Origin of the sequence: Marinoscillum furvescens DSM 4134, assembly GCF_003386095.1 — a bacterium.
GTDB lineage: Bacteria > Bacteroidota > Bacteroidia > Cytophagales > Cyclobacteriaceae > Marinoscillum > Marinoscillum furvescens.
The window spans coordinates 57,672-288,357 of record NZ_QREG01000003.1 but is presented as its reverse complement, the minus strand read 5'-3'; the positions used below and the strand labels follow the sequence as shown (position 1 = coordinate 288,357).

Sequence of the window (230,686 nt, the reverse complement as noted above, 5' to 3'; positions counted from 1 at the left end):
CTTTCTAGCGATGTGGGGGATTTGACCAATCTGTCAACCATCAGTTTTACGGCGGTATTCGATGAGGAAGTTGAAGGTTTAGTCCCGGAAGATATAGAAGTGTCCAATGGTACCGTCACTGATCTGCAGACCTCAGATAATATGACTTTTACCTTTGATGTGGATGCCAACGGAGACGGCAATATCTCTTTGAAAATACCTGCTGGAGCCGCTCAAGATGATGCAGGAAACCAGAGTGAGGCGTCCAGCACCATTTCTTATTTCTATGATGGCACAAGGCCTTCAGCTACATTGTCTGTATCAAAAAGTGAAATAGGAGTAGATCCTTCGGTGAGCGTGTTTATTGAGTTTTCTGAGCCGGTGTCTGGTCTTGAGGGCTCTGATTTTGAGCTCAGCTCTGGAGTAGTTACTTCACTAACCGGCCAGATGGCGAATTATGAGCTGGAAGTTACGGGTATGAGTGAAGGAACGACGGTAATTACTTTGGCAGAAAATACGGCATTTGATGCCGCTACTAACGGCAATACTGCTGCCAGTGTGAGTACTTCTGTTGACCTTTCAGGCCCGGAGGATTTTTTGGTTGCTTTTACCAATAAGGCTATCAACACATTGAATCAAACCAGGGTTGCATTTGCTATTGACAATGCGGAAGATGGAGCTTCCTATACTTACGAGATTACGGATGAAGGATCAGGTAGCCAAACTGGATCTGGAAGTGTTTCTGGTACTTCCATTACTATTTCAGATCTCAACCTGAGTACGCTGATGGATGGGGTGATCACTGTGAGCGTGACCATGACGGATGCGCTGGGCAATGTGGGGGCAACCAGGACAGATGAGGTGGTCAAAAACACCAAAGAGGAAATACCCCAGGGTATAAGTCCAGACGGGGATGGGGCCAATGAAGTCTGGGAAATACCGGGAATCGAAAACTTCCCGAACAATAAGGTGACCATATTCAACCGCTGGGGTGCAGTGGTATACGAGGTGGAAAGCTATGACAATGGTTCCAATGCATTCACCGGGCTTTCCAACAATAGTTTCAAGCTCGGGAGCTCACTTCCAGATGGTACATACTACTACGTGATCGAGCTCGATGGCGAAACAGTAAAAAAAGGATATCTAATCATTAAAAAATAAAGGGAGCGATCATGAAATCATTTCAATCAATCATATTAGTTCTGGTAGTATTGGTGTTTACAGGTCATGTTTCGCTTGCACAGCAGCAGCCCCAGTATACACAGTTTATGTACGGTCGCCTTTTATACAACCCTGCATTTGCAGGTGTGTCGGGCGGACTCAATGCTCGCGCTTTGGGTAGGTGGCAGTGGGTGGGATTCGAAGGTGCCCCGAACACACAGAGTTTTGCTGTTGATTCGGATATTCCAGGCAGAAATATTGGTTTGGGGCTTTCTTTTAGTAGAGACGAGATCGCTATCACATCGGCGACCAATCTCACCCTCAACTACAGCTATCACATACAAGCATGGGGAGGCAAACTGGCAATGGGTGTTTCCGGGAGTCTTAACCGTTTGGTAGTGGCTTATAATGATGCCTATGTGGTGGATGACGATCGCAACTTTGCTCAGCGCACAAGTAGTTCTAATCCAAACTTCGGAGTAGGAGTCTTTTTTGACCGACCAAATTTCTGGGTAGGGTTCTCAGCGCCGGGAGTGTTGGCTTCAGAGTTTACCTCAAATGGAGAAACTTTTTATGATGAAACCCGCCATTATTTCTTGACAGGTGGGTACCGCTATCAGGTAAATCCTACACTTCGGCTAGAGCCAAATGTTTTACTCAAGCTAGTGGAAGATGGGGCTATTTCTACAGATTTTAATGTGGTGGCATGGATGAATGACCGGGTAGGTGCAGGCCTTGGCTTCCGACCTACAGAATCTGTAAACATGCTCTTGCAGTTTAAGGCTACTGAGAGTTTAGGCATTGGTTATGCGTTTGATTACATCGTGGATCCAGAATTGGCCAATGTGGCTAATGCTTCACATGAGGTGTTGCTTTCTTATAGAATGCCATGGGCAGAGCGGGATCGTGATGGTGATGGAGTTCCTGACAAAAAGGATGATTGCCCAGGGGAGTTTGGGCTGGCTGCCAATGGTGGTTGTCCTGTGATGGATGCGGATGGAGATGGTGTTCCAGATGTGGAAGACAGTTGTCCAAATCAGGCGGGTTCGCCGGCCTTACAAGGATGTCCGGATCAAGATGGTGATGGAATAAAAGACAGTGAGGATCGCTGCCCAACGCTAGCGGGAGCCAAAGCCAACAAAGGCTGCCCTGACAGTGATGGGGATGGTGTGGTAGATATAGACGATGAGTGTCCTGAGGTGCCAGGAGTAGAGAAAGGATGCCCTAAACCCAAAGAAGAGAAGCCGGAAATAGTGCAACCTGAGCAAACGCAATCCGAGGAGCCGAAGCAAAGCGCAGAGGAGGCCAAGCAGGAGCTGGAAGCCATCAAGGAAGTTCGGTTTGAGCTGGCTACAGATAATTTCACACCAGAATCAATTGAAGTTTTAAAACAAGTAGAAACGATACTTAAGGCCCAAAGCAATTATGATGTTGTGATTATCGGTCATACGGATAGTTCGGGTAGTGAAGCGTTCAATGATCAGTTGTCTTTGGATAGAGCAGAACGTGTAAAAACTCACCTCGTATCTAAAGGGATCAATGCAGGACGCATACGCGTAGAGGGTAAAGGTGAGTCTCAGCCACTCGTAAACAATGATACAGAAGTGAATCGTGCTAAAAACCGAAGGGTAGAATTTCAACTACTCATAGGCGAGTAGCGAAAGGCTATGCAATGACGGAAGCCCTTTTTAAGATGCATTAATAGGTATCTTGAAAAGGGCTTTTTTATGTCTCTATGACGCTGCTGCGACATATAGTCCTGCCAGCGCATCCGAACACTATGCAATTGGCGTATGTTACTTAAAGAAAGTATTTCAGTATGAGATTATTCGGATTTTTAATCGTTTTCGTTACCCTCTTTGCGTGTGCAGCACCTACTCCGCATATGCAGGACGGTAAGCCCGTGTCACATGAGCAGTTCACCAGGCTTTTACAAGAATATGTAACAGATGAAGGCAAAGTAGACTACCAAAGGCTGAAGAAAAACCGGGCACAACTTACTGAATACCTGGACCTGCTGAGAAGTACAGCTCCTAATGATAGCTGGAGCAAGGAGGAGGAAATTGCCTACTGGATCAACGTGTACAATGCTTTCACCATAGATCTTATATTGGAACACTACCCTGTGAAAAGCATCAAAGACATTGGGAGCACCATTCAGATTCCATTTGTGAATACTCCGTGGGACATCAAGTTTATCAAGATCGGAGGAGAGGAATATGACCTCAACAACGTAGAACATGGTATTCTCAGGAAGAAATGGAAAGAGCCGGGAATCCATTTTGCAGTGAACTGCGCTTCCAAATCGTGTCCTAAACTAAGGCGTGAAGCCTACACGGCGGACAAGCTTTATGAGCAGTTTGACGAGCAAGCCCGGATTTTTATCAATAGCGATTTTCACAATGATATCACGCCCCGAAAGGCTCGCCTTTCCAAGTACTTTGACTGGTACGCGGGAGATTTTAAAGACGTGATGCCCATTCGTGAGTACATCAACCAGTATGCGGATGTGAAACTCACCGAGGATACTGATATCAGCTATAAAGACTACAACTGGGAGCTCAACGAGCAGTAAGCTTTTGTATTTCTTTGATGGTGGGTTGTTTGAGGTCTTTGGCAGAAATGGTAGGCTCACCCGCAAGTTCCCAGTCGATCCCCAGCTCCGGATCATTATACAGCACACCTCGCTCAGATTCTGGGTGATAAAAATTATCTACCGCATAGTAAAAAACTGTTTCTGGTGCCAGCGTGTAGTATCCGTGTGCAAAGCCTCTTGGTACCAGGAGAAAAATATCCTGGCTGTCTATTTTCAGTTTATAATGCTGCAAATAGCTTGGTGAGTCTTCACGCAGGTCAACTACTACGTCCAGCACTGCACCATTGATGACTCCTACCAGCTTGGTTTGAGCGTGTGGGTCTAGCTGATAGTGAAGGCCCCGGAGTACATTTTGCTGTGATTTGGCAAAGTTGATCTGTCGAACATCAAAGGAAATGCCAGCAGCTGCTAATTCTTTTTGATTGAAAGACTCCAGAAAGAAACCTCGTTCATCACCAAATTTTTGAGCTTTGATGATCCTACAATCTTTGAGCGGTGTGTCTATTACTTCCATTTAGGGACATTCATTAAGTACTCACCATACCCACTTTTCACCAAGGGTTTTGCGAGTTTTTCCAGCTGCTGCTGGTCTATAAAGTTCATTTTATAAGCTACCTCTTCGATGCAACCTACTTTGAGGCCCTGGCGCGCTTCTATGGCATGCACAAATTCGCCCGCCTGCATCAGCGACTGAAAGGTGCCCGTATCTAGCCAGGCGGTACCCCGGTCCAGCTTTTCCACGCGTAGTTTGCCTTGCTGCAGGTATTGGTTGTTTACTTCAGTGATTTCCAACTCACCACGTGCACTCGGCTGGATGTTTTTAGCGATTTCTATTACGTTGTTGTCATAAAAATAGAGGCCAGGCACCGCATAGTGTGACTTGGGTTCGGCTGGCTTCTCTTCGATGGACAGCACCTTGCCCGTTTCGTCAAAATCCACCACACCATAGCGCTCAGGGTCATTTACCCGGTAGGCAAATACCAGCCCGCCATCAGGGTCCACACACGATTGTAGCTTTTTAGAAAAACCAGACGCATAGAAGATATTGTCTCCCAGGATGAGCGATACCGAGTCATTGCCGATAAACTGTTCTCCTATCAGAAATGCCTGAGCCAGTCCTTCGGGTTTTTCTTGAACCTCGTACGTAAACTCACACCCAAGCTGGCGACCATCACCCAGCAGTTCTTTGAATACCGGAAGGTCACGAGGTGTGGAAATGATCAATATCTCGCGAATGCCCGAAAGCATCAGCACAGACAGTGGGTAATAGATCATGGGCTTGTCGTACACCGGCAGAATTTGCTTGCTCACCGCATAGGTGAGCGGATGTAATCTGGTGCCACTGCCGCCGGCTAGTATGATTCCTTTCATGTTATCCTTTGTAATGCTCCTGATAATAATTTTGATATTCACCCGAAGTGACATCATCGAGCCATTGCTGATTTTCTAAATACCAATCTACGGTTTTTCGCAGACCTTCCTCAAATTGAAGGGAGGGCTCCCAGCCCAGTTCATCTTTGATTTTGGATGCATCGATGGCGTAGCGCAGGTCATGTCCCGCACGGTCAGTCACAAATGTGATGAGCTCCTGGGAAGTGCCCACTGGCTTACCTAGCTTCTCATCCATGATGTCACACAGCATGCGCACCAGGTCGATGTTTTTCCATTCGTTGAACCCACCAATGTTGTAGGTCTCATTGTCTTTACCTTCATGGTAAATGACATCTATTGCCCGTGCATGGTCGATTACGTACAGCCAGTCGCGGATGTTTTCTCCCTTTCCGTAAACAGGAAGCTGTTTTTCGTTGCGAATGTTGTGAATCACCAGTGGGATCAGTTTTTCAGGAAACTGGTAAGGCCCATAGTTGTTGGAGCAGTTGGAAATGACCACCGGCAGGCCGTAGGTGTTGGCATATGCTCGCACAAAGTGATCGGAGCTGGCTTTGGAGGCGGAGTAGGGCGACTTGGGATCGTAGGGCGTGGTTTCTAGAAAGAACCCGGTATCACCGAGCGATCCATACACCTCATCGGTACTGATGTGGTAGAAGCGCTTACCCGTAAAATCCTCCCAATGCTTTTTGGCAGCATTGAGTAGGTTTACTGTACCAAACACATTGGTGCGGATAAATGCCATAGGGTCTTTGATAGAGCGGTCTACGTGTGATTCGGCTGCCAGGTGAATGACTCCATCAAACTGGTGCTCGGCGAAAAGTGCGTCGATAAAAGCTTCATCGCAAATGTCTCCCTTTACAAAATGGTAGTTGGGGCTGGATTCGATATCGCGAAGGTTTTCCAGATTTCCCGCATAGGTGAGTGTATCCAGATTGTAAATCTCATAGTCCGAATAGCGCTGCACAAAAAGCCTCACCACGTGGGAGCCGATGAAGCCTGCTCCTCCGGTAATTAATATTTTTTGAGTACTCATAGTTTATAATAATCTCTAAACCAGCTAATGAAGTTTTTAATGCCTGTTTCCACGGATGTGGAGGGTTTATAACCAACAGCTTCTTCTAGTGCACTTACGTCCGATATACTTTGGGGGACATCACCAGTTTGTAGGGGCATGAAGTTGATGTCGGCTTTGATGCCAAGCTCCTTTTCGATGGCATGCACAAAGTCCATGAGTTTTACGGGACTACTGTTGCCGATGTTGTAGATTCGGAATGGCCAGGTACTTCGTGACGGGTTTGGGTTGTTGCTGTCCCAGTTTGCGTCTGGTTCGGCAGGCTGCTGGAGCAAGCGATAGACCCCTTCTACTATGTCATCTATGTAGGTAAAGTCTCTCAGCATCTCGCCGTTGTTGTAGACATCTATGGTTTCCCCGGCGAGCATACGTTTTGCAAAAATGAACAGCGCCATGTCAGGTCGCCCCCAGGGGCCATAAACGGAGAAAAAGCGCAGGCCAGTAGAGCAGACACCATAATTCTGGGCATAAGAATGAGCCATCATTTCGTTGGCTTTTTTAGAGGCCGCATATAGCGAAACAGGGTGGTCTACCCCGCGGCTTTCAGAAAATGGGAAATTCGTATTGGCTCCGTATACCGAACTTGATGAAGCATAGACCAGATGTTTGATGCCTTTGTGGCGACATGCTTCCAGAATGTTGAGAAATCCGGTGATGTTGTAGTCCACATAGTCTTGTGGATGTGTGAGCGAGTGGCGCACTCCAGCCTGGGCTGCCAGGTTTACGGCATAGTCAAATTGGTGTTTGTCAAAGACTTCAAAGAGTTGTTCCTTGTCCATCAGATTGAAGCGGTAGAAGGTATAGCCTTCGTATGCTTCGAGGACTTTAAGTCTTGCTTCCTTGAGGTTTACATCATAATAGTCGTTGACCATGTCGATGCCTACTACCTGATATCCTTCGCGCAGCAGACGCTGAGCCAGATGAAAGCCAATAAACCCGGCGGTGCCGGTGACGAGAATAGGGTTTTTTGTATCCAATTTGCTTGCGGTTTTATGCAATGCTAAAATCATTTGTGCCTTTTTACAACAATAGGTGCGTATAGTGTAGTGGCCACACCTTAATTTTGTGCCATGATTGAGCAGTTGCGGTGGCTGGTATATAAGGATTGGCAGATAGATTGGCGTACGCGCTATCCATTGGCAGGCATTGTACTGTACATAGCATCACTCATTATCACCAGTTTTTTGTCTTTTTCAGGCTTTATCAGTCCGGAGGTTTGGAATGCCCTCTTTTGGGTGATTCTTCTGTTTGTTTCTATCAATGCCGTGGCAAAGAGTTTTTCGCAAGAGGATGACCGCACCTTATATTATTTCTATGCAATAAAGCCGGAGCGTATCATTGTTGCCAAATTCATTTATTACTGCATCTATCAGCTAATTCTGGTGGCCATAGCCATGCTGTTTTATGCGTTGTTTCTTGGTTTTCCGGTACGCACTATAGGTGCCTTTTTGGTCAATCTGGCTGTAGGTTCTATAGGGCTGTCGGCAGCATTTACTATGGTGTCGTCTATCTCTAGCAAAACCAACAACAATGCCGTGATGATGGCCATTCTTGGTTTTCCGGTGATCATCCCTATTTTGATTTTAGCCATCTCCAATTCTCAAATATTGGTGCTGGGTGGTGCCTGGAGCGACATTACCGGCAACCTGATAACCCTCCTGAGTGTGAATGTTATTATTATTGCGCTCGCTTACATATTGTTTCCTTACACCTGGAAATCATAGCATATGAATGTCCACATAGAAAACGATATCGACTACAAGGAAGACGTAAAATATAGGGTCGGTGTACCCATGGTGCAGCAGGGCATTCCGTGTGACCAATAAAAGACAATTAAACACATGAAGTATTTACTGAGGACGGACTGGTGGAAATGGCTAACGATAGCACTACTGATCTATGTAGTGATAGGAGGATTTATGTTTACCGTACCTCGTTTACCCATTCTCAATGAAACTATCCGGGTACTACACTTTCATGTGCCCATGTGGTTTGGTATGTTGTTTCTCTTTTTAGGATCAGTCATACAGTCGGTGCGGTATCTTGCCAATGGCCGTATGGAAAATGACATCATGAGCAGCCAGCTGGCAGAAGTAGGCATTGTTTTTGGTGTGTTGGGCATGATTACCGGTATGTTTTGGGCCACATTTACCTGGGGCGAGCCCTGGAGTAGCGATCCTAAGCAAAATGCTTCGGCCATTGGCTTGTTGATCTATTTTGCTTATTTCATACTTAGAGGGAGTATTCAGGATGAGCAGCAGCGGGCCAAGATCGCGTCTGTTTATAATATTTTTGCGTTTGCAGCACTCATTCCTCTGCTTTTTATATTACCTCGAATGACCGATAGCCTCCATCCGGGTAATGGAGGAAACCCTGGGTTTAATGCATATGATCTGGATAGCAATCTTCGCCTGGTGTTTTATCCGGCAGTGATCGGATGGACATTGCTGGGCTTTTGGGTGGCTACCATCAAAATCAGATATAGAAAATTAAAAGAACAACTCGATGATTGAGCTACGGACTATTTTATCGAACTTATTGATACAACCTGCCGTTTTTGTGAACAATGTACTAGTACAAATCCCCATGGCCGATAGCTTTCGCAGCGAGGGTAAAATTTACGTGGTGGTTGGAATTGTGCTCATTCTGCTGGTAGGCTTTTTCTATTACCTCCTACGTGTAGACCGAAAAGTGAAAAAACTGGAAGACGAAATAAACGATCGAGCAAAATGAAAAAAAGTCACATACTTGGGATACTCATCATAGCTATGGCCATAGTGGTGATTATGTCTACTGCAGGAGATGCCAGTGCATATGTCACTTTTGAGGATGCCAAAGAAATGGCGTCTAGTGGCAATGCCAACAAAATCCACGTGGTAGGGAAGCTTCGCAAAGACGAGAATGGCAATGTAATAGGAATTCACCCTAGCCCAAACATGCTGTCATTTAAGTTTGAGATGGTGGATGAAAACAATGAAATACAGACCGTATACCATGCAAACCCTATGCCCACAGATTTTCTCCGATCTGAGCAGGTAGTGGTAGTAGGGGCTTACCAAAACGATCGCTTCGTAGCTGAAAAAATATTACTAAAATGTCCTTCTAAATATCAGGAAGAAGGCGTGAATGTCTAAAGAATGATCCACTATTTTGTAGGAAATCTGGGGCACTTTTTAGTGATCCTGGCGTTTGTGTCGGCTGTAGTAGCCACATATGCATTTGCCAAAAACATACATAACACTGATACCTCATGGGCTCGCTTTGCAAAGGGAGCCTTTTATGTGCACGCACTGGCCATTTTTGCGATAGCAGGTACGCTTTTCGCAATGATTTCAGGTCATATGTTTGAGTATCACTACGTGTACAACTACACCTCAAAGATTCTTCCGGTATATTATCAGATTTCGAGCTTTTGGAACGGTCAGGAAGGATCTTTCCTGCTCTGGATGTTTTGGAATGCTGTCTTAGGCCTGGTATTAATTCATACCAATAAGTCATGGAGAGCCTCTATGATGGCGGTTTTTTCCTTCACACAAATCTTTTTGGTATCTATGATTATGGGAGTGGTGATCTTTGATGTGAAGATCGGAAGCTCTCCGTTTTTGCTCCTGAGAGATGTAGTAAATGACCCCATTTTTGGCATCCAGCCGGACTATATTCCAGAAGATGGACGCGGCCTCAATCCACTACTACAGAACTACTGGATGGTGATTCATCCGCCTACGTTGTTTTTGGGGTTTGCTACTACGGTCATTCCATTTGCCTATGCTGTAGCGGGCTTGATCACAGGAAGGTTCAAAGAATGGATTCGTCCCGCTTTGCCCTGGGCGCAGTTTTCAGCGTGCGTGCTGGGCGTGGGTATTCTTATGGGTGCCTACTGGGCGTATGAAACGCTCAACTTTGGTGGGTACTGGAACTGGGACCCCGTAGAAAATGCAGTATATGTGCCTTGGTTGGTGCTGGTTGCAGGCATCCATACTATGATAGCCTTCAAAAAGAGCCCATCTGCGCTGAAGGCATCCGTTATATTGATATTGAGCAGTTACATACTTATAGTCTATAGCACATTTCTCACCCGTAGTGGCGTGCTGGGCAATTCGTCAGTTCACTCGTTTACCGACCTGGGATTATCAGGACAGCTGCTGATCTACTTATTTGTTTTTATACTGCTGGCTGTTCTGCTGTGTGTACGGGCCTGGCGCAAAATGCCATCATCAGAAGAAGAAACATCGGCATATTCCCGTGAGTTTTGGATTTTCATGGGTGCTACCGTGCTGTGTCTCATGGCATTTCAGGTAATCATACCTACATCCATTCCTGTATGGAACGAAATCGTTGAGCTATTTGGCGGCAGTAGCAACATGGCCCCACCGGCCGATCAGGTGGAGTTTTATACCAAATTCCAATTGTATTTTGCCATCTTACTCGCACTCCTGTCGGGTACCGGGCAGTTTTTCTGGTGGAATAAAATGGACAAGCAAAAGCTCAAGCAGGCGCTTACAGTACCGGTGATGATTTCACTTTTGATTACAGCTGTGATTTTCATAGTGGCCAAGGTACAAGACATCTGGTACCTGCTGCTGCTGACCACATCGGTGTACTCGGTAGTAGCCAATGCCAAAATATTCCTTTCGGTAGCCAAATCAAACATCAAACTTAGTGGAGGGGCGATAGCACATATTGGAGTCGCTTTGATGCTGATCGGTGTGCTTTTTAGTTCTGGATACTCCAAGATATTGTCCAAGAACAACACGGGGATGCTCTGGAGTAAGGAGTTTCCGGATGAAGTAAACCAAAACAACCTGCTCCTCTTTTTGAACGAGCCTCGCCAAATGGAAGACTATTTCATGACCTACAAAGGCATGCGTAAGCTTACCACTGACTATGGCTATGTGGACGTGAATGACATAGAAACTGCAGCGGGTCCATTGGAGCTGATTATTGGAAACGAAACCGTGAGTAGTGATGGCACCAGGCTGAGCCCGGGAGATACAGTGGAGATCATCAATGCGGAGAATAGCTACTTCGAAGTGGTGTATACACAGCCAGGTAAAGGGGACTTTACGCTATATCCGCGGGTTCAGATAAATGAGACCATGGACATGATCGTTTATTCTCCTGACATAAACCGAACGCTTACTGCCGACTTATACACCCACGTGAGGACATTTCCAGATCCAGAACAGGAAATTGAATGGAGCGAAGTGGAAGAAATAGCAGTAGCACCAGGGGATCAGTTTTTCATCAATGATTATGTGGCGCGTTTTGTGGAAATGGTGCCTGTGCAGCAGCTACCAGGAGTGACGCTTGGCCCTGGAGATGTGGCAGTGAAAGCGATCATAGAAATTGAGGGTGAAAACAAAACGTACACAGCTGAACCCATCTATGTGATAAAAGATAAAATGGCCGGACGCATACCCGATGTAGTGAATGATCTCGCGTCCAGGCTCACAATCCAAACGATAGAGCCGGAGCAAAATCGTTTTGTGTTTGGCTTAAGCACTACTCAAAAAGACTGGATCATCATAGAGGCTGTGAAGAAACCCTGGATAAATATCCTGTGGTTAGGCACCTTTTTGCTGGTTGTTGGATTTACCGTAGCGATTGTTCGCCGCTATGGGGAGTTTCAGAAAATGCGTGACAAAGGCATGGAATAACCTGCTATGCAGCCAAAGATAGCTATATACGGAACTGGAAATTTAGCTTTTCATTTGGCAAAGCGACTGGCAGTTGTAGGGCGTTCCCCGGACTATATTGTTTCCAGGTCAAGGGTTTCCGGTGAGAGTTTTATCGATGCATTGCAGCTGTCTTCGGATGTGTGTCTTACTGCAGAAATGGCAGGTATATCAGCTGATTTTATCTTACTTGCTGTTCCTGATGCCGTTTTGCAGACGGTCTTGATGGAGGTGGCTTTTCCGAAAAACAGTATCTTACTACATACTTCAGGAGCCCAGCCTATGAAAGTACTTGCTACACATGAGCGATATGGAGTGCTTTATCCATTGCAAACTTTTACAAAATCCAAGCCTGTAGACTGGAGTCAAATCCCTGTGTTTGTAGAAGGAAACAATGCTCAGGTACAAGAACAGATAGCAGATCTGGCGAAAATTTTATCTCCCAAAGTGAAGTTGCTCACGTCCGATGTGCGCTTGCGTGTACATCTTGCAGCTGTTTTAGCAAATAATTTTACCAATCACCTATTTGTGCTGGCGGATGAGCTTTTGGCCTCATCACCAGTAGCACTTAATGACCTGCAGCACCTTATTCAGGAGACGGTGGACAAGGCCATGCGAATGCCTCCTGCGCAAGCTCAAACTGGTCCGGCAGTGAGGGGTGATCATAATACCATGGACAAACATTTGGGGCTGTTGGAGCATAACCCGGAAGTAGCGCGGCTGTACGAGCTGATAAGTAAACAAATTGCCGATCGAGGTAAGTTATGATCCGATTGCTCCGATATGATTTTGTGGGTTTTCTTCGGGCTAGCCGGATCCCCAACTTGCTGATTATCGGAGCTACGCAGTACTTATCTGCCATATTTCTGGTGGGGGATTACGCACATAAGTATGAGCAAATTGCCAGCATGGGTTTTTTTCTGATGGTAGCCAGCACAGTAATGATAGCAGCCGGAGGATATATCATCAATGACTACTATGATCAAAAGATCGATATGATCAATCGGCCGGAGCGCGTGGTGGTGGGCACTTTGTTTCGGCGAAGACTGGCGATGTTGGCGCATTTTGTGTTGAGTGTCAGCGGTATCGCTCTGGGTTTTTTCTTAGACGTTCGCGTGGGCGCTATCCATGTCTTATCCGTTTTTTCATTGTGGTACTATTCCAATTTTTTACGCCGTTTGCCGCTGCTGGGAAATCTGATCATTGCCTTTCTCACAGGCCTTACGCTCCTGGTAGTGGCAGTATACTTAAAAAACAATGCCATACTGATTTATGTCTACGCCGCTTTTGCGATGGCTATCGTACTGATCAGAGAGGTGATCAAAGACATAGAAGATGTAAAAGGCGATGCGGCTTTCGGATGTCAGAGTATTCCAGTGATATTTGGGGTTAGGGGAGCAAAGTTCTTCATCTACCTGGTATGCCTGGGGAGTGCTGGCTTGTTGGTTTCATATTTGGTGGCAGTGCAAAACTGGTGGGTAAGATACTTTTTTATCGCACTAGGCCCGGTATTTTTGTGGTTTATTTACCGGCTGATCAAAGCCGATCGTCAGCGTGACTATGCCTGGTTAATTCGCTTTACGAACGTGATTATTTTTTCGGGCCTGGTAAGCATGATCTTAACAAAACTATGAGTGATAGAAATATTGTTGTTTTTGCTTCTGGTAGCGGCTCTAATGCAGAGCAATTAATCAAGCATTTTGAGGCTGTGGAAGATATAAGCGTAAGTGCAGTGTTTTGCAATAAGCCCAACGCGTATGTGCTGGAACGAGCCAAAAAACTGGGCGTACCTTCAGAAGTGTTTGACCGTAGCTCGTTTCACGACGAGCAATTCTTGAATCGACTACAAAAATTTGAAGCAGATTTTATCGTGCTTGCGGGCTTTTTATGGAAGGTGCCAGAATATTTGATTGGGGCTTTTCCGGACAAAATCATCAACATCCACCCGGCGCTACTGCCCAGCTACGGAGGCAAAGGAATGTATGGACAGCACGTGCATGAAGCCGTAATTGCTAATAAAGAACCCTTTAGCGGAATCACGATCCACCTGGTAAATGAAAACTATGACGAAGGTCGTACCTTGTTTCAGGCCAAAGTGGCTGTGGGGGCAGAGGATACGCCAGATTCGTTGGCTCAAAAGATTCACCAGCTGGAACACCAACATTTTCCTGTAGTGGTGGAGGATTACATTCGTGGATTGCGTTAGAAAAAAGGATTAATCTTTAGCTTTGCAGCTTATTTTTCAGGCACATGAGCAAAGTAAAGATCCAATCAGCACTAATTTCAGTATTCTATAAGGACGGACTCGATCCGATTGTCAGCAAACTCAACGAACTGGGGGTGAAAATCTACTCTACTGGCGGTACACAAAAATTTATCGAAGAGATGAATGTACCGGTTACTCCGGTGGAAGATGTGACCCAGTATCCTTCCATCTTTGGTGGGCGTGTGAAGACGCTTCACCCAAAAGTCTTTGGAGGCATCCTGCACCGCAGAGATCATGAAGGAGACCAAAAGGAAAAGGAGCAATATGAAATTCCTCCGATAGACCTGGTGATCGTAGACTTATACCCGTTTGAGGAAACCGTAGCCAGTGGTGCTAGTGAGGCAGACATCATCGAAAAAATAGATATTGGGGGCATTGCGCTAATTCGTGGTGCGGCCAAAAATTTCAAAGATGTCGTGATCGTAAGCTCCAGAGATTACTACGCAGACCTGCTGGATCTGCTCAATGAAAAAGAAGGCGCTACCGACCTGGAAGACCGTAAGCTTTTTGCTACACGTGCTTTTGATACTTCGTCGCACTACGACTCGGCTATTTTTAATTATATGAATGGTGGAGGTGACGTACCTTCATACAAAGTAAGCGCAGGCAAAGGTCGGGTACTTCGCTATGGCGAAAACCCACACCAAAAAGGCGTTTTTTATCAGGAGACCAAGCCTTACTTTGAGCAGATTCACGGTAAAGAGATTTCTTATAACAATCTGGTAGACATTGAAGCGGCTATTCAGCTCATTGGTGAATTCAAAGAAGAAACGGCCTTTGCTATCCTCAAGCACAACAATGCCTGCGGTGTAGCCACAGCTTCTGACGTAAAAACAGCCTATCAGCGAGCATTCGCGGCAGATACCACATCTGCCTTTGGTGGAGTGCTTATTACCAACAAAGAAGTAGACAAAGCGGCTGCAGACGAAATGCATAGCCTGTTTTTTGAAATACTCGTGGCGCCATCTTTTACCGAAGAGGCGTTGGAAGTACTCAAACAAAAGAAAAACCGAATTTTGCTGGTGCAAAAGAAAACATGGGATCGAAAGACCGTGCACAAGAGCATGCTAAATGGCACGCTCGTGCAAGACTTTGATGGTGTGACCGATAGCGCTGATGATCTGAAAGTAGTTACCAAAAAGGCCCCTACCCAGGAGGATATTGATAACTTGATCTTTGCATCCAAGGTGTGTAAACACTCCAAGTCCAATACCATCGTATTGGCCAAAGATGGTCAGCTGTTTGCCAGTGGAGTAGGGCAGACTTCTCGTGTGGATGCGTTGGAGCAGGCCATTGAGAAGGCTAAAAAGTTTGGTTTTGATCTCAACGGAACGGTAATGGCTTCAGATGCGTTCTTCCCATTTCCAGATTGTGTAGAGATTGCGCACAAGGCGGGGATCACTGCAGTGATCCAACCGGGAGGCTCTGTAAAGGACCAATTGTCCATCGACTACTGTGATGAAAACGGGCTGGCAATGGTCTTCACAGGCACCCGCCATTTTAAACATTAGTAAAACAGTATTATACGTATTAAATTCGTAGCTTTCCGACGAAAATACAGCGAGTAGAACATGGGTTTTTTTGATTTCTTCAATAGTGATATAGCCATCGACCTTGGTACGGCCAACACGCTGATCATCAGCAAGGACAAGATCGTGGTAGATGAGCCTTCGATCATTGCCATCGATAAGAATAATAACAAGGTACTGGCGATAGGACGTGAGGCCATGCAAATGCATGAAAAAACCCACGAAAACATCAAAACCATTCGTCCGCTAAAGGATGGTGTGATCGCCGACTTCCATGCCGCAGAGCATATGATCCGTGGCATGATCAAGATGATCGACAATGGCAACAAGAAATGGATGCCATCTTCGCATCGCATGGTGATCTGTATTCCGTCGGGCATTACTGAGGTGGAAAAACGTGCTGTACGTGACTCGGCAGAACACGCTGGAGCCAAGGAAGTATACATGATCCACGAGCCTATAGCAGCGGCCATAGGTATTGGTATCAATATAGAGCAGCCTGTAGGCTCCATGATCGTGGATATAGGAGGCGGTACTACGGAGATCGCTGTGATAGCGCTGAGTGGTATTGTCTGCGACCAGTCTATCCGCGTGGCAGGGGATTCGTTTAACAAAGACATACTGGACTACATGCGTCGGCAGCACAACTTGCTCATTGGTGAGCGTACCGCTGAGCGCGTAAAAATAGAAGTAGGCTCGGCCCTCACCGAGTTGGACGATGGTCCGGAGGATTATGAAATCCGTGGACGAGACCTGATGACGGGTATCCCTAAGGTGATCAAAATCTCCTATTCGGAAATAGCATTTGCGATAGATAAATCGGTATCTAAAATAGAAGAAGCTGTACTGAAAGCCCTGGAGATTTCTCCACCGGAACTTTCGGCAGATATTTATGACAATGGTATCTACCTGACTGGTGGTGGTGCCTTGCTGCGCGGATTAGACAAAAGACTGTCTATGAAGACCAAGCTACCGATCCACATCGCTGAAGATCCATTGAGAGCAGTAGTGCGCGGTACCGGCTTGGCACTGAAAAACCTCAATCAGTTTAAGCCCGTACTAATGACGTAATTGCTGAATGCAGAACTTACTTAACTTCCTTTATCGGTTCAGAACCTTCGGGTTGTTTCTGTTTTTAGAGGGAGTTTGTGCCTGGCTCATAATATCCTATAACAATAAGCAAAACGCGGCTTTTCTCAACTCGTCTAACAGCCTGGTGGCAAGCATCAATTCGTTCACCAACAATACAACAGACTATTTTCAGCTCCGAAAAATTAACGAACGGCTGGTAGCTGAAAACCTACTACTGCGCAAAGAGCTGGCCAATGCCACTATGGGCCAAGTGGTGCTGGACACTACCAGTTCTGATCGATATGACCTCATCAAAGCCAAGGTGATCAACAACTCCTTCAGAAGGTCTATGAACTACATGACCCTGGATGCGGGACTAAATGATGGCGTACGCCCTGAGATGGGCGTGATCGCCGGTGATGGCCTGGTGGGGCAGGTGAAGTCAGTTTCTGCAAATTACGCTACGGTCACCTCACTGCTCCATAGGAAACTGCTGGTGAGCAGCAGTATCAGCCGCACACGTACGCTGTGCACAGTACAGTGGGATGGAGACTCCCCGCTGGAAGCCGAGCTGAAATACGTGCCGCGCCATATTCAGATACAGCAAGGAGATACAGTAGTAACGTCAGGGTACAATGCTATTTTTCCGGAAGGAGTGATGGTAGGCACCATCAGTTCATTTGAGTTGGAAGACAATGATGTGTTCTATCAGGCAAAAATCAAATTGGCGGTAGATTTTAGCTCTATGGACTATGTGTACCTGATCAAAAACAAAATGATCGTAGAGCAAGACAGCCTGGAAGCTGAAGTAATGGAACAGTAAGATGGTAAGAATCAACTACGTACAGCAAGCGCTTCATTTGGTGATATTTCTATTGCTACAGATACCTTTTTTGTACAAACTGATCCTGTTTGACGTAGCTTTCGGCTTTTTTTACATCGGCTTTGTATTGTTTTTGCCGTATGGCCTCAACCGCAGCCTGGCCATGCTCATCGCTTTTGCTGGTGGACTTATAGTGGATGTTTTTTCTAACACCCCAGGCATGCATGCATCCGCCAGTATTTTGGTGGCATTTGCCAAAGACAGCTGGTTTGGACTTACTGTAGGCTCCTCGGATGATGACGTTTACCTGGACTGGAATGAGCTGGGTGTTTGGGGCTCAGTGAAGTACTTGTTGCCACTTATTTTTGTGCATCATTTCATCATTTTCACAGTAGAAAACGGTGGATTTAATTCGTTCGGATTTTTGTTGGCTAAAATAAGCTACAGTGCGTTGTACAGTTTTACCATCGTATTTGGGCTTAGCTTTCTCATGGCTCCAAAAGTTCGCAGAATATGATCAACAGAAGCTTTATCATTCAGATTGTCATCGTTTTGGTGGGGCTGATCTTTTCGATCAGACTATTTTCCATTCAGGTGGTGAATGATGAATACAAGCTTGCCGCAGAAAACAACATCGTTCAAAAGATTGTCGATTACCCATACCGGGGGCTGGTATACGACCGTGATGGTGAACTGCTGGTTTACAATACGCCCGTGTACGACCTGATGATCGTACCCAAGGAGGCAGACCTTGCCGACTCCAGCGAACTCATTCAACTACTGGAAATAGAACACGCAGAGTTTGAGGCCAGGTACAACAAAGCGCGCAGGTACTCAGGTATCCTGGCATCCAAGTTTATGGAGCAAATCCCCAACGATATGTTTGCTCGCATCCAGGACAAACTCATTTCTTTCGAAGGTTTCTACGTGCTGCCCCGAACAGTTCGCGGGTACACGCACAACATACTGGCCAACACCATGGGATATGTCGGGGAGATCAATCGCAGGCAGCTCAATAGAGACACTTCAGGTTATTACCGCTCCGGTGACTACATAGGTATTACGGGTGTAGAAAAAGAGTATGAAGAAAAACTACGTGGTAAGCGTGGAATGCGCTTCGAGATAGTGAATGTACAGGGAGTGGTGAAAGGTAAGTTTCACGATGGGGAATATGACACTGCCTCCGTGCCGGGTCAAAACATTCAGCTCACCATAGATACTGAACTTCAGCGCTATGCCGAGAAACTTATGGAAGGCAAAGTAGGAAGTCTGGTAGCCATAGAGCCAAGTACGGGAGAGATATTGGCTATTGTATCGGCACCAACTTACGATCCGCATTTGCTGAGAGGTAGAGATGCCGGTAAAAATTTTACGGAAATCTATCAGGATTCGCTAAAACCTTTGTTTAACCGCCCTCTTCAAGCCATGTATCCTCCTGGTTCGATGTTTAAAACCGTGCAGTCGCTTATAGCCATGCAGGAGCAGGCAGTATACCCTAAAGAGCGCATCTACTGTGAGGGTGATCTGATCGGTGATCTGGCGCCGGTGGGCAGCTATGATGTGATCAAGGCTATTACTTATTCATCAAACAATTATTTCTACAAGGTTTTTAAACGAGTGATCGAGCAGGGAGCGCATGAAAGTCGCTACATCGACTCGCGTATAGGGCTGGAAAAATGGAACGAATATATTGATCGGTTTGGGCTGGGGCGTAGGCTAGGCGTAGACATCCCCAATGAAAAATCTGGATATGTACCGGATATTCAGTTTTATGATCGGGTATATGGCACCAATCGCTGGGCATTTAGTAATATTTACTCGCTGAGCATTGGGCAGGGAGAGCTGCTGGTTACTCCACTGCAGATGGCTAACCTTGGAGCCATATTGGCAAACAAAGGACACTACATCACTCCTCATATAGTCAAAAGCGTAGCAGGCGAACCTGCGCTCGAAAACACGGTGAATGAATTAAATATCGACCCGGAGTATTTTGATGTGGTCATTGATGGCATGCAGAAGGTGATCGAAGAAGGGTCTGGCCGCCGGGCATTTATCAGAGACCTTGCCATTTGTGGCAAAACCAGTACGGTACAAAATCCTCATGGCATGGACCACTCCGGTTTTATGGGTTTTGCACCAAAGGAAGATCCTAAAATTGCTATTGCCGTGTATGTGGAAAATGCTGGGTGGGGAGGAAGAGCCGCAGGTAGTACCGCAAGCCTGGTGATAGAGAAATATGTGAAGGGCGAGATTACCAGACCCTGGGTAGAGGATTTTGTCTTAAAAGGAGATTTTCTGGATGCCAGACAAAAGAAGGAGTTGGAAGAAATGAAAAAAGCACGTCAGCAGAGCCTATGAGAAACGATAGCCTGATAAATAAGATCGATTGGGTAGTGGTGTTGCTCTATACGGTGCTGGTATTTAGTGGCTGGCTCAACATTTATGCTGCAGACTTTGATCCGGATGAGAGCCATGGCATCCTCAACTTTAGCATGAGCTCGGGTAAGCAGCTGATCTGGATTGGCACCTCCGTGGTGATCATCCTGCTGATTATGCTCCTCGACTTTAGGTTTTACGATTCGTTTGCGTACATCATCTATGGGGTGCTGATATTTTTTCTAATTGCGGTATTGATCTTTGGTCAGGAGGTGGCTGGCTCTAAATCCTGGTTTCAGCTCGGCGCTTTTAAGTTTCAGCCTTCGGAGTTTACCAAGTTTGCAGCAGCACTGGGGCTTGCCAAATACCTAAGTAAAAGCACGCGTAAGTCTTCTGAGCTCAAGTCGCAGGCTACAGGATTTCTTATCTTTTTTGTGCCACTGGCACTTATCATCCTTCAGGGTGACCTGGGTACCGCTATGGTTTTTGGTAGCCTTACCCTGGTGATGTTTAGAGAAGGTTTGCACCCATTGTTTTTGATCATTGGGCTTGGTGTAGTGGTTTTGTTTCTCTTGACCCTGCTAGTAAGCCAGACGGTACTGCTCATAGGTGTAGTGGTCATTACGATTTTGGTGTTGGGCTTTGTGGCTAAATCTCCGGTAAAAATAGGCGTAGTACTTGTGTCAGGAGTACTAGTTGCTGGCTTTATTCGTAGTGTGGATTTTATCCTGACGGATGTACTAAAGCCTCACCAGCAAAAACGAGTGATGTCCCTGATCAACCCCAATGCAGATCCTTTGGGTGTAGGGTGGAATGTGACCCAAAGCAAGATCGCTATTGGGTCTGGTGGCCTTACTGGCAAAGGTTATTTGGAAGGTACGCAGACGAAGTTTGATTTTGTGCCTGAGCAGACTACCGACTTTATCTTTTGCACTATAGGTGAGGAGCAGGGATGGATTGGTAGCTTTTTACTGATCGTGATGTTTTGTGCCCTATTTGTACGGCTGGTTCAGTTGGCAGAGCGCCAAAAATCATCCTTTGCCCGCATATATGGCTATGGCGTAGTTTCTATTCTGTTCTTTCACTTTGCGGTGAATATCGCCATGACCATCGGTTTGTTTCCGGTGATCGGAATCCCATTGCCTTTCTTTAGTTATGGAGGCTCTTCCCTCTGGGGCTTCACGATTCTTTTGTTTTCATTTCTGAAATTAGACGCTCACCGAATGCAAGTACTGCAGCGGCTGTAGCCATTATCTAAATTTTCTGAAAACCACTTTGAGCAGTTCTTTTACTTCATCACTGTTCATGTCCCAGTCTCTGGGCTTGGCATAGTTCTGCACAAGCATTTCTACAGCATCATCGAAGCTGTCGCATGCTTCCAGTTCATCTACTGTATTCGTAAAGGCATCACGGTCCCCATCGAACAATTCTTTGGTGAACATGTATCTGTGATTGACAGAAATGGCTTCCATGATGGAGTTGACTTTGCGCTTTTCCATTTTGTCAGCCAGGGTGTTATTCTCTTCAGAAAAGCGATCGTTGATGGTGGCCTGAGGTGCTTCGTAGTTTTCATTGACTGAGGCGTCATCAGCCTCTTCCGAAGTAGGTTCTTGTTGGGCTACTGTTTCTTCTTCCTGAATGTTTTCTTCCTGAGAGTCTTCATCCGATTCAGGTTCATCCGTCTCCTCCTGCTCATAGGTATCTTCTTCTTGAGGAATTTCTTCTTCTACAGGTTCGCTTGTCGGCTGAAATTCCGTCTCTTCATGTTCCTGTAGTTCCTCTTCTTCGTGGTTTGCTGCCTCTGCTGCCTCTTCATCTGGCTCCGGATCAGGCTCCACCGTACGTGCTATAGCCAGGCCTTTAGTGGCTCGCGAAGACTTAGGAGGTTCGTAGCTTTCTTCCTCATAGGTGTCCTCTGTGTCTTGCTGCTCTGCGTGAGCTTCCTCTTCGTCTTCAAATGCCTCCGGTTCTTCTGTCTCAGGCTCTGGTGCTATGGGCGCCACAGTTTCTTCTTCCTCTATCAGGTCTTCTGCAAATCCCGGGAATTCTTCGTCATCATCTTCATCTAAAGGGTTTACGAAGTTTTCGGTTATAAAAATATCCTCTTCACTGATAGGGACAATTTCAGACAGCCGCTGCAACTCTTCATCAACAGCATCCTGTACCTGTACATCCTCAAAATATTCTGGAATGGCATCCAGGAAGTCATCTATATTCAGTCGATTGTTTCGCTCAAAAAAGGCCGAAATAGTGTCTTTGTGCAAGCGAAGGTATTTGAGTATCGGTTTGGTGATTTTCTCATTTACTTGCGGCACGTCCAGCTCATCAAACTCCAGCATTAGATAACTGGCAGGGTCGGTAGCAAGTAGCAGACTATTGGCTACGGCTTCTTCCAGCATGAGCTTGTAATGGTCCGGCCCCACTTCTATGTGCTGAGACAGAGTGTTCATAAACTGGACCATAGCTTTCCTTACTTCCGGAGCCTTGTAGTTAAAAAAAGGGCTTTCGAGCTGTTTCATTTCTTCCTGCCATTTACGGAAGAGAATTTTCAGCACAAAAAAATTCACTTGCTTAGAAGGGGTTGCTGTCAGGATGTCTTTGCCGGAGATTTTATCAGTATTTTCAAAAAAGCTCGATGTGATTTTCTCAGAAAACTCCTCGCTATATTCCCTTATAAACTCATCATTTAGTTTCCTTTGCATAAGATTGGAAGATTGAAATGCCTTTAGTCACAGTAAAAAACCTCCATAGTAAAACTATTCATTGCAAATCTAAAACGGAAAAACTTCTCAGTATATTACTGGAGGAGGTAGATTGGATGCACGCATGTGGAGGCAAAGGTAGGTGCACTACCTGCACAGCCGAAATAGTGAGTGGAGAGGCTTCTTTAGGTGAGATTACCGAAGCAGAGAAGAGATTTATTAACTTGGGCAAATTAAAATCAGGTGCACGTCTGGCATGCCAGGCAGTAGTAACAGGTGATGTGACTGTACAGGTGCCGGAATCATACAAATTACCCCATCAAGATTATTCAAAATAAATGTTTGTAGAGCCAAATATTGGAACCCCCACTACAGGAAAAGCAGGGTGGATAGAGGTGATCTGTGGATCCATGTTTTCTGGTAAAACCGAAGAGCTCATTCGCCGCCTCAATAGGGCCCTGATAGCCCAACAAAAAGTGGAGATCTATAAGCCCAGGGTAGACAAGCGCTACTCCAAAGAAAAAGTAGTATCGCACAACCAAAATGCTATTGAGTCCATTCCTGTCAACTTTGCCAATGACATCTTGCTGCGAGCTGGTCACTGTGACGTAGTGGGTGTTGATGAAGCACAGTTTTTCGACCCGGAAATTATCCACGTGTGCAATCAGCTGGCCATCCAAGGGAAGCGTGTGATAGTGGCTGGTCTCGATATGGATTTTATGGGTGTGCCTTTTGAGCCGATGGACAAGCTCATGGCCACTGCCGAGTACATTACCAAGGTACATGCCATCTGTATGGACTGTGGCAACATCGCTTCTTACTCTTACAGACGTACCAAATCTAAAAAAACTGTCGTTTTGGGTGAAAAAGACATCTATGAAGCCCTATGTAGAAAATGCTTTTATGAAAAAATGCATCGCAATAAGTAGCTGGTGTCTACTCTTTACATATTTTTTGAGTGCACAAAATCTGCCGATAGGCCATTGGCGTGAGCATTTTAGTTTTAGAAGTGTAAACAAAGTATTGGCTGGAGGGGATCACATTTTCTGCGCTGCGGAGCATGGCTTTTTCACGATAAATCGCACTACGAAAGAACTCTCCAAATTGGGTAAAACTAAAAGGCTGGGAGATGTAGGTGTCACGGCCATGGCTTTTTCGAAGGAGCACAACCTACTGGTACTGGGCTATGAATCTGGTATAGTGGATGTAGTCTCATCAGATGGCGTTGCTTCTATACGCGGCATAGCCAGCTCTAGTTTGGTGGGCACCAAAAAAATCAATGACATAGCGATCGGCACTGATCGAATCTATCTCGGAACAGCTTTTGGAGTGATAGTGGCCCAGCTGGAGGGGCTGGAGCTAATTGAAAACTACCGCTCTATTGGGTCAGGCGGCGCTGATGTATCTGTGCAAGAGCTTGCCATAAATAGCAATCAGCTCTATGCCATTACCAGCGAGGGGCTTCAATATGGATCGATAGACCAAAACCTTCTCGATTTCACGCGGTGGACGCTGCTGGATACTGTGCGCTCTTACCATTCGCTAAAAATTGGCGCATGTGGACTGATCGCGGTGGCCGCAGACACTTCTGTGGTTCAAATTTCCGATACGGTAGTCAATATTTGGTCTTCTAAAGCGCCTATCAAGGCTGTGGATTGTAGCGAACAAGCGATCATCGCATTGCAAGAAAACTACCTCGTTTCATACAGCAATGGTGCTTTTGACTCCACATCTATTGAGGATGTGGAAGTGCAGGATTTTGCTTTGGTAGATGGAGAAGTTTGGCTGGCTACTTCTGCCAATGGCGTAGTTACGCCCAGCAATGAACAGCTCTATCCTAATGGCCCTTTTACGGATCAAATAACCTCAATCAGCTTTGCCAACAATATAGCCTATGCCTTTTATGATGCGGTTTCTAGCCAATACTCCTGGTTTGATAAATCCTCATGGAGCCATGAAGAACTTGATGGATTAACGGGGCTGTCAGCTGCCACACATTACCGTGGAGCGGTTTATTTGGCAGCAGCCTATGGGGGAGTCTATGATTTGACGAACAAAGAACTAGTGGATGGTGCACCCCAGCAAGTGAATGATTTGAAAGTGGTAGGAGGAGCACTTTTGGGTATTTCATCCACAGATGAAAATGCCACACTTTTCTCTATTGATCGAGAACAAGATGTTACCACTTACACGGCTGCAGCAATTGGCTCAGAATTTCCGGTTAGTATTTCTGCTAGTGCCAATGGTGTGATTTGGCTTACGGTATCGCCAGCAGCAGGTGGTGGAGTGCTAGCACTAGACCTTGGAGGCGAGCAGGTAAGGCGAATTACTTCCTCCGACAATCTGGCGTCCAATACTGTCAACAGTCTGGTGATAGATCATAGCGACGATGCCTGGATCGCGACACCAAGGGGATTGAGCCTCATGGTTGACGCAAGTTTTGTGTTCAATGATTCAGAGGCATTTAGCCCTATATATGAGAATGGTGCCTTGTTTGATGAAGAACCTGTGCATGCCTTGATGGTGGATGGAGGCAACAGGATATGGATGGCTACTGATGAAGGAGTGTGGGTCTTTGACAACAACCTAACTCGACTGGATGAACATTTTACCACTAGCAATTCACCACTGCCCTCACATCTCGTATATCAAATGGAATACGATCCTGGCTCAGGGGAAGTTTATATCCTCACGGACAAAGGGTTGGTGTCTTATCGCAGTGAGTCATCTCAGGGCGGGGCTGTGCATACTTCCACTGCCGTATTTCCTAACCCCGTACTGCCTGGCTACAGCGGGATGGTGGGAATTACTGGTCTGGTAAACAATGCAAGTGTAAAAATTACTACTCCCGGAGGGAAGCTCGTCCGAAGTGTACAGGCACACGGAGGTACAGCAGCGTGGGATTTGAAAGATTACAATCAGCATAGAGTAGCACCTGGTGTTTATGTCATTTGGAGTGCTTCAGATGACGGGGAGCAAACCTACGTTGGGAAATTAGCCGTTGTTGACTGATGCTGGTAAAGACTCGTGGCATAGTGATCAAGTATGTGAAGTACCAGGAGGCGAGCATCATCGTGCAGGTGTTTACAGAAGAACTTGGACTATCATCATTTATAGTGAATGGTATTCGAAGCCCCAGGTCAAAACGGAGTATTGGATACTTTCAGCCGTTTTCTCTACTGGACATGGTAGCATATGTAAAGCCCAACCGGGATATACAGCGGCTGTCTGAGTATAAATATTTCGCTCCTGTACATAGAATTCAACAAGATATCCGCAAAAGCACGATTGTCTTGTTTCTTTCAGAAATACTAGGAAAGCTCCTGGTACATGAAAAGGGCGATGCGCAAGAGCTTCTATTCGATTTTCTAACCCAGTCTATATTGACTTTTGATGCCATGGATAGTGAGATCGAAAATTTTCATTTACACTTTTTGCTAAAGATACTGCCCATCATGGGGCTTGGTGTAGCTGATGGAGACAGCCTGATCCGTAGCATGGAGCTCGAAATGATCGAAGAGGATCAACGGTTGATTGGTTTTGTGTCTGACGTCATTCGTAGTGACTATACAGATTCGGTGGCTGGGTCTGGTGAGTTGCGCTTCAAGGCACTGGAGTTAATCCTCAAATATTACGAACATCACACCGATCAGCTGGGAGAAATTAAGTCATTGAAGGTCTTACATCAGGTTTTCAAGTAATTTTGCGAAAAGCAACTATTTTTGAGCACCATTACCCCATAAACTTATGAGTGACAAACTATACGCAGAAGTACCATCCCTGGACCTGGCGGACTTTACCTCAGGTGACGCAGAGCGAAAAGCGGCATTTGTAAAAGCACTTGGAGATGCCTATCAAAACATTGGATTTGTAGCGGTGAAGAACCATGGCCTGTCTGAAGACCTCACAAAAAGTCTTTACACCGCCGTGGAGAAGTTTTTTTCTTTGCCCGACGAGGTAAAACTAAAGTATGAGAAAACGGAACTTGCTGGGCAGCGTGGCTACATCAGCAAAGGCCGTGAAAAAGCTAAAGGCAGAAATACTGGCGACTTAAAGGAATTTTATCATGTAGGCCAGCCTACAGAAAACAAGCTTGAGGAGTATCCAGAAAACATTTGGCCAGACGAGGTGCCAGAGTTTCAGAAGTATACACAGGAAGCTTACAAAACACTAGAGCAAGCAGGTATATCTATGCTACAGGCCATCGCATTGCACCTGGGGCTAGATGAGCACTACTTTGATGATAAGGTGAAGAAAGGCAATAGCATCATACGCCAGATTCATTATTTCCCTATAGAAAACCCTGATGAGATTCCCGCTGATGCAGTAAGAGCTGCAGAGCATGGCGATATTAACCTGATTACGCTACTGATGGGAGCTAGTGCCGATGGGCTACAGGTACTCCGCAGGGATGGAGAGTGGATTCCTATTACTGCATTACCTGATCAGATTGTGGTGAATGTAGGTGACATGCTGGACCGCCTCACCAATCATAAATTGAAGTCTACCATACATCGGGTAGTGAATCCCCCACGCGAACTGATGGGTACTTCCAGGTTTTCTATTCCGTTTTTTATGCATCCGGTTTCCGAAATGGACCTTACTTGCCTGGACAGCTGTGTAGATGCCGACAACCCTAAGCGGTATGAAGATATGACAGCCGGTGAGTTTCTGGATCAGCGTCTCAGAGAAATCGGATTGAAGTCCTAATGTCGGTTCGTAGAGTTAGATATCTCATTTTTCTAAGGGATGTTCTAATTCTATCCGTTACGTCATTTGGTGGGCCCACGGCCCACCTTGCTTTGTTTTTAGACATGATGGTAGAGAAGAGAGGCTACATCACGGAGAAAGACCTGATAGAGCTTCATGCTTTGTGCCAAATATTACCTGGCCCTACTTCCACACAGACCATCACTGCCATCGGTTTTAAGATAGGAGGGCCCGGCCTTGCTTACCTCACCTTGCTGTTTTGGGCGTTGCCTGCGCTAACGATCATGATATCTCTGGCGCTAATGATCAACTTCTTTCAGGAGATGGACGTGAGCCTTTCATTTTTGAAGTTTATTCAGCCTATAGCTGTAGGCATAGTAGCCTACTCCGCATACAAGATATCCAGTAGTGTGGTGTCTACCCGTACCGGATTTTTTCTGATGATCATTTCCACCATGGCAGCATATATTTTTCGTACGCCATGGGCATTTCCATTTATGTTGCTAATCGGTGGGTTTGTTACAGCGTTTAAATTTAAAAAGCAGCCTGTAGAGGAAAAGTCACGCATCAAAATCAACTGGTCAAACTTCATTTTATGGATATCAGTGCTGGTTTTTGCGGCAGTACTCGGTGGGGTCACTAAGTACCTGCCTATACGCTTATTCGAAAACTTTTACCGGAATGGCAGCCTGATATTTGGTGGAGGCCAGGTGCTGGTGCCGCTACTTTATACAGAGTTTGTTGAGTTCAAAAATTACCTGACTTCCGAAGAGTTTCTGTCCGGATACGGTTTTGTGCAGGCACTTCCCGGTCCGGTATTTTCTTTTAGTGCTTATGTGGGTACTTTGAGCATGAAAAACACCGACTTGTTCCAGCAGATTCTTGGGGGTATAATGGCTGCTGCTGGGGTATTCTTACCTGGCACTTTTTTCATCTTTTTTGTTAGCCGATTTTGGGAAGACCTCAAAAAATACCGTGTGGTGAAGGCCTCGCTAGAAGGCATCAATGCTGTGAGCTCGGGGATGGTGATAGCAGCTGCTTTCTTTCTCTTTGAGCCGGTAGATCCCACCACCGTCAATTACGTGCTCATGCTAGGCACCATGTGCCTGATGTTTTTTACACGTATTCCGACACCAGTAATCATTATAGTGGGGCTTGTTACGGGTATTATCTTGAAATAATACCATTACAGACAAAAAAAGCCCGAACCAAATGGTTCAGGCTTTTGAATGTTTTGAGTAAAGGATGCTTACTCTCCGGCAGAAGCAGCAGGAGGAGTGATACCCAATTTTTTCAAGATGAGGTTTGACACATCGTCTTGCTCACGAGCATATAGCAATACATCAAAACCCGGAGTTCCTGCGCTAAAGATATGAGTGTAGTTGTTTTCTTTAGCTACAGCTTCTATTGCGTTACCAATTTTTTCGTATACAGGCTTTAAGAGTTGGTTTCTCTTGTTCGCCATTGAGTTTTCTGCTTTCACAGAAAATTCTTGTACACTTTGTTGCAATGCCTGAATCTCCTGCTCTTTGTCTGAGCGGATAAGATCGTCCCATGATGCAGCATTGTTTTGGTAATCAGTCATTTTGGTTTGCAGGTCGCTGTATTTAGCCTGGATTTGGTTTTGAAGCTGCTTCTCGTATGCTTTCAGTTCAGCATCGATCTGCTTGGCCTCAGGGAGTAGGCTGAGTACATAATCTGCATTGGTGTAACCTATCTTGAGGTTGTCCTGAGCCGACACACTCAATGTGCAGGCGATCAGTATTACAAGTACGCTTAAAAATTTAGTTTTCATAATCAATTGTTGTTTCTTCCTGTGTTACTTTCTCCATTGTTTTCTCCCAGGCCAAGTTCTTCCAGCACATAGTCTGTATAGTCATGGATGGGATCGGTATAAATCATGACCAAGTCACCCGACTTGTCAAAAACGATTTGCAATCTATTATTTTTTGCAACTCTTTCCACTGCATCGAAAACCTGATCTTGCACAGGTTTTATTAATTCTTTCTTTTTCAGGAAATAAAGTCCATCAAAACCGAAAATTTGTTTTTGGTGCTCTTTGACTTCTTTCCATTCCCGATCGATTTCCTGTCTGCGCTCTTCTTTCATTTCGGCAGTTAGCAGGACTTCTTCTGCCTTTAGCGCCGCTTCCATCTCTTCAGCCTGTTTATACATTTCTTGTATTTCGGCTTCCCAGCCCTTGGCCAATTTCTCTATTTCCGCCTGGGCCTCTTTGTACTCTGGCATCCTGCTCAGCACATATTGTGTATCTACATATCCAAATTTCTGGCCAAAAACTGAAATGGCGGAAAAAAGCAGGAATAGAATGGTGAGGAGCGGAAATTTTTTCATAGCATTATCTGATTTGCTGACCAATAGAGAAGTGGAACTGTGGCCCACTTACTTCTAGTGCACCAGGCGCTGGATCCAGACCATATCCCCAGTCTAGCCCTAGTAGACCAAATGCAGGCATAAAGATTCTTACACCAACTCCTGTAGATCTGTAGAGGTTGTATGGGTTGAATTCATCAAAATCGTTCCAGTTATTTCCTCCTTCGAAGAAGGTAAGGAAATAGATCGTGGCAGATGGATTGAGCGAAACTGGGTAGCGCAGTTCCATTACAAACTTGGTAAATACAGTACCATTATCTACTCCGTTTTCAATATCTGCGCGGATAGACCGGTTTTCATATCCTCGGAGTCCTATTACATCTGTACCCAACAGGAAGTTTTGACCTGTGAGCCCATCACCTCCAAGTGAGAAACGCTCAAATGGACCAACACCTACTTTATCACTATAGGAGCCAAGGAAACCAAAGTGAGCTCTTGGTGCTAGTACAAGGTTACCTACGAGCTTGAGGTAATATTTGAAATCAAGATTCCATTTGTGGTATTCCAAAAACTTGAATTGATCTTCTGCATCTACATTGTCGTAGTTCTTGTTGTTTAGCAAGGAGTAAGGAGGTGTAAATGATGCGCTAATGGATAGCGAAGACCCTCCTCGTGGATACATTGGATTATCTACAGAGTTTCTCGCTATGGTATTGTTAAAGGTGAAACTATGTGAGTCTCCCTGGAAGCCATAAGCACGTTCGTAGGTGTCACCAGTGATGTTGTATTTCTGCAGTGACAGTGAATTGCTGACAGTGAAGAAATCATCCGGCCATGTGACTCTTCTTCCGAGTGACACGGTGATGCCTGATAGCTGCAATTGAGATAAAACAGTGTTGTCGAAAGTAATATAGCGCTGTGAGGAGTGGTTGAAGCTCACACCAAAGTTGTTCGGTTTTCTTCCGCCTAGCCATGGTTCGTTAAAGCTCAGCGAATAGCTTTGGTAGCGTCTTCCGTTGGCTTGCATTCTCACAGATAGTTTTTGTCCATCACCCATAGGGAGTGGTCTCCATTTGTCAAAATGCGGTATGTTTTTCAGAGAAAAGTTGTTGAAGCTAAGGCCAAGTGTGCCTACAAAACCGAAGCGACCTCCCCAGCCACCGGATAGCTCTACCTGGTCGTTAGGTCGCTCTACAAGCTGCCATTCGATATCTACAGTTTCATCCACAGGGTTTGGCTGAGGTACAGGGTTGACTTGCTCCGGGTCAAAGTAGCCCAGCTGAGAAAGTTCACGCTGTGTTCTGATTAGCTCTGACCGATTAAACTTTTGACCTGGGAGGGTCCTAATCTCTCTTAAAATTACATGATCATTGGTTTTTTCATTGCCACTGATGGTTACCTCGTTGATGGTAGCTTGTGGTCCTTCATATATGCGCATTTCCACGTCTATACTATCCTCCGTGGTACCAACTTCTACAGGGTTTACCCGGAAAAAGAGATAGCCATCATCCATGTATAGCGAGCTAATGTCTGTTCCGGTTGGATTGTAGTTAAGTTTCTTGTTGACCAGCTCCAGGTCATACACATCACCTGTTTCTATACCCAATACACGGTTGAGGAATTCGTCCTCATAGATGTAATTACCGGTCCACTCGATGCTCCGGAAGAAGTATTTATTTCCCGGGTTTACGTGCAGGTCAATGTTTAAGTATTTGCGGTCTATACTATAGACAGAGTCTTGAACGATCTCTGCATCGCGATAACCTTTGGAGTTGTAGAAGGCTATGAGTGTTTCTTTGTCTTCTTCAAAGTCAGTTCGTACAAACTTGGCAGATTTGAACACGTTTACGTTGACCTGCTCTGCCAGGTATTCCTTCAATTCCAAATCTGTCACTTCCTTGCGGTGCGTGAGGAAGTAAAATAAATTTTTAGGGTTAAGCACCATCAAAGTTTTTTCTATGAGGTCCTTAGGAAGATTCAGCCTTGGTTTTTCGCCGGTATTTTTAAGTTTGCTTCTGAGTTTTGCCTGACTGAAGTTATCATCTCCGTAAAAGTTGATGTTTTTGACTTTTACCTTTTGGTTTTTTTCTACGTTGATGATAATGTTGACGCTATTGGCCAGGATGGTGTCTCGTTCCTGTCGAATGTTTACTTCGGCATTGAGGAAGCCTTTCCCTTCAAAGTATTTCTTAACACTCAGCTCAGTGTTTTTGATGACCACATCTGTGAGTATTTTACCTCTTACCAGGTCAATCTTGTCTTTCAGCTCTGCTTTTTGACTTTTGTTGACACCTTCAAACTCATATTTGGTAAGTCTGGGCCTTTCGGTTAGCCTTATGGTTAGCCAAATCTGTTCACCTTCGATTTTATTGGCATAGATTTCTACATTGCCAATGATGCCTTGTCTCCAAAGTTTTTTTATGGCACTGGAAATTCCTTCTCCCGGTATTTTGATTTTGTCTCCTACTCTCAGGCCGGATAGCGAAATCAGGGCGTTGTTGTCTAGAAATTGCACTCCCTCTACCGAAATATCAGCAATTTCATATTCTTTGGGGCTCGAGTAGTTGATAGAGAGGCCGCTGTTTGCTGACTTATCTCTTCCAAATACGATTTGAGCCTGAGCCTGATATCCTAAAAGGAGGATTAAACTTATTGCAAGGTATTTATGCATTAACCTGTTCGCTTATTTTTCCAAATCTTCTTTCGCGCTGCTGGTAGGACGAGATGCCTTCATGCAGGTGTTCTTTTCTGAAATCTGGCCAGAGTACAGGTGTGAAAAACAGTTCTGTATAGGCCAGTTGCCAGAGTAGAAAGTTGCTTATTCGCATTTCGCCACTTGTCCTTATGAGAAGCTCGGGATCTGGCATCCCTGCCGTGGATAAGTTTTTTTCAATTAATTCGGGGGTGATTTCATCATGGGTATCACCGGCTCTTAGCTGTGTTGCAATTTTGTTCATCGCCTGGGTGAGGTCCCATTTCCCACTATAGTTTAGCGCCAAATTCAATGTCAACCCCGTATTGTCTGCTGTTTTAGAGATCGCTTCTGCGAGCTTTTTCTGAGCAGCATTCGGAAGTTTGGAAGTATCTCCTATCGATTTTAGACGGATATTATTCTTCATGAGTGTGGGCACTTCATCATTTATCGTTGCCACCAGTAGTGTCATGAGGCCTTGTACCTCTTGTTTTGGGCGCGACCAGTTTTCCGTACTAAAGGCATATAATGTAAGATATCCTATACCTAGCTCTGCACATCCCTCTGTAACATCCCTCACTGCTTTGATGGCGTTTCGGTGCCCGAAGATTCTGGCTGCCCCTTGTTTTTTTGCCCAACGGCCGTTCCCATCCATGATAACGGCAATATGCTGAGGTAAATTGCCTTGTTTGATTTGCTCCTTCATCCCCTGCTTTAGGCTAAAATGCGAAAGACCACAAAGTTGTGGTTTTTTTTACTAATGGAGAATTATTAAACATTTTTTAACGCCCTAGTACGATCTGATTCTGTTGAGGATGGACCTATTGGGTACATATGGAAAAGGACAGGGTATTTTATATAAGACATATGTGAGACTCACGCCGGTATAGAAGTACCAGTCTTTGTCATTTGGATTGCCATATCGAAAATTCTTGATTCGCTGGTCTCCATCGGAGACGCCATCCAGGTAATCAAAAAATGTTTTTCGTGCTCCCATTTCTCCAGTGAGTGTAAGCCTCTTGGTGAGTTCATATTTTACTCCTCCACCCATGGGAATTACAGGTTGTATTTTACTGTAATCCTCATACGTTGGGCTGGTGTTGCCTATTTGGGTCAGGCCAAATCCAAGAAAAATGAAAGGAGACCACTTCGAGCGGTTTTTATCTGATCGGTAGCTTAAGAAGTGGTATTCAAAAGTAGAAGAAAACTCTATGATTCGGTGATTGAACGAGTGCTGGCGTTCTTCTGCGAGGGCATCTCGCGGGTTTTCATCATTACCTACAATATTGCCTGCAGTGAGTCCAAATTTAAAACTTACGATTTCAGAGAGGTTGAGTCTGTATACCAGGTTGCCGGACAACCTGGTTTTTTCTAATCGGGGATAAGCATTTAGATCACCTGTATAATGCATGCCACCTATTCCTCCGCCGAATTCCATGAATTGGGAGTAGAGTGGAGATGAGAGTATGAGTAATGCCGCTAAGCAACAAAGTCTATTCAAAATTATCTGAATTTAGCCGAACTTCTCGTTTGGCCCAATATCATGCTTATTCTTAATGACGTCATAAAGAACATGTCATTGTCATCCCTATTGCCCCTTATTGCTCCTTTTTCATCAAGACCACCACCAATGTATGGGGAGCCATAATATGTTTGTCCGTCAGGATGGGTGGTAGAGCCAACCTGTACGCTTGTTCGTTCTACATTTGCCCAGGCAGCAGTTGGTTCAGCAGCCCTGTCCGACATTATTCTTGTTAGATCGTCTTCTAGCATGTAAAACGGAACGTATCTGTCACTTACATCATCGATGTAATCTGTAAACAAATACCTGTATCCAAATTCAATTCCAGCATTAAACGGACCAGGCAATCTTAAATTGATGCCTACGCCAATAGGAATAGCCAATTGTATTGGGCTATACGCTGAGTTTTTAACGCTACCACTGTTGATTAATTGTCCTTCAGTTCCGAGTTTTCTTAACTTGACCCACTCACCAGCTTGAGGTGCAGGCTCCGTGCCACCGGTGGTGTAATCAAACTCAGGCACCAATGCTTTAGGCTCGTGATGAAATACTGCTGCACCTACCAGTAAGTAGATGTTGATATCCGGTCGCATATTGGGACCGCCATAGTTCGGCATGAGATAGATTTCAAACCCCATGTGGAGTTCTTTAATGTCGTTCCGAAAATGTAAGTTTCTTACATATCTGGCTCTGGAGTCTTCAGCATTTGGGTCAGATGTTACATCGTCACCCTTTAACCTCCCATAATTAAAACCAGCTCTCACTGCGAGGTGAGGTGTAAAGCGGTGCCCTACATTTATGCCCATACCAGGGCGGGTAAAGTTGATGTCAGTACTGGCAGCTTTATTAACGGGAGCCAGGTCCCCAAAGTAATTAAGTGCATTCACATTGGCTGAAAGGTAGCTGTATGGTCTAAACTTAGCTCCGACCATCCCACCTCTATAGGAGGACATTCGTTTGTTTTTGGACCTACGTTTTTTGTACCGGTTTCGTCGTTGAGCGTCCGCGTCAAGTGCTCCAGCCAAAAATATCAGCACTAATGATAGGGAAATGAAGATTTTAAATTTCATGTGATGATGGCAATTGTTACAAACTTAACAAATTATCAAAGTTTCTCTAGTTCCGCTTATCCAACCCCCAGTTCAATTTATTTCTTAATGTGTCTAAAAACGAAGAATCCTCAATTTTTATTAACCTCGCTTTAAAAGGTGCTTTTCGTACTTTAAACTCCACTTTATCACTTACAGATTCTGATCGAGAGTCTAGTGACACCTGACAAGACTGATTCTCAGTTTCAACTACAAAAGTTAATTCACTGTTTTCAGAAATGATTAAAGGTCTCACATTTAAATTATGCGGGCTGACCGGTGTTATGATAAAATTGTTCGTATTTGGAATAATTACCGGCCCTCCGCAACTTAGTGAGTAGCCTGTACTCCCTGTAGATGTAGCCACCATTACACCATCTGCCCAATATGTGTTTAGAAACTCTCCATCCAAGAAACATTTCACCACAATCATAGATGATGTGTCCTTACGAAGTATGGCAAATTCGTTGAGTGCATAATTTTTGTCTTCGAATAGTGGGATATCAGTGTGCAACTGCACCAGGGAGCGATCATCATATTCGTACCTTCCTGCAAAGTATGCCTGCAAAGCAGCGGCGATGTTTTCTTTAGAAATTACAGCTAAAAAACCCAATCGACCCAGGTTGATTCCAAGAATGGGGACTTGAGAGTCGTCTACATGCGTAAGCGTGTCTAATAAAGTGCCATCACCTCCCAGACTAAATACGGCCTCAAACTCGGACATGTCCTTCTCTGGCTGGTATTGAGGGTGATGGTCCAGTACACCTTTGGCATTGGGCAATGCGGCTATGTGAGGACTTACATAGATCTCCCTATTGTTATTTTCTATGATCGTCACTATTTCTTTGACGTAGCTGACAGATTCGCTTGCGATTCTGCGGCCATGGATGGCGATTTTGTTCATGTCAGCTATATTTTAAGATATTTCATGAGAATATCTATTCGCTCTTTTTCATCAAAACTAGAACTGGCCGTGTTGTGGGCGCTTTCTACGGTAAATCCCGCCTCTTCTAGTTGGCTGATGATATGAGAGATATCTTCTTTGTTTAGTTTAAGGGTGAGGTGTAAATCATTTGGGTCTTCAGAGTGAGGGCTTAGGTAGCTGCTCAGAATTTTTACTTCATTGGATTCGATAATGCGGCTGATTTCAGTGAGAGAGTAGTCGTTAAATTTCAGTCTTAGTCCCAAAATAGCTCCAGGAGTGCTTACTGAGCTGTTTTTGGCGAATGCTTCCACCACATCTTCTATAGATACTACTCCAAGGTACTGATTGAGTTCATCTATGACAGCTACAATTCTAAACCCTTCAATATTTGATGTCTTGAGCACATCGTAATAGTGATTGCCAGCACCCACGGTGCATTTTTGACCTAGCAACGGATAATCCCCTATATTGGGGTACTTGAGTTCATCATTGAGTAAAAGTTCTTCGTCTATTAACCCAACGAAAACACCATTATCTACTACAGGAAGCTCTGACAAACGCAATTCATCCATCCACTGTTTAGCCTTAGACACTTTGTCTTGTGGTTTCAGTGGTGGGATCATATAGTTTATCAGGTCTTTGGCTATCATACTACAAGTTCTCGTTCCAAAAATTCTTCTAATATCTGATTGAACTCTTCCGGCCGCTCCATCATAGGCGCATGGCAGCATTTGTCGATGAATCGTAACGTGGTATTCGGTATCAGCCTGTCAAATTCATGGCCTACATAAGGAGGGGTGATGGTGTCATTGAGTCCCCAAATGAGTAATGTAGGCACCTGAATCCTTGTGATCTCGTCAGCCATGTTGTGTCGCTGAGCAGATTTCGCAATCGCTACTATTCTCAACGCTTTCGGGATACTTTTAGTTGTTTCAAACACCTCGTCCACCAATTCTTTTGTAGCGGTTTTAGGGTCGTAAAACGTGTATGCCACGCGCTCCTGTATGTAATCATACGAACCTCTACGTGGAAAGGATCCACCCATGGAGTTTTCGAATAACCCTGAGCTGCCTGTAAGAGTCAGCGTTTTTACCTTTTCTTCGTTTTTGAGCGTAAATATTAACCCTACATGGCCGCCTAATGAATTACCTACCAAATTTAAATTGGTCAAATCCATGGCTGTTACAAACTCCTCTACGAATTTGTTAAGCGCTGTAAGGCCGGCTTGCTTCACAGGCATTGTGTAGATCGGAAGAAGAGGTATAATCACGCGGTAATTTTGTGAAAACCGATTAACCACCCCGTCCCAGTTGCTCAATGCCCCGAACAGACCGTGCAATAAGAGCAGGGGCTCTCCCTGTCCTTCATCAATAAATCTAAATCCTTTATCTTCTTTGACTTGCATGTATTATAAATAAACAAAAGAAATTACAAAAAGGTATAAAGTGAGCGGTGTTTATCACCAATATTTTTGAGTGAATCCATCATATCTTCGATGAATGGAAGCACTTTGGATAACCATTCGAAGGCTTTCGGGCCCAGTTCTTTTACATAAGGATAAATCAATGAGCCGTCTGTTTGTTTGTCGGGGAAGCGAACACCGATAGAATCGAATACCCAGAAGAACACGCTGACGATAAAAGCCCATTTGAAAATTCCTGCCAGAGCACCTAGAACATTGTCGAAAAAACCAAGGAATGTGAGGTCTAAAGCTTTTTTGAGTAATTTGGCCAGTAGGTTGACGATCAGCACTGCCACTAAAAATAGGGCGACAAATACGCCTACCGTAAATAACTGAAAGTAGTCGTTGCCTGAGAAAAACCGTTCAGCTACAGGGATGGTGAGTTCGATAGCCAGAAACAGCCCTACGAAGAAGGCAAGAAATGAAAAGATCTCCACTACCAATCCCTTGAGGTAGCCTTTGATAGCCCCAAGTACCAATACTACGATCAGAAAAATATCAATATAATTCACCCGTTATTTGCTCAAAAGTTGCTTCACTTTAGTAGAAATGGCTTTGCCGTCAGCTTTTCCTGCAAGCTGCTTGGTGGCCATACCCATTACTTTGCCCATGTCTTGAGGGCCAGAAGCGCCTACCTGCGCGATGATTCCCTTGAGCACTTCTTCGAGCTCATCCTCACTAAGCTGCTTGGGCAAAAACTCCTCAATTACTTTTAGTTCGCTTTCTTCTTTGGCAGCCAGGTCTTCACGACCTTCTTTCTGATAAATTTCCAATGAATCTCTGCGCTGCTTGGCAGCCTTTGTCAGGAGCTTGATTTCAGCATCTTCGCTAAGTTCATCACTACCTCCTTTTTCGGTGGCAGCCAGTAGTATTTGTGATTTGATAGCACGAAGTGGGGTCAGGCGCTCTTTGTCTTTTTTGAGCATTGCCTGTTTGATTTCGGCCTCTATTTTCTCTTTTAAACTCATAATCTATTTTTTCTAAACAAATTTGCGTGAAAATCAGTGTAGCTATTCATGACCAAACTTAGCGTAAACATCAACAAAATTGCAACCCTGCGCAATGCTCGGGGGGGCAATAATCCCAATGTGGTACAAACAGCCAGGGACTGTGAAAGATTCGGGGCAGAAGGCATAACGGTGCATCCAAGGCCCGACGAACGTCATATCCGATATACGGATGTCATGGACCTTAAAGATGTGGTTACCACAGAGTTCAACATAGAAGGGTATCCGGATGAGCGGTTTATGGAGATCATAGAAAAGGTACGTCCGGCACAGGCCACACTCGTTCCCGATGGGCCTGATGTACTCACCTCATGCGCAGGATGGGATACGGTGACTCACGAAGAAAAACTTTCTGAGATCATCGAAGAAATCAAAAATATGGGGGTGCGGACGTCTGTTTTTGTGGACCCTGACCTGAAAATGGTAGACGGAGCATCAAAAATAGGTGCAGACCGTATAGAGCTCTATACAGAACCGTATGCTGCTCATTTTCATCAGGACAGAGCTGAGGCTGTGAAAAATTACGTGGCTGCAGCCAAACGTGCAAAGGAGATTGGCCTGGGCCTCAATGCAGGGCATGACCTGGATTTGCACAACCTGGCGTACTTAAAACAACAGATTCCCGATTTGGATGAGGTCTCTATCGGACATGCGCTGATTTGCGATGCCCTTTATTATGGGTTGGAAAATACCATTCAAATGTACCTGAGACAGATACGTGACTCTAAAGAAGGATAAAAAATGAAATTAAATTTTAGAAAATACGGTACTGGGCACCCGCTATTTGTACTGCATGGGGTGTTTGGTTCGTCGGACAACTGGCAAACTCATGGTAAAGCTTTGGCAGAGCACTTTACGGTGTACCTCATTGACCAGCGAAACCATGGCAACTCTCCACACAGTGAGGAAATGACCTATGAAGCCATGGCGGAGGATCTAAAGAAACTTATGGATGATGAGGGCTTATCCTCCATTTATGTGCTAGGACACTCGATGGGAGGCAAGACTGCTATGACCTTTGCGACGAGCTACCCAGAGGCTGTAGACAAACTAATAGTGGTGGATATAGCTCCAAAATATTATCCTCCACACCACAGTCAAATATTTGAAGGCTTTCATAGTGTGCAACTGGACTCGATTGGTAGTAGAAAGGAAGCGGACGAACAGCTGTCAAAAGTGATCAAGGAAGCTGGCGTAAGGATGTTTATCCTTAAGAATCTGTCTCGGGATGAATCCAATAATTTTGTGTGGAAGCTCAATCTACCCGTAATAGAATCCAATATCCAAAAGATAGGCGAGGGCTTGGTGGATGGAGCCTCCTTTTCTGGGCCTACATTATTTATAGGTGGGGGAGCCAGTGATTACATTCAGGAAAGTGATCATGACCTCATCAAAGATCACTTTCCAGATGCCACGATCAAAATGGTGCCAGGTGCAGGCCACTGGGTGCATGCTGAGAAACCTAAAGAACTGGGAGAGCTGGTGATGGACTTTTTAGCGTAGCTTCTCATACAAGAAAAACAGCAGTGACAACAACACGCTAATCAATAGGCAAGAGGTGATCGGAATATAGAATGTAGTGTTTTCTCTTTCGATAACGATATCACCGGGGAGCTTACCGAAAAAGTCTAGTTTCCCACCATAAGTGATCAATACACCGCAAAGAATTAACACGAGACCGATAACGATCAAAGATTTTCCCATGACAAAAGGCTCCTTATTTTTAATACCCACTTATCTCTCTGACCAGAACGACGCTTCATTTTTGGCACCGATGGTACTGGATGTGGTACGAAATACTTCACACTTTTTAGTAGAAAACGTACGAACGTCCAGGAGGTTTATCAGTAGCTTAAAACTGGGGGTGGAGATTCCCGAACTACAGTTTGAGGTGCTCGACAAAAAGACGAGCCACCAGCAGCTAGATAAATTTTTTGCTCCGGCTATGCAGGGGAAAAACATCGGAGTGATGTCAGAGGCTGGCTTGCCCGGTCTGGCAGATCCGGGGGCATTGGCCGTGGCGTATGCCCATCAGCATGGTATACAGGTAGTACCCCTGCCAGGACCGTCTTCTATACAGACAGTGGTGATCAGCTCCGGCTTTAGTGGTCAGCGGTTTACCTTTCATGGGTACCTGCCCATTCAGAAAAAAGAGCGTATACAGGCCATCAAAGAGCTGGAAAGTAACCTGAAAAAAACGGGATATACACAGGTTTTTATGGAGACTCCATTTAGAAACATGCAGCTAATGAAAGATCTGACCACCCAGCTGAGCCAAAATGTGCAATTATGCGTCGGTGTGGACCTTTTTGGGAAGCAGGAGTATGTGAAGACCCAGCCTGTGAGCAGGTGGAAAAACAGCAAAAAAGATTTCCATAAAGTGCCTGCGGTGTATTGTATTGGTCAATTCTCTTAAAAGACCATCATAAATTCACCTAAAATTCTAAATTTGCAACCCTCTAAAGAGCTTTATATATGTCATATCTATTTACCTCAGAGTCAGTTTCTGAAGGACACCCGGATAAAATTGCAGATCAAATATCTGATGCATTAGTAGATCATTTTTTGGCTTTTGACCCTCAGTCTAAAGTGGCATGTGAAACACTGGTAACTACAGGTCAGGTAGTGCTTGCAGGTGAAGTAAAATCAAAAACTTACCTGGATGTACAGCAACTCGCCCGCGATGTGATCAAACGAATTGGTTATACCCGATCGGAATATATGTTTGAGGCCAACTCGTGCGGTATACTGTCTGCTATACATGAGCAGTCTCCAGACATCAATCAGGGAGTGGACCGACAAGACCCACGCTTGCAAGGGGCTGGCGACCAGGGTATGATGTTTGGCTACGCTACCGACGAGACGGCCAATTATATGCCGCTGGCACTGGATATATCTCATCGCATCCTCATAGAGCTGGCAGCGATGCGACGAGAAAACAAAGAAATCACCTACCTGAGACCTGATGCCAAGGCCCAGGTGACCATTGAATATTCTGATGACAATCAGCCTATTCGCATAGATGCAATAGTGGTATCTACACAGCATGATGACTTTGATGAAGAGGCGGCTATGCTGGGTAAGATCAAAAAAGACATCATAGAATTGCTGATTCCTCGAGTAAAAGCGCAGCTTTCGCCTGAGCTTCAAAAGCTGTTTACCGACGACATCAAATACCATATCAACCCTACCGGCAAATTTGTAATAGGTGGTCCTCATGGTGATGCTGGCCTTACCGGGCGAAAGATCATCGTAGATACTTACGGAGGCAAAGGAGCTCATGGTGGAGGTGCTTTTTCTGGGAAAGACCCCTCTAAAGTAGACCGATCTGCGGCTTATGCTACCAGACACATTGCCAAAAACCTGGTAGCTGCTGGGGTATGCAAAGAAGTACTTGTACAGGTTTCTTACGCCATTGGGGTGGTGGAGCCGATGGGCATTTTTGTGGATACCTATGGCACTGCTAACGTGGACCTTACAGATGGAGAAATAGCAAAAAAGGTGCAGGACATCTTCGATATGACTCCTTATGGAATAGAGACGCGCTTAAAGCTGAGAACACCGATGTATCAGGATGCTGCGGCCTATGGGCATATGGGTAGAAAGCCTGAGACGGTGACGCGTTCGTTTACCAACGGAGAAGGTGAAACCAAAGAGATAACATTTGAAACCTTCACCTGGGAGAAACTAGACTATGTGGACCGGGTGAAAGAGTCTTTTGGACTGTGATCCAATGACATTATGATTTTAAGAAGGGCTCCAGTTTTTGGTAGCCCTTTTTTGTTTAATAGGGTTTGTAGGCTTAACTTTTTTGTATGGAAATATTTCTGGAGCCAGCTACCTGGATAGCACTACTCACGCTTACTTTTTTAGAAATTGTACTGGGTATCGACAACATTATTTTTATTTCGATAGTCACCAATAAACTGCCGCAAGCTCAGCAGGGGAAAGCACGAAACCTCGGTCTTGCCCTGGCTCTTATTTTCCGAGTTGGGCTATTGTTAGGGGTGACTTGGATTATCACGTTTACGGAGCCTTTATTTACTGTCTTTGAGCTGGAGATCAGTGGTAGAGACCTTGTTTTACTCGGTGGAGGACTGTTTTTACTTTTTAAAAGTACTATGGAAATCCACCATAAGATGGAAGGGCCAGAACATCACGAGTCAGATACAAAAGTGAAAAGCTTCACCTCTGTGATCATCCAGATCATATTGCTGGATGTGATCTTTTCATTTGATTCTATACTCACGGCCATAGGCCTTACCGAAGAGATTATTCTCATGGTTATTGCAGTGGTGGTTTCTATCGGTATCATGATGGTCTTTAGTAAGTCCATCAGTGATTTTATTAGCAAGCATCCAACTCTGGAGGTTTTGGCCTTGTCTTTCCTGATATTGATTGGCTTTATGCTCATGGTGGAAGCATTGCATCAGCATGTGCCAAAAGGCTACATTTATTTTGCGGTGTTCTTCTCGCTGGTGGTGGAGCTGCTCAATATGCGCATGCGTAAGAAACGAAGCCCTGTAAAACTCAGAAAGCGAATCACAGAGTAGCAGGGCACATAAAAAGGCTGCCACGATGTGCACTTTGATGCAATTGTGACAGCCTTAAATGTTTTAGAGAAGCCAAATAGCTCGGTGTTAGTCTACCACGATTTTACTCATTTCGGATTTTACCCAACTTACTAGTTCAGCAATTTGAGTTTCTGACAGACTAGCATCTCCATGTGTGATGGTGTATACCTCAAGTGGCATTTCGCCTTCCTCCACTTCTTCCATGGCTTCCTCCAGCTTATGATGTTTCTTTTTGTCAGAGTAGGTAGCCCATTCACTAAAATTGAGTTCATGGCGCCCTTCCTCCACATCATGAATGACCAGCCATGAAATGGGCGCTACATTAGCGTACCAGGGATAGTTGGTTTCATTGGAATGGCAGTCATAGCACGCTGTTTTTAAGATTTGACTGACTTCTGGTTTGATAGTGAGTACTTCGTGTATATCATTTGGGTTTTCGGTGATCACTTCTGGCTTTTCGGGCTGGAAAAACTGTATGATGACCAGGGCGATAAGCAGTAAAAGGCCGATTCGGCGTATCCAATTCATAGTGAAGCTGTTTTTTCTTTGGGCCTAAATTAGAGTACATAAAAGATATATGAATAAGGGAACCCAAAAAATCTGAGTATTCAATACTCTACTACATTGGTTTGCTTACCCTCCTGGCTGTGTATTTTCCAAAGCTCCTCAGCGATAGCGGTAGGGTTGTAGCGGAGGTCTTTGGCCTGTACAAAGCCTTTTACCACCACGGTGCCCACTTTAATGTTGGTGTAGTTGAGCTCCTGAGAGAGTTGTTTACACAGATTGAGCAAGGCGGCTTTTCCGAGCGCCAGAGATCCGTGGTTTGGGTGTGGATCTATTGCTAGTCCTCCTCCTGTAAACAGTATGGTGCCTTTGTTAGCCTTTTTCATAGCCCGCACTACTTGCTTTACGGCATGCACAGCACCACCTACATTGGTTTTAAAGTCTGTGGCCAAAGAAGCGATCGACTCTCTCAAGATGTTTTTATCCTTTTTACGGGCTGCATTATAAAGCAGCACTTCAGGGTTTCCATGCGCTACTTTGATAGACCGAAAAGCCTCCGTAAGAGTTTTTTGGACTGCTGCATCAGCCACGAAGTAGCTGCACTTGATGCCATCATTGAGAAGCATTTCTTGAAAAGCCTTTAATTTTTCTTCATTGCGCGAAATCATGGCGATGTGATAGCCCTCACGTCCCCATTTTAACGCTGCGGCGTAACTAATGCCTCCGCCCATTCCCACGATAACAATGACCTTCTCCATAGTGTAAAAAATATTGATGTGTCGTAGATAGAAGCGGTTATGGTCTTCAATTGTTTAGTATGCGGACAGCAAAATGTCAGTAAAAAAGAGTGCAATGGTCAGAAAGACAATCGGTTAAGCTATCTTTAGATAGTCACCTCTATTTTCGATATGGATTTTCGCTTTGCAATATGTCTGGTGATTTTGCTGACAAGTAATTGGTTGTTTTCGCAGCCTTTTCCAGAAAGAGAGCTGGACAAGCGGTTGGTTGCTACTAAAGTAGCTTTAATGAGCGGAGATACACTTTCGGGGTATTTAATGCAGCTGGATACCGCTGGTCTACGGCTGTTTGATCCTGAGTCGGCTGCAGTACTTCAACTGGAAGCAAGTCAAATCCGTGCATTTCGTTTTCGTAGACAAGGTTCGTTTTGGAGTGGGTGGCTTAAAGGCTTTGCGGCTGGCGAGTCTTTACTGCTTATGTATGTGTTTGGCGGCATAGGGAGTGATGACTATTTTGGTCCAGGTTTTTACATCGCATTAGGAACTGTGTTTATTGTGACCCCATTCGCCATTATTACCGGTATTTTGGAAGGGTCAAGTGGGATAAACTTACAACATGAACTTCAGGGCCAGGGCGATGCATTGGGTTTGGTGAGAGAGCGAACACAACGTTATTTGCTTCAAGACCCGGACGCCTTGATACGTACTGAGCAGGGTAGGAGGCGGCTAGAGCGGCTTAGATTTGACGAGGGATGGAAAAAGCGTATGCATTCTATCTATTACGTTCCCTTTATCAGTTTTCAGGTGCTTGGGGTCGGCTTCAGAAGGTTTGATTTCGATGGACAAGTGAAGAAGAAATATGATGGTTGGCAAACGAAGTTGGAAGATACCTATCAACAGGACAATCATTTTTGGAGATTCGGAATAGGGATTACGCTCTCTCCAAGACTGGAAATAGGAGTAGAAAAGCATACCAGACAAAGTGGTTGGGTGTCACTTCTGTATGAGGCAAACGCTGAAATTAATGCGACGAAAGAGTTTACACACTATGTGACGAGAGTCTGGGCGCTGTATCGGTTGAAGCCTTATTATGGAGGTACTGGTAGCAAATGGCAACATGCGGTAGGCCTGGGGTGGAGTGGACTCCAATATGACCATTTTGGCTACTTGTCATCCGAAACAAGGTATAATGATTACCAGATCTCTGGATTGGCCAATGGCGCTACCCTCTTGTTCCGCTCTTCTTATTTTTTGACCAATCGGGTTTCGGTGGAAGCCCAGGGAGAGCTAGCTGGTCATGAGCCGATTGCCTTGCCACAAATCGACATCCAGCAACCGGAAGAATATATACTCCCAGCAGAAGAAATAAATGTTTTTTCATCAATGCTTTCGCTGGGGATCAGACTGCACCTATAGAAAAGCCCTACTTCCAGGGAAGTAGGGCTTACGGTTGGTTGTGGTTGATGGTCCATTAGTTGGCATCCATTTCTATTGGAATATCTAAAATCAAACTACTGTTTGGCTCCATGGAGAGTGACGTGCCGATGGTCATCTGCTCGCCATTTAGGGCGTTCGTTGCAGTGACATTTGGCTTAATGATCTCACGAAATCTGTCCAAACTGACTGAGCGTGGTTCATTGCTGTTGTTGACAAAAACCACGATTTTTTGACTGGCACTTTCTCTGCTGTATACATACACATTGTCGTGCGGCACAAAGTGTTTAAGTGTGCCCGAGGCTACTGCTTCGCTGGTTTGGCGCCAATTGAGGAGGATTCGAAGGTGGTCGAAGGCTTCATTTTCTTCTTCGGTACGTCCTTCGGCCGTAAATGCGTTTCGCTCGTCGCCAGTCCATCCTCCTGGAAAATCCTCTCGAAGGTCTCCGTGTTCACCATACTTTCTCATGAGCATTTCCGTGCCGTAGTAAATCTGAGGAATACCGCGGGTAGTAAGCAGCACAGTCATCGCATTTTTAAACTTATCCAGGTTTTCGCCGATGGTGTAGTAGTAGCGATCCATGTCATGGTTGTCAGCAAATATCTTGTTGGCCATAGGATCATGGTACGCGTAATCCTTGCTCAAAACATCATATACTGCACGGATGTCCCCCTCTGGCTTAAAGGTATTGTGCAGCCCATAGCAAAGTGGGAAGTCCGTAATGCTGGTGAGTTTAGAGTTGTAATCAGCGCCTGGCTGAGGAGCCCAGTAAGCCTCTTGCAGTTCATCGCCTATCCAGGTTTCACCCACCAGGTAAAAGTCCGGGTACTCCGCGAGTACGCGTTCGGCCCAGCGCTGCATGGTTTCGGCTTTGTTGTAAGGGTACGTATCCATTCGGATGCCTTCCAGGCCAGCATATTCTATCCACCAGATGCTGTTTTGAATCAGGTATTCTTCCAAAAACGGGATGTCATGGTTGAGGTCGGGCATTACCGACACGAACCAGCCTTTTTCCATTAGCTCACGGTCAGCATCTGCACCATGAGGGTCTGGTATAGAAGCCATGGCGTGATTGGTATTGGTATAGTTGGTGCCAAAGTGCACCCAGTCTTCCATTGGGGGCTCTTTGATCCACCAGTGTTCTGATCCGCAGTGGTTGAAGACCATGTCCATCACCAGCTTCATATTCCTTTTGGAGAGTTCATCAGACAGCTTCTTGTAGAGCTCATTGCTACCATATCGTGGGTCTACCTGGTAGTAGTCTGTGATGGCATAGCCGTGATAAGAAACCTCTGGCATGGCATTTTCTAGCACAGGATTTAACCAAAGCGTGGTGACGCCCAGGTCTTCCATGTAGTCCAGCTTAGATAGGATGCCCTGGAGATCACCTCCATGGCGGCCATTGTAGTGTTCCCTGTTTAGCTTGTCTCTAAGCGGGTCTACACTATCATTTTCAGGGTTGCCGTTTACGAATCGGTCTGGGGTGATCAGGTAGAGTACATCACTGTTGTCTATTACATCTCGAGAGGTGGTGCGCTTTTTTAGCTCATAGGTACAGCTTCCCACCTTCTTCCCATTTTGTTTTAGCGTCAACTGGTACTCGGCTGCTTCAGCTTTGCTTAGTTCCACATCTACAAAGAGATAGTCAGTGTTTTCCACAGAGTGGATTTTAACTATGCTAAGGCCTTCTGGCTTTACATTTATCGAGGTAGTGCCTCCGATATTGTCGCCTTTTATAAGCAATTGTAGTTTGGAGTTTTCCATTCCCACCCACCAGTGAGGAGGCTCTACGCGCTCAATGTTTTTGTTTTGAGCTTGAGCAGTGGTGATCATCGTCACCAGCACAGCACAGGCAATAAATAGATACTTCTTCATATTATGTTTTTTTAGGCTACTTCTTGATTACAAATCGGTGATGACTGGCAGTACTACCCTGCCAAATTCGTAGGAGATAAAGCCCTTCTGTGAGTCCGGAGACGTCCAGTTTTGAAGTGCTTGATTTTTCCACGAGTATTTCACGGCCAGCAGCATCTACTATTTGTAGCGTGCGCAACTGGTTTTCGGGATTGGGAATCTGCAGCGTATTCACCGCAGGGTTGGGGTAGGGGGTCACAGGCGATTGCTTGATGCTCAAAGGACCGGTTTTGCGCAGCGGGATCTTCATGTAGATATCTCCTGCGCCATCTATAAATCCACCAGTGATTTCACCAGTAGCTCCAGACCCTTTGGCATTGCCTGATGCATCTCTAAACACCATGGCGATCCAGTACGCCTCACCAGAGATGTCATAGTATTCTTCTGGGGTGAGCGTAATGCTCCATTCGTTGGTGCCCGATACTTTGGTCAATTCGCCCACGCCATCATCTGCACCCCAGGTGCCTACCACATTGGTCCAGTCGTTTCCGGTAGGTGCGTCCACATCTGAGGTGACTATACCCGAGTGCATGTAGATTTTGGCAGCATCTAGTAGTCCTCTGTTGCCTAGCGCGGCATTGAAAGTGATTGTGATTTCATCACTTACGGAAAAGTCAGCAGGAGAGATCGTGATGAGTTCTCCTTCTTGTGTCACCTCCAGAAAAACGGTGCGATTTCTAAATCCTTTGGCTCTGTTGGTGTTGTCCGAATCGCGAAAGGTCATGCCAATTCGGTATACCACTGTACCATCAGCAAGTCCAAAATAGTCCTTCGGTGTAAGTGTGATTTGCCATTGATTGGCTTTGCCACTTACGGGAGTCATCTCGCCAAGTCCATCGTCGGTCTGTGTGCCGACCATTTTAGAAAGTTTTTCACTATCCGGGCCATCTGTGACCACTCCAGCGTGCATGTACACTTTAGCAGCTCCTACCAGTCCGTTGGTGCCATCAGGGCTAGCTTTTGTCGCATCAAAAGTGATCGTGATTTCTTCACTGATCGTAAAAACGCCCGGGTCTACCGTCACAGGGTTTTCGTATACCGCGACTACATTAGGGAAGCCATTCGATATTCGTTTTCCCGTGTATACATGAAACTCTCCCGGCTTAAGCGAAATCTCTCCGTTTCGGTTGGTCACATTGATTTCTTCTCCAGAAAAATAATCGAACCATGAGCCTGTTTTAGGGAAATTAGGATCAATAGCTGCTGCTTCTAATCCGAAGTTTCCAATGACATTGATGTCCAGTTCTGGGTGAGTAATCGAAAATTGCTTGAGGTCACTTCCGAGGTTGGCACTATAAGAACCTGTGCGAATGGCTACAGGATATGCATTTCTCAGAGCCAATACAGCAGCATAAGTATCGTATACATATTGCCTTATGGTGTCTTCATAATACCCAAGGTTGTCTTCACCCCATGGGAGTGGTTTTTCAGCCAATCGATCGATGTAATTAATATCTATGTCATAGCCCAACTCGCCAAACTGCCACAGCATTTTGGGTCCTGACTGTAGGAAATGAAACGCGGCGCCCATTTTTAGCCGCTCTAGAGCCACGAGTTTGTCCCGGGTATTGTAACTGCCCGAGGCGTGTCCGTCTACTTTCATATCATACGCCAATCGCTGCTCATCATGGCTTTCCATGAAGCTAACATGAGATCGTGCGCTTGCTCCTCCTAAATCTGCACCGTGTCCTTTCAGCGCATCTCGATAGCTGTGATTGAGTCCTCTCCAAAGAATCATTCCTTTGTTGGCCAGTACGGTTTCTTCACTGCCGTCTGCAAAATGCTCGAGAATAACGTATGCGTCATCGTCATAAGACCAGATTTTTTCAGCCATGCGTGAGAGTAGATCGATTCTACTCTGGTCATAGCCAGACCATTTTCCAATATCGTCACCATAATTGGTTTGTGTAAAACCTTTCGAAAGGTCAAATCTGTACCCGTCAAAATGGTATTCTTCTAGCCAGTAGCGGTTGACTGTGTCTGCAAAATCTTTGGTGTATTGACTCTCATGATTGAAATCAAAACCCACATTGAACGGGTGTGTAGCGACCGGATTGAACCACGGGTTGTCAGCTGATACTGTGCTATTGGCGTCATCCCAGTACATACGTACCATCGCATTTTGTCCGAATGCATGGTTGAGCACCATGTCCAGAATTACGGCTATGCCGTGCTGATGAGCAGCCTCGATAAACTGCTTTAGATCATTTTTGGTGCCGTAGTATTTGTCTACCGCAAAAAAGTATGATGGGTTATATCCCCAGCTATTGTTGCCTTCAAACTCCATTATGGGCATCAGCTCAATGGCGTTGATCCCAAGGTTTTTGAGATAAGAAAGTGAATCAGTGAGGTCCTGATAATAATGCGAGCCTACAAAGTCTCTAACCAGTAATTCATAGATCACGAGTTCGTCTTTACGCGGAGGCGTCCAGGTCTGCTCGGAAGCGGCCCAGTTGTAAGACTCTTGACCTGTTTTCAAGACCGTAGCTATGCCATGTTCCGTTTTGCCGTAAACTGGAAGATCCGGATAGATGCTTGCGTCGATGTATTGGTCATTCCAAGGGTCTGCGACTAGCTCGGCATACGGGTCACCGATTTTGATGACACCTTCTACCCAATATTGAAATACGTAGTTGGCTTTTGGTGTGAGACCAGACAGTTCGATCCAAAACAGCTCGCCATCAGGAGTCCGATTCATTAGATAGTTGTCATCAATCTGCCAGTCGTTGAAATCTCCTACCACATAGCAAAAGTCTTTTTTAGGAGCTTCCAGCACTAAGGTTACCTTGGTCTGGTCTTCATGGTAGTTGATCCCTTTTTTCACTCCTTGAGGCAGAGCTGCCACAGGAACTGCCGAGCGTAGTGCAATGGTCACTGTGGTACTGCTTTGTACTTCTGAGCCATTGATAGTGGCTGTGACTTTGATGGTAATGGTTTCAGATTTGGTGGCTTGGTATTCGTAGCTGATGGTGGTCCCGGAAGTCACGCTGGCTTTTTCTATGTCATCCACAAATAGCTTCATGGAGCTCACGTCGGCAGAAGCTTCAGCAGTGATTGGTAGTGTGCTATTTGCTTCTAAAAAGACATTGCTTGCCGTAGGTGCGGAGATGTTTACGTAAGCATCTACTTTAAGGTCTACAAAAATGTCACCATTAGATGCTACCGTTCCCCAATCGTAAGTACCTGGTGTGCCTTTGCCTTCAGCTGTGCCTGCTGCATCGCGAAAGACCATAGAAAGCCTGAAAATGTTTTTGCCTGCCGGCACGCTGTAGTAGTCTCTGGGTGTGAGGGTGATTTGCCATTTGGTATCAGAGCCATCTACTTTGGTCATTTTACCCAGGCCATCATCCTGTCCCCAGTTGCCAACTACATGCTCCCAGTCTGTGCCATCCGGTGCTGTGGTAATTACGCCAGAGTGCATGTAAACCGAACTTGCATCTGCAAGGCCAGCCGTGCCCTCAGAGGCATTAAAAGTGATGGTCAATTGTTCTTCGCCACTAGCGTCTGCAGGACTAATACTGATAAGCTGGGCCTGGGTGGCAATCGCCAGTAGGCATAGCAAGGTCATGTAGCATCCGCGAGTGATCCATTGATTGTTCATTGCCATAGGAGTTTTATGAGAGTGAAAACAAAGGGCCACCATAGTGGCCCTTTGAGTTGTTTATGAGAAATAGTATGAACAGTATTTCAAATCAAAGGTGGCGCTTACTTGATACTGTAAGTGTAGCCGTTGATTGGGTCCAGGGTCATGGTGATGGTATAGGTGCCGGCAGTTACTGCGATGTTGTCACCACCTGCGTCTAGCGTACCATCGGCTCCAGAGTCTCCAAAGTTGACATCCCAACCGTCATTTTCACGGAATTTCAGCTCACCATCTGTCAGGGTAGCATCGATTGTCCATGAGTAGTTGCCTTTCTGAGCTGCTACAAGAGTCATATCCGTGTCTGCATCCCATCCGGCAGGTGTAGCACTGCCTATGATGCCCCAGTTGGAGGCAGTCACAGCATATGTCCCAGCAGTATAGTCTACATCGATTCGATAGAATCCATCGGCACCCACGGTCACATTGTCTTCGCCTTCTTGCTTGAGCATTCCATCGTCACCTTTACCCCAGTCGCCATCCCAGGCTTGCTCCTGTAGGAATTTAAATCCACCACCATCTACGGTCAGATAGGTATAGATTTGGAATTTACCATTGTCGGTTTTCACAAACTTCACAGAGTTTGACGGATCCCAATCAGCTGAAGTAGATCCACCCACGAGATACAATTCGGCAGGAAGTGTAGCTACGGTGTAAGAGTAATTGTTGAAGTCAACAACGATTCGGTACAGACCGTCAGCGTCTACAGCGATATTGCTTTCGCCTTCCTGAATGATCTCACCGTCAGCTCCTTTGCCCCAGTCACCGGCCCAGTCTCTTTCTTGTAGGAATTTAAACTCGCCTACAACTAAAGAAGCAAAGATTTCGAATTTGCCTTCAGATACTACATTGAACTGTAAAGCACCTGATGGATCCCATCCTGCTGAGGTAGCACTACCTACCAGATACAGGTTGTCTGGGAACAGGTTGCGAACAAATTCAAGGCTATAAGCTAAAGTCTCATCATTGAAAGTCACCTTGTATACACCTTCTTTGATGTCTTGTGGTAGCACGATGTTAGGCGCAGATTTGTCTGCAATGCTATCAGGCTCCACATCACCAAATGTACGACCAGAGTAAGCTCCTTCAGAAAACTTGAAAGAATCTCCTGGCTTCAAAACCACTTCCTCGAGTACCCAAACGTGATCCTCTGATTGTGTGAAGGCATATTCGTCACCCTGGAAGTTGTTAAACGTCCCGTGTAGGTATAGCGACATTACGTTTTGCTCTAGTGTCACTGCAGGCTCTACGGTGTATTGTAGCGTGTTGTCGTTGAATCGAATGTTTACCAAACCACTGTAGCTACAGTTGGTGTTTGCTCCACCACCGGTGGTAACCTCCATTACGCCATCACAATCTGAGTCTCCCCAGTCTGCATCAGACCAGTCTTTGGTGTTTTTGAATTTCCACTCACCACCGTCTAGCTCGATTTCCTTGATCTCCCAGATGTGGTCTTCTACCAACTTCAGTGAATCCCATGACCAGCCATTGAAACCACCAGCGATGTACATTTCGTCGTTGTTTGCAGCGAAAGGCAACTTACTGATTTCAAATGTGGAGGAGATGTTATTTACCTGTCCTTTGCTATCAGTCACTGTGATTTTAAGTGTGTAAACACCTACTTCAAGAGCTGCAGCATTGAAGTCAGCAGCAGCTACTTTCAAAGTGTCGCGTGTTCCTGAAAGGTTGGCACTGGTGGTGAAAAGCTCGTTTTCACTAGCATCCATCAGGGCTAGATTCACACTGGCAAGAGGTGATGCCATACCGTCAGCAAATGCTGCGGTAATATCGAAATTACCCTTTACAATTTTGCCGCCATCAGCAGGTGCCAGGTAGGCAAGCCCGGGAGCAAAATCAGTGAGTTTTGCTGTGTCTATCTCATCCATCTCACAAGCGGAGAAGAGGAGTGCGACCAGCGCTAATAATGTATATATTGAATGTTTCATTGTGTCCAATTTTTAGATCCGTGAGTGATTAGTATTGGTCGTTTTGCTTCAGCTTAGGGTTGGCGATCAAATCTGCCGAAGGGATAGGGTACAGGTTCAGGTAAGCACCTGTGGTCTGTCCTGCCTGAGTTCCACCTTTCCATGGCCAAACACCATTTTCAGTAAACTGATTGAAGCGAATCAAATCTGTACGTCTGTGGCCTTCCCAGTATAGCTCACGCGCACGCTCATCCAGGATAAAATCCAACGTTAGGTCAGCTGCAGTGATGTTGCCTGCAGTGCTGCCATAGGCCCGCTCTCTGAGCATGTTGACGTATTCCACAGCAGTAGCACTGCTGCCGCCTCCACCGCGTACCACAGACTCTGCGTACATCAGGTAGACATCTGCAAGTCGGAAGAAAGCAAAATCAGTATCTGGGTGGGTTTCATCAGACCCCTGTGCATCATTTGAAGTGATGTTTGTAAACTTCGGTACGGCATAGCCATTGGTGAAATCCGTAATGCTCGTGATTTCTTTGGTTTGACCATCTGTATAGAAAATAGCTCTACCGTCCAGGTCACCTGTTTCATCTGGGAAGAGGTTTACCAGTGCGCTTGTGGTTCGAAGACCACTCCAGCCACCCGCTACGCCATAGTTGGCAGGATCCATGGTGCCACCGATAGCTGCGTTTACCAGATAAGTAGTGCCGCCCCAGGTTCTGATGTGCTCACCGTCAAACAAAGCCGCAAAGATGATTTCACTAGACGTGTGGTTGTCAGCTCCGAAATTGAGCTGGTAGTCATCAGCCAGGGCAAACGCTCCCGAGTTGATGATTTTTTCGCATGCTGCCAGACAGTCTGCAGATCGGTCAGTGCCGGTATATACTTCAGCGTTTAAGTATAGCTTAGCTTGTAGTGCCCAAAGCGCCTCTTTGCTTGCACGCCCATATGGCGTAGATACAAAACTTTTGAGCTGAGTCTCGATATCGATCAGTTCATTTTCGATATAGGTAAAGACATCTTGCTGAGTAGCCTGGTCCGGAGCTTCAGACCCAATAGCATCTTCCTCCGTGTAGAAAGGGATGTTCCCAAAGAGGTCTAGTCCGTGCCAGTAACTTAGCGCTCTTACAAAACGTGCCTCTGCGCGGTACTGTTGTATGGTAGCTTTTGTGTCCTCATCGAACCCTCGTTCGGTAAGTTTTTCTTCTGAAGCTTCGCGCAAAAACTCATTGGCAAGCGATACATTGAAGAAAATTCGGTAGTACATGGCTGTGATGAATTCATTGTCATCTGTCCAGGTCTGGGTGTTGAGTGTAGGCAAATTACCATCTGCCCAGCCTACTACAGCTTCGTCTGTAGGTAGCTCCTGTAGTTGCCAGTATTGTCTCACATAATTAGATGCACCTTCATCTATTCCTCTGATGTCACCAGCTCCGGCAGGACCTTGCTGTCCCGTAAGGGAAAACCCTGCATAGATTTTCGCTAGAAATGCCTCGTAGGTTGCTGGGTCGTTGAAGATCAACTCGCCAGTTGCGTCACTCTTTGGTGGTACGTCCAGGTCGGTACAAGCCGACAGGGTCACCACCATTACGATCATTAGTTTAAATATATTTTTCATGTTTATTGCTCTTTTTGTGGTGATTAAAATCCAAGGCTAAGGCCCAACAGGAAGGTTCGTGCTCTGGGGTATGGATTGTTGTCTATACCGCCGCCTACTTCTGGGTCTAGCCCAGAGTATCCAGATAGCACAAAAGCATTTTGCACCGTACCGTATACGCGGATGTTGGCTTGCTCCAGTTGGCTGAAGGTGTAGCCGAGGGATACGTTATCTATGCGTACAAATGATGCATCCTCCACATAGTAATCTGAAAAATACTGAGGAGTGGAGTAGTTGGTTTCTAACACAGAGGCATGCACATTTTGGAGCCAGTTGGAGGCGCCTTCCATGCCGTTATAGAATCCACTAGATGAGGCGATGTTGTTGTATACATAGCCGCCTACGTTGCTTCGTACAGTGAAAGAGAAATCAAACCCTTTGTACTTCATGTTTGAGGTAAGACCCATGATCAGGTCTGGTGCCGGGCTTTTGTAGATATCGCGATCTTCGCTATTTACTGTTTCATCACCATTGGTGTCTTCGTAGATATCAGCCAGGTTGATTTGGCCATCCTCGTTGTGGTCGATACCATCTTCGAGCGGAAGCCCATCTTCGTCTAGTTTCGCTTTGAATACATAGAAGGAGTTCACCTGCTCGCCTACTTTGAGGATTTGGATGTTGTTACCCGTACCTCCATTGATTCCTCCTGTAAGGAAACCTTCAAAATCTTCGCTATCTGATCCGTCAAGGGTAACAATTCGGTTTTTGTTGTGCGCTATGTTGAAGCCTGCTGTCCATTGGAAGTCTGCATTGTCAATGATATAGCCATTTAGTGCAAGCTCGATACCCTTATTTTCTACTTCACCAATGTTGGTGATGATTCTGTTAGTGAGGTTGGTGCCAGCCGGGACGGCTACTTCAAACAACAGGTCATCCGTGTATTTCTCGTAGTATTCTACACTACCTGTAAGGCGTCCGTCAAAAAAGCCAAAATCTATTCCGTAGTTGAATGAGGTGGTTTCTTCCCACTTGATTCCTTGATCATAGCCATTTGGTCTTATTGTGCTTACAAAGTCATTTCCAAACTGGTACTGTGCAGTGATTTGGCCTGGAGTGTAAGTAGCAAGGTATTGGTAATTGCTAAATTCCTGGTTTCCGGTGATACCGTAGCTAGCACGTACTTTTAGATCGCTGAAAATATTAGATACTCCAGCCATAAAAGGCTCGTCTATTATTCTCCAACCTAGTGCCAGTGAAGGGAATATACCATATTGGTTGTCTGGTCCAAATCGCGATGAGCCGTCTCTTCGAACTGTCGCAGTAAGCAAGTAGCGATCAAGCAGTGAGTAGTTTAATCTGCCAAAGAAAGAGATGATGCGGTTGCTCTGGTGGAAGTTAAACGTTTCTGATTCTTCTGCTACGTTGGCACTGTAAAAGCTGTACACATTCGTAGGAAGGTTGTATGCTCTGTAAGAAGGAAAGTCTGAGCTAAACTGCTGGAATTCGTATCCACCAGTTACATCAATGGCACTTTGAATGGATGGAAGATCCTTCTTGTAGGTTAGTAAGAAATTCATTAGCGGATTGATCCGCTTTAGGTTTTCGATGCGTACCTCTCCACTATCAGCAGATTGGTTACGCAGCGTGTAAGGCTGAAACCTTCTGCGTTCTCCAAAATTCACATCGTAAGCAAGGTTAGCCTTTGCCGATAGACCCTCCACAGGGAGTTTGTATTCGATCTGGATGTTACCCAGATTTCGGACATATTCGCCAAAGCCCTGGACCTGATTTGTAGAAGAAACCGGGTTGTCGGGAGCAAGGTCAGCATCGTATTCAAAATATCCACCCCATCGGCTTCCAGCGTCGTATACTGGCTGAGTAGGGTCAAATACGATAGCAGCACCTACGGCTCCAGCATCGAAACGGTCTTTGGTATACGAGCTTTTGATGTTGGCAGTAATGTTGAGCTTGTCATCAAGGAGCGACTGGTTGTAGTTGAGGCTTACGCCAGTGCGCTGTGTGTAGGAGTTTTTGATAACTCCTTCTATGTCCTGATGGTTTACCGAGACCCGATAACTTGCATTGTCAGTGCCACCGCTTACAGAGAGGTTGTGGTTTTGTCCTAGCGCTCTTTGGGTGATTTGGTCATACCAGTTGGTGTTAGCTTCACCTATTAGGCCAATTTTATCCGCATGCTTGGCAATGATTACATTGCTAAACTCATCTGCATTGAGCATGTTGATTTCACCAGCCATTTCAGCTACAGAGAAGTAGCCATCGTAGGTTACTCGTGCTTTGTCGCCTTTTTTACCACTCTTGGTAGTGATGATCACTACGCCATTTGCTCCTCTAGAACCATAGATAGCTGCGGCAGAAGCATCCTTTAGTACGGTGATGTTGGCAATATCGGCCGGGTTGAGAAAGTTTAGCGGGTTTCTTCCGCCGCTTTGTCCTCCTGGATCGTGTGCGTCGTTGGTGATAGGTACACCATCTATTACAAATAGGGGTTCATTTCCTGCGGTTATAGAAGTACCACCACGTATACGAATTGTTGATTTACCTCCAGGCTCACCGCTATTTGAGGTGATTTGTACTCCGGCCACTTTACCAGTGAGAAGTTCTTGTGGAGATACAATTGCGCCTTTGTTAAATTCATCAGCATCCACTGCTGCTACCACGCCTGTAACGTCTCCTTTTTCCTGCTCACCATAGCCTATGACGACTACTTCTGAAAGTGACTGTATGTCAAGACTAAGTGCAACGTCTACTGTGGATCGGTTGCCCACAGATACTTCTGTTGAGGCATATCCTATAAATGAGAATATCAATACGGTTTCGTCTGATACACTGATGGTATAGTTGCCATCAATATCAGTTACTGTTCCAGACGTAGTACCTTTTACCACTACGTTGGCTCCCGGGATGGGATTTCCATCTGATGCATCCGTTACCGTTCCTGATACCACACGCTCCTGAGCTAGTAGACTAATACTAGTAAGCAGCGTGAGTATGACGGCTAAACTTGCTTTAAAGTAACTCTTCTTCATACTTTTTCATTAATAGATGATACATTTTGAATAATTCGCAATAGTGGGCTGAGAATCACTTTGCTAAATGTGAATATTTCAAAACCCAGACTCTAATATCAAAGGACAATGGGCAATTCACCAATGTGTAAGGGGGCACAATAGGTTATCAGAAGGGTCGGAAATGGGTGGGAAAGAAGCTACTCGTCTCCCGGTGGAAAAGCGCCAAAATGGCACTTCAGGTACAGATACAAGGAGATTTGTGAGGTTAACAAAAGGTTAACTCAAAGAATTTTTTGGTGAGGGATAAGGGAGTAAGCGTAAGATGCACGAGTTAACGACTCGTTAACCTTTTAGGACAGTTCGCAGGAGTAGTTGTCTAGATGGATAGTATGAAATCCGTTAATCCCTGACCTTTTTCGAGGTTGAGTTTTTTGCGAATGCGGGACCGAGAGACTTTTACACTGTCTGGAGAGATCCCCAGTATGGTGGCACATTCCTGTAGTGACAAATTGAGTCGGATGAGGGCACAGTGTCTGAGCTCCTGGGTGGTGAGGGCCGGGCAATTCACCTTGAGTTTGGTGTAGAAGCCCGTGTAGATCTGTTCAAAGTAAAGCTTGAAATCTTCCCAGTCTTTGTCCAATCGGAAACTTTCATCGATGATTTTGATGGTTTTTTTGATCTCTTGGTGAGGCGCTTTTTGTGAAGACTTTACAATGGTTTCCAGCTTGGTTTTTAGCTCTCTGAGGGATTCGTTTTTTTGGATGATGTGGAGCGTATGCGTAGTGATCTGCTTGTTTCGATATTCGATCTGATCTTGAAGCTGCTTTTCCTTGAGGTGGAGAAAGTTTACATCAGCATCAGAGAGTGCTTGCTTGGATTTGTGGATGGCTTCAGTTTTTGAAAGCAGCTCTTCTTTTTGCTGGATGATTCTATTTTTTTGTTCTATTATTTCATTTTTCTGACGCTTGATTTCCTGTGTACGTTCGTCAATGATTTTTTTGAATCTTCGTTTCTGGAGTATAAGGTGATAATTGTACGCTCTGGTGGATAGGATGAGAATGGCTGCTACACCTGTAGCGAAGAGCAGGTATGCCCACCAGGTACGAAACCAGGGAACCTCTACGATGAAGGCATATTGAACAGGGGCACTCCACAGCAATCCTGTTTCGCGGGCGCGAACCTCCAGTATATACTCTCCTTCAGAAAACCCAAGAAAATTTACCTGTCGGTTGTCACTAGGTTCTGACCATGTGTCATCGAGTCCTATTACTCGGCTTTGGTATCTAATGTCTAATCCCGGATAAGTGAGCGTTACAAATTCTGCCTGGAGGTTTCCTTTGTAAGGGATTACTGCCTGACCATTTTCATTTGGTACGAGCGATTTGTTTCCGCTGATGATGGACTTCAGGCTTGGAACAGGGGTTTTTTCAAATTTAACCTGTTCACTGTGGATAAGGGCAGCTCCTTTGGCTGTGGAGATAAATACTCCGTCTGTGTATGTTTTCAGGCCTCTCCAGGTGAGAATCTTAGACGGCAACCCGTTTTTAGTGGTATAAAGTATGGCTTCTTCACCATTGTAAGCCGTAAGCCCATAGTCGCTGGCCAGCCAGACCAAACCATCTTTCCAGACGATGGCTTTGTACGGTTCGTCTTCGGGCATGCCTGGAAGTTCATGGCGTAACAGACGGTTTTCTCCAGATCGCTTGAGGAGCAACCCCTGGTTTGTGGCTATCCACATGTTGTCTTGTAAGTCAAAACAAATATCTTCAATAGCTAAAGGTTTGGTTGGGGAGAAATTCATTGTGGCTTTATGGCGTACAAAACTCTTTGAGTTGTTGTTGAAAGTATAGAGTCCATCGTTTGTGCCGCAATAGAGTGTTTGAGTGCTCGCACTTTGGGCAAACACAATAGATCCCTGTAGCTCAAAAAAGGTGATGTCGTTTGTTTGGCTTTCGATTCGGATCACTTTTTCTGGATCTCCTGCAAACCATTTGTTGGATTGTGCGTCGTTAAAGATGTATTTGATAGCTACTCCCGTGCTGTCTTTCACTTTGGTGAGTTGGTTGTTGGTGATATCCAGGAAGTAGATAGACCCAAAAGAATCACCAACCCAAAGTTTGTCCTTATCAGCGAGTAGTTGATCAAAATAGTTGGTTTTAGAGCTGGTAAGCGTTGTGGGGGGTAAGGCACTGGATAGGTTTGCCTGCCTTATTTCCTGACCAATGGAGTAATACAGGTTTTGGTTATCACCAAACGTAGCAGCTTCTATTCGAAAACTCCCAATAGAGGCCGGTGACGTGATTTCAGAAAAGGAAATGAGCCCTACATTTTCACTTCCTACAACCCAGATTTCGTTGGCACGTTCATCATGGAAAAAGTCCACCACATCTACAAAATCCACTTCTGTTACTTTTTCAGGTACTTGAGTACCATACGGCAAGACATACAGTCCTTCATCCCAGGTGCCGATATATACCTGATTTTTTTGTACCGCTAATGCTGAAATGTTGTCAACGGAATTGAAAAAACGTGTTTCCAGAATGTTTTGCTCACTGTCGGTTTTTATCTGAAAAACTCCTTCTTTTCCTCCTATCACCAGATAGTCACCTCTTAGTACGGCAAATCCAGTAACGTCGGATACAGGTAAATCAATATTTACGGGCTGTAGTTGATCAGACTCTGGCAGGTACCTTAGTAGTGAGCCTTTATATGGAGCAATCCAAAGTGTGCCAAATGCGTCTTCCTGAAAAGTGAAAGTCCTATGATAGCTTATGGATTGAAAATCAGGCCCCAGTTCAAATCTTTTGAACCCGTTGGCATTGATGCGTACTACACCATCTACTTCACCAACCCAGATGTTGCCTCTCTGATCTTGATAAAGTGATTTAGGGTATTCCAAAGGTTCGTTAAATGTATAGTTGTCCAATTGTAGTGGAGCAAAGTATACAGAGTCCTGAGTGCGAATGATTTCGCGCATGCCACGGTCATTCACTACTATGAGCTGGCCTGATTTAGTCGATAAGAAGGTTTTGGTGTAGTTGCTTTGCAAACCCTTGTTGTATAGCCGGGTTTGGTTGCCGTCATAGCTGAGTACGCCCTGGTCTGTCGCAAACCAAACTAGCCCCTGTTCATCCTTTACAATGCCCTTGATTACCTCACTAGCTACGGCCTCACTCAGGTCATAATATAGGTAACGTTGCTGCTGGGCTGCAGCCAGCAGCGATAGACTCAATAGCAGACTTGTGATTAATCCTGAAATGCGCACAAAGCGAATCTAATAGATTTTGGCTTTAGCTCAAGCAGCTCCTAAGCACAATTACCTCACTGGCAACAGACGAAGAACTGCCCCAAACGAAAACAGGCTCCATTTGGAGCCTGCTACTATTCAAAATATGTTTATTAAAGCTTAAAGCGTTCGCTTCACTTCTTTCTCGGTAAATCCTTCGATTACATCACCGACTTTGATGTCGTTGAAGTTTTTGATTGACACACCGCATTCGTAACCTTGCTTCACTTCAGCAACGTCATCTTTGAAACGCTTGAGCTGATTGATTTCTCCTTCGTATACCACGATACCATCTCTCACAAGTCTCACCTTGTTGGATCGTTTCACGGTGCCATCGGTAACGTAACATCCCGCTACTGTACCTACTTTAGAAATCTTGAAGACTTCTCTCACTTCTATATTACCCGTGATTACTTCTTCGGTGGTAGGCTCTAGCATACCCTCCATTGCATCCTTCACATCATTGATTGCATCATAGATGATCGAGTACAGACGGATTTCGATTTCTTCGTTTTCGGCAAGTCTCCGTGCTCCGCCTGATGGCCTCACCTGGAAACCAATGATTACGGCATCTGAAGCACTGGCTAGCAATACATCAGATTCAGAGATTTGGCCTACAGCCTTATGTATGATGTTTACCTGAACTTCTTCTGTAGAAAGCTTCAAGAGTGAATCAGAAAGGGCCTCAATGGATCCATCCACGTCACCTTTTACGATCACGTTAAGTTCTTTGAAGCTTCCAATGGCCAGTCGTCTGCCAATCTCATCAAGTGTGATGTGCTTCTTGGTACGGATGGACTGCTCACGCTGAATTTGCTCACGTTTGGTTGCGATTTCACGAGCTTCACGGTCAGTTTCCATCACATTGAAGCGGTCACCAGCCTGAGGCGCACCATCCAGACCGAGCATAAGCACTGGTGTAGATGGGCCTGCTTCTTTCATTTTCTTACCTCGGTGGTCAAACATTGCCTTCACCTTACCGAAGTTTGATCCGGCCAATACCACGTCGCCTACTCGCATGGTACCTGCTTGTACCATTAATGTAGTTACATAGCCTCGGCCTTTGTCTAGTGTAGCTTCAATTACCGATCCTACTGCAGGCTTGTCTGCGTTGGCTTTTAGCTCTAGCAATTCTGCTTCTAGCAATACTTTTTCCAGAAGTTCATCGATGCCTTCTCCGGTCTTGGCAGACACGTGCTGGCACTGGTATTTTCCGCCCCAGTCTTCTACTAGTATGTTGATTCCAGAAAGCTCCTCCTTGATTTTATCAGGATTAGCATTTGGCTTATCTACTTTGTTGATAGCGATGACGATAGGTACACCTGCTACCTGCGCGTGATTGATGGCTTCTTTAGTCTGAGGCATCACCGCGTCATCCGCAGCTACCACGATGATAGCAATATCTGTAATTTTAGCTCCACGTGCGCGCATCGCCGTAAAGGCTTCGTGTCCCGGAGTATCCAAAAATGCGATTCGCTTATTAGTCTCGGTGACTACATCGTAAGCACCAATGTGCTGTGTAATACCTCCAGCTTCACCCTCAGTAACCTTAGAGTCACGAATGAAATCCAGAAGTGAGGTTTTACCATGATCTACGTGACCCATGATGGTCACAATAGGTGCTCTGTCTGCCAGATCTTCCGGGCTATCTTCTACTTCTTCTACTTCTACCTCATCGTCTTCGCTGGTAAATTCTACTTCAAACCCGAACTCATCGGCGATGACAGTGATGGATTCAGCATCGAGACGTTGGTTAATCGATACGAACATACCCAGTGACATGCAAGTAGATATTACGTCGTTTACAGACACATCCATAAGAGAGGCCAGGTCACTTGCCGAGATAAACTCGGTTACTTTTAGCTTCTTAGCTTCATCCTGCTCAGCTTGTAGGCGTTCTTCTTCCGCCTCCGCTTTTGCACTACGTTTGTCTTTTCGGTACTTAGATCTGCCGGTATTGCTTCCAGTTTTTCCTCCGGATAGTTTGGCAAGGGTTGCCTTGATCTTATCCTGGATTTCCTTGTCTGAAAGCTCCTCAGTTTTGCGTGTATCACGTTTGCCACCTCTTTGGCCACCTCGGTCATTACCTCCACGCTGCTGTGAAGGGCTGTTGATGCGTTTACGAGGACGCTTTTTCTTGCGGTCTTTGTTACGCTCATCCGAGCTAGCCACGGGCTTGGCTTTTTTCTTGTCTTGTGGTAGTTCGATTTTACCAAGTACGGTAAGCCCTTTCAAAGAGTCTGCTTTAGCCTCTATTTTGGAATCAGCAGGCTTTTCTTCTTTCTTCTCCTCCGCGGCTGGTTTCTCCTCTTTTTTAGGAGCTTCCTCCTTTACAGGTTTTTTAGCTTTAGGAGCTTCTTCTTTCTTTGGAGCTTCTTCTTTAGCCTTTGGTTGCTCAGGCTCAGGCTTAGGTTCTTCAGCCTTTTTCGGTTCCTCTTTTTTCGGCTCTTCTTTTGCCTTAGGAGGTTCTGGTTCCGCTGGTGTTTCCTTTTTAGGTTCTTCCTTCTTAGGTTCCTCAGCTTTAGGCTCAGCAGCTTTTTCCTCTTTAGGTTCCTCCGGCTTCTTAGGTTCCTCTTGCTTAGGTGTTTCTACTGCTTTCTCCTCTTTAGGCTCTTCTGTTTTTGGCGTCTCCTGAGCTTCAGGTTTCTTTTTGGCACCTTTCAGGTCGATTTTTCCTACTACTTTAGGGCCTTCTAGCTTTCGGCTTTCCAAAAGCGAGCTAACGTCTTCTGGTTCGTCCTGTTTTTCGGATTTTTCTTCTTGCTTAGGCTTGGCACTGTTGTCCTTGATGAGGATTTCTTCCTCATCATCACGGCCTTTCTGCTCCTCTCCAGTAGCTTTAATGACCATGTTGTCGGTGTGCTTATTACCAATAGTAAGCCCAGAAGCTTCTTCTTTTTCCATGGCAGAAGAAGCAAACTCCTTGGAAAGCAATGAAAATTGCTCCTGGGTAATTTTTGAGTTGGGACTACTGTCTACGTCAAAACCCTTTCCTTCAAGGAAGTCAACGATGGTCCCGCGTCCTACGTTTAGTTTTCTAGCAACTTGACTTAATCGATAAGTTTTTTCTTCTGCCATATAAAATTTCTCCTGTATAAATAAGCCGGTTTATTCAAATTCTTGTTTGAGAACGTTTTGTACGTTCTGAACAGTCTCTTCTTCCAAATCGGTTCTGCGTACTAGCTCTTCTACTGAAAGTTTAAGTACACTCTTAGCTGTATCCAATCCGATTCTATTGAGTTCTTCAAGGACCCAGCTTTCGATTTCATCTGAAAATTCGTTCAGATCCACATCTTCGTCCTCTGCATCATCAATTTCTCGGAATACATCAATCTCTAATCCTACCAATCGGGAGGCGAGTTTGATGTTTTGACCACCCTTACCGATGGCCAAAGATACTTGATCTGGTTTCAGATAAACAGAAACTCTGTTGTTATCCTCACCAAGTTTCATAGAGACAATCTTTGCAGGGCTTAGTGCACGTGCAATGTAGAGCTCCATGTTGTCGGTGAAGTTAATTACGTCAATGTTTTCATTTTGTAGCTCACGTACGATCGAGTGAATACGTGATCCTTTCATACCTACACAAGCTCCTACTGGATCTATGCGGTCATCGTAAGACTCCACTGCTACTTTGGCTCGCTCACCAGGCTCACGCACTACGTTTTTAATGGTGATCAATCCATCGTATACTTCAGGTACTTCACTCTCAAACAAACGCTCGAGGAAAGTAGGTGAAGTTCTGGATAGGATGATTTTTGGATTTCCATTGACCATTTCCACACGCTGTACAATAGCTCTTACAGAGTCTCCCTTGCGATAGCGATCTTTGGAAATTTGCTCGTTTTTAGGAAGGCTAAGTTCATTGCCTTCTCCGTCTATCAACAATATTTCACGGCTGAGAGTTTGATACACTTCTCCCGTAATGATCTCTCCAACGAGTTCTTTATATTTTTGGAAAAGAATATCTTTTTCTAAGTCTTTGATCTTTTGGATGAGTGTTTGGCGGGCCGTCATCACGGCACGTCTTCCGAAATCTTCTAGTTTTATTTCTTCCGAAACTTCTTCACCGATTTCAAAATCTGGTTCGATTTTACGCGCTTCAGTCAAACTGATTTTATCGTGATCCCAAATGTCCTCAGAGTTGTCGTCTACGATTTCTCTGAACCTCCAGATTTCCAGGTCTCCTTTGTCAGTATTGATAATGATGTCAAAGTTGTCATCAGTTTTATACTTTTTGCGAATCATCGTACGAAACACGTCCTCAAGAATTCGGATCATCGTAGGACGATCGATGTTTTTGCCTCTGGCAAAATCCGCAAACGACTCAATTAAAACTCCAGTATCCATTGTCTATTTGAATGAAACTAATACCATTGATTTATCTATATCTCTTAAACTGATCTTGTGCTCAATTGATTCTTTCTTTTTCTGCTCATTGAGCACAATGAAATCGTCATTAACTTCCGCCAATTCGCCTGTGAGTACATCACCCCCAATCATTGTGACTTTGAGTGACCTTCCTACGTTCTTTTGATATTGACGTACTGATTGCAGTGGAAAATCAATTCCTGCGGAAGAAACTTCGAGGTGATATTTTCCGTCTATAAGATCTTTTTCTTCAAGCTCGGCAGAGAGTCCCCGGCTTACTTTGCTGCATTGATCGATGGTGATGCCTTCATCGCCATCTAGCAATACGATAAGTTTTTGGTTGCCAGGATTGCCTTTGAGAATCACTTTTACCACAAAAAGAGCGGGCTCGTCTGCGATGATCGCCTCGACCATTTGTAGCACTTCCTGCTCGACTTGCTTTTGGATAATCATAATTCTTATGAATAAAAAGAGGGGACTTGCGTCCCCTCGAACCTTAATTCTATATTTGCAATGCAAAGCTAACAGAAAAAATAGTCATTTCAAATTTGACGTAGAAACAAACCAATTAGCGTCAAGTTCGTCATAACTAGTTATTTATAAATAATAAATCGAATGATCGGAAAACTCCGAGTAGTTAACTCGCTGACAAAGCAAAAGGAAGAATTTGTGCCATTGAATGCCCCTCATGTAGGAATGTACGTGTGTGGGCCTACTGTGTACAGCGACGTGCATTTGGGCAATGTACGGACTTTTATTTCATTTGATGTAATCTACCGCTACCTGCAGTTTCTAGGGTATAAGGTAAGGTATGTCCGTAACATTACAGATGTTGGTCACTTGCTGGATAGCGGGGAAGATAAAATCTCTAAGAAGGCGAAGTTGGAAAACCTGGAGCCAATGGAAATTGTGCAGAAATACACCAACGACTTTCGACAGGTGATGGATACTTTCAACGCCCTACCACCCGATATCGAGCCTACTGCTACTGGACATTTGATGGAGCAAATCAAGATGATTCAGGAGTTGTTAGCCAATGGGTATGCATACGAGTCGAATGGTTCCATCTATTTTGATATCAGTAAGTATAATGAGGACCGCCAATACGGTAAGCTGAGTGGTCGTAAGACAGAAGACCTGCTAAATCAAACTAGAGAGCTTGACGGACAGTCAGATAAACGCAATCCGCTGGATTTTGCCCTTTGGAAAAAGGCGGCTCCTGAGCATATCATGCGTTGGAACACTCAATGGAGTGACGGTTTCCCTGGCTGGCACCTGGAATGTTCTGTGATGAGCACCAAATACCTCGGAGAGGAGTTTGATATTCATGGTGGTGGTATGGATTTAAAATTTCCACATCACGAGTGTGAAATCGCTCAAAACGCTGGTAGTACTGGCAAAGAAGGAGCGAGGTATTGGCTTCATACGAATATGCTCACAGTGAATGGTCAAAAAATGAGTAAATCATTGGGGAATTCGTTTTTGCCTGAGCAACTCATCACAGGGAATCATGAATTGCTAGAACGTGGCTACAGCCCCATGACCATACGGTTTTTTATGCTTCAGTCGCATTATGCCAGTACTTTAGATTTTTCTAATGAGGCTTTGAATGCTGCGCAAAAAGGCTACACTAAACTGGCCAATGGTCTGAGGCTAATAAAATCTTACGAATACCCTCAAAATGCGGAGGGTGATCTGAACCAAAAGCAAGTGGATCAAATCAATAAGATTTGCGACAATTGTCATTATGCCATGAATGACGACTTTAATACCGCACTTACAATTGGTCATTTGTTTAATCTTGTGAAGAAAATTAATTCTATCCAAACGGGGCAGCTAAAGTTCACAGATATTGGAGAGGAGACATTCAATAGGATGAAACAGACGTTTATAGCCTTTACTGAAGACGTGCTTGGACTAAAACTGGAATCTGAAATTTCTACGGATAACTTATTGGAGGTAATTCTATCCGAATATAAAGCAGCAAAAGAGTCTAAAGATTACGACAAGGTAGATGAGCTTCGTGCCAAGCTGAAGGCCGAAGGAGTGATCGTAAAAGATATGAAGTCCGGTGTTGATTGGGCGTTTGAAGAATAATAATCGACTGGCGATCAAAATAAAAAAGCCCCGCATTTGCGGGGCTTTTTTCGTTTAATGGGCTGTCATCTTTTCTTTGTGCTTTTTGAGCTGTCGCCTTAGGGCCTCTACTGCCTCGTCTGCAGCTGCTTCAAAGGATTTGGATTTTTCTTTAGCAAATAGCTGTGATCCGGGAATGTTTAGCTTTATTTCGAGCAGCTTATTTTCTCTCTCATTGTCTTTTTCGAGTCTCATGAAAACTTCACCATCGATGATTCTGTCATAGAAAGTATCGAGTTTATTGGCTTTTTTTTGAATGAAATCAACCAATTTCTGATCAGCGTCGAAGTGAATAGAATGCATTTGTAGTTTCATGATTCTTAAATTTTAGGGTTAAAAACGTATTAAGCTTTTGGATGAGCCTGGTCAAAAACAGACTTGAGCTTCTCCATTGAATTGTGTGTATACACCTGGGTGGCAGACAAGCTGCTGTGCCCCAGTAAATCTTTCACGGCATTGAGGTCTGCTCCTTTGTTTAGCAGGTGGGTGGCAAAAGTGTGGCGAAGTACATGCGGACTCTTCTTGCTGGCCGTAGTGACTAGCGAAAGGTATTTTTGTACTGTTTTATACACCACCATTGGATAAAGTTTGACTCCCTTGTCAGTTACCAGCAAAAAATCACATTTGCCGAAAAGCTCGTTTCGTGCTCGCTGGTAATCTTGTATTAATTTAACGAGAAATTTGCCAATTGGTATGACTCTTTCCTTATTTCTTTTTCCTAAAACTTTTACAGTACCCTGAAAAGAGTTGATGTCCAGGTCTTTGAGGTGGATAAGTTCTGAAAGTCTCATCCCCGTGGCGTAGAGCATTTCTATGATGAGTCGATCTCTCAGGCCATGGAAGTCTTGAGTAAACTCTACTTGATCCAGTAATGTGGTGATTTCGCTTTCCCTTACGAAAGTGGGGAGTTTCTTGTCAGTTTTAAGCGGCTTGAGCCTGCTTGCAGGATTTTTTGCAATGTACCCCCGGGAAAGCAGGAATTTGTAATAAGATTTGAGCGTGGCAATTTTACGGTTGATGGTGCGTGGAGAGTTTTCAGCTTCCATCAACTCAACCACCCAACCTCGCAGATGTGCGTGAGTTGCCTCTTCAGACTTTACTATCTCGAAGGTAACCTTGAGATATTCAGAAAATTGATCCAGATCTTTTTCATAAGCGATGAGCGTATGCTTACTGTAACGCTTTTCTGCCTGTAAGTATCTGAGGAATGGATCAATCATAGAAAGTTAGTATTTCTCACCATCGAGAAATACTAACTTAGTAATTTCATATGATTTATCCCTGAGGGATTACTTGTTTTCTTGCTCGCGCATGTGCTGACGGTACTCAGCTTTGATTACCTCAGTTCTTCTTTTTACAGAAGGCTTGGTGAAAAAAGTACGCTCACGTAGCTCTCTAAGAGTGCCCGTTTTTTCGAACTTCTTCTTGAATCTTTTAAGCGCTTTGTCGATTGACTCGTTTTCTTTTACGTTTACTACAATCATGATTCCTTATTTTGAGCCTGCAAAAATAGAATAATTTTTAAGCATGGCAAAGATTATTTCAATAGTTCTCTGGAAATGACCAATTTCTGAATCTCAGAAGTGCCCTCACCGATGGTACAGAGCTTGGCATCACGGTAGAATTTCTCCACAGGGTAGTCTTTGGTATAGCCATAGCCCCCGAAAATTTGTACTGCTTCATCGGCCACTTCCACGCTAATTTCGGATGCATAGAGTTTCGCCATGGCGGATTCTTTAGTCATGGGTTTGCCTTGGTTTTTCAAATCCGCCGCTTGACTTGTGAGCAGCTTTGCCGCTTCTACTTTTGTTGCCATTTCTGCCAATTTGAACGATATTCCCTGAAATGAAGCGATGGGTTTGCCAAACTGATGGCGCTCCTGAGCGTATGCAGTTGCAGCATCGAGGGCACCTTCCGCAATCCCGCAGCTGAGGGCAGCAATTGATATCCGTCCTCCATCAAGTACTTTTAGCGACTGCACAAATCCGTCGCCTACTTCACCGATGAGGTTTTCAGCGGGTATGCGACAGTTGTCGAAAATCATTTCAGCTGTTTCTGAACATCTCATTCCAAGTTTATTTTCTTTTCTGCCGCCAGAGAAGCCGGGGGTCTCTCTTTCCACTATAAATGCAGAGCCATTTCTTGATTGACCGGGCTCACCGGTTCTGGCGATGACTACTGCCACATCTGCAGAAATACCATGGGTAATGAAATTTTTGGCGCCGTTGATCACCCATTCGTCACCTTCTTTTACTGCCGTTGTTTTCATGTTGCCAGCATCAGAACCTGTGTTGGGTTCTGTGAGTCCCCACGCACCCAGCCACTCGCAGGTGGCTAGCTTCGGTAAAAACCGAGCTTTTTGGCTTTCGTTGGCATGTTGGAGAATGTGTCCCGTGCAGAGGCTGTTGTGTGCGGCCATTGATAGACCAATAGATCCATCTATTTTAGCTAGCTCTATGATGGCCGTAACGTATTCATGATACCCAAAACCTGAGCCTCCGTATTCCTGAGGCACGAGTACACCCATCAGGCCGAGCTCTCCTAACTTTTTGAATACCTGAATTGGGAATTCCTGGGATTCGTCCCACTCCATCATATATGGAGCGATCTCTCTTTTGCCAAAATCTCGAATCATTTCGGCAATCATTCGCTGGTTTTCCGCATGCGGGGTGAGCTGCGTTTCAGCTGATTTTACATCTATCATAATTAAATGGGGTAATGTTGTTTAGCTACAAAGCTATCAAATAGTATAGCCATTATTGCAACATCTTAACTTCACGAAGTGTGCTTTGGTTTTCTCCTACGCTGTAGCGAAAAGTGTGACATATATCTTATATCGAAGGGATAGGCTAGATATTAAGACCAAAAAATTTACTTTTGCCACTCTCGCGAGTAGTCGAGTAGCGTCATTTCACCTTGGGATGCCGTCGTAAGATTGAACACTAACGAACAAAAACAAGAATAGAACCATGAAAATAGCCGTTGTAGGAACCGGATATGTAGGGTTGGTAACAGGTACATGTTTTGCCGAAACAGGAAACCACGTTACCTGTGTGGATATCGATGAAAAGAAAGTAGAAAAACTTCGAAATAAACAGATCACCATTTACGAACCCGGTTTGGAGGTTTTATTTGAGCGAAACATTCGTCAGGGTAGATTAGATTTCACTACCGATTTGGCTGAAGGTATCAAAGGGGCTCAAATCATCTTTTTGGCATTGCCAACACCTCCAGGTGAAGACGGTTCGGCAGACTTAAAATATGTACTGAAGGTGGCAGATGACCTGGGCCATATTTTGGAAGATTATGCTGTGGTGGTGGACAAGAGTACAGTGCCGGTAGGTACTGCAGACAAAGTGACCGCTGCGATAGCAAAGAACGCAAAGGTAGATTTCGATGTGGTGTCAAATCCCGAATTCCTGAGAGAAGGAGTTGCTGTGGAGGATTTTATGAAGCCGGATCGCGTAGTGATTGGAGCCGAAAACGAAAAAGCTAAAAAGGTGATGGAAAAGCTTTACGCTCCATTTGTGCGTCAGGGAAATCCGATCATTTTTATGGATGTAAAATCTGCTGAGCTGACAAAGTATGCTGCCAACTCATTCCTGGCTACTAAAATCACTTTCATGAATGAAATAGCCAATCTATGTGAGCTGCTAGGTGCTGATGTGGACATGGTTCGAAAGGGAGTTGGTACTGATTCCAGGATTGGTAAGCGTTTCTTGTTTGCAGGTATCGGATATGGAGGTAGCTGCTTCCCTAAAGATGTGCAAGCACTAGCTAAATCGGCGAGCGAGGTGAAGTATGACTTTAAGATCCTCAACTCTGTGATGGATGTCAATCACAAGCAGAAAGAGAAAATGATCGAGCCATTGAAGGAGTATTTTGGTGGTGATTTGTCAGGTAAAACCATTGCGATTTGGGGCTTGGCATTTAAACCCTATACAGATGATATACGAGAGGCTCCGGCATTGGAGAATATCACCAAGCTGCTGAGTCTGGGAGCCAAAGTGAAGGCTTACGATCCCGAAGCTATGGAAAACGTAAAAGGAGTTTTTGGGGATAAGATCTATTTCGCTAATGACGAGTATGATGCATTGGAAGGTGCTGATGCCCTGATGATCATGACCGAGTGGCCAGTTTTCAGGACTCCAGAATTTGATAAAATGGAAAAAGCGCTTGCTAACAAGGTCATCTTCGATGGTCGAAACCTATATGAGCTCGAGAATATGGAAGAACTTGGATACACTTATTATAGTGTAGGACGAAAAACCGTGCAGTCGTGAAGAAAAAAGTATTAATAACCGGTGGTGCTGGATTTTTGGGTTCGCATCTATGTGATCGGTTTTTGGCTGAGGGTTATCATGTGATTGCCATGGATAACCTGCTCACGGGTGACATCTCAAATATTGAGCACCTGATGGGAAATAAGGACTTTGAGTTCCACCATCACGACGTTTCTAAGTATGTACATGTTGCTGGTGACCTGGAATATGTCTTGCATTTTGCCTCTCCCGCGAGCCCTATAGATTATCTAAAGATGCCCATTCAGACCATGAAAGTTGGCTCTTTGGGGACACACAATTGCCTGGGGCTTGCTAAAGACAAAGGAGCTAGAATGCTAATTGCCTCTACTTCTGAAGTATATGGTGATCCTTTGGTACATCCTCAGAAGGAAGACTACTGGGGCAATGTAAATCCAGTTGGGCCAAGAGGTGTATATGACGAAGCGAAACGTTTTCAGGAAGCGTTGACGATGGCATATCACACCTATCACGGCCTGGAAACAAGAATTGTACGTATTTTCAACACGTTTGGTCCGCGTATGCGACTAGACGATGGTAGAGTACTGCCAGCTTTTATATCTCAAGCGCTGAGAGGTGAGGACCTGACCGCTTTTGGTGATGGCTCACAAACCAGATCATTTACTTATGTAGATGATTTGGTGGAAGGCATCTATCGCTTGCTTAAGTCTGATTATGCCGGGCCGGTAAACATTGGAAATCCGGATGAAATTACCATAAAAGAGTTTGGTGAGGAGATCATAAAACTCACGGGCTCTAAGTCTAAAATCATCTACAAGGATCTACCTAAGGATGACCCTAAGCAGCGAAAGCCAGATATTTCGTTGGCAAAAGAGGTGCTGGACTGGGAACCCAAATACACCCGTGGAGAAGGGTTAAAGCCTACTTTGGAGTACTTCAAAGAGAAAGTTCTTAAATAAGGAGACGATCAATGCAAGACTTCAAAGTAGCAATAATTGGATTAGGTTATGTAGGCTTGCCGCTGGCTGTAGAGTCTGGCAAGCATTATTTGACCATCGGTTTTGATATCAATCCTTCCAGAATTGCTGAATTGAAGCACTATGAAGATCGGACACTTGAAGTAGAGCCTGAAGAACTTAAAAGTTCTGAAAACCTCAGTTTTACAAGTAATGCTGAAGAACTAAAGTCATGTAATTTCTTTGTGGTCACGGTGCCCACTCCTGTGGATGATCATAAAAAGCCTGATTTAACACCTCTTCTAGCAGCATCAAAAACGATAGCTCCGTTTATTACCAAAGGAGCTATAGTGGTATACGAATCCACGGTGTACCCGGGCTGCACCGAAGATGTATGCGTACCTGTTTTGGAAAAGGGCAGCGGGTTGAAATTCAATCAGGATTTTTATGTGGGGTATTCTCCCGAAAGAATCAATCCTGGAGACAAAGAGCATCGGTTAACTACCATTCTAAAAGTGACCAGTGGTAGTACTCCAGAAATAGCTGAGAAAGTAGATGAGTTTTATGCCTCTTTTGTAGAAGCAGGGACTTACAAAGCCTCATCGATAAAAGTAGCGGAAGCTGCCAAGGTTATAGAAAATACCCAGCGTGATATCAATATCGCTTTTGTGAATGAGTTGGCACTGATTTTCGGCCGTATGGGACTCGATACACGAGAGGTGCTAGAAGCTGCAGGTACTAAGTGGAACTTCTTAAAATTTATGCCAGGGTTAGTTGGAGGCCACTGCATAGGGGTGGATCCTTATTACCTTACCTACAAGGCAGAGGAACTTGGGTACCACCCTCAGGTCATTCTTTCAGGAAGAAAAATAAACGATGGCATGGGAGCACATGTGGCCCAGCAGACCATCAAATTGCTTTCCCAAAAGGCCAGACTTAGTCCAGAGACCAAAGTACTGATTCTGGGTATTACATTTAAAGAGAATTGCCCTGATATACGTAACTCTCGCGTGATAGATATATACCGGGAATTGGAAGATTATAATATCCGAGCTGAAGTCTTCGATCCGCATGCAGAGCGCAATGAAGTTGTGCAAGAGTATGGAGTTGAATTGCTTGAAAACCTGGAGGTATCTCATTATTCAGCGGTAATTGTAGCTGTGGGGCATCAGTCCTTTTTGGATATGGACTGGCAAACGATTCGTAAAAAGGTAGATGTTATCTACGATGTGAAAGGCCTTTTAGCCAGGGAATTAGTAGATTCGCGTCTTTAAAGATAGAAATCCCGCTTTGAGTACTAACGAAAATATCATTCCTCACCAGCACACCATCACTCTTGAAGATCGAGTGAAAAAGAATGGGTACCGCCCAAAATTGCTTTGGTTTACGGGCCTTTCAGGCTCAGGTAAATCTACTTTGGCGAGTGCATTGGAGACTTATCTTCATCAGAATGGATTCCAAACATACATCTTAGATGGAGACAATGTTCGGTCAGGGTTAAATAAGGACCTTGATTTTTCAGACGACAGTCGAAAAGAAAACATTCGACGAATTTCTGAAGTATCCAAACTGTTCGTTGATGCCGGTTTGATTGTATTAACGGCATTTATTTCACCCTTTCGGGAAGACCGAGCTACTGCCAGGTCTCTTGTAGGGGATGAGAATTTCATAGAAGTTTTCGTAGATACCCCATTAGAAGAATGCGAGAAAAGGGATGTGAAAGGCTTGTATGCCAAAGCCCGAGCAGGCAAAATCCCTAACTTTACAGGTATAGATTCACCCTTCGAACGACCTGAAAACCCAGAAGTGCACATAGAAACGGTTGGTTTAACCGTGGAAGAGTCATTGAATGTATTACTGGAAAAAATACTACCGTTATTGAAATAAGCTATTGTTCGAAACGTCATCGTTTTGAACATCTGGTGTAGATAACCACTTATCACCATTTTGAAAAGTAAATTATGAAAAGCTACAACTTATCACATCTTCGCGAACTGGAAGCTGAATCCATTTATGTGCTTAGGGAAGTGTATGCACAGTTTGAGAATCCTGCGATCCTCTTTTCGGGAGGAAAAGATTCTATCGTGATTACACACCTGGCTCGTAAAGCCTTCCATCCGGCTAAGATTCCGTTTCCTTTGGTTCACATCGATACCGGTCACAATTTCCCGGAGACCATCGAGTTTAGGGATAATTTGGTAGAGAAGCTTGGCGCCAAACTTGTGGTAGGATCGGTACAGAAATCCATAGACGAAGGAAAAGCAGCCGAAGAAAAAGGTAAGAATGCATCGCGAAACGCAATTCAAACGGTGACTTTGCTGGATACAGTGGAGGAGAATCAGTTTGATGCGGCAATAGGCGGTGCACGTAGAGATGAGGAAAAGGCCAGAGCCAAAGAGCGTTTCTTTTCGCATAGAGATGAGTTTGGTCAGTGGGACCCAAAAAACCAAAGACCAGAGCTTTGGAATATCTTCAATGGGAAACATCATCATGGCGAGCACTTTAGAGTGTTCCCGCTGAGTAATTGGACAGAGATGGATGTATGGCAGTACATTTTGTTGGAAAACATTGACATCCCGTCTCTTTATTTTGCGCATGAGCGAAAGGTGATCAGACGAAATGGTACGTGGTTGCCTGTATCTGAGTTTATTCAGATAGATCCCAAAGAGACGGTAGAAGAGAAAGTTATCAGATTTAGGACTCTAGGTGATATTACCATCACAGGAGGTGTGGAGTCGGATGCAGACACGTTGGAGAAAATAGTAGAGGAAGTAGCAGCTGCAAGACAGACAGAACGTGGAAACCGGGAAGATGATAAGCGTTCTGAAACAGCAATGGAGGATCGAAAGAAGCAAGGCTATTTCTAGGAAGTCCATTATTCTGCGAAACTTTTGACTAAATAATTAATGACATTTTGTGGGGACACCCACTTTGAAAATACTTACTCAAATGGAAAATACTAGCCAACAGTCAACAGCCAACACCAATGGCTATTTAGATATGGAGCTGTTACGCTTCACCACTGCAGGAAGTGTAGATGATGGGAAAAGTACGCTAATTGGGCGGTTGCTTTTCGACTCCAAATCCATCTTTGAAGATCAACTGGATCAGGTAAAACAATCTAGCGAACGTAAAGGGCTGGAGGATACAGACCTGGCGCTTTTGACCGACGGATTGAAAGATGAGCGTGAACAAGGAATTACGATTGATGTAGCCTATCGCTACTTTGCGACCCCTAAGCGAAAGTTTATCATAGCCGACACGCCTGGTCATATTCAGTACACCAGAAACATGGTAACCGGAGCTTCAACAGCCAATGCCGCGCTTATATTGATCGATGCGCGAAATGGCGTAGTAGAGCAGACATGTCGACATTCTATTATCGCTTCCCTTCTCCAGATTCCACACATCGTCGTTTGTATCAACAAAATGGACCTGGTGGATTACAGTCAGGATGTTTATAACAAGATCGTTGCAGACTTTGAGGATTTCGCTTCGAAGCTTGAAGTCAAAGACGTGCGTTTCATTCCTATCAGTGCGCTGAAAGGGGATAACGTAGTAAACCGCAGCGAAAGCATGTCGTGGTACGAAGGGTCTACGCTGCTGTACACGTTGGAGCACTTGCATATCGGTAGTGACCACAATCATATCGATTGTCGTTTTCCGGTACAGACGGTCATTCGACCAAAGTCTGACGAGTTTCACGATTACCGTGGATATGCAGGTCGTATTGCTGGAGGAGTTTTCAAGCCAGGTGATGAAATCACCGCACTGCCAAGCGGGTTTACTTCCAAAATCAAATCGATCGACACATTCAATGGGCCAATCGAAGAAGCGTTTGCTCCTATGTCGGTGACCATTACGCTTGAAGACGAGATCGACATTAGTAGAGGAGATATGTTGGTTAGAACCAATAATCAGCCAGAAGCTAAGCAAGATTTAGAAGTGATGTTGTGTTGGTTAAACCAAAAAGGCCCAATTCCAAGGGGCAAGTACACCTTAAGGCATACTTCAGCAGATATGAAAGCGATGATTAAGGAAGTACGCTACAAATTGGATATCAATACACTTCACAGAAATGAAGAAGATACGGATATCAAAATGAACGATATATGCCGGGTTTCATTGCGGACGACCAAGCCTGTACTGGCAGACTCTTACCGTAAAAACCGCCAGACAGGCAGCGTGATACTCATCGATGATGCAACCAATGAGACGGTAGCTGCAGGAATGGTTATCTGAAAAACTGATTGATTAAAACATAACTTGAAAGGGTGATTTCCGCTTTGGACAATTACCCTTTTTTCATCTTTATACCGACCATGGATTTTAACACACTACTGAATAAAGCTAAAGAAGCGGCACAAAAAGCTTCGGCTGAAATTATAAAGATCTACGAATCAGGAGATTTTTCCATAGAAGCAAAAGCGGATGATTCTCCATTGACACTAGCCGATCAGGCTTCTCATAAGGCTATTGTTTCAGTTTTAGATTCTACCGAACTTCCAATTTTAAGTGAAGAAGGACGTTCGATCGATTACTCTGAAAGATCTAACTGGGAATATTTCTGGATGATTGACCCATTAGATGGGACCAAAGAGTTTATAAAAAAAAATGGTGAGTTCACGGTGAATATCGCTTTGGTTCATCAAAATGAGGTAGTACTGGGTGTGGTTTACACTCCTGTGTTAGGAGAAATGTACTGGGCAGTGAAAGGAGAGGGTGCCTTCAAAGATGGTGATCCAATTAACGTCAACTCATTCTCATTGGAGCAACCAAATCTCAAAGTGGTAGCTTCTCGTTCCCACCTAAATGAAGACACGCAGGCTTTTATGGATGCACTCAGTAATCCGGAAATTGTTAGCAAGGGCAGCTCGTTAAAGTTATTGATGGTGGCAGAAGGTGCAGCGGATTTGTACCCACGCTATGCACCTACAATGGAGTGGGATACCGCTGCAGCTCAAATTATAGTAGAAGAAGCGGGTGGTAAAGTTCTTCGAAAAGGTCAAAATGCATCTGTGGTTTACAATAAAGAGGATTTGTTGAACCCGCATTTTCTTGTTCAGGGAAAAGTGAAATAAAAAATTCACATTGTATGTGATGTAATTTGAGGCTTTGCGTAATTCGCAAAAAATCAGGCACAATACCCTAAAGCTTTTACCGTTTTTATAACTTAGCGCCCAAATTTGGAATTGCATATGCAGAAGATTATTTGGAGTATATGTTTGGCCTTCATTGTGTTGTCCACTACCGTACCCCTAAGTGCACAGGATGCCGCCAGCATTCAAAACCTTCAGAATATTAATGTGGATGAGTTGTCCGACGCTCAGGTTGAAAAATTGATTGAGCGAATGGAGTCTAGTGGTTATTCACAGCAGCAGCTGGAGACCATGGCAAAAGCTCGTGGTATGTCAGCATCCCAGTTGGCCAAGCTGCGTCAGCGAATTGCTGAGGTAAAAGCTGGAGGCGGTTCTGGAGACGGAGCTGTCGATAGTCAGTCAAGATCTAGAGGGGAAGAAGATCAGCGGGACCAAGAGGATCTGTTCGCAGGTTTTATGCCTGTAGATTCCATTGAAAGTGGAGAGCTCAAGATTTTTGGCATGGACTTTTTCAATAATCGCCAATTGACATTTGAACCAAGCCTGAGTGTTGCTACACCTAAAAATTATCGTGTAGGGCCCGGAGATGAAATCATCATCGATGTGTGGGGTGCTTCTGAGCAAACGTATAGGCTAGAAGTATCTCCTGAGGGAAGTATTATCGTACCGAGTGTGGGGCCTATATATTTGAATGGCTTGGAGATAGAGCGAGCTGAGTCTCGGATCAAATCAAAACTCAAATCGATCTACAGCACGCTAGGCGAAAATACCTTTGCTCAGGTTTCTTTAGGTCAAATTCGAACCATCAGCGTAAATGTGGTGGGTGAAGTTCGGATGCCGGGGACATACAGTATGTCATCTTTTGGTACGGCATTCAATGCACTTTATTTGGCTGGAGGCCCAAGTGAGAGTGGTAGTTTGCGTGAAATTCAGGTTTTCCGAGGAGGTAAAAAACTAAAAGTCCTGGACGCCTATGACTTTTTAATCAACGGCGAAGGTGAAAACATAATGCTTCAGGATCAGGACGTCTTACTCGTAAAACCTTACCTGGTGCGCGTAGCTATGAAAGGTGAAGTAAAACGCCCGGCCTATTACGAAGTAAAGCCCTCAGAAACCCTGGGTGATGTTTTGAACTATGCAGGCGGGCCCACCGCTAAGGCTTATACTAAATCAGTGTCATTACGTAGAAACCTGGAAAACAGGAAGACTGTAGCGACAGTGAAATCATCAGAATTTAATGAGTTTACACTCAAGGCTGGGGATGAGATCACGATTGGAGAAATAAAGGATCGATTCGATGGAAGGGTTCAAATTGAGGGCGCAGTAAATCATCCAGGTGAGTTTGAGCTGAAGGAGGGGATGATGCTTAGCGACTTAATTGAACTGGCGGATGGCTTCTCTCCTGATGTGTTTATAAAACGCGCAGTAATTATCCGTCAAAATGAAGACTATACTTTGTCTACCGTTGCATTTGCCCCTGAAAAGGTGATTTCAGGTGAATTTGACTTAGCACTTCAGTCTGAAGATGTAGTTAAAGTGCAATCGATTTTTGACCTACGTGAAGAGTTTACCGTTGCTATAGAAGGAGAAGTGCAGTCTCCTGACAATTTCCCTTACGCCGAGGGGATGACAGTGGAAGACTTAATTTATTTGGCTGATGGCTTTAAAGAGACTGCTGCTAAGTCATTTGTAGAAGTTGCCAGGAGGATCGTTAGTCCACGTGATGACAATCGGTTCACCGCAGAACTCTTCAATTTCCCGATTAGCAGTGATCTTACGTTGGACGAAGCGGATGCTAACTTTGTTCTAGAACCTTTCGATCTAGTGGTAATCCGGAAATCACCGTACTATCAGGAGCAGGAAGTGGTAGAAGTGGAAGGAGAAGTTTTATATCCCGGAAAATACGTGCTCAATACCAAAACCGAAAGAATTTCAGACCTTATTATAAGAGCTGGTGGATTTACTGAGGACGCCTTTCCTGCCGGTGGAACTTTAATTCGAGAAACAGAGTATTTTGATGAAGGGAGTGCTGCTTTAGTGAAGAAGTTGAGAATTCAGGCATTGGGAAAAGGAGATTCAACCACAGCAGCGGGCAGCTTTGCGATCAATAGAGAAGAAAGTATAGCGATAGAACTTGACGAAATTATGGCTAAGCCCAAGTCTCAGGCGGATGTAATTTTAAAAGCAGGGGATGTAATAAGTGTCCCTAAGGAGCTTCAAACGGTGCGAGTTCGCGGTGAAGTATACTTTAGTAGTAACCTAATATACTCCAATAGTCTTGGTTTAAAAGGGTACGTATCCCAAGCAGGCGGGGCAACATCAAATGCCAAACTATCCAAAGCCTATATTGTCTATCCAAATGGAAGCGCTGAAAGGACCAAACGATTTCTTTGGTTTAGAAATTACCCGAATGTGGAGCCTGGCTCTGAAATTATAGTGCCTGCAAAGCCTGAAAGAAGAAAAATGACGCCACAAGAAGTGATAGGTATTGCGAGTGGAATCGGTACTTTGGCTATCATAATTAATAATTTGACGAGGTAGGTGATGGATCAGAAAAAGAACTCTTTTGTAAAGGAGGATGAAATTGACCTAATCGAATTGGCAAAGCTGATTTGGTCTCGAAGGCTATTTATTGTTAAAGTTACTAGTGCTTTTGTTGTTTTAGGTTTGATCATTGCTTTTACTTCTCCTGTAGAATATAAAACCTCGTGTACATTGATCCCTGAAGCAATCAATGAACCAGGTAAGCTAGGAGGTTCTCTGGGAGGTCTTGCTTCTTTGGCAGGAGTTGATCTTGGAGGCCTATCAAATGGAAGTCAGGGAATTAATCCTGCTCTATACCAGAGCGTTTCCAGAAGTACTCCTTTTCTCTTAACGCTAATGAGACAAGAATACTTCTTCTCGGAGGTTGGAGATACGCTTTCCATTTATGACTATTATATGGAGCATTATGAAGTAGGAATGTTTGGTTGGATTTTGGCCATTCCTGGGAAGCTCATTGGATTACTTCGACCTTCTGCGGATATCGAAGGTGTGAGCATGAAGTCAGTAGATTCAGTAGCCCTTTCACTAACTAAGGCTGAGCAATCAATAGTTGATAATCTTCATTCCCGGGTTTTTGTAGAAATGGATTGGGACCTGAATGTGGTTAAGATTGAGGTGGAAATGCAGGACCCAGTTGTTGCGGCTCAAATGGCTCAGTTCACTCAAAATTACATTACCAACTATGTGACTGATTATTCGATCTCTAAAAGTATGCAACAATTGGAGTCCATTGAAGAGCAATACTTAGATCGGAAAAGTGCATTTGAACAAGCTCAGTATCGCTTGGCCGCTTTTAGGGATAGGAATCAAAATGTCCAGACTGCACGTGCAAGATCAGAAGAAGAGCGTTTACAATCTGAGTATAATTTATCCTTCAATGTTTACAATCAATTGGCCCAACAAAAGGAAGCCATAAAGCTGCAAATAAAAGAAAAAACACCCGTTTTTACGATTTTAGAGCCGGTGAAGGTTCCTGTTGAGAAAAGTAAGCCTAAAAGAATGATAATATTTGCAGCTTATGTCGTGGCTGGAATATTTATCGGATTTTTATATATCACCATATTATATGTTAGAAATGAGTAATCGAGTTTTAGTTACAGGCGCAGATGGGTTCATTGGAAGCCACTTAACAGAACTTTTGGTAAGAATGGGATGTACAGTGAAAGCATTTTGTTATTACAATTCTTTCAATTCTTGGGGATGGTTGGACACTTTGGACCAATCCATTCTTAATGGGGTTGAAATTTTCACAGGTGATATTAGGGATCCAAATGGAGTTAGAGAGGCGATGAAAGATGTAGATGTGGTATATCACCTAGCCGCTCTAATTGCGATTCCATTTAGTTACCATTCTCCTGATTCTTACGTTGATACAAATATCAAAGGAACATTAAATGTTGTGCAAGCAGCCAGAGACTTTGAGATCGAACGAATATTAGTTACCTCGACATCAGAGGTATATGGAACGGCTCAGTTTGTTCCAATTACAGAAGAGCATCTAAAGCAACCCCAATCTCCTTACTCTGCCACTAAAATTGGAGCTGATAGCATTGCAGATTCTTTCTATCGAAGTTTTGATTTACCGGTTACGATCGTTCGTCCTTTTAATACATATGGTCCTCGCCAATCTGCGAGAGCAGTAATCCCAACAATTATCTCTCAATTATTGTCAGGGTCTAAGGAGATCAAGTTAGGTGATATAACTCCTACTCGTGATCTACTCTATGTAGAGGATACTGTAAGGGGATTTCATGCTATATCAAATTGTAATGAGCTGATTGGGCATGAGGTTAATATTGCAACTCAATCTGAGATTTCAATAGGAGCCCTTGCTCAAGAGATGATTAATCAAATCAATCCTGAAGCTATAATTGTAACCGACGGAGAGCGGTTGAGACCTTCTAAAAGTGAAGTATTCCGGTTATTTGGTTCTAATGAAAAAATTAGAAAATATACGGACTGGGAGCCAAACCATACTTTAGCAGAAGGAATTGAAAAAACCATTAAATGGTTTTCAGATAAAGATAATTTATCACGATATAAGGCGGATATATACAATGTCTGAGATTAGATCTTTCGTTGAACTTGTTCAATCAATATATGGAACTAAAGATTTTATACCGCTTCACGAACCTCGATTTGATGAGAAAGAGAAACGGTACTTAGCTCAGACCATTGATTCAACTTTTGTGTCATCGGTTGGTGAATTTGTTGATAAGTTCGAAGCGGCTATATCCAATTATTGTGGAGCGGGAAAAGCTGCAGCCGTTGTAAATGGAACCGCAGCGCTTCAAGTAGCGCTACGTATTGCAGGAGTGAACAATAAATCTGAAGTCATTACACAAGCACTAACATTTGTTGCTACTGCGAACGCCATTAGTTATAATGGTGCTTCTCCTGTATTTGTGGATGTGGATTATGATACAATGGGATTGTCGCCACTAGCTTTAAGAAACTTTCTAAATGAATTTGGAGAGCTTAGAGAGACTGGAGCTTACAATAAATCAACCGGCAAGAGGATTTCAGCAATTGTACCAATGCATACCTTCGGCTTTATGTGTAGGATAGATGAGATAGTTGAAATAGCCAATGAATGGAATATTCCTGTAGTAGAGGACTCAGCAGAATCATTAGGAAGTTCTTACAAGGGGAAACATTCTGGTACTTTTGGACTGATGGGTGCATTCAGTTTTAATGGCAATAAAATTATCACATCTGGGGGGGGCGGAGCAATTGTTTCATCTGACCCTCAATTCGCAAACAAAGCAAAGTATCTTACTAATACAGCAAAGGTGCCTCACGCTTGGGACTACTATCACGATGAAATCGGGTATAATTTTAGAATGCCTAACTTAAATGCGGCACTAGGTTTAGCTCAATTTGAAAAGCTCAATGAATTCATTGAATCCAAGAAGACTGTTTATGAAATCTACTGTAAAGAACTTGATTCAGGTTCTTTTCGAATGAAGGAAATTCCTGTTGATACTGAGTGGAATTATTGGTTGTTCCCAGTGGAGTTTCAAGATCAAGAATCTAAGAATAAATTTATGGAATATACAAATTCCAACAATGTGATGACTCGACCCATTTGGCAGTTAATGTATAAACTTCCAATGTACGAGAACAGTCAAAGGGATGCTCAAATAAACACTAAGTTATTAGCTGAACGAATCGTAAACATTCCAAGTAGTGCAAAAAAAGTTTAAAATAGGGTATTTTGCTGATGGCCCATGGTCTCATAAAGCATTTGATTATTTAATTTCGGATGAAACCATTTCCGTAGAATTTATAGTTCCAAGAACAGATACTGAAGACAATACTTTAAAGAGTTTCTCAGATCAATATGGTATAAAGTATTTACATCCGGTAAATATTAACTCTGAGAAGTTTTACTCGGAGGCACAAGAATTCGATTGTGATTTGTTCGTTTCGATGAGCTTTAATCAGATTTTTAGAAAGGAAATTATCGGCCTTCCGAGGTTTAATACAATTAATTGTCATGCAGGGAAGCTGCCATTTTATCGTGGAAGAAATATTCTCAATTGGGCTCTGATTAACAATGAAAGTGAATTTGGAATAACAGTGCATTTTGTAGATGAAGGCATAGATACCGGTGATATTATTTTGCAGGAGACTTATCCTATTTCTGAAGAAGATGATTACAAGACTCTTCTAGAAGCTGCCTATGTTGGATGTGCGGAAATATTATACAAAGCAATTAAAATGATCCAGAGTGGGGACTTCACCCCTATAAAACAAGAATCAGTTCACCCAGTAGGGTTTTACTGTGGACGAAGAAGCTTAGGAGATGAAATTATTGATTGGAATCAGAATTCAAGAGACATATTCAATTTCATAAGGGCAATTTGTCACCCAGGACCTAAGGCTACTACTTTTCTTGGTGAGAAAAAGATAACAATAAATAAGGCAAGATTAATTCCAGAAGCACCTATATATAAAAATACTTCTGGTCAACTTCTTAATAAAACTTCAGGTGGTTTCCTGGTTAAAACTTTAGATTCATTTATTGAAATACTTGAAATTGAAAGTGAGGTAAAATTAAAGGTAGGAGATAAATTAGGATGATGATGTCAAAAACAATAATCATAGCTGAGGCTGGAGTTAATCATAATGGAGATTTAAGAAAAGCAAAGGCGCTTATTGACGTGGCTTTTGAAGCTGGTGCAGATTTTGTAAAGTTTCAATCTTTCAAAGCGGATAAATTAGTAAGCCGGTCAGCAAAAAAGGCGGACTATCAAATTTCAAATATGAAAGATGGAGATGATGGTCAATACGAAATGCTAAAGAAACTAGAACTCTCAGAAGGTGATCACATTGAATTGATAGAATACTGTAATAAAAAGGGTATTAAATTTTTGTCAACAGCTTTTGATGTTGACGGAATTGACTATTTAAATGATCTAGGATTGGAACTGTTCAAAATTCCGAGTGGTGAAATTACCAATTATCCCTATTTGAAAAGGCTAGCAAGAATTGCGAAGAGGGTAATACTCTCAACTGGGATGTCTACAATTGAGGAGATAAAAGCGGCAATTCAAGTTTTAGTTTCAGAAAATCTAGAGCTTAATGATATCACAGTATTGCACTGCAACACAGAATACCCAACGCCTTACTCTGATGTTAATCTAAAAGCGATGAAAACTATTGGTTATGAATGTAAGGTAAGAATTGGATATTCTGATCATACATTAGGAATTGAAGTGCCTGTAGCAGCAGTAGCTCTTGGAGCTACTGTCATCGAGAAGCATTTTACTTTAGATAGAAGCATGGAGGGACCTGATCACGCTGCTTCTTTAGAACCAGACGAGCTATTGGAAATGGTAAAAGCGATACGGAACATAGAAAAGGCTATTGGAGGTACTGGAAAAAAAGAGCCTTCATTAAGTGAATTGAAAAACATATCGATTGCTAGAAAAAGTATTCACTTAGCCAGAGGTGTTAAAAAAGGGAAAGTTTTGGAAGAAAGCGATCTGATTCCTCTTAGACCAGGAGACGGGATTAATCCGATGGATTGGGAACGTGTTGTAGGTAAGGTTGTAGTTCATGAATTAAATCAATATCATAAATTAACAGAGGCGGACTTAAAGTGATTGTTAAGAAGAAAATAGGGGTATTAACAAGTTCTAGAGCTGATTATGGAATTTATAAACCTCTCCTAAATGCCTTGTCAAATCATGACAGATTTCAACTAACGATTATATGTTTCGGTATGCATTTATTGGAGAAGTATGGTCAAACTATAAATGAGATAAAACGGGATGAATTTGGAGACATTATTACTGTTGAAGGCTTATTAGATGATGATGCTAAAGCTGGTATAGTGGAAAGTTATGGTAACATTGTCAAAAACTTTAAAGACATATGGGAAAGTAATTATTATGATTTGATTTTTGCATTGGGAGACCGTTTTGAGATGTCTGCGGCAGTTCAGTCTACTATTCCTTACCAGATTAAGATTGCCCATATTCATGGAGGAGAAACAACATTAGGAGCTATTGACAATATTTATAGACACCAAATTACTTTGGCTTCAACCTATCATTTTCCAACGACAGATTTATTTGGTAATAAGATCTCAAAAATTATAGGTTCATGTGATAGTGTTTTTCCAGTTGGTTCAATCAGTTTAGATAAGATAGAAGAAGACATTCCATCATGGAAAGAGGTAGCAGCAAAGTTTTCAATTCCATATTCTAGAAAGTTTGTTTTAGTAACGATCCATCCAGAAACAGTGAACAGTGATGATAACTCAAAGTTTGCCTCAATTATTGGTGAATCATTACTTTCTATTTCTGAGGATGTTCATGTGGTTATTACAATGCCAAATGCTGATACTTCCGCTTCGGTCTTTAGGACGAAGTTTATTGAATTAAAGAAACTTGCATCAAATTCGTTTTCAATAGTTGAGAATTTTGGAAGGCTAAATTATTTTGCTGCAATGAAGAGTTCAGAATATTTGCTGGGTAATACTTCAAGTGGCATCATTGAGGCTGCTAGCTTCCAAAAGATGGTTATTAATGTTGGAAATCGACAAGCTGGAAGGCTAAGAAGTGGTAATGTAATAGACGTTACTTTTGAAAAAAAAGAAATTGTAAAGAGCCACAAAGAAATAATGAAGAATGGAAGGTTCTTAGGTGAAAATTTATATCATAAAAAAGGTACAGTTTCTAAAATTTTAAATATTCTGAATGAGAAACTTTAAAGATCATCTAATAAAGTCCGGAACATCTATTAAAGAGGCACTCAAGCAGCTTAATGACCTTGCATCTGATGCAATATTATTTGTGGTGGATGAGAACGATAAATTAAAAGGTTCTTTGACAGATGGAGATGTGAGAAGGGGTTTACTTGAAGATATCTCAATCGATCACAAAGTCGATGATATCATTCAAGAAAATCCTCATTTTGTTGTCAAAGGAAACTTCAGTATCAATGACATCATTGAATTAAGAGATAAAAAAATTACCATTATTCCTATTCTCAACAAAAATCATGTTCCGGTAAACGTGATCAACCTTCGCCATATTCGATCTTATTTACCCGTAGATGTGGTGATTATGGCGGGAGGGAAGGGATCCAGATTAAAGCCGTTGACTGATACAACTCCGAAACCATTACTTAAGGTTGGTGATAAACCAATTATTCAGCATAATGTAGATCGGATGGCGCTTTATGGTGTTGATGATTTTTGGATAACGGTAAATTATTTGGGTGATCAACTCATCGATTTTTTTGAAAAAAGAGATGATGACAACATCAATATTGGTTTTGTCAAAGAGCCAGAAGCATTGGGTACCATAGGCTCACTTTCATTAGTAAAAGAATTTCACCATGATTATTTGATCCTTACAAACTCGGATATACTGACTAATCTTGATTATGAGCATTTCTTTATGGAGTTCATTTCAAGTGGGGCTGACCTCTCCATGGTCACAATTCCTTATCGTGTAAATATTCCATATGCGGTTATTGAAACATCCAATGACGGATCGATACAAAATTTTAAGGAAAAACCAACGTACACCTACTTTTCAAATGGTGGTATTTACCTCATGAAAAGAAGTGTGGTTGATCTCATACCAAAAGGGAAGTTTTATAACGCGACCGATTTGGTTGAAGATATGATTATCCGTGGAATGAAGGTGACTTCCTATCCGTTAAGAGGATACTGGCTGGATGTTGGAAAACATGAGGATTTCCAAAAAGCGCAAGAAGATATTAAACATATAAAATTCTAATGTTTGCATTAATTCCAGCACGAGGTGGATCGAAAGGCATACCGCGAAAGAACATTAGAAAATTAGCAGGAAAACCATTGATTCACTATGCTATTGAATCCGCAAGAAAAGTGTTCCCTGATGAAAAAATCATAGTTTCTACTGATGACGAAGAGATCAAATCTGTCGTTGAAGAAACCGGATTGAAGGTGTTTTTTATAAGGCCTAGTATATTAGCAACAGACAACTCCTCAACAAGGGATGTCATTTTGCATGCAGTTAATTTTTTGGAGAGCATGGAAAAATCTTCAGATCCGATAGTTCTACTTCAACCTACTTCTCCGTTTAGAAATGATAAGCATATACAGGAAGCTTTGGATATTTATTCAGATGATCTTGACATGGTGGTGGGAGTCACTGAAACTAAGTCAAATCCTTATTATGTGCTCTATGAAGAAGATGATGATCAATTCCTTCAGAAGTCTAAGATTGGGCGATTCACCAGAAGGCAAGATTGCCCGAAGGTATGGGAATTTAATGGTGCGATCTATATCCTTAATAAGGAATCCATCGTGAATTGTCCAATGACTGATTTCAAAAAAATTCGGAAGTATGTCATGGATGAAATAAGTTCGATTGATATTGATACCGAGCATGATTGGCTACTAGCAGAAACGATTATTAACAGATCTTGAATTCTATAGTAAAGAACATTCTTAGGTTTGCTTCGGGATCCACACTTGGTGGATTATTCAATTTTACAGCAGCATTTCTGGTTGCTAAATTAGTGGGACCAGAGAAGTGGGGAATTTGGATGATTTTCAATATTATTTTAAAATTTAGCCCCATTTTTCAACTGGGGGCTTCAGAAAGTATCCAAAGGCGTTTGCCGATCTTCATTGCTCAAGGGGAAATCGAAACCGCAAATCACTTTCAAAGTAATGCGTATAGTTTTTCATGGTTGATGGGAGGACTATTGGTCTTGTTGTTTATATTATTTGGTCCAGCTTTACTGAATATTGAAGCGGCTTATTGTTATTTATTCGCACCCGCTCTCCTTTTCAACTTAGTTTCCTACAATATTGGGATCCTTTTCAGAGGCCAAAACAGGTTTAAGGAAGTCGGTTTAATTTCATTTTTAAGCGGTTTTTTTTCAGTTATCAGCATTTTTTTAGCCTATAAACTTTCATTTTTGGGTTTTTTAATAGGTCAATTGATACGCTATTTTCTAACACTTCTGGTTACTCAAGGAATTAATAAAGCTAAAATTAACTTTGGGATCAAAAATCATACACTCAAAAACTTAATTTCTGACGGTTCACCTATTTTGCTGATCGTTATTTCGAATTATTTAATTACATTATCAGATCGTCTGATTATTGCAAACTTATTTGACGATATATCTTTGGGACTTTATGGACTGGCATATTTACTAATAAATCCACTAATACTAATATCCGGCTCTGTTAATTCAGTTCTATACACTTCGTTTTCAGCGAAATATGGTAAGGACAAAGCTTTTTTTAATTTGAAAATAATTTTGAATTACTCGCAAATACTGGTCTTTTTTTACACTTCCGTGATTGGAATTATATATATTCTTATTCCAATTATTACTGAAGAGTTTCTCACTGATTATAAGCCAGGAATTGATGCAGCCAGGTTACTGCTAATAGGACACATATTTTATTTTAGTGGGGGTATAATCACGAATGTCTATTTCACCCTCAATAAACAGAAGAAAAGACTCTTAATTGTTTTGATTGCACTGTTTCTTAATGTTTGCTTCAGCTTACTTATATTGGAATATAAGTTTGATATTTTAAGTGTGGCTGTCGGAAGTGTGCTTTCCTTTATATTTTTGTTTATTGGACTGCTTGTTGGATTGAATTTTCTTTACCCCACTTTTAAATGGAACGAAATTAAATCCATACTACTCTTTTTCTTTAAAACAATAGTTGGTGTTGGCATGGTAGTTTGTGCAGGTTTTCTTGATTTTCATGGAGGGATTGTATTTAGCACGTTTTTGAAGTGCATTCTATTTATTGTGTGTTTCTTGTTATACACTTACTTAATTAATAAATCAGACATAAGGAGAATATTTAATGAAAGCAACATTTTTGGTAGATAATGCGCTGAGAGAGACACTTGTTAATACATGCATAGGAATTCTTTTAAAATCAGTAGGAATTTCTTATGAGCTAGATAATTATAATTTTTTTTATTCCGCATTTGGGTATGATTTTTTAAGACGAACAAGCGAAAAATCAGATGTCATGATGCTTCCGAGTTATAACGTAAAGCGGACGCCTGAACAGCTTTCCAGGGCAATGAGATCAGAAGCAAGAATGGTTGCAACTCATGCCGAGCAAATAATTAATCCCGCACTTTATGAAGAAAAATTAAACACAAAATTTAAGAGCAAATACAACAGGCACATTGTTGCACATTTTGTCTGGGGTTCTTTCTTTTCAGATCTTTTAATAAATCAGTCAGATATAGCTCCTGAGAAAATTTATATTACTGGCAATCCTAAACTACAGGTATCCACTAATCTTAATAGTCAGAATATCGTTGACAATCCACAAAATAAGACGGTATTAATAGTCTCTGATTTTTCTCTGGGTGACATGGATGAGAAGCAATGGTCTAAGTTTAAAAAGAATTATCATGCTGATTATAAATCAGCGATAAATCATGATTATTACGTAGCAAGACAAGAGCTGATTGATTGGTTAAATGATGCCGCAAGTAAGTTTAAAGATGTTAATTTCCGAATGAGAATACATCCGGGAGAAGACAAAAATGCTTACAGTTTATTAAATCAATCTAGTAACATTTCAGTTGTAGGAGATAGCGATTTTACTGATGATTTACTTAATGCGAATTTGGTGTTTTCATACAGTTCTACCTCTTTGTTTGAGGCACTGGTTATGGATAAACAAGTATTTAATCTTAATCTCCATGAACTTCCAGAAGAGAGAAAAGGAAAATACTTTGAGTTATTCGAATGGATCAATAAAAATGAATTCATAAACATTATTGAAAAAATAAGTAACGGAATAACATTTAAACCTTCGAATGAACGTAAGGAGCTCCTTCAGAAGTATATGTATGGAGGAAATGACAAGTCGTTGCTAAGAAATGCAATTGCTATAAAAGATGTTCTAGATACTCGAAAAACTAATTATAACTTAAGCGATCAGATAACTAACATTAAAAATGTAGTTTTATCACAGCTAAAAGACAAGTTGGTTAGAAGTGCTGTCTTGTTGGAAAACAAGACAAAAACTGATAACTATATTTCTTCATTCGCTAGAAATAGAAATCAAGCGGATGTGGGTAATCCTGTTAGACTCAGTAATGCCAAAATTGAAACAACGCTTACCAGAGCCCTGGAGATTATATCGCAGGAAGAAATTGATATCATCCAGAAAGGGAAGTATGAGATTAGAAAAACAGAGGAGGGTATTTATATCGACTTTTGATGGGAAATAAGTCAATAATATTTGCTCTTTTAGTACTTTCATGGATGCCAATAAAAGGTTTTATGCAACCTCTGGTACATATCATCCCGCTTTTAATTTTTCTTGTTGGGTTTTTTACGACAAAAATTTATGCTAATCGAAATGCTTTCCTACAAGTCTTGCTTTTTACCATATTCTATGTTGGGATTGGCCTAGTTTTCGGTAGTGAAAAGTCGTTTTACAATGTAAGCCTATCTCTTTTGCTTCTACTACCATTCTACATGTATCTATTTCGTTTTAGATACTTGGATAGGGATGATTATGAATTTCTATTTAGAACTGTGGCATGGTTATCAATTGTTGAATTTTTTATAGGTCTAGCTCAGTTAGCCCTTTTCCAAGGCTTCCAACTAGAATTTACAGGAAACGCTTGGGACAAAGTTATTGGGACTACATTGTCTCAAAGCTCACATGTATACTCTATAAAGATGCTTTTTCAAGGCTTTTTATTGTTGTTGAATTATCAGACAATAAGCAGGCAATACACTCGAAACATTAATCTTATTAGTATAGCAATTCTTGCTTCCTTTCTCGGAGCATTAATCTCTAGTTACATGATTGGAATTATCATGGCAACAATAGCACTCATCTTTTATTATTCAATACAATTTTTTAAGTCTTTCATTCATGCTTTTGTATTTTTTAAGATTAATAAAAGGAGGGTTAGGTCAACATTCATTCAAGTATCCGTATTTATAGTTATATCAATATTTGGAACAATCTTGTTCGCAAAAGTCCAGCCTGGCAATTTCAAATTAATATCTATAGTTATTGAAAGACTTATTTCTGTTGATTTTTCAGATCAATATAAGTTTCAGAAAATATTTGCTTTTGAGCAGACCTATCAAAAGGTCGTGAAGAAGGATATAGGTACATTCATGTTTGGTTTAGGTGCTGGTCAATATTCAAGCAGAGCTGCTTTAATCTTGACAGGAGATTACCTGAATCCGCATCCATCGTACTTTCCGATATCAATGTCTAATGAAACTAGACAAATTATATTTCCATTGTGGAATGATAAGCAGCAAGCTCGATTCAGAGGCTCTGTTTTAGCAATGCCCTCTAGTTCTTTATTATCGGTAATAGCTGAATTTGGATTGATTGGGTTTATCATTTTGATGTATTTGTTTAGAATTCTATACAGCATTAGAAATACTAGATCTGAGAGTATTATTATTTCTTTTGTAGGAGCGATCCCGATTTTGACCGTGTTATTATTTTCTCAACTAATTATGGACTTATGGTTAGAGTTTGCTTCTTTGACAATATTCCTGAACTTGATATTTATCATGGGTTTGTCATCTAAAAATAGTAGTCAAAATGGATATTAAGACTATACAGTTTTTAATAAAATATAGCTTTGCTAAACCTTCTGCGTTTGTCTCATACAAGCAAAGTATAAGGAATCAATTCCTTTCTACTGAAGAATTAGCGCAGTTAAGTTGGACAAGAACTAAGAAATTACTGAATCATGCGTATGAAACAGTTCCATTCTACAATAAGAAGTTTTCTAGTATTGGATTGCATCCCAGAGACATTAGCTCAGAGAAATTTTACAAACAAGTCCCTATTTTGACTAAAGCTGACATACTAAATAATTATGACTCACTAATATCTAGAACATACAGTAAAAATGATTTAAAGGATATCACAACCGGTGGAAGTACTGGAGTTCCTTTACGAGTGGGAAGACATAAAAGAGTGGTAAGAGAGGCTCAAAAGTGGAGAATTCAGTCTTGGTGGGACATTGATCCAACTGATAATATAGCTACCGCATATAGGCCGTTACCTTACTCTAACTTTCACAAGGCCGCAATGAAACTTATCTATTGGCCTCAAAATTTGATTTCGCTGGATGCCACTAATATTTGTGAAAAAAGCATCAAAGAATTTATCGATGGGTTAAAAAGTCATCAGCCTAAGATGGTACATGGATATGTTGGAGCTATAGATTCTGTTGCTGACTACATTATTGAAAATGGCATAAAAGTCCCGTCTCCAAAAACTGTTTGGTTAACAGCTTCTCCAATTACGACTGTGCAGGAGAAAAAAATAAGTAAAGCTTTTAATTCCCCAGTTTGTGATCAATATGGGTGCAGTGAAGTCTATTTTATTGCAGCAGAGTGTCCAAATAAAGAGGGGTTACATGTTTTGTCAGACCTTAAAAAAGTTGAGTTTATTAACAAAGACGATTACGGAATCGGCGATCTGTTGGTGACTGATTTAGAGGATTATGCATTTCCACTTATAAGGTATCAGAATGGTGATAGAGGTAAGTATAGCGATAAGACTCAATGCAGTTGTGGGATGAGTTTGCCACTCATGGAGAAGGTTAAGGGAAGAATCACTGATAATTTATTAATTGGTGGTACAGTTATATCAGGGGAATACTTAACAACTATTTTTGATGATTATGTTGATCAGGTGAAGAGATTTCAAGTAGTTCAAAAAAGTGAATATCAGATACTAATTAGGGTCGTACCTAAAGGAACACATAATTTAGATACACTACTTAAGAAAATAGAATATTCTTTGATCCAAAAGACTGGAGGCAAAGCATCTTTGAGTTATGAAATAGTAAAGGAAATACCTGATATAAAAGGAAAAATGAAGTTTGTCATAAAGGATTTTTAGCATGCGAATTATCTTAGTCCACTCTATTGCAGATTTGTATGGTGCTAGTCGATCACTTTTAAGACTTTCTTCTCGGCTGGTAAAAGATAATCACGAAGTTTTAGTGATTTTGAAAGAAGACGGCCCACTGATAGAGGAATTGGAGTCTAATAACATAGAAGTAAAAGTTATGCCGAACTTGGCATGTGTAGATAGACAAACCTTCAAAAGTATTAAATCCTTTTACCTTTTCATTAAGGAGTATTTAGCATCTCGAAAGGAATTTAGGGCTTTGCTAAATCAGTATCTTCCTGACTTAGTTCATACCAATACTGCACTGATTCTTACTCCAGGGTTTGTGACCAGAAAATGTAAAATACCTCATGTCTGGCACATTCGAGAATCATTTAAAGAATTTGGATTATTGTGGCTCTTTTACAGAAAAATAATGTTAAGGAATTCAGACCTTATTCTGTCAGTATCAACGCCAATCGCTGAACAATTTAGGCTTAAGATCAAAAACAGAAAGGTTAGGGTTTTATATAATGGTTTTCCAAAGAAGGAATTTGAAGGAATATCAAAAGATCGGGTTGAGCAATTTAAGAAGGTTTGGGGGATTAGTGATACAACGAACATCGGCGTAGTTGGAAGGCTAAAATTGTATAGAAAGGGACAGGAGGTTTTGATTAAGGCAGCCAGGGAATTACGTGATTACGATAATCTAAGATTTTTGATGATAGGAGATCCCTTCCCTGGAAATAATGATCAATTAGATGCTCTAAAGGAATTAGTAAAAGAATGTGAAGTTGAAGACAAGGTGATTTTTACTGGAGGCGTTGAAGATATTAAAGCCGCTTATTTGGCTCTTGATGTATCAGTTTTAACCTCTTGCCTTCCAGAGCCTTTTGGAGGTGTTGTAATTGAGTCAATGGCCTTAGAAAGGCCTGTGATTGGCACTGATATTGGAGGAACTATTGAGCAGATAGAAGAAGGTGTTACTGGGCTTAAGGTGCCTCCTAACGATCATCTGAAGCTCGCAGAAGCTCTCTTAAAACTGATTGAATCAGAAGAACTTCGTATTCAAATGGGTAAGAATGGTAGACTTAGGTTTGAAGAGAAATTTGAATTCGAAAAATTTTATGAACAATTAGTTGAAATTTATAAAAAACTTTTAGCATGAAAATATTAATAACAGGGGGTTCTGGATTTATCGGGACTAACTTTCACGAATATTTACTTGATAACTATCCGAACGTATCGATTGTCAATGTGGATACCGCGAATCCAAAACAAAAGTTTAAAAATTCTATATGGGAGAAGTGCGACATACTTGATTATGGTAGTTTACAATTGGTTTTTAGTAAGCATCATCCCGATTGTGTAATTCATTTGGCAGCAGAAACAAGTTGTGAGCCTCATCTTAAACTTGAGGATTATGCCGTAAATATTCAAGGATCAGAGAATGTTTTTAAGGCAGCAAGTAAAACTAGTTCAACGAAGAGTCTCATTCATACTTCTACTCAGTTTGTTAATCAAACTGATTTTCCATTAAATAATTTTTTTGAGTACAAACCACATACTATATACGGGGAATCCAAAGTTGAATCAGAAAAGAATCTTATCTCAGGAAATTATAATTTCAAGTGGTTGATTATTAGGCCGACTAACGTTTGGGGGAAGTGGCATTTAAGATATCCATCTGAGTTCTGGAGAGTACTATATGAGGGGAAATATATACACCCAAATAAAAAAGGTGTGATTAGATCTTATGGATATGTAATGAATATTTGCAATCAAGTAATGCATTTTATAGAACACATCGATCGCTTGGATAAGGAGGTATTCTATGTAGGTGATGAGCCTATACTGTTGTTTGATTGGGTGAATGAGTTTTCTAATAAACTTTGCGGTAGAGATGTAAGAACGGTGAATACAAGTGTAGTATATGGTTTGGCTCTATGCGGTGATGTGCTTTCCAGTTTAGGAATTAAATTCCCTATTACTTCAAGTAGATTTAGAAGTATGACGACAAGTAACCCTGCTCCAATGGGTAAAACCGTTAATGAGGTCGGTGAAAAGATGATTGATTGGAAAGAAGGAATAGAAATTACCTCCAAATGGTTGAAAGATGAAATCTACTGAGGTTTTAGAAATTCCACTTTATGTTGGGAGTATTGATAAAATTGTACCCAAGTTGCTTGCCGAAGTAAATAATGGGAGATCGAGATGTGTAAGTGCGTCTGGAGCTCATGGACTTGTGCATTCAAAGAAAAATAGCAGCTTCAAGTCAATTCTTCGATCCTTTTATACAAACCTACCTGATGGTATGCCTGGAGTTTGGGTAGGAAGACTTAAGGGGGAAATAGAAATGACAAGGTGCTATGGACCTGATTTTTTCATGGAGACAATGAAAGCTTCCAAGAGCAATGTGGCTCATTTTTTGTGTGGAGGGCAAGAAGGGGTGGCAGATCAGCTTAAGGATGTGTGTGAAAATATGTTTGGAGCAAAAATTGTTGGAACATATTGTCCTCCATTTCAGCCGGTTCAAGAATACGATTATGAAGGAATTGCGGAGATTATCAATGCATCACAAGCAAATTTTGTATGGATAGGTTTAAGTACTCCTAAGCAGGAAGAATTTGCAGCGTATCTTTCACAATATACAAATGTAGATTTTGTATGTTGTGTTGGAGCAGCTTTTGATTTCCATATTGGCAATGTAAGACAAGCTCCAGCATGGATGCAAAAAAATGCTTTAGAATGGTTTTTTAGATTGTTGGTAGAACCAAGAAGGTTGTGGAAGAGATACTTTAAAATTGTTCCTTTGTTCATTTATTATAATTTTGCGGAATTAATACTGAAAAAATTGAAAAGATAAATATGAAGAAAGCACTAGTTTGTGGAGCAGGTGGATTTATTGGAGGCCATCTTGTAAATAGACTCAAGGAGGAAGGTTATTGGGTAAGAGGAGTTGATTTAAAGTCAAATGAATATGGGAATAACAATGCAGATGAATTTGTTATAGGTGATTTGCGAGATATTAATATAGTGTCTGAAGTGGTAAGTGATGATTTAGATGAAGTTTATCAGCTAGCCGCAGATATGGGTGGTGCAGGTTTTGTTTTCACCGGACATAACGATTCTGATATAATGCACAATTCAGCGCTTTGTAACTTAAATGTATTGGAAGAAGTAAAGAAAAAACGGATAAAAAAGATATTTTATTCTTCCTCAGCTTGCATGTATCCTGAATATAATCAAATGGATCCAAACAACCCTAAATGTTCCGAAGATTCCGCTTATCCTGCAGCGCCGGATAGTGAATATGGTTGGGAAAAACTGTTTAGTGAACGGCTCTATCTTACCTACAACCGAAATCATGGTATCGATGTGAAAATTGCACGATTCCATAATATTTTTGGTCCCATGGGAACATGGGACGGTGGAAGGGAGAAGGCTCCAGCCGCATTGTGTAGGAAGGTGGCAGAGGCACCTGATGGAGGAGCTATTGAAGTATGGGGAGATGGAAAACAAACTAGATCATTTTTGATAGTTGATGAATGTGTAGAAGGAGTTCGAAGATTAATGGATTCTGACTTTATTGGTCCTGTAAATATTGGTTCCGAGGAAATGATTTCAATTAATGATTTCGCAAAAATGATTGTTGATATTTCTGGTAAGAAATTGACTATAGTTAATATCGAAGGACCTACAGGTGTTGCAGGAAGAAACTCTGATAACAGATTAATAAGAGAAAAGCTCGGCTGGGCTCCAAATATGTCACTTCGTGAGGGTACAGAGAAAACCTATAAATGGATATTAGAACAAATAGAAAATAAACAATAGTTTAGGAGTTGCTGATATCATGGGACGCTTTCAATGAAGGTAGCCATCTGATGGAATACGTGGAAAAATACAAAGAAAGGTTTGGGGTCTATCCAGCCAGAGTACTTGCAGATCAACTCTACTGTAGCCGAGCTAACAGAAAAAGCCTCAAAGAAAAGGGAATCATGCTGGCGGCCAAACCACTGGGTAGACCATCCTCTAAGGCAGTGGGAAAGCACGTAAGACCGGGGGAAAGAAATCCTATTGAAGGGAAATTTGGCCAGGCTAAAAATGGGTACGGAATGAGCCGGATCAGAGCCAGGTTGAAAAAAACCAGTCAATCATGGATTGCCTCCATCATCTTGGTTCTCAAACTGGTCAAATTGGCCGGGGAGCAACCCCTGTGCCTTACTTTTTCAGCAATGCAACAACTAAGAAACGCATGGATATCAGCCATTGAACTTACATTAAGACCTCTTGCAACTACAAAACCCGTTCAATTATAGTTTTGAACGGGTTTTAGGTGTTTTAATACGGCTAGTTTTTCAGCAGGCTCTATTTAATTTATGAATACAAACTCTAAAATATACATAGCGGGTCATCAAGGGATGGTAGGGTCTGCCATCGTTCGAAAACTGCAAAATGAGGGGTATACGAACCTCGTATACCGAACATCGAAAGAGTTGGATTTGACAGACCAATCGGCTGTAAAGGCTTTTTTCGAATCGGAAAGACCTGAATACGTGTTTTTAGCGGCAGCTAAGGTTGGAGGCATCAATGCTAATAATATATACAGAGGCCAGTTTCTATACGAAAACCTCATGATTGAGGCCAATGTGATCCATCAGGCATATACAGCTGGGGTAGAGAAATTGCTCTTTCTCGGAAGCTCTTGTATTTACCCAAAGTTTGCGGATCAGCCCATTCATGAAGACAGCCTACTGACCGGGGCATTGGAACCTACTAATGAACCCTATGCTATAGCGAAAATAGCGGGCATCAAGCTCTGCGAAACGTATAGGGATCAATATGGATCTGATTTCATCAGTGCCATGCCTACAAACTTGTATGGGCTTAATGATAACTATGACTTAAATAACTCACATGTCTTACCGGCATTGATTCGTAAATTCCACTCAGCCAAAATCAATGGAGATAAAGAAGTGGTAGTATGGGGTACAGGTTCGCCATTGAGAGAGTTTCTTCATGTAGACGATTTAGCTGAAGCGTGTTTCTTTTTAATGGAGAACTACAGTGATGGACAAACCATAAATGTTGGGTTTGGATCGGATCTTAGTATTAAGGAATTGGCTGAGACTGTCAAAGCTGTTGTTGGTTTTGAAGGAAAGCTAGTTTTTGATGCCAGCAAGCCAGACGGTACACCGAAAAAATTAATGGATAGTTCTCGTTTGAGAAAGTTGGGCTGGAAACCCAAGATTGATCTTTTGGATGGTATTCGTTCAGTATACGATTCAGTGGATAAATCGGGGTGGTAAATAATTGGCACGCAATTAGCTATATTTGCGTTTGCTAATTGAAGGAATATGCCTGGCCAGAGATACTCACGATTTTTTCCGATCTTATTTTTGCTTGCAGATTTACTCTGCTTAAATGCAGGGATATTTATCGCAAACTATTTTCGCTTTGGGACTGTCTTTTACCAAAACGACAGTTATACCACCCTGCAGCTCATTTTGAATGGAGTTTGGTTAGTAATTTTCTTTTCTACCAAGCTTCATGAGATTAGTCGTGAGTACAGATTGATTGATCATATCAATAAAGTGCTTACTGGATTGGTGATAAACCTTTCCATAGTGTTTGCGCTTTGGTTTGTTGCCAAACCGTTCTATTATTCAAGGCAGCACCTTTTCATGACTTACCTGGCCTTTACAGTTTTATTGATTTTGTGGAGGACATGCTGGCATTTCTTCATTCGGTACTATCGTCGAAAAGGTTTTAATACGCGAAATGTAGTGATCGTTGGGTACGGGGAGTTAGCTATAGAACTGGAAACTCACTTTAGAGTAAATAAGGGGCTGGGGTATAAGTTTATCGGTTATTTTGATGATGATACTGAAAAAGCTAGAGGGCGCTACCTGGGTACTATTGATCAAATAGCTTCCTACATAAAAGGCAATGCTGTGGATGTGATTTTTTGCTGCTTGCCGAGGTTGTATGATGAGCAGATAAAAGGTCTGATAGATTTTGCTGAAAACAATCTGATCAAAATTAAGATTATCTCTCAGTTTAGCAGGCTAGGTCATAAAAACCTCACTATTCAGAAATACGGGAATATCCCAATTATCAATGTAAGTGCTATTCCACTTGACAATCGGTTGAACCAGGCAATTAAACGCGGGTTTGATTTGATTTTTTCTTCTCTGGTTATATTATTCATTTTTTCCTGGTTGATTCCTATCATTGGTTTGTTAATCAAACTTGAATCGAAGGGTCCAATATTTTTCAAGCAGAATAGAAATGGAAGAGATAATCAGCCATTTCTTTGTTGGAAATTTCGAACCATGGTAGTGAATCAGGAGGCTGATTCTAAACAAGCGACAAAAAATGATCCGAGGATTACTAAAGTGGGGGCGATACTACGCAAAACCAGTATCGATGAGTTGCCTCAATTTATAAATGTATTTCTTGGAGATATGTCTGTGGTAGGGCCTAGACCTCATCCGATTAAACTTAATGAACAATTTCAGCCAAAAATCGATCGGTTTATTCAGAGGCATGCAGTAAAGCCTGGCATCACTGGTTTGGCTCAAGCAAAAGGATTCAGAGGGGAAACAGCTCAGTTTAGTGATATGAGTGGTAGGGTAAGACTGGATCGCTTCTATGTCAAAAACTGGTCCTTATTGCTGGATTTTAAGATTATCGTATTGACGGTCATCTCAATTATCCGAGGGTCGGAAAACGCCTATTAGAGGTATATCCATGAATTCGGTGTGCTGACCACCTGAAAATCACTATTCAGCGAAAGAATAGTACGAAATCCAGATATATGGCTATTTTCGTAGGTATAGTCAACACACTAACTGATGTATTTGACCTTATCTATCATCGCCGCCTTTCTTATGACTTTTATTTTACTGCCAGTAATTATAAAAGTCAGTCGCTCCGTAGATCTTTTGGACATCCCAGATCGACGAAAAGTCCACCAGATAAGTACTCCATCTTTGGGGGGAGTAGCCATCTTTATTGGTTTTATGATGGCCTTGCTGATGGCTGTGCCTCTCGCAGGTTTAGTAGAAATCAAATATTTTCTTTTTGGCCTGGTGGTCATATTTATTTTAGGGGTTCGAGATGATATATCTAGCCTACTTGCTAAGAATAAGTTGTTGACGCAGGTATTCGCCGCAGTATTGGTTGTGAATTTTACAGACATTAAGCTTACGGGTTTCTATGGCATTTTTGGGATATATGAGATGCCTGCCTGGTTTCACATCCCACTTTCATTGTTTGTGATCGTTGGTCTAACCAATAGTTTTAATTTAATTGACGGCATAGATGGCTTGGCAGGAAGCGTTGCTGTTTTTATTTTGTCAGTTTTAGGTTGGTCTTTTCTCAGTATTGGGGAGTCGACTTATGCTGTGGTTTGTATATCGGCTATTGGAGCATTGTTAGCATTTCTATTTTTCAATTGGCATCCATCTAAAGTTTTCATGGGGGATACTGGTTCTCTTATGTTGGGCTTTATGATTTCTTCCTTGGCGATAAAATTTATCAATTCGGGCACTATTGTGTTTGATGGAGTTACACTTGGAGGAGATGCCACGGTTGGGTTAGCTATAGCACTTCTGATACTTCCTATTTACGATACATCCAGAGTGTTTGCTATACGATTTCGGAATGGCAAAAATCCTCTTGATCCCGATCGCAATCACTTACATCATGGATTATTAAGGTTAGGCCTGAATCACTCGAAAGCGACACTTGTTTTACTTATTTTCAACGTAATCATCTTTTCGAGTACACTGTATTTGAGTAATTGGATGACCAACGGACCACTTCTGATCTGTGCACTAGGCGTGACTGTTTTGTTGACCTTGCCTTTTGAGATTTTACTGCTTCGAAAGCTAAGACTCGCTAAAAGTGCAAGTGTCTCTGGTGATATGGATGTTTACATGAGTAAATCTGCGTAAGACTATCCGACTTTATTATTTTTGCTGTCTTAAATGGAGACTCCATTTAAGTAAAAAGGTAGAGAACACCATACAGAGACCATGAAGGATAAGATAGAAGCGTACCTGAGCGAAATATCGACTGCTACAGCGAATACAAATGAAGATTTAGAGAAATTTAGGCTTCGATTTATTAGTCGTAAAGGTGTGCTTGCTGGGCTCTTTGATGAGTTTAAATCTGTCCCAAATGAGCAGAAGCGGGAGATGGGGAGTTTGCTGAATGTGTTAAAGCAAAATGCTCAGACAAAATTTAAGGAGCTTGTTGATGCATTGGAAGCGCAAAATGCGAACGATCAGGCTGCAGACATTGACGTAACACTTCCATCCCGGGAGGACGTTGGCTCTATGCACCCGTTATCACAAGTGAAAAATCGCATCATTCAAATCTTTGAACGTCAAGGCTTTAATGTGGCAGAGGGGCCGGAGATTGAAGATGATTTTCACAATTTTACTGCTTTAAATTTTCCAGAAAACCACCCTGCACGAGAAATGCAGGATACCTATTTCATAGAGAAGAACCCTGACACCTTGCTTCGTACACATACATCGAATGTGCAAATACGATTAATGGAGCATGGTCAGCCCCCATTCCGATCAATTATGCCTGGGCGGGTATATCGCAATGAAGCCATTTCTGCACGTGCCCATTGTTTTTTCAATCAAGTTGAAGGCTTGTATGTTGATAAGAATGTTTCTTTTAAAGACCTGAAGCAAACGCTTTATCATTTTGCACAAGAGATGTTTGGTAAAGGAACTCAGATACGCTTCAGACCGTCGTATTTCCCCTTTACCGAGCCTAGCGCGGAAATAGATATTAGTTGTTTCATTTGTGGGGGAAATGGTTGTAAAATCTGTAAAAACACTGGATGGGTAGAAATTGGGGGGTCTGGAATGGTAGACCCAAATGTATTGGAAGCGTGCGGGATCGATTCTAAAGAGTACAGTGGTTTTGCTTTTGGGATGGGCATAGAGCGCATCACCATGTTGAAATATCAAATAGATGATATTCGCTTGTTCTCTGAAAATGACTTGCGCTTTTTAAAGCAGTTTTAATTACTTTTCCTGAATGGATAAACAGGAAAGAAAACGGCTGTTAAAGGTATTCGTTGTACGTGCGGTTGCTTTGTATGCTCTTTGGTTGGTGGTATATTATGGATTTATTCAGCCCGAGGGGAGCTTAAATGCATGGTTGACGAATCTGGTGATACAGGGGACAGTAATAGGTCTAGACCTGCTGGGCTATGAAACTTCTGGTGAGGGTAGTTTGATTTATATTGATAATCAACCGGTGGTACTCGTGGCAGATGCATGTAATGGACTGGAGCTCTTTGCACTCTATGCTGGTTTTCTACTTTGTTTTCCAGGGCCCATTCGTTATAAAGCTTTTTTTATCCCTATAGGTATTGGCGTAGTGTTTCTTGTGAATGTACTCCGTGAAATTGTACTTTCCCTCAACTATAAATTTTTCCAGCAGACTTTTGAGTTTAATCATAAGTACACTTATGTATTTGTAGTTTATGGGGTCGTATTTCTTATTTGGCGCTATTGGTTAAATCGTTATTCGGCGATAGCAAAAAACTAAATATGAAAAGAAATACTTACGCTACTGTAGTACTTGTTCTGATTCTTGTTTTTGGCTTTTTTAAGTTGTGGGTCATGTCTTTGTTTTCAAATTCCGTATACGAGTTGCTTTACTTGGTTGGTGTCAAAGGGGATCTATTACGGAAGTGGTTAAATGAATTTAGAGAGACGAGTTCTTGGGAAGAGACTATCCTAGGTTGGTTTATTTACTACCCACTCTATTTTTTCTTGCATATTGCTTTCATCTTCCTGCTGTTTCGATATAACCGTAAAGTACGCAACTGGGTAGCTCTTGGCCTCACTGTAGTGGTGTCCACACTGGTGCTGGGAAGTGTTGTCGGTAAGCTTCTCGACTGGGAAATGATGTACGTCATCTGCTACCAGGGGTTCCAAAAGCTCTTTGGGCTTCCTTTCATCTTACTGGCCATAGAAGGTGGGCGTATCCTCTACAATGATGTAATGGGGACAGAACTAGGTAAGGTCAAAAAAGACTGAGCGGCTTCAAAGAAGCTCTTGCACTATCATCTCCTCTGACTTTCCTTCTGCTTCTGCTTTAAAGTTTCGTACGATTCTATGTCGTAGAATAGGCTCCGCTACAGCTTTTACATCTTCTATATCTGGAGAATATTTGCCATTGATTAAGGCGTTACATTTGGCTGCCAGGACTAAAAACTGACTCGCACGTGGCCCTGCTCCCCACTCCAGATACTCGTTACTGATGGCTGCACTGTGCGCTGTTTGTGGGCGAGTCTTGTGAACAAGCTGAACGATGTACTCAAATACATTGTCGGCTACAGGTACTTTGCGCACGAGTTGTTGGAACTTTAGGATGTCGGCTTTAGAAAGCTCTTTTTCTACTTCACTGTTTACCGCCGTAGTTGTTTGCTTGATGATATTAAGTTCATCCTCCAGACTAGGGTACTCTAGTTTGATCATAAACATGAACCGGTCCAGCTGTGCTTCAGGCAGTGGATAGGTTCCCTCTTGCTCGATCGGGTTCTGCGTGGCCAGTACGAAGAACGGCTTATCTAACTGGTGGTTTTTACCTCCTATGGTAACTGCTCCCTCTTGCATTGCCTCCAGTAGTGCTGATTGCGTTTTAGGAGGAGTACGGTTAATCTCATCCGCCAGAATCACATTGGCAAAAACCGGGCCCTTGATGAAACGGAAATTACGCTCCTGATCCAACGTTTCTGCGCCTAGCACATCAGAGGGCATCAGGTCAGGAGTAAACTGAATTCGATTGAATTCCAGCCCAAGAGATTTAGCTATGGTTTGAACAAGTAGAGTTTTGGCCAAACCAGGAACTCCTACGAGTAGTGCATGACCTCCGCAGAAAATCGAGGTAATCATTAGTCTCACCACATCTTTCTGGCCTACAATGACTTTCCCTATCTCGGCTTCTAACTTCTGGTAAGCTGCGTGTAGCTCATTGGCTACTTCTACTTCGTTTTCTAATTCTGCCATAGTGTTGTGTTTGGACTAATCCTCTAGTAAATCACAGTAATTATATTCCGGATCGATTTCAATATAAACCTTGTCTCTGGCATCTTCAAACCACTCAGACATTATCTTGTTTTGCTTGTCCTGCAGGGTGGCTTTCGCAATCTTTTGGTAATCCTGCTTTAGGTTGGCCTGATGAGGTGGAACACGCTCTTTGTAGTACAAGATCCTAAATGCCTGAGAGCCATCTGGCTGTTTAAATTCTAACGGCCGGGTGATGGTGCCTACTTCCATGGTGTCCAGAGTGAAGAAGATTGTTGGGTCCAGGGTTTCTACCGACACACGGGTAGACTCTGAGTCGTCCACGAAAAAGCCGCCAGAAGACGAGGTAGCCTGGTCATCCGAATATTCTTTAGCTGCAGCTTCAAATGTGAGACTGTCTTCTTGTATAACCGTACGCAGACTGTCCAGGTATTCGCGTGCCCCCTGTACATCTTCTGCGGAAGGTTTTGGGGAGATGAGTATGTGTCGCGACTTGAACGTATTGCCTCGTTTTTGTTGTAGCTCAATAAGATGATAGCCGAATTGGGTCTCTACTGGCATGGACAGCTCGCCTTCTTTGAGCGTCATGGCCGTAGCTTCAAACTCGGGTGCTAGATCACCACGTTTGTAAAATGGGAGCTCTCCGCCTCGAGCTGCAGATCCAGGGTCTTCAGAATACTGACGGGCAAGGTCGGCAAAGGACTCACCTTTCAGAATTCTACCTCTGATCTCGTACATGAGTTTTTGTACTTTTTCCTTTTGAGTTACCCCAGGTGTAGGCTTCTTTACGATCTGGGCTACTCGTACTTCAGTAGAAAAGAACGGTAAACTATCTTGAGGTATTCGATTAAAAAACCTTCGTACTTCTGCAGGAGATACTTTAATGCCTGAAGTGATCTCACCTTGCATCCTTTGGATCACCATTTGTTCTTTGATGTCGTCAAAGAGGTCTTCTTTGATTTGGTCCAAAGATTTGTTGTAGTACTTTTCGATTTCTTCCTCAGAGCCTATTTGCGAAATCATGTATTCCATTCGGCGATTGAGATTACTTTGGACTTCCATATCGTCTACCATTACCGAATCTATTTCGGCTTTGGCAACGAGCATCTTGTTTACTACTAACTGCTCCAAAATAGTACAGCGCGCATTGCTGCCTCTAAACTCACCTCGAGAAAGGTAGTCCAGATAAGCACGCTCCAGGTCAGACTTCAGTACTATGTAGTTGTCTACTTTGGCAATGATTTTGTCTACCACCACACTAGACTGTGCAGTGGCAAAAAAGGCACTCAATACAATGCCACTAGTGATTAAAAACCTTAAAAAGCCCATTGGTTTTTGCTTCTTCATATATCTGCTCTTCTAATTCTTTCTTGAGTGCGATTTTACGCTTATTGATCAAAATGGTCTCAATGTCATCACGGATAAATTCTAACGGTGAGATTTCATCCGAAATTTTGTAATCAAATATTTTAAGAAAATAAATGTAATCATCATCTGATGTCTCAGAGTAGGAGGTTCTTTGCAAAAACTGATTGTTATTTTGAAGGTCCTCTAAAGGAGTGCCCAGAATTAATTCATCGAAGATGATCCATGTGGTGTCTTCGAGGAAGGATTTGGTGGCAAACTGCGTGACATAGCTGCGCAGGTCATCTGTATTGCCATCAGGGTATGCTCTGAAATTCCGACGAAACTGGTTGATGTTAGGGGTGCTTTTGGGTACCTGAACATAAAGACATTTGATGATATTTTGACGCAGCAAAAAGTTGTCTGCTTTCGTATCATAGTAAGCCTGTATATCTGCCTGGCTGACTTCTCTGTTGAGGTTTTTTTCGATATATTTTTTCTCATAAGCATGCACCATGAGCGCATACCTGTAGTCAAGTACTTTGCGTTCTATTTCGGCCTCATTGAAGTCAATTGCTTGTTGAGAGCGAGAGATCATCAGTTGCTTTTTGATCCAATCCTCTATGTATTTAGCAGCAAGCTGGGAACTGTCCGCTTCAGAGATGTTGGCAGGAAACAATCCCTCCAAATCCGATGGATACAGGAAATTGTCCAGCACTTTGGCAATAGGTTGTTCGGGGTTATTCTCTTTTGGTTGGAAGAATTCGCATCCGCAAAAAATGGTGATCATTAAAATCCACCAGTACTTCATGGGCTCAGCCTTTTAGTCAATCTGCAAATATTGTAATTCTTATCCGTAGAGAACTCGATTTTGTCCATTATTCTCTTCACCAGCATGAGTCCCACACCACCTTTTCGCTTAGAGGAGATGATTTCGTCCATTGACGGCTCACTGTAGGTGTTAAAGTCAAACCGTATGCCACGGTCCTTGATGATGAATATCACCTGGTTGGCAGGTTCGGCTTCTACGATTACATCTATTTTGCGAGTGGGGTTACAATGATTGGAGTGGATGATCATGTTGGCACAGATTTCATCCACTGCCAGGATCATTTTGTGAGTTTCTACTTCATTAAGGTTTACCTCACCCAACGATTCTGAGATGAATTGCCTGATTTTTGTCAGGTTTGCTTTACTACACGCTATGGTTAGTTTATGCTTCATTCAAGAGTTGCTCCGCTTCTTGTTTGCTATCGGCTATGGTCATAAGGTGTTGGAGTCCTAGTATGCTAAAAACTTCTTGCACTTTTTCCTGTAGTCCAAAAATCACCAACTGAGTATTGTTTTTTTTGAGGTCCTCTAGATATGAAATAAACACTCCCAGACCTGCAGATGAAATGTAATCCAGTTCTTGAAGGTCAATCAGGATTTTTTTGCCTGATTCTGCAGCTTCTTTGAGTGCATTGTCAAGTTCGATAGATGAGCTGGCATCAATTTCTCCTTTTACTGAAATGAGCTCATGCTCGCCCTGGGTTATTGCGTTTATTTCTACCATATCAGTTAAATCTGACTACTGTCAATGTGTAGTCGTCATCTAATTTTTTGTCTTTCAAAAATTTCATTAAATCATCTATGAGCCCTGTTTTTAAGTCATTCAATGGTTCATCGATGTGGTTAAGCAGTGAGGTTCTAAGCCTTTCGGTGCCATACTGTATGCCATCACTGTTTTTGGCTTCTGTGATGCCATCGGTATAAAGGAGCAATAGATCTCCGGACTGGTAAGTTGCGGTGTGTTGTTTAACGTACTGGTCGTATTCAGAGTTTCTCAATATCCCCAGACCGAGCCCATCTTCGTTTAAATCACTGATAATCCTCGATGAATTGGAATAAAAAAGCGCCGGACAATGTCCCGCACGTACGTAGCTAAGCTCATTAGCCATCGTATCAATCTGAAAATACATGGCTGTAATAAAGCTGCTTTTTTCCAGGCATCTACTCAGCGCAGCATTGGCTTGCCGGACAAATACTTCTGGAGGATTGGTGTTTTGCGCCAGACTGTGAAAAATACCTTTCATCTGCGCCATATTAAAAGCCGCCGAGGTACCTTTTCCTGATACATCTCCAACGATGAGGTTAAAAATACCTGTTTCGGGTTCGATAATGTCATAATAGTCACCGCCTACTTCATCAGCCGCCATACTATAGGCCACAATGTCGAAACATTCGTTATGACGTAGCGAAGATGGAAGCAAACTTTTTTGTACACTATTAGCAATTTTTAGCTGCTCCTTGTAGCGCTCATTTTCGATGGCCTCACCTATCAGTTGGAAGTTTTCTAGTGAGATGCTTGCCTGGCTGACAAATGTAGAAATGATTTCAACCATCTCGCGGTTAAAGGCATCACCCACTTCCTGAAGAAGGACGAGTATGCCTTTTTGCTCGTTTTTTACCATGATGGGCACCGCAATGATAGACTTGTAGTCCGGATGATTGATCGCACCAATCACCTTTTGACTCAGGAAGTCTTTATTGAATCGGTACTCCAGAATGTCCCGAATGTACTCCTGACGAACGCTGGCTTTGATGTCTATGACTGCTTCCTCAGGCAAGTCGCGTGTAATCAGCGTGTCTTCAATGTCTCGGATCTCCAGCCATGCACCATCTGCAAATACCGCGCTCATGGAGCTTTCTAGTAGGATGTCATAAATCTGCTCGGCGCTTTGTCCAGCCGGGATAGATTGGCTGAGTTTTTGAAAATCTATGGCTTCTTGCAGCTTTCGCTCAAAGACTGATGACGTGGGGAGATTAAATAAAGTAACCAGAATAGCAATGGCCGCATACAGAATGATAAAGAAAAACAATGCCACAAAATACACCCGATCCAGTAGGTCGATGTTGAGCGCATTGGTTTGTGAAAAGCTAATCAGGTTGAGCAAAAAGTGGTAGACATAAATGCCAGATAGCAGGATGAAAAGAATGCTTTTCCACTTTTGCTTGAAATTCAAATAAGCAATCCACTTTAAGTTAAAGGCAAGAATTAGTGCCAGTCCTCCAAGAATAATGAGTGCGGCGTTGAAATTGACACTGAGGAATTTATTGCCAAACAGGTCAAAGATCAGACTGCCTAGCAGCACGTATTCGAAGAGGGTCCAAAGCTGGATAAGGTTTTTGGACTTTTGGTACTGGATGAGTCGCTTCCATACTACAAACGTGGATACCAGGTAAATCACCACAAGCCCTATTAGGATATGGTAGAGGAAGTTGATGGTAAAAGGGTTTTCGCTGATGGCGCTGTTTCCAAACACGTAAAAAAACAGCCGAATAATCAATGACCCAATGGTGGTGACGAGACCTGTCACAAAAACTTGCCACAAGAGGTCTATGAAGTTGATACTATCTGCTTTGGTGACCGTATATCGGTAGTAGAATAGCACCGAAACCACCATGGTGGTGAGAAAGGTTTGAGGTAGTAGTCCTGAGAGGTCTACATTGATCTGGTACTTTTCTACAAAGAGCAGGTACAAATCAAAAAACGTAAATAGCAACCAGGAGAGAATTCCTGCCAGCAGGCTAAGACGTATTTTGAGTTTTCTGGATACCATTCGCGACAAAAATACGTGGGTGGGGTATAATAAAAAAGCCATCCCCATTTCGTGAGGATGGCTTTGTGGTTATTTAACGTTTTTTATCGTCTGCTGTAGTTAGGTGCCTCGCGTGTGATGGTGATATCGTGAGGGTGACTTTCTGCTACGCCTGCTGCAGAGATTTTGGCAAATTTAGCATTGTGTAGCTCTTGAATGGTACCTGCTCCACAGTAGCCCATTCCTGCTTTCAGGCCACCTGTAAGCTGATAAAGTACTTCTGCCACCATACCTTTATAGGGTACTCGACCTACGATGCCCTCAGGTACCAGCTTTTTGATGTCGTCTTCAGCATCCTGGAAATAGCGGTCTTTTGACCCTTCCTCCATCGCTTCCACTGAACCCATGCCACGGTAGGTTTTAAATTTCCTTCCTTCATAGATGATCACCTCTCCAGGAGCTTCTTCTGTGCCGGCCAATAGTGATCCGATCATGATACTGCTGGCACCACCAGCCAGCGCTTTTACCACATCTCCAGAAAATCGGATTCCACCGTCAGCTATTAGAGGTATGTCTTTTCCGCCAAGGCCTTTTTTGGCTTCTACCACTGCTGAGAGCTGAGGCACACCTACTCCAGCTACGATACGCGTGGTGCAAATACTGCCTGGCCCTACGCCTACTTTGATGCCATCAGCGCCGGCTTCTGCCAGGGCTGCCGCAGCCTCTGCCGTAGCGATGTTCCCAACGATTAGCTCCAGGTCAGGGAATAGTTTTTTTACATTTTTGGCTGCATCGATCACCCCTTTGGAGTGTCCGTGAGCAGTATCTATACTCACTACGTCCACGCCAGCATTGATGAGGCCCTGAATGCGGTCTATCATGTCAGGAGTCACCCCTACGGCCGCACCTACACGCAATCGACCATATTCGTCTTTACATGCATTCGGGCGGTCTTTGTTTTTCAGAATGTCTTTATAAGTGATCAGACCGGTGAGTTTACCGTCCTTGTCTGTGATCGGGAGCTTTTCGATTTTATGTTTTTGCAGAATCTGCTCAGCTTCTTTTAAGCCTACTTCCACCTCAGCGGTGATGAGGTTGTCTTTGGTCATGATCTCGGTAATCGGGCGTCTCATGTTTTTCTCAAAACGCAAGTCCCTATTCGTGATGATGCCAATCAGTCGCTGGTTTTGATCCACTACTGGTATACCACCGATTTTGTTTTCGCGCATGATCTTTTCTGCGTCACCCGCCACGCTATCGTGATCCAGAGTGATCGGGTCCAAAATCATTCCACTTTGGGATCGCTTGACTTTGCGCACTTGCGCAGCCTGAAGATCCATCGGCATGTTTTTGTGAATAAACCCAAGTCCACCCTCTAAAGCCATAGCTATAGCCAGGCCTGCTTCCGTAACGGTGTCCATAGCCGCGGAGACAAGTGGAATATTCAGCGTAATATTGCGCGTGATCTTGGTGGAGGTGTCTGTGTCGCGTGGGAGGACTTCAGAGTAACCGGGGAGCAATAGCACATCATCGTATGTGAGTGCTTCAAAGTGAAATTTTTCGTCGAGATTCATGCAAATAATATTTGTTATTATTTGCCGGGCAAAATTAACTAGTCTCCTAGAGATTCTAAAGTGAAAGTGAATATATAATTAGCATGCAGGAATTTTTCCATCAGTTTATCTCGCAGGTGACAGCCACCTCTTGGCTGGAGGCTGTGGCAGTACTATTTGGGCTTCTTAGTGTCTGGTATTCCAAACAAGAGAACATCCTGGTTTACCCTACAGGTATTATAGGTGTAGTGATTGCCGTGTACCTCACCTTGAGGGCTGGGCTTTATGCCGAAGCGGGTATCAATACCTACTATTTTATCATGAGTGTATATGGGTGGTATTACTGGACGCATGCCGACCCAAATAAACCTCAAGTGCCTGTGACAGCATCTACCAAACAGGAACATTGGATAGCCGCAGGTATTACTTTGGGAGCGTTCGTGCTAATTCGCTTTGGGTTGGACTTTACAGATAGCGATGTGCCCAATCTCGATGCTATTACCACCGCCACGGCCATCACAGGGATGTGGCTTATGGCCAAAAAGAAACTAGAGAACTGGGTGTATTGGATCATAACGGATCTGATTGCAACGCCTCTGTATTTTTACAAAGGGCTGTACTTCTTTAGTTTTCAGTTTTTAGTGTTCACCGCTCTGGCCATTTGGGGCTACGTCTCCTGGCGCAAATCACTCTTGGCTTCTGCTTCGTGAGTTGACTCTCTTCATCTTCTCTTTAAGATCATTAAGTTTGCTCTGCAATGACGAAAAGGATCGCAATCATAGGACCAGAATCTACAGGAAAAAGTGAGCTGTGTCAGCACCTGGCACGCATATACAATACGGAGTGGGTGCCTGAGTTTGCCAGATTTTATCTGGATCGGCTGGACCGAGACTATGAACAGCATGATTTGGTGGAAATAGCTAAAGGCCAAATGGTTTGGGAGGATGACAAAGCCGAAGATGCCAATGAGTACCTTTTTTGTGATACCAACCTCATCGTAATGAAGGTATGGAGCGATCACAAATACGGCGTAACAGACCAATGGATAATAGACGAACTGAAGCGTCGTACTTATGATTATTATTTGCTGGCCAATATAGACCTGATTTGGCGCCCTGACCCCCAGAGAGAGCATCCAAAGCTACGCAAGCATTTTTTTGATATCTATGAAGGATACCTGAAGAAGCACAACCTGCCCTATGGTTTGGTGTCAGGTATCGAAGATAAGCGTGTAGCCTGCGCGAAAGACCTGTTAGATAGTTTTTTCTCGGCTTAAGTAATCTTTACTTTTGCGGCAAAGCACGGGGTGCCTTACAGCGCTGACGCTTAAAGTGTTAGTGTTATCGGGCTGAGATCATACCCATACACCTGATCCGGGTAATGCCGGCGTAGGGAAGGTCATGAGACCAAGTATGATAAACCAGTTTGGGAAGTTCCCCGCTTCCTGTTTTGGTGAACAAAAATCAATAGTAACATGAAATTTTGGGTAACAGCACTGATCGTGATGATGAGTATGCATGTGTATGCACAGCATGTGGTGAGTGGGAACGTGACCGACCAGCGTGGGAACACACTGGTAGGAGCAAATGTGTATCTTCAAAACACCGGAATCGCAGATGCAGCGGATATAGATGGGAATTTTACCTTACAAAAAGTACCTGCTGACCAGTATACACTGGTGGTGTCTTTTGTGGGGTATTCCACCTACAGGGAGCAGATTGAGGTGGATGGTGATTTGGATCTGGATATAGCTCTTCAGGAAAATGTAATTAAGGGAGAAGAAGTGATGGTGTATGCTACCCGAGCGGGAGACAAGACGCCTACCACTTATACCAATATGTCTTCGGAAGAAATAGAAGACCGTAATCTTGGGCAGGATTTGCCTTTTATACTCAAGTACACTCCGTCTATGGTGGTCAACTCAGATGCGGGCAATGGCGTAGGCTATACCGGGATTCGGATCAGAGGCAGTGACGCTACGCGCATCAATGTGACGGTGAATGGAATTCCTATCAACGATTCAGAATCGCATGGTGTGTTTTGGGTGAATATGCCAGATTTCTCTTCATCGGTAAATAATGTACAGGTTCAGCGTGGGGTAGGGACATCTACAAACGGAGCTGCGGCATTCGGCGCTACGATCAACCTGCAAACAGACATGCCAGCACAAGAGGCCTTTGCACAAGTAGACAATAGCATAGGTAGCTACAACACCCGGAAACATACCGTGGAGGTAAACACCGGACTGATCAATAACCGCTGGGCATTTCAAGGAAGACTTTCTCAAATAGCGTCTGATGGCTACATTGATCGGGCAGAATCCGACCTGAAATCCTACTACCTGTCTGGAGGATATTATGGAGATAAAACAACCGTGAAGGCAGTGACCTTTGCAGGCCATGAGGTCACTTACCAGTCGTGGTATGGCACTCCAGGTGCTAAGCTCTTTGGGGATGAAGAAGATCTGGATGAAGTCATAGCAATGGGCGGTGAGTATTCCACCCAGGAGCAAATAGATAATTTAAAAAACGCTGACCGTCGGTTCAACTATTACCTATACGATAGAGAAGTAGATGATTACCAGCAATCCCACTATCAGCTTCACCTGAGTCATACGTTTTCTCAGACATTTAATGTAAGCGGAGCCCTTCACTACACTCGCGGCCTGGGGTACTTTGAGCAGTATAAATATGATGAGGACTATGCCGACTATGGGTTGGAAAATGTGACCATTGGCGATAGCACCCTGGAAAGTTCCGATATGATCTTGCGCAGGTGGTTAGATAATCACTTTTACGGGGCTACTTTCTCTGCAAACTACCAATCAGGTCCGCTGGCACTTACAATAGGTGGTGGGTACAATTATTACGATGGCGACCACTTTGGTGAAATCATTTGGTCACAGTATGCTAGAGATACGGACATACGCGAACGATACTACGATAATTATGGTCGCAAAAGTGATTTCAATCTATTTGCTAAAGCTACCTATGACCTCACTGATCGCCTGAGCGTGTTTGGAGACCTGCAGGTACGAACCATTGACTACACCACTAAAGGGGTGGACAATGATCAGAGACCGATCGACACAGGAGGTGATTTTGTGTTTTTCAACCCTAAGTTTGGCGGTACCTTCGAGTTAAACGAGCGAAGTGAATTGTATGCATCTTATGCTGTAGGCAACAGGGAGCCTGTGCGCAATGACTTTGTGGATGCTTCTAATGGGCAAACACCAACGCATGAGACACTTCACAATCTGGAAGCCGGCTACCGTATGCAAACCGCCACTTCCTCATTGAGCGCTAATATCTACTGGATGGATTATGAAAACCAGTTGGTACTCACTGGTGCACTCAATGATGTGGGATCAGGTATCCGTGCCAATGTACCTAATAGCTATCGCCTGGGTGTAGAGCTTGCCGGTGGTGTGCAAGTACTGGAGAAGTTAGAGGTAGGAGGAAATCTGACGCTTAGCAGAAACAAGATCGATGAATTCACCGAAGTGGTGTACGATTATGCTTACGAAGACGATCGGTATGTGGTGGAAAACACCTATTCGGATACAGACATCTCATTTTCACCTAATGTGATAGCGACAGCCACAGCCACCTGGCACCCGGTCAATGGCTTGAGTTTTCAATATTTAGCTAAGCATGTGGGCCAGCAATATCTGGACAACACTGGCAACGATGATCGATCGATCGCTGCCTATACTGTGCACGATGTGGTCATAGGCTATGAGCGCAGTGCCTGGGGGCTAAAGCGAATTGGCCTTACACTGATGATCAATAACCTCTATGGTAAAGAATACTCTGCAAACGGATACACGTGGGGGTATTTGTATGAGGGTTCGCTTTATCAGCAAAACAACTATTACCCACAGGCTACCAGAAACTTCTTGCTTGGGTTGTCACTGAAATTTTAAATCTAAATTAAATGTCCGCTCTGTCTTAGGGCGGACATTTCTTTACTGGTAACTTGCTGCTACTAATCTGTATTGATTCAAAATGCTTCGGACGGCATACTTTACATCTTTGCTGAAATAAGTCTGATCGTCAAACAACCCGCTGGCATACCCCTGCCAGATTACACCATGTGATTTACGGTCGATAAAATCGATCAGAAGAGTACCTTTTTTGAGTTGATACTCCTTGGTGTCATACTTAGCCTCACGGATGTACTCCAGGTTGCGTTCGTTTTCCGCACGTTCGGCGTATAGCTCGTCCCAGCTTTCGAGCTCCAGCTGGTCATACCCTTTAAAACTCATGTCATTAGAGAAGACCTTGTAAGCAATATAAATTGAGGGCTTAGAGGATTTTTTATACCCCTGAGAGATCATGCGGCGTTCTATTTCACGTTTGATCATGCCATCACTGAGGCCGTTGAAGTTTACGGTATCCCCCAGATTTAAAAAATCAAAAGTGTCGTAGCGTTTAAATTTTCCGCGATAGCTGTAGTCATATTCTACTACAAAATCCCGCTCTGCTACGCACCCTGTGAGCAGCACGGCCACTATGGCAATGAGTCCTGTTTTTTTCATTTCTTTTTAAGTCAAGTTTTGTCAATCGATGCAAGTCAAAAATCTATATTGCCTGTAAGTTTGATGCCCTGAGTATACATTGGACTGCTGCTTGTGATTAGCGTTAGTCCCTAGGGATCATACATTTATCTTTATAAGATAACACTGAAAATTTATATATCCGAATGTCATCACATCATATCGTTCGCGATGAGCAGGAACCTGCTCTAATCTTGCATCAGCTGGCTGCCCGAGATACCGGGGTGTTACACCATTTGCTGGAGTGGTCACCAGTGGTGGTATGCTGTCAGGACAGTATCGATTTATATACGTCCATGAATCATAAACTGGATTTTGCACTGGTTGGTTTTCCACAAATGGAAAAATGGAAAGAATACCTCGCTGATCAGCAACCAGTTAAGCTGATGGCAGTTCATGGCGAAGACTTTTTGCAAACAGGGCTGATGTTATTGGCCCGGGATGGCCATCCGGCGGTGAATGTCATTACCAGCGAAGATGCCTTGCCAGAAGTAATTGGTGCTTTGGAGCAGTGGGCGCATAAGCTCAATGTAGTCATCTACGCCGGAGGTAAGCGGCATTTGTTTATCCATTCTAAAACATATCGAAAATGGCTTCCTGTGGGCAGTGTATTGCAGCTATGGTCGCTTGGTGCGGAAGCTCAATGGCAGGTGAGAGATGCACAGGCACATGTTCAAGAGTTTAGTGCAGCCGAAAAGCACCTGGAGATTGCGAATGAAGGTGAAGTGGAAATAAGCTGTGAGCGTGTTCCGTTTATGGTCGTGGAGGATTTGTAGCAGCTACGATCCTGTCTTTGCCTTGTAGGTCTAGCCTAATCTCCACCTCCTGATAGCCCATGCTTGCCAGTAGGTCTCTGGTTTCTGGTCCAAAGTTTTCATGAATTTCGAAAAACAACTTACCGCCGGCTACCAATGTTTTGCGCCCCATCTGGCCAATAGCTCTGTAAAACAACAAAGGGTCATGATCTGGAACGAATAGCGCAAGGGGTGGGTCAAAGTCTGTGACGTTTTTGTGCATCTCTAGTTGCTCTTTTTCTGGAATATAGGGTGGGTTGCTTACGATGATATCCAGTGACCTGAAGGGAAGGTCTTTCAGAGCATCTTTCAGTTCGAATGAAGCAGAAGAATCCAGGTTTAGCGCATTGTGCCTGGCTATTTCCAATGCCTTTGGGCTGATGTCCCACCCAGTCACTTCGGCTTGTTGGATCAATAAATCCAGGGAGATGGCAATGCATCCGCTCCCAGATCCTACATCGAGAATTTTTATGGGCTCGTGCGCCGTTCTGTAGTTTTCTACGATGTGCATGACAAGTTCCTCTGTTTCGGGTCTGGGGACTAGCGTGTCAGGAGACACTTTATATCGCCTGCCCAGAAAGTAACAGAAACCTATGATGTGCTGTACTGGTTCGTGATTGGCGAGGCGTTGGATGGCCGATTGCAATCGGCTTAGATCCGCTGCGGATAGCTCAGTGTTTGGCTGCATCAGCCGATCCAACCTGCTAATACCAAATGCATCTTCTAATAAAATGCTAATAGAGGATTCTGCTTCACCTGCTCCCAAAATAGGGGTAAGCTGAGCTACGGATTCTTTGTAAATTGCGGACACTTTCACTGCGAGCTAAGTTACCAAATATGAATGAGCACATCTACATGCGACGAGCCCTGGACCTGGCAAAACAAGGAATAGGACGGGTAAGCCCTAACCCAATGGTAGGCTGTGTGCTGGTAAAGGAGGGTAAAGTCATTGGTGAAGGATATCATGAGCAGTATGGCGGGCCGCATGCAGAAGTTAACGCTGTGCGGGCGGTCAAGGACAAGTCGTTGATCAAAGGGTGTACTGCGTATGTAACTTTGGAACCTTGTGCACATCACGGCAAGACACCACCCTGTGCGGATTTGCTAGTGGCTCAGAAGGTAGGGCGTGTGGTGATTTGCAATGAGGACCCTAACCCACTGGTAGCTGGCAAAGGAATAGCTATTCTCAAAAGCGCAGGCATTCGAGTAGAAGTGGGTATGCTAAGCGAGGAGGGGCGGTTTCTCAATCGACGGTTTTTCACCTCTTTTGAACAGCAGCGACCTTACGTGATCTTGAAGTGGGCCCAAACAAGTGATGGTTTTGTAGCCAGAGAAAACTTTGATAGTAAGTGGATCAGCAATGCCTATTCGCGGCAGCTGGTGCACAAGTGGCGAGCCGAAGAGGATGCAATCCTGGTGGGGAAAAACACCGCTAAATACGATAATCCTTCATTAACCGTGAGGGATTGGCATGGTAAGCACCCGACACGAGTGGTCATCGACCATAAAGGTGAACTAGACAGCTCATTGCATTTATTTGATGGCTCAGTACCTACGTTTCGTTTTACGGAAAATCCCACTTTGGTTTCAGGAGCTGAGCAGGTGATACACAGCCCTAAGCTTACCTCTGCTTTTGTGCTGGAAAATCTACATCAGCAAGGCGTACAGTCCATCATCGTGGAAGGAGGGAGCCGCACAGCACAGGATTTTATCAATGCCGGCCTATGGGACGAAGCGCGGGTTTTTACGAGTAAAAACCGCTTTGAGGCAGGTATTGCTGCACCCATGCTGAAAGGTAAACCTTTCGGTTCGCAGGACGTTTTAGGAGATCAATTGCAATACATAAGACGATAAACAACAATGGCAGAAACCCTGAACATTTCGAACGCAACCTCAAAAGAGGAGCAGTATGAATCACTTATTCCACAGATTGAGGCGTTGATCTCAGGTGAAGATGACCTCATTGCCAACATGGCTAACATTTCAGCAGCCTTGCGGACAGGAATGGGGTTTTTCTGGGTAGGGTTTTACCTGGTAAAGGATGAGCAGCTAGTGCTAGGACCTTTTCAAGGACCTATAGCTTGTACTCGAATTCGAAAAGGGAAAGGCGTATGTGGTGCAGCATGGGAAAAAGCTCAAACCATTGTAGTAGAGGATGTAGATGCATTTCCGGGGCATATAGCCTGCAGCTCTGATAGTAAATCGGAAATTGTAGTGCCGATAATGAAAGGCGAAGAGGTGATCGGGGTGTTAGATGTGGATAGTGATCAGTTATCTGCTTTTGATGACACTGATAGAGTATATCTAGAGAGGCTCATGAAGAGCCTCTCCAAATAATAGGATTATTTTTTGATCACAAGTGCTCCGGCCATCATGTCATGGAGTGCTTGTTTTTTGGCGGTAAGCCCAGCCATGATATAGCCAATCATAAAGATCAGTTGAGAGACGATTTTTCCTAAGTTTCGGAGTAGTGATTTGCCAAGATCTAAGGGCTGGCCTGCTTCATCAGTCACTTTCAAGCCGAGTGCCATTTTGCCCAGTGTCGCCTGGTATTTACTGGCTTCCATTAAGGTGTAATAAGCTATGCCTACAATTGCCGACACCAAAATAATGCCACCAAAGCCACTAGCCATGCCGATGATTGCGGCAATAGATTCTTCTTCGGACATGTAATCCATAGATTCCATTGCAGTCAGGCTTAGGCCAAACAACGCCAGGAATGGGGTGATGATAAAAGACTGTACGATGCCTACTACGATTCCATCGATCAGGTAGGCGACAAAGCGGAGCCAAAACCCTGCATATTGAGTTTCTGTCATTGTGTTAAGGAGTTAGGTTCTAAAATCAAAAGTTAAGAAAAAATATATAAAAATGAGCGGGCCGGATACTTAGCACATAGATGCTTTTCCGTTTTGTTGGAAAGCTTTTGGCGAAAGTCCGGTAAAAGCCCTGAACTTTTTGTAGAAAAAAGATGGGTCGTTAAAACCAGACTGATAGACCACTTCAGCAATAGAGAGCTCTTGGCGTACGAGAAGCTGCTTGGCGATTTCGAGCCGGTAAGTGGTGAGGTATTCGAGTATGCTTTGGCCGGTAAGTTTTTTGAAAAACCTGCACAATGAATTTTTAGTCAACCCCACATCAGCGGCCAGTTGGTCTAAAGAGATTTCCTGGCTGTAGTTGTTCACTATTTGGCTGAGAATAATTTTCAACCGGTCATAATCGGCCTGTTTTTGTTCAGTGTGTACCGGATAGGCTTGCAGGCTGGTGGCATCGTTGGCATGTGCCAGGTCATGCAGTAAGCGAAGTAGCCAAAGGAGTTTTTCCAGCTCTGTAGCATTTGCAGCAGGGCGTATGTACGAGCTCACTTTTTGGCGGGTAGCAGCTCCAAAAGCAAGTCCTTGCAAGCATCGGTTTTTGAGCTCAATTAATGACTTGCACTCAGGAAATGCTGCCACCTTATCCCAGAAGAATACTTCTGAAAATTGAACAACCACCTCGAAATTGTCAGGGTAAAGTTGGTTGCCCAGGGGTAAATGCGGCAGGTTTGGACCTAGCAGTAATAACTCGCCATCGGAATAATTGGAAACATGTGATCCGACATGGCGCGGACCACTGCCATTGTGTATATAGACAATTTCGTATTCGGGATGGATGTGCCAGTAATCAGCATCACATGGAGGAGCCCCTTTATCGTAGATGCTTAGCTTGAAGCTTTGGTTGCTGTTATTTTGAATTGATTCAATTACCGGTCTCATGAGGTGTAATTTATCCTATAATACCTTTTTGTGTCGCATAGTGTGAATATATCTACCCTAAAATGGAATAGATTGTCAAAGCACTTTGGTGAAAAACATCGTTTTTTTGTGGTATGACAGAGATTAAAACTATTGTGTTTGACCTGGGGGGAGTGCTGATAGACTGGGACCCCAGAAATTTATACCGACAGCTTTTTGATGATGAAAAAGAAATGGAGTCCTTTTTAAAGGACATTTGTCATCTCCAGTGGAACGCTCAGATGGATGCGGGCCGATCTTTTCAAGAAGCGGTAGATGAGCTGTCGGACCAATACCCTCATTATCGAGAAGAAATTCAGGCTTATTGGCACCGCTGGTTGGAGATGATACCCGGGCAGATAGATGGTACTGTGGCGCTTTTGAACCAGATAGCTCAAAAGGATTATCAGCTATTGGCGCTGACCAACTGGTCAGCAGAGACGCTGCCCCTTGTTATGCCTGATTATCCGTTTTTCGACCACTTTGAAGGCATCGTGGTGTCAGGCGAAGAAAAACTCGTGAAGCCAGATCCAAAGTTTTATCAGGTGCTGTTGGACAGGTATCAGGTGAAAGCCGAAGAAGCGTTATTTATAGACGACAATGCAGACAATATTGCTGCAGCTGCTGAGCTTGGATTTCCGACGATACACTTTAAGAATCCAGAAGAATTGGCACAAAGGCTTCAAAACTTGGGAATATTGTGAATCACTTGAGCCACTTCCTCAGCGACAGGCCTAGTCGTGCTATCGGGTTGGTTTTTTTTGGCAACAGCTTCCTTTTTGGCAACTGGATTACACGAATCCCAGATGTGAAAAATGCTCTGGGTTTGTCTGAGATGGACCTTGGGTTGGCCTTGCTGGGTGCGCCACTCGGAGCTCTTACCGTGATGCCAGTAGCGGGTTGGGTCATTTCTCGTCTTGAGCCCGGACGTACCGCTATTTGGTTCGGAGTACTGCATGCGCTATCGCTGTATTTTTTGGGGCTCCCAGGTGATTTTTGGATGCTACTTTGTGCTTTGTATTTCTTTGGTATTACCAATGGCATCATGGATATCGCCATGAATTCTTCTGCCTCTATTCACGAGGGTGCAACTCCGTATCCAATCATGTCTACTTGTCATGGGCTTTGGAGCATTGGTGCCATGCTCGGGTCTGGTTTGGGTAGTGTGGCTGCCGGTGCTCAGCTGGCCGTAGATCAGCACTTGCTGGTGGTTTTTGTGGTGACAACACTGCTGTTGGTGCTGGTATCGCGCCCTCTTTCATCACTCACTGAAGCGGGAGCATCCGCCAAAAAGAAATTTGCTTTGCCTACGGGGCTCCTTCTTTTGTTTGCCATCATGGCTTTTTGTGTGATGGTGTGTGAAGGTGCTATAGCGGACTGGAGTAGCGTATACATGGCCGAGGTTATTGAGTCAGACCCTTATCTTGTAGGAATTGCCTATTCTGGTTTTGCGCTATGTATGACTATTGGTCGGCTTTGGGGTGATGCGATCATTCCTGTTTTGGGGCGCAAGCGTGTGCTTCAGGTCGGAGGTGTTATCGCTGTTTTGGGTTTGGCGGTGGCGTTGTTTCAGCAGCACGCCTGGTTAGTGATTGCAGGCTTTTCCATTTCAGGGATTGGCTATTCGTGTATAGTGCCTGTGCTGTTTAGTGCGGCGGCATCCACTCCCGGGTACACCGCAGGGTCTGCTATAGCCGCAGTGACTACCATTGGTTATACCGGATTTTTGATAGGGCCTCCTTTTATTGGGTTTTTAGCCGAGTGGTTTGGTTTGGCCAATGCACTCCTGGTGCTGATTTTATGCTCATTGATGGTCACAGTCCTTGCTTTGGTCGGTAAGTTCAAGTGATTTTTGACTTTCTTTGCCAAAAAAATACCAATTCATGTCTGATCGATACGCTCAACGAGGAGTTTCTGCCACCAAAGACGATGTGCATGCGGCCATCAAAAATGTAGATAAAGGGCTTTTCCCGAAGGCTTTTTGCAAAATTGTACCTGACTTGCTTACGCGTGATGAGGAATATTGTGCCATTATGCATGCCGATGGAGCAGGCACGAAATCTTCGCTCGCTTACATGTATTGGAAAGAAACCGGGGACCTTTCCGTGTGGAAAGGCATAGCTCAGGATGCCGTCATTATGAATACGGATGATCTCTTGTGCGTGGGATGTACCGAAAATATCTTGTTGTCATCCACTATAGGCAGAAACAAAAACCTAATCCCCGGCGAAGTGATTTCCGCCATCATCAATGGCACCGAGGAAGTCCTTCAGATGCTTCGGGATCAGGGTATTGATATTATTTCCACAGGTGGGGAAACAGCCGATGTGGGAGATTTGGTACGTACTATTATAGTAGACTCTACCGTGACGGCCCGCATGAAGCGAAAAGAGGTGATCAGCAATGACACCATTCGTCCAGGTGATGTGATTGTCGGTTTGGCATCTTATGGCCAGGCGAGCTACGAGTCTGAGTACAATGGAGGAATGGGTAGCAATGGCCTGACCTCAGCACGTCATGATGTGTTCGATATGGAATATCGGGCTAAATACCGTGAAGCTTATGATCCGGCAGTGGCCGAAGAATTGGTCTTTTCGGGTAGTAAAAAACTCACCGATGAGGTGGAGGGAAGTCCACTAGATGCAGGAAAACTTGTGCTAAGTCCCACTCGTACTTATGCGCCTATCGTGAAAAAGCTACTCGAAGAAATGCCGGGTAAAATCAATGGAATGGTGCATTGCAGCGGTGGTGCTCAGACTAAAGTGCTACACTTTGTAGAAAACCTGAAGATCATCAAGGATAACCTATTTGAAATTCCGCCATTATTTCAGCTGATCCACGAGCAGAGTGGCACAGATTGGAAAGAGATGTATCAGGTGTTCAACATGGGGCATCGGTTCGAGGTGTATTTGCCAGAAGCTTATGCTGAGGAGGTGATAGCCATCTCCAGGGCTTTCAATGTGGATGCTCAGGTGGTAGGCCGGGTAGAGGCTGCCGACCAAAAGGAAGTGGAGATCGTGGCGCCATCAGGAACATACACCTATCACTAGGAAGATGCTGCCTTTTACAAAGCTGGAAAATGAGGTGCTCCTGCTTACACCACTGGAGTTGGGAGAGTGGAAACTACTAGCTCACCTGGCGAAAGACCAATCGCTTTGGGAATTTTTTCCATACGACCTGAGTGAAGAAGCAGCATTTGCCAGCTGGATGGACAGTAGGTTGGATCTGAGGTCACAGGGCAAATGGCTCACCTACAAGATTTTTCACAAAGTCCGAGAGGAGTATGTAGGCGTGTCATCCTATCTCAACATTGATGAGCCAAACAAGGTGGTAGAAATAGGCGGCACGTGGTATGGGGCAGCTTTTCATGGCTCGGAAGTGAACCCAAACAGTAAGTTGTTACTCATGACGCATGCCTTTGAAACATTGGGGTTTGAGCGGGTGGAGTTTAAAACAGACGCACGCAATGTCCGATCTCGACGTGCCATCGCAAAGTTGGGAGCCAAAGAAGAGGGGACACTTCGTAGCAATCGAATCGTGAAAGCTGGCCGACGTAGAGATACCGTTTACTACAGTGTTTTAAAATATGAATGGCCGGCAGTGAAGGCTGGTTTAATGGAAAGAGTAAGTTCCTATAAATGATCGTTTCTAAACCAAAAACCAATACGCTTACGGCGCTAACGATTTTTTTGATCCTGATTTTCGGGTCATTTTTCGTGCTGCTAGACAGTTTGTTGTCATCAGAAAGCTACTTTATTGTAAAGCTCATATTGGCTCCGGTAGTGCTTGTGATCGGGCTGGTAGTGCTCGGGAAGCTGCTGGGAGCTATCAAGATTGTGAAGCTTGGAGACAATAAACTTCAGATATTTTATCCGATATCCCGGCTGAAAGTAGAGGTGAAAGTTCCTGATATTTTGGGATACAGAGAGGAAGTGATAGCCACAAAAAATGGAGAATTTCGCGAAGTGAAAATTCTATATACCAAAAAGAAAATCCTCAAGCTCTCAAATCGGGAAAACACGGAATATGATGCGGTGGTCAGGTATTTGAAAAAGAAGGTGAAGGTTAAGAAGGTTTAGTATGCAATGTACTGTGTGCGCTAATCCAATCTAAAAGCTCAGCTTCCGTGAGTTCACCAGCTGCTAAACTGCTTATTTTAAGCACTACATCCGGTTCGGCTGCACTAAACTTGTAACCGTTCAGTAGGAGAAACGCTACACCCACAATGAAGCCTGTTCGTTTATTGCCATCCTGAAAGGCATGATTTCGTACAAGTCCGAAGGTATAGGCTGCAGCACACCTTAGGATATCTGCATTTTCATAGAAAAATAAATTCTTCGGGCGCTCCAATGCGGAAAGCATTAGTCCCTCATCTCTGATGCCTGAAAGTCGACCATGAATAGCTATTTGTTCATGGTGTATTGCTAAAACTGTTTTTTCATTAATCCACTTGGGCTCCTTCATTTTGCCAACTCTCCAAGAGCATTCCGGTATTGATCCATGACCTTCCGAGCTACATCCATTTGTTCTTCAAATTCCGAATCGTAAGCGGTGATTTCTATGCCTTTTTCGGTTTCTATGAAAGTGATGGTATCACCTTTATTTACTCGCAGTTTAGCTTGAATGGATTTTGGCAAAACGATTCCAACTGAAGATCCTACTGTCGTTACCTTAACTTTTTCCATGTTATAATATTAATTATAATCTAATAGAATTACTATTTATAACCCGAAATGGTTCCGTGATTTCAATAAAAAGCATCTTCGATGTGCTCGATCTGTCCATTGCCTATCGCAATGATGTCAAAACGAATGTCCTTGTGCCAGTTGATGCCGTAGATATACTCCTCAGCGGTATCAATGATCTGTTTGATTTGGCGCCTACTTACAAAAGTTTCTGGGTCTCCGTAGTTGGTATCCTTTCGGAGTTTTACTTCAAAAAACACCAGGATGGTGTTGTCCCAAAGACCGATCAGGTCTATCTCTCCCCTTCTGTGGCGGTAGTTTCGTTCGATGATCTCAAAACCCTTCCTTCTCAGGTAAGAAACCGCCAAATCTTCGCCATATTTGCCTTTATTTTTAGTATCCACCATAAAACCACACCAAAACCATGGGTTTATATCCACTGAAATTTAAAACCATTTTTAAAGATAAGATCTGGGGAGGACAAAAGATTAAGTCGATCTTGGGTAAAGATTTTTCGCCATTGCCCAACTGTGGAGAGACATGGGAACTGTCTGGGGTAAAAGGCAATATATCTGAAGTAACCAATGGAGAACTCGCTGGCAAGTTGCTTACTGATGTGATTGCTGCATCGCCTAAAGAGCTGCTGGGTGAGCGCATCCATTCCACCTACGGAGAGGAGTTTCCTTTACTCATCAAATTTATAGATGCTGCGGATGACTTGTCCATTCAGGTGCATCCAGATGACGAGCTCGCACAAAAGCGCCATAATTCTTTCGGCAAAACCGAAATGTGGTACATCATGCAGGCGGACGAAGGTGCTACCCTAATCAGTGGCTTCAATCAAGACCTGGATAAAGAGAGCTATAAAAAATACTTCGATGAAGGCAAGCTCAATGATATCCTAAACCGTGAAGAAGCCAATGCTGGCGATGTGTTTTTCTTGCCTGCGGGAAGAGTACATACCATTGGTAAAGGACTCTTGCTAGCCGAAATTCAGCAAACCTCTGATGTGACCTACCGTATTTATGATTTCGACCGTACGGATGCTGAGGGCAACAAACGAGAGCTCCATCTGGAAGAATCTCTGGACGCCATCGATTATAAAAAATATGACCAGTACAAAACCCCATACCTTGACAAACAAGATGAGCGTGTGGGCATCGTTTCGTGTCAGTACTTTTCCACCAACAAGCTTCACCTTACAGAAAACTTTGCTGTGGATCACTCAGGCCTGGATTGCTTCAAAATTTACATCTGCCTGGACGGAAAAGCTACAGTAGCTTTTGATGGAGGTAAGGAAAGTCTTGCCATGGGGGACGTAGTATTGGTGCCAGCCAGTATAGAAAAGTATCAAATTGAAACTTCAGGTGGCGTGACGCTGTTGGAGTCATATATCGGCAAATAATTGAATTCTAAAAACAAGCAAACGAAGTTTATCCACCTTGGCCTGAAGGACTATCAGGAAGCCTGGGACTATCAGGAAGCACTCTTTGGAGAGACTGTAGCCCGAAAGATTTCTAACAGGAAATTACCCGAGGAGGAGCAGGTGCCCACAGAAAATTACCTGATTTTCTGTGAGCACCCTCATGTCTACACCCTTGGTAAAAGCGGAAAGCCTGAGCACCTTTTGCTGGACGAAAAGGGACTGGAAGAAAAGCAGGCCACCTATTACAAGATCAATCGTGGGGGAGACATTACCTATCACGGTCCAGGACAAATTGTGGGCTATCCAATATTGGATCTGGATAATTTCTTTACAGATATCCATAAGTACCTTCGGTATTTGGAAGAGGCTGTAATCAGGACCCTTTCAGACTATGGAGTGGTATCGGGGCGAGTGGACGGGCTCACCGGGGTGTGGATAGACGGTGATGATGATGCTAAAGCACGAAAAATATGTGCGCTGGGTGTAAAGTCTAGCCGTTGGGTGACCATGCACGGTTTTGCCTTCAACGTAAATGCAGACATCAATTACTTTGGAAATATTGTGCCGTGTGGTATTGATGACAAAGCCGTCACCTCACTACACCTGGAGCTGGGCCATGCACCCAAAATGAGCGAAGTGGAAGAAAAGCTGAAAAAACATCTGGCAGACCTGTTTGAGATGGAGCTTGTGAATGACTGATAAAAGCTGATTATGAAAAAAGATATAGAATTTCCGCAGATAGAAAATGTATTCGTAACAATCGCCAAAAACGAAGAAAAAGATATGTGGCAGGTGTACTTGCTCAACAGGCACCAGGAGCAGCTAGACACCGTGATGGTCACCAGCAAAGGGTATGGAAAAAAAGGTGGTAAGGAGCAAAAAACTTCCGTGCTTCGGCACATGATTCCGCAAATAGAGCCAGGAGAATATGCGCTGATTGAGCCCATTGATCAGCAGGTATTTCATCTAAACAACGAATACTGGGTTAGTTTTTTTATCAAAGGGCAATTGTATGATAAGAAATATATATTTGTGCCCGAGACAATCATACAGGATAACCTCTCCTTTATCAAAGAGCTGGGCATGCAGGGCGTGCTTCACCAGTAGTGCACTGCAAGCAAGCTTTCCCTTCTTTTGTTACGTTGAAAAGTTCTGAATGATTAATTTGTAGTTGTCAAAGAGCGGTTGCGATGGTTCTACTCCGAGCCAGATGATCTTTGGCACTCATACACCTCTACATTGCCTAACCATGAACTACCAGCTAAGAAATTTGCTGTTTTTGGATATAGAAACAGTTGCTCACACCAGCGAATACCAAAACCTTCATGCCGATCTGCAAAAACACTGGGAGCGAAAGGCTGGATTTTTTCGTAATGACGAAGGGGCTACTCCAGAGGAACTCTATGGCCAGAAAGCAGGTATCTATGCGGAGTTTGGCAAGGTGATCACTGTGGCTTTCGGCATCTTGCACGAAGACTCAGACCGGCAGCTCGCCTTACGAATTAAATCATTTTCCAACCATGATGAGTTTCATTTGTTATCAGAAGTGAAAGACTTTCTGGAAACTAAATTTGACCCGGAAAACCTAAGAATGTGTGCGCACAATGGAAAGGAGTTTGATTTTCCGTACCTTAGCCGGAGAATGCTGATCAATGGCATCAAACTTCCTTACGTCCTGGACAACTCGGGCAAGAAACCCTGGGAGGTCAATTTCCTGGACACACTGGAGATGTGGAAATTTGGCGACCGCAAAAACTACACTTCTTTAGATCTCCTTACCACGATTTTTGAGATACCCTCCAGTAAGTCAGACTTAGATGGCTCTATGGTCAATGAGGTGTATTATCACGAAAAGGACGGATTAGAGCGTATCACGGCCTATTGCCAACGAGATGTAATAGCGACCGTTCAATTATTTTTAAAAATGAAAACATTACCGATCGTGCCTGATGATAAAATCACGATCGTGACATAACACTCACGTATGAGTAAGAAAAAAAAGAAAAAGGTAGGCAAGGCAAAGAGCAAGCCTACCAACGTAAAACGAATAAAAGACCAAACACGAGCCATATTCGCCAACAAAATTGGTGAGCGATTTAGCTACCGACAGCTGATCAAAATGCTCGGTTTGAGAGACAAGAAATCCAAAGAAACATTGAAAGACATCCTCTTTGGGATGGAAAGTAAAGGTGCAATTACCAAAGCTCCCGACGGGAGGTTTGTCAGTGCACACGAGCCGGATGTGGTGATTGGTAGAGTGGATCATGTAAACTCCCGATTTGCCTACATCATCAGCGAGCAGTACGAAGAGGACATCTGGGTGAAAACCGACGACCTCAAGTTTGCCATCGATAAGGATATCGTAAAAGTACAGGTCACCAAACCACCGATGGATGGTTTTCGCCCGGAGGGCAAAGTAGTGGAGCTGCTGGAGCGGTCCAAGACGGAGTTTGTAGGACGTATCGAAGTGTCCGAAAAGTTTTCCTTCGTAGTGCCTGACAACCGTAACCTGCATTTCGATGTGTTTGTATACCCTGAGAAAATAGGCAAAGCCAGGCACAACGATAAAGTGATGGTAAAGGTCATCAACTGGCACAATGCCAAAAACCGTAGCCCACTGGGAGAAGTAACGATGGTACTGGGAGCAGCAGGTGAAAATGAAGCCGAGATCCACTCGATCATGGCAGAGTTTGGCCTTCCGTTTCAGTTTCCTGAAAAAGTGGAGCAGGCTGCAGCCCAAATTCCCACCGAGATATCGGAGAAAGACCTAAAAAAGCGTCGAGACTTTAGAAACATTACCACTTTTACCATTGATCCGGAAGACGCCAAAGATTTTGACGATGCTCTTTCCATAGAGCAGCTGGATAATGGTGACTATGAAATTGGTGTTCACATTGCAGATGTGTCGCACTACGTACAACCCAACAGTGTGCTGGAGAAAGAAGCGCTTACCCGCGCCACTTCCGTGTACCTTGTGGATCGTACCATTCCGATGCTTCCTGAAAAGCTGTCCAATGGGCTGTGTTCTTTACGACCCAATGAGGATAAGCTGACTTTTTCCGCCGTATTTATCATGGACGAATCGGGGAAAGTGAAGAAAAAGTGGTTTGGGCGGACAATCATCCATTCAAATCGCCGCTTTACTTATGAAGAAGCGCAAGAGCGGATAGAGACAGGTGAAGGGGACTATGCAGGGGAAATTCGTACGCTCAACAACATCGCCCATAAGCTCAAAGACAAGCGCTTCAAAAATGGAGCGGTAAACTTTGAAACCACAGAGGTGAAGTTTAAGCTGGATGAAAAAGGAAAGCCACTGGCAGTGGTGCCCAAAGTGCGAAAAGACGCCCACAAGATGATCGAGGAGTTTATGCTCCTGGCGAATAGAGAGGTAGCCACCCATATTTTCAAATGGGGACGAGGAGACGATGGTCAGTACACCTTTGTCTACCGGACACATGACAATCCTGACCCGGAAAAGCTCGATGGCTTTGCCAAGTTTGCAGCTAAGTTTGGACACAAAATGAGTACTGCTGGCGATATTTCTCAAGGGCTCAATAAGCTCATGGACGAGATCGAAGGCAAGCCAGAGCAAAACGTACTGGAGCAGCTGGCGATCCGATCCATGGCCAAGGCCAAATACACCACCGAGCCCAAAGCACACTTCGGACTGGCGTTTGACCATTATACACACTTCACCTCGCCTATACGCCGATACCCGGATGTAATGGTCCATAGATTGCTATGGCATTACCTGGAAGGAGGTAAGCCCGTGGAAGTAGAGCCCGAAGAAAAGAAATGTCAACACTCCTCAGAGCGGGAGAAAAATGCTGCCGATGCAGAGCGCGCTTCTATCAAATACAAGCAGGTAGAGTTTATGCAAAGCATGCTGGGTGAGGAATTCGAAGGAATCGTTTCAGGAGTCACTGAGTGGGGTATTTTTGTGGAAATAGTCGAGACCAAATGTGAAGGCATGATCCGACTGGCTGACCTATCCGATGATTACTATGATTTTGATGAGAAAAACTACCGCATCATTGGCCAGCGTAACAAGCGAATCATCACACTGGGCGACAAGCTTACAGTAAAAGTGGTAAAAACAGACATAGATCGACGAACGATAGACCTGGATCTGGTTACTGAAGAATGACAGACATAAAAACGCTACAGCAGCAAATCAGCGCAGAAATTGATAAGCTGCAATTTGGCACCGAGCCAAAAGAATTATACGAACCCATCTCCTATATCATGTCATTAGGAGGAAAACGCATGCGTCCTCTGCTGGTGCTGCTGGGCTACTTGCTCAAAGAAGAAAACGCAGCTGCAGTAGTGAGGCAGGCGTTGGCTGTCGAGGTTTTTCACAACTTCACCCTCATGCACGATGACATCATGGATGAGGCACCGCTCCGTAGAGGACAGCCCACTGTACATGAAAAGTGGAACAGCACCGTAGCCATTCTCAGTGGAGATACCATGCTCGTAAAAGCATATGATTTACTACTGGAGATCAATCCGAAGCTCCTACCGGAAGCCATCCGTCTGTTTAACCAAACCGCTGTGGAGGTGTGTGAAGGTCAGCAGATCGATATGAATTTCGAAGCTGAAAGTCAGGTGTCGGTTGATGCGTATATCAACATGATTCGGCTAAAGACCGCTGTATTGTTAGGCTTTAGCCTGGAGTATGGCGCACTGATGGCCGGCATGGCGGAGCCAGGTCGCAAGCAGCTTTATGAAGTTGGTGTGCAGATGGGGGTAGGCTTTCAGCTCATGGATGACCTGCTAGATGTTTATGCAGATCAGGCCAAGTTTGGCAAACAGGTAGGCGGTGACATCATTTCCAATAAAAAGACTTTTTTACTGATCAAAGCACTTGAGCTGGCGACCGGAAAGGAAAAGGAGGCTCTGGACTCCTGGTTGGAAAAAACAGATTTTGATTCTACAGAGAAGGTAGAGGCCGTCACAGCCATATATGATCAGTTGGGCATTCGGGAGCTTACTACGAATTTGATGAACAGTTATTTTGATAAAGGTTTCGAGCTGTTAGACCGGCTGGATGCCAGACCTGAAGGAAAAGAACTGCTGGCAGGGTTTGCTGCACAGCTTATGAAAAGAGAAAAATAATTCATGATTTCACTTACTACTTTAATTATAATCGTCACTGTGGCGATCAGCCTGCTGGCTTTTAGCAATGCAGAAGTATTCCAAAAATCCCTGATGAACCCGTTTATGGTTTTTAAGAAAAACCAGTATTGGAGGTTTGTTACCTCTGGATTCATCCATGGAAGTTACATTCACCTGGGCTTCAATATGTTTACCTTTTACTTCTTTGGGCGCGTGGTTGAGCAGGTATTTATGCAGCTGTACGGTGGCATGGGAGCTGTTTTGTTCATTCTTTTTTACTTGTCGGCGATTGTGATTTCAGACTTGCCAGTGGCCTGGAAAAAGAAGGATCAGCTCAACTACAATAGCCTCGGAGCCTCCGGTGCTGTGAGTGCCATGGTATTTGCCAGCATCCTGTATTTTCCACTCAATGACATCTGCTTGTACGGTATTCTGTGTTTGCCTGGGTTTATTTTGGGGACTATTTATATCGTTTATTCTTATTATCAGGGTAGAAACATAAGCGACAATATCAACCACGAAGCCCACCTCTATGGAGCCATCTACGGAGCAGTGTTTGCGATCGCTATGTATCCGGCTTCCGCCAAAGGATTTATTGATCAGGTGAGTACCTACAGTATTTTCTGATGCATTAGTTTTACATCCTTTACCCCAACTCAAAAATGTATGCAACAAACCATAAGCATTGCTTATAGCAGGCAATCCTTCGAAGAGCTGCCTCATGAACAACAACAAGTAGCGCAAGCAGCCATAGACGCTATGCAGGGTGCTCACGCGCCTTATTCCAATTTTCTGGTAGGAAGTGCCGTACTGCTGGCAGATGGTAGCACTGTCACTGGCAACAATCAGGAAAACGCTGCCTACCCATCAGGGCTATGTGCTGAACGCGTGGCGCTTTTTGCGGCCAAGTCGCAAACCAAACAGTCCATCCGTATAGTAGCGATAGCCGCTCAAAACGAACACGGAAAATGCGCTGACTCATTTTCGTGTGGAAGCTGCCGCCAGGTGATGATGGAATATGCCACGCTTCAGGATGAAAAAATAGCCGTAATCATGCGTGATCATGAGGGGCAGTTTGTGGTACTGGAGGACGCACGCCAGCTGCTGCCCTTTAGCTTTGGTGCCGATACGCTCAAGTAGATGATCGGCTAAACAACAGATCGCCTTTTTCATATAGCAAAAGCGGTTTTTGTTGGAGCTTTCTATTTACTTTGCCGACAAATTTTTCAAACCCATGGAAAACGAAAAGAAAGAATCGCTGAACTTCATAGAGCAAATGATCGACAATGACCTGAAAAGCGGGAAGCATCAGGCCATTCAGACACGTTTTCCACCGGAGCCCAACGGCTATTTGCACATTGGGCATGCTAAGTCCATTTGCCTCAATTTCGGTTTGGCTGAAAAATTTGGCGGCAAGTGCAACTTACGCTTTGACGATACCAATCCCGAAAAGGAAGACGTGGAGTACGTGGACTCCATCAAAAGCAATATCGAATGGCTTGGCTTTAAGTGGGATGGTGAGCACTATGCATCCGACTACTTTGCTCAGCTGTATGAATTTGCAGTTGCCTTGATCAAAAAAGGCAAAGCCTATGTGGATGACCTCAGTCAGGAGGAGTTTAATGCCATCAAAGGCACGCCTACTCAGCCGGGCAAGGAAAGTCCATTTCGCAGTAGATCTGTAGAAGAAAACCTGCAGCTTTTTGCAGAGATGAAGGACGGCAAGTACCAAAATGGTGAAAAGGTACTCCGGGCCAAAATAGACATGTCGTCACCAAACATGCACATGCGCGATCCGATTCTTTACCGAATCAAGCATGTGGAGCATCACCGCACAGCCAATGAATGGTGTATCTATCCTACATATGACTTTGCCCACGGGCAATCGGATAGTATCGAAAAAGTGACCCACTCGCTGTGTACTCTGGAGTTTGAAGTACACCGCCCACTGTACGAGTGGCTGATCAGCGAATTGGAAATTTTTCCTTCCAAGCAGACCGAATTTGCCCGGCTCAATCTCTCGTACACCATCGTGAGTAAGCGCAAGCTGCTAGAGCTGGTAGAGGAGGGGCATGTGGCAGGCTGGGATGATCCGCGAATGCCCACTATTTCAGGTATCCGCAGACGTGGATTTACCCCTGATGCCATCAAGAAATTTATCAAAAAAGTAGGGGTAGCTCGTCGAGATGGGATCACCGATGTGGCACTGCTGGAGCATGCCGTACGCGAAGATTTAAATAAAAAGACTAATCGCGTCTTTGGAATACTCGACCCGGTGAAGCTCGTGATTACCAACTGGCCAGAAGACAAAGAGGAGGTGCTCACCGCTGTGAACAACCCTGAAGACGAAGCTGCGGGTACCCGTGACATGCTGTTTGGCCGAGAGGTTTACATAGACCGTGGAGACTTTTTGGAAAACCCTCCAAGTCCGCGCAAGTGGTACCGGCTAGGGCCAGAGCGTGAAGTTCGGCTGAAGTACGCCTACATCATCAAGTGTACAGGCTTCGATAAGGATGAAAACGGGGAGATCACTACGATCTATGCCGAATATGACCCAGAAACCCGCAGTGGTCAGGATACGAGCGGCAAGAAAGTAAAAGGGACGCTCGGATGGGTGAGCGTCAAACATGCCGTGAATGCAGAGATCCGCATGTATGATCGCCTTTTCCACACAGAGAACCTCAACGATATTGAGGATGATTTCAAAAACCACCTGAACCCGAATTCTCTGGAGGTCAACACTAGAGCTGTGCTCGAGGGCTCATTGAAAGATGCGAAAGTAGGCGATCAGGTGCAGTTTGAGCGTGTGGGGTACTTCCGTGTAGATGAGGACACTACGGCAGATAAACTGGTCTTTAACCGTACCATCACCCTGCGTGACAACTGGGAAAAGCAGAAAGGGAAGTAGATATAGTTTTCGTTGAGTTTTCTGGTTTTTGATGGAGTCAATTTTTGTTTTATCTTGTTAAGTAAGAAGTGATTGGTATGAGCATAGAAGCAAGAAAATATCAGTTGATTGAGCAAATGATGAAACTCGACGAAGCAGAACTAAGGAAGTTGGAAAACTTTTTGCAGGCAGAATCTGAATTGGGTACTTCATTAGATAAATCAATTCAGCAGGCGGAAGAAGGAGAAACTATGCCTCATTCAGAAGTTAGGAAATTATATCAAAAGTGGCTCTGAATGTAATTTGGACTGAAGAGGCAAAAAATAGCCTTTCTGACATTATTTTATATTTAGAAGAAAATTGGACTGAAAGAGAGATTCGTAAATTTTTTGTTAGACTTGAAGAGTGTGTAGAATTAATCGCATTGAATCCTCAAAGAGCCAAAGACTCCTTAAGAAAGCCAAACACTAAAGAATTTCAACACTCTGTCAATACAACAATATTCTATCAGTATGACGAAGTAAATGTTGTGATTTTGAAGGTTTGGGCAAATGCTCAGAACCCTGATAGCCTTTAGTTTTTAATACCTCCTATAAAAGTCTCGAAGCTTGCTAATGACCTGATCATATAATGGCGCAGTAAACTCTTCAAACATCCATTGGGGATTGGGTATGGGTGCTTCTACTCGGTTGACCAGCGCCAGATCTTCCTCACTAAGTGCACGCTCGTCACCATTAAAATTGGCCCAGCGGATAGACCAGGTGTATTCACTAGGAAATTTTTCATGGCTGATCACTTTGTTGAGCTCATTGTCATAAACTTGAAAGTCTAGCAACCCTCCACCAGTGATAGCTTTTTCGTGTTCAGTAATGGTAGCTTTCACGGTACCATATACGGGCTCCCCATCTTTTTTTGCAAGCTCCACACTGTCACGGCTCACCTCCCGTACGGTTTTGTTGCTAAAGACATTGCCCAAACTAAAGCGGTCAAACTCCATTTGGATCACATGATCAACATAATCTAACTGCTGAGCGCGAACTTCGTCTGGCGTATAGAAGCGCACGTACTCGCTAATGAGGTGATTGTGGAGATATTCATTGATTTTGTTGACGAAAAACTCATGCCGTAAATCGAAAATTCGGGTAGGAGAGGGGATAGGCTCTATCACTACTTTTAGCGTTGCGGAAAATAGCGCTTCTTGCAGCTTCTCCTCTACATCTTTATAGCGAGGCACAAAGTCTCTTACACGCAGAAAGTGCTGATGTGCCTCCACAGCTTTCGCCCGATTTTGTTTGAATTTCAACGCCTCAACTCCTAACTGATAGCGGGCATCTGCAGCTTTTCGTTCTGCCTCAGCTTGCTGTTGGTCGTATTTTACAGGGTTGTTCACCACCTCTCTGCAGCCGGGGCAGCGCAGGATCTGGTCATAGAGGTAATTGATTTGTTGGTATTCATAAGCTACACCTTCCCATTTAAGAAGGTCATTAGATGCCTTGGCACGCTGCACTCCGTTGAGGTGCATGTCTACGGCCAGTTGATAGGCTTTGCGAAGCGTAGAAGAAGCTTTTTTGTGGTCATCATTGGCTCGCAGGCGATTGATGGCCTGCATCACAGCCTTATCATAATTGCCTTTTTGGAGTGCTTTTTTACCACTGCTACACGCAGCGATAGTTAGAATAGCGAAAAGGAATAGCGCGCTTTTGAATACTTTAATCATGGGCTGGTAGGCTTTGGTATAAAGATATGCATACCACAAATAATGCCAACGCCATTTGGGCATTCTTAGATAATTATGGTTTTGTATTTGAAAAATTCATATTTTAAGCCTCATAAAACCATAACTGTCTAAAATTTATGTCTTTACAAGCCAAAGATTTCGTTCCGGAGAAAACCAAAGGCGGAATGTTTAAGTCGGGCAAGATTCAGAGTTTCGATGAAGTCCTGAATGCTGCCAATCAATGGATCAGCGAAAATCCATCGCTCAAAATTGTCAATGTGGAAACAGTGGTGCTGCCCAACATTCATGATAGTGACGAGGAGGGAAGCCACGATACCGAGCTGTGGACTGGCGGGGAGTCGAGTTCCCATTGGTACCAGCTGCTGCGCGTATGGTATCGAGACTAAATTTCCTTGCGTAGTACTTCCATCGGGCGCTGACGGATCACCGACCTGCTGTTGAGCAGCCCGATGCTTGTGGTCAGGGCAATCACACTTACGGCCACTAGTAGGCTAGCTGCTGGAGCAGGCACGAAGGTGAATTCAAATACGAATTTGCCTAGCAATGTCGTCACTATAGTTGCTAAAATGAGGCCTGAAAATGCTCCTAGCGTGCCTAAAAAGAAGTACTCTGCAAAGATGATTTTCCAGAGTTTGCTGCTCGTGGCCCCGAGTGTGCGCAGCAGTACATTTTCGCGTATGCGCTGAAATCGGCTTAGCACTATCGAGCTGATCAGCATGATCACTCCGGTGCCAATGCTAAAAAAGGCCATAAATCGGATGACAAATGCGATTTTGCCAAGGATTTCTTCTAGCGTTTCTAGAATCAGTTCCAAATCGATAATGGATATGTTGGGATAGCTGCGGACTACTGCCTGTTGATAGCGGGCAGAGAGGTCCGTATCATCTATGCGCGTAATGAGCACATGAAATTGTGGTGCCCGCTCGAGTACCCCTTTTGGGAAAAGGACCAGGAAGTTCGTTTGCACACGTCTCCAATCTACATCCCGAAAGCTGCCCACATAGGTTTTGATCAAAGCGCCCTGAACATTGAAAAGCATCTCATCGCCAATTTTCAGTTCCAGGTTTTCTGCAAATCCCTTCGAAACAGATATAAAAATGGAATCCGAAGGTGACGCTATGTGACCTATCCACTTGCCCTCAGCCAAAGTCTCTGAGTCAATCAGGCTATCTCGATAGGTAACCCGGTACTCTCTGTTATAAGCCCAGTCAGGGGTGTTAATGCTGGTGTCTGCCTCCGCTTCATTTTTGGTGAGCCCGTTGAGCTCTTGCAGCCGCATGGTCACAATAGGCACTTCTTGCATCACGGGCAGGTCATAGTCAAGTGTGAGCGCTTTTACTTCGTCCTTTTGTGGTGTTTGTATATCAAAAAGGATGGTGTTGGGTCGCTCGCTGGAGCCTGCAATAGTGACTCTATCCACGAGTAGTTGCTGCATAAACAGCAGTGTAGCTATGAAAGTGGTGCCTATTCCTAAAGTGGTGATCAAAAGCGAGGTTTGATTGTGGGGCCGATACAGATTGGACAGGCCTTGCCTCCAGACATAAGATAGACTTGCAGGTAGTAGCTTTCTCACTAGCCAGGCTAAACCTTTTCCCATAAGGGTAAGCAAAGCAATAGCCAGGGCTAGACCTCCGGTGAAAATCGCAGCGTCTTGTAGTGAGCCGATTTGCAAGTAGATAATCACCACCATAAACAGCAAAATAGCCGCCGCTACAAGCACCTGTACCGGATCTACTCGGAAGCGCTCCACACCAAGGTCAGCGCGGATGGCCTGTAAGGGACTGACACGCCGGAGAGCTACCAGTGAAAGTAATGCAAACAGAATAGACACTACCACGCCAATAGCTATGCCACCAAGAATGGCAGTCCATGAAAAGGAAGGAGTGATTTCGACGGGTATAAAATCTGAAACCAGTACAGGGAGGTACATGTGGATACTCATGCCCAGCAATGCACCAAACGCAGCACCTATAAACCCAAAGATGGCTACTTGAAGCAAGAATATTTGAATGGCCTGATGGGCTTTCATGCCCAGGCAGCGGAGGGTGGCTACAATGCTGGTTTTTTCTTTGGTATACACATACATGGAGCTGGCCACACCTATGCATCCCAGCAATAGTGCTGTGAAGGCTACCAACTCCAGGAAGTTGGTGAGGTCTTTAAATGAGCGACCGGTTTCTTCTTTGCGCTCTTCCACATCATCAATGCGAAAACCCTGCTTGTCTGCGAGGGTCACCAGCTTTGACCATTTGCCTGTGGTATCTATGGGCTCCTGAAACTGGAAGTAGCTCAGGTAATTGACCCTACTGCCTTTTTTGAGCAGCTCCGTTTGATCTAGCCTGCTGAAGGGTATGTAGACTACAGGAGAAGCGGTGGCACCTATCTCTGTTTGGCCCGGGATCTTTTTGAGTTTCCCAATTATTTCAAAGCTTTGGTTGCCCACTTTTACTGAGTCACCGAGCTCCACATTGTACTGGATCATGAGCTTTTGGTCTACCAAAGCATATTGTCCGTCTTGAAAACGATCTGCCGCATCGGCGGGCTCTGTTTCTATCTTGCCGTAGTAAGGATACTTGCCAGAAAGCGCTCGTACCTGTGCCAGGCGTGTCCCATCCGTTTGTGGGAAATACACCATGCTGGCAAAGTAGGTCTCGCGGGACATCTCCGGAGCCATTTCGTAAAATGCCAGCATTAGGCTGTCTGGCAGAGGCTGGCTGCCTTTTACTTCTATATCCGCACCGATGAGGGTTTTGGCCTGATCGTCGATTTCTTGCATCAGGTTTTCCCGAAAGGAAGTGATGCCAACGAGCGCAGCAATACCCAAAGATATGGCTAGAATGAACAATAGCAATTTGCCTTTGCTCCGGCGTGAATCTCTCCAGGCCATTTTTAGTGCCCAGCCTTTGGGAGTTTTGTAGGTGTGCTGAAGTTGCCTATCCACTGATTTGACCTCCTTTCAGACGGATGATTGCGTTGGTTTTGTGGGCCAGTTCGTCATCGTGTGTGACGATGATCAGTGTGGTGCCTTTCTCCCGATTGATTTCAAAAAGCAATTCCTCTATGGCATCACTGGTATGGCCGTCCAGGTTGCCAGTAGGCTCATCAGCAAAAAGAATTTTGGGCTCGGTGGAAAACGCACGGGCAATGGCTACCCGCTGTTGTTCTCCACCAGATAGCTGAGAGGGATAATGGTCCATTCGGTGTGCCAGCCCTACTCGTGACAGGTAAGATGTGGCGATTTCGCTGGCATTTTTATTTCCATGAAGTTCCAGAGGTACCATTACATTTTCTAAAGCCGTAAGCGTGGGGATGAGTTGGAAGTTTTGAAAAACAAAGCCAATTTTTTGATTTCGCAAAGTGGCAAGTTCATCCTCCGTTAGGTTGTTTAGCTCCGTGTTGTCAAGAAATACCGAGCCACCACTTGCTCTATCTAGTCCGGCACACAGGCCGAGGAGTGTGGTCTTTCCGCTTCCTGATGGCCCCACGATGGAGACCGTGTCGCCTGCTTCTATACTAAAATTAATGTCGTCTAATACGGTGATTTCTTTTTGCCCGCTCGAAAAAGTCTTGGTGAGGGCATTTACTTCAAGGATTGTAGGCATGTATGCTAGTTTAACTCATAAAAACGAATTCACTTGGTTCATGTTTTGTAAATTCGGGCGTTCTCAAAAACTCTTGAACTAAAAGAATACCCAAAACAAGGCAGCATGATTTGTATTCAATATTGGCAGCACCTCTTATGGATATTGTTTCTGGGTGCCTGTACATCTTCTCATCAGAACAAACAAATGCAAGAAGAAACCACAACTACTACAGAGGAAAAAGTGGTGGTCGAAGAGTCGGCTGATCGTGAGGTGTTGCTGTTTTTTGGCAATAGCATTACTGCAGGTTATCAGCTGGATGTGGAAGATGCCTTTCCTGCTTTGATCCAGGATCGATTAGATTCTATGGGGTATTCTTATCAGGTAGTCAATGCGGGGCTGAGTGGAGAAACTACCGCTGGCGGTCTCAATCGCATCGACTGGGTGCTACAGACAATCCCCGATGTATTTGTTTTGGAGCTTGGTGCCAATGATGGTCTGCGCGGGCTGGACTTAAAAGTCACCAAACAAAACCTGATGGCCATCATAGACAAGGTGCGTACTGCCAACCCTGAAGTGAAAATTTTGCTAACAGGTATGCTGGTGCCTCCTAATATGGGGGAAGCATATGCAGAGGAGTTTAGAAACATCTTTCCGGCTGTAGCCGAAGAAAAAAATACGGCGCTCATGCCCTTTATCTTGAAAGATGTGGCAGGTGAGCCCGAGCTCAATCTGGAGGATGGGATACATCCCACGGAAGAAGGACACAAAATCCTTGCGAAAAATATCTGGCCATACCTGAAGCCACTACTCGAGAAGAAATAAATATGACAGCATTAGAATCATTTTTTTTGGCAGCAGCCAATTTCATCTGGGGCACTCCGCTGCTTATTTTACTGTTAGGTGGTGGCCTTTTTTTTATGGTTTACTCGCGGTTTTTGCCTTTTCGCTTTTTTGGTCATGCGGTAAATGTACTGCGTGGAAAATACGATGATCCGGATGACCCTGGTGATATCAATCACTTTCAGGCCTTGTCTGGAGCACTGGCAGCTACCATAGGGATGGGTAATATCTCCGGTGTGGCTGTGGCCATCGCTATGGGTGGTCCGGGAGCCATTTTTTGGATGTGGGTTAGTGCTTTTGTAGGCATGGCCACTAAGTTTTTTACTTGTACGCTGGCGGTGATGTATCGTGGCAAAGACAGTGTTGGTGAGCTGCAAGGCGGGCCGATGTATTTTATCCGTGAAGGGCTGGGAAAAAAATGGATGCCTCTGGCTACCTTCTTTGCGGTTGTTGGGTTTTTTGGCGCTACACCTATTTTTCAGGCCAATCAGATGGTGCAGGCTACGAAAGATATTTTGTTGATCCCCAATGGGATTACTGGCGACAGTCTCACTTTTGATCTTGGCTTGGGTGTTGTTATTGCCATTTTAGTGGGGCTTGTGATTTTTGGAGGAATTACGCGGATTGGGACAGTAGCTAGTAGGTTGGTGCCCTCTATGGTGATGCTTTATGTGGTGAGTGTCATTGCTATTTTACTTATCAATTTCAGCGAAGTGGGAAGTTCTTTGCTGTTGATTGTGACGGATGCATTTACTGCAGAGGCGGCGATGGGCGGTGCCGTGGGAGCGCTGATCATCACAGGTGCTCGGAGAGCTGCTTTTTCTAATGAGGCTGGTATAGGTACGGCTCCCATGATGCATGGAGCAGCCAAAACCAAAGAACCAGTGCGTGAAGGCCTGGTAGCGATGCTCGGACCAGCGATCGATACATTGGTGATTTGTACGATGACCGGGCTAACCATTTTGGTAACCGGAGCCTGGAAAAATAATGACCTCAGCGGAATCACCCTCACTGCCAAAGCCTTTGGCGAAAGCCTCCCGGGCTTTGGTCCCTACATACTAGCGGTGTGTGTACTCGTTTTTGCACTTACTACCATTTTTGGTTTGGCGTATTATGGTCAAAAATGCCTGGCTTTTCTTATAGGGGTGAAATATGCCAGTTTGTTTAATTATTGGTATGTAGCACTTATTTTGGTAGGATCTGTGGCAACACTGCGTGGGGTAGTAGCCTTTATAGACCTGGCCTATGGGCTCATGGCATTTCCAACGATGATCGGTGCTATAGCGCTTGCTCCTAAGGTGATGAAGGCTGCCAAAAATTATTTTTCCAACGTGAAATGATGAGCATTTTTAAGCATTTTTTCAGTGAACAGAAAGTCAATCTTTCGAAAGAGCGGTCTTATCGAATATGCCAGATATGTTTGGCTGCCTGCTTCATCTTTACGTTATATTTGCTACCCTATAAGGAATTGCTATGAGAATAATCATTGCAGGAGCCGGAGATCTTGGTTTTCATTTGGCGAAGCTTTTGGCCTATGAAGAGCAGGATATCATCCTCATCGATCAAGACAATGCCGTACTGGAGCATGCCTCCAATCATTTGGATGTACACACCATACGTGGTAGCAGTACCAGCATAAGTATATTGGAGGAGGCTAATGTCTCCAAGGCTGATCTGCTCATTGCAGTGACATCTATTGAAGAGACCAACCTGACCACAGCTATCATCGGCAAAAGTCTCGGTGCCAAGCGTACTGTGGCACGTATTTCTAACATTGAGTTTCTACATCAAAAAGAAAAGCTGGACCTCAAAGACATTGGGATTGATGAGATCATCTCCCCTGAGTCACTGGCAGCAAAGGAGATCAAACGACTCCTAAAGCAATCAGCTCTCACAGACACCTTTGAGTTTGAAAAGGGCATGCTGTCTCTGATAGGCATCACGGTAGACGAAAACTCCGAACTTAAGGACAAGACACTTACGGAAACAGCCTACCTCAACCCTGATCATAATTTTACCACGGTAGCCATACTGCGTGAAAACAACACCATCATTCCTCATGGTGAAAATAAATTCAATCTTGGTGATCATGCCTATTTTATCACCGAGCCCAGCGGAATAGATCGAGTGCTTTCTTTGGCAGGAAAGGAGCGCATAGAGATAAAAAATGTGATGATTTTGGGGGGCAGTAAAGTGGGTATCAACACCGCTCGTCAGCTGAGCAAGAAGTATAACATTAAGCTTGTAGAGCAAGACAAGGACAAGTGTTTTGCTCTGGCTGATGAGCTGCCGGACACTATGATTATCAATGGTGACGGGCGAGATATTGACTTGCTCAAAGAAGAGGGCATCGACCGAATGGATGCGGTAATTGCCGTAACAGGAAATAGCGAGACCAACATCATCTCTTGCCTGGTGGCTAAAAACAATGGGGTTCAGAAAACAATCGCCGCAGTAGAAAACATGGATTATATCCATCTATCTCAGAACATTGGAGTGGATACTTTGATTAATAAAAAACTAATTGCAGCGAATTTTATATTCAGGTATATTCGAAAAGGGCAAGTACTGAACCTGACAAGTATACACGGGGTAGACGCTGAAATATTAGAATTTGAAGTGCAGCCAGGATCTAAAATTTTACAGTATGAGCTGCGAAATCTAGATTTTCCGAAGACGGCCATCATCGGAGGAGTGATTCGTAAAGGGATCGGCTACACAGTACGTGGTAGTTTTTCCTTCCAGCCAAAAGATCGGGTGGTGGTGCTGTCCAAGTCAGAATGTATTCACAAAGTGGAGGGCTTTTTCAACTAAATCATGCTATTTAACTATCGGGTCATCGTAAATATCCTGGGCATTTTGCTGATGCTCAATGGCGCTTTTATGCTGACCTGCCTGCCTTTTAGTATGTATTTCAAAGAAGGGGACCTGCTTGCTATCCTTGGTGCCGCGGTGATCACAGCTTTTGCAGGGTTTTTGGCCTGGGTGCTCACGAGAAAAAACCTCAATAAAGAGCTCCGCAAACGAGATGGGTACCTGGTGGTAGCCTTTGGCTGGCTCACTATGTCGTTTTTTGGTTCGTTGCCTTACATCCTCAGTGGGTCTATCCCCAATCTTACAGATGCATTTTTCGAGACACTTAGTGGTTTTTCTACCACCGGAGCTACCATACTGAAAGACATTGAATCGGTGAATAAAGGCATCTTGTTTTGGAGGAGCCTCACCCAGTGGATAGGTGGTATGGGGATCATCGTACTCACTGTAGCTATACTCCCAATTTTAGGAATTGGAGGGATGCAGCTTTTCGTAGCAGAAGCTCCTGGAATCTCTCCGGATAAATTACAGCCCAGGATCAAAGAAACAGCCAAGCGATTGTGGTTTATCTACCTTGGGCTTACTGTGACAGAGACGGTGCTACTGTGGGTTGGAGGGATGACGTTTTATGACGCTATCAATCATAGCCTCACTACCATGGCTACAGGTGGTTTTTCTACCAAAAATGCCAGTATCGCTTATTACACTTCGCCGTTCATACAGTATGTCATTATCATTTTTATGTTTTTGGCAGGCACCAATTTTACCATGACCTATTTCGCGCTTCATAAGAACTTCGAAAAGGTGTTGAAAAATGAAGAATTTCGCTTTTATGCTGGGGTGTCCATCTTCGCCAGTATCACAGTAGGTTTGGTCATATTTGGCCTGGGGCATGATAATCTGGAAAAATCCATTCGGGACGCTTTGTTTCAGGTGGTATCGGTGATTACTACCACAGGATACATTACAGCTGACTATACGGCCTGGTCTCCATTTATTACCGTGCTGTTCTTTGTGATGATGTTTTTTGGCGCATCTGCCGGCTCTACTGCAGGAGGTGTCAAAATCGTTCGTCATATCATTCTGATCAAAAACAGCTTTTTAGAACTCAAGCGCCAGTTGCATCCTAATGCGGTGATTCCCGTAAGGTTTAATGGAAAAGCAGTGTCCCGGGAGATTACTTACAATATCCTGGCGTTTATCATGATCTATATTTTCATTTTTGCCATTGGCTCCATTACCATGGGAATTCTCGGTGCGGATTTCGATACAGCGATTGGGTCGGTGGCTACCTGTCTGGGAAATATCGGTCCGGGTATTGGAGAAGTGGGGCCGGTTGATAACTTTGCCGGCATATCTGCTCCGGGTAAATGGCTGTTGGCATTTTTGATGTTGCTGGGAAGGTTGGAGCTTTTTACCGTTCTGATGCTTTTCACTCCATATTTTTGGAAAACAAACTAACAAATGGAATTTCTTCTCAATTTTCTTATCTGGAGTCCTGATCCCAATATGTTCGTGATTCCAGGGTTGAATCATCCTGTTCGCTGGTACGGACTTCTTTTTGCTGGAGGATTTATTGTTTCACAGCAGATCATGTTTTGGCTGTTTAAGCAGGAAGGTCGCCCTGAGAAAGACGTGGAAAAACTTACTGTGTATATGGTAGTGGCTACGGTGTTGGGTGCTCGGCTTGGGCACTGTTTGTTTTACAACCCTGGTTTTTACCTTACTAATCCGATTGAGATCATCAAAATATGGGAAGGAGGACTGGCTAGTCATGGAGGTGCGATCGGGATTATTTTGGCGATATACTTCTTTAGTAAAAAATACCCACAGTATCCCATGCTGTGGATGCTGGATAGGTTGGTAATTGTTGTGGCACTTACTGGAGCCATGATCCGTACGGGAAATTTCTTCAATTCGGAAATGGAGGGCACCATGACTCAGTCGGAAATGGGGGTAGTGTATGCCCGTTTTACCGAGGAGGTGTTGAAATACGATGATAGGAAGATTGATGAAGTGGTATTTGAAAAAGGTGGGGATATGGTCAGCAACGAAGCTGGGAAGCACCCCATCACGGCTAAGATTCTTTACAATCGTGGTGTAGAGCTCACCGATACCGATCGTCGTTTTTTTGAAAATCAGCTGAGGAATGCATTGCTCAGCTATGAAGAAGTTGTTCAACACATAGATTTTGGAAAGGACCAGCCACTGGCCTATAAATTTTACACAGAGGATAATCGATCCGTAGCAGAGATTTACGGCCTGGGGATTTCGCGGCATGCAGCGCAGCTGTATGAAGCAGGATACTGTATACTGCTCATGCTATTTTTCTTTTGGGTTTGGAAAAACAAGCGCTTTACACTTCCAATGGGCTTCAACTTTGCCCTGTTTATGGTTTTGTTGTGGTCCTTACGCTTTGTAGATGAGTTTTTCAAGATGAGTCAGGAGGATTTTGAAGAAGATCTGATTCTCAATATGGGGCAAACGCTCAGTATTCCGCTGGCCTTAAGTGGAGTAGTGATGCTCATCATCTTTTTCCAGAAAGGGAAAAAGACGATGAGCGGGGATGAGTTTAATAAGAGTTAGTTTGTTACCTCTATTTCCGTATTCTCTATCAAACTGACTTTTTGAAGTTTTCCTTTGCTGAATAGCGCTGGTAGTTGATCAAGTGGTGTGTTTTTGGGGGCTTTGTAGTTGACATAGTCTTGAAAAGTGATTCCGCTAATCTCTCGACGATTGTAGGCTTCACGAAATCGAACGCCGCCTCCATCAGTGTCATAGCTGTAGGCCAGGTAATCCAAGTGGCTGGTTTTGCTGTGAAACCAATAGCAGTATTTGTCGTCATGATCTTCTCCGCCGCCTTCAGGAGTGAAAGTCACCTGCACCACATGATAAATTTCATTGTTGAGGGTGTCCTTTCCTGCATAGGTGGTATTTACTGCCGGCTCTTGTAGCAAGTAGGGCAGCTGGACAAAATAAAGGACGGAGTTTACAGAATTCGCATATTTTCGGGCCAAAGAGTCTGCTACTGCTGTAGTGTCTCCATTTACTATTCGGTAAAAATCGGTACTGTTGATCAATACGTCTGTGGTACTCGTTCCGGTACTATCAGTGCTGCTTCGGGTATATGTGTATGTGCCTCCTTGCCTTTTAGCCGTATACCGGTTGTCTCTAAAAGTAAAGGCTATTTCCTTGTTTTCTAGGAGCTGAAGCCCATGCGCTTCAATGGATCGCTGTATAAGGCTCGCGCTGGTGTTTTCTTTTTTAGAGCAAAAGCTCAGCGTAACCAACATGGTGAGTAGTATCAAGAATTTCTGCATAGCAAAATGTACGCCTGTTGAAGAGATAAGTTATGATTAAAAAATTCTAAAATACTAAGTATTGGTTTGTGTATTACTGAGGGGTTGGTTTATTTCATGGCCGAATAAGCTAGATCATGACAAAACGGGTATTCTTTATTGTGTGGGTTGTTTTTATGGTGGGTTGCTCCAGAGTCCATCAACGGGAAGAGGCTGCGTTGCCTCCACTAGAGGTGCCACCTTCGTATTTGAGTTTTCGTGTGGATTTCCCCATTCAAGAGCTTGCTAAGGGAGTAAACCGGATATTACCTGGAGAGTTGGTAGATGGGGTGTTTCCAATGGGTGAAAAAGACAGCCTGTACCTGAAAGTAAATCGCAAAGGACCTCTAGATCTGTATATGAAGGGGGATGAGTTTTATGCAGCTATTCCATTGGAGGTGTCTGCTGCAGTTCGCAAAAAAGTCCTGGGCATTACCCTGTCCAATAAAGAGTCTCCGGTGGTGTTTCATGGTAAAATTAAGGCTTCCACTTCGGTAGCAGTGGCTCCAAACTGGAGCCTGGATCTGGCGTGTACCTATAGAGGTTTTGAGCTTACGGATAGTCCGGAGCTCAGTTTGATGGGTATGACTTTTAATGTTGAAGAACTTATTGAAACTGCCCTGCAATCCCATGAAGAGGAGCTTTCGAATGTAATCTGCCGGGCGTTGGATCATGTCATAGATTTTAGGCAGCTAGTAGATAAAGTCTGGAGTGACTTGCAAAACCCAATAAGAGTTGCTCGCAGCCCTCAGCCATTTTGGCTCTATTCCAGGCCCCTGGCTCTGAACGGAGTAGTGATTCCTGGAGGTAGTGGAACTTTGAGTATCCATTTGGAATACCGAACGAGGCTGCAGATATCTCCAGAGCTGAGTCCTGTTACCGAAAAAGTCCAGCTAGGAGACTGTGGGGAGCCGCTAAACACCCGCAATACGATTGCGGCATACACTGAGCTATACCTCCCATTTGAGATGCTTACTCACCTCATGCAGCAAGAGCTCGCGGGCAAGACTTTTACATATGAGGACTATACCTTGCTGGTAGAGCAAGCCAGGGTAAACCGCAAGGGGCAAAAGCTGCTGGTAGCTCTGGATGTAAGTGGAGACATCACAGGGAAGGTACTTGTTACGGGTACACCTACCATCAACGACAATCGAGAGCTGACCATTTCAGATTTTAAATATGAAATAGAAGCGGAAGACGACTGGGTAAAACTCACCGACTGGGCTGTTCATAGCTTAGCAGAGCAGTACATTGCTGATCAGGCCCGCTTGGATACACGGCCGTTTTTTAGGCAGCTGGATCAGCTCATTATGCAGGGACTTAGAAAATCGGATTTGGCAGAAAAGCTAGACGTAGACCTTGTTTTTCAGAAAATAGACTCCTACCAGCTACGTATGACCGAAACCTATATACAATGGATTTTTTATCTGGAAGGGTCCTCTTCCGTGACTCTCAAGAGCGGCTTATTTAAAAAGCGCTAGGTTTACTGCTTTTCGATACAGTTTACAGCTACAGATACAAATGAACCATCAGGTAACGTGGCGCATTGCTCATCAGGGTCTATCGGTTCATAACCAAAAAGCAGCGTCACTCCTACTGTATAGTTTCCCGGCTCAGGCTTGGTAAGCATCACTTTTGAGCTATTGGTAACAGGACGTAGCCATACCTTATTGTGGTTGGTGACAGTGTCTAGCATAAGCAACCACTGACTATCCCATATCCCCTGCCCACAGAGGGTGCCTTTTATGGTAGTGTTGAGCTGACAGTTGTCAGATTGTGCTATGCGAGCCAACTCAGGGTCCACAGTTATTTTATGGGCGTTGCTCGCATTGAGTATGGTGATGTGCGCCGAATCCAAAGGGTCTGGATCTCTCAAAAAGGTTTCATCTAGCCGAATACTGATCGTATCACGGATGAATGCTTCACACATGTCATTGTTGGCATTGTGGATCAGGTAAAAAGTTGCGCTGTTGTCTTTCTCCCATTCGCCATTCCACCAGGTATAAAAGTTGTGCTCCTCACACCCGCCACTATATTCCACAATGACGCTCCAGGTGTCATCCGTGGGTGTGATGCCTACGATTCGGAAAGGGTTATTTCTTACCTGGTTCCAGTCAAAACTAGGGTCCAAATAAGTTAATTTGTTGGCTTGCACTTTGTCAGTTGCTTCCAGGTCGCTTTCGAGGCAACCAGGCAGTAAAAAAGCTCCAAGCACTATGATCAAAAAAGTATCCCGCATGATTATAAGACCCACTTTCCGTTTATAGGGTTTGAATTTTGCCAATGATTAGCTGTATCTACAGCAAATTTAGGTTAGCATAGACTATACCGCAGCGTTTGATTGATTGAAGGAGTGCTTTTCCTGGGTCAAACCGAGCCTGGGTCGGCTATGCTTTCTTATAGATGGCTAAAGCCCTGTCACGTTTTTTAGCACTGACCCGACCGTAGATAATCATTACTGGAGGGTACAGCATGTAGGCCACACCGGCTCCTAGAAACGTCCAGTTGCCAAACAGATGAAATACAGCAATAAGAGCAGATAGAAATGGGATGCTTGCCAACAGCAGATTGGTGATCATTCCATCTTTTGCTATGTAGCGTTCGTAGCTGTTGAGCTCCAGTGGACCTGCCATTTTCATCGCATGACGATACATCCCGCCAATGGTCAGAAAGATGAGACTCGCCCCTAATCCATAGATGATCATGAGCGAGCCAGTATCGCTGTAGGGTAATGTTTCTGTGAAAAGTCTATTGATCAATTCTCTATTGCCCGTAAAGATCCCTTCATACAGTCTGAACAACACTACAAATAGAAATTTGAGTGGATAGACATATATCAAGATTAGAAAGATCAGGAAGGTGTTATAAAGAACGATGGTGCGGTTTTGTAAGCCAAATTTTAGGAAAAACAGGTAGTGCTGATACCATATGACCATCACCAGAATCACACATAGTCCAAAGGGGATGATATCACGCATGGAGACCCAAAGGTCTTGAAAATTAGAGGGGACGGATGAAGAAAGTACGATAAGTGTGATGGCAAGAGCAAAGGCTGCGTCGCTAAAGGTTTCCACCCGTGTTTGATTTTTACCGCGATAGCGGAAGTTTGGATCCAGGCCTACTTCCTGGTCTTTCATTATTCCTCTCATGGCAATGAAATTACGGAATTTTGATCAAAAGTAGGGACGTGGTGCTCCAGGTATATATAAAGAACACCCCAGACATAGACCACACATAGCCTGTCTGGGGTGTTTAGTTTTTGGATTTTTAACTTATAGAGCCCATTACCCGTTCCATGAAGCCATTGAGAGCCTCTTTCTTGGCAGTGCCTTCTTGTATGGATTTGTGTACTTCCAGTGCTCCGTACATATTGGAGAGGAGTTCTCCAATCACATCCAGCTCCTCATCTTTGATGCCTTTGGCTTCTGAAATGTGTTCGAGCAATTCGATCGTTTCAACTACCCAATCCTCGTCATTGGTTTCTACAAAGTCTACAATATGCTTAATTACTGGTAATCGCATGGAGTATATCTGTTATGGTTTCTGTTTTATTTCCTGCTGCTTGTGAAACTAGCTCACCTTTCTTAAACCCTGCAAAAGTGGGGAGGTTTTTTACTTCTGCAAGTTTTCTGGACTCAGGAAGTTTTTCGGCATCTACATAGACAAACACCACATTTTCATTTTCTCCAGACAGACGCTTAAACTTCGGTTTTGTCACCCGGCAGTTTCCACACCATGTGGCACCATATTGTACCATTACCTGGTCGTTTTCGCTGATTAACTGTTGTAAGTTGTCTTCTTTGAGTTCTATCATTTGTATTGCGTTTAGATCTAATTATTACTGGTGCAAAGCTGGTGTAATCCTTATTTATCAAAATTATTATTGAATAATTTAATCTTATAAGGAGTGGCTTTGAAGTGTGTCTGGCGTAGTGAAATAAGTGCTTCCGCCGGATTATTCTAATTCATTAGAGCCATACCTTGTATCAGCACGCTTTGTCTTGGCGTATGATTGACGTATTGTTGACGAAATGAAGCAGGGGTGTATTTGTTTTATAACATTCGTAAATGCCGTTTATTTGAGTCTGTAAAATCGGGAGGAATTGTAAAAAGATTCAAAGATTTTGCGATAGTGTTAATTCAAATCACCAGGCGTGTATTTTTTAGGTTACGACATAGGGAGTTCGTCTATAAAGGCGGCCATAATAGATGCTAGCAGCAATCAGCAACTCGCTGTAGCCAGCTATCCTGAAAAGGAGATGGATATGATCAGTGAGGAGCCGGGGTGGGCAGAGCAGCATCCGGAAGACTGGTGGGCCCACGCATGTGAGGCCACACGAATCGTTCTCGAAAAGGCTGGAATAGACGGGGCTCAAGTAAAGGGTATTGGAATATCATACCAGATGCACGGATTGGTGTTGGTGGATCAGGAATTGAAAGTATTGCGTCCGTCCATCATCTGGTGTGACAGCAGAGCTGTACCTTTTGGCGATCGCGCATTGCAGGAAATAGGAGGAGACAAGTGCTATTATCACTTGCTAAACGCTCCTGGAAACTTTACAGCCGCCAAGCTGAAGTGGGTAAAGGAAAACGAACCTGAGCTGTTTGACAAGGTGTATAAAATCATGCTGCCGGGAGATTATATCGCCATGCAGCTGACAGGCAAAGTGACGACTACAGTTTCTGGACTTTCAGAAGGAATGTTCTGGGATTTTCAAAGTCATGAGGTGGCTGATTTTCTCATGGAGTATATGGGATTTAGCTCTTCAGTCATTCCTGAAATAGTGCCGACATTTGGAGAGCAGGGGCAACTAACTGCAGATGCTGCACAAAAGCTTGGCTTGGCGCCAGGTACTCCAATAGGATACCGGGCTGGAGATCAGCCCAACAATGCACTGTCTTTGGGTGCACTCAACCCAGGAGAAATAGCGGCCACTGGAGGTACTTCTGGTGTGGTGTACGGAGTACAGGGGAGTCCTGTTTTTGACCCAAAATCACGAGTAAACAGTTTTGCTCATGTCAACCATACGAAGCAGGATCCGCGCATAGGTGTATTGCTCTGTGTGAATGGGGCAGGTATACAGTACAGGTACATGCGTGAAATGATGGCTGAGGACGGGGTGACCTATGAAAAGATGGAGCAGATAATCCAGGAAGTACCTGTGGGTGCAGACGGGCTGCGTATTATCCCCTTTGGCAATGGAGCCGAACGAATCCTCAACAATAAAGATATAGGAGCACATATGCTCAATGTGCGGTTTAATCGACATAAGAAGGCGCATTATTACAGAGCCGCATTGGAGGGAGTTGCGTATTCCTTCATATATGGTATAGAAATATTGAAAGAACTGGGACTGGAGATCAATAAACTCAGGGTTGGCAATGACAACCTGTTTCAGTCTGAAACTTTTAGTGTCACGGTGGCTACGCTGGCAAACGCACCTATAGAAGTGGTAAAGACCACTGGGGCAATTGGGGCAGCTCGTGCAGCTGGCTACGCCACCGGGCATTTTAATACATTGGAAGAGGCGGTTGCAGGTGACAGTCTCGCCAACACGTTTGAGCCCCAGCGCACAGAACATCAAAAGTATAGAGAGGCGTATGAGGCCTGGAAAAACGAATTAGCAAGATTTTTAAACTGACAAATTGGTATGAGCGATCAAATTTTATTAGGTGACAAAGAGTATTTCAAAGGAATCGGAAAAATTGCCTTTGAAGGTAAAGAGTCAGACAACCCATTGGCATTTAAATACTACGACGAGAATAAGGTGGTTGCCGGCAAAACCATGAAGGATCACTTCAAATTTGCGGTGGCTTACTGGCATACCTTGTGTGGTACTGGAGGTGATCCATTTGGGCCGGGTACGAAAGTCTTTCCATGGTCTACTGCTACGGATCCTGTTCAGGCGGCACGAGATAAGATGGATGCCGGCTTTGAGTTTATCACCAAATTGGGGATACCATACTTCTGTTTTCATGATTATGATTTGGTAGATGAAGCGGATACTCTTTCCGAATCTGCTAAGCGCCTGGAGACGATTACTGACTATGCCAGGGAGAAAATGGCTGCCTCTGGTGTGAAGCTGCTTTGGGGTACTGCAAACTTGTTTTCTAACCCTAGATATATGAATGGAGCTGCTACTAATCCAGACTTCAATGTAGTAGCTCATGCAGGTGCGCAGGTGCGCAATGCACTAGATGCTACCATTAAGTTGGATGGCGAAAACTACGTCTTTTGGGGAGGGCGTGAAGGATACATGAGCTTGCTCAATACCGACATGAAACGAGAGCTGGATCACCTTGCACAATTCCTGCATATGGCCAAAGACTATGCTCGCAGCCAGGGTTTTAAAGGAAACTTCTTCATAGAGCCTAAGCCGATGGAGCCTACAAAGCATCAGTATGATTTTGATGCAGCTACTGTGGTAGGATTCTTGAGAGAGTACGGGCTTATGGATGATTTTAAGCTCAATCTGGAAGTAAATCATGCTACACTTGCTCAGCACACCTTCCAGCACGAAATGCAAGTAGCTGCTAATGCAGGTCTGCTGGGAAGCATGGATGCAAACAGAGGGGATTATCAAAATGGCTGGGATACCGATCAGTTTCCAAACAATATTTTTGAATTGACCGAAATTATGTTGGTCTTTTTAGAGAACGGAGGCCTACAGGGAGGTGGTGTCAACTTTGATGCAAAAACCCGAAGAAACTCCACAGACCTGGACGATCTTTTCCATGCGCACATTGGTGGAATGGACATTTTCGCTCGAGCGTTGATAATTGCAGATAAAATATTGAGTGATTCTAAATACCCTGCGCTAAAACAGGAGCGCTATGCTTCCTTTGATGCAGGAAAAGGGAAGTCGTTTGAAAATGGAGATTTGAAGCTGGAAGATCTGACAGCACTGGCCACAGAAAATGGCGAGCCTGCACAGCTCAGTGGTAAGCAGGAGTTGTTTGAAAATATCCTAAATCAATACATCTAGGACCGAAGACAATGCGGATGTGCATACCACTAACAATAGTTAATTAGAAAGCTTAGCACTCAAAGGATTAGACACCCTTTGCATAATTGACAGAACTGGAGCAAGACTCCATGCACATCCCATTTTTTAAACTTCATTCATCGTTTACTTCAGCCCTTTTGAGGGCTGAAGTTTTTTACAAGGCTTGGTGTTGGAGCTTCACTGAAAAAATTTCATTGAGCCTGCGAGTAAATTAAAAAAAAGGCCAAATGAGGTGATAGGTCGGCACGATTTCTGTAAGACTTTTAATGTGCAATGGTGTGCCTGGAAGAGGTACTCCAAACAGATCGCTTAACTGTTGCTAAATTGTACATTATGTTTCAGCCCTCATCTGTTACACGGTGAGGGTTTTTTTATCTCTGAGTACTTTCGCGCTGTATCAATTCGCTGTGTAAGGTGAAGGTGTCGGTTAATTTTTTATCAGGATTGTCTATTTGCTGGATGAGTAATTCTGCCGCTTTTTGGCCCATTTCATAGCCCGGCTGGGACATGGTGGTGAGTGAGGGCTCGTAGATGGTGCCTATGGACCAATTGCTAAATCCTACCACAGCTACATCTTTGGGGATTTGTAAGCCCGCTTTTTTCATGGTTTTGATGGCTCCTATCGCTAGCATGTCTGTTCCTGCAAAGAGCCCATCGATGCTGCGAGCTGCTACCATATCACGTACGCTTTCTGAGCCGTCATCATAATCGCCCGTTTCACAATGCTTTATCCATGATTCGTTAAGCGCCAACCCAGCCTCATTCAGTGCTTTTTTATAGCCTCCAAAACGATCCTGATTTATTTGGAGGTTGATCGGTCCGCCAACATAGGCTATTTGGGTGCACCCCGTTTCTACCAGGTGTTGTGTGGCCTGATAGCCAGCTTCAAAATCGTCCAGCACTACTTTAGGGGAGTCTATTTCGTCGCAGATGCAATCAAAAAATACAAGGGGTAGATTTCTTTCAGCAAATTCTTTAAAGTGGTCGTAGTTGGTTGTGCTTTTAGATACACAGGCCAGGAGTCCATCTACTCTCCCGTTGATTAGAGCCTTCGTATCAATGACCTCTCGTTCGTAGCTCTCATGTGTAGAAGAAATGATTACGTTATAGCCATTGGAGTAGGCAAAATCTTCAATACCACGGATCACCATGGAGAAAAACTCATGCACCAGCTGGGGGATGATAATGCCAATCGTTCGGGTTCTGTTGTTTCTTAGACTAAGGGCTGTAAAGTTTGGTCGGTAATTGTACTTTTTAGCTAATTCCTTCACTGCTTGTCGAGTGGCAGGTTTTACGAGAGGATTGTCAGCAAGAGCCCTGGAGACGGTAGATACTGAGATGCCTAGCTCTAGGGCAATGTCTTTGATTGTTACACTTCCTTTTTTCATCATTATGAGCAAGATAAAAAAGTCTATTCATTTTGGAAGGTTTCACAACCTGGCAATGGACCGATGCAGGGTGCTTGCGTTACTTTTCATTTTTGCTTTCCTATGTGATTTATTCAAGATTGAATTGTTTATCCGAAAAAAATACCTTCATTGCAAACGTTTGTAATTAGTGGATTAATAAAATCAATCTCTTTTTATTGCAATAATTGTTTCTTATTCTATTAATTTGAAGAAAGGAGAATTTGGGAAATGCTCAAACTTGTTTGAGATTCTTTGGTTTTCCTGTAAACGTTTAGGAACAAATTGTAATAGTATGAAGAAGTATTTACTCTTAGGATTATCCTTAATCCTCTCGGCCTCATTGTGGGCTCAGGAGCGTACGGTCTCCGGTACCGTAACAGATGCCGATACGGGCGAGCCCGTACCGGGCGCAAACGTAGTAGTGAAGGGCACTACTACGGGAACTATCACCGACTTTGATGGAAATTATCAGCTCAGCGTAGGCGAAAATACCACACTGGTTTTCACGTTTGTTGGTTACGCTCCGCTTGAAGTAGCGGTAGGCAGTAGAGCGGTTGTAGATGCATCGCTGGCTTTGGACATTTCCGAGTTGTCTGAGGTGGTGGTTGTGGGTTACGGTTCCCAGCAAAAGAAAGAAATCACTTCGTCCGTAGTAAGTTTGGATGAAGAGTCTTTCAATAAAGGGAACATTAACGATCCTTCCCAACTACTTCAGGGAAAGGTGCCAGGACTTAGTGTTTATAACAAAGGAGGAGATCCTAATGAGACATCAACTATACGTCTTAGAGGTATTTCCACTGTTGGGGCAAATACAGAACCACTTGTTGTAATCGATGGAGTAATCGGAGCATCACTTAATAACGTAGACCCTAATGATATTGAGACCATAAACGTTCTCAAAGATGGTTCTGCTGCTGCGATTTATGGTAGCCGGGGCTCTTCAGGGGTAATCCTTGTAACTACCAAATCTGGAAAAAGGGGTGGAGGTGTTAGTGCAAGTTATAATACTTTCGTTTCTGCAGCTACAGTGGCTAATGAGCAGCCTATCATGACACCAAGCGAATACATCGAGGCAGGAGGTAATGACCTAGGTTCTCGCACCGATTGGCAAGATGAAGTAACACGCACAGGTTGGTCTAACGTACACAATCTATCGGTTTCTGGAGGTAGTGACAAGACAACCTTCAGAGTATCAGCGAACTACCGTAATATAAACGGTATTTTAGAAAAGTCAGGATTCGATCAAATCAACACACGTGCTAGTTTAAACCACTACGCACTTAATGACCGATTGAAAATCGGTGTGAATATGTCACTCACAAACAGAGAGAGTAACTATTCTTTCAATGAAGCTTTAAGATATGCGGTACTGTTTAACCCCACAGCTCCTATCAGAAATGATCAGGGAAATTTCTTCCAGGCGATCTTGTTTGACAATTTCAACCCAGTGGCGATTCTAGAGCAGAACATCAATGATGGTAAGCGCAAAGAAATGAACTTCAATGCTAATCTGGAGTATAGTTTAACAGACCAACTTACCGTGAATGCTAATTATGGACAGCAATATGGTGATGATATCAGAGGAGAGTATTATCCAAGAACATCGTTATTCAGAGGTTTCAATAGAGGCGGCTTGGCGAGAAGAAGTGTTGAAGACTCAAGGTTCACTCTGTTCGAAACTTATGCGACCTATGCAACGGGGTTCAGCAATGTGGATTTAAGTGTCTCTGCTGGGTACTCATTTCAGGAAGAAGAAAGGGAGGATTTTTACATTGAATTAGGAGATTTCCCTTCAGATGCTTTGGGCTATTATGCTCTGGAAACTTCCGGTGATCGTGTGACAGGCAAACAACTTATAGATGTGGCTAGCAGCGCTACTCCTGAATCTAGAATAATCGCGTTTTTCGGAAGGTTGAATATGACCATTGACAATGGTATTTTCTTAAACGCATCGATTCGTCGCGAGGGTTCTACCAAGTTAGGAAAAGACAATCAATGGGGAATTTTTCCTGCAGTCGGTGCAGGTGTCGACTTGACGAGATATTTGGACCTAGGCACATTCAACGTTTTCAAATTCCGTGCGGGATATGGTGTGACTGGTTCATTGCCAAACGAATCTGGACTTGCTCAAGACCTTGTTGAGTATGATTTTCAGGAGGGTGGTAGAGCTAGGCTTACCCGAGCTGCCAACCCAGATTTGAAATGGGAAGAAAAAGCAGAAATTAACGTAGGTATCGATTTTGCTGCCGCTGGAGGTAAATTGAGTGGTACAATCGATGTTTACAACAGAGACATTTCGGATTTCATTCTAGAAAGAACAGTGGACGCAGCGATTTACGAAACTGACAGAAGATTTGAAAATGCTGGTAAGCTGAATACTAAAGGAATCGAAGTTGCACTTAATTATCAAGTAGCCAACGGTAGTAAATTTTCTTGGACTCCTGGAATAGTTGCATCATCTTATAAAACTGTACTTGAAGAGTTTATTATTGATGAGCAAATGCGAGCGAACCTGGGAGCTCCCGGACAAAACTCAACTTCTATGGTTAGAGTGGCTGTTGGAGAAGAAATAGGTCAAATTTGGGGTCCAGTGTTCACAGGTGATGTAGAGGATGGGTCACAAGTTTTGAAAGATGTGAACGGTGATGGTAATTTGAATACAGCACAAGGAAATGCTTTAGAAGATGACGGTGATTTCGAACAGATAGGAAAAGGTATTCCTGATTTGGAAATCGGTTGGACCAATCAGATTACCTACGGAAACTGGGATTTGAATGCATTCTTTAGAGGCGCATTTGGGCATAGCCTTGTAAATACTTTCCGTGCTTTTTACGAGCCTATCGATCCGGGAGCAATTAATTCTTACAATAGAATTAAGTCGGACAAACAAATACCAGAAATTACGAATGCTCAGTTTAGCTCATTGTATGTAGAAAAAGCTGATTTTTTCAGACTTGATAATATCACTCTGGGTTATAATTTTGACATGAGCTCTAGTTCATCTTTTAAATCCGTACGAGCATATTTTAGCGTACAAAATGCTTTCACGATTACTGATTATTCTGGGATTGATCCTGATCCAGTATTGCAGGATCGCGGGACTGTAGATAATGGAGGACGACTTGAGGGGCAACCTGATGTGTTGTCACCTGGTATTGATCGTCGATACAATTATTTCACTGCCCGTACATTCACATTGGGTCTAAATGTTGGATTTTAATTAGTAAATGGGACACAAAATGAGAAATTATATAAAAATATCAATTATGGCTTCTTTGGTGCTGGCTGCTTCGGCTTGTACAGACCTGGATGAGGAGCTAAGAGGAGATTTTTCTGAAGACTTTGATCCTGCCAACCCCGGCTTAGGTCAAAGTGGAGGTGGAACTGATGATGGATTGTCAGCGGCTTATGCTGAAGTACTGAATGGAACCGCAAACCATGGAGGCTATTTTTCTGTCACTGAGGTATCTACAGATGAGGCCGTGATTACCCAAAAAGGTGGTGACTGGTTTGATGGAGGTATTTGGCTTAACATGCATCGTCACCAGTGGCAGTCTACTAACCCTGGGTTGTTAGGTGCCTGGAACCAATCATATGCTGGAATCGCGCAATGTAATTTACTCTTGCAAGAGACTAAATTTAATGCTGAGCAAGTTGCTCAATTGCGTACGTTGAGGGCATATTTTTATTGGAGATTGATGGATTTATTCGGTAATGTAAAAATAGTAACTGAACCCGGAAAAGACGTAGAGCAATCTTCAAGAGCAGAAGTGTTCGCATTCATTGAGTCAGAATTACTTGCCGTACTACCTGATTTGTCAACTGGGAGGACTTATGCAAGGGCAAATGCTTGGGGTGCTCAGGCATTGTTAGCAAGAATTTATCTTAATGCTGAGGTTTATACCGGGACAGCTCGATATCAGGATGCTATTGATGCTGCTGATGCTGTGATTAACTCGGGTGTATATGATTTGTCTTCAAGTTATGCGGATGTATTTTCTCCAACAAATGAAGATAACATTGAACATATTTGGGTAGCACCTTTCGACGAGTCAGTAGGTACGGGAATGAATCTCGCTCAGATGACTCTACACTACCCGAGTCAATTGACATACCAACTGCAGCAGCAACCTTGGAATGGTTACTCTACACTTGAGGAATTTTATAATTCCTATGAAGATGGTGATGTTAGAAAAGAGAACAACTTTATCGTTGGACCCCAATATGATATCTTTGGTAACCCAATTTTAGATGTAGCTTTTGATAAGGCAGATCCTGATGGAGCTCCAGTTAATTACACTCCTGAGATAAACATGTTAGCTCCTAATGGCAGTCGTCAAGCAGGAGCGCGATTGGGTAAATTTTCTTTCAAAGAAAAGCAGCTTCCAGATATGGATAACGACTTCCCACTTTTCAGATACGCGGAAGTATTATTGACCAAAGCTGAGGCCTCTGCTAGATTAAATAGCAACTGGTCGGACCCTACAGCCTTAATGTTAGTAAATATGCTTCGGGAAAGGGCTTCAGTATCGGAATATACTACAATGACCGAAGAGGAATTCCTGGCAGAACGCGGTAGAGAGATGTTTCAGGAATCAAGCCGACGCACAGATCTTATTAGATTCGGTGCTTGGGGTAATGCCTGGTGGGAAAAGGCAGCTCATTCAGATCCTAATCTGAATTTATTCCCGATTCCAAATGATCAGATTCAAGCATCTCAAGCTGAGACCTTCAAACTCACACAAAACCCTGGATACGATTGATCATTTAATTGATTATTGACAAATGGGGTTGTTATCTTCGTATGACAACCCCATTTTTATATGACAGCTGTGAATAAGCTTTTTTTAGGATTCATACTTTTTGGGATTGTTGCGTGCCAGCAGAACGAGATGGACACACTCTTTCAAGAGGTTTCCTTAGCCTCAGGTATTCACTTTGAAAACACACTTTCTTATACCGAAGAATTCAACCCATACACCTATCGAAATTTTTACAATGGTGGTGGTGTAGCTTTGGGTGATGTAAACAATGATGGTTTACTGGATATCTACTTCACCGGCAACATGGTGGACAATAAACTATTTCTAAATCGTGGAAACTGGCAATTTCAGGACATCACTAGAGAAGCTGGTGTGGCCTGTTCCGGTGTGTGGTCTTCAGGAGCCACATTTGTAGACATCAATGGCGATGGCTGGCTGGATCTATATGTGTGTAAATCAGGCAAGCCGGAAGGAGGAAATCGACATAATGAACTTTTTATCAACCAAGGTGATTTGACCTTTCGTGAAAGTGCCAAGGAATATGTGTTAGATGTGACCGGACTTTCCACCCAAGCGGCCTTTTTTGATTATGATTTGGACGGAGACCTTGATTGCTATCTACTTACCAACTCGATTAGGCCTGTGGGGGTCGGTTATGATCTGGTGGAAGGTCAACGAGAGGTTCCTGACCCCTCTAATTCTGGGAATAAACTATTTCGAAATGATGATGGACGCTTTACAGATGTCACGCAACAAATGGGTATCTACACGAGCAGCATTGGGTTTGGTTTGGGAATCACCGTGAGTGATTTTACCGATGATGGGTACCCTGATATTTTTATATCGAATGATTTTTTTGAGCGGGACTACCTTTACATCAATCAGGCGGGCAAGTCATTTTCTGAGAACCTGGAGCAGTATTTCCAAAGTGTATCCATGGGCTCTATGGGGGCTGATGCTGCTGATCTTGATAATGATTCTCATATTGATTTAATAGTGACTGAGATGCTTCCCGCTAGTCTGGAGCGTAAAAAGGTCAAGACCATGTACGAGAGTTGGGATAAGTACATGCTTGGAGTAAATAAGGGCTATTTTCATCAATTTCCGAGAAATGCAGTGCATCAAAACCTGGGGAATGAAGGGTTTTCGGAGAGGAGTCGCCAAACTGGTATGGCCGCTACAGAGTGGAGCTGGGGGGCACTTATTTTCGATTTTGACAATGATGGGCTCCGGGACGTTTTCATTGCCAATGGTATAGGAAAAGACCTGCTTGATCGTGATTACTTGGCTTATGTAGCGAATGAAACCAAGATCAGGGAAAAGTTAAAGTCTGGTGGGGATGTGATCACAGAGTTGATAGACGCCATGCCTTCTGCTCCGGTGGCTAATAGTGCATTTTTAAACCATGGGGACTTTCAGTTTAGCAATGCAACAGATTCCCTTGGCCTGGGTAACTTGAGTTTTAGCAATGGTGCCGCTTATGGAGATTTGGATAATGATGGTGACCTTGATCTCGTAGTGAATAACGTCAACATGCCGGCATTCGTTTACCGAAATCAGACCGATACTTCTAACCATCGAAGTTTGCGATTACTCCTTCAAGATGAGCATTCTCAAAACAGGTTTGGCATAGGAGCCACGGTATGGGTGCATGTCTCGGGTCAGCGTTGGAAGGTTGAAAATTATCCTTCCAGAGGTTTTGAGAGTTCTGTAGACCCGACGATACACATCGGCGTAGGTAACCATCAGACTGTGGATTCTGTGGTGGTGGATTGGCCAGGAGGGATGAGAACTGTAGAAAAGCAAGCACCAACCAATAAGACCCTTACCTTATTTAAACCGAGATCATCACAAGTATTAAGAAAATCAGCCTCTTCTAAATCTGTAAAACGAAAGAAGCTGAACTATGGGCATCGCGAAAATGACTTTGTTGATTTTGATAGGAACAGGCTTTTACCGCATATGTATCACAATGAAGGTCCTGCACTTGCTGTAGGCGATGTGAATGGTGATGGTCTGGAGGATTTCTTTATAGGCGGTGCCAAAGGGTTCGTGGGCAGGTTGTTTGTACAGCGTGTCAAGGGGTTTGAGCTTGATAGCTCGTTTTTAGAGTCCCACCGTACTTCCGAAGATGTGGTCGCTGAGTTCTTTGATTGTGATGGAGATGGTGATTTGGACTTGTATGTGGCCTCTGGCGGCAAGGCATTTTCTTCGAGCTCGTTTGCGCTCAATGACCGGCTCTATCTCAATGATGGCCGTGGTAATTTTACTGTTTCGTCTGGGCTAGCATTTTCCGAGCTTTTCAGTACCGGCGCTGTAGCTGTAGCTGATTATGACGGAGATGGTGACTTGGATCTTTTTGTAGGGGAGCGTTTTCACCCGTTTCGATATGGGGATAAGGTAAGTGGTTTTTTATTGGAAAATGATGGGACAGGCGTCTTTACGAATGTCACCTCCCAGCGGGCTTCTGCACTTCAAGAGCTTGCCATGCTGACCGATGCGCGATGGGCTGATTTGAGCGGAAATGGTTACCCGGAACTGATTCTATGTGCGGATTGGGGGCCGGTAATGGTGTTTGAAAACCAACAAGGCCACCTGGTAAATGCCACAGAGCGCCTCGGCCTGGCCTCACATACAGGCTGGTGGAGCAGCTTGGAGATAGCAGATTTAGATGCCGATGGTGATCAAGACATAGTGGTTGGAAATCACGGCCGTAATACCTTCTTTCCTGATCACACGCGTCTTTACATTCATGATTTTGATGCCAATGGCTCTGACGATTACATTTGGGCTATACCTCAGGATGGCCGCTACTATCCTGTAGCAGACCGTGATGAGATGGCGCAACAACTTCCTGGACTAAAAAAACGCATATTGTATTACCGAGATTATGCGAAATTAACTGTAGAAGACCTATTTGGGGCGGAGGCAATCGCGGCGGCCAAAGTGTTAGAAGCGGCGGATTTAGCATCTATGATATTCGTTAATGAGGGTGATCGATTCGCTGTAGAGCCACTGCCATCCAGCTTACAACTAGCGCCTATATATGCGATTACTACCCTTGCAGATGGCCAGCTTGTTTTTGGCGGGAATCAGCATCTGGTAAAGCCTCAGTTTGGACGGTATGATGCACTTCCTGTGACATTCTATGAGTCTCAAACACAAACTATCCACCAGACAAATATTTTTGGACAAGTGAGAGCTATGTCCCCGATTACTATTCAAGACAAGACCCACTTAATTGTAGCAAAGAATAATGAAGCACTTGAGATTATTGAGTTGGAGTAGCTGCCTGATGTGGATGCTGGTGCTGGCAAGTTGCCACACCTCAGCCTACGAGCAAACAGTGAGAGCAGAGTTAAATTCTGGAATCAGGTATGATTCATTGTTTTTGGGATTTCGCTTTGGCGAGACAAGGAAGACTTTTTTCGATAAAGGCTGGAAGCTAAACAAACAGGGATTAGTGATGCAAGGACCGGAGAATAAGAATGTTCAGTACAGGATATCAGCCGCAGACAGTACTCAGTTTCCTATCCGATTCTTATTCTACCCTCACTTTGATGGGAATGATAAAATTAAAGAAATGAGAGTGGCTTTTGATTATGAGGGCTGGTCACCCTGGAGTGCGCGATTTGGGTCGGATTCGCTGTTGGTAGCCGTAAAAGATACCTTGATGAATTGGTATGGAGGAAATCCGTTTGTACTGGTAGAGCCCAAAAACGAAGGCGATAAACCGCTTTGGGCTAAGGTAGATGGGAATAGGCGAGTGGTAATTTACAAGAAAAATGAACGAGTGGTGGCTGGTAAAATTTCTGACCTGCTGCATGACGACATATTGGACAAAAACAAACTGAAGTAGAGATGCAAAAAAACTGCCTCAAAATACTCATTCTGATGATGCTTTTTTCTTGTGAGATTGACCAAAAGGAGAAGCCGACATTTAGACTTATGCCCGCAGAGGAGATTGGCGTATCGTTCATCAATGAACTTTCCTTTGACAAGGAATTCAATGTCTATACCTACCGTAATTTTTACAATGGGGGTGGGGTCTCTATAGGAGATGTAAATAATGATGGGTTAGCAGACATCTACCTCACGGCCAACCTCAAAAGCAACAAGCTTTTCTTAAATAAAGGCGATTGGAAGTTTGAGGATGTCACAGAGCAAGCTGGTGTTGGAGGTCAAAAAGCCTGGTCTACCGGAGTGACTATGGCCGATGTGAATGGAGATGGCTTTTTGGATATCTATGTGTGCAACTCAGGTGATGTAAAAGGTGATAACAAACAAAATGAACTGTTTATCAATAAGGGAGACCTCACTTTCACGGAATCTGCTGAAGCCTATGGTTTAGCCGATAAAGGCTATTCCACGCATGCCTCCTTTTTTGATTATGACAAGGATGGAGATTTGGACGCTTACATTCTTAATAACTCATATCAAGCCATTGGCTCTTTTGACCTTCGCAGAAACGAACGTCCCAAACGGGACTCCCTTGGAGGGGATAAGCTCCTTCGAAACGACGAAGGAATGTTTGTGGATGTAAGCGAGGAGGCAGGTATATACGGCAGTATTATTGGTTTTGGTCTTGGAGTCACGGTGGGCGATGTGAATCGTGACGGCTGGGACGATATCTATGTTTCCAACGACTTCTTTGAAAGAGACTACCTTTATTTGAACACGCAGAATGGCGGTTTCGAAGAAGTTCTGACCGAGCAAATGAATTCCATCTCTGGGGCATCCATGGGAGCGGACCTGGCTGATGTCAACAATGACGGGTACAATGATCTGTTTGTCACCGAAATGCTCCCCTCTGATTACAAAAGACTAAAATCCGTCACCACCTTTGAGGATTGGAACCGCTACAACTATAGCCTTGAAAATGGCTACTACCATCAATTTACACGAAATACTTTTCAGGTGAATAATGGAGATGGTTCCTTCAGTGAACTGGGGCGTATGGCTGGAGTAGAAGCCAGCGACTGGAGTTGGGGAGCCTTATTTTTTGATATGAACAATGACGGATTCAAAGACCTGTTTGTAGCAAATGGGATATATCAGGACCTTACTGACCAGGATTATCTCCAGTATATTTCTAATGAGGAGGTGGTCAAGTCTATTGTCTCAAACAATGAGGTCAACTACCAGAAACTCGTAGAACTTATACCTTCCAACCCCATTCCAAATCAGGCCTATCTTAACAATGGCTCACTGAAATTTGATGAAAAGACGGAGGAGCTTGGGCTTGCTACCCCAAGTTTCTCCAATGGATCTGCATACGGAGACCTGGATAATGACGGAGATTTGGATCTGGTGGTGAATAATGTGAATATGGAGTCTTTTATCTACCAAAATCAGTCTGAGGAAGGCAACTATATTCAGTTTGACCTCAAAGGTAAAGCCAAAAATACCAATGCCGTGGGTGCAAAAATCACTGTGCGACAGGGAGGGGTTACTTACTATGTAGAGCAGCAACCCATTCGTGGCTTTCAGTCCAGTGTAGACCCCAGGCCGCACCTGGGATTGGCGACTGCTGAGCCTGTGCAGGTCACCGTGACATGGCCAAGTGGTCAGGTTAGCACCTTTGATAGACTTGTCGCAAATCAAAGTCACACGTTGAAAGAGGCAGATGCCACAGCTGGGAGTGTGGATACTAAAGGCGACAAACGAAAATTATTCCAAAGAGTTGACGCTGAAATTGACTACCGCCATGAAGAGAATGAATTTGTAGATTTTCATAGAGACAGATTACTCTATCATATGAACAGTACCGAAGGTCCTAAAATGGCTACAGCCGATGTGGACGGAGATGGTTATGAAGATTTGTATCTGGCAGGAGCCAAAGGCATAGCGGGTAGATTGCTAATGGGAACTGCCGACGGTGGCTTCAAGCTTGGAATGACATTTGAGGAGGAAGCCATTTCAGAAGATGCGGAGAGTATTTTCTTCGATGCAGATGAGGATGGGGATCAAGACCTGTATGTATGCAGTGGGGGTACGGAGTTTTCTTCATCTAGCAGTGCACTAGCGGATAGGCTCTACATCAATCAGGGCAGTGGTAAATTCGTCCTATCAAAACAGCTTTTGCCGGTTTCGGGTGCCTATGTTAGTTCATCTACAGTATCAGCAGCAGATGTGGATATGGATGGAGACATTGACTTGTTTGTTGGAGAGCGTTTAAAGCCATTGAACTACGGCCTTCCTGGGAGTGGATACCTATTGCTTAATGACGGGGCAGGCACTTTTAAGACTACAGAATTTCCGGATTTGGGCATGATTCGGTCTAGTGCTTTTGGGGATTTGGATGGAGATGGAGATCCGGATTTGGTGGTGACTGGAGAGTATATGGGAATCTTGGTTTTTACCAACGAAAATGGAACTTTGAAAAGTTCTAAGGCTCAAACAGACGTTCTAAAAGGTTGGTGGAGCGCACTTCATCTTGTGGATATGGACGGTGACGGTGACCTGGATATACTGGCCGGAAATCATGGACTAAACAGCCGCTTTCGGGCTAGTGAAGAGCAACCGATCAAACTCTACATTCAGGATTTTGACCAAAACGGTTCACTTGATCCGGTATTGGTACAAACAGCACCTTCAGGGCGTGAGTTTCCTTTTGCGTTGCGACATAACCTCATCGATCAGATGAAGGGACTCAAAAAGAAATTTCCGAACTACGAGTCGTTCAAAGACGCCTCTATTGATCAGATATTCTCTTCTGAAAGTTTAAGTGCAGCGAGCGTATTGGAAGTGAATACGCTGGAGTCTATGCTGCTTCTCAATGACGGAAACTTTAGCTTCTCGCCTAGATCATTGCCTGATCAGGCGCAAGTAGCACCGGTTTTTGCTATTTTGGCACATGATTTTGATGCAGACGGTGATATGGACGTGCTGCTCGGAGGAAACTTATATGGAACCAAACCAGAAGTGGGTAGGTATGATGCCAGCTATGGAGCATATCTGGAAAATCAAGGACCCGCCACGTTTACTACATATCCTGATGGGCATGGCTTTAAAGTGAGAGGGGAGATTAGGGACATTCGAGTAGTGGGAACTGAAGTTATGGTAGCTCGCAATAGTGATGAGCTTGTACTTTTCAATTACAGTCAAAAATAATGGGGTATCGGCAGATTGGAATCATTGCACTGTTTTGCATTCTGGGGTGTACTCAAGAGGAACAGGATGTGCTGTTTTCTCTTTTGCCTGGGGAGTTTACTGGCGTGAGCTTTCGCAACGACCTGCCTCACGATGAAAATTTGAACATCATTGACTACCTCTATTTTTATAATGGTGGAGGAGTAGCTGTTGGAGACATAAATAATGATGGCTTAGAGGATTTGTACTTTTCATCAAATACTGGTGATAACAAACTTTACCTCAATCAAGGAAATTTCAAATTTGAGGATATTACCGAGCCAGCAGGAGTGGCGTCTCCCGGTGCATGGAAAACAGGGGTGACCATGGCAGATGTAAATGCCGACGGTTTGCTAGATATTTACGTATGTCGCGTGGGGGCATACAAGGACATCAAGGGGAACAATGAGCTCTATATTAATAATGGAGATAGTACATTCAGTGAAAAAGCTTCGGATTTTGATTTAGACTTTTCTGGATTTTCCACTCAAGCCGCGTTTTTTGATTATGACAATGACAATGACCTTGATGTATACCTATTAAATCATGCAGTTCACACGATTCGGAGCTATGGGAAATCTTCATTGAGGTTAGACGAGGATCAAAAAGCAGGGGATAAACTGCTGCGTAATGATGGAGGCCGTTTTACTGATGTCACCAAATCGGCTGGTATTTTCAGTTCGCCAATAGGATATGGTCTTGGTTTGGGGATTTCTGATGTCAATAAAGATGGATATATGGACATCCTGGTATCCAATGACTTTCATGAAAATGACTACTTGTACCTTAATCAGGGTAACGGAACATTCGTGGAGCATGGTGAGCAGTGGCTCAGGCATTCTAGTCGTTTTTCGATGGGGAATGATATTGCTGATGTGAACAATGATGGGCATCCAGATATCATGACATTAGATATGTTGCCAGATGAAGAGTTGGTTCTTAAAAAATCTGCTGGGGAGGATCCTTACGAGATTTACAAATTAAAATTGGACTTTGGGTTTATGCCTCAGTTTGCGCGAAACACCTTGCAAATTAATAATGGGAACGGCACGTTTTCGGATGTTGCATTCATGCATCAGCTTGCAGCTACAGACTGGAGCTGGTCAGTGCTGTTTGCAGATTTTAATCTGGATGGCCAAAAGGATCTTTATATCACAAATGGAATCGTCAAGCGCCCAAACGATTTAGATTACATAAAATATCTATCGGACAACCAGCTCACCAATACAGAGTCCGGAGACCAGGACTTAATTTCGCAAATGCCCGAAGGACCAGTGTTAAACCGATTTTTTAGAAATAATGGTTCAGCTGGTTTTGAGCCCGTAATTTGGTCAAGTGAGCGCGCTGGCTATTCTAGTGGAGCCGCTTATGCAGACCTTGATTTGGATGGCGACCTTGATTTGATTGTTAATAATATCAACGCTCAGGCGTCAATTCTTAAAAACAACACCAATAGGGAAAGTCTAACCATCAAATTCGAAGGTCCCAAGGGAAATCCTGAGGGAATCGGCGCACGATTGCAGGTTTATCAACAGAACGAAATACAGTACTTAGAAAACGTACCTGACAGGGGGTTTTTATCCAGAGGGACAACTAGACTGATTGTTGGTTTTGACTCTCTAGGAATAGATTCTTTGCGGGTATGGTGGCCTGGAGGTAAGACTCAGGTGATTCGTGATATTGATAGGAAGGAACTTACGGTATATTATGATCAAGCAGACAATCTTCCTTTGTCGAGTCCGGTAAAGTCTCCAATGTTTCAGAAAATAGATTTTGATAGTTCTTTTGTTCACGCTGAAAATCAATTTGTGGATTTCAATTATCAGGCACTTATTCCACACATGGTGTCACGCGAGGGGCCGGCCATAACTGTAGCCGACATCAACGGAGACAACTTAATGGATGCCTATATCGGCGGAGCTGCAGGACAAGCTTCCTCTATTTATTTACAAAGAGATGGCAAGCTGATCTATCATTCTGACTTGACAGCATCGATTAGCAGTGAAGCTGTAGATGCTATTTTTTTTGATGCTGATAATGATGGGGACCTGGATTTGTATGAAGTCACTGCTGGCAACCGTGAGATTGGAGCTAACCCAAAATTGCTGGATCATTTTTATCTCAATGTGTCAGGCGTATTTGAACAGGCCGATGAGCGTTTGCCAAAGCTGTACCAGCATGGATCTGCTGCGGTGGCATTTGATTATGATCAGGATGGAGATCAGGATGTATACGTGGGAGGGCGCGTGATTGCCGGACAGTATGGCAAGCCACCTGAAAGTTACCTGTTGATCAATGACGGTAGTGGATATTTTAGTTCGCAGGCCTGTAGTCATGGCATGGTAACAGACGCCAAGGTTCTTGATTTGAATGGAAATGGGGTATCTGAGTTGGTAGTGTCGCAGGACTGGGGAAGTCCTCAAGTTTTCACAGTAGAAAACGGTAAGCTGAAAGCTTTGAATATCCCAATTCTTGAGGAGTTGAAAGGTTGGTGGAATCAAGTGGAATCAGCAGATCTGGATGGAGATGGTGACCTTGATTTGGTTTTGGGCAATCTTGGACTTAATACGAAACTTACAGCTACACCTGATAGTCCCGTACGAATGTATGTTGCGGATTTTGATGGAAATGATTTTCTCGATCAAATCATAACTTACCAAAAGAAAGGAGTGGAGTACCCTATTAACAATAAGGATGAGTTAGCGGCACAGATGCCCATTATCAAAAAGAAGTACACCAGCTACCAAGAGTTTGCTGGTAAGACCGTGCAAGAAATTTTTGGAGAAGAGGCATTGCAAAACAGTAAACAGTATGAACTAACGGAGCTTAGATCATTGGTCCTTATAAACCAAGGAGGATTAGCTTTTGATGTTTTGCCTTTGCCAAATGCATTTCAAAAAGCACCGATGTATGATTTTGCTTTACTAGATATTAATGGAGACAAGTTTGTTGATATTGTCGGTGGTGGTAATCAAACACATATGCATACTTACTTCGGAGCCCATGATGCCAGTTATGGAGAGGTAGCTTTTGGTGACGGTCTTGGGAACTTTACAGTATTACCTCCAGATAAAAGTGGTATATCTATTTTTGGGGATGTGCGGAGTATTGTTCCTATCACTCTGAATAACAAGGTCACCCTAATTTTTGGAGTAAACGATAAGCCAATCTCTGTTTATCAATCGAATTAAGGTTTAATTTTTACTTGAAATACCACATCAATGCAAATCAACGACAAATCAGGATATAAGAAATACTATGCAGCGGAGGATCGCTATGAGCAGGTGCCCTTCAAGCGCTGTGGGCACAGTGGCATCCAGCTACCCATGATTTCGCTGGGCCTTTGGCACAACTTCGGCCATGCAGATGACCTGCTCAAAGCACAAAACATACTCCGTACTGCTTTCGATTTGGGCGTAGTGCATTTTGATCTGGCCAATAACTACGGCCCCCCTTTTGGCGCAGCAGAAACCAACTTCGGTCGACTTTTCAATGAAGACTTTTTGCCGTACCGAGACGAACTCTTTATTTCTTCCAAAGCAGGCTACGATATGTGGCCCGGCCCTTATGGCAATCTGGGTTCCCGTAAGTACCTCATCTCTAGCCTAGATCAGAGCCTCAAACGAATGAATCTGGACTATGTGGATCTTTTTTACCACCATAGACCAGACCCAGATACACCGCTAGAAGAGACTATGGGAGCGCTAGACCATATCGTAAGATCGGGAAAGGCACTGTATGTGGGAATCTCCAATTATCCAGCGGATTTGGCTGAGAAAGCTATCAAAATTCTAAATGAGCTGGGAACTCCTTGTCTCATACATCAGGCACGCTATTCCATGTTTGACCGGTGGGTAGAGGATGGATTGCTGGATGTGCTCGATCAGTATGGCGTTGGCTGTATAGCGTTTAGTCCGCTAGAGCAAGGCATGCTCACCAATAAATACGTCCATGGGATTCCAGAGGACAGCAGAGCTGCCAAAGGTATGACCTACTTACAGCGTGAAGCGGTGGAGCAAAAGCTTGAAGCAATCAAAGCACTTCATCAGGTCGCCTCAGATCGTGGCCAGTCGCTGAGTGAGATGGCTATTGCGTGGCTGCTAAAAGACCAACGTCTCACATCCGTACTCGTGGGAGTAAGCACACCCGATCAGCTCAAGGCCAATGTCAATGGGCTTACCAACCTGGAGTTTAGCGCTGATGAACTGCAGGCCATCAGAAAGGTACTGGAAGCCTGATTACAAAACTTATTAATTACACTAGAATGCCAGCGTGCCAGAGTACGCTGGCTTTTTAGATTTTGAGTATGGATTATCTCATCAAAACACTGGTCGTATTATCTATTTTGCCATGAAGCGTGATTTCACGGCCTGGTTTTTGTTTGATTCATCATTTTCTGTGTAGAAAATACATAATTTTAAAAGTGTTATTATTCAGAAAATTCAAACCCGACATTTGATGAGAACCATTTCAACCAGGATATTTTTAGTTGGCGCGCTAGTGCTAGGATTGACCCTTTCGATCAATGCACAGTGGAAAGAGCTGTTTAACGGAGAAAACCTCAAAGGCTGGAAACAGGTCGGAGGACAGGCCAACTACACCGTGGAGGGGGGAGTGATTGTAGGCACGGCAGTTCCCAATACTCCAAACAGTTTTTTGATCACAGATAAAAAATATGGTGATTTTATCCTCGAACTGGAAGTACATGTCAGTAGTCAGTTAAACTCGGGCATTCAGATCAGGTCCAACATAGACAAGGCCTACCGAGATGGTGTTTTTCATGGATATCAGGTTGAGATTGACCCTTCAGATCGCGGGTATTCAGGGGGTATTTACGATGAGCAACGTCGTGGGTGGCTGTATCCGCTTGGGAGAAATGAAAAGGCACGAACCGCCCTAAAGCTTGCAGACTGGAACAAGGTACGCATTGAAGCGATAGGCAATACCATCTATACCTGGATTAATGGAGTGCAATGTGCCAGACTTGTAGATAATATGACTGCAGAAGGCCACATCGGCTTGCAGGTGCATAGTATCTGGAAGGACCACCTGGAAGGTGCACAGATGAAATGGCGAAACATTCGTATCCTTACTTCCAACCTGGAAAGTAATCGTAAAGCTCCGGATCCACAGGTGGATGAGATTAGCTACCTGAAAAACGAGCTAACGGAGTGGGAAAAACGCAATGGCTTTCGGCTGCTGTGGGACGGTGAGACCAATGCAGGCTGGCGCGGAGCCAAGCTGGATGATTTTCCGCAAAGTGGTTGGGTAATGGAAAATGGAGAGTTGACCGTGCTGGCGACTGATGGAGGGGAGTCTACGGGTCCTGGAGATATCGTCACCAAAGACAAGTACGCCAATTTTGAGTTAGAGCTGGAATTTAAAATTACAGAAGGAGCCAATAGTGGGATCAAGTACTATGTGGATCCATCTCTCAACAAAGGGTCGGGCTCGGCCATAGGTTGTGAGTTTCAGATATTGGATGATAAAAAACACCCTGACGCAAAAAAAGGAGTGAATGGAAACCGTACGGTGGGTTCATTGTATGACCTGATTCGTGCCGAAGACCGTATAGTAACAGGTCGTCAAAAGCAATTTAAAGGCATCGGGCAGTGGAATAAGGCACGTATTGTGGCCAAAGACGGCAAAGTACAGCATTGGCTAAACAACCAATTGGTAGTGGAGTACGACCGTTTCTCTCAGATGTTTGAGGCCCTGGTGGCCTATAGCAAATATGCCAAATGGGAGAATTTTGGCAGATGGCCAGAAGGCTGCATCCTCCTACAGGATCATGGTAACGAGGTAAGCTACCGTAGTATTAAAATTCGAGAATTGAACTAAAACATGAAATGAGCATGATCATTTTATTCAAAATAATCACCAACCCTGCCTTTGCCGGCAGGCAGGTGGGGATGAATAAAAGGATCATGTGAATTCCATGTGCCTTTGAAAATCAATTATATACACATGAAAAATCAAAAAGCGAGACGGACATTTCTGAAAACTGGGGTACTGGCTGCTGGAGGCGCCATGGCTTTGCCTTCTATGCTTTCAGCCATGTCTTTTGGGAAGGAGCGTGTACGACTAGGAGTTATTGGTACTGGGCAGCGCGGTACAGGGCTCATCAATTTGGCCAACAAAATCGAAGGTTTGGATGTGGTAGCGTGTGCAGATGTGATTCCGTTTAGATTGGAGCATGCGCTCAAACTAGCTCCTGGTGCCAAAGGTTATGCTTCGCATGAGGGGTTGCTAGAAAATAAAAAAGTGGATGCGGTGATCATTGCTACTCCGCTGAGTACGCATGACGAAATAGCACTGGCAGCCCTGGATGCCGATAAACATGTGTATTGTGAAAAAACCATGGTAAAAGGTATCGCCGAAACACAGGCGGTAATTACCAAAGCCAAGGCAACAGATAAAGTTTTTCAGACCGGGCATCAGTACCATAGCAGCCCGCTATACAATCGTGCACTGGAGATCATTCGCTCAGGGTACCTGGGAGAAATTACGGCATACGAATGTCAGTGGAACAGAAACGGTAACTGGCGCCGATCAGTGCCAGACCCTAAGTGGGAGCGGATGATCAACTGGCGCATGTATAGAGAATACAGCGGAGGGTTAGTTGCGGAGCTTATGTCGCATCAGATAGATTTTATCAACTGGGTGACCGAAAGCCACCCGGCAAAAATCACCGGGTTTGGTGGCATAGATCATTGGAAAGACGGTAGAGAAACTTTTGACAATGTACACCTGCTATTTGAGTACCCTTCAGGACTAGACGCTTCTTTTGAGTGCACCACCACCAATGGTTTTGAAGATTACCAGATAAAGGTTTTGGGCAAAAAAGGGACGATGATTTTGGACTATACCAAAGGAGTGATCTATAGCGAGCGCAAAGGCGAAGCACTCAAAGGTATGGTGGATGGAGTGTCTGGAGCCACTATGGATGCCTGGCAACGCGGAGAGGCCGTGCCTATCGAAGCACCTGGGAATGATCCTACTCTGGATGCTTTGAGGCAGTTTTATGAATCCATCACGGAAGGCAAACCGGTCATCTCCAGTCTGGAAACAGGCGCACTCACTTCCAAGTGTGTGCAGATTTCGCTAGACGCACTCTACGAGGAAAAAATCAAATACTGGAAAGACTATCCAGAGTTGAATTTTGGTTGATAAATTCACTTTGAGCATAATTCGTGAGCCCTGGCCAGATTTGGTTGGGGCTTTTTTTATAGCTAGAAATAGCGCATTAATTTAAGGTTGGCGGGATTCGGAGGTGCAGAGTTGTTTTTATTATTAATCGATTAAGCATATCTTTGTTTGGAAGAGATACCGACGGTTTCTCTTGAAACAAAATCCTTTCGTGCTCCTTTTTATCCAGAGCGCTTGCAATACCAAAAAGGTTTGAATGCAGGTGGCTGCGAATAGTACTGCTAACCCTATTGGTAAATATTCATTCATGAAAAAGAAAAAAACATCCCTCAAAGACATTGCTAAAGAAGTAGGTGTTTCCATAGCTACGGTATCTTATGTACTCTCCAAAGGAGCGAATAGCCGGGTAAGTGTGGAAATGTCTGAGAAGATCAAAAAAGTAGCCAAAGAGCTCAATTATCAGCCTAACCAAATAGCCAAAAGCCTTAAAAGTGGTAAGACACATACCATCGGATTGATCGTGGCGGATATTTCCAACCCATTTTTCGCACACATCGCCCGTATTGTGGAAGATGAAGCAGCCAAATTGGACTATACGGTGATTTTTGGTAGTTCAGACGAGAAAGCCGATAAGTCATGGGGGTTGATTAAGTTTTTGATGAATCGGCAAGTGGATGGGTTTATCATAGTGCCAAGCGAAGGTTCCAATGATCAGATTCAGTACCTCGAAGATCACAACAAGCCCTATGTGCTGATTGACCGTAGATTGCCCGAGCGCGAGTCCAATTATGTGGTCATCGACAACCATGAAGTAGCCTATCAGGCAGTGAAGCGACTGATCGATACGGGTAATGAGCGTATAGGGATGATCGCCTATTCCAATGGCCTACAGCATATGAGAGATCGTGTTAGCGGATATCGCATGGCCTTACAAAACCATGGCATTTCTTTTGATAACAGCTGGTTGAAGGCAGTGAACTTTGATCAGGTAAAAGAAGGTGTTAGGGCTGGGATTGATGATTTGCTCAATGGCCCCAAGCCCATTGATGCCATATTTTTTGCAACCAACACACTGGCTGTGGAAGGGCTCAAATACCTTGATAAGCTTAATGTCCGTGTGCCAGATGACATCTCGATTGTGTGTTTTGACCAGGGTGATGCTTTTGATTTTTACTATTGTCCACTCACATATGTGAAGCAGCCATTGGTGACCATGAGTGAGGAAGCTGTGCGCATTCTCATTAGCCAAATAGACGACCCTTCTTTGCCAAAAGTGCAAAAGAGCTTACAAGCAGAACTTGTAATTGGTAAATCGTGCAGTGGGCGCCTGATGGCCGATAAAAACTAACGGTCACCGTTAGTTTGTGATACCTTTTTGTTAATTTTTCCAATTTAATGTTTTGGATTTAATAACAAATTATTACTACATTGTAGCCAGTTTTGTTTTAAAGATTAAACGTTTAACCATAATCAATTAAACGTTTAAACATAACGATGTGGATGTGGTAGGATTTGGCGGAGAAAGTGCTCCTTTTTCTGTTACATTTTTTTGAAAGCAAAAGAAAGGCTACACGCTCGTTTTGGTAAAATCTAACCTAATAAACAGATGATTATGAAAGCAACCTTAAGGTTTGGCGTACTGCTCGTGGGAATGATGTACAGCATGTGTGTCATTGCGCAGGAGCGAATGCTAACAGGTACAGTCACAGATGACCAGGGCAATGAACTCCCTGGGGCAGCGGTCCAGATCAAAGGAACTGGGACCGGAACCGTTACTGACATTGATGGGAACTACAAGTTAAACGTTTCATCAGGTGATCAGGTATTGGTAATTTCTTTCGTGGGATTTCAAAACAAAGAGATTCCAGTAGGAAGTAAATCAGTTATCAACGTGGAGTTGAGTCAGGATCTTCAGACACTTGGTGAAGTGGTGGTGGTAGGGTATGGTACGCAAACCCGAAGAGACCTCACTGGGGCCATATCCTCTATAGACGCCAAAGCGATAGAGGATAAACCACTAGCATCACTGGAGCAGGCACTTGAGGGCCGCTTGTCAGGAGTGGTGGTGCGCCAAAACTCCGGACAACCAGGTGGTGGTATCTCTGTACGTATTCGAGGTATTACATCGCTGAATGGTAATAATGAACCACTCTACGTAGTGGATGGTGTGCCACTAGAGGCTAACCAAAACAACGAGACAGCCAACTTTAGTAACCTGGGCGGAGGAAGTGGACAGACGCGTGTATCTGCACTATCCACACTCAACCCGTCAGATATCGAATCGATCGAAGTACTCAAGGACGCATCTGCAGCAGCCATTTATGGTTCGCGTGCAGCAAATGGCGTAGTGCTGATCACCACCAAAAAAGGAAAGCAGGGGCAGTCAAAGATCAGCTATGAAGGCTACTATGGCGTTCAGCAGACTTCCAAAATGCTGGATATGATGAACCTGCGTGAATATGCAGAGTATCAAAACGACATTCGTCCGCAGGTGGGTTGGGATCCATCGCTAGAACATTCCAGACCTGAGCGATTAGGTGAGGGTACCAACTGGCAAGAGGAAATCTTCCGTGTGGCTCCTGTGCAAAGCCACCAGATTAGCGTTTCGGGGGGAAATGAATCTACTACTTATTATTCTTCCATGAACTTTTTCGATCAGGATGGAATCGTATTGAACACAGATTTTCAGCGGTTTTCATTCCGGATCAATGTAAGCCATAAAGTAAACGACTGGTTCAAAATCGGGAACTCCGTAAACATCAGTAAGTCTAAGGAGCACGTAACGCTCACAGACGCTTCGGATGGAATTATTGCCGGGGCGCTCCGTGCCGCACCAGACATTCCTGTAGCCTACTCAGATGGTGGCTGGGGTGGACCCACCATCGTAGAAGGTACCGGAGGCATCAATAACCCCGTAGCCTGGTCTGAAATTCGAAATACCACCTTTGATCGTAAAAAAATCCTGGGGAATACCTATGCGGAAATTAATATTCTAAAAGGCCTCAAATGGAGATCAGAGTTGGGCTATGATTTCAATGTGAACAATTCCGGGGTTTTTAACCCAATGCACGAGATAGGCAACGGAAATGAAATAGCTACTTCCATTAGAAAGTCTGTTAATAATACATACTGGCAGCTGAAAAACTACCTGACTTACGATCAGCAGTTTGGTCAGCACAAACTCACCGTGATGGGTGGTCACGAAATGCAGCAAAACGAATACCGCTGGATCGATGGTACTGTTCGTGGACACCTCACCAATGACATTCAGGAATTATCAGCTGGAGACCAGACCACCGCTACCAATGGTGGGGGAGTAGCCTACTGGGGCATGATGTCTTATTTTGGCAGAGTAAATTATACCTTCAAAAATCGCTATCTGTTTACAGGAACTGTCCGTGCAGATGGCTCTTCCAACTTCGATATTGGCAATAAATGGGGTGTTTTTCCTTCGTTTTCAGCAGGTTGGGTGCTTAGTGAAGAAAACTTCTTCCCGAGCAATGGAGCCTTTAACTGGATGAAAATTCGTGCTGGATATGGTGAGACAGGTAACCAAAACGTAGGGGGATATGCTTACGGTGCACTCCTGCGAAACATTCCGTCTTCGTATGGGCCAGCATTGTTGCAAGACAACATTCCAAATCCCAACTTAAGCTGGGAGACCATGGTGTCTTACAACCTGGGTGTAGAGCTGGGTTTTTTGAATGACCGACTAAAACTCGACGTGGATCTTTTTAAGAAAGTATCAAGTGACTTTTTGCTTGTGGTGCCTTCTATGGACTATTATGGAGCTATTAGCCCATTCGACTGGCTGGGGCTAAACCCTGCCACCATCAACGCTGGCGAAATGCAAAACCAGGGAGTAGACCTCTCGCTGAAGACCGTAAACATCGATAAAAATGGGCTACGCTGGAATACTAATGTGGTTTTTTCACACTACCGCAACGAGCTCACCAGTATGCCAAATGGTGTGGCCTCCATCAAAGAAACATTTGAGTGGAGCAACGTGCTCACCCAAACCGATGTGGGCCAGCCTTTGGGACAGTTCTGGGGTTATAAGGTAGACAAACTCTTTACCAGTGAAGAAGAGGTACGCAATGCACCCTATCAGGGCGAAGTAGGGCCAGAAGGTACCTGGATGGGAGATATCAAATGGCAAAACATCAATGGTGATTCGGTTATCAATGGCGAAGACAAGACCTATATCGGTAATCCGCATCCGCTCTTTACTTTTGGTTTTGGCAATGACGTGAAATTCAGAAATTTTGATTTGTCAATATTTGTAAACGGCTCGTATGGCAACGACATCTACAACTGGAACAGGCACTACACAGAAGGGATGGCTCAGGTGATTTCCAATGTGTCTACCGTGGTAAAAGATCGCTATACTGCAGAGAATACTGATACGAACGTCCCCAGATATGTGCAAGGTGACCCTAATGGCAACGCTACAGAAATATCCGATCGCTTTGTAGAGGATGGCTCATACCTACGCATTCAAAATGTCACCATTGGGTACACGCTCCCAGCTCCTGTGATCAACAGGCTAAACATCACCCGACTGAGAGTCTATGCGACGTTCCAAAACCTTTACACCTTTACCAGGTACTCAGGGTTTGATCCTGCCATTGGATCTTACAATCAGAATGCCCGACTCACTGGGCTAGATCCCGGGCGCTATCCTGTGCCTCGCATCATGCAATTAGGTCTCAACTTGAACTTTTAATCTGAATTGTCATGCTAAAAATATTCAAATCAAAGATTCGACTGATCACGCTAGTAGTGTTGTTGATGGGGTGTGCGGAGGAATCATTCCTTGATCAGCCCCCCAGAAGCAACCTTACTATTGACAACTTTTTCAATAATGACGATCAGCTTTTAGCGGCAGGTGCTGCTATGTACCATACGCCATGGTTTTACTACAACTATCACTTGCTGGCGTGTGCTGGAGACATCTACGCTGGCAATGCATCATCTACAGGTGGTTCATTTGCTCAGTTTCGAAACTGGAACCTCAATGCCACCAATGATTTCGTGCACGAAGGTTACTTTTCCCTGTGGTGGGTGGTGGCTACGGCCAATACCGTACTAGACAACCTTGAAAATCGGCTTGGGCCAGATGTCACGGAAGAAGGCGTACAGCGTGTGAAAGGAGAAGCAATGGCCATGCGTGCGATTGCATATTTCCAACTGGTACAGCTTTTTGGGGATATACCTATCCTGGATGCCAATATGGAGGACTATGCGGCCAACACACTACTGCCTAAAAACCCGGTAGCGGATGTTTATCAGTTCATCATCCAAGATCTGTCAGCCGCTTCTGAGATGCTGCCTTCTAGCAGACAGGAAAACGGTAGACTGTCAGAGCAGGTAGCCAATGCTTTTCTGGCTAAAGTTCATCTAACACTTGGCAATCACAATGAAGCGCTGACTCTTTTGGACGAGGTAATCTCTAGTGGCCAGTTTGCGCTGCTGCCGGAGTACGGCAACTTGTACAAAGAAGAGTTCGATAACAACTCTGAGTCCGTCTTTGCACTGCAATGGGTAGCATGTCAGGGCTGGGGACAAGGAAACACTACCCAGGCATGGACCGCACCATTCGGTGAAAATATCACCACAGTAGGAGATGGCTGGGGGAGCTATAAGCCTTCTCAAGACCTGATCGATGCTTATGAAGAGGGTGATGGTCGCAAGTATCACACCATCATGGAAAACGGAAACTACTATCCTGATCTGAAGTCTGAAGAAGGTGGGTATACTTACAATGGCACCGTGCCGCACTTTAGAAAGTACGTGTCGGGAAGTCCAGCTGAAGGCAATGTATGCTTCATGAGTACAGGAAATAACACATACTTAATGCGATATGCAGACGTATTGCTGATGCATGCTGAGGCTATCCTGGGTACCAATGGGGTAACTACTGATGCAGCTGCTCTTGCTTCGTTTAATCAGGTTCGTGAGCGGGCAGGTTTAGAAGCCAAAACTTCTATTACCAAAGCGGATCTCCTGCACGAGCGACGAGTAGAGTTTGCTTACGAAGGTCAGTACTTTTTCGACCTGAAAAGGCTCATGGATAAGGATCGTGCCAAGTCAATTTTGTTGGCGCAGCAACGTGGCACGATAGAAAATCCTTATCAGCTGGCCTCCATCAATGATAGTCAGTTTATTCTGCCAATTCCTCAGGCCGACGTGGACAAAAACCCTATGCTAGCGCCTGATGAAGCACCTGTTCCTTATGATTTTGGTAACCAATAGACCCTCAAGCTCATGAAAATGCAAAAACATAACAATAGATGGAAAGGCTTGCTGCTAGCAATTGCGCTGCCTTTGCTGATGGCCTGTAATGAAGAGATGGCCATGCCTGAAATTCAGGAAGTGATCAACACCCGAGACTCTTTATCTGGAGAAGAAGGGTTTCCCGGTGACTTGATTTTTATCGATGGAGCTGGGTTCTCTGATGTTTCTAGAATCACCTTTACTTCCGTAGCTACTGAAACCGAGGTGAATGCGGTGTATAACCCCGCTGTACAGTCGGATATCACACTGATGGTCAATGTGCCTTTTGATGAAGAGGCCGGTAGCGAGCTGGGACCACAAACGGTGAAGATTTACAATAGTGAAGGGGAATTCACTACTATTGATTTTACCATTTTGCAGCCAGACCCATTCATCGAAGAGTTTAGTGTGCAAGTAGCAGAACCTGGTGATGTGGTTGGGATTATTGGTCAGTGGTTCCAAAACCTTCAAGCGGTTTTCTTTGGGGATTTGCCCATGGAAGTGGTAGCTAGCACCTCTACTACCATTCAGGCCAAAGTACCAGAAGATGCTGTAGAGGGTGCTAATGTCCGGGTAGTTACTACCGCTGGCGATACCCTTTCGTCAGGTCGGTTGGAGCTGGATTTGGGTACATTTTACCTGGTGTCAGATTTTGATGACAATGGCACCCATCCCAATGGAGATGACGGAGGACAATGGTGGACCTGGGGTGACCTGACAAGCGGTGGGGAAAACGATGAAAACCCTGTAGATGGTAGCTATTACCAGTATACCTGGGATGGCACGTTGGAAAATTACTACCTCGGTGGCTCTACCAACCAAAGCGAAGATTTTGGTATTCAGCAAACGGATCCTTCTAAGGTGTTTTTCCAGGCTTATGTGACCGGTGCAGGCACTGGTGCTAAGCCAGATGTGGTATTGCGTACAGATGGCGGCATCCACTGGGTATATGAAATAGAGGGTACCGATAGTTGGGAGTTGGTATCTATTCCATTGTCCGATTTTACCGCCAGAGACGCTACAGATGAACCGTTGGATCCATCTACCGTAGGTCGTGTAGGTTTTGAATTCAACACTTCGGTGAATACCGGGTATTCTCCTGAAAACCCAATGATCTTTAGACTAGATAATGTACGTTTTCTAGAAAAAGACTAACCATCAAATAAGCATCCCGGTGAAGCACCAGGGATGCTTTATCACCAAACCAAACAACTAAAAAATGATGAAAAGAACTATACTTCTACTGCTGTGGTGCATGGCAGTGTGTGGGACATCCTTTGCCCAAAGCGATTTCGTTCTGGGAGATTTTGAGGGCGGAGCCATCTCTCCTTTCTATTCGGGCGGGTGGCAACCTGGTGGAGTGGATCCTACCAAACTAGAAAATGTAGACAATCCAGATGCTTCGGGTATCAACACTTCCTCTAAGGCCTTGAAAATGGTCTATTACGGAGACTGGGGAGGCGGTGGCCTTTGGATAGATGACCCTACTACATACAGTGATTATGATGAATTTTGGGTGGATGCCTATTATGTAGGTAGCACCGGTAGCCTGCGAATTGGATTCGATAACAGTGCCAATAGCACTGCAGGGACCGAGCAGACCCAAACAGTAGCCACAGCAGACACCTGGGTAACTTTGAAATTTGATCTGACGGATGTAACTCCCGGTCAGTATAAAAACTTTGGATTCAACCCAAGTGTAGATTCCGTATTCTTTGATAACCTAACTTTCAAAAAAACCAGTACAGACCCTGGAACTCCTGTGACGGCCATTTCAGTATCAGCTGAGGGAGGTGCCACAGGAATAGCTACTGATAAAGGCACGCTGCAGCTTACCGCAAGCATTACGCCAGAGAACGCTGATAGCACACGCGTAGAATGGACGATAGAATCAGGAACTGATTTTGGCTACATCAATGAAGACGGGCTGCTCACTGCCCGGAACAATGGCAGCATTACTGTGAGAGCGAGCGCTACGGATAACAGTGGAGTCTATGGTGAAGCAACGTTTACCATCACCGGTCAGGCTCAGCTGGAGTCTTACCTTACCTTCGATCTGGAGGATGAAGACCTGTCTGGTTGGCAGTCCTGGGACAATGGTACCGTGGAGATCGCCAACAACCCAGACGCAACAGGGATCAATACTTCAGCCAAAGTCATTAAAGTAACCGCGCCAAGTTCCTATGAGCCTGCTGCTTATTATTTTGGAGAATCTCCCTACGTGAATGGCGTGGAGGAAGTATGGGTGGATGTGTACGTACCCAACGTCACATCTAAAGTGAAAATCCGAATCGATCAACGGGTTAGTGATACGCTTCAAGAGATACATGATATCGTCATCCCTATGACTACTCAAGATGAATGGGTGACGCTAAAGGTCGACCTGATCGCGCATGGAATTACACCATACGGCTATACGAGCTTTGTAGTGGCTCCCAACTATTTTCAAGAACTCTATGTAGACAATGTCCACTTCATGGGTATTCCGGTAGAGCTTGAGGCTGTGGCTATCAGCGATGAGGTCACCACTATAGATCAGATGGGAGATACGCTGCAGCTACAAGCGGTTTTTACACCTTCAGATACGTGGTATCAGGATGTGACCTGGGAGTTGGTTTCAGGAACTGAATATGCTGATCTTCTAAGCGACGGTAAACTGGTAGCGAAAAGTAACGGAGAAGTTGTCGTGAAAGTCACCTCTCAGCACAATACAGCTCTCAGTAGCCAGTTGACTATCAGCACCTCTAATCAAGGAATAAAAGTCACATCTATTGTGGTAAATACACCCAATGATGTAACTGAAATCACTGAAAACGGAGGAACGCTTCAGCTTACTGCTGAGGTAACTCCATCCAATGCGGATACTACAGATGTAGACTGGTCCATAGTGGCGGGTTCCGAGCTGGCACAAATTTCAGCTGCAGGTTTACTCACTGCGAAAGCGAATGGTGAGGTCACTGTTCGTGCGACAGCACAAGATACAAGTGGAGTTTTTGGAGAAAAGATCATTACGATCAGTAATCAGGTAGTTCCTGTCACAGCAATTAGTATTAATGCTGACGGTGCCACAGGAATTGATACCGAAGGAGGTACTTTACAGCTACAGGCCGTAGTGAGCCCTGAAGATGCTACGGACCAATCAGTCACCTGGACCATTACATCTGGAGAATCCTTCGCAACTCTCTCTGAAACAGGACTGTTGACTGCAACTGCTAATGGTGAGGTCACTGTACGTGCTACCGCTAATGATGGCAGTGAAGTGTTTGGTGAAGAAACGTTTACGATTTCCAATCAACCGATATTGGTCACAGGAATCACTATAGAAGATGGAGGAGCTACAGGGATAGATACAGATAAAGGTACTCTTCAGCTCTCGGCCGTGGTTTCACCAGAAAACGCTACGGATGCTTCGGTAACCTGGAGTCTTGTAGCGGGTAGTGAGATAGCTTCTATTTCTCAGGAAGGATTGCTTACAGCTCAGTTTGATGGAGAGGTCACTGTACAGGCTGCGGCCAACGATGCCAGTGGTGTTACCGCACAGAAGACCTACACCATTTCCAATCAGTCTGGAACTATACTCGTGACCGACGTTTCCATAGAAGATGGTGGTGAAACAGGTATTTCCACGGAAGGTGGTACGCTGCAGCTAAGTGCAAGTGTGCTGCCAGAAGATGCTACCAATAAAAATGTGACCTGGAGCATTACTGATGGCGAAGCGTTTGCTACTATTAATGAGTCAGGGCTACTAACTGCCACAGCGAATGGGACAGTTACCGTTCGTGCATTGGCTAAAGATGGCTCGGGCGTATTTGCAGAATCCAGTTACACCATTTCAGGTCAGCCGGTAAAAGTTACCAGTATAACCATCGAAGATGGTGGAGCTACCGGAATTTCCGAAGATCAGGGAACCCTGCAGCTTTCAGCGTCTGTAAAACCAGATACAGCTACTGATCAGTCAGTGATTTGGAGCATTACAGAAGGAGAAGCATTTGCTACCATCAGCGAAACGGGATTACTTACGGCTACAGCTAATGGTACCGTGAAGGTAAAAGCTACAGCTGGAGATGGTTATGGAGCATTTGATGAAAAAGAATATGTGATTTCTGGACAAGTTGTGTTGGTAACGGCAATCACTATCGACGATAATGGAGCTACAGGCATTGATGAGCCTGGCGGTACTTTAGCACTATCCGTTACGGTTTCACCAGAAGATGCAACCGACCAATCAGTGGCATGGAGTATATCTGCTGGGGAGACTTTCGCGAGTATCAGCGATGAAGGAGTACTCACCGCCCAGGCAGATGGTGAAGTGACTGTAAAAGCGATGGCCAAAGATGGATCTGGAGTTTTTGCTGAGAAACAATACACCATTTCTGGACAACCGGTGCTGGTTACGGCTATCGAAATAGAAGATCAAGGGAAAGAAGGAATTTCTGAAGATGGTGGCACGTTGCAGCTTAGCACTAAAGTGAGCCCGGATGATGCCACTGATCAGACTGTTTCCTGGAGTATTTCGGAAGGAGAAGCATTTGCCACCATCGATGATACAGGTCTTTTGACGGCTGTTGCCAATGGGCAAATCAAAGTCAAAGCGATGGCCAATGATGGATCTGGAGTTTTCGCTGAAAAAAAATATGTGATTTCCGGGCAGGTAGTACTTGTCACCTCCGTAGAAATCAAGGATAATGGAACTACAACGATTTCTGAGCCTGAAGGCACCTTGCAGCTGACAGCTGAGGTATTGCCGGAGGATGCCACAGATAAGACAGTGGAGTGGTCAGTGACTGCTGGATTTGAGGTGGCTGCCGTGAGTGAGACAGGACTGCTTACTGCTATGAGCAATGGTGAGGTAACCGTTCGCGCCAAGGCGGTAGATGGCTCCGATGTGTTCGCAGAAAAGACTTACACCATATCAGGGCAAACGGATGAGATTATCAAAGATGTGACCTTTTATGACTTTGAAAATGGACTGAGTTCATGGGGAGTATGGAATGGAGGTACGCTCATGCAAGTGGCTAATCCAGACGCTTCTGGGCTCAATACTTCTGATAATGTGCTGCACCTGACCTTCACTGGAGATTGGGAAGCAGTGAATAAATGGTATGATGCAAGTCCGTTTACCGAGGAGATAACTGCGGTATGGGTGGATGTCTATGTGCCCGGATCGGGCGCTTCTGTCAAAATGAATATCAATGAGCCTATCGATAGCAGCTTGCCGGCCAACATTGAGACAACACTCGAGGTACCTGTTGGTAATACCTGGGTCACGCTGGAGTATGACCTGACTGGCCTGGAGCCAGAAGAATACCGTCAAATAGCGTTTTTCCCGCAAGGAACAAAGGAGATCTACCTGGACAATATCCGATATAAAGGAACTCCAAACGAAAATCCGATCACAGCCCTGGAGATTTCAGCAGCTGCTGATGGGATCAGTGAAGACAATGGCATGATGCAACTAAGCGCGACCATTACGCCTTCAGATGCACAGGATACATCCATTTCCTGGAGCATTGCAGCGGGTGCTAAGCACGCATTGGTGACGAGAGATGGGTTGCTGGTGGCTATCAGCGATGGTACTGTCACCGTGCAAGCAAACGCTACGGATGGTAGTGGAGTCGTAGCAGAAAAACAGTTTACCATTAGCAATCAGCAAATGATTGATGCTGCAAGCGCTGGAGTAGGGACGCTGGTGGATAGCAAAGGTGAGCGCATGAGAGGTACACCTGTGACAATTGGTAAGAAACTCGAAAGTGCAACGGCCTATGCTACTGAGCAGAGTACTTATGAGGATATCAAAGAAAGAAGCCTTAACACCGTAAGACTCGGTTGGGTCGATCCTTGGTACGAACTTGAAAACTATGACTACTGGACATTGGAAGAAGCACTTCCATACATCGACTACAGTGTGGCCAGAGCCACCGCAGCTGGTATGAATATCATCATCAACTACCATACGGTGGGCCAGTTTACGGATAATTATGCCTCAGCAGACATGTCCCAAATCAATGCATTTTGGGAAATAGTAGCCGACCGCTACCAGCACAACGAGTATGTGTATTACGAGCCTCTCAATGAGCCTGCATTTGGAGATGGAGCGAAGTATATCGCTACCAATTTTAAAGCAGAATTGTTGAAGGTCTATAAAACCATCCGTACTAAAGCACCCAAGCGTGAAATGTTGATTTTTAGTTTCAACAACTGTGATGAGACCAATGAGCAGGTGATAACGAGCTATGCCAATGATCTGGACTGGAACTACACCACCATTGCCTATCACCTCTACAGCACACCTACTACTGCTACCGTGCAAAAGTGGATGAAAGACTACCGTGTGATGTGTACCGAGTGGGACTATCCGGGGAGCTACGATTATGTGATCGATGTGGATGGTTTCGCATTGGGTGCGCGTACACTGGAGGCCATAGGTAGTAGCTGGACCGACTGGAGAGAAAATGGCTGGGGAGATACCAGCCTGGATCAGATGGATGACATCTTGATTCCTGATGCCAAGGCCAATGGCTACTGGTGGGGTGATGGCAACACCACACTGGGAGTGGCTGAGCACAAGGTGCATGTATATCCAAATCCATTTGATTCGTACCTGACCATTGCAGCAGAAAGCAGCGCGATCAGCAGTGTAAAAGTAGTTTCACTTACTGGTCAGGTAGTGCTGACAAAAGCAGGTGTGGCATTGACGGAAATGGAAGTGGCCGTAGGGCAACTAGCCGGAGGAGTCTATGTGCTAGCCATCGATTTTGTGGATGGAAGTAGTAAATCAATCAAGATCGTGAAACACGACAAATGATATACTGCCCAGGTTGGTACGGTCATATAGATTATGCGTGCAAAGCAACCCAACCTGGCAGTTTAATCCGAAATTGTCAATTGAGAGATTAATGACAATGCCGGATTTAAACCTTAAAGTACCTCTTTGGGGTGTTTTATAATCAGGCGCCTGGCTAGTCACATCAAATGGAGCACGGATGTGAAGAGTCAGGTGCTTTTTTAGCTCAAGAGATTCCGAAAACGGAGGTAGCTAAGTCTATGAATGCCTATATTTCAATTGGACTTTTTAGGATGTGTTACCTATGCTTACATTTAATGTTTTATATGGTATGATGAAACAAAAACTAGCAGCAATTCTCATGTTTTTAGGGCTATCAGCAGCAGAGGCTCAAGACTGGCCTGACCTACAGAAATATCGTAGTGCTAATAAAGAAGCCAAATTACTTCCAAAGGAAAACCGGAAGGTGGTTTTTATGGGCAACTCCATTACAGAAGCCTGGATTAGTCAGCGACCTGAGTTTTTTAGTGAAAATGGGTTTATCGGTCGAGGCATCAGTGGCCAGACAACCCCTCAGATGTTGTTGAGATTCCGACAGGATGTGATAGACCTGCAGCCAAAGGCTGTAGTGATACTAGCTGGTACCAATGACGTAGCTCAAAATACCGGGCCGATGACCATTGAGGAATCGCTTGCTAACATTAAGTCTATGGTGGAGCTGGCGCAAGCCAATGGGATCACGCCTGTTTTGTGTACCGTGCTGCCTGCAGATCGTTTCAGCTGGCGACCTGAGCTTACACCCGCAGAAACTATCATTGCCCTCAATCAGCTCATTAAGCAATATGCCGAGGCACAGGGCCTGGCCCTGGTGGATTATCATGCTGCACTCACCAATAAAGGTGGAGGACTTCCGGTGAAATACGGAGAAGATGGTGTGCATCCAAATGTAGCAGGCTATCAGGTGATGGAAAACATTGTTTTACCGGTCATTTCCAGCGAGTTGGCAAAGCTGAAGTAAAAAAACAGGTTAAAAAAGTGCTTAAAAAAAGTAAAGATTAAACGTTTAACCATATATTTGTTGAACTTGTTTCGAGTTGGTTAATTCTAGCAAAGTCTTGCTTTTTGAATGTCAGGTACAAATCTGATTTTGAATAAATCACAATCGAGATAAGGCACTAATCGAGTGCCTTCATTTTTACGAAATAGTTTAATCGTTTAAATAAAATAGGTTGCCCCTAAACGAAAGAAATATGGCAGATCAATATCAATATCCAAAAATTGGAATACGTCCGATCATCGATGGACGACTGGGAGGTGTGAGAGAGTCGCTAGAAGAAACGACCATGAATATGGCCAAAACTGTGGCTGAATTGTTCACTTCCGAATTAAAATACCCTGACGGAACACCCATGCAGTGTGTCATTGCAGACTCCTGTATTGGCGGAGTAAAAGAGGCAACTGATTGCGCTCGGAAATTTCAAAGGGAAAATGTAGGTGTCTCGCTTTCGGTGACCCCATGCTGGTGCTACGGTACCGAGACCATGGATATGGATCCTGCCATTCCTAAAGCTATTTGGGGTTTTAATGGTACTGAAAGACCAGGAGCTGTATACCTGGCAGCCACACTCGCCGGTCACAACCAAAAAGGACTGCCATCATTTGGGATTTATGGAAGGGATGTGCAAGACATTACAGATCGAACTGTTCCTGCTGACGTACGCGAAAAACTCTTGAGTTTCGCTCGTGCGGGAATGGCTGTAGCGCTTATGAAAGGTCGATCCTACCTGGCGATTGGTAGTGTCTCGATGGGTATCGCAGGGTCAGAAGTCAGTTCTGATTTTTTCCAATCTTACCTTGGCATGCGCAATGAATACGTAGACAGCACAGAAGTGCTTCGCCGAATCGAGCAGGGCATCTACGATAAGGATGAGTATGAAAAAGCACTCAAATGGACCAAAGAAAACTGCGCTGAAGGCAAAGATTATAACGAAGAAAAAATCCAGCGTTCCAGGGATCAAAAAGATCAGGGTTGGGAGTTTGTGGTGAAAATGACCCTGATCATCAGAGACCTGATGGAGGGAAATCCTAAGCTCGCAGAAATGGGCTATGGAGAGGAAGCACAAGGGCACGATGCACTGGTTTCCGGTTTTCAGGGGCAGCGTCAGTGGACCGATTTCCTACCAAATGGAGACTTTTCGGAGGCTATCCTCAATTCGTCATTTGATTGGAATGGTATCCGAGCGCCTTATATGGTCGCTACCGAGAATGATTCGCTCAATGGCGTTTCGATGCTTTTTAATTACTTACTCACCAATACCGCTCAGATTTTTGCTGATGTGCGGACTTACTGGAGTCCAGATGCTGTAGAGCGTGTAACAGATTGGAAACCTGAAGGACAAGCTGCCAATGGTTTTATCCACCTGATCAACTCCGGATCTGCTACGCTGGACGGTAGTGGAAGACAAAAAATAGATGGTAAGCCAGTCATGAAGCCTTTCTGGGAAATCAGCGAGGCTGAAAAACAAGACTGTCTGGACGCTACCACCTGGTATCCGGCCAATCTGGGTTACTTCCGCGGGGGTGGCTACTCCTCCAACTACCTCACTACTGGCGGTATGCCCGTAACGATGTGTCGAATCAACCTATCCAAAGGACTTGGCCCTACTTTGCAAATCGCTGAGGGATGGACCATCGATCTGCCGGATCATGTGCACAGCGCACTCGACGAGCGCACAGACAGAACCTGGCCGACCACCTGGTTTGTACCCAATCTCACAGGAAGTGGACCATTTACGGATGTATACTCCGTGATGAACAGCTGGGGTGCGAACCACGGTGCTATCAGCTACGGCCACATAGGCGCAGACCTCATGACACTGGCATCCATGCTGCGTATACCTGTATGCATGCACAATGTCAGTGATCAAAAAATCTTCCGCCCATCTGCCTGGAATGCCTTCGGTATGGACAAGGAAGGTGCCGACTACAGAGCTTGTAGCACTTACGGACCATTGTACTAACTGCAACATTCAGGATATACCACCGAGCATATGGCAACAACATCTGAGAAACTGATCAAAGCAGGAAACTTATGGCCATTCATTTTGGTCACCAGCCTGTTTTTTCTGTGGGGTCTCGCCAATAACATGACCGATACCTTGCTCGCAGCTTTCAAGCGCATTATGAGCATGACCGATCTGCAGACCTCCTGGATTCAGATAGCCTTTTACGGGTCTTATTTTGCGCTGGCTTTGCCAGCTGCCATTCTGATCAAAAAGTACACCTATAAGACGGGTGTTCTTTTTGGTCTGTCGCTATTTATCCTGGGCTCAGTGTTGTTTTATCCGGCAAGCATTACCATGGTGTATGGACATTTTTTAGCGGCGTTGTTCATTTTGGCAGGGGGGCTGTCCATATTAGAAACTGCCGCCAATCCATACATCCTGGCTATGGGATCAGCTGATACAGCTACTCAGCGTCTTAATCTGGCTCAGTCGTTTAATCCCATCGGTTCTATGGCGGGTGTATTGCTGAGCAAAATTTTTATCCTCTCTAATCTCAACCTTTCCACTGCCGAGGAGCGTGCCAGCATGGATGCAGCTGAGCTGAAAGCCATTCAGGCGGAGGAGTTGGTGTCTGTGATGGGACCTTACGTCGGGGTGGCGGGTTTTTTAGTTGTCATCTGGCTGCTGGTCAGATTTAGCAACATGCCAAAAGCTTCTGATGCCGGAGAAAAGCTCGATCTCATGCCTAGTGTGAAGCGCCTGGTAAAAGTGGCCAACTATCGCTGGGCGGTGATTGCACAATTTTTCTACGTGGGAGCCCAGATTGGAGTTTGGTCCTTTACCATCCGCTACGTGATGCAGGAGCTTGGTCTCACGGAAGATCTTGCAGCCAATTACTACATGGCAGCATTGGTCTTGTTTGCTGTAGCCCGTTTTGTATTTACAGGTCTGATGCGCTTTTTCTCTCCACAGCAGCTACTTCTGGTAAGTGCTACTGGAGCAGTACTTTGTACATTGGTTGTAATTTTTGGAGCAGGAATTCCAGCTGTGTATGCACTCGTCGGTATTTCTGGTTTTATGTCATTGATGTTTCCTACCATATACGGTTTGGGGATGACCGGGCTCGGAAAAGACACTAAAATAGGTGGCTCAGGGCTTATTATGGCCATTCTGGGTGGAGCGGTACTCACTGCTGTACAAGGGCAGGTTTCGGATCAGACAGGCAGTATCAAACTGGCCTTTTTGGTACCAATGATCTGTTTTGTGGTAGTAGGATATTACGCCCTTTCACAAAAGAAATTGCAGCCTACAAACTAGGCTAAGCTACTCTCACCTCAAATACAAGTGACTATGAGTGATTATGTAATCGGTATCGATTTTGGCACGAGTTCCGTGCGAGCAGTTGTGGTAGATACTGCCAATGGCAAGGAGCAAGCCTCAAGTGAGTTTGAGTACCCGCGCTTCAAAGCCGGCAAGTATGTAGATGCTGCCAAAAACCAGTTTCGCCAGCACCCTCTTGACTACCTGGAGGGCCTCGAAGCTACGGTAAAAGGCGCCTTGCAGCAGGTATCAGCAGACGTGAGAAATGCTATCAAAGCCATATCCATAGACACCACAGGCTCTACACCAGTAGCAGTAGACCAGGCGGGAGTTCCGCTTGCGTTAAAGCCTCAATTTGCCGAAAATTTAAATGCCATGTTTGTCTTGTGGAAAGACCATACAGCGGCTCAGGAAGCTGAGGAGATCAATGCACATGTCACAAAAAGTGATGTAGACTATTTAAAATATTCAGGAGGCATCTATTCCTCGGAGTGGTTTTGGTCCAAACTGCTACACATCCTGCGTGTGGATGATGCCGTGCGGGCCGAATGCCATTCCTGGGTAGAGCATTGTGATTGGATGCCCTTTTTGCTCACCGGCGGTACCGACGTAGCTCAAATGAAACGCTCCGTTTGTGCGGCAGGTCATAAGGCCATGTGGGCTGCGGAGTTTGGGGGATTGCCTTCAGAAAGTTTTCTATCCACGTTGGATCCGCTGTTGTCAGGATTTAGAGATCGTTTATATCAGGAAACGTACACCTCAGATCAGTCAGCTGGAGTGATCAGTACAGAGTGGGCTCAAAAATTGGGGTTACCAAAGACGGTACAAGTGGGAGTAGGTGCACTAGATGCACACATGGGCGCAGTAGGCGGTCAGATTGAACCGTACTTTTTAAGTAAAGTAATGGGGACTTCTACATGCGATATGTTGGCAGTACCAGCTGCAGAATTGGGAGATAAGCTCATTAAAGGCATTTGTGGACAAGTAAATGGTAGTATCATTCCGGGAATGATCGGACTGGAAGCAGGTCAATCTGCCTTTGGTGATGTGTATGCCTGGTTTAAGGAACTAATTGCCTGGCCTATCGCTGAATTGGGAGGTGGTTTGTCCGAGGCTACCAAACAGGAACTGACAGATGGCATCTTGAGACGACTCAACGAAGCAGCAGATCAAATACCCCTCACTACCGACCTGGAACTTGCAGTGGATTGGCTAAACGGTAGAAGAACTCCCGATACCAACCTACAACTTAAAGGTGTGCTCATGGGGCTATCACTAGGCAGCAATGCGCCCAGAGTTTATCGGGCACTTGCAGAAGCTACCTGCTTTGGTGCCAAAGCGATCGTGGACCGGTTCGTCAGTGAGGGTATCCCTGTAAAGGGAATCGTGACAGTAGGGGGCGTAGCACGTAAGTCGCCGTTTATCCTCCAAATGCTCGCCGACATCCTGCAGATGCCGATTCGTGTGCATCGAGCAGATCAGACCTGTGCACATGGTGCTTCCATGTTTGCAGCTACTGTAGCGGGTGTATATCCTGATGTACTGGAAGCCATGCAGCATATGGGTAATGGTTTTGACAAAAACTATGAGCCTAACCCTTCCCGAGGGGCAATTTACGCTGAGCGCTATCAGAATTACCTCCGATTGGGTGAGGCTATTTCTGCCGATGCGTAAGACACTGGGGCAGTTGTTTGTAAGCGTGGACATACCTTTTTTTCTCGCGGATTATTTGGTCACATAAAACAAAAAAAGTACTTTTAGGGCTCATTTAAACGTTTAACCTATTTCAATTCCAGATTTCGCTAAAACACAGATCAATGAAAAGTTCGCAGTACAGATGGAAGGTTTATCAGAGGTCGCTAGCATACATACTGCTCATGCAGGTGTGTGGACTCCTGATTTCTTGCACGAGTAGCGAACAACAGGTTCGTCAGCCCAACGTGTTGGTGATCCTGACGGATGATCAGGGTGCCGGTGATTTTGGTTTTATGGGAAATGAGTGGTTGGAAACACCAGTACTAGATCGGCTGGTACGCGAGGGGGTTCACCTCACCAATTTTTATGTGAGTCCGGTTTGTGCACCTACACGCGCAAGTTTTCTGACAGGTCGCTACCACCAGCGCACCGGCGTGACGGGCGTTACACGCGGAAGGGAAAACATGTCGCTGGATGAGCAGACCATCGCTCAGGCATTCAAAGCAAATGATTACGCCACAGGCTGCTTTGGCAAGTGGCACAATGGAGCTCACTACCCTTACCACCCGATGGGCAGAGGTTTTGATCAGTTTGTGGGATTTGCCAGTGGACATTACACCAATTACTTCGACTCCAAAATAGAACGCAATGGACGTGTGGTGGATTTTGAAGGATACTTGTCCAACGTCATCACAGATGCCGCCATTGATTTTATTGGAGAGGCTGTAGCTGCTGACAAGCCTTTTTTCTGCTATGTGCCCTATAACACGCCGCATACTCCGGCTCAGGTGCCAGACCGCTATTTTGATAAGTACAAGGCCAAAGGGCTCGATGATTTCAATGCCGCCATGTATGGCATGTGCGAAAACATCGATGAAAACATCGGGAAATTGCTTGCTTCGCTAGCAACCAAGGGCATCGAAAATGAGACACTGGTAGTCTTCTTTTCTGACAATGGACCAGTAAACTATCGCTACAATGCGGGGCTGAAAGGGAAAAAAGCCAGTGTAGACGAAGGTGGCGTGAAAGTGCCATGCCTGTTTTATTGGCCAGGAAAATTGCCGGCCGGACACACCGTGGAGGCCCTTTCGGCGCACATCGATTTGTTGCCTACCATACAGTCGCTCACCGGCATAAGCTATGCGTTTGATAAGGCATTGGATGGTAAAGACCTGTCCGCCCGTCTGAAGGGAAAGGCCGACGGTGAAGTGCATGATGCGCTGTACGAAGCATGGTGGGACAGACGAAGGGTACGTACTCCAGATTACCTGTTAGTCAATAATGAATTGTATGACATCCGGCAAGATCCCGGACAGCAAAACGATATTTCAAAGGACTCGGTGCAGCTGATGGCGAAACTGGAAGGCATGCACACGCAATGGAAAGCCTCGCTGAATTTAGCTGCGGACCAGAAAATCAATCCGATACCCGTGGGATATGATGCCTATCCGGTAAATATTTTGCCGGCACATGAGGCTGAGCTCTATCCGCCGTTTCCTCAGCGAGAAGATCGAAAGCATACCGGCATAGCGTACTATGCGCAGTACGGCTGGGCTCATGATTGGATCGATCACTGGACCCAGACCGAAGCATTTTTTAGCTGGCCTGTGGAGGTCATGGATTCTGCTACGTACCACGTGTACTTTAAGTACAACCTGGCTAAGGAAAATACCGGCTGCAAGTTACGGCTTTCGGCTGGAGCAGCAGCATTGGAGACAGTAGTGACTAAAGCATTTCATGTGGATCCACTTCCCTCGCCGGATCGGGCTCCTCGCGGAGAAGAGGCACCAGAGCGGCATTGGGCAGTACACTATGCCGGTACTATTACGCTGCCCGCAGGACCTGTATCATTGAAAATGGAGACCCTGGAAATCACCGGGACGGAATCTATCGAACTAAAAGAAATCGTGCTGTCAAAGAAGACAGCTTTAGACGAAACATATTTTTAAGCAATTAAGGAATAACAAGAAATGGCTATACACATACAGGCAGGAGATAACATCATTGCAGCTGTGGCTGAAGCTAGAAAATCCGGAGACCGTAACATCACATTCGGTGCAGGCGACCACTTTTTAGATGAGCCCATTGTGCTGGGTGCGGAGGATGCTGGCCTCAAGATTAGTGGAGAAGAAGGCGCCAGATTGTTTGGCGGCAAGCGAATTAATGGCTGGCAGCAAAAGTCTGAAAACCTTTGGAGTGCAAAGGTGCCTGAAGTGAAAGATGGCTCCTGGGATTTTCGCATGCTGATTGTCAATGACCGCTATGCGAGTAGAGCGCGTTATCCAGAGGAGGGATTTCTGATTCACGAGACAGATTTTGATGTGACCTGGCTCAGCACCTATGAAGGGGGCTTTGAGCGGAAGCCTACTTACGAAGAGCTTACCACACTGAAATATAAAGACGGAGACTTGACTGAGCACTTTGAGCCGGCAAATGCCGAACTCACCATTTTTCACATGTGGGACGAGTCGCTTGTAGGTATCAAAGGCATCGATCGGGACTCACGAACGCTTACGTTTTCTAACCCATCGGGGTGGCCTCCGGGAGCTTTTGCCAAAGCCTACAATTTTGAAAAGCGCTACATCGTATGGAACACCATCGAAGGGATGACTCAGCCTGGTCAGTGGTTTCTGGACAGAGCCAATGGTGAAGTGGTCTATTGGCCACTGCCAGACGAAGATATGAACGAAGTGGAGGTAATTGCTCCTATGGTAGAAAACCTGCTGATTGTGGGGGATAATCAAGGAGACGTTACTACAGGCATTACCATCGCGAATCTATCACTATCAGGTACTAATGCCCCCCTTATGAGTGGGGCATTTGGGGCTAAGCTATTTGATGGTGCTATTTCCCTGCGCAATGTCCACAATGTTACATTGGAAAACCTTAGCCTATACAATGTAGGTGCTCATTGCATCAAAGCATCGGGGGACAACATCAAGATATCGTCTTGCCACCTCCATCACGCTGGGGCAGGGGCCATCAGGCTGGTAGGTTCACGCGGAGTGGTTTACAACAATCACATCCATCACATCGGGCGTACATTCCCAAGTGCCATTGCTCTGTATGTGGGCGCTACAGATCCTAATGTACCCGAGGAATGGGTGCCAGGGCAGGCCTACACCGACTGTGAAATCCAGCACAACGAACTCCACGATGTGCCCTATGCGGCCATTTGTGCCGGTGGCAAAAACCTGAAGATTACCAAAAACCTGATCTACAGAGCCATGCAGGATCTTTACGACGGAGCAGGTATTTACATCACTTTCTGCAACAATGCATTGGTGAAGCACAACTTTATTAAGGACATCAAGGACTCCCCTGGTGCAGGTACTTCGGCGTATTATCTGGACGAAAAAGCCATAGACTGTCTCGTGGAGGAAAACATGGAAATCAATGTGCCTCGACCAAGTCACAACCATATTTCCAGGAACAATACTTTCCGCAACAACTACTTCATCATAGAAGGCAAGGGATGGTTTTCTATGGAGCGTAGTGAGGGCTATACCTTCGAGAAAAACGTGGTAGTAGCCGGAGATGGTTTTGAGCTGTTTGATCTGGCTGCCGTGAGTACGTTGAAAGACAACATCCTCTTTTCCGGTAAGGGAAAACTAATCACCAAAGATCTCAACAAATATGAGGTGATGAAGACCTACGAAATCGATCTGAAGGATGGCAATACCAACGAAGACCCGATGCTGGAGAGCTACCGTGATGGCAAAGTAGTTTTTGCCGCAGGCTCACCAGCTGAGCGACTGGGTATCAAACCCATTGACGTTTCAGATGCCGGGTTGATCAAAGAAGAACTAGTAATTAATTAAGATAAAATTTTAAAGCAAATGATTACAGCTGAGAAAACACTCACGTCACGACTAAACGTGAAGCGATCGGAGAAAAACCCGATCATCGCACCAAAAGATGTAAAGCCTTCCAGAGAGGATTTCGAAGTAGTATGCGTGTTTAACTGTGGGGTGATTCGCTACGAAGGTGACGTGCTCCTAATGCTTCGTGTAGCTGAGCGTCCAAAGGCTCGTCATGACGATGAGGTGCGAACCGTTTATTTTGATCACGAGACGGATGAAATCACCGTAAAGTCATTCGATAAAAACATGCCGGGTATCGGTCTGCACGACTCTCGATACATCTACACGCCGGAGCGTATTTTCTTGTCGTCTATGTCCCATTTCCGTATAGCCAGGAGTAAAAACGGAATTGATTTTGAGATCGATGAGCAGCCGTGCATGATGCCGAGCAATGTGTACGAAATGTATGGCATAGAAGATCCACGCATCACCCTGATAGACGATACCTATTACATCAACTACAGCGCGTGCTCCACCATAGGTGGCGTGACTACCTGCCTGGCTACTACCAAAGACTTTAAAACTTTCGAAAAGAAGGGAGTGATTTTCACACCTGACAACAAGGACGTGGCTATTTTCCCAGAAAAGATCAATGGCAAATACTATGCGCTGTGTAGACCGATCTCTGCGGAGTACAAACTCAAAGACATCTGGATTTCTGAATCTCCAGACCTGATCTGCTGGGGAAATCATAATTTTTCCATGAGTACGCGTGAAGGCTACTGGGATGATGGCCGCATCGGCTGTAGTGCTGTACCTTTCCGTACGGAGGAAGGCTGGCTGGAAATCTACCACGGCGCTTCTAAGGACAATGTATACTGTCTGGGAGGTGTGCTGTATGACCTGGAGGATCCATCCAAAATCATTTCCAGATCTGAAAACCCCATCATGCTTCCTGAGGAAGACTATGAGATCAATGGGTTCTTTGGCAATGTGATCTTTAACTGTGGCGTGCTGGTAGAAGACGGGATCGTGAAAATCTACTACGGCGCAGCAGACACTTACATCGGCTATGCTGAAGTGGCACTTCAGGATATTCTCGATGATTTGAAATAATTTTTTTGTGCTCGGGGTGAGTGTATGCTCATCCCGAATTTTTCTAACCTATTCCATATTATGAACAATGTAATCCGGGCATTTTATTTCCTGTTTCACGTGGGGTTGGGCTGTGTGGGCGCCTTTTTGCCTACCTACCTCAAAACAGAAGGGTTTTCTGGTAAAGAAATCAGTTTTATTATTTCGCTTGGAGCTTTCTGCGGGCTGATAGGAGTGCCTCTGCTATGGGGGTGGATTTCCGATCGCATCCAGAAGCCACAGCTCATCCTGAAGATTCTTTCGTTTGGAACATTCGTAGGAAGTGTGCCGCTCCTGTTCCTAAAGGATTACTGGTTCATATTTGGCTCTTTTTTCATTTACTCTTTTTGTTCAATCGGGATCATGGGCATCCTCGATGCAGTGACGTCTACTCGTGCCAAAGAGCACGGGCTCGATTTTGGAAAGCTGCGGCTTTTTGCGCCAGCAGGATGGTTTTTAGGCTCTGTGTGCCTGGGATATTACATAGACCTTAGCGGTAAAACGTGGAACGACGTGTCGGTCATTGTGGCGATTGTGGTAAGTTTTGGGTTGATGTTTCTCAACTCCCTTGGTCTGCCGAAAACCACTGCAGAAAAACAGGACCGTCCGGGTTGGGATGAGATCAAGGCACTTTTCAAAAAGAGCCACCTCGTGTTATTTTACATCATGGCCATGATCAACATCATGGGCATCGCTGCCTACTGGGTGTACTACGGTCCGTTGGTGGAGTCGCTGGGGCTATCACCTTCAGTAGTAGGGCTCAGTGTGGGTGTAGGTACGCTTTCAGAGGTCGTATTCATGTACTTTTTTGATAAGCTCAAAAAATGGTTTGGCATCCACCTGCTCATTATTTTCTCCATTGTCATGAGTATGATCCGCTGGGTGATCATTGCCAATACCAGCAGTGAATTTGTGCTGGTGGGCATCCAGGTGCTCCACTCCGAAATCGCCCTCTTTACGCTTGCCTGTGTGTCTTTCGTGACAGACAATGTGCCTAAAAAGTTGGTCACCACAGGCCAGACGATCTTTTATACCATGACCTACGGTATCGGACAGTATGTGGGCATCATGCTCATGGGCTACCTCTATGACTACTATGGCAGTGCAGCCAAGCTATTTATTGTTTCGGCATTCATTCACATCGTGCCCTTGCTACTGGCTGTGTACAACTGGGTAGTGCTGAAGCGAAAACAAGAACTGGTGGCCGCCTGATACGAGACTGCTAAACACCAAAATGATGAAAAAATACATGTACCTGCTCACCGTCAGTCTTTTAGCTATACAGCTAAGTGCCCGAGATCTGTACGTGCGCATAGACGGCAATGACCTCAACCCTGGCACAAGTGATACGCCAGCAGGCGCCTGGCAGACACTGGACCATGCGGTAGCTCAGTTGGAGCCCGGGGATCACCTGCACGTAGGAGATGGGCTGTATGTGACCAAAGAGCTCAAAATCGAAAATCTGCACGGATCACCGGAGCAAGTCACCATCATATCTGCAAATAACCGGTGGCAGGCAGCTATCACCCAGCAAACCACAGCTGATCAGGACCTGGCTGTGATCAACGTGACCAATTCATCCTATGTGGTGATCGAAGGCTTTGAGATTTTTGACCTCATAGATACAGGTGTGGGCATAGACGTGCGTGATGGCTCCCACCACGTGACCATCCGTCACAACTATGTACACGACTGCGGATGCAATGGAATCGCCTCGCGCACCAGCGACTACCTCATTTTTGAGGGCAATGTGGTCAGAGGAAATGCCAAACGAAATAAGTGGAATTGCAGCGGTATCACGGTATGGCACCCTATTGAGCACGATCAAAAGCCGGGCTATCACATCGAGATCAGAAACAATGTAGCGTTTGAAAACGAATGTGATTTGGCGTTTAGCCCTCATGGCCATAAGAACCCGACGGATGGTAATGGCATCATCATCGATGATTTTCGCAATACCCAGGGTGGTGGTCAGGAAGGAGGCTATCATGCAGCTGTGCTGGTAGAAAATAACCTCGCATTTAATAATGGCGGCCGGGGCATTGCTGTATACAAGTCAGACAATGTGACTATCCGCAACAATACGAGCTTTCATAATCTGTATGTGCTTTCCAATTATATGGATTTTCCCGGCGATATCAGCCTGGACAACTCTACTGGTTCTCAGATATACAATAACCTGATCGTTAAAAATCCTGAGCTACCAACCAAAGCACTGAGGTGCTATGACAATGACAGCACCAATACCCGCGTGTTTAACAACCTGGTCGTTGGTCCGGTAGACTTTTGTGGGCAATCTCTTTTTGTAAAAGACAATCAATTGCATCCAGTAGAAGCTCAAAGCTATGCCGGCCTGGCCAATCCGAATAAAACTCCGCCAGCAGTCACTCCAGCTGCACTTCGTGCCTGGTTTGGGATAAACCGGGACAGCCCGGCAGCTCGGAGTGGTTATACTGGAGACATACCTGCCAAAGACCTGGGAGGATATCCTCGTACCGTGCAGGCAGGTGTTGCTATTGGATGTTTTGAAGCCATTATTCGACCAAATCCATGAGTTCTAATCTTTTGTCTATTGATCAATTTTTTACCCTGAGTGATATGAAAAACCTGTTAGTTACCATCTGCATTTTTTCTCTCCTGTTGAGTTGTACTCCTTCAAAAGACACAGCAACTGTGGAGCTCGAAACCACCCTCGAAAATCAGGAAGGCACCAGACAGATTCACCTGGATTTTCATACCTCTGAGCACATCGAAGACATAGCTGCGGAGTTTAGCAAAGAGCAGTTTCAGGAAGCCTTAAAAGTGGGCAATGTCAATGCTATCAACATTTTCGCTAAAGGGCATCATGGATGGTCCTATTATGACACCAAGGTAGGCAAAATGCACCCGCATTTGGATTTTGACCTGATGAAAGCACAAATAGAGGCATGCAGAGAAATTGGGGTTAAGGTCAAGATTTATTTTACCGTAGGCTATTCTGATTGGGAAGCAAAAGCCTACCCGGAATGGGTACAGAAAAACAAGGATGGATCGAGCCAGTTTTTAGACGGCATTAAAGATGTAGGGCCAAATGATTCGTTTGACGGGTGGCATTACCTGGAGCCTATGGGAGCGTATGCGGAGAAGATATATCTGCAAACGGAGGAGATTGTAAAAAACTATGACATTGATGGGATTTGGTTTGATATACATACCCCCTGGAGGGTCAACTACAACGCTGCTGCCCGGGCTGATTATAAGGCGCAAGGAATAGACATCAATGATGAGGAGGCTGTTTACCAACGTACCATCGAGCGCTATGAGACGTTTTATCAGAAGACGCTCGAAATCGTCCAAAAGCACAAGCCTGGTATTTCGGTTTTTTGGAATGGTACCACCGCAGAGTTTAATAGCAAAATGCTGGCGGACTTCAAATACAAAATGTTCCGGTTCAATACCAAACTGGATTTGGAAGACCTGCCCACCGCATGGTTTGGCTATGATGTGTTTCCATGGAGGTCCAAGTATTTTGCTGCTACGGGCAAAGACATAGTAGCCATGAGTGGGAAGTTTCATACGGCATGGGGAGAATTTGGCGGTTTTAAATCCAAAGATGCGTTGCGCTACGAGGTGGCATCTATGGTGGCTTACGGTGCAAATATCAACATTGGGGATCAGCTACACCCATCTGGCGAGATGGACATGAGCACTTATGAAAATATTGGGTATGCCTTTGAGTATGCTAAAAAAATAGAGAGCTATGGAGTAGGCGCTCAACACCTGGCTACCACTGGACTCTATGTGGGTGGAGACAAGCCGGCGCTGGAGGGAGCAGTAGCCATGCTCGTGCAAAATCAGATCAACTTCAATGTGGTCAACCTGCTGGACGACTGGTCGGATATCGAGGTGCTGGTTCTGACAAGTGATGGTATTTTGGAAAGAGACCAGCAACGCCTCGACGATTTTGTGGCTCGTGGAGGGAAAGTCATTGCTTTTGGGAAAGGGGCCTTTCGTGATGGTAAGTCAATCCTGCCTATTGGTGCGACATATCTCGGAGAAGCTAACTATGACGTAGACTATACCGTGGTGAATGACCAGATAGCCGAAAATCTTGTGCGCTCGCCATTCCTCAATTACAACCCGGCCGTACGCGTGAAACCTAGTGAGGGCACGGAGGTTTTGGCTAGACTGAGAGAACCTTACTTTTCGCGTACCTTAAGTCATTTTTCGTCGCATCAAAACACACCCTTTAGACTAGAAGATGCGCCACATCCGGCGGTCATCCGAAATGGCAATGTGATCTACTTTGCGCATGACCTGGACAAGCAGTTTAAAGAAATGGGGCTTCAGCTCCACCGAGACCTGTTTCACAATGCATTTCAGCTGCTTCAAACTAAGGCTTTTGTGAAAGTATCGATGCAGAGCATGGGACGGGTAAACCTCCTGCATCAGCCAGACAAAAACCGATATGTGGTGCACCTGCTTTATGCATCGCCTATTCAGCGGGGCAAAGTGCGGGTGATCGAAGATCTGCCTACCGTCTATGATATTCCTGTATCTGTGGATTTTCCTGAGACCATCAAGCGCGCCTATTTGGTGCCTTCAGGTGAGCTATTGACGCCTCAGACCAATGCAGGCAGGCTGGAGGTTGTTGTGCCCGAATTGACGTGCCATACGGCCGTGGTGTTTGAGTATTAATGGGATTTGAAGCTCTGGTAGAAATGGGTTTTCAAAAAATGAAAAAGAAACAAATGGTTCGGATATTGAGTGTCTTTTTCGTTGGCTTCTTGCTAATGGGGAGATCGGGTACGGCTCAAGATCAAGCCCAGGATCCGGAAAGCTATGCTGCACTCAATAAGGTGCTCATGCCGCAAAGTGGATCAGAAGTCAATTTGCTTCCAAACCCGAGTTTTGAGCAAGGGACTCACCTGTGGTCGACAGTATCCACTGGCAATTCCCGAATTGTAAACCTCGATCATGACCAGGAGTGGTTTCTGATAGACTCTACCACTTCGGCGCATGGCCGCTATAGCGCCAGACTAGCGCTTTGGGACAACCGAAAACAGAATCACCTCATACAGCACGATCAGTGGCAGCAGGAACTGCTCGCGCAGCTAAAGGCCAAAGGGCAGTGGCCCAATTATGTGCATCCATTCATTATCAGTTACTATGTGCCAGTAAGCATAGGCGAGACTTATACGGTGAGTTTTTATGCCAAAGCAGAGGTGCCTGGTGCTGAGATTATTTTTCATGCGGCTTCCCGCTACGCAGACTGGAGTCAGGGGACCAAAGAGTCACTAACCGATGAGTGGAAGCGGTATGAGTTTCAGTTCGAAGCAAAGGACGAATACGTTACCCTGCTTTTTGGACAAGACTGGATGGCCCCATGGGATGAAGATTTGCCGACCAAGTCATTTTACTGGGTAGATGCCATTCAGCTGGAGGCGGGAACGGTACCTGGTCCTTTCGAACTAAAGCCTGTGGTGGCGAGCCTGGACTCTTTTGAGCGAGTAGTGGACATCAGTGAGCCCAAAAGCATTTCATTTAGCCTTACTAACATCAGTAGTAACAGTCAATCAGTACGTTGCAGACTGGTAGTGAGGCATTTTTTCAAAGAGAAAGTCTACGAAAAGGCTTTTGCCCAAAAGAAGCTGGCAGCTGGCTCCAGCGAGATATTGTCAGCTGACCTAAATAGTTTCGTCAAAGAGGTAGGCTACTACACGCTGGAGCTGTATGTGCAAGGCGATGATTTCGATGATGTAGAGGTATTTCGATATGCCGTAATCGACGAATCCGGGGTTCAGGACCTCAAGCATCAGGCCTTGTTTGGCTACGGAAGCACGCTCAATGCCAATCATAAACAAACTGTAGACTTGTACAAAAGACTAGGGCTGGGCATCATGCTCAACAACAGTCACAATCACATGGATCCGGACCATGTAGCGCTTTGGGAGACCATCAATGCGCCCGTGCTATACCCGATCATGAAGCGGTACCCACACTACCTCAAGCTTCGTGAGATAGCCGAGATTTCTGATGCTGCACTCGATACAGTGATGGCTGGTATGCGTGACTATCTGGCACAATACCGCCACATCAAGTACTGGAAAATTGTGAATGAGCCTGAGCACAAGTGGAAGCACTCGTTTATGTATGACCCGCCTCAGCTGGTACGCTACATGGAGCGGCTCTATCCTTTGATCAAAGAGGTCATACCCGGCGCGGTGGTGGTTTCTCCAGACCTTGCCAACATTAGCCAGGGCTCGTTAGACTGGGTAGAAGAAGTTCTGCGATTGGGCGGAGGGGACTATTTTGATGTGCTGGCGATTCATACCTATCAGAAAACCCCTGAGCTGCCTTCATTGGACAAATCGCTGACCAAACTAGAACGGATGGCCAATCGCTACGGCTTTGCTGGTGAGCTGTGGCTTACGGAAGGTGGACATTATCTGGAACAGCATTTTCCTCCATTTGAGTTTGATGCCACCATTTTTGAAGGCCATTTTGACTCCAAAATGCCTCCCTTCACAGAAGATTTGAGTGGATATCCTGTGGGGCTTGCGCTGGGAGCACGGACTACCCTGATTGTACTCAAGCATGCCGCACGTATCCGTGCCAATACCGAATGGCAGCTGCCAAACCTTGGATTTGAGACACTAAGTATGATGCCCAGGGCTCATGCTATGGTCTATCATGGCTTAGCGCGGAAGCTTGGAAATAGCAGCTTCGTGGAAGAAATAAGCCTGGGCAAAACCATAAAATGCTACCTGTTTGAAGACCCTTCAGGACAGGCGATGGCCGCCTTGTGGGACTTTGATCGTCAGCTGGCACTGGGTAATCGTCAGCCGCTCACATTGCAGGTTTTTAACCCGGAGGAGCATGTGGAGGCTACCAACATTTTTGGAGGAGCACTTCGTACATCTCGTGAGCATGGCTTTGACCTACTGGAGTTGAGCTACATGCCACAACTGCTCGAAGCGGAAGATTTAGCTACCCTAAAATCCGCTTTAGCGAAAAGCTACATTCGCTACGAAAAAAAGGAGGCGCTGGAGATTGCCTTCGAATTGGCCGACGAGCAAACCCTTGATTTGGAGCTATTCAACCAATACCACGAAACCCTCAACGGCTATCTGGAAATCGTCATCAACGGAGAGAAATCTCGTCAGAAATATGAGCTGTCCAGTCAGCAAGCAAAAACATTTTCACTTGGATTTCAACAGGCACCTGAGCATTCCGGCGCAACACTGGGCGTAAATGCCAATGTCTCGGTATATGATAATCAAGGCGTTTTACTCAGCTCCAAAGAGCTAAACTCACAGATTGTCTTGAGTCAGCACCTGAAAAAACCGCTGACAATTGATGGAAGGCTGGATGACTGGTCGGGAATATCGGCCGGTGAGCTTGGGCCCGATGATCACTTTAGTTTCCAGAAAAACCAATACCACGGGGCGGACGACCTTTCAGTAAAATGGTACACTAGTTGGGATGATGAGCATTTTTATTTGGCTGTAAAAGTGCGTGACGACATCCACCTGCAGCAGTTTGAAGGCAATGCGGTCTATCAAAACGACGGTATTCAGTTGTTTTTCGACATGGAAAACAATGGCACGCCAGAGGCGCCAAATCTGGAAGACGACTATGCCTGGTCACTGTCACTGACGCCCGCTGGGCCTCAAGCTTTCAAAGCCTATGTGCCCTCCTGGCAAACAGCATTTTTAAAGCAGGGGCTTTCGGATGATGTGGCCCTCGCGGTGGTACGAGATGAGGATATCACTACTTATGAGCTACGCATCCCTACTTCCAATCTCCGTCCGTTGAGCCTCAAGTCGGGCAGTGTATTCGGTATGGCGATTATGGTCAATGATGCTGATCATGAGCAGCGGGAAACAGCCTTAATGAATACTGAAGGAGGTGAGCCCTGGAAAAACCCTGGGGTGTACTCAGATATTATTTTAATGAAATAACCGGTTCAATTGCCGGAAAAAAGCTTCGCAGATAAACTCGAAATCTTATGACAAAATCAAAAAGCTATTTTACGACCTGTGCACGGCTGCTAATCGCCATTACTGCCTATTGCTATTGCTTAGAAGCCTATAGCTCTACCTACTTTGTGCGCACAGATGGTAATGACTCCAACGATGGATTAGCCAATGATGCACCGCACGCCTGGGAGACTGTCAATCATGCCATTGATCAGCTCGAGGCAGGAGATACACTCTGGATAGCTGACGGCACTTACTATGTTGATCCTATCGTGGTAGACTCACTTCATGCCACTGCGGATGATCCTACCATGATTGCTGCAATCAATGAATGGGGTGCGAAAATCACCTTGAAAGGAGCACCGACCTGGGGTAATTTGGTCGAGATCCAAACGTCTTCTTATTTGGTAGTAGAAGGGCTGGAGCTTTATCAGAAAAACCCGACGAAGGGTACCGGCCTGCAGGCCAGTAAAAGGAGTCATCATATTGTATTTAGAAAAAACTACGTGCATGACTGTGGATGCAATGGAATCTCCGCAAGAGGAAGTGATTATGTGACGGTCGAGGATAATATCGTGCAGGACAATGCCAAGCGCAGTGAATACAACTGTAGTGGGATAAGCTACTACTTGCCTGTAGAACATGATCAGAAACCCGGTTTTCATTTCATCATCCGCCGCAACATCGCTTTTGGTAACGAATGTAGACTACCATTTACTCCAGGGGGGCATGATGTGCCTACCGATGGCAATGGAATTATCCTCGATTTATTTCGAAATACACGTAACAATCCTGAGGGCCAAACGGGCGGATACTACTCCGAAACGCTTATTGAAAACAACCTGAGCTTCATGAATGGCGGACGTGGCATCCATATGTTTAACTCTGACAATGTGACGGTCCGAAACAATACCCTTTGGCACAACTTGTACGTGCTCAACGACTATGGGCACGAAAAAGGCGATCTGGAGGGCTACACAGCTCAAAATGTGAAGATTTACAATAACATCTTCGTAGAAGATCCAGACCTGTATACGTATGCCCTGAGATTGTACAATACGAGCGCTACTTCAGAAGTGAAAAACAATCTGGTTGTTGGAGATAGAGACATTGGTTCGGTGGATCCGGCCATGGCAGCAAATGTGTTTTATGCGCGCAATAGACAGGAGTATCCCAGGTTCAAAAACCCACAACGCCCCGATCAGTTTACCAGTAGAGCAGATTTTGAAAGCTATTTCGGGCTGGAAGCCAACAGTCCAGCTATCAACAGAGGAAATACAGAAAACTTCGCTGAAATAGACATTAATGGTTTGGCACGACCGGTAGCCGCTGAGCCAGACATGGGCTGCTACGAATATCCCGAAGTAGTAGAGCGCACCCTCGGTGCAAGCATCAGGCAGAACATCTCTTTGTACCCTAATCCAGCGAACGGTAAAGTGCAGGTGCTGGGAGCCAGAACGTACACGTACAAACTGTATGACCTGTCGGGTAGTGAAATCAGAACAGGCGCCGGAAATGAATTTAAACGTCTCGACCTCACCGGTATTGACTCAGGAGTATACCTACTACACCTGTATGTAGATGGTGCGCAGTTTGTGAAACGTCTTGTACTGAACTGATGCCGGCCCTCGTTGCAAAATCGCTGAGTCTTGCGCTCTTGTTGGCAGGATGCCTGTTCATTCCAGAGCATATGGAGCAAAGCCCTCCGAAGATCATTCTCGATACCGATATAGGCGGAGATATTGATGATCTGGGCGCATTATATGCTTTGCATGTCTATGCCGATCGTGGGCTTTGCTCCATCGAGGCGGTGATGTCATCCTGGTCTATGGAGCATCATGTGTCTGGCATTGATGCAGTAAATACGTATTTTGGTAGGGGTGACTTGCCGGTAGGGGCGTATAAAAATGAGGAGCCATTTGCCAAAGAAGAATATACCTGGCACCTCGCCACCAACTACCCACAAGACCTTTCCTATGACGAAGCGCCAGACGCTACGAGTCTTTATCGGCAGTTGTTGGCGAGCAGTGCTGATACCAGTATCACCATTGTGGTGACTGGGCGGCTGAGCAACCTTTACTATTTGTTTAAAAGTACGGCGGATGAGCACTCTGACTTGTCTGGGCTGGAGCTGGTAGGCCAAAAAGTGAAAGCATGCTATATCATGGGAGGTAGATACCCAGGAGATGGCGGAAAAGAGGCCAATTTCCATTGGGGCGGACCAGGAGTTAGTCAATATGTGATTGCCAATTGCCCGCGACCTATGATTTTCAATGGTGGGAAAATTGGCCATATCAATGAAGGATATGGAACGGGAAGCCGAATTAACGAGCTGCCAGCCTCACACTTGTTGCGAAGTGGATATCAGTATTTTTTCACCAATCCCCCCGACTGGACCGGGATGGAGTCTAGTGCCAAAGTGGAGCCCTGGTCAATATGGGACATTATAACCGTGCAACTGGCGGTAACCGGGGTGGCAGACTATTTTACGGTAGTAGATCAGGGATACAATGAAGTAGACCAGGTGGGAGTCAACTACTGGCGAAGCGAACCCGATAAGGAGCATTCGTATGTGGTGCCAAAAATGGATCCGCAGCAATATGCTCGTGAAGTGATCGAACCGCTTTTATTGACAACACCGCAGCATCAGCGCAAGTGATTCGGGTAATGCTGGATAGGCATTGTGTGCAAAATGTGTTAATTGCTCTATGATTTTACTTACGCTACTTTTCGCATTCCTCCTCGCTGACGTACCGCAGGCAGAGGAGAAGATCCCGGTAATCCTCGATGCAGACACTGCCAACGAGGTGGATGACTTATACGCCATCGTTCGTGCTTTTGGTGTGCCGCAGTGGGAGATCACTGCCCTCAACGCAACCCAATGGCAGGCTAGCCAGTGGGCTCCGGCAGAAGCCATGGAAGAAAGTCATCGGCTCAATATGATCCTGACCGGATACCTAAAGCCCATAGCAACCACTAAGCTGAGACGAGGTGGGTATAAAAGAATGTATGACTGGGGCGACCAGGCTCAACACTCCGCCGCAGCCTATGAAATAATCTCCCAGGCCAAAGCCCTACCTGAGGGTGATAAGCTCACTGTAGTCGCTATGGGCGCACTGACTAATGTGGCCTCTGCACTCTACATCGCGCCGGAGAATGCTCCCAAACTCAGCGTGTATTGGTTGGGCACGACTTATGATTTCGAAAAAATGCAATGTAAGAAGTTGGATTTTAATGCCTTGATGGATCCGCAGGCGGTAGACCTGATGCTTACCACACCTGTGGAGCTTCACATCATGCCGATCAATGTGGTGGCGCCCATGACCACCCGATTCGCTACCGCACAGCAAGAACTGGAGCAAGAACATCCCCTGGGAGCCTACCTCGTAAATCGGTGGCGCACGCACCTGGATGATGGTCGCTACGAGCGAGTGTTGTGGGATGTAGCCCTGGTGGAAGCCATCGCCAAACCCTCGCTGGCGAGTGAGGTAAAGGCTACCAGTTTTGAAAACCCGAATGTTTGGCTTTACAAGACTATAGAAAAAGAAGCCATGATGGAAGATATGTACGCCTCGATTCGTGAGGTGCTGCAGCAGCTTCCAGAGGAATAATTGAACGAATAAGAAAAGTGAAATACCTATGAAGCAGCTTATCAAAAATGGATTGACCATTGTCGTGCTCGCCCTGGCCTTTTTGGCGAACGCCCAATCATCAAACAATTGGTTTGGGGAGAACATCCGGCGGATTCACATGGATTTTCACACGTTGGAAGTGGCTCCGGAAGTAGCCATCAAAAGCTTTGATGCGAAAAGATACATTCAAACACTGCGGGATGCTGAGGTGAATTCACTCGTGACTTTTGCCAAAGGCCACCATGGCAACTGCTACTACAACACCCAAATAGGCCATAAGCACAGCGGACTACCAGCTGAGACCGATATGCTTGGGGAGATTGTGGAAGAAGGGCAAAAGCAGGGAATGAAAATCCTTGCCTATTACTCGGTAGGTTGGCTTACACCGATCGAGCTAAATCAGCCGGAGTGGATGGAGCGAGACACGCTAGGCCGGAAAATGGGTACGAGCGGCTCTCTCAATGAAACTGGGTGGAATCAAATATGCCTTAATAGTCCCTATCTGGAAGAAATGGTGTTGCCAGAACTAAAAGAAATCACCTCTAACTACGCGATCGATGCGGTTTGGATAGATATTATAGAAAACAATGCCTGCTACTGCCAGTGGTGTCGCGCCAAATTTGAAGAACAAAATGGAAGGCCCTATGCTTCACATGAGGAGGCCCGACTTTTGGCAAGCGATACACGCTACGAGGCGGTTTCAAAAATGATCAACACGGTCAAGGAGATCAAGCCTGAGGTACTGATCAGTTACAATACCGCGGGCAGGGATCCTCGGCTGGTTCCTCTCGTAGACTTTTGCTCGATCGAAACGCACCCCGGAGCCACGTGGCACCAGGAGGCCTGGACACACTCGCTGCTGACCATGAAGTATTTAGAGCAGTACGATAAACCCTGGGAGTCTACTACAAGCCGGTTTATCCATGGCTGGGGAGGTTGGGATGATCAGACTACTGAAAATATGTTGGCCGTGGCGAGTAGGATTGCGGCACATGGAGGCGTGATAAATCTCGGTGACCAGACCTATCCTTCCGGAGAGTTGGATGGGGAGATCTATCGAAAAATAGGAGATGTGTTTCAGTACATCGAAAAGATGGAATCACAATCCATTGGTGCCACATCCTATCCGCAAGTCGGATTATTTGCGACTCCTTTTGATATTTACGCCATATACGGACCGAACCCCGGACAGCTTGATGCCTACATGGGTGCTGCTAAAGCATTGGTGGATCGGGGTTGGCATTTTGACTTGATACTCGAAGGCAACTTGCCCGAACTGTCACAGTTCAAAGCGATTGTGCTGCCCGATGTAGGAGCAATATCTCCAAGCTCACAAGAGGCATTGCGAGCGTACGTAGCGCAAGGCGGCAAGCTTTTGGTTACCGGCAACTCTACTTTTGACCCTCAAAAACAAACCTTCGAACTGGCGGACGTGATGGGTGTCAATTTCCAGGGTATGAGTCCATACAGCGTAGGTTATTTGGATCTCAAGGAGGAAATCTCTGATGGGTTGCGAAAGTCTTTGCTCTTAACTCCGGGTAAGTTTTTTGAGGTTACCCCAAAAGAAGGAGCTCAAAGCCTGGGCGATCATGTGTATCCATTGATTGAGCCTAAGGCCGAGGAGTTGTTCTTTTTCAGAAATGCGCAATTGTCCCCGCCAGGCAAGAAATCGTCATCGGCTGGCATTGTGAGCCATCGGTATGGAGAAGGCCAGGTAGTTTATGCGGCCGCACCCATTTTCAGGGTGTATCTGGCGGAGGATCAGTGGTACCTCAAAGGTGTAGCTGACAACCTGCTGAAGCACATGGATGTGACGCGGGATGTAGAAGTGCTAGATGCTCCACAAAGTGTGGAGATGTACCTCAGACAAAAGGACGGTAACCTGGTAATCAACCTGGTCAATTATTTCTTGCACAAAGAGACGAATCAGGTGGAAGACGAAGTGCCGCTCTATGATCTCACACTACGAGTGAGCAAGCAATTGGTAAAAAACGACAAGCCAAAGATTTTTGGCTCCAGCACGGGCTATACTATGGAGGAAACCACTGAGGATTACTTGATCACGCTCGACCAGCTAGATATGTATGCTCAAGTGGTATTTGCTCTCCAATAAGCTGCGATCAAGATTTTGAGTGACTTTCAAGTATAATAGAACTATGTACGGGTATCAAACGTATATTAGTTTGTAATGTACGGATATAGTACGTACGTTAGTAGTGCTAAAGCGTGAGCATATGAAAACTTCAGAAGCAAGATTTGATACAAGGCTATCTAAAAAGCAAAAAGAATTTTTTGAGCGGGCAGCGGTACTTGGGGGGTATCGTACGCTCACAGAGTTTGTCATTTATTCCGTTCAGGATAAAGCCAAGCAAATTATTGATGAGCATGAAAGGATAGTCTCATCAGATAAGGACAAAGAAGTTTTTTTTGATGCCTTACTTGGTGAGTCGGAGCCTAATGAGGCGTTAATGTCGGCAGCCAAGAAATACAAGGAAGAGCTGAGTAATAAATGAGGTACTTCACTCAGCCATTAGCTAAATCTCACAAAAAGTCCGATTTCTCTTGTGGGAACTTATTACTAGATAATTACTTGCACAAACAAGCAGGCCAGGACGTCAAGCGAAAGTTATCGGCGTGCTTTGTTCTTGCCGATGAATCGGGATTTGTTAAAGGATATTATACCTTATCAAGTTCAAGCATAGATAAAGGTGAGTTGCCGGAAGAGATCGTAAAAATTCTCCCTCCTTCATATGAAAACCTACCTGTTACTTTGTTGGGGAGGTTAGCAAGAAATGAAAAGAATAAAGGTGAAGGGATTGGTGAGCTTTTGTTACTTGATGCGCTAAAGAGAAGTTATGACGCCACAAAAACGGTTGCTTCTATGGCGATCGTGGTAGATCCAATCGATGGTATAGCTGTTCAGTTCTATGCTAAGTACGGCTTTATAAACCTCCCAACAAGCGGCAAAATGTTCATCCCGATGAAAACGGTATCCAAGCTGTATGGACCTTCAGCAGGTTGAATAGCTCAATTATCAACAAAGCCATTCTCTGAAAGGACTGGCTGCACGGCAGCAACTTATTTCCCGAATCTTACCATGTCCTGATCAGTGAGGTAAAACTCACCGCCAGATTTGGGGCCAACCTCTGCACCTACTTCTGTGAAGTAGTAATAGACATCTGGTGCGTATCCAAGCGATCGCCAGGCTTCCCAGAGGCAATTGACATCCGTGGTTCCTGTTGTGCGGGGTTCGTTTCGCCAGCCGCGGAGTGACCTACCGATGATCTGATAGCCACAGTCATACAGTTTGTAAGTGGAGCCGGAGCAGGTTGGTGATTCGCCCACATAGGTGCACCAGCTATCGTAGTTGTCTTCTTCACCATAGGACTGCTCATGCAGGTAAAGTTCATAGAGATTGTCAGTGGTCCAGTCGCAGTTGTCAGTGGTTTTGGCCCAGGAGACGATAGCAACTCGCCGATGGCCATAGTCGTTTTCAAAATGGGCATTGTAGCTCACATCGAAGGATTCCGTGTTGGACAAGTGATAGCCTTTGCCACAAAATCCGGTTTTTTCGAGTAAGAGCTGGGTCCAGACACCTGGGTCAGACCAGGTCCATTTGGCATCTTTTACACAGTCGGTGTATTCCACACAGTCATCCTCACCAAACTGCCCACCACGAAACAGGTTCATCTGCACCACCCAGTCTCCACAGTGTTCTTTTTTGGAAGTACCGCACCATCCGTTTTGCTGGGCGATGGCAGAAGTACAGATGAGTATATGCAAAAGGAAGATGGAGATATGTCGGGAGACGTTCATGTGAAAAAATGGTTAGCTGTTAAAAATAAAAAACACCGCCCAGTAAAACTGAGCGGTGAATGGTATAGAGTAAGAAACGATTGTTTATTTAGAGATTTGGATTTTCTGAGAAAGTTCCTGACCAGAGATTGTAACTATTTTAGCTACGTACAGACCGTTTGCCAGTCCTTCCAAATCAATAGCTTCCTGAGATTTAAGCAAATCATGCGTTAGTACAGTGCGACCGTCCAGGCTCAACAATGTTAGTGAGAAATCCTCTGGAGCATTCACTCTCAGCACATCAGTTACTGGGTTAGGGTAGATACTGATGGCTGCAGCAGCTTCAGCCACTTCAGCAGATCTAGCCGTAGTTCCAGTGTACTCGAGTGTCCAGCGCTGTGATCCCCAGGTGGCGTTTTCATCATGTACGGTTACATTGCCGCCGTTCACATTGCTACCAGACAGGTCATTGTTGCCATACTCAGTTTCCAGCCAGTAAGTGCTGCCGCTGTATTGCTTGAGGTGCCATCTCTGGCTGCCCCAGCCAGTGTTGAGTGTGCCGGCTTGTACATTGGCATTGTTGGCTGTGCCACTTGCGTGTAGGTACTGGTTGTTAGCCAGGTTGCGCAGACGGAACGTATTGTTTTGGTATTTTTCCAAAACCCACTTTTGCTTATTGTCAGAGCTGTTAGAGTTAGCTACTTCTACGTTTGGCCAAGAGCCACCGTGATCTACCGCCAGGTACTTGTTGCCCCAGTTGCACTTGAGTCTGTAAACACCATTATTAGTGATGTTGCTGCCAGCAGGCTCTGCATCTCTCCACATGTTTTGGCTATACATGTTGAACGTACCTCCTGAGTTTGGACCTACCTCAGCTCCTACTTCGGTGAAGTAGTAGTATACGTCAGGAGCAAGGCCTAGTGCTTTGAAGTTTTCCCACAGACAATCTACATCAGTAGTACCTGAAGTACGTGGGTTGTTTCTCCAGCCTCTCAGTGAGCGACCGATGATTTGATAGCCACAATCGTATAGCTTGTAGGTAGAGCCTGAACAAGAAGAGGACTCACCCACATAGGTACACCAGCTCGCGTAATCATTCGTCTCATTGTAAGACTTTTCATGAAGGTAGAGCTCGTAGAGGTTGTTGGTGGTCCAGTTGCAATTGTCCGCGGTTTTACCCCACGATACGATCGCCATACGGTGGTTGCCATAGGCATTGCTAAAGCCTCCATTGTACGATACATTGAAGTTTTTTGTGTTGGAAATTCGGTTGTTTACTCCGCAGAATCCCTCCTTTTCTAGCAATAGCTGTGACCAGGCACCCGGATCACTCCAGTCCCACTGAGCTGAGGATACGCAGCCACTATAGGATACACAGTCATCGTTGCCAAAAGATCCACCATTAAAGAGGTTCATCTGCACCACCCAATCACCACAGTCTTCTTTTTTGGACTGACCACACCAGCCATTTTGTGCTTGTGCTGGCATGTAGCTCCAGGCTACTGCTAGCGAAAGGACGAACATTTGGAATAGTTTTTTCATAATAGTTTTAGTTTATTGGTTGAAGGTTGTTCCTCTCCATTCGGAGAGGAAGATTAGAAAATTAGTTGCTTATCGAAATGGTCCAGTTATCTACCAGATGTGTTCTGTTTTTGCGTTGTGGAGAAGCGAAAATTGTCGCCGAGGTATCCGTCGGACCTGTGGTAAATGTTACCGATACTTGTTCCCAGCTTGAAGACCAGCTTTGAGTGCTCACAGTGCTGCCACCATAGTTTTCTACTCCTATGTTGATACCACTCTGAGAATCTACCTTTTTACACCACACCGATACCGTATAGGTGGTATTAGGGTTGACACTGATTTGCTGGTAGAGCTTACTGTCTTTATCGGTGATCGTTGCTCCAGATCCACCGCTTTGTGCATCAGTGGAAATACTAGCAGTACCAGTCACGCTCCAGCCATTTAGATTACCCAATTCAAAATCCGCGTTTACGATATTGGTAGGTGTAGCATTGCCAACTGTAATCTGCACCACTGCTGAGGTGCCAGTAGTTTGTTGATCATCTGTAGCCACTGCGGTCACATTGTATGACCCGTCGGCAGGCGACCAGGTGTAGCTATAAGGAGCGGAAGTGTCCGTTCCTAACAGTGTCCCGTTTGCATAAAAATCTATTTTAGTTACTGTTCCATCTGCATCTGATGCTGAGGCGTCCAGGGTGATGGAGGCTCCAGAGTTGAAGCTGGCTCCATCCTGTGGGCTGGTGATGCTTGCTGTTGGAGCGCTGTTTCCTCCTGCACCCCACCAGTAGCCTTTTTGCATAGCATCAGGAATAAGCACATCTCGAATTTCTACCAGAGCAGTATCGCCCCAATGTCTCCAGTCTGCCCAGCTGTTGCCGAGTTCTTCCATGGTTTCGGCTATCAGGTAATTCCCTCCAAAGTTGTCTGGGACCCATTGTGACCCAGGATAATCCCACTCAGTACACATCACGCGATAGTTTTGCATGAGCCCCTGTATTTTGTCAGTAGAGGTATAAGATCCGTAGATGTGGTAACCGATGGTCGTGTAGTTCCAGTCGAAATGCGTATCGAAATGATTGACAATCGCTTGATAATCGAAGTTTACGGAATTCCAGCTGAATACTATGATTTGTTTGTTGGGAGCAGCAGCTCTTACAATATCATATAGTTCTTTGTAGGCCTGAATAAAAACCGGGTTGTGATAAGTATCCTCTTCAAATGAAGTTTCATTAGAGATCTCATAGTAGACCCAGTCATTATCCGCATATCTGGGCGCGAGCACTGACCAATAGTTTTTGGCGTAGGCCTGATCCATGTTTTCCCCTTTACGATCGATCTCACCTACACTGTGATAGTTGATGATGATGTTCATGCCAGCGGCTTGGGCATTGTTTACACAGATGTCGATTTCATCAAGTGTTTCTTGTAAGGTCCAGTAGCTCCACCGAGTTTGCAATTCGTAATAGGGATCTACCAGACAAAGTCTAATGGTGTTAAAGCCAAGGCTTTTGATGTATTGCCATCTCTCCAGACTTAAGGCATCGGCTACAGCCGCATCGGTGATCTCGCTGTTTCCGCTGAGTACCATTGGAGTGGCACGCATAATTTGACCGTTTTTATCCCGAAGTGTTCCAGTAGGAGTGGACGATTGAGTAACTCCAGGTTGGGTTAGTGATGGTTTTGGTACTTCGTTGAAGTGGTCGTTGCATCCAACTAGTAGTCCCGTGGACCAGACTAGAAGAGCGGCAAAAATGATTTTGTGGTTGGATTGTAGTAACATTTCAATTTTAGTTAGGTTAAACGATTAAGCAGGCGTTTTATAAAAACACCTTCTTAAAAGGTGTATGCCAAGCTAGTAATTTAATCGTTTAAACACAAGCTCAGATTATGAAATTCATGAAAATGGTAGTAAATCGGCTACTTTATTTGATGGGATAGGCTTAAATGTCATGATTTATTGATGAATTGGCAATTAATGCCTCTTTGAAGCAATATTAAACGATTAATCAAATTATATTAGCCGAAAGATATTTACTAAAGTCCACATGAAAATACCTTTCCTGTCATATGCATTTACGCTGCTGCTCCTGTCTCATCTAGCCGCTGCCCAGCCTGTAGATTTTGAGTGCTACCAATACATTATAGATAAATGGAAGCCAGCAATGGAGCAGTTTGATAGTTTGAATCAGGCGGAGCCTTCACAAACTGAATCCATACTGTTCGTTGGGAGTTCAAGTATTCGGCTGTGGGATCGAATTACTGAAGATATGGCGCCTTATCCAGTGATTCAGCGAGGCTACGGCGGTGCCAGTTATGTAGATCTCGCTTATTACATCGATCGGTTGATAATGCCGCATCAGTTTGTAGCGCTGGTAGTCTTTGCGGGCAATGATATCTGGGGACATGAGGGCGATCGATCACCTGAAGAAATTGCCAACTATCTCCGCTACATTATTTCCAGAACTCAAACCCACAGTAAGGAAACTCCCATTTTCGTAGTGGAAATCACTCATGTGCCCTCACGCCAACACCTGATTGAAGAAATTCATGCAGCAAACGAAGCGCTCCGCAAAGTCTGTGAGGACGAAGCGCAGGTACATTGGATCCCTACGCGGCAGGTTTATCTGACGGAGCAAGGTGATGTAGATACTTCGCTCTTTGGGCCTGACAATACTCATCAAAACCGCACCGGCTACCAGCTCTGGACTGAGCTAATCAAAAACGGCATAAAGGCCCACCTTCAATGACGAAGCGGAAGGTCTTTCTATGGCTTGGGGTGCTTGGAGCCCTTACGGTATTAGTATTTCCGATTGCGGAAATGCCGCCATTGGCACAGCGTACTGCCGCGGTGGCCGTGCTAATGGTATTTTGGTGGTTGGGGGAGGTGATCCCAATTTATATGACGGCTTTTTTGCCGGCCGTTCTGTTCCCCTTGTTGGGGATTCATTCTGCAGCGGAGCTTTCTGGCATGTACGGACATAGCTATGTGCTCATGTTGCTAGGCGCATTTCTATTGGCCAAAGCCATCGAATGCCACGATTTGCATAAGCGGCTTTCTCTTGCGATTTTGATCCGGGTAGGCGGGAATAAGCGTCGCTTGTTGCTGGGGTTCATTTTAGTGACGGCACTACTCTCTATGTGGATTACCAACATGGCAGTGGTGTTGATGCTTTTACCGCTGGCTTTAGGGATTCTCAACCAACAAGAACCAACGCCCGACTCAATAAACTTTAGCAATGCGCTACTCCTGGGCATAGCCTATGCTGCGAGCATCGGAGGTACTGCAACGCTGATTGGCACTCCCCCGAACATGGTGTTTGCCGGAATGATGCAGCAGCTTTTTCCAGAAAGGGGGGGTGTTGACTTTACCTATTGGTTGAAAATTGGACTGCCGGTAGTCGTTGTTTTTTTGCCCGTTTTGTGGATTTTTCTCGTGCGGTATTATCGGGTCTCCGGCTACCTCACCGGTGACTTACAGCTACTGAGAGCTGCGGATGCTGCTCAGGGGAAGATGACAAGGGCTCAGTGGAGTGTGCTGATGGTGTTTGTGCTTACGGCGCTGGCATGGGTATTTCGTGGAGATCTTTCGATTGGTTCTATGGAAATACACGGCTGGAGTACCTGGCTAGGTGTGGGGGCATTCGTGCATGATAGCACAGTGGCACTGGGAGCAGCTATTTTACTTTTTCTGCTACCCGATCAGCAGGGCGGTAGGCTCATGAATTGGCAGCAGGCCAAAGACATTCCATGGGGAGTTGCGATGTTTCTGGGCGGAGGGTTGGCCTTAGGTATGGCTTTCAAATCATCCGGCCTGGCCTCATTTTTGGCAGATCAGCTTTCGAGTCTGGAGATGCCCTCTGGCTTTTGGCTCATGCTATTGATCATCTGCGCGATGATTTTTTTCACTGAAATCAATTCCAATACTGCTACAGCGACCATTTTTCTGCCGGTACTGGCTATTGTGGCTCAGCGCGCCAATATGGATCCTATGACGCTGATGATTCCAGCCACTTTTGCATGCTCCTTTGCATTTATGCTGCCCTCAGCTACAGGTACCAACACTGTGATTTTTGCAAGTGATCGAATAACCATCTCGGAGATGGTAAAAGTGGGCTTTTGGATGAATCTCATCAGTGTGGTCCTCCTTACGCTCCTGCTTTACCTGGTGGTGTTCCCACTATTTGATTTAATCTAAAAGGATAATAACATGAAAAGAATTTTGATTTTAAGCTCCATGCTCCTCAGTATGATGGCGGTAGCTCAGCCTTCCGCTGATGATATGCAGCAAATACTCTATGGAGTAGCGTATTACCCGGAGTATATGCCAGAACCAAGGCTGGAGCAGGACATAGCCCTCATGAAAGCAGCGGGAATCAATCTGGTAAGGGTGGCCGAGTCTACCTGGGGCTATCAGGAGCCTGCCGATGGGGAGTTTAATCTGGAATACTGGGATGAAGTGCTGGACAAACTGCATGCCGCAGGTATTCGGGTGATTGTTGGGACACCAACCTATGCCATCCCTACATGGCTGGCCAAAAAGCACCCGGAAATTTTGGTGGAGACCAGGTCTGGCAAAGCGCTGTATGGTCGAAGGCAAAATATGGACATTACACATCCGGTTTACCGATACTATGCAGGTAGGATGATCCGTAAGCTCATGGAGAAAGTATCCAAACACCCTGCAGTTATTGGTTTTCAAATAGACAATGAAACGAAGCATTATGACAACTGGGGAGCCAATGCTCAGGCACTTTTTCTTCAGTACTTGAAGGATAAATTCAAAAATCCTGAAGCAATGAATAATGCCTATGGGCTACACTACTGGAGCAATTCCGTAAACTCCTGGGAAGATATGCCAGCTATCACCGGTTCGATCAATGGTAGTTTAGTGTCCGCTTTCAAGCAATTTCAGCGCTCGCTGGTGACCCTTTTTACAATGGCAGTATGAATTGGTCCGTGAATATGCCCTCCCTGAGCAGTTTGTCACCCAAAATTTTGATTTGAGCTGGCGAGATGGTAGCTATAGCATCCAGTCCAATGTGGATCACATGGAAGCTGCACGTCATTTGGACATAGCAGGAGTAGACATTTACCATGATACTCAGGACGAGCTGGATGGGGTCACCATAGCACTGGCGGGTGATCTGGCGCGTAGCATGAAGCAAAACAACTACCTGGTTATAGAGACACAGGCGCAAAGTATCCTGACAAGCGACAAACAAAAGCTCCATTATCCCGGTCAGTTGAGGTTGCAGGCGTATAGCCATCTGGCCTCCGGAGCAAACATGGTGGGTTACTGGCATTGGCATTCGATACACAACAGCTACGAAACTTACTGGAAAGGAGTGCTTTCGCATGACATGCAACCTAATCCAACTTATCACGAAGTAGCGAGAATTTCTCAGGAGCTCAAGCGACTCAATGATGACCTGATTGGCTTAAAGAAACACAACGAAGTAGCAATCTATTTTAGTAATGAATCCCTGTCGGCTTTGGAGGCTTTTCCGATTAGTAGTGGCTTGGACTATGGAGATATCGTGAGGCAGTATTATGAGCTGCTTTACAAGCAAAACATCCCTTGTGATTTCATAGATCATACCGTTTCGGAAAGTCAGCTTCGTAAATACAAAGCGTTGATCGTGCCACCGCTTTATTCCGCTTCCGATGAGGAACTGAAACGACTCAATCACTTTGTAGCTGAAGGTGGGCACATTCTTTATTCTTTTAAATCCGGCTTCACTGATGAAAATGTGCAGGTCAGAAGAGACTTGATGCCCGGTGTGCTGAGGGAAGTAGTGGGAGCCAATTACCAGCAATTTAACAGTATTGAAGTAATGCCTTTGGTGGTTTCGGGGGAAATCCTTCCAGGAGGTAGCGCTAACCATTGGATGGAGCTGCTGACACCTACCAACGGCGAAGTGTTGGCTACCTACCAGCATGACTACTGGGGAGACTATGCAGCTATCGTGTCCAATACGTATGGAAAAGGGGAGGTCACCTATTTGGGTACCTGGCCGTCTGGCGAACTGCTCTCTTCGCTACTTATGCGCATGATGAAGCGGGCCTCAGTGAAAAGCCCCGACCATGCGGGAGCTCCTGTTACCGTACGTGCTGGCACCAATCGAAAGGGCAAAAACATAGTTTATCTGCTAAACTACTCCAATGAAGCGGTCAGTTTTCCGTGCGAAGACAGGCTTGTGCGAGAGCTCATTTCAGGAAACTCATACCGAAAAGGTGAACTATTGGAGATTGCTCCATGGGATTTGATGATTTTGGAGCAGAGCAACTAGCTGGCCGTGTGAGTAAGGGGGAGGTCACTGTTTTTGACGTTTTTTCTCAATGTATTCGTCCATTCGGCTCAGTAGTCTCCACCATTCACTGCCGTCTTTTCTATAGGTGCGAATAGCTCCGGCACGCACCAGAATTTTGCGTAGCTCATCATCAGAAAACCCACCAAGGTGTTTTTGAAGTGATTCGAATGATCTGTCGGTGAAGGATTTGTGACTGAGAAAGTGGTGTGTCGTAGTTTCGGCCATAAAATCCGTTTTGTCTTGCTGCTGTCGTAGCTTCAGGTCTTGTTGAAATTTTTGGCGCTGAAGCAAAAAAGAGATGAAGCCCCCGACGAGGGTGCCGAGCAGTGCGTAGATAGCTGATTCCATGAAGTGTTAGGTTTAGTGGCTAAAATATAAAAATGCTTCGAGGGAATTTATTTAGTTTGCCAAAACCCCGGGTGGCTTATTTCGTTGTACAATGAAATTTTCCGCAATACCCACAAGATTTTGCACGAAAGTGCCCTAAACGACATACCTATGAAGACAAAAGAAGACATCATCCATAACTGGCTACCTCGCTACACCGGTCTGCCATTAGATAAGTTTGGTAAATACATCCTCCTGACCAATTTTAAGAATTACGTAAACCTTTTTGCTAGTTGGCACAACGTCCCCATCGTAGGCGAGGGACACCCCATGCAGTGTGCTACCGCCGATGGCATCACCATCATCAACTTCGGTATGGGCTCAGCCAATGCCGCTACGATCATGGATTTGCTCGGGGCGATTGATCTAAAAGCCGTGTTGTTTTTAGGGAAATGCGGTGGCCTCAAAAAGAAAAATGAAGTGGGTGACCTCATCCTGCCTATAGCAGCCATTCGTGGCGAGGGTACGTCAAACGACTACATGCTACCTGAGGTGCCAGCCCTGCCTGCCTTTGCTTTGCAAAAAGCCATCTCTACCACCATTCGAGAGTATGGCCAGGACTACTGGACAGGGACTTGCTATACGACCAATCGTAGGGTTTGGGAGCATGACAATAAGTTTAAAAAGTACCTGAAGAAGATCCGTGCCATGGCCATCGATATGGAGACAGCTACCGTATTCACTGCTGCCTTTGCCAATGAGATGCCAGCAGGAGCTTTGCTACTGGTCTCGGATATTCCGATGATTCCGGAGGGAGTAAAAACTGATGAAAGTGACAAAAAAGTGAGCTCACAGTTTGTAGAGCAGCATATCAAAATTGGTATTGATTCCCTAAAGCAGCTCATCAACAATGCGCAAACCGTGAAGCATTTGAAGTTTTAGAAGCATCTTTCCGGGCCCTCCGTTGACTCTTTTGGTATAAATCCGTAGTTTCAGGCAACCTTAAAAAACCGAACCGTTTTTTGCCTAACCTATGGAAAGACAACTCATCGATATCGTGCTGATATTGCTGCCGCTCAGCTTTATCAGCGAACGGATGGCTAATATTTTTAAACTCCTGCTACCTTCTCGCCTGTTTGGCAACCTGAGACACAAGGAGGAAAGTTACCAGTACGAAAAGCGTCGTGAGCTCAAAGTGATGCTTGTGAGTCTACTGGCAGGCCAATTGGTGGCTTTTGGCACAGGGGCCAACCTTTTTGAGATCTTTGATGGGGGCACGTTCGGATGGAGGGGATTTTCGTGGAATGCCGTTTGGGGTTGTTTTTTCACAGGATTCTTTTTGAGCTGGGGAAGTAAGTTTTGGCATGACCTGCTGGATATTTTACTGGAAGTAAAAAACACCAAAAAAGCACTAAACCAGACCCGGCAGGCGGAGGTGAAGCTGAAACAGACCGAAATCGCACGTGAAATAGAAAAAGGAGGGCTGGAGCATATGATGCCTGAGCCGGCCACTGATACCACTCCAGCCAAAGCCAGGCCCAAGGAAGATCCACACACACTCAAACGATTACAAAAACTTCACCCTGATCTGCGGGAGGAGGCACTGAAAATTTATCAGGATGTGCTGGACCGTCACATCAGCATACGAGTCACGGATACACTCCGAACGTTTGAGGAGCAGGAGGCCCTGTATGCCAAAGGCCGTACTCAGCCTGGTAGGATTGTGACACATGCACGTGCCGGAGAATCCTATCACAACTATGGGTTGGGCGTAGATTTTTGCTTGTTGCTAAATGGTAGCCGCCAGGTATCGTGGGATCGTACGCTGGATCTGGATGGCGATCAGCTGCACGACTGGGATGAAGTGGTGGCAGTTTTTAAGCACTACGGCTGGGAGTGGGGTGGCGACTGGACACGGTTCAAGGATTATCCACACTTCCAAAAAACCTTTGGACACTCCACTGCAGCGCTGCGCAAACTGCACGATGCAGGTAAACTCACCGATGATCACTACGTAATACTCCCACAATCATGAAGCAGACCACAGCCTTATTGATCGCCGTAGTGGTATTGGTAGCCCTGGGTGCGAAAGTGATCCATGAGTTCCGGCCAGATCCAAATGCCGAGCCCACTCAGGAGTATGTAAATTATGTGCAAAGCTATCAGGATGACCTGCGTCGAAAGCTTTCTGATATGCAAAGCGAGTTTACCTCAGATCTTTCACTCACTTTTGATCCGGCGGGCATGGGGGGTGGTAGCGCGTGCCGTACGTCAAATTTTGAAGGCGCTGAGGTTACGCTGGAAGGTATTCGCTTTTTTGATCAGCAGTATGGCAAGGCGAGACAGCCGGGCTACACCTATGATTGCAATGCCGCACAGCTCGATCCTGATCATCCCTATTTTGGATTGCCAGACGTCAAAATCGATATCAGTCCGGTGGAGTACTTTAAGCCCTCACAAGGAGCCCTTGCTAACTTTATGAAGTGGATGGGTGCTAAGGAGGAAACGGGCCCCTTTCGCACTTACGAAAAGCAACTGCTTCACACCGATAGTCTTGGGAATACGACCCTAAAAAAGTTTGCCATGGAGCTGTGGTTGACCCGATTTAATGTGACGCTGACGATCCGTGCAGACCATGATAAGCCCAATCTAAACCTTTCGGATCAGGAGCTTTCGCGAAAGCGCTATCCTCGCTACTGGTACGGGAGCACTGAGCCAGGACGCATCAGTGTAAACGATCTGGGAGCAAAAAAGGAAGAATATCAGGAATGGCTGTATAGCAATCTGACTTTTGCGCTGAAGCTAAACCCAAATGCTTCTCCCTGGTACATCAAGACTGGGGAAAACGAGACACTGAGGCCCAAGATTGCCATTGCAGGGCTTTTCTGTCAGCACTTTGAGAAAAAATCACTGGAGGAAGGTAGGGTGGATTTCAATGCGTTTGCCGGCAAGGCCAGTCCGCTGTACTACACGCCTTTTGAGCAGACAGATACTGCGCAATGGGTAGGGGGAATCGAATCACGTACGGCTCAGGTCCTCAGCCAACTACGCACACTTAGTGAGCAAAACATATGGGATCGGCCGTACTATGCACGACTGATTACCCAGAACTTTGGATCGCGCAAACAAAATTTAGGGCTCAAGAAACAGGATGATCAGATCAATTTGGAGTTTCTGATGCCGCTTTTTGTGGTGGGAAGTCTGGATGTAGTGCTGCCGTCGGAATTGCTTGCTGAGTGGAATCCGCCAGAAGCTTACAGCCGTAGCTTTGGACTCAAAAACCTACTGCCAGGGTGGGGAATGGGCCTGGGTGGTAAAATCATCAGTGCCGTCATATTGGTAGTTATACTCATGGTCGCCCTCAACACGGTATTTCCCTTTCTCAGGTTTTTGCGTTAAGCAGCAGGGACTAAATTGGTTTAACGTTTAACTAATACTTTAATCAAAGTTTTTGATTCTCACTACTATGTGCTAATTATGTGAGCTGACCGATTTTTTTAGCCTATGAAAACCGCTAGTCTGCTCACACTTCTTTGCACAGCAACCCTGCTGATTACTGGCTGCACCGATACCAGCTCACGTCAGGAACGGCCCAATATCCTCATCATCCTTACCGATGATCAGGGTACTTTGGATTTGAGGTCCTTTGGATCAGCGGATTTATATACTCCACATATCGATGCGCTGGCTTCACGGGGTGTAAAATTCACCCAGGCGTATGCACATGCCGTTTGCTGTCCGGCCAGGGCATCATTGCTCACCGGGCGCTATCCTCAGCGTGCCAATATCAACACCTGGACGCAGGGCAACCCTAGGGAAGGTGTTACGGACAGAAACATGTATCTCAGCGAAGTGACTCTGGCAGAGGTGGTGAAGCCATTGGGCTATCATACAGGACTATTTGGTAAATGGCATGTAGGAGGCAGCATGGAGCATGGTCCGCTTGCTCAGGGATTTGATGAGTTTTTTGGCATCCGAAATGGATTTATAGATAACTACAACCATTACTTTTTACACGAGCCCGGATATCATGATTTGTGGCATAACCAGAAAGAGGTCTTCGAACCCGGTAATTATTTCCCATCTCTCATTACCAACAAGGCTATGGAATTTGTCGAGACGCATCGGGACGAGCCTTTTCTGGTTTACTTGGGCTACAACATTCCCCACTACCCCGAGGAAGCGGCCCGGGAGTACGAAGAGCACTATGGCCAGATGCCTGAGCCCAGAAAATCCTATGCGCAAACGATCTCCAGTTTGGATGAGGAGGTTGGGCGTCTGATGGGCCATCTGCAGCAATTAGGATTGTTGGACAATACGCTGGTGGTATTTGCCAGCGACAATGGACACTCCACGGAGAGCTACCAGATCAAGTCTGTGGATCACCCTAGCGGCAAACCTCAAGGCGAGGCTTATGGTGCCAAAGGAGGTGGAGGCAATACGGGCAAATGGATTGGCAGCAAAGGGAGCTTTCTGGAAGGGGGCGTTCGAGTGCCTATGATTGTCTCTTTGCCGGGTAGATTTCCAGAAAATGAGTCGAGGGATCAGATCGTTACGCTTATGGATGTGATGCCTACAGTCTGTGAACTATTGGAAGTGCCTTTGCCGGAAAAGGAAATAGATGGCAAGAGTTTGCTTACTGTAATTGACGACAATGCAGATGCTCTACGTTACGAGACTTTACATTTTCAGTGGCAAGATCAATGGGCGGTTCGTCAGGGTGATTGGAAGCTAATTGTCAATGGTAAAAAGGAATTGAAAGGTGGTCCCGAGTACTTGCTAGACAGTATCTACCTGGCCAATTTGGCTGATCCTAATCCTGAGCAGATGAATTATGCCCAAGACCATCCTGAGCTAGTATCAGCACTCACCTCACTACACAACACCTGGTCTAAATCGCTAGAGCAGTCCGAACAGCGCTAACTAATATGACTACCATGAGACAAGTATTTTCGATCCTTTTCATTTTTCTGATGATCCACGAATCCTCCGCTCAGTTCCAACGTGCCACTGACCAGCCGCTACCCACACGTCAGGTGCATTTGGATTTTCATACCTCACCTTTTATCCCTGAAATAGGCGCCCGCTTTGACAAAAAGCAATTTCAAGAGGCGCTGCAAACCGGACGAGTAAATCACATCAATATTTTTGCAAAAGGGCATCATGGCTACTCGTACTACCCTACAAAAGTGGGCGTAGTTCACCCAAATCTTGATCTTGATTTACTGGGGAAGCAGCTTGAGGCTTGCCGTGAAATAGGTGTAAAAGCGCCGCTGTATTTTACCGTGGGCTGGAGTGTGTTGGATGCTGAGCAGCACCCGGAGTGGGTCATCAAAAATGCAGATGGTTCGCCTGCCAGCTTAAACCTTGACGATGATGCGGCGCTCGATGAAGTGCGGCCGCACTACTCGTGGTACTGCCTGGACCCGACCATAGGGGGTGGCTATCATGAGTACATCGTGCAAAATGTCACCGAAATTTGCGAGCGGTATAGTGAGCTGGATGGTTTTTGGTTTGATATCTATCACATCATCCCTGCAAGCTATACAGACTATTCTCTGGCGCGGATGCGACGTGAGGGAGTGGATCTTTCCGATCGGCAAGCCGTGGAAAGGAGCTATGCCCAGGCCCTAAAAGCCCATATGAAGGCGCTCCGTGAGCTGGTAGCTTCTTACCATCCAGACGCTACGGTATATTTTAACACTGCTACCCATGTGGAAAATAAGGCAATTTTCACGGAGCGACTTTTTGAAATGAATACGCAGGCTGAGTTAGAGGATTTGCCTACCACCTGGGGAGGCTATGACAAGCTGCCATTGGAGGCCAAATACCATTTGCAGCAAGGCACACCTGTAGTGGCTATGAGTGGGAAGTTTCACAAAGCGTGGGGAGAATTTGGTGGGTTTAAGCACCCGGATGCGATCAAGTATGAAGCAGCAGCCATGATTTCGTGGGGGGCAGCCTGCAATTTTGGTGATCAACTGCACCCTTCGGGTGAAATGGATATGGAAACCTATCGCTCCATTGGTGAGGCGTTTGCCTATGTAGAAAAAATCGAAGATTATGGTCCCGGCGGAGTACCTGTATCAAAGCTGGGCCTCTGGCTTTCGCTGGACCATGCCGCTGATCATGGGCTGGTGAATATGCTACTCCAAACACACAAAGATTTTGTGGTGGCAGAGCCCGGTAACCTGGAGGAGCTAGAGCTGATCCTTGTTCCCAGTGCTGCAAAGTTGAGCAAGGCAGAAGTCAGTCAGTTGTCCAGCTGGGTGGCAAAAGGCGGAAAACTGATCCTGTTTGGAGCGTCTGTATTGGGTGATGACCAGCGCATGGCGTTTGATATTGGTGGTGAATTTGGCGGAAAATCGGAGTTTGATTTTGACTATACGGTGATTGGGGATGAACTCAGCGAGGCTGTGGTACGTAGCCCGTTTCTCAACTATGAGTCTGGGATGCGCGTGAAAGCCACCGATGGTAAAGTTCTTGGCAAGGTTCGCGAGCCGTATTTCAATCGGACGTATGAAAAGTACAGCAGCCACCGAGAGACCCCTTACAAGCTCGAAGACTCTGAGTATGCTGCCGTACTGCAAAAAGGAAACATCATCTATTTTGCCCATGATTTGGATAAGCTCTACTTCGAGCATGGAGTGCGCCTTCATCGGCAGTTGGTAGCCAACGCTATCGATCGATTGTATGAAAGCCCAATCGTGGAGGTTAGTGGTCTGCCGAGTAGCGGAAGGCTGAGCTTGCTTCATCAGGCATCCAAAAAACGCTACGTAGCGCACTTGCTATTTGCACCTGCACTGTTGCGAGGTGAGGAGGTCCAGGTAATCGAAGATATGCCTCCTGTTTCTGGAGTGAAAGTGACTTTGGCTGTGGCCAAAAAGGTCAATAAAGTCTACGCCATCCCCGGTGAGCGTTCATTAGCTTTTACTCAGCTTGGGAGTACCATAGAAGTGGAAGTGCCTAAGTTTTCCATGCATACAGGTGTGGTGTTTGAGTATGAATGAGAAGGTGTTAAGTATTTATGGAAGAAGTCTGAAGTTTACTTTTTCCAGCTCCTGACTACTGCTTCCATTACTTTCTCCCCATCCATGGCTGCAGAGGCAATGCCTCCGGCATATCCAGCTCCTTCACCACAGGGGTAGAGGTTTTTGATCTGCGGGTGTGCCAATGTTTCAGCTTCACGTGGGATGCGTACAGGAGATGAAGTGCGGCTCTCTACACCTACGATCTGTGCTTCGTTGCTAAGGTAGCCTTTCATTTTCTTGCCAAAGGCCTTAAATCCCTGTCGCAATCGGTCTGCAATAAAGTCTGGCAGCATGTCGTGCATGTCTATGCTCGCTAGCCCAGGTTGATAAGAGGTCTCATTGAGGCTGGTGCTCACTTTACCATCTACAAAATCGACAAGGCGCTGAGCAGGAGCCTGCTGGGTTTTGCCGCCATACTGCCAAGCCTCGCGCTCCACCGCGGCCTGAAACTCCAGAGCTGCCAGCGGACCATGTTTGGCAAATGCTGGAATGTCCTCCAGCTCGACAGCTACCACTATTCCTGAGTTGGCATATTTGCTATCTCGGCGTGAGGGGCTCATGCCATTGACAACTACTTCACCTGGCGCCGTAGCAGCTGGAACAATGAATCCCCCCGGGCACATGCAGAAGGAAAAAACACCTCGCTCCGCCTGTTGGAAGGTGGTTTGAGCGACCAGCCCGTAGGAGGAAGCGGGTAAGTATGGACCTCTATCAGCGCATTTGTACTGGATCTGGTCAATGATTTGCTGAGGGTGCTCTACACGCACACCCAGGGCGAAAGGCTTTGCCTCAATTAGAATATTTCGCTGTTGGCACAGCTGAAAAATATCGCGAGCGCTATGGCCTGTCGCCAGCACAGTAGCCACTCCTTCGAGCTTGGTGCCATCAGCGAGCGTGACGCCTTTTATTTCATCTCCCTCCAGCAGAAAATCCGTCACTTTGCTGTCGAAGCGGACCTCACCGCCAGCAGCTATGACCGTCTTTCGCAGAGCGGTCACGATCTTCGGTAGTTTGTTGGTGCCTATGTGCGGGTGTGCTTCTATGAGAATATCTTCAGGTGCGCCATGCGCTACGAGTATCTCGAAAACCCGTCGCACACTACCGCGCTTTTTAGATCGGGTGTAAAGCTTACCGTCGGAGTAAGTGCCTGCACCTCCTTCTCCGAAACAATAGTTGCTTTCGGGATTTACGATATGGTCTTTGTTGATGGCGGCCAGATCTCTGCGCCGGCTTCTCACGTCTTTGCCACGCTCCAGCACGATAGGCTTCAGCCCGTTTTCGATGGCTCGCAGCGCTGCAAAGAGCCCAGCGGGTCCGGCACCTACAATGAGTACAGGCGGACAGCTGCGAACATCCCACTCGCGTGGTTGGTATTCCACAAACTCAAGCGAGATTGGAGCTGTGTCAGCAGCTATGCGCAGGTTGATCTTAATCTGGCGTTGGCGTGCATCGATGGACCGCCGAAGCACCTGGATGTGCTCTTCCTGGCTGATTAGCTTCTTGGCTACCAGGTGTGCCCGCAACTCCTCCTCTTCAAATCCCACTTCCGGTGCTACTACCGTATTAAACTCTCGCATGGGCGCAAAGATAGGGACATCTTTTGGCTAATCAGCTGATGTATAACGTGGTATAATCAGCTTTCCCTACAGGTTTGTTTTTGCTCACGTCGGCAGGCTGGCATTTTGCCAAAAAGCTTATTATTTTACGCTTTTTTAACCTTGCCAGACAGACATGATACCTGAAGTGAGAAAGCAA

193 protein-coding genes (2 of these 193 only partly in view) are annotated in these 230,686 nt (G+C 44.8%); 133 read left to right on the top strand and 60 right to left on the bottom strand.

Going from position 1 to position 230,686, the window contains the following annotated elements; genetic code table 11:
* The 3 genes from C7460_RS05065 to C7460_RS05055 form a co-directional block, all read left to right on the top strand.
* Nucleotides 1-1,140, top strand: the end of a protein-coding gene (locus tag C7460_RS05065; protein WP_170147892.1) for a Calx-beta domain-containing protein. The gene continues 7,044 nt to the left of window position 1, outside the view; only the last 1,140 of its 8,184 coding nucleotides appear in the window; the start codon falls outside the window, past its left edge; its stop codon occupies nt 1,138-1,140.
* Nucleotides 1,141-1,151: 11 nt separating this feature from the next.
* Complete coding sequence (locus C7460_RS05060; protein WP_115866991.1) at nt 1,152-2,798, top strand: PorP/SprF family type IX secretion system membrane protein; 1,647 nt, start codon at nt 1,152-1,154, stop codon at nt 2,796-2,798.
* A 161-nt stretch (nt 2,799-2,959) separates the two neighbouring features.
* On the top strand, nt 2,960-3,715 hold the full coding sequence (locus C7460_RS05055; protein WP_115866990.1) for a DUF547 domain-containing protein: 756 nt from the start codon (nt 2,960-2,962) through the stop codon (nt 3,713-3,715).
* On the opposite strand, the gene rfbC is transcribed toward C7460_RS05055, so the two are convergent.
* From rfbC to C7460_RS05035, 4 genes are read right to left on the bottom strand one after another with little or no spacing between them, the layout of a single operon-like run.
* Nucleotides 3,702-4,250 (bottom strand): dTDP-4-dehydrorhamnose 3,5-epimerase, encoded by a 549-nt coding sequence (gene rfbC, locus C7460_RS05050; protein ID WP_115866989.1) that lies wholly within the window; start codon nt 4,248-4,250, stop codon nt 3,702-3,704. The genes C7460_RS05055 and rfbC overlap by 14 nt on opposite strands.
* Nucleotides 4,241-5,107: a glucose-1-phosphate thymidylyltransferase RfbA gene (rfbA, locus tag C7460_RS05045; protein WP_115866988.1), complete on the bottom strand. Its 867-nt coding sequence runs from the start codon at nt 5,105-5,107 to the stop codon at nt 4,241-4,243. Before rfbA ends, rfbC begins: the two co-directional genes overlap by 10 nt.
* Nucleotide 5,108: 1 nt before the next feature.
* Entirely contained in the window at nt 5,109-6,161 is a 1,053-nt protein-coding gene (gene rfbB / locus C7460_RS05040; protein ID WP_115866987.1) for a dTDP-glucose 4,6-dehydratase, read from the bottom strand.
* Nucleotides 6,158-7,177, bottom strand: a complete 1,020-nt coding sequence (locus tag C7460_RS05035) for an NAD-dependent epimerase (RefSeq protein ID WP_245986180.1) — start codon at nt 7,175-7,177, stop codon at nt 6,158-6,160. The genes rfbB and C7460_RS05035 overlap by 4 nt, the downstream gene beginning before the upstream one ends.
* Nucleotides 7,178-7,270: 93 nt before the next feature.
* On the opposite strand from C7460_RS05035, the gene C7460_RS05030 reads away from it, so the two are divergent.
* From C7460_RS05030 to rodA, 14 genes are all read left to right on the top strand, one after another.
* The gene (locus C7460_RS05030; protein WP_115866985.1) at nt 7,271-7,924 is read left to right on the top strand and encodes a heme exporter protein CcmB; all 654 of its coding nucleotides are present in this window, start codon (nt 7,271-7,273) and stop codon (nt 7,922-7,924) included.
* A 129-nt stretch (nt 7,925-8,053) separates the two neighbouring features.
* On the top strand, nt 8,054-8,713 hold the full coding sequence (gene ccsA / locus C7460_RS05025) for a cytochrome c biogenesis protein CcsA (protein ID WP_115867078.1): 660 nt from the start codon (nt 8,054-8,056) through the stop codon (nt 8,711-8,713).
* A complete protein-coding gene (locus C7460_RS05020) occupies nt 8,706-8,933 on the top strand; it encodes a CcmD family protein (protein ID WP_115866984.1) in 228 nt (75 codons plus the stop codon). Before ccsA (C7460_RS05025) ends, C7460_RS05020 begins: the two co-directional genes overlap by 8 nt.
* Nucleotides 8,930-9,334 (top strand): cytochrome c maturation protein CcmE domain-containing protein, encoded by a 405-nt coding sequence (locus C7460_RS05015; RefSeq protein WP_115866983.1) that lies wholly within the window; start codon nt 8,930-8,932, stop codon nt 9,332-9,334. The genes C7460_RS05020 and C7460_RS05015 overlap by 4 nt, the downstream gene beginning before the upstream one ends.
* Nucleotides 9,335-9,337: 3 nt before the next feature.
* A complete protein-coding gene (gene ccsA / locus C7460_RS05010; protein WP_115866982.1) occupies nt 9,338-11,857 on the top strand; it encodes a cytochrome c biogenesis protein CcsA in 2,520 nt (839 codons plus the stop codon).
* A gap of 6 nt (nt 11,858-11,863) precedes the next feature.
* Nucleotides 11,864-12,643, top strand: a complete 780-nt coding sequence (locus tag C7460_RS05005; RefSeq protein WP_115866981.1) for a Rossmann-like and DUF2520 domain-containing protein — start codon at nt 11,864-11,866, stop codon at nt 12,641-12,643.
* Nucleotides 12,640-13,509 carry a geranylgeranylglycerol-phosphate geranylgeranyltransferase gene (locus tag C7460_RS05000; RefSeq protein WP_115866980.1) on the top strand — a complete coding sequence of 290 codons (870 nt, stop codon included), beginning with the start codon at nt 12,640-12,642 and terminating at the stop codon, nt 13,507-13,509. The genes C7460_RS05005 and C7460_RS05000 overlap by 4 nt, the downstream gene beginning before the upstream one ends.
* Complete coding sequence (gene purN / locus C7460_RS04995) at nt 13,506-14,081, top strand: phosphoribosylglycinamide formyltransferase (protein ID WP_115866979.1); 576 nt, start codon at nt 13,506-13,508, stop codon at nt 14,079-14,081. The genes C7460_RS05000 and purN overlap by 4 nt, the downstream gene beginning before the upstream one ends.
* Before the next feature lie 44 nt (nt 14,082-14,125).
* Nucleotides 14,126-15,652, top strand: coding sequence for a bifunctional phosphoribosylaminoimidazolecarboxamide formyltransferase/IMP cyclohydrolase (purH, locus tag C7460_RS04990; protein ID WP_115866978.1), 1,527 nt, complete (start codon nt 14,126-14,128; stop codon nt 15,650-15,652).
* A 60-nt stretch (nt 15,653-15,712) separates the two neighbouring features.
* Complete coding sequence (locus C7460_RS04985) at nt 15,713-16,741, top strand: rod shape-determining protein (RefSeq protein WP_115866977.1); 1,029 nt, start codon at nt 15,713-15,715, stop codon at nt 16,739-16,741.
* A gap of 7 nt (nt 16,742-16,748) precedes the next feature.
* Entirely contained in the window at nt 16,749-17,564 is an 816-nt protein-coding gene (mreC, locus tag C7460_RS04980) for a rod shape-determining protein MreC (protein WP_115866976.1), read from the top strand.
* A gap of 1 nt (nt 17,565) precedes the next feature.
* Nucleotides 17,566-18,081, top strand: a complete 516-nt coding sequence (locus C7460_RS04975; RefSeq protein ID WP_115866975.1) for a hypothetical protein — start codon at nt 17,566-17,568, stop codon at nt 18,079-18,081.
* Complete coding sequence (gene mrdA / locus C7460_RS04970) at nt 18,078-19,922, top strand: penicillin-binding protein 2 (RefSeq protein WP_115866974.1); 1,845 nt, start codon at nt 18,078-18,080, stop codon at nt 19,920-19,922. The genes C7460_RS04975 and mrdA overlap by 4 nt, the downstream gene beginning before the upstream one ends.
* Nucleotides 19,919-21,187 carry a rod shape-determining protein RodA gene (gene rodA / locus C7460_RS04965; RefSeq protein WP_115866973.1) on the top strand — a complete coding sequence of 423 codons (1,269 nt, stop codon included), beginning with the start codon at nt 19,919-19,921 and terminating at the stop codon, nt 21,185-21,187. The genes mrdA and rodA overlap by 4 nt, the downstream gene beginning before the upstream one ends.
* Nucleotides 21,188-21,190: 3 nt before the next feature.
* On the opposite strand, the gene C7460_RS04960 is transcribed toward rodA, so the two are convergent.
* Nucleotides 21,191-22,642, bottom strand: coding sequence for a hypothetical protein (locus C7460_RS04960; protein WP_115866972.1), 1,452 nt, complete (start codon nt 22,640-22,642; stop codon nt 21,191-21,193).
* A gap of 17 nt (nt 22,643-22,659) precedes the next feature.
* Here C7460_RS04960 and C7460_RS04955 point away from each other — a divergent pair, with 17 nt between their 5' ends.
* Genes C7460_RS04955 through chrA form a run of 6 tightly spaced genes read left to right on the top strand, consistent with a single transcriptional unit; the run spans nt 22,660 to nt 28,533 of the window.
* Complete coding sequence (locus tag C7460_RS04955; RefSeq protein WP_115866971.1) at nt 22,660-22,980, top strand: 2Fe-2S iron-sulfur cluster-binding protein; 321 nt, start codon at nt 22,660-22,662, stop codon at nt 22,978-22,980.
* The gene (locus tag C7460_RS04950; protein ID WP_115866970.1) at nt 22,981-23,571 is read left to right on the top strand and encodes a thymidine kinase; all 591 of its coding nucleotides are present in this window, start codon (nt 22,981-22,983) and stop codon (nt 23,569-23,571) included. It abuts the gene before it with no gap.
* Nucleotides 23,504-25,654: a PorZ beta-propeller-like domain-containing protein gene (locus C7460_RS04945; protein ID WP_170147891.1), complete on the top strand. Its 2,151-nt coding sequence runs from the start codon at nt 23,504-23,506 to the stop codon at nt 25,652-25,654. The genes C7460_RS04950 and C7460_RS04945 overlap by 68 nt, the downstream gene beginning before the upstream one ends.
* Nucleotides 25,654-26,343, top strand: coding sequence for a DNA repair protein RecO (gene recO, locus C7460_RS04940; RefSeq protein WP_115866968.1), 690 nt, complete (start codon nt 25,654-25,656; stop codon nt 26,341-26,343). The genes C7460_RS04945 and recO overlap by 1 nt, the downstream gene beginning before the upstream one ends.
* Before the next feature lie 46 nt (nt 26,344-26,389).
* Nucleotides 26,390-27,352: an isopenicillin N synthase family dioxygenase gene (locus C7460_RS04935; RefSeq protein ID WP_115866967.1), complete on the top strand. Its 963-nt coding sequence runs from the start codon at nt 26,390-26,392 to the stop codon at nt 27,350-27,352.
* A complete protein-coding gene (gene chrA / locus C7460_RS04930) occupies nt 27,352-28,533 on the top strand; it encodes a chromate efflux transporter (RefSeq protein ID WP_115866966.1) in 1,182 nt (393 codons plus the stop codon). The genes C7460_RS04935 and chrA overlap by 1 nt, the downstream gene beginning before the upstream one ends.
* 68 nt (nt 28,534-28,601) lie before the next feature.
* Here the strand turns inward: chrA and C7460_RS04925 are convergent, their stop codons facing one another.
* From C7460_RS04925 to C7460_RS04875, 11 genes are all read right to left on the bottom strand, one after another.
* Nucleotides 28,602-29,147: an OmpH family outer membrane protein gene (locus tag C7460_RS04925; RefSeq protein WP_115866965.1), complete on the bottom strand. Its 546-nt coding sequence runs from the start codon at nt 29,145-29,147 to the stop codon at nt 28,602-28,604.
* A gap of 2 nt (nt 29,148-29,149) precedes the next feature.
* Nucleotides 29,150-29,704 (bottom strand): OmpH family outer membrane protein, encoded by a 555-nt coding sequence (locus C7460_RS04920; protein ID WP_115866964.1) that lies wholly within the window; start codon nt 29,702-29,704, stop codon nt 29,150-29,152.
* A gap of 4 nt (nt 29,705-29,708) precedes the next feature.
* Nucleotides 29,709-32,354 carry a BamA/OMP85 family outer membrane protein gene (locus C7460_RS04915; protein WP_115866963.1) on the bottom strand — a complete coding sequence of 882 codons (2,646 nt, stop codon included), beginning with the start codon at nt 32,352-32,354 and terminating at the stop codon, nt 29,709-29,711.
* Nucleotides 32,347-33,081 carry an isoprenyl transferase gene (locus C7460_RS04910; RefSeq protein WP_115866962.1) on the bottom strand — a complete coding sequence of 245 codons (735 nt, stop codon included), beginning with the start codon at nt 33,079-33,081 and terminating at the stop codon, nt 32,347-32,349. The genes C7460_RS04915 and C7460_RS04910 overlap by 8 nt, the downstream gene beginning before the upstream one ends.
* A gap of 84 nt (nt 33,082-33,165) precedes the next feature.
* On the bottom strand, nt 33,166-33,876 hold the full coding sequence (gene porG, locus C7460_RS04905; RefSeq protein WP_170147890.1) for a type IX secretion system protein PorG: 711 nt from the start codon (nt 33,874-33,876) through the stop codon (nt 33,166-33,168).
* A gap of 2 nt (nt 33,877-33,878) precedes the next feature.
* Complete coding sequence (locus tag C7460_RS04900; protein ID WP_115866960.1) at nt 33,879-34,967, bottom strand: DUF6089 family protein; 1,089 nt, start codon at nt 34,965-34,967, stop codon at nt 33,879-33,881.
* Nucleotides 34,968-35,013: 46 nt separating this feature from the next.
* Nucleotides 35,014-35,889, bottom strand: a complete 876-nt coding sequence (locus C7460_RS04895; protein WP_115866959.1) for an NAD kinase — start codon at nt 35,887-35,889, stop codon at nt 35,014-35,016.
* A gap of 5 nt (nt 35,890-35,894) precedes the next feature.
* Entirely contained in the window at nt 35,895-36,560 is a 666-nt protein-coding gene (locus C7460_RS04890) for a CBS domain-containing protein (protein ID WP_115866958.1), read from the bottom strand.
* A complete protein-coding gene (locus tag C7460_RS04885) occupies nt 36,557-37,315 on the bottom strand; it encodes an alpha/beta fold hydrolase (protein WP_115866957.1) in 759 nt (252 codons plus the stop codon). Before C7460_RS04885 ends, C7460_RS04890 begins: the two co-directional genes overlap by 4 nt.
* Nucleotides 37,316-37,338: 23 nt before the next feature.
* Complete coding sequence (locus C7460_RS04880) at nt 37,339-37,884, bottom strand: CvpA family protein (protein ID WP_115866956.1); 546 nt, start codon at nt 37,882-37,884, stop codon at nt 37,339-37,341.
* 3 nt (nt 37,885-37,887) lie between these two features.
* On the bottom strand, nt 37,888-38,340 hold the full coding sequence (locus C7460_RS04875) for a GatB/YqeY domain-containing protein (RefSeq protein WP_115866955.1): 453 nt from the start codon (nt 38,338-38,340) through the stop codon (nt 37,888-37,890).
* A gap of 48 nt (nt 38,341-38,388) precedes the next feature.
* Between C7460_RS04875 and C7460_RS04870 the strand changes: the two genes are divergently transcribed.
* A complete protein-coding gene (locus C7460_RS04870; RefSeq protein ID WP_115866954.1) occupies nt 38,389-39,117 on the top strand; it encodes a pyridoxine 5'-phosphate synthase in 729 nt (242 codons plus the stop codon).
* Between the two features lie 3 nt (nt 39,118-39,120).
* Nucleotides 39,121-39,882: an alpha/beta fold hydrolase gene (locus C7460_RS04865; protein ID WP_115866953.1), complete on the top strand. Its 762-nt coding sequence runs from the start codon at nt 39,121-39,123 to the stop codon at nt 39,880-39,882.
* Here the strand turns inward: C7460_RS04865 and C7460_RS04860 are convergent.
* Nucleotides 39,874-40,083, bottom strand: a complete 210-nt coding sequence (locus tag C7460_RS04860) for a DUF2905 domain-containing protein (RefSeq protein ID WP_115866952.1) — start codon at nt 40,081-40,083, stop codon at nt 39,874-39,876. The two genes, C7460_RS04865 and C7460_RS04860, sit on opposite strands and share 9 nt — an antisense overlap.
* Here C7460_RS04860 and C7460_RS04855 point away from each other — a divergent pair.
* The 3 genes from C7460_RS04855 to C7460_RS04845 all read left to right on the top strand — a co-directional run bounded on the left by C7460_RS04855 (nt 40,082) and on the right by C7460_RS04845 (nt 42,932).
* Nucleotides 40,082-40,795 carry an SAM-dependent methyltransferase gene (locus C7460_RS04855; protein ID WP_115866951.1) on the top strand — a complete coding sequence of 238 codons (714 nt, stop codon included), beginning with the start codon at nt 40,082-40,084 and terminating at the stop codon, nt 40,793-40,795. The genes C7460_RS04860 and C7460_RS04855 overlap by 2 nt on opposite strands.
* A gap of 59 nt (nt 40,796-40,854) precedes the next feature.
* Nucleotides 40,855-42,108, top strand: a complete 1,254-nt coding sequence (metK, locus tag C7460_RS04850; protein ID WP_115866950.1) for a methionine adenosyltransferase — start codon at nt 40,855-40,857, stop codon at nt 42,106-42,108.
* An 86-nt stretch (nt 42,109-42,194) separates the two neighbouring features.
* Nucleotides 42,195-42,932 (top strand): TerC family protein, encoded by a 738-nt coding sequence (locus tag C7460_RS04845; RefSeq protein WP_115866949.1) that lies wholly within the window; start codon nt 42,195-42,197, stop codon nt 42,930-42,932.
* Nucleotides 42,933-43,019: 87 nt separating this feature from the next.
* On the opposite strand, the gene C7460_RS04840 is transcribed toward C7460_RS04845, so the two are convergent.
* Both C7460_RS04840 and C7460_RS04835 read right to left on the bottom strand, forming a co-directional pair.
* Nucleotides 43,020-43,481: a heme-binding domain-containing protein gene (locus C7460_RS04840; RefSeq protein ID WP_115866948.1), complete on the bottom strand. Its 462-nt coding sequence runs from the start codon at nt 43,479-43,481 to the stop codon at nt 43,020-43,022.
* Nucleotides 43,482-43,561: 80 nt separating this feature from the next.
* Nucleotides 43,562-44,215, bottom strand: coding sequence for an SDR family NAD(P)-dependent oxidoreductase (locus tag C7460_RS04835; RefSeq protein ID WP_115866947.1), 654 nt, complete (start codon nt 44,213-44,215; stop codon nt 43,562-43,564).
* A 267-nt stretch (nt 44,216-44,482) separates the two neighbouring features.
* Between C7460_RS04835 and C7460_RS04830 the strand changes: the two genes are divergently transcribed.
* On the top strand, nt 44,483-45,610 hold the full coding sequence (locus tag C7460_RS04830; protein WP_170147889.1) for a hypothetical protein: 1,128 nt from the start codon (nt 44,483-44,485) through the stop codon (nt 45,608-45,610).
* A gap of 55 nt (nt 45,611-45,665) precedes the next feature.
* Here C7460_RS04830 and C7460_RS04825 read toward each other — a convergent pair whose 3' ends face one another.
* The 9 genes from C7460_RS04825 to C7460_RS04785 form a co-directional block, all read right to left on the bottom strand.
* Entirely contained in the window at nt 45,666-47,504 is a 1,839-nt protein-coding gene (locus C7460_RS04825; RefSeq protein WP_115866945.1) for a glycoside hydrolase family 13 protein, read from the bottom strand.
* 16 nt (nt 47,505-47,520) lie between these two features.
* Nucleotides 47,521-51,144 carry a DUF4961 domain-containing protein gene (locus C7460_RS04820; protein ID WP_170147888.1) on the bottom strand — a complete coding sequence of 1,208 codons (3,624 nt, stop codon included), beginning with the start codon at nt 51,142-51,144 and terminating at the stop codon, nt 47,521-47,523.
* Nucleotides 51,145-51,248: 104 nt separating this feature from the next.
* Entirely contained in the window at nt 51,249-53,129 is a 1,881-nt protein-coding gene (locus C7460_RS04815; RefSeq protein ID WP_115866943.1) for a SusF/SusE family outer membrane protein, read from the bottom strand.
* Nucleotides 53,130-53,157: 28 nt separating this feature from the next.
* Complete coding sequence (locus C7460_RS04810; protein ID WP_115866942.1) at nt 53,158-54,726, bottom strand: RagB/SusD family nutrient uptake outer membrane protein; 1,569 nt, start codon at nt 54,724-54,726, stop codon at nt 53,158-53,160.
* A 23-nt stretch (nt 54,727-54,749) separates the two neighbouring features.
* Nucleotides 54,750-57,752, bottom strand: a complete 3,003-nt coding sequence (locus C7460_RS04805; protein ID WP_115866941.1) for a SusC/RagA family TonB-linked outer membrane protein — start codon at nt 57,750-57,752, stop codon at nt 54,750-54,752.
* A 358-nt stretch (nt 57,753-58,110) separates the two neighbouring features.
* On the bottom strand, nt 58,111-60,999 hold the full coding sequence (locus C7460_RS04800; protein WP_221409455.1) for a triple tyrosine motif-containing protein: 2,889 nt from the start codon (nt 60,997-60,999) through the stop codon (nt 58,111-58,113).
* Nucleotides 61,000-61,140: 141 nt separating this feature from the next.
* Complete coding sequence (gene infB / locus C7460_RS04795; RefSeq protein WP_115866939.1) at nt 61,141-64,098, bottom strand: translation initiation factor IF-2; 2,958 nt, start codon at nt 64,096-64,098, stop codon at nt 61,141-61,143.
* A 30-nt stretch (nt 64,099-64,128) separates the two neighbouring features.
* Nucleotides 64,129-65,370 (bottom strand): transcription termination factor NusA, encoded by a 1,242-nt coding sequence (nusA, locus tag C7460_RS04790; protein ID WP_115866938.1) that lies wholly within the window; start codon nt 65,368-65,370, stop codon nt 64,129-64,131.
* Between the two features lie 3 nt (nt 65,371-65,373).
* Nucleotides 65,374-65,844, bottom strand: coding sequence for a ribosome maturation factor RimP (locus C7460_RS04785; RefSeq protein WP_115866937.1), 471 nt, complete (start codon nt 65,842-65,844; stop codon nt 65,374-65,376).
* A gap of 162 nt (nt 65,845-66,006) precedes the next feature.
* Here C7460_RS04785 and cysS point away from each other — a divergent pair, with 162 nt between their 5' ends.
* Nucleotides 66,007-67,488, top strand: coding sequence for a cysteine--tRNA ligase (gene cysS / locus C7460_RS04780; RefSeq protein WP_185148288.1), 1,482 nt, complete (start codon nt 66,007-66,009; stop codon nt 67,486-67,488).
* Between the two features lie 54 nt (nt 67,489-67,542).
* Here the strand turns inward: cysS and hpf are convergent, their stop codons facing one another.
* From hpf to C7460_RS04760, 4 genes are all read right to left on the bottom strand, one after another.
* The gene (gene hpf / locus C7460_RS04775; protein WP_115866936.1) at nt 67,543-67,842 is read right to left on the bottom strand and encodes a ribosome hibernation-promoting factor, HPF/YfiA family; all 300 of its coding nucleotides are present in this window, start codon (nt 67,840-67,842) and stop codon (nt 67,543-67,545) included.
* Between the two features lie 29 nt (nt 67,843-67,871).
* Nucleotides 67,872-68,747: a tyrosine-type recombinase/integrase gene (locus C7460_RS04770; RefSeq protein ID WP_115866935.1), complete on the bottom strand. Its 876-nt coding sequence runs from the start codon at nt 68,745-68,747 to the stop codon at nt 67,872-67,874.
* Nucleotides 68,748-68,816: 69 nt separating this feature from the next.
* Nucleotides 68,817-69,011, bottom strand: coding sequence for a 30S ribosomal protein S21 (rpsU, locus tag C7460_RS04765; RefSeq protein WP_115866934.1), 195 nt, complete (start codon nt 69,009-69,011; stop codon nt 68,817-68,819).
* Nucleotides 69,012-69,064: 53 nt separating this feature from the next.
* On the bottom strand, nt 69,065-70,231 hold the full coding sequence (locus C7460_RS04760; RefSeq protein WP_115866933.1) for an acyl-CoA dehydrogenase family protein: 1,167 nt from the start codon (nt 70,229-70,231) through the stop codon (nt 69,065-69,067).
* A gap of 265 nt (nt 70,232-70,496) precedes the next feature.
* On the opposite strand from C7460_RS04760, the gene C7460_RS04755 reads away from it, so the two are divergent.
* The 31 genes from C7460_RS04755 to C7460_RS04605 all read left to right on the top strand — a co-directional run bounded on the left by C7460_RS04755 (nt 70,497) and on the right by C7460_RS04605 (nt 103,854).
* Nucleotides 70,497-71,810, top strand: coding sequence for a UDP-glucose dehydrogenase family protein (locus C7460_RS04755; protein ID WP_115866932.1), 1,314 nt, complete (start codon nt 70,497-70,499; stop codon nt 71,808-71,810).
* On the top strand, nt 71,807-72,748 hold the full coding sequence (locus C7460_RS04750; RefSeq protein WP_115866931.1) for a UDP-glucuronic acid decarboxylase family protein: 942 nt from the start codon (nt 71,807-71,809) through the stop codon (nt 72,746-72,748). The genes C7460_RS04755 and C7460_RS04750 overlap by 4 nt, the downstream gene beginning before the upstream one ends.
* 11 nt (nt 72,749-72,759) lie before the next feature.
* On the top strand, nt 72,760-74,019 hold the full coding sequence (locus tag C7460_RS04745; protein WP_115866930.1) for a nucleotide sugar dehydrogenase: 1,260 nt from the start codon (nt 72,760-72,762) through the stop codon (nt 74,017-74,019).
* A gap of 16 nt (nt 74,020-74,035) precedes the next feature.
* Entirely contained in the window at nt 74,036-74,632 is a 597-nt protein-coding gene (cysC, locus tag C7460_RS04740; RefSeq protein WP_115866929.1) for an adenylyl-sulfate kinase, read from the top strand.
* A gap of 74 nt (nt 74,633-74,706) precedes the next feature.
* Entirely contained in the window at nt 74,707-75,612 is a 906-nt protein-coding gene (gene cysD, locus C7460_RS04735) for a sulfate adenylyltransferase subunit CysD (RefSeq protein ID WP_115866928.1), read from the top strand.
* Between the two features lie 82 nt (nt 75,613-75,694).
* Nucleotides 75,695-76,987, top strand: coding sequence for a sulfate adenylyltransferase subunit CysN (gene cysN, locus C7460_RS04730; protein WP_115866927.1), 1,293 nt, complete (start codon nt 75,695-75,697; stop codon nt 76,985-76,987).
* An 80-nt stretch (nt 76,988-77,067) separates the two neighbouring features.
* On the top strand, nt 77,068-77,826 hold the full coding sequence (gene cysQ / locus C7460_RS04725; protein ID WP_115866926.1) for a 3'(2'),5'-bisphosphate nucleotidase CysQ: 759 nt from the start codon (nt 77,068-77,070) through the stop codon (nt 77,824-77,826).
* A gap of 117 nt (nt 77,827-77,943) precedes the next feature.
* On the top strand, nt 77,944-80,385 hold the full coding sequence (locus C7460_RS04720; RefSeq protein WP_115866925.1) for an SLBB domain-containing protein: 2,442 nt from the start codon (nt 77,944-77,946) through the stop codon (nt 80,383-80,385).
* Between the two features lie 3 nt (nt 80,386-80,388).
* Complete coding sequence (locus tag C7460_RS04715) at nt 80,389-81,471, top strand: Wzz/FepE/Etk N-terminal domain-containing protein (protein ID WP_115866924.1); 1,083 nt, start codon at nt 80,389-80,391, stop codon at nt 81,469-81,471.
* Nucleotides 81,464-82,453: an NAD-dependent 4,6-dehydratase LegB gene (locus tag C7460_RS04710; RefSeq protein WP_115867076.1), complete on the top strand. Its 990-nt coding sequence runs from the start codon at nt 81,464-81,466 to the stop codon at nt 82,451-82,453. Before C7460_RS04715 ends, C7460_RS04710 begins: the two co-directional genes overlap by 8 nt.
* Nucleotides 82,380-83,594, top strand: coding sequence for a LegC family aminotransferase (locus tag C7460_RS04705; protein ID WP_245986176.1), 1,215 nt, complete (start codon nt 82,380-82,382; stop codon nt 83,592-83,594). Before C7460_RS04710 ends, C7460_RS04705 begins: the two co-directional genes overlap by 74 nt.
* Nucleotides 83,578-84,474 carry a methionyl-tRNA formyltransferase gene (locus C7460_RS04700; protein ID WP_115866922.1) on the top strand — a complete coding sequence of 299 codons (897 nt, stop codon included), beginning with the start codon at nt 83,578-83,580 and terminating at the stop codon, nt 84,472-84,474. Before C7460_RS04705 ends, C7460_RS04700 begins: the two co-directional genes overlap by 17 nt.
* A 2-nt stretch (nt 84,475-84,476) precedes the next feature.
* Nucleotides 84,477-85,499: an N-acetylneuraminate synthase gene (gene neuB / locus C7460_RS04695; protein ID WP_115867075.1), complete on the top strand. Its 1,023-nt coding sequence runs from the start codon at nt 84,477-84,479 to the stop codon at nt 85,497-85,499.
* Nucleotides 85,496-86,611, top strand: coding sequence for a UDP-N-acetylglucosamine 2-epimerase (neuC, locus tag C7460_RS04690; protein WP_221409453.1), 1,116 nt, complete (start codon nt 85,496-85,498; stop codon nt 86,609-86,611). The genes neuB and neuC overlap by 4 nt, the downstream gene beginning before the upstream one ends.
* Nucleotides 86,598-87,647 carry a nucleotidyltransferase family protein gene (locus C7460_RS04685; protein ID WP_115866921.1) on the top strand — a complete coding sequence of 350 codons (1,050 nt, stop codon included), beginning with the start codon at nt 86,598-86,600 and terminating at the stop codon, nt 87,645-87,647. The genes neuC and C7460_RS04685 overlap by 14 nt, the downstream gene beginning before the upstream one ends.
* A complete protein-coding gene (locus tag C7460_RS04680; RefSeq protein WP_115866920.1) occupies nt 87,647-88,321 on the top strand; it encodes an acylneuraminate cytidylyltransferase family protein in 675 nt (224 codons plus the stop codon). Before C7460_RS04685 ends, C7460_RS04680 begins: the two co-directional genes overlap by 1 nt.
* Complete coding sequence (locus C7460_RS04675; protein WP_115866919.1) at nt 88,318-89,757, top strand: oligosaccharide flippase family protein; 1,440 nt, start codon at nt 88,318-88,320, stop codon at nt 89,755-89,757. Before C7460_RS04680 ends, C7460_RS04675 begins: the two co-directional genes overlap by 4 nt.
* On the top strand, nt 89,732-91,114 hold the full coding sequence (locus C7460_RS04670) for a glycosyltransferase family protein (RefSeq protein WP_115866918.1): 1,383 nt from the start codon (nt 89,732-89,734) through the stop codon (nt 91,112-91,114). The genes C7460_RS04675 and C7460_RS04670 overlap by 26 nt, the downstream gene beginning before the upstream one ends.
* Nucleotides 91,114-92,484, top strand: a complete 1,371-nt coding sequence (locus tag C7460_RS04665; protein ID WP_115866917.1) for a hypothetical protein — start codon at nt 91,114-91,116, stop codon at nt 92,482-92,484. Before C7460_RS04670 ends, C7460_RS04665 begins: the two co-directional genes overlap by 1 nt.
* The gene (locus C7460_RS04660) at nt 92,474-93,787 is read left to right on the top strand and encodes a phenylacetate--CoA ligase family protein (RefSeq protein ID WP_115866916.1); all 1,314 of its coding nucleotides are present in this window, start codon (nt 92,474-92,476) and stop codon (nt 93,785-93,787) included. The genes C7460_RS04665 and C7460_RS04660 overlap by 11 nt, the downstream gene beginning before the upstream one ends.
* A 1-nt stretch (nt 93,788) precedes the next feature.
* Nucleotides 93,789-94,946, top strand: coding sequence for a glycosyltransferase (locus C7460_RS04655; protein WP_115866915.1), 1,158 nt, complete (start codon nt 93,789-93,791; stop codon nt 94,944-94,946).
* Entirely contained in the window at nt 94,943-95,908 is a 966-nt protein-coding gene (locus C7460_RS04650) for an NAD-dependent epimerase/dehydratase family protein (RefSeq protein WP_115866914.1), read from the top strand. The genes C7460_RS04655 and C7460_RS04650 overlap by 4 nt, the downstream gene beginning before the upstream one ends.
* A complete protein-coding gene (locus tag C7460_RS04645; RefSeq protein ID WP_115866913.1) occupies nt 95,895-96,644 on the top strand; it encodes a WecB/TagA/CpsF family glycosyltransferase in 750 nt (249 codons plus the stop codon). Before C7460_RS04650 ends, C7460_RS04645 begins: the two co-directional genes overlap by 14 nt.
* 2 nt (nt 96,645-96,646) lie before the next feature.
* Nucleotides 96,647-97,612: an NAD-dependent epimerase/dehydratase family protein gene (locus C7460_RS04640; protein WP_115866912.1), complete on the top strand. Its 966-nt coding sequence runs from the start codon at nt 96,647-96,649 to the stop codon at nt 97,610-97,612.
* 50 nt (nt 97,613-97,662) lie between these two features.
* Nucleotides 97,663-98,097 (top strand): transposase, encoded by a 435-nt coding sequence (locus tag C7460_RS04635; protein WP_245986174.1) that lies wholly within the window; start codon nt 97,663-97,665, stop codon nt 98,095-98,097.
* Nucleotides 98,098-98,157: 60 nt separating this feature from the next.
* A complete protein-coding gene (gene fcl / locus C7460_RS04630; RefSeq protein WP_115866911.1) occupies nt 98,158-99,087 on the top strand; it encodes a GDP-L-fucose synthase in 930 nt (309 codons plus the stop codon).
* A gap of 48 nt (nt 99,088-99,135) precedes the next feature.
* Complete coding sequence (locus C7460_RS04625; protein WP_115866910.1) at nt 99,136-100,521, top strand: undecaprenyl-phosphate glucose phosphotransferase; 1,386 nt, start codon at nt 99,136-99,138, stop codon at nt 100,519-100,521.
* Nucleotides 100,522-100,635: 114 nt separating this feature from the next.
* Nucleotides 100,636-101,739 (top strand): MraY family glycosyltransferase, encoded by a 1,104-nt coding sequence (locus tag C7460_RS04620; RefSeq protein ID WP_115866909.1) that lies wholly within the window; start codon nt 100,636-100,638, stop codon nt 101,737-101,739.
* 81 nt (nt 101,740-101,820) lie between these two features.
* A complete protein-coding gene (gene pheS, locus C7460_RS04615) occupies nt 101,821-102,831 on the top strand; it encodes a phenylalanine--tRNA ligase subunit alpha (protein ID WP_115866908.1) in 1,011 nt (336 codons plus the stop codon).
* Nucleotides 102,832-102,844: 13 nt separating this feature from the next.
* Complete coding sequence (gene xrtX / locus C7460_RS04610) at nt 102,845-103,360, top strand: exosortase X (RefSeq protein WP_115866907.1); 516 nt, start codon at nt 102,845-102,847, stop codon at nt 103,358-103,360.
* A gap of 2 nt (nt 103,361-103,362) precedes the next feature.
* Complete coding sequence (locus tag C7460_RS04605) at nt 103,363-103,854, top strand: XrtX-associated membrane protein (protein WP_115866906.1); 492 nt, start codon at nt 103,363-103,365, stop codon at nt 103,852-103,854.
* 6 nt (nt 103,855-103,860) lie between these two features.
* Here C7460_RS04605 and C7460_RS04600 read toward each other — a convergent pair whose 3' ends face one another.
* The 7 genes from C7460_RS04600 to guaB are packed head-to-tail and all read right to left on the bottom strand — an operon-like array spanning nt 103,861 to nt 111,343.
* Nucleotides 103,861-104,826, bottom strand: a complete 966-nt coding sequence (locus tag C7460_RS04600) for an AAA family ATPase (protein WP_115866905.1) — start codon at nt 104,824-104,826, stop codon at nt 103,861-103,863.
* A 15-nt stretch (nt 104,827-104,841) separates the two neighbouring features.
* Nucleotides 104,842-106,191 carry a peptidylprolyl isomerase gene (locus C7460_RS04595; protein ID WP_245986173.1) on the bottom strand — a complete coding sequence of 450 codons (1,350 nt, stop codon included), beginning with the start codon at nt 106,189-106,191 and terminating at the stop codon, nt 104,842-104,844.
* A complete protein-coding gene (locus C7460_RS04590) occupies nt 106,145-106,999 on the bottom strand; it encodes a peptidyl-prolyl cis-trans isomerase (protein WP_115866903.1) in 855 nt (284 codons plus the stop codon). Before C7460_RS04590 ends, C7460_RS04595 begins: the two co-directional genes overlap by 47 nt.
* Nucleotides 106,996-107,412, bottom strand: a complete 417-nt coding sequence (locus C7460_RS04585) for an ATP-binding protein (protein ID WP_115866902.1) — start codon at nt 107,410-107,412, stop codon at nt 106,996-106,998. The genes C7460_RS04590 and C7460_RS04585 overlap by 4 nt, the downstream gene beginning before the upstream one ends.
* Entirely contained in the window at nt 107,402-107,743 is a 342-nt protein-coding gene (locus tag C7460_RS04580; protein WP_115866901.1) for an STAS domain-containing protein, read from the bottom strand. The genes C7460_RS04585 and C7460_RS04580 overlap by 11 nt, the downstream gene beginning before the upstream one ends.
* 1 nt (nt 107,744) lies before the next feature.
* Nucleotides 107,745-109,832, bottom strand: a complete 2,088-nt coding sequence (locus tag C7460_RS04575) for a SpoIIE family protein phosphatase (protein WP_170147887.1) — start codon at nt 109,830-109,832, stop codon at nt 107,745-107,747.
* A gap of 41 nt (nt 109,833-109,873) precedes the next feature.
* Complete coding sequence (gene guaB / locus C7460_RS04570) at nt 109,874-111,343, bottom strand: IMP dehydrogenase (protein ID WP_115866899.1); 1,470 nt, start codon at nt 111,341-111,343, stop codon at nt 109,874-109,876.
* A gap of 83 nt (nt 111,344-111,426) precedes the next feature.
* On the opposite strand from guaB, the gene pnuC reads away from it, so the two are divergent.
* From pnuC to C7460_RS04555, 3 genes are all read left to right on the top strand, one after another.
* A complete protein-coding gene (pnuC, locus tag C7460_RS04565; RefSeq protein WP_115866898.1) occupies nt 111,427-112,032 on the top strand; it encodes a nicotinamide riboside transporter PnuC in 606 nt (201 codons plus the stop codon).
* A gap of 47 nt (nt 112,033-112,079) precedes the next feature.
* Complete coding sequence (locus C7460_RS04560; RefSeq protein ID WP_115866897.1) at nt 112,080-112,598, top strand: AAA family ATPase; 519 nt, start codon at nt 112,080-112,082, stop codon at nt 112,596-112,598.
* A gap of 198 nt (nt 112,599-112,796) precedes the next feature.
* The gene (locus C7460_RS04555; RefSeq protein ID WP_115866896.1) at nt 112,797-115,247 is read left to right on the top strand and encodes a TonB-dependent receptor; all 2,451 of its coding nucleotides are present in this window, start codon (nt 112,797-112,799) and stop codon (nt 115,245-115,247) included.
* Nucleotides 115,248-115,289: 42 nt separating this feature from the next.
* Here C7460_RS04555 and C7460_RS04550 read toward each other — a convergent pair whose 3' ends face one another.
* Nucleotides 115,290-115,862 carry a DUF4136 domain-containing protein gene (locus tag C7460_RS04550; protein WP_115866895.1) on the bottom strand — a complete coding sequence of 191 codons (573 nt, stop codon included), beginning with the start codon at nt 115,860-115,862 and terminating at the stop codon, nt 115,290-115,292.
* A 164-nt stretch (nt 115,863-116,026) separates the two neighbouring features.
* Here C7460_RS04550 and C7460_RS04545 point away from each other — a divergent pair, with 164 nt between their 5' ends.
* Nucleotides 116,027-116,656, top strand: a complete 630-nt coding sequence (locus C7460_RS04545) for a hypothetical protein (RefSeq protein WP_115866894.1) — start codon at nt 116,027-116,029, stop codon at nt 116,654-116,656.
* Here C7460_RS04545 and prmC read toward each other — a convergent pair.
* Nucleotides 116,634-117,491, bottom strand: a complete 858-nt coding sequence (gene prmC / locus C7460_RS04540; RefSeq protein WP_115866893.1) for a peptide chain release factor N(5)-glutamine methyltransferase — start codon at nt 117,489-117,491, stop codon at nt 116,634-116,636. The two genes, C7460_RS04545 and prmC, sit on opposite strands and share 23 nt — an antisense overlap.
* A gap of 20 nt (nt 117,492-117,511) precedes the next feature.
* Between prmC and ribD the strand changes: the two genes are divergently transcribed.
* Entirely contained in the window at nt 117,512-118,528 is a 1,017-nt protein-coding gene (gene ribD / locus C7460_RS04535; RefSeq protein WP_115866892.1) for a bifunctional diaminohydroxyphosphoribosylaminopyrimidine deaminase/5-amino-6-(5-phosphoribosylamino)uracil reductase RibD, read from the top strand.
* A 6-nt stretch (nt 118,529-118,534) separates the two neighbouring features.
* Entirely contained in the window at nt 118,535-119,011 is a 477-nt protein-coding gene (locus tag C7460_RS04530; RefSeq protein ID WP_115866891.1) for a GAF domain-containing protein, read from the top strand.
* Between the two features lie 5 nt (nt 119,012-119,016).
* Here C7460_RS04530 and C7460_RS04525 read toward each other — a convergent pair whose 3' ends face one another.
* Together C7460_RS04525 and C7460_RS04520 are read right to left on the bottom strand one after the other, a co-directional pair.
* The gene (locus C7460_RS04525) at nt 119,017-119,493 is read right to left on the bottom strand and encodes an RDD family protein (protein WP_115866890.1); all 477 of its coding nucleotides are present in this window, start codon (nt 119,491-119,493) and stop codon (nt 119,017-119,019) included.
* 69 nt (nt 119,494-119,562) lie between these two features.
* Complete coding sequence (locus C7460_RS04520) at nt 119,563-120,429, bottom strand: helix-turn-helix domain-containing protein (protein ID WP_115866889.1); 867 nt, start codon at nt 120,427-120,429, stop codon at nt 119,563-119,565.
* A 113-nt stretch (nt 120,430-120,542) separates the two neighbouring features.
* On the opposite strand from C7460_RS04520, the gene C7460_RS04515 reads away from it, so the two are divergent.
* From C7460_RS04515 to C7460_RS04495, 5 genes are read left to right on the top strand one after another with little or no spacing between them, the layout of a single operon-like run.
* Entirely contained in the window at nt 120,543-121,151 is a 609-nt protein-coding gene (locus tag C7460_RS04515; protein WP_115866888.1) for an HAD family hydrolase, read from the top strand.
* The gene (locus C7460_RS04510; RefSeq protein ID WP_170147886.1) at nt 121,148-122,296 is read left to right on the top strand and encodes an MFS transporter; all 1,149 of its coding nucleotides are present in this window, start codon (nt 121,148-121,150) and stop codon (nt 122,294-122,296) included. The genes C7460_RS04515 and C7460_RS04510 overlap by 4 nt, the downstream gene beginning before the upstream one ends.
* Nucleotides 122,297-122,330: 34 nt before the next feature.
* Nucleotides 122,331-123,497, top strand: coding sequence for an AIR synthase related protein (locus C7460_RS04505; protein WP_115866886.1), 1,167 nt, complete (start codon nt 122,331-122,333; stop codon nt 123,495-123,497).
* A 4-nt stretch (nt 123,498-123,501) separates the two neighbouring features.
* Nucleotides 123,502-124,089, top strand: coding sequence for a GNAT family N-acetyltransferase (locus C7460_RS04500; protein WP_115866885.1), 588 nt, complete (start codon nt 123,502-123,504; stop codon nt 124,087-124,089).
* Entirely contained in the window at nt 124,086-124,526 is a 441-nt protein-coding gene (locus tag C7460_RS04495; RefSeq protein ID WP_115866884.1) for a hypothetical protein, read from the top strand. Before C7460_RS04500 ends, C7460_RS04495 begins: the two co-directional genes overlap by 4 nt.
* Here the strand turns inward: C7460_RS04495 and C7460_RS04490 are convergent.
* From C7460_RS04490 to C7460_RS04480, 3 genes are all read right to left on the bottom strand, one after another.
* Complete coding sequence (locus C7460_RS04490) at nt 124,513-124,911, bottom strand: type II toxin-antitoxin system death-on-curing family toxin (RefSeq protein ID WP_115866883.1); 399 nt, start codon at nt 124,909-124,911, stop codon at nt 124,513-124,515. The genes C7460_RS04495 and C7460_RS04490 overlap by 14 nt on opposite strands.
* Nucleotides 124,908-125,132, bottom strand: coding sequence for an AbrB/MazE/SpoVT family DNA-binding domain-containing protein (locus C7460_RS04485; RefSeq protein WP_115866882.1), 225 nt, complete (start codon nt 125,130-125,132; stop codon nt 124,908-124,910). Before C7460_RS04485 ends, C7460_RS04490 begins: the two co-directional genes overlap by 4 nt.
* 62 nt (nt 125,133-125,194) lie before the next feature.
* Nucleotides 125,195-125,539 (bottom strand): YraN family protein, encoded by a 345-nt coding sequence (locus tag C7460_RS04480; RefSeq protein WP_115866881.1) that lies wholly within the window; start codon nt 125,537-125,539, stop codon nt 125,195-125,197.
* 17 nt (nt 125,540-125,556) lie between these two features.
* On the opposite strand from C7460_RS04480, the gene C7460_RS04475 reads away from it, so the two are divergent.
* The 11 genes from C7460_RS04475 to C7460_RS04425 all read left to right on the top strand — a co-directional run bounded on the left by C7460_RS04475 (nt 125,557) and on the right by C7460_RS04425 (nt 135,140).
* A complete protein-coding gene (locus C7460_RS04475) occupies nt 125,557-126,537 on the top strand; it encodes a type I phosphomannose isomerase catalytic subunit (protein ID WP_115866880.1) in 981 nt (326 codons plus the stop codon).
* Nucleotides 126,538-127,257, top strand: coding sequence for a lipoyl(octanoyl) transferase LipB (gene lipB, locus C7460_RS04470; RefSeq protein ID WP_115866879.1), 720 nt, complete (start codon nt 126,538-126,540; stop codon nt 127,255-127,257).
* A 12-nt stretch (nt 127,258-127,269) separates the two neighbouring features.
* Nucleotides 127,270-127,665, top strand: a complete 396-nt coding sequence (locus tag C7460_RS04465) for a hypothetical protein (RefSeq protein WP_115866878.1) — start codon at nt 127,270-127,272, stop codon at nt 127,663-127,665.
* Nucleotides 127,666-127,807: 142 nt separating this feature from the next.
* Nucleotides 127,808-128,533, top strand: a complete 726-nt coding sequence (locus C7460_RS04460) for a 3'-5' exonuclease (RefSeq protein WP_115866877.1) — start codon at nt 127,808-127,810, stop codon at nt 128,531-128,533.
* A gap of 9 nt (nt 128,534-128,542) precedes the next feature.
* On the top strand, nt 128,543-130,705 hold the full coding sequence (gene rnr / locus C7460_RS04455; RefSeq protein WP_115866876.1) for a ribonuclease R: 2,163 nt from the start codon (nt 128,543-128,545) through the stop codon (nt 130,703-130,705).
* On the top strand, nt 130,702-131,676 hold the full coding sequence (locus tag C7460_RS04450) for a polyprenyl synthetase family protein (protein ID WP_115866875.1): 975 nt from the start codon (nt 130,702-130,704) through the stop codon (nt 131,674-131,676). The genes rnr and C7460_RS04450 overlap by 4 nt, the downstream gene beginning before the upstream one ends.
* A 3-nt stretch (nt 131,677-131,679) precedes the next feature.
* Nucleotides 131,680-132,303, top strand: coding sequence for a rhomboid family intramembrane serine protease (locus C7460_RS04445; RefSeq protein ID WP_115866874.1), 624 nt, complete (start codon nt 131,680-131,682; stop codon nt 132,301-132,303).
* Between the two features lie 39 nt (nt 132,304-132,342).
* Nucleotides 132,343-132,816, top strand: a complete 474-nt coding sequence (cdd, locus tag C7460_RS04440) for a cytidine deaminase (protein WP_115866873.1) — start codon at nt 132,343-132,345, stop codon at nt 132,814-132,816.
* Nucleotides 132,817-132,910: 94 nt separating this feature from the next.
* Nucleotides 132,911-134,584: a glutamine--tRNA ligase/YqeY domain fusion protein gene (locus C7460_RS04435; protein WP_115867073.1), complete on the top strand. Its 1,674-nt coding sequence runs from the start codon at nt 132,911-132,913 to the stop codon at nt 134,582-134,584.
* Nucleotides 134,585-134,661: 77 nt separating this feature from the next.
* Entirely contained in the window at nt 134,662-134,859 is a 198-nt protein-coding gene (locus C7460_RS04430) for a hypothetical protein (RefSeq protein WP_115866872.1), read from the top strand.
* Nucleotides 134,850-135,140: a type II toxin-antitoxin system RelE/ParE family toxin gene (locus C7460_RS04425; protein ID WP_170147885.1), complete on the top strand. Its 291-nt coding sequence runs from the start codon at nt 134,850-134,852 to the stop codon at nt 135,138-135,140. Before C7460_RS04430 ends, C7460_RS04425 begins: the two co-directional genes overlap by 10 nt.
* A 3-nt stretch (nt 135,141-135,143) precedes the next feature.
* Here the strand turns inward: C7460_RS04425 and C7460_RS04420 are convergent, their stop codons facing one another.
* Nucleotides 135,144-136,280: a hypothetical protein gene (locus C7460_RS04420; RefSeq protein WP_147302849.1), complete on the bottom strand. Its 1,137-nt coding sequence runs from the start codon at nt 136,278-136,280 to the stop codon at nt 135,144-135,146.
* Nucleotides 136,281-136,417: 137 nt separating this feature from the next.
* Here C7460_RS04420 and C7460_RS04415 point away from each other — a divergent pair, with 137 nt between their 5' ends.
* Nucleotides 136,418-136,687: a hypothetical protein gene (locus C7460_RS04415; RefSeq protein WP_115866869.1), complete on the top strand. Its 270-nt coding sequence runs from the start codon at nt 136,418-136,420 to the stop codon at nt 136,685-136,687.
* On the opposite strand, the gene C7460_RS04410 is transcribed toward C7460_RS04415, so the two are convergent.
* Together C7460_RS04410 and C7460_RS04405 are read right to left on the bottom strand one after the other, a co-directional pair.
* Nucleotides 136,684-139,242, bottom strand: coding sequence for an ABC transporter permease (locus C7460_RS04410; RefSeq protein WP_317127685.1), 2,559 nt, complete (start codon nt 139,240-139,242; stop codon nt 136,684-136,686). The genes C7460_RS04415 and C7460_RS04410 overlap by 4 nt on opposite strands.
* Complete coding sequence (locus C7460_RS04405) at nt 139,235-139,903, bottom strand: ABC transporter ATP-binding protein (RefSeq protein ID WP_115866868.1); 669 nt, start codon at nt 139,901-139,903, stop codon at nt 139,235-139,237. The genes C7460_RS04410 and C7460_RS04405 overlap by 8 nt, the downstream gene beginning before the upstream one ends.
* 186 nt (nt 139,904-140,089) lie before the next feature.
* Here C7460_RS04405 and C7460_RS04400 point away from each other — a divergent pair, with 186 nt between their 5' ends.
* From C7460_RS04400 to C7460_RS04380, 5 genes are all read left to right on the top strand, one after another.
* Entirely contained in the window at nt 140,090-140,707 is a 618-nt protein-coding gene (locus C7460_RS04400; RefSeq protein ID WP_245986172.1) for an arylesterase, read from the top strand.
* 2 nt (nt 140,708-140,709) lie between these two features.
* On the top strand, nt 140,710-142,065 hold the full coding sequence (locus C7460_RS04395; protein ID WP_115866866.1) for an alanine/glycine:cation symporter family protein: 1,356 nt from the start codon (nt 140,710-140,712) through the stop codon (nt 142,063-142,065).
* A 133-nt stretch (nt 142,066-142,198) separates the two neighbouring features.
* Nucleotides 142,199-143,539, top strand: coding sequence for a Trk system potassium transporter TrkA (gene trkA, locus C7460_RS04390; RefSeq protein WP_115866865.1), 1,341 nt, complete (start codon nt 142,199-142,201; stop codon nt 143,537-143,539).
* Between the two features lie 3 nt (nt 143,540-143,542).
* Nucleotides 143,543-145,000 carry a TrkH family potassium uptake protein gene (locus C7460_RS04385; RefSeq protein ID WP_115866864.1) on the top strand — a complete coding sequence of 486 codons (1,458 nt, stop codon included), beginning with the start codon at nt 143,543-143,545 and terminating at the stop codon, nt 144,998-145,000.
* Nucleotides 145,001-145,003: 3 nt separating this feature from the next.
* Entirely contained in the window at nt 145,004-146,125 is a 1,122-nt protein-coding gene (locus C7460_RS04380) for a prolipoprotein diacylglyceryl transferase (protein WP_115866863.1), read from the top strand.
* Here C7460_RS04380 and C7460_RS04375 read toward each other — a convergent pair.
* Nucleotides 146,122-146,859: a DUF6503 family protein gene (locus C7460_RS04375; RefSeq protein WP_115866862.1), complete on the bottom strand. Its 738-nt coding sequence runs from the start codon at nt 146,857-146,859 to the stop codon at nt 146,122-146,124. The genes C7460_RS04380 and C7460_RS04375 overlap by 4 nt on opposite strands.
* A gap of 116 nt (nt 146,860-146,975) precedes the next feature.
* On the opposite strand from C7460_RS04375, the gene C7460_RS04370 reads away from it, so the two are divergent.
* The gene (locus tag C7460_RS04370; protein ID WP_115866861.1) at nt 146,976-148,358 is read left to right on the top strand and encodes a DUF4403 family protein; all 1,383 of its coding nucleotides are present in this window, start codon (nt 146,976-146,978) and stop codon (nt 148,356-148,358) included.
* Between the two features lie 2 nt (nt 148,359-148,360).
* Here the strand turns inward: C7460_RS04370 and C7460_RS04365 are convergent, their stop codons facing one another.
* From C7460_RS04365 to C7460_RS04350, 4 genes are all read right to left on the bottom strand, one after another.
* Nucleotides 148,361-149,116: a hypothetical protein gene (locus tag C7460_RS04365; protein WP_115866860.1), complete on the bottom strand. Its 756-nt coding sequence runs from the start codon at nt 149,114-149,116 to the stop codon at nt 148,361-148,363.
* A 148-nt stretch (nt 149,117-149,264) separates the two neighbouring features.
* A complete protein-coding gene (locus tag C7460_RS04360) occupies nt 149,265-150,026 on the bottom strand; it encodes a TMEM175 family protein (protein ID WP_115866859.1) in 762 nt (253 codons plus the stop codon).
* 118 nt (nt 150,027-150,144) lie between these two features.
* Nucleotides 150,145-150,399, bottom strand: a complete 255-nt coding sequence (locus C7460_RS04355; protein WP_115866858.1) for a DUF6952 family protein — start codon at nt 150,397-150,399, stop codon at nt 150,145-150,147.
* Nucleotides 150,380-150,691: a thioredoxin family protein gene (locus C7460_RS04350; RefSeq protein WP_115866857.1), complete on the bottom strand. Its 312-nt coding sequence runs from the start codon at nt 150,689-150,691 to the stop codon at nt 150,380-150,382. The genes C7460_RS04355 and C7460_RS04350 overlap by 20 nt, the downstream gene beginning before the upstream one ends.
* 340 nt (nt 150,692-151,031) lie before the next feature.
* Here C7460_RS04350 and C7460_RS04345 point away from each other — a divergent pair, with 340 nt between their 5' ends.
* Both C7460_RS04345 and xylA read left to right on the top strand, forming a co-directional pair.
* Nucleotides 151,032-152,519, top strand: coding sequence for a xylulokinase (locus tag C7460_RS04345; protein ID WP_115866856.1), 1,488 nt, complete (start codon nt 151,032-151,034; stop codon nt 152,517-152,519).
* Between the two features lie 9 nt (nt 152,520-152,528).
* On the top strand, nt 152,529-153,863 hold the full coding sequence (gene xylA, locus C7460_RS04340; RefSeq protein ID WP_115866855.1) for a xylose isomerase: 1,335 nt from the start codon (nt 152,529-152,531) through the stop codon (nt 153,861-153,863).
* 392 nt (nt 153,864-154,255) lie between these two features.
* Here xylA and C7460_RS04335 read toward each other — a convergent pair whose 3' ends face one another.
* Nucleotides 154,256-155,284 carry a LacI family DNA-binding transcriptional regulator gene (locus C7460_RS04335; protein WP_317127684.1) on the bottom strand — a complete coding sequence of 343 codons (1,029 nt, stop codon included), beginning with the start codon at nt 155,282-155,284 and terminating at the stop codon, nt 154,256-154,258.
* 301 nt (nt 155,285-155,585) lie between these two features.
* Here C7460_RS04335 and C7460_RS04330 point away from each other — a divergent pair, with 301 nt between their 5' ends.
* The 31 genes from C7460_RS04330 (at nt 155,586) to C7460_RS04180 (ending at nt 212,968) form a co-directional block, all read left to right on the top strand.
* Nucleotides 155,586-158,513, top strand: a complete 2,928-nt coding sequence (locus C7460_RS04330; RefSeq protein ID WP_115866853.1) for a SusC/RagA family TonB-linked outer membrane protein — start codon at nt 155,586-155,588, stop codon at nt 158,511-158,513.
* Nucleotides 158,514-158,532: 19 nt separating this feature from the next.
* Nucleotides 158,533-160,056 (top strand): RagB/SusD family nutrient uptake outer membrane protein, encoded by a 1,524-nt coding sequence (locus C7460_RS04325; RefSeq protein WP_115867071.1) that lies wholly within the window; start codon nt 158,533-158,535, stop codon nt 160,054-160,056.
* A gap of 129 nt (nt 160,057-160,185) precedes the next feature.
* Nucleotides 160,186-163,344: a VCBS repeat-containing protein gene (locus C7460_RS04320; protein ID WP_221409452.1), complete on the top strand. Its 3,159-nt coding sequence runs from the start codon at nt 160,186-160,188 to the stop codon at nt 163,342-163,344.
* Nucleotides 163,313-163,915: a hypothetical protein gene (locus C7460_RS04315; protein WP_147302848.1), complete on the top strand. Its 603-nt coding sequence runs from the start codon at nt 163,313-163,315 to the stop codon at nt 163,913-163,915. Before C7460_RS04320 ends, C7460_RS04315 begins: the two co-directional genes overlap by 32 nt.
* A 2-nt stretch (nt 163,916-163,917) precedes the next feature.
* The gene (locus C7460_RS04310) at nt 163,918-167,169 is read left to right on the top strand and encodes a VCBS repeat-containing protein (RefSeq protein ID WP_115866850.1); all 3,252 of its coding nucleotides are present in this window, start codon (nt 163,918-163,920) and stop codon (nt 167,167-167,169) included.
* Entirely contained in the window at nt 167,169-170,378 is a 3,210-nt protein-coding gene (locus C7460_RS04305) for a VCBS repeat-containing protein (protein ID WP_115866849.1), read from the top strand. Before C7460_RS04310 ends, C7460_RS04305 begins: the two co-directional genes overlap by 1 nt.
* A gap of 30 nt (nt 170,379-170,408) precedes the next feature.
* The gene (locus tag C7460_RS04300) at nt 170,409-171,425 is read left to right on the top strand and encodes an aldo/keto reductase (protein ID WP_115866848.1); all 1,017 of its coding nucleotides are present in this window, start codon (nt 170,409-170,411) and stop codon (nt 171,423-171,425) included.
* 220 nt (nt 171,426-171,645) lie between these two features.
* Nucleotides 171,646-173,028, top strand: coding sequence for a 3-keto-disaccharide hydrolase (locus C7460_RS04295; protein WP_115866847.1), 1,383 nt, complete (start codon nt 171,646-171,648; stop codon nt 173,026-173,028).
* Nucleotides 173,029-173,154: 126 nt separating this feature from the next.
* Entirely contained in the window at nt 173,155-174,357 is a 1,203-nt protein-coding gene (locus C7460_RS04290; RefSeq protein WP_115866846.1) for a Gfo/Idh/MocA family oxidoreductase, read from the top strand.
* A gap of 286 nt (nt 174,358-174,643) precedes the next feature.
* Nucleotides 174,644-175,684 (top strand): LacI family DNA-binding transcriptional regulator, encoded by a 1,041-nt coding sequence (locus tag C7460_RS04285; protein WP_115867070.1) that lies wholly within the window; start codon nt 174,644-174,646, stop codon nt 175,682-175,684.
* Between the two features lie 264 nt (nt 175,685-175,948).
* A complete protein-coding gene (locus tag C7460_RS04280) occupies nt 175,949-179,062 on the top strand; it encodes a SusC/RagA family TonB-linked outer membrane protein (protein ID WP_170147884.1) in 3,114 nt (1,037 codons plus the stop codon).
* A gap of 11 nt (nt 179,063-179,073) precedes the next feature.
* Nucleotides 179,074-180,591, top strand: a complete 1,518-nt coding sequence (locus C7460_RS04275; RefSeq protein ID WP_115866844.1) for a RagB/SusD family nutrient uptake outer membrane protein — start codon at nt 179,074-179,076, stop codon at nt 180,589-180,591.
* 12 nt (nt 180,592-180,603) lie between these two features.
* The gene (locus tag C7460_RS04270) at nt 180,604-181,767 is read left to right on the top strand and encodes a hypothetical protein (RefSeq protein ID WP_115866843.1); all 1,164 of its coding nucleotides are present in this window, start codon (nt 180,604-180,606) and stop codon (nt 181,765-181,767) included.
* A gap of 64 nt (nt 181,768-181,831) precedes the next feature.
* Nucleotides 181,832-187,417: an Ig-like domain-containing protein gene (locus tag C7460_RS04265; protein WP_115866842.1), complete on the top strand. Its 5,586-nt coding sequence runs from the start codon at nt 181,832-181,834 to the stop codon at nt 187,415-187,417.
* 310 nt (nt 187,418-187,727) lie between these two features.
* Nucleotides 187,728-188,414, top strand: a complete 687-nt coding sequence (locus tag C7460_RS04260) for an SGNH/GDSL hydrolase family protein (protein WP_115867069.1) — start codon at nt 187,728-187,730, stop codon at nt 188,412-188,414.
* A 232-nt stretch (nt 188,415-188,646) separates the two neighbouring features.
* On the top strand, nt 188,647-190,416 hold the full coding sequence (locus C7460_RS04255) for an L-fucose isomerase (protein ID WP_115866841.1): 1,770 nt from the start codon (nt 188,647-188,649) through the stop codon (nt 190,414-190,416).
* 30 nt (nt 190,417-190,446) lie between these two features.
* Nucleotides 190,447-191,718, top strand: a complete 1,272-nt coding sequence (gene fucP, locus C7460_RS04250) for an L-fucose:H+ symporter permease (protein WP_115866840.1) — start codon at nt 190,447-190,449, stop codon at nt 191,716-191,718.
* A 33-nt stretch (nt 191,719-191,751) separates the two neighbouring features.
* A complete protein-coding gene (locus C7460_RS04245; protein ID WP_115866839.1) occupies nt 191,752-193,395 on the top strand; it encodes a ribulokinase in 1,644 nt (547 codons plus the stop codon).
* 143 nt (nt 193,396-193,538) lie between these two features.
* A complete protein-coding gene (locus tag C7460_RS04240) occupies nt 193,539-195,365 on the top strand; it encodes an arylsulfatase (protein ID WP_115866838.1) in 1,827 nt (608 codons plus the stop codon).
* A 21-nt stretch (nt 195,366-195,386) separates the two neighbouring features.
* Entirely contained in the window at nt 195,387-197,237 is a 1,851-nt protein-coding gene (locus C7460_RS04235; RefSeq protein WP_115866837.1) for a right-handed parallel beta-helix repeat-containing protein, read from the top strand.
* Between the two features lie 18 nt (nt 197,238-197,255).
* Nucleotides 197,256-198,335 (top strand): glycoside hydrolase family 130 protein, encoded by a 1,080-nt coding sequence (locus tag C7460_RS04230; protein ID WP_115866836.1) that lies wholly within the window; start codon nt 197,256-197,258, stop codon nt 198,333-198,335.
* Between the two features lie 60 nt (nt 198,336-198,395).
* The gene (locus C7460_RS04225) at nt 198,396-199,565 is read left to right on the top strand and encodes an MFS transporter (RefSeq protein ID WP_170147883.1); all 1,170 of its coding nucleotides are present in this window, start codon (nt 198,396-198,398) and stop codon (nt 199,563-199,565) included.
* Nucleotides 199,566-199,587: 22 nt separating this feature from the next.
* On the top strand, nt 199,588-200,907 hold the full coding sequence (locus C7460_RS04220; RefSeq protein WP_115866834.1) for a right-handed parallel beta-helix repeat-containing protein: 1,320 nt from the start codon (nt 199,588-199,590) through the stop codon (nt 200,905-200,907).
* Complete coding sequence (locus C7460_RS04215) at nt 200,904-203,030, top strand: alpha-amylase family protein (protein WP_115866833.1); 2,127 nt, start codon at nt 200,904-200,906, stop codon at nt 203,028-203,030. The genes C7460_RS04220 and C7460_RS04215 overlap by 4 nt, the downstream gene beginning before the upstream one ends.
* A gap of 38 nt (nt 203,031-203,068) precedes the next feature.
* Nucleotides 203,069-206,296 carry a sugar-binding protein gene (locus C7460_RS04210; RefSeq protein WP_170147882.1) on the top strand — a complete coding sequence of 1,076 codons (3,228 nt, stop codon included), beginning with the start codon at nt 203,069-203,071 and terminating at the stop codon, nt 206,294-206,296.
* Between the two features lie 47 nt (nt 206,297-206,343).
* Entirely contained in the window at nt 206,344-207,933 is a 1,590-nt protein-coding gene (locus tag C7460_RS04205) for a right-handed parallel beta-helix repeat-containing protein (RefSeq protein WP_115866831.1), read from the top strand.
* Entirely contained in the window at nt 207,933-208,973 is a 1,041-nt protein-coding gene (locus C7460_RS04200) for a nucleoside hydrolase (RefSeq protein ID WP_115866830.1), read from the top strand. The genes C7460_RS04205 and C7460_RS04200 overlap by 1 nt, the downstream gene beginning before the upstream one ends.
* Before the next feature lie 49 nt (nt 208,974-209,022).
* Nucleotides 209,023-209,925, top strand: a complete 903-nt coding sequence (locus C7460_RS04195; protein ID WP_115866829.1) for a nucleoside hydrolase — start codon at nt 209,023-209,025, stop codon at nt 209,923-209,925.
* A gap of 28 nt (nt 209,926-209,953) precedes the next feature.
* Nucleotides 209,954-212,059 carry an alpha-amylase family protein gene (locus C7460_RS04190; protein WP_115866828.1) on the top strand — a complete coding sequence of 702 codons (2,106 nt, stop codon included), beginning with the start codon at nt 209,954-209,956 and terminating at the stop codon, nt 212,057-212,059.
* Nucleotides 212,060-212,180: 121 nt separating this feature from the next.
* Nucleotides 212,181-212,459: a type II toxin-antitoxin system TacA family antitoxin gene (locus C7460_RS04185; protein WP_115867068.1), complete on the top strand. Its 279-nt coding sequence runs from the start codon at nt 212,181-212,183 to the stop codon at nt 212,457-212,459.
* Nucleotides 212,456-212,968: a GNAT family N-acetyltransferase gene (locus C7460_RS04180; RefSeq protein ID WP_115866827.1), complete on the top strand. Its 513-nt coding sequence runs from the start codon at nt 212,456-212,458 to the stop codon at nt 212,966-212,968. The genes C7460_RS04185 and C7460_RS04180 overlap by 4 nt, the downstream gene beginning before the upstream one ends.
* Before the next feature lie 56 nt (nt 212,969-213,024).
* Here the strand turns inward: C7460_RS04180 and C7460_RS04175 are convergent, their stop codons facing one another.
* The 3 genes from C7460_RS04175 to C7460_RS04165 all read right to left on the bottom strand — a co-directional run bounded on the left by C7460_RS04175 (nt 213,025) and on the right by C7460_RS04165 (nt 217,042).
* Nucleotides 213,025-213,762, bottom strand: coding sequence for a hypothetical protein (locus C7460_RS04175; RefSeq protein WP_115866826.1), 738 nt, complete (start codon nt 213,760-213,762; stop codon nt 213,025-213,027).
* An 84-nt stretch (nt 213,763-213,846) separates the two neighbouring features.
* Nucleotides 213,847-215,283: an RICIN domain-containing protein gene (locus C7460_RS04170; RefSeq protein ID WP_115866825.1), complete on the bottom strand. Its 1,437-nt coding sequence runs from the start codon at nt 215,281-215,283 to the stop codon at nt 213,847-213,849.
* 61 nt (nt 215,284-215,344) lie between these two features.
* On the bottom strand, nt 215,345-217,042 hold the full coding sequence (locus tag C7460_RS04165) for an Ig-like domain-containing protein (RefSeq protein ID WP_115866824.1): 1,698 nt from the start codon (nt 217,040-217,042) through the stop codon (nt 215,345-215,347).
* A gap of 265 nt (nt 217,043-217,307) precedes the next feature.
* On the opposite strand from C7460_RS04165, the gene C7460_RS04160 reads away from it, so the two are divergent.
* Genes C7460_RS04160 through C7460_RS04150 form a run of 4 tightly spaced genes read left to right on the top strand, consistent with a single transcriptional unit; the run spans nt 217,308 to nt 221,552 of the window.
* Nucleotides 217,308-218,009: a GDSL-type esterase/lipase family protein gene (locus C7460_RS04160; RefSeq protein WP_115866823.1), complete on the top strand. Its 702-nt coding sequence runs from the start codon at nt 217,308-217,310 to the stop codon at nt 218,007-218,009.
* A complete protein-coding gene (locus C7460_RS04155) occupies nt 218,006-219,457 on the top strand; it encodes an SLC13 family permease (protein WP_115866822.1) in 1,452 nt (483 codons plus the stop codon). Before C7460_RS04160 ends, C7460_RS04155 begins: the two co-directional genes overlap by 4 nt.
* 12 nt (nt 219,458-219,469) lie before the next feature.
* Nucleotides 219,470-220,210 (top strand): beta-galactosidase, encoded by a 741-nt coding sequence (locus tag C7460_RS24350; protein ID WP_221409451.1) that lies wholly within the window; start codon nt 219,470-219,472, stop codon nt 220,208-220,210.
* 1 nt (nt 220,211) lies between these two features.
* Nucleotides 220,212-221,552 carry a beta-galactosidase gene (locus C7460_RS04150; RefSeq protein WP_221409450.1) on the top strand — a complete coding sequence of 447 codons (1,341 nt, stop codon included), beginning with the start codon at nt 220,212-220,214 and terminating at the stop codon, nt 221,550-221,552.
* Nucleotides 221,553-221,576: 24 nt separating this feature from the next.
* Here the strand turns inward: C7460_RS04150 and C7460_RS04145 are convergent, their stop codons facing one another.
* On the bottom strand, nt 221,577-221,921 hold the full coding sequence (locus C7460_RS04145) for a hypothetical protein (protein WP_115866821.1): 345 nt from the start codon (nt 221,919-221,921) through the stop codon (nt 221,577-221,579).
* 150 nt (nt 221,922-222,071) lie between these two features.
* Between C7460_RS04145 and C7460_RS04140 the strand changes: the two genes are divergently transcribed.
* The 5 genes from C7460_RS04140 (at nt 222,072) to C7460_RS04120 (ending at nt 228,910) form a co-directional block, all read left to right on the top strand.
* Complete coding sequence (locus C7460_RS04140) at nt 222,072-222,842, top strand: AMP nucleosidase (RefSeq protein ID WP_115866820.1); 771 nt, start codon at nt 222,072-222,074, stop codon at nt 222,840-222,842.
* Nucleotides 222,843-222,933: 91 nt separating this feature from the next.
* Nucleotides 222,934-223,935 (top strand): M15 family metallopeptidase, encoded by a 1,002-nt coding sequence (locus tag C7460_RS23995; RefSeq protein ID WP_221409449.1) that lies wholly within the window; start codon nt 222,934-222,936, stop codon nt 223,933-223,935.
* The gene (locus C7460_RS04130; protein ID WP_115866819.1) at nt 223,932-225,299 is read left to right on the top strand and encodes a hypothetical protein; all 1,368 of its coding nucleotides are present in this window, start codon (nt 223,932-223,934) and stop codon (nt 225,297-225,299) included. The genes C7460_RS23995 and C7460_RS04130 overlap by 4 nt, the downstream gene beginning before the upstream one ends.
* Nucleotides 225,300-225,404: 105 nt before the next feature.
* The gene (locus C7460_RS04125) at nt 225,405-226,823 is read left to right on the top strand and encodes a sulfatase-like hydrolase/transferase (RefSeq protein WP_115866818.1); all 1,419 of its coding nucleotides are present in this window, start codon (nt 225,405-225,407) and stop codon (nt 226,821-226,823) included.
* Nucleotides 226,824-226,837: 14 nt separating this feature from the next.
* On the top strand, nt 226,838-228,910 hold the full coding sequence (locus C7460_RS04120; RefSeq protein WP_170147880.1) for an alpha-amylase family protein: 2,073 nt from the start codon (nt 226,838-226,840) through the stop codon (nt 228,908-228,910).
* Between the two features lie 35 nt (nt 228,911-228,945).
* Here the strand turns inward: C7460_RS04120 and C7460_RS04115 are convergent, their stop codons facing one another.
* Nucleotides 228,946-230,508: an NAD(P)/FAD-dependent oxidoreductase gene (locus C7460_RS04115; protein WP_115866816.1), complete on the bottom strand. Its 1,563-nt coding sequence runs from the start codon at nt 230,506-230,508 to the stop codon at nt 228,946-228,948.
* A gap of 166 nt (nt 230,509-230,674) precedes the next feature.
* On the opposite strand from C7460_RS04115, the gene C7460_RS04110 reads away from it, so the two are divergent.
* Nucleotides 230,675-230,686: the 5' end (the start) of an EF-hand domain-containing protein gene (locus tag C7460_RS04110; protein WP_221409448.1), read on the top strand. Its footprint extends 549 nt past the window's final position; only the first 12 of its 561 coding nucleotides appear in the window; it begins with the start codon at nt 230,675-230,677; its stop codon lies off the right edge, out of view.

What these genes read in the sequence shown, in the direction of transcription:
- C7460_RS04125 (WP_115866818.1), top strand. Translation starts at nt 225,405, where the DNA reads ATGAAAACCGCTAGTCTGCTCACACTTCTTTGCACAGCAACCCTGCTG.
- C7460_RS04165 (WP_115866824.1), bottom strand. Translation starts at nt 217,042, where the DNA reads ATGTTACTACAATCCAACCACAAAATCATTTTTGCCGCTCTTCTAGTC.
- C7460_RS04580 (WP_115866901.1), bottom strand. Translation starts at nt 107,743, where the DNA reads ATGGTAGAAATAAACGCAATAACCCAGGGCGAGCATGAGCTCATTTCA.
- recO (WP_115866968.1), top strand. Translation starts at nt 25,654, where the DNA reads ATGCTGGTAAAGACTCGTGGCATAGTGATCAAGTATGTGAAGTACCAG.
- C7460_RS04245 (WP_115866839.1), top strand. Translation starts at nt 191,752, where the DNA reads ATGAGTGATTATGTAATCGGTATCGATTTTGGCACGAGTTCCGTGCGA.
- rnr (WP_115866876.1), top strand. Translation starts at nt 128,543, where the DNA reads ATGAGTAAGAAAAAAAAGAAAAAGGTAGGCAAGGCAAAGAGCAAGCCT.
- C7460_RS04830 (WP_170147889.1), top strand. Translation starts at nt 44,483, where the DNA reads ATGAGCGGAGATACACTTTCGGGGTATTTAATGCAGCTGGATACCGCT.
- C7460_RS04585 (WP_115866902.1), bottom strand. Translation starts at nt 107,412, where the DNA reads ATGAAGCATAAACTAACCATAGCGTGTAGTAAAGCAAACCTGACAAAA.
- C7460_RS04275 (WP_115866844.1), top strand. Translation starts at nt 179,074, where the DNA reads ATGCTAAAAATATTCAAATCAAAGATTCGACTGATCACGCTAGTAGTG.
- C7460_RS23995 (WP_221409449.1), top strand. Translation starts at nt 222,934, where the DNA reads ATGGAAAGACAACTCATCGATATCGTGCTGATATTGCTGCCGCTCAGC.
- C7460_RS04235 (WP_115866837.1), top strand. Translation starts at nt 195,387, where the DNA reads ATGGCTATACACATACAGGCAGGAGATAACATCATTGCAGCTGTGGCT.
- C7460_RS04660 (WP_115866916.1), top strand. Translation starts at nt 92,474, where the DNA reads ATGGATATTAAGACTATACAGTTTTTAATAAAATATAGCTTTGCTAAA.
- C7460_RS04255 (WP_115866841.1), top strand. Translation starts at nt 188,647, where the DNA reads ATGGCAGATCAATATCAATATCCAAAAATTGGAATACGTCCGATCATC.
- C7460_RS04225 (WP_170147883.1), top strand. Translation starts at nt 198,396, where the DNA reads ATGAACAATGTAATCCGGGCATTTTATTTCCTGTTTCACGTGGGGTTG.
- C7460_RS04685 (WP_115866921.1), top strand. Translation starts at nt 86,598, where the DNA reads ATGAGAAACTTTAAAGATCATCTAATAAAGTCCGGAACATCTATTAAA.
- C7460_RS04385 (WP_115866864.1), top strand. Translation starts at nt 143,543, where the DNA reads ATGCTATTTAACTATCGGGTCATCGTAAATATCCTGGGCATTTTGCTG.
- C7460_RS04450 (WP_115866875.1), top strand. Translation starts at nt 130,702, where the DNA reads ATGACAGACATAAAAACGCTACAGCAGCAAATCAGCGCAGAAATTGAT.
- pheS (WP_115866908.1), top strand. Translation starts at nt 101,821, where the DNA reads ATGAAGGATAAGATAGAAGCGTACCTGAGCGAAATATCGACTGCTACA.
- C7460_RS04605 (WP_115866906.1), top strand. Translation starts at nt 103,363, where the DNA reads ATGAAAAGAAATACTTACGCTACTGTAGTACTTGTTCTGATTCTTGTT.
- C7460_RS04595 (WP_245986173.1), bottom strand. Translation starts at nt 106,191, where the DNA reads ATGAAGAAGCAAAAACCAATGGGCTTTTTAAGGTTTTTAATCACTAGT.
- C7460_RS04550 (WP_115866895.1), bottom strand. Translation starts at nt 115,862, where the DNA reads ATGAAAAAAACAGGACTCATTGCCATAGTGGCCGTGCTGCTCACAGGG.
- C7460_RS04190 (WP_115866828.1), top strand. Translation starts at nt 209,954, where the DNA reads ATGAAGCAGCTTATCAAAAATGGATTGACCATTGTCGTGCTCGCCCTG.
- fcl (WP_115866911.1), top strand. Translation starts at nt 98,158, where the DNA reads ATGAATACAAACTCTAAAATATACATAGCGGGTCATCAAGGGATGGTA.
- mreC (WP_115866976.1), top strand. Translation starts at nt 16,749, where the DNA reads ATGCAGAACTTACTTAACTTCCTTTATCGGTTCAGAACCTTCGGGTTG.
- C7460_RS04835 (WP_115866947.1), bottom strand. Translation starts at nt 44,215, where the DNA reads ATGGAGAAGGTCATTGTTATCGTGGGAATGGGCGGAGGCATTAGTTAC.
- C7460_RS04325 (WP_115867071.1), top strand. Translation starts at nt 158,533, where the DNA reads ATGAGAAATTATATAAAAATATCAATTATGGCTTCTTTGGTGCTGGCT.
- C7460_RS04285 (WP_115867070.1), top strand. Translation starts at nt 174,644, where the DNA reads ATGAAAAAGAAAAAAACATCCCTCAAAGACATTGCTAAAGAAGTAGGT.
- C7460_RS04680 (WP_115866920.1), top strand. Translation starts at nt 87,647, where the DNA reads ATGTTTGCATTAATTCCAGCACGAGGTGGATCGAAAGGCATACCGCGA.
- mrdA (WP_115866974.1), top strand. Translation starts at nt 18,078, where the DNA reads ATGATCAACAGAAGCTTTATCATTCAGATTGTCATCGTTTTGGTGGGG.
- C7460_RS04215 (WP_115866833.1), top strand. Translation starts at nt 200,904, where the DNA reads ATGAGTTCTAATCTTTTGTCTATTGATCAATTTTTTACCCTGAGTGAT.
- C7460_RS04170 (WP_115866825.1), bottom strand. Translation starts at nt 215,283, where the DNA reads ATGAAAAAACTATTCCAAATGTTCGTCCTTTCGCTAGCAGTAGCCTGG.
- C7460_RS04885 (WP_115866957.1), bottom strand. Translation starts at nt 37,315, where the DNA reads ATGCAAGTCAAAGAAGATAAAGGATTTAGATTTATTGATGAAGGACAG.
- C7460_RS04785 (WP_115866937.1), bottom strand. Translation starts at nt 65,844, where the DNA reads ATGATTATCCAAAAGCAAGTCGAGCAGGAAGTGCTACAAATGGTCGAG.
- C7460_RS04140 (WP_115866820.1), top strand. Translation starts at nt 222,072, where the DNA reads ATGAAGACAAAAGAAGACATCATCCATAACTGGCTACCTCGCTACACC.
- C7460_RS04320 (WP_221409452.1), top strand. Translation starts at nt 160,186, where the DNA reads ATGGACACACTCTTTCAAGAGGTTTCCTTAGCCTCAGGTATTCACTTT.
- C7460_RS04870 (WP_115866954.1), top strand. Translation starts at nt 38,389, where the DNA reads ATGACCAAACTTAGCGTAAACATCAACAAAATTGCAACCCTGCGCAAT.
- cysS (WP_185148288.1), top strand. Translation starts at nt 66,007, where the DNA reads ATGATCGGAAAACTCCGAGTAGTTAACTCGCTGACAAAGCAAAAGGAA.
- C7460_RS05000 (WP_115866980.1), top strand. Translation starts at nt 12,640, where the DNA reads ATGATCCGATTGCTCCGATATGATTTTGTGGGTTTTCTTCGGGCTAGC.
- C7460_RS04925 (WP_115866965.1), bottom strand. Translation starts at nt 29,147, where the DNA reads ATGAAAACTAAATTTTTAAGCGTACTTGTAATACTGATCGCCTGCACA.
- C7460_RS04985 (WP_115866977.1), top strand. Translation starts at nt 15,713, where the DNA reads ATGGGTTTTTTTGATTTCTTCAATAGTGATATAGCCATCGACCTTGGT.
- C7460_RS05015 (WP_115866983.1), top strand. Translation starts at nt 8,930, where the DNA reads ATGAAAAAAAGTCACATACTTGGGATACTCATCATAGCTATGGCCATA.
- neuB (WP_115867075.1), top strand. Translation starts at nt 84,477, where the DNA reads ATGTCAAAAACAATAATCATAGCTGAGGCTGGAGTTAATCATAATGGA.
- C7460_RS04855 (WP_115866951.1), top strand. Translation starts at nt 40,082, where the DNA reads ATGACAAAAGGCTCCTTATTTTTAATACCCACTTATCTCTCTGACCAG.
- C7460_RS04525 (WP_115866890.1), bottom strand. Translation starts at nt 119,493, where the DNA reads ATGACAGAAACTCAATATGCAGGGTTTTGGCTCCGCTTTGTCGCCTAC.
- chrA (WP_115866966.1), top strand. Translation starts at nt 27,352, where the DNA reads ATGTCGGTTCGTAGAGTTAGATATCTCATTTTTCTAAGGGATGTTCTA.
- C7460_RS04300 (WP_115866848.1), top strand. Translation starts at nt 170,409, where the DNA reads ATGCAAATCAACGACAAATCAGGATATAAGAAATACTATGCAGCGGAG.
- C7460_RS04145 (WP_115866821.1), bottom strand. Translation starts at nt 221,921, where the DNA reads ATGGAATCAGCTATCTACGCACTGCTCGGCACCCTCGTCGGGGGCTTC.
- C7460_RS04485 (WP_115866882.1), bottom strand. Translation starts at nt 125,132, where the DNA reads ATGGAAAAAGTTAAGGTAACGACAGTAGGATCTTCAGTTGGAATCGTT.
- C7460_RS04815 (WP_115866943.1), bottom strand. Translation starts at nt 53,129, where the DNA reads ATGAAACATTCAATATATACATTATTAGCGCTGGTCGCACTCCTCTTC.
- C7460_RS04715 (WP_115866924.1), top strand. Translation starts at nt 80,389, where the DNA reads ATGGATCAGAAAAAGAACTCTTTTGTAAAGGAGGATGAAATTGACCTA.
- C7460_RS04840 (WP_115866948.1), bottom strand. Translation starts at nt 43,481, where the DNA reads ATGAATTGGATACGCCGAATCGGCCTTTTACTGCTTATCGCCCTGGTC.
- C7460_RS04650 (WP_115866914.1), top strand. Translation starts at nt 94,943, where the DNA reads ATGAAAATATTAATAACAGGGGGTTCTGGATTTATCGGGACTAACTTT.
- C7460_RS04805 (WP_115866941.1), bottom strand. Translation starts at nt 57,752, where the DNA reads ATGAAGAAGAGTTACTTTAAAGCAAGTTTAGCCGTCATACTCACGCTG.
- C7460_RS04205 (WP_115866831.1), top strand. Translation starts at nt 206,344, where the DNA reads ATGACAAAATCAAAAAGCTATTTTACGACCTGTGCACGGCTGCTAATC.
- C7460_RS04350 (WP_115866857.1), bottom strand. Translation starts at nt 150,691, where the DNA reads ATGATAGAACTCAAAGAAGACAACTTACAACAGTTAATCAGCGAAAAC.
- C7460_RS04490 (WP_115866883.1), bottom strand. Translation starts at nt 124,911, where the DNA reads ATGAAGGAGCCCAAGTGGATTAATGAAAAAACAGTTTTAGCAATACAC.
- rodA (WP_115866973.1), top strand. Translation starts at nt 19,919, where the DNA reads ATGAGAAACGATAGCCTGATAAATAAGATCGATTGGGTAGTGGTGTTG.
- C7460_RS04760 (WP_115866933.1), bottom strand. Translation starts at nt 70,231, where the DNA reads ATGATAGATGTAAAATCAGCTGAAACGCAGCTCACCCCGCATGCGGAA.
- C7460_RS04130 (WP_115866819.1), top strand. Translation starts at nt 223,932, where the DNA reads ATGAAGCAGACCACAGCCTTATTGATCGCCGTAGTGGTATTGGTAGCC.
- C7460_RS04960 (WP_115866972.1), bottom strand. Translation starts at nt 22,642, where the DNA reads ATGCAAAGGAAACTAAATGATGAGTTTATAAGGGAATATAGCGAGGAG.
- C7460_RS04515 (WP_115866888.1), top strand. Translation starts at nt 120,543, where the DNA reads ATGACAGAGATTAAAACTATTGTGTTTGACCTGGGGGGAGTGCTGATA.
- C7460_RS04305 (WP_115866849.1), top strand. Translation starts at nt 167,169, where the DNA reads ATGGGGTATCGGCAGATTGGAATCATTGCACTGTTTTGCATTCTGGGG.
- C7460_RS04900 (WP_115866960.1), bottom strand. Translation starts at nt 34,967, where the DNA reads ATGAAATTTAAAATCTTCATTTCCCTATCATTAGTGCTGATATTTTTG.
- nusA (WP_115866938.1), bottom strand. Translation starts at nt 65,370, where the DNA reads ATGGATACTGGAGTTTTAATTGAGTCGTTTGCGGATTTTGCCAGAGGC.
- C7460_RS04560 (WP_115866897.1), top strand. Translation starts at nt 112,080, where the DNA reads ATGACGAAAAGGATCGCAATCATAGGACCAGAATCTACAGGAAAAAGT.
- C7460_RS04115 (WP_115866816.1), bottom strand. Translation starts at nt 230,508, where the DNA reads ATGCGAGAGTTTAATACGGTAGTAGCACCGGAAGTGGGATTTGAAGAG.
- C7460_RS04950 (WP_115866970.1), top strand. Translation starts at nt 22,981, where the DNA reads ATGTTTGTAGAGCCAAATATTGGAACCCCCACTACAGGAAAAGCAGGG.
- C7460_RS04895 (WP_115866959.1), bottom strand. Translation starts at nt 35,889, where the DNA reads ATGAACAAAATCGCCATCCATGGCCGCAGAATCGCAAGCGAATCTGTC.
- C7460_RS04195 (WP_115866829.1), top strand. Translation starts at nt 209,023, where the DNA reads ATGATTTTACTTACGCTACTTTTCGCATTCCTCCTCGCTGACGTACCG.
- C7460_RS04955 (WP_115866971.1), top strand. Translation starts at nt 22,660, where the DNA reads ATGCCTTTAGTCACAGTAAAAAACCTCCATAGTAAAACTATTCATTGC.
- C7460_RS04755 (WP_115866932.1), top strand. Translation starts at nt 70,497, where the DNA reads ATGAAAATAGCCGTTGTAGGAACCGGATATGTAGGGTTGGTAACAGGT.
- C7460_RS04635 (WP_245986174.1), top strand. Translation starts at nt 97,663, where the DNA reads ATGGAATACGTGGAAAAATACAAAGAAAGGTTTGGGGTCTATCCAGCC.
- C7460_RS04210 (WP_170147882.1), top strand. Translation starts at nt 203,069, where the DNA reads ATGAAAAAGAAACAAATGGTTCGGATATTGAGTGTCTTTTTCGTTGGC.
- C7460_RS04310 (WP_115866850.1), top strand. Translation starts at nt 163,918, where the DNA reads ATGCAAAAAAACTGCCTCAAAATACTCATTCTGATGATGCTTTTTTCT.
- C7460_RS05055 (WP_115866990.1), top strand. Translation starts at nt 2,960, where the DNA reads ATGAGATTATTCGGATTTTTAATCGTTTTCGTTACCCTCTTTGCGTGT.
- C7460_RS04415 (WP_115866869.1), top strand. Translation starts at nt 136,418, where the DNA reads ATGTCTTTACAAGCCAAAGATTTCGTTCCGGAGAAAACCAAAGGCGGA.
- C7460_RS04500 (WP_115866885.1), top strand. Translation starts at nt 123,502, where the DNA reads ATGCTGCCTTTTACAAAGCTGGAAAATGAGGTGCTCCTGCTTACACCA.
- C7460_RS04495 (WP_115866884.1), top strand. Translation starts at nt 124,086, where the DNA reads ATGATCGTTTCTAAACCAAAAACCAATACGCTTACGGCGCTAACGATT.
- hpf (WP_115866936.1), bottom strand. Translation starts at nt 67,842, where the DNA reads ATGAAACTACAAATGCATTCTATTCACTTCGACGCTGATCAGAAATTG.
- C7460_RS04260 (WP_115867069.1), top strand. Translation starts at nt 187,728, where the DNA reads ATGATGAAACAAAAACTAGCAGCAATTCTCATGTTTTTAGGGCTATCA.
- C7460_RS04185 (WP_115867068.1), top strand. Translation starts at nt 212,181, where the DNA reads ATGAAAACTTCAGAAGCAAGATTTGATACAAGGCTATCTAAAAAGCAA.
- C7460_RS04420 (WP_147302849.1), bottom strand. Translation starts at nt 136,280, where the DNA reads ATGATTAAAGTATTCAAAAGCGCGCTATTCCTTTTCGCTATTCTAACT.
- C7460_RS04875 (WP_115866955.1), bottom strand. Translation starts at nt 38,340, where the DNA reads ATGAGTTTAAAAGAGAAAATAGAGGCCGAAATCAAACAGGCAATGCTC.
- C7460_RS04505 (WP_115866886.1), top strand. Translation starts at nt 122,331, where the DNA reads ATGTCTGATCGATACGCTCAACGAGGAGTTTCTGCCACCAAAGACGAT.
- pnuC (WP_115866898.1), top strand. Translation starts at nt 111,427, where the DNA reads ATGCAGGAATTTTTCCATCAGTTTATCTCGCAGGTGACAGCCACCTCT.
- C7460_RS04240 (WP_115866838.1), top strand. Translation starts at nt 193,539, where the DNA reads ATGAAAAGTTCGCAGTACAGATGGAAGGTTTATCAGAGGTCGCTAGCA.
- C7460_RS04220 (WP_115866834.1), top strand. Translation starts at nt 199,588, where the DNA reads ATGATGAAAAAATACATGTACCTGCTCACCGTCAGTCTTTTAGCTATA.
- C7460_RS04770 (WP_115866935.1), bottom strand. Translation starts at nt 68,747, where the DNA reads ATGATTGATCCATTCCTCAGATACTTACAGGCAGAAAAGCGTTACAGT.
- C7460_RS04435 (WP_115867073.1), top strand. Translation starts at nt 132,911, where the DNA reads ATGGAAAACGAAAAGAAAGAATCGCTGAACTTCATAGAGCAAATGATC.
- C7460_RS04270 (WP_115866843.1), top strand. Translation starts at nt 180,604, where the DNA reads ATGAAAATGCAAAAACATAACAATAGATGGAAAGGCTTGCTGCTAGCA.
- C7460_RS04935 (WP_115866967.1), top strand. Translation starts at nt 26,390, where the DNA reads ATGAGTGACAAACTATACGCAGAAGTACCATCCCTGGACCTGGCGGAC.
- C7460_RS04355 (WP_115866858.1), bottom strand. Translation starts at nt 150,399, where the DNA reads ATGCGATTACCAGTAATTAAGCATATTGTAGACTTTGTAGAAACCAAT.
- C7460_RS04590 (WP_115866903.1), bottom strand. Translation starts at nt 106,999, where the DNA reads ATGAAGTACTGGTGGATTTTAATGATCACCATTTTTTGCGGATGCGAA.
- C7460_RS04745 (WP_115866930.1), top strand. Translation starts at nt 72,760, where the DNA reads ATGCAAGACTTCAAAGTAGCAATAATTGGATTAGGTTATGTAGGCTTG.
- C7460_RS04290 (WP_115866846.1), top strand. Translation starts at nt 173,155, where the DNA reads ATGAAAAATCAAAAAGCGAGACGGACATTTCTGAAAACTGGGGTACTG.
- C7460_RS04860 (WP_115866952.1), bottom strand. Translation starts at nt 40,083, where the DNA reads ATGGGAAAATCTTTGATCGTTATCGGTCTCGTGTTAATTCTTTGCGGT.
- C7460_RS04400 (WP_245986172.1), top strand. Translation starts at nt 140,090, where the DNA reads ATGCAAGAAGAAACCACAACTACTACAGAGGAAAAAGTGGTGGTCGAA.
- metK (WP_115866950.1), top strand. Translation starts at nt 40,855, where the DNA reads ATGTCATATCTATTTACCTCAGAGTCAGTTTCTGAAGGACACCCGGAT.
- C7460_RS04465 (WP_115866878.1), top strand. Translation starts at nt 127,270, where the DNA reads ATGAAAAAAGATATAGAATTTCCGCAGATAGAAAATGTATTCGTAACA.
- C7460_RS04920 (WP_115866964.1), bottom strand. Translation starts at nt 29,704, where the DNA reads ATGAAAAAATTTCCGCTCCTCACCATTCTATTCCTGCTTTTTTCCGCC.
- xrtX (WP_115866907.1), top strand. Translation starts at nt 102,845, where the DNA reads ATGGATAAACAGGAAAGAAAACGGCTGTTAAAGGTATTCGTTGTACGT.
- C7460_RS04530 (WP_115866891.1), top strand. Translation starts at nt 118,535, where the DNA reads ATGGCAGAAACCCTGAACATTTCGAACGCAACCTCAAAAGAGGAGCAG.
- rfbC (WP_115866989.1), bottom strand. Translation starts at nt 4,250, where the DNA reads ATGGAAGTAATAGACACACCGCTCAAAGATTGTAGGATCATCAAAGCT.
- trkA (WP_115866865.1), top strand. Translation starts at nt 142,199, where the DNA reads ATGAGAATAATCATTGCAGGAGCCGGAGATCTTGGTTTTCATTTGGCG.
- C7460_RS04655 (WP_115866915.1), top strand. Translation starts at nt 93,789, where the DNA reads ATGCGAATTATCTTAGTCCACTCTATTGCAGATTTGTATGGTGCTAGT.
- C7460_RS04710 (WP_115867076.1), top strand. Translation starts at nt 81,464, where the DNA reads ATGAGTAATCGAGTTTTAGTTACAGGCGCAGATGGGTTCATTGGAAGC.
- cysQ (WP_115866926.1), top strand. Translation starts at nt 77,068, where the DNA reads ATGGATTTTAACACACTACTGAATAAAGCTAAAGAAGCGGCACAAAAA.
- C7460_RS04545 (WP_115866894.1), top strand. Translation starts at nt 116,027, where the DNA reads ATGTCATCACATCATATCGTTCGCGATGAGCAGGAACCTGCTCTAATC.
- purN (WP_115866979.1), top strand. Translation starts at nt 13,506, where the DNA reads ATGAGTGATAGAAATATTGTTGTTTTTGCTTCTGGTAGCGGCTCTAAT.
- C7460_RS04405 (WP_115866868.1), bottom strand. Translation starts at nt 139,903, where the DNA reads ATGCCTACAATCCTTGAAGTAAATGCCCTCACCAAGACTTTTTCGAGC.
- cysD (WP_115866928.1), top strand. Translation starts at nt 74,707, where the DNA reads ATGAAAAGCTACAACTTATCACATCTTCGCGAACTGGAAGCTGAATCC.
- C7460_RS04295 (WP_115866847.1), top strand. Translation starts at nt 171,646, where the DNA reads ATGAGAACCATTTCAACCAGGATATTTTTAGTTGGCGCGCTAGTGCTA.
- C7460_RS05020 (WP_115866984.1), top strand. Translation starts at nt 8,706, where the DNA reads ATGATTGAGCTACGGACTATTTTATCGAACTTATTGATACAACCTGCC.
- C7460_RS04810 (WP_115866942.1), bottom strand. Translation starts at nt 54,726, where the DNA reads ATGAAAAATATATTTAAACTAATGATCGTAATGGTGGTGACCCTGTCG.
- C7460_RS04645 (WP_115866913.1), top strand. Translation starts at nt 95,895, where the DNA reads ATGAAATCTACTGAGGTTTTAGAAATTCCACTTTATGTTGGGAGTATT.
- ribD (WP_115866892.1), top strand. Translation starts at nt 117,512, where the DNA reads ATGAATGAGCACATCTACATGCGACGAGCCCTGGACCTGGCAAAACAA.
- ccsA (WP_115866982.1), top strand. Translation starts at nt 9,338, where the DNA reads ATGATCCACTATTTTGTAGGAAATCTGGGGCACTTTTTAGTGATCCTG.
- C7460_RS24350 (WP_221409451.1), top strand. Translation starts at nt 219,470, where the DNA reads ATGAAAAGAATTTTGATTTTAAGCTCCATGCTCCTCAGTATGATGGCG.
- C7460_RS05030 (WP_115866985.1), top strand. Translation starts at nt 7,271, where the DNA reads ATGATTGAGCAGTTGCGGTGGCTGGTATATAAGGATTGGCAGATAGAT.
- C7460_RS04575 (WP_170147887.1), bottom strand. Translation starts at nt 109,832, where the DNA reads ATGGCTTTTTTATTATACCCCACCCACGTATTTTTGTCGCGAATGGTA.
- C7460_RS04600 (WP_115866905.1), bottom strand. Translation starts at nt 104,826, where the DNA reads ATGGCAGAATTAGAAAACGAAGTAGAAGTAGCCAATGAGCTACACGCA.
- infB (WP_115866939.1), bottom strand. Translation starts at nt 64,098, where the DNA reads ATGGCAGAAGAAAAAACTTATCGATTAAGTCAAGTTGCTAGAAAACTA.
- C7460_RS04480 (WP_115866881.1), bottom strand. Translation starts at nt 125,539, where the DNA reads ATGGTGGATACTAAAAATAAAGGCAAATATGGCGAAGATTTGGCGGTT.
- C7460_RS04120 (WP_170147880.1), top strand. Translation starts at nt 226,838, where the DNA reads ATGAGACAAGTATTTTCGATCCTTTTCATTTTTCTGATGATCCACGAA.
- C7460_RS04360 (WP_115866859.1), bottom strand. Translation starts at nt 150,026, where the DNA reads ATGAGAGGAATAATGAAAGACCAGGAAGTAGGCCTGGATCCAAACTTC.
- xylA (WP_115866855.1), top strand. Translation starts at nt 152,529, where the DNA reads ATGAGCGATCAAATTTTATTAGGTGACAAAGAGTATTTCAAAGGAATC.
- C7460_RS04365 (WP_115866860.1), bottom strand. Translation starts at nt 149,116, where the DNA reads ATGCGGGATACTTTTTTGATCATAGTGCTTGGAGCTTTTTTACTGCCT.
- C7460_RS04625 (WP_115866910.1), top strand. Translation starts at nt 99,136, where the DNA reads ATGCCTGGCCAGAGATACTCACGATTTTTTCCGATCTTATTTTTGCTT.
- C7460_RS04720 (WP_115866925.1), top strand. Translation starts at nt 77,944, where the DNA reads ATGCAGAAGATTATTTGGAGTATATGTTTGGCCTTCATTGTGTTGTCC.
- C7460_RS04620 (WP_115866909.1), top strand. Translation starts at nt 100,636, where the DNA reads ATGTATTTGACCTTATCTATCATCGCCGCCTTTCTTATGACTTTTATT.
- C7460_RS04640 (WP_115866912.1), top strand. Translation starts at nt 96,647, where the DNA reads ATGAAGAAAGCACTAGTTTGTGGAGCAGGTGGATTTATTGGAGGCCAT.
- C7460_RS04460 (WP_115866877.1), top strand. Translation starts at nt 127,808, where the DNA reads ATGAACTACCAGCTAAGAAATTTGCTGTTTTTGGATATAGAAACAGTT.
- C7460_RS04395 (WP_115866866.1), top strand. Translation starts at nt 140,710, where the DNA reads ATGACAGCATTAGAATCATTTTTTTTGGCAGCAGCCAATTTCATCTGG.
- C7460_RS04380 (WP_115866863.1), top strand. Translation starts at nt 145,004, where the DNA reads ATGGAATTTCTTCTCAATTTTCTTATCTGGAGTCCTGATCCCAATATG.
- C7460_RS04280 (WP_170147884.1), top strand. Translation starts at nt 175,949, where the DNA reads ATGAAAGCAACCTTAAGGTTTGGCGTACTGCTCGTGGGAATGATGTAC.
- C7460_RS04910 (WP_115866962.1), bottom strand. Translation starts at nt 33,081, where the DNA reads ATGAAGGAGCAAATCAAACAAGGCAATTTACCTCAGCATATTGCCGTT.
- C7460_RS04430 (WP_115866872.1), top strand. Translation starts at nt 134,662, where the DNA reads ATGAGCATAGAAGCAAGAAAATATCAGTTGATTGAGCAAATGATGAAA.
- rfbB (WP_115866987.1), bottom strand. Translation starts at nt 6,161, where the DNA reads ATGAGTACTCAAAAAATATTAATTACCGGAGGAGCAGGCTTCATCGGC.
- C7460_RS04330 (WP_115866853.1), top strand. Translation starts at nt 155,586, where the DNA reads ATGAAGAAGTATTTACTCTTAGGATTATCCTTAATCCTCTCGGCCTCA.
- C7460_RS04230 (WP_115866836.1), top strand. Translation starts at nt 197,256, where the DNA reads ATGATTACAGCTGAGAAAACACTCACGTCACGACTAAACGTGAAGCGA.
- C7460_RS04820 (WP_170147888.1), bottom strand. Translation starts at nt 51,144, where the DNA reads ATGAACAATCAATGGATCACTCGCGGATGCTACATGACCTTGCTATGC.
- C7460_RS04915 (WP_115866963.1), bottom strand. Translation starts at nt 32,354, where the DNA reads ATGCATAAATACCTTGCAATAAGTTTAATCCTCCTTTTAGGATATCAG.
- guaB (WP_115866899.1), bottom strand. Translation starts at nt 111,343, where the DNA reads ATGAATCTCGACGAAAAATTTCACTTTGAAGCACTCACATACGATGAT.
- C7460_RS04200 (WP_115866830.1), top strand. Translation starts at nt 207,933, where the DNA reads ATGCCGGCCCTCGTTGCAAAATCGCTGAGTCTTGCGCTCTTGTTGGCA.
- C7460_RS04475 (WP_115866880.1), top strand. Translation starts at nt 125,557, where the DNA reads ATGGGTTTATATCCACTGAAATTTAAAACCATTTTTAAAGATAAGATC.
- C7460_RS04845 (WP_115866949.1), top strand. Translation starts at nt 42,195, where the DNA reads ATGGAAATATTTCTGGAGCCAGCTACCTGGATAGCACTACTCACGCTT.
- C7460_RS04670 (WP_115866918.1), top strand. Translation starts at nt 89,732, where the DNA reads ATGAAAGCAACATTTTTGGTAGATAATGCGCTGAGAGAGACACTTGTT.
- C7460_RS04265 (WP_115866842.1), top strand. Translation starts at nt 181,832, where the DNA reads ATGATGAAAAGAACTATACTTCTACTGCTGTGGTGCATGGCAGTGTGT.
- rfbA (WP_115866988.1), bottom strand. Translation starts at nt 5,107, where the DNA reads ATGAAAGGAATCATACTAGCCGGCGGCAGTGGCACCAGATTACATCCG.
- C7460_RS04555 (WP_115866896.1), top strand. Translation starts at nt 112,797, where the DNA reads ATGAAATTTTGGGTAACAGCACTGATCGTGATGATGAGTATGCATGTG.
- C7460_RS04825 (WP_115866945.1), bottom strand. Translation starts at nt 47,504, where the DNA reads ATGAAGAAGTATCTATTTATTGCCTGTGCTGTGCTGGTGACGATGATC.
- C7460_RS04890 (WP_115866958.1), bottom strand. Translation starts at nt 36,560, where the DNA reads ATGATAGCCAAAGACCTGATAAACTATATGATCCCACCACTGAAACCA.
- C7460_RS04375 (WP_115866862.1), bottom strand. Translation starts at nt 146,859, where the DNA reads ATGCAGAAATTCTTGATACTACTCACCATGTTGGTTACGCTGAGCTTT.
- C7460_RS04665 (WP_115866917.1), top strand. Translation starts at nt 91,114, where the DNA reads ATGGGAAATAAGTCAATAATATTTGCTCTTTTAGTACTTTCATGGATG.
- cdd (WP_115866873.1), top strand. Translation starts at nt 132,343, where the DNA reads ATGCAACAAACCATAAGCATTGCTTATAGCAGGCAATCCTTCGAAGAG.
- cysN (WP_115866927.1), top strand. Translation starts at nt 75,695, where the DNA reads ATGGAAAATACTAGCCAACAGTCAACAGCCAACACCAATGGCTATTTA.
- C7460_RS04865 (WP_115866953.1), top strand. Translation starts at nt 39,121, where the DNA reads ATGAAATTAAATTTTAGAAAATACGGTACTGGGCACCCGCTATTTGTA.
- C7460_RS04315 (WP_147302848.1), top strand. Translation starts at nt 163,313, where the DNA reads ATGAAGCACTTGAGATTATTGAGTTGGAGTAGCTGCCTGATGTGGATG.
- C7460_RS04180 (WP_115866827.1), top strand. Translation starts at nt 212,456, where the DNA reads ATGAGGTACTTCACTCAGCCATTAGCTAAATCTCACAAAAAGTCCGAT.
- C7460_RS04975 (WP_115866975.1), top strand. Translation starts at nt 17,566, where the DNA reads ATGGTAAGAATCAACTACGTACAGCAAGCGCTTCATTTGGTGATATTT.
- C7460_RS04160 (WP_115866823.1), top strand. Translation starts at nt 217,308, where the DNA reads ATGAAAATACCTTTCCTGTCATATGCATTTACGCTGCTGCTCCTGTCT.
- purH (WP_115866978.1), top strand. Translation starts at nt 14,126, where the DNA reads ATGAGCAAAGTAAAGATCCAATCAGCACTAATTTCAGTATTCTATAAG.
- C7460_RS05060 (WP_115866991.1), top strand. Translation starts at nt 1,152, where the DNA reads ATGAAATCATTTCAATCAATCATATTAGTTCTGGTAGTATTGGTGTTT.
- C7460_RS04175 (WP_115866826.1), bottom strand. Translation starts at nt 213,762, where the DNA reads ATGAACGTCTCCCGACATATCTCCATCTTCCTTTTGCATATACTCATC.
- rpsU (WP_115866934.1), bottom strand. Translation starts at nt 69,011, where the DNA reads ATGATTGTAGTAAACGTAAAAGAAAACGAGTCAATCGACAAAGCGCTT.
- C7460_RS04445 (WP_115866874.1), top strand. Translation starts at nt 131,680, where the DNA reads ATGATTTCACTTACTACTTTAATTATAATCGTCACTGTGGCGATCAGC.
- C7460_RS04370 (WP_115866861.1), top strand. Translation starts at nt 146,976, where the DNA reads ATGACAAAACGGGTATTCTTTATTGTGTGGGTTGTTTTTATGGTGGGT.
- C7460_RS04155 (WP_115866822.1), top strand. Translation starts at nt 218,006, where the DNA reads ATGACGAAGCGGAAGGTCTTTCTATGGCTTGGGGTGCTTGGAGCCCTT.
- C7460_RS05005 (WP_115866981.1), top strand. Translation starts at nt 11,864, where the DNA reads ATGCAGCCAAAGATAGCTATATACGGAACTGGAAATTTAGCTTTTCAT.
- fucP (WP_115866840.1), top strand. Translation starts at nt 190,447, where the DNA reads ATGGCAACAACATCTGAGAAACTGATCAAAGCAGGAAACTTATGGCCA.
- C7460_RS04520 (WP_115866889.1), bottom strand. Translation starts at nt 120,429, where the DNA reads ATGAGACCGGTAATTGAATCAATTCAAAATAACAGCAACCAAAGCTTC.